Origin of the sequence: Kribbella sp. NBC_00382, from assembly GCF_036067295.1 — a bacterium.
In the GTDB taxonomy this organism is placed as follows: Bacteria; Actinomycetota; Actinomycetes; order Propionibacteriales; family Kribbellaceae; genus Kribbella.
Map to the genome: position 1 here is coordinate 4,286,716 of NZ_CP107954.1, position 225,323 is coordinate 4,512,038.

Consider the following 225,323-nt stretch of genomic DNA (forward strand, 5'->3'; position numbering starts at 1 on the left):
GGATCCCTCGGCACCGAGATCCATCGACTCACCGATCACATGCTGGCCGAACTCACCCGGTGGCTGGCCGGCGAACCGCTCCGGCACCGGATCACGGCCGACCTCTTCCCGCTCACCGCCTGACCGCCACCCGCGCAGTACGAAGTACAAGGAGAAAGTCGTGAAGCGACACCTCGTCACCATCCTGGCCGGCGCCGCCGCCCTGGCCCTGCTGACCGCTTGCGGGGGCGGCTCGGACACCCCGGCCGCCGACGGACCGCAGACCATCAAGGTCGCCCTGTGGAACTACGCCACCACGCCGGAGTTCAAGGCGATCATCGACGGCTTCCAGCAGGCCAACCCGCAGATCAAGGTCGAGCCGGTCGACATCCTGGCCGACGACTATCCGACCAAGGTGACCACGATGCTGGCCGGTGGTGACACCACCGACGTGCTGACGATGAAGAACGTGATCGACTACGCCAGGTTCGGCACCCGTGGACAGCTGCTGCCGATGACCGACCAGGCCAAGGCGCTGGACCCGGCGAAGTACTCGGGCCTGAAGTCCTACGACCTCGACGGCAAGTACTTCGCGCTGCCGTACCGCCAGGACTTCTGGGTGCTCTACTACAACAAGACACTGCTCAAGCAGGCCGGCGTACCGGAGTCGAAGCTGCAGAACCTGACCTGGGCCGACTACGCCACGCTGGCGAAGAGCCTGACCAAGGGCGATGGTCCGTCGAAGGTGTACGGCGCGTACCAGCACACCTGGCGCTCGGTGGTCGAGGCCACCGCGGCGGCGCAGACCGGCGGTGACCTGCTCGGTGGCGACTACGGCTTCTTCAAGGACCAGTACACGATGACGCTGGATCTCCAGAAGGACGGCGCGATGTTGCCTTGGGCAACCGCCAGGAGCCAGAAGGTCACCTACAACACGATGTTCTCCACCGGCAAGGCCGCGCTGATGCCGATGGGCACCTGGTACGCCTCGACGCTGCTGGCCGACACGAAGTCGGGCAAGACCAAGGTGGAGTGGGGGATGGCGCCGCTGCCGCAGCGCACGGCCGACGGGAAGGTGACCACCTTCGGCTCGCCGACCGCGTTCGCGGTGAACAAGAACTCCAAGCACGCCGACGCGGCAAAGAAGTTCGTCGAATGGGCCTCGAGCGAAGCCGGCGCCACCGCGGTCGCCAAGGCCGGCGTGACGCCGTCGTTGCAGAGCCAGCAGATCCTCGACACCTACTTCGCGCTGCCGGGGGTGCCCAGCGACGCGGTGGCGAAGAAGGCCTTCAAGCCCGACAACGTCGTGCTCGAGATGCCGGTCGGCGACAAGTCCTCCGACGTGGACCAGATCCTGACCGAGGAGCACGAGCTGATCATGACCGGGCAGAAGTCGCTCGACGACGGCCTGGCCGAGATGGCCAAGCGGGTCAAGAACGAGGTCCGCTGACCGATGACCACCACCGTGTCCGCACCGCGGCAGGTCCGGCCCCCTGCGCCCGCGCCGCGGCCGGCCAGGCGCCGCAGCCGGACCTGGGTCGGCTGGAGCTTCATCCTGCCGAACTTCATCGGCTTCGCCGCGCTGACGCTGGTGCCGGTGATCGCCTCGCTCGCGTTGTCCTTCCTCGACTGGGATTCCTACAGCACGCCCCGCTGGGTCGGCCTGGACAACTTCGAGCGGATGATCCACAACGACACCTTCTGGACCGCGCTCAAGAACACCGCGTACTACGCCGTCGGGCACGTGCCGCTGACGCTGTGTGCCGCGCTCGGGTTCGCAGTACTGCTGAACCAGAAGCTGAAGGGAGCGCGGTTCTTCCGGACCGCGCTGTTCTTCCCGTACATCACCTCGCTGGTCGCGGTCGCCGTGGTCTGGAACATGTTGCTCAGCCCGGAGTCGGGCCCGGTGAACCAGTTCTTGCGGGCCATCGGCATCGACCACCCGCCGGGCTGGACCACCTCGACCACCTGGGCGATGCCCGCGGTGATCGTGGCCAGCGTGTGGCGTGACCTCGGCTACTACATGATCCTCTACCTGGCCGGGCTGCAGACGATCCCGGCCGAGCTGTACGAGGCCGCCCAGGTGGATGGGGCGAACGGCTGGCAGCGGTTCCGGCACATCACCTTGCCGGGCCTGCGGCCGACCACCTTCTTCGTGCTGATCATGCTGACCATCTCCAGCTTCAAGGTGTTCGACCTGATCCAGGTGATGACCGAGGGCGGCCCGGGCCGCGCGACGCTGGTGCTGTCCCAGGTGATCTACCGCGAGGGCATCGTCCAGGGCCGGTTCGGCTACTCCTCGGCCGTGTCCATGGTGCTGTTCGTCATCGTGCTGACGATCACCTTGGTCCAGTTCCGGTTGCAGCGAAGGAGCGAGCGATGAGCCGGGTACGCCGCACGTCGGCGTACCTGCTGCTGGGACTGCTCTCGGTGGCGGTGCTGGTGCCGTTCGCCTGGATGGTCTCGTCGTCGCTGAAGGCCGACGCGGACGTCTTCAGCGTGCCGGTCCGGTGGATCCCGGCCGAGTTCCACTGGGGCAACTTCAGTGCGATCTGGGGCCGGATCCCGCTGCTCACCTACCTGCGCAACTCGGTGTTCCTCAGCGTCACGATCACCGCTTTGCAGGTGCTCACCGGGAGCTTCGCGGCGTACGGGTTCGCCAAGGTGCGATTTCCCGGCCGGGACGCGTTGTTCCTCGCCTACATCGCGACGATCGCGGTGCCCTGGCAGGCGTACATGGTGCCGCAGTACGTGATCATGCAGAAGGCCGGCCTGGTGAACACGCATCTGTCGCTGATCCTGCTGCAGGCGTTCAGCGCCTTCGGGGTGTTCCTGATGCGGCAGTACTACCTGACCATCCCTGACGAGCTGAGCGAGGCGGCCCGGCTGGACGGGCTGAGCGAGTACGGCATCTGGGCCCGGATCATCCTGCCGTTGTCGAAGCCCGCGCTGGCGAGCCTGGCGCTGCTCACCTTCGTCAACACCTGGAACGACTACATGGGTCCGTTCATCTACCTGACCGACAACAACCTGTGGACGATCCAGCTGGGACTGCGCTCGTTCGTCGGCCTGTACGACGCGGAGTACGCGATGATCATGACCGGCTCGGTACTGTCCGTGCTGCCGATCCTGGTGATCTTCCTGCTCGGCCAGAAGTACTTCGTGCAGGGCATCGCGACCAGCGGGATGAAGTGATGGCCTCGCCACTGTCGCGGGTGAACGTCCGGGCGGACGCCTGGGACCTGCTCTGGTCGTTCGCCCATCGGGTGCTGGCGGTCAACCTCGTGCTGGCCGTCGCCGGGGCGCCGCTGATGCTTGCCCTCGGCACCGTCGCCACGCCGTGGCGATACCCGCTCTTCTTCGGTCTGCTCGCCCTTCCACTCGGCCCGGCAGCGACCGCCGCGTTCGGCTATCTCGCCATCGATGACGCCCGTCCTCCGCTGAGCGCCCTGATCCGATTGGTGCGGTCCACCGGTCGTCGCTCGCTCGTCGTCGCCTCGCTCACGGCAGGCCTGGCTGGAGTTCTCCTGGCCGACTTCAAGGTGCTGGCCGGTGCATTTCCGGTCGCTATACCCCTGCTGGTGGTGCTTCTCGTGCTGGTACTCAACGCAGGCCTCGCCGCTTTGGTGCTGGTCGGCAGCGAGTCAGCGCTAGGTCTGCGAGCGCTGCTGAGGCTCGCTGTCTACACCAGCGTCCGCGCCTGGCCGCTCAGCCTGCTCTCGCTCGGTGTCCTGCTGGCCGCACTGATCATCGTCAGTCAGGTCCCGGTGGCCGGCCTGGCCACCGTACCGGGGTGTGCCTTGTGGGTGGTGCACACGAACACCAATGCTCAGCTCGCCCGAATCCGGAATCCGCCCGCCCGATGAGGAGAATCCGATGAAGCTGTTCAGACCAGTGCGCATCCTTGCGGTCCTGGGCGCCGCGCTCACCCTGCTGGCTCCAGCCACGGTCGCGGCCCAGGCCGGACACATTGAGAGGTACACGTCGTTCCGCCCAGGTGCTCAATGGCTCGACAACAACGGGCAGGTGATCCAGGCCCATGGTGGGCAGATCGTCGCCTCGACCGATGGCGGCGGGAAGCGGGTCTGGTACTGGTACGGCGAGGACCGCAGCAACGGGTACTACGACAGCCCTGGCGTGCACGTGTACTCCTCGTACGACCTCTACAACTGGAAGGATCGCGGGCTCGCCTTGAAGGCGATGAGCTCGCCCGGCCAGTTCGAGAGCGACCCGTACTTCGCCAAGGTCTACAAGCACTACACCCCGGCGCAGAGGGAGGTCGTCTGGCGCGACCTGTCGACCAACAGCGTGCGCTCGGACGGCTGGGCGCGGCCGTCGATCCTCGAGCGGCCGAAGGTGGTCTACAACAAGTCCACTCGCAAGTGGGTGATGTGGGTGCACTCCGACGGGCCCTCGTCACCGGACAGTACGTCGACGTACGCGCGGGCCGAGGCCGGTGTGGCGATCGCGGACTCGCCGATGGGACCGTTCCGCTGGATCGACTCGTACCGGCTGAACCACGTGCCGAGCGATTCCGTGCCCTGGTGCGGTACCGGGTCCTCGTTCGACCCGGCCGGCGGGATGGCGCGGGACATGAACCTGTTCGTGGACGACGACGGCTCGGCGTACATCATCTACTCCTCCGAGGAGAACCGGTCGATGTACATCTCCAAGCTCGACCGCGACTACACCTATCTGTCCGCACGGCCCGAGAACGCCATCCAGGGCAAGGATTTCGTCCGTACGCTGGCCTGCAACCAACGCGAAGCGCCGGCGATGTTCAAGTCCGAGGGCCGGTACTACCTGCTCACGTCGGGCGCGACCGGCTGGGACCCGAACCCGGCTAGGTACGCGACGTCGGACAACGTCCTCGGCCAGTTCACCGACCAGGGCAGCCCGATCAGCGGACCGGGCGCGGCGACCACCTTCGGCTCGCAGAGCACGAACGTGATCCCGTACGACCAGGAGAACAACAAGTTCATCTTCATGGCCGACCGCTGGACGCCGAGCGACCTCAAGAACGCTCCGTACGTCTGGATGCCGATGTCCCTGGGCGAAAGCGGCAGCCTGTCGATCGGCCCGGACCAGGAGTGGACCCTGGACGACCTGGCGCCGTACCAGCGGTGGAGTGTCGAGACCCAACTGCCGGACCACACCTGGCTCGGCGACACCAGCGCGCTCCCGGCCGAGGTGACCGTGAGGACGGGCACGCGGTCGACACAGGTAGCCGTGACCTGGGATGCGACCAGTGTCGCGCGGCCAGGACCGGCCAACCTCCGTGGGACGCTGGCGGACGGACGGACCTTCACCCGGTCGATCGTGGTGATGCCGCATGAGCTGCGGTACGCGGTCAACGCCGGCGGCGTGGCCACCGCGGACTGGCAGATCCTGGCGAAGAACGCCTCATTGCTGAACTCGAGTGCGGAACAGGCGTTGGGCACCGATCCCATCACCGGGACCAGCTGGGGTTACACGGGTGCGAGCGCACCGTCCGGTACTGCGAACGGCGACCTCTACAGCACCTTGCGGTACGCCAAGAACCACGAGCCGCTGACCTACACCTTCGGGGGCCTGGAACCGGGGACGTACACCGTGCACACCGGGTACTTCGATCCCTGGCCGTGGGCCAACCGGGCGGCGCAGGTGACCATCAACGGCGCCGTCGTCGACCAGCAACGGCTGTTCACCGGTACCAACGAAGCAGCGGCGTACGGAGGTGTCACGGTCGGCGCCGACGGCAAGATCGCCGTCACGATCGCGCCGACCAGATCGCCCGACATCCAGGTCAGCTGGCTGATGGTCGCCCGCACCGGCTAGCGGGGGCGGCTCGCCCTACGGAAGGCGCCCGGGGTGGTGCCGGTGCGGTGCGAGAAGAACTTGGAGAAGTTGGCGGCGTCCTCGAAGCCGAGCCGGTCGGCGATCTCGACGATCGGCACGGTTTCGTGGATCAGCCGGCGTTTGGCTTCGAGGACGACCCGGCGGTCGATCAGCTCTTTGGCCGTGGTTCCCGCGTGGGTCCGGGCGAGGCGGTTGAGGGTGCGCTCGGAGTAGCCGAGCCGCCGGGCGTAACCGGCCACGGTGCGTTCGCTCTGGAACGACTTCTCGATCTCTTCCTCGAACCAGCTGAAGACCTCGTTGCGGGGCCGGATCGGGCTACTGCCGGGGCTGCTGCCTGCCAGCACGAGCAGGGTCGCCAGTACCGCGTGCGTGAGCGCCTGGTCCCGCGCGCCGGGCTCGAGCGCCGGCGCCTCCCGCAGTCGCTGGTCGATCTCGGCTGTCGTGCTGAACGATTCCCAGAGCAGGCTGCCGGGCAACGCGGCGCCTGGCCAGTGATTGAGATGGCTGATGCCGAGTCGCCGGAACAAGTGCGCGGTCGCCTCGTCGTACAGGTCGGGCGGGAGCATCAGAACCGGCCCGTCGATGGCCGAGATGTCTCCCCACTGTTGTACCTGCCCGGCGTGGATCCAGAAGACGTCGCCCGGGCCGAGCGGGTAGCTGGTGAAGTCGACCTCGTGGACGGTGTGACCTGAGCGGATCTGCAGGATCAGGTCGAATCCCAGTCGTTGCGGGGCCTGGAACTCGCCCGGCCCGGCCCGGCGCAGCAGCGTGGCGAGGTCGGCGATCTCAGCCCCCGCCGAGTGCCCGGCCGGCGGTGCGTAATCGACCTTCCGGATCATGGATGTCCGATTTTCACCATCAACTGACGCACTCACACAAGGGATCTTACGGAGCTGAGTCCTAGTATCACAGTAACGACCAATCCATCGAAGGAACCAGAACAATGTCCGAACTGAACTACACCGTCCTCGACTCCGCGGACTCCTCGCTGAACAAGACCTCCGTCCTCGTCACCGGCGAGAACGACGCGATCGTCGTCGACGCCGCCTTCACCCGCGCGGACGGCCACCGCATCGTCGCCGCGGTACTGGACGCGGGCAAGACCCTGCGCACGGTCGTCGTGACCGGCGGCGACCCGGACTTCTACTTCGGCGCCGAAGTCATCGCCGACGCGTTCCCCGAGGCGGCCTTCGTCGCTCCGGCCGACGTGATCGAACACATCACCGCGGCCTACGAAGGCAAGCTCAAAGCCTGGGCACACCTGGGCGCCAACCTGCCGACCCGGCTGATCGAGCTCACCGCGTTCACCGGCGGAGTCGAACTCGACGGCCGGACGCTGGAGTTGCGGCACGCGGGCGACAGCCTCGGCGATCGCGGCTGGTACCTCTTCGAACCGCAGCAGCGGGCCCTGCTCGGCGGGATCCTGCTCTTCGACGGACTCCACGTCTGGACCGCCGACAGCCCGACGACGGCCGACCGCGCGGCCTGGCTGACCGCCCTCGACACCCTCGAGGCGCTTCAGCCCACCTTCGTGGCCGCCGGGCACCGTACGGCGGGTGCGCCGACCGACCTGTCGGCGATCCACCACACCCGCGCCTACCTGACCCTCTTCGAGGAGACCGTCGCCGAGGCGGCCGACGCCGCCGGGGCCAAGGAGAAACTGCTCGCGGCCTACCCCGACGCCGGCCTCGTCATCGCCGCGGACCTCGGCACCAAGGTCGCCAAGGGAGAACTCCAGTGGGGCTGATCGAGGCCGGAGGAACCGCTCCGGCCGACGTCGTACGCCGCCAGTACCTCGCCTCCGCCGCCGGCGATCTGGAAGCACTCCGCGCCACCCTCGCCCCTGATGTCGAGTGGACCGAGATGGCAGGCTTCCCCCTCGCCGGCACCTACCGGACCCCGCTCGGCGTCACCACCAACGTGATGGAGCAACTCGGCAAGGAGTGGGAGAACTGGGTCGCTCACGACGACACCTACGTCGTCGACGGCGAGAACGTCGTGGTTCTGGCGCGCTACACCGCGAACAACCTGGCGACCGGCAAGACGCTGAACGCCCGGGTGGCCCATCACTTCGTGGTCAGGGCCGGTCTGATCGTCCGGTTCGAGCAGTTCGTCGACACCGCTTTGGTGCTCCAGGCAAGTAGCTGAGCGACTAGAGACCCAGGGCCAGGCGGTGGTAGGCCTGGTTCCAGCGGATCTCCTTCTGGAACTGACGGATCTCGGTCGAGGCGTCGATGGTGAGGAGTTCGGTCCGGAGCATGGTGGCCAGGTCGTGGAGTTCGTCGGCGCCGACGGCAGCCGACAGCACGGTGTGGTGGGGGGCGCCCGCGGTCAGCCACGATTCGGCCGAGGTCCGGAAGTCCGGGCGGGGTTTCCAGACCGCGCGGGCGACCGGCAGGCGGGGGAGCGGCTGGTCGGGGGCGACGACGTCGATCTCGTTCGCGACCAGCCGGAACCGGTCGCCGAGATCGGCGAGTCCGACCACGACGGCCGGTCCGGGCGCGGCGTCGAAGACCATCCGGACCGGATCCTCGCGGTTGCCGATGCCGAGCGGGTGGATCTCCACGGCCGGGGTGCCGGCCGCGATGGAGGGGCAGACCTCGAGCATGTGGGCGCCGAGGATCAGCTCCTCGCCTGGTACCAGGTGGTACGTGTAGTCCTCCATGAAGGAGGTGCCGCCTGGACGGCCCGCGCCGATCACCTTGAGGGTGCGCAGCAGTACCGAGGTCTTCCAGTCGCCCTCGCCGCCGAAGCCGTAGCCGTCGGCCATCAGCCGCTGGACGGCCAGGCCCGGCAGCTGACGCAGTCCACCGAGGTCTTCGAAGTTGGTGGTGAAGGCGGTGAAGCCGCCGGCCTCGAGAAAGGCCCGCAGGCCGGCCTCCAGCCGGGCGGCGTAGCGCAGCGAGTCGTGCCGGTCGCCGCCGGCGCGCAGTTCGGGCGCGATCCGGTACGTGTCGTCGTACTCCTTGACGAGGCCGTCGACATCGCCGTCCGGTACCGCGTCCACCGCGGCGACGAGGTCGTTGACCGCGTAGGTGTTGACCGAGACACCGAACCGGCGCTGGGCCTCCACCTTGTCGCCTTCGGTCACCGCGACGTCGCGCATGTTGTCGCCGAAGCGCGCGAGCTTCATCGAGCGCAGGGCCGACAGGCCGGCCGCGGCGCGGGCCCAGGCGCCGATCCGGGCGGTGACGGACGGATCGCTGACATGACCGGCGACGGTGGTCCGCGGGATGCCGAGCCGGGTCTGGATGTAGCCGAACTCGCGGTCGCCGTGGGCGGCCTGGTTCAGGTTCATGAAGTCCATGTCCAGCTCGGCCCAGGGGAGCGCGACGTTCGCCTGGGTGTGCAGGTGCAGCAGCGGCAGCTGGAGCGCCTCCAGGCCGCCGATCCACATCTTGGCCGGCGAGAACGTGTGCATCCAGGCGATCACGCCGATGCAGTCGTCGTCGGCGTTCGCCTTCAGGAAGGTGTGCCGGATGGCGTCCGCATCGGTGACGACCGGGTACCAGACCACCTCAGCCTGGAGCTCGGCCGAGTCGTTCAGGGCCGCGACCAGCTGCTGGGACTGGGTCGCGACCTGGTTGAGGGTGTCGGGCCCGTAGAGGCCCTGACTGCCGGTGAGGAACCAGATCCGGGGCCGCTGGGTGGTTTGCATGGTTGACTCCAGAGGTCAGCGCTGACCGTAAACGGTCTGATAGCGGCGGTAGAGGCTGTCGATGTGCTCAGGGTCGATGGGCAGGGGATCCCCTGCGGTCCGGGCGAGGTGGACGGTGCGGGCCACGTCCTCGCACATCACCGCGGCCTTGACCGCTGCCCGGGGATCCTTGCCGATGGTGAAGACGCCGTGGTTGCGCATCAGCACCGCGGGCGAGCGGGAACCGGCCAGGGTCTCGACGATGCCGCGGCCGATCGAGTCGTCGCCGATCAACGCGAACGGCCCGACCGGGATCTCGCCGCCGAACTCGTCGGCCATCGCGGTCAGCACGCACGGGATCGCTTCGTTGCGCGCTGCCCAGGCCGTGGCGTACGGGGAATGGGTGTGGACCACGCCGCCGACGTCCGGCCTGGCGCGGTAGACGTACGCGTGGGCGGCGGTGTCGCTGGACGGCGCCAGGTCGCCCTCGACCAGGTTGCCGTCCAGATCGCACACGACGACCGAGCCGGGGGTGAGATCGTCGTACGAGATCCCACTCGGCTTGATCACGAACAGGTCCTCGCCGGGCACCCGCCCGGAGATGTTGCCCGCGGTCCAGGCGACGAGCCCGTACCTGACCAGCTCCGCGTGCAGTGCGGCCACCACGGTCCGCAGTTCGTCGACGGCCACTGACGCGGTCACCCGATCACCTCGTTCTTGAGTGCGTGCAGGCGATGCAGTACGCCGGTACCGCCGTACGCCTCGCCCGCGAACCAGTCATGGAGTTCCCGGTACTCGGCGTACAGCAGGTCATAGCGATCGGCTCGGGCGGCATCGGGCAGGTAGGCGGACTCGGTCCGCCGGCCCATCGCCGCGGCTGCCGCCGGCACGTCCGGATACGTGCCGGCGGCAACGGCCGCGTGGATGGCCGAGCCCAGTGCGGGGCCCTGGCCGGACGCGACGACCGAGATGGGACGGCGCAGGACGTCGGAGTAGATCTGCATCAGCAGTTCGTTCTTCAGCAGGCCACCCGCGACGATGAACTCTTCGACGGCCACACCCTGCTGCTCGAACGCCTCCACGATCCGGCGGGTGCCGAACGCGGTGGCCTCGATCAGAGCGCGGTAGCCGTCCTCCGGCCGGGTTGCGAGGGTCTGCCCGACCAGAACGGCCGACAGATCGTGGTCGACCAGGACCGACCGGTTGCCGTTGTGCCAGTCGAGGGCGATCAGGCCATGCGCGCCCACCTTCTGCTGAGCCGCAAGTCCGGTCAGGTAGGCGTGCACCGACAAGCCTTGCCGTTCGGCCTCGGCGACGTACGCCGGGGGAACGCAGTTGTCCACGAACCAGCCGAAGATGTCGCCGACCGCCGACTGGCCGGCCTCGTAACCCCAGAGCCCGTCGATGATGCCGCCGTCGACCACCCCGCACATGCCGGGAACCTCGGCCAGTCGGTCGGACGACATCACGTGACACGTAGACGTCCCCATGATCGCGACCAGCTGCCCGGGGCGGGTGGCGTCGGCCGCCGCGGCCGTCACATGGGCGTCAACGTTGCCAGCAGCAACAGCTATGCCGGCCGGCAGACCGGTCCACTCGGCGGCCTGCTCGGTCAATCGTCCGGCCGGTGCGCCCAACGCGATCAGGTTGTTCGCCAACTTGTCGGTGAAGTCGGTGAAGGCCGGGTCGAGGGCCGCCAGGTACTCCTGGGAGGGGTAGCCGTCCTCGGTCCGGATTCCCTTGTAGCCGGCCGTGCAGACATTGCGGGACTCGGTACCGGTCAGCTGCCAGATGATCCAGTCGGCGGCCTCGATCCAGCGGTCGGTCCGCGCGTAGAGCTCCGGGTCCTCCTGGAGGAGCTGGAGACCCTTGGCGAACTCCCACTCGGAGGAGATCTTGCCGCCGTACCGGTTGAGCCATGGCTCGCCCCGGTCCGCAGCGACCTTGTTGATCAGGTCCGCTTGCGGCTGGGCGGCGTGGTGCTTCCAGAGCTTCGGCCAGGCATGCGGGCGGTCGGCGAGATCGCCCAGCTCGCACAACGGCGTGCCGTCGGCGAGCGTCGGCAGCACGGTACAGGCGGTGAAGTCGGTACCGATGCCGATGACGTCGGCCGGGTCGACCCCGGAGAGGGCCAGCGCCTTCGGTACCGCCTGGCGGAGTACGTCGACCCAGTCCGCCGGCGACTGAAGGGCCCAGTTCGGTCCCAGCCGGACCTCGGATCCGGGCAGTGAACTCTCGATCACCCCGTGCGAGTACTCGTGCACCGCGCTGCCGAGCTCCTCGCCGTCGTCGGCCCCGACCACGACGGCCCGCCCGGACAGCGTGCCGAAGTCGATGCCGACGACGTACCGCCGGGCCGGGTCCGGTGCGCCGTCGGCGCTCACGTTCTGCTCCACATGTGAACGCTAACATTTTTCCGCCGGACGGCAATAGTCATGACCGGGGCGAGCATCCTCAGAGGTCCAGTTCGACGGTGGCGAAGGAGTGCGGGGGCAGGGTCAGCCGCAGGCCACGATCGTCTGCGGCGATGCCGGTCAGTACCGCCGGTACGACGGCCTGCGGATCGGCCGTCGAGTTGTGCGCCTGCAGTTCGGAGGCCGTGAGCAACCGCCCCCGATGGTCGCGGATCGTCGCGCCCCGCAGGTCCAGGACGACCTCTGCGGACGCGGCCGGATCGAGATTGGTGAGCGACACGAGGGCGTGCTCGCCCTTCACGCTGGCCGAGGCCGAGAGCAGCTCCAGGCTCTTGCCGTCGAGCTCGTACGGCGCCTGCCGGTCGACCAGATGGACCGGAACGGAGGTCGCGTCGTGGTGGCCCTTGTTCATCTCGAAGACGTGGTACGTCGGTGTCAGCACCAGCCCGCCGGTGTCGTCGGTCAGCAGCATCGCCTGCAGGACGTTGACCGTCTGGGCGATGTTGGCCATCACCAGTCGCTCCGCGTGCCGGTGGAAGACGTCGAAGTGCAGACTGGCCACCAGCGCGTCGCGCAGGGCGTTCTGCTGGTACAGGAATCCCGGGTTGGTGCCCGGCTCGACGTCCCACCAGGTGCCCCACTCGTCGAGGACGAGGCCGATCTTGCGCTGCGGGTCGTAGGCGTCCATCACGGTCGAGTGCCCGGTGAGCACCCGGTCGATGTCCTGGGCCTTGATCATGGTCCGGTAGTAGTCGTCAAGGCTGAAGTCGGTCGCGCTGCCCTTGTGTTCCCACGATCCGGGCACGGTGTAGTAGTGCACCGAGACCGCCTGGAAGAGGTTGCGCGGTTCGCCGCCGAGGCTGCTGATCGCCTTCATCAGGGCCTCGGTCCAGGCGAGGTCGTGGTCGGAGGCGCCCGCGGCGATCCGGTACAGCTTGTTCCCGTCGTGGTCCTTGCAGAAGGTCGCGTACCGGCGGGCCAGCTCGACATAGGCCTCGGCGCTCAGGTTGCCGCCGCAGCCCCAGGCCTCGTTGCCGATTCCCCAGTACGGCACCTTCCAGGCGGCGTCGCGTCCGTTGGCCTTGCGGAGCCGGACCATCGGGCTGTCGCCGTCGCGGGTGAGGTACTCGACCCAGTCGCTCATCTCCCGCACTGTGCCGCTGCCGACATTGCCGTTCACGTACGGCTCGGCGCCGAGCAACTCGCACAGCGCCAGGAACTCGTGGGTGCCGAAGTGGTTGTTCTCCACCACGTTTCCCCAGTTGGTGTTGACCATTCCGGGCCGGTCGGCCAGCGGGCCGATGCCGTTCATCCAGTGGTACTCGTCGGCGAAACAGCCACCCGGCCAGCGCAGGTTGGGGATGTTCAGGGCCCGCAGCGCCTCGACCACGTCGAGCCGGATCCCGCCCTCGTTCGGCAGGCTGGACGATTCGCCGACGTAGAAGCCGTCGTACACGCACCGGCCGAGATGCTCGGCGAAGTGCCCGTAGAGGTGCCGGCTGATGGTCGGGCCGGGGACGTCGAGGTCGATGACGATTCGCGATTCGGTGGACAAGAGGATTCTCCTAGGAGTGCGAGCGGGGGCGGCGGCGGGCGATCGGCGTACTGGCCGGGCTGGCCAGGCCGAGTTGACCGAGGAAGTGCTCCAGCGCGAAGGCGGCCATCCCGAGCGCGACCGGGTTGCCGGGAACGCGGGATGCCTCGACGGTGAGGTTCGGCAGCGAGCCGGGCAGAACGTGATCCGGCAACTCCGCGCGGACGGCCGGTACGAGCCACTCCGCCAGCGCGGCCGAGGTCCAGCCGGTCAGGGTGATGTACGGAATGTCGAGCAGGTTGACGAGGTCGCCGAGAGCGGCCGCCAGGTAGTGGGAGGTCCGCTTGGCCAGCTCGGCCAGGACCGGGTCGCCGGTCGCGAGACCGTCGGCCACCGCCTCGACGAAGCCACGTTGCAGTGGCTGGCGCAGCGCGGGATGGGCTGGGTCGATCTCCGCGAGCGAGGTCTCGATGCCGTGCACACCGAGGTACGCCTCGACGCAGCCGCGCCGGCCGCAGCGGCACCGCCGGCCGTCCAGCTGGAGCAGCGTGTGCCCCCACTCGCCGGCGTTGTTGTTCGCGCCGCGGATCAGGGCTCCGTCGATGGCGATCCCCGCGCCGACACCGGTGCCGAGGTTGACCACGGCCATGCTCTCGGTCACCCGCCCGACGCCGAACCACATCTCGGACAGGGTGACCGCCTTCAGCGGGTTGTCGACGTTCACCGGGATCCGCAGGCTCTGCGCGAGCAGCTCCTCGATCTCGACGTCGTGCCAGTCCCAGTTCGGCGCGAAGACCGAGACACCGGCCGCCGGACTGACCTGGCCGGGCATGCTGACGCCGGCGCCGAGGATCCGGTCCCGGTCACCGGTTCCGATCGCCGCGTCCAGCGCCCGGACGATGCCGTCCACGACGTAGGCCTGACTGTTCTCGTGCTCGTCCAGCGTCACCTCGCCATGGCTGACCGGGGTGAGGGCGATGTCGAAGACGGTGGCCGCCACATAGGTCTCGGCGACATCGACACCGACGATGCGGCCGCGATCCGGGTCGATCGCCAGCCGCTCGTACGGCCGGCCGACGGTCCGGCGTTCCATCGTGGCGATCCGCAGCACGCCTTCGGACAGGAACTCGGTGACCAGGGTGGCCACGGTCGCAGTACTGAGTCCGGTGTGCCGGGCGATCTCCTGCCGGGTGGACGGACCCAGCTCGAACAAGGCGTGCAGAACCTCGAACCGGCTCTCGTTGCGAAGATCACGTGACGTCTGCCGCGGCACCTCGGCCCCCTCTGCTGGTGGATGCACCTAGCCGAAGCGTACGAAGTACCGGAGTACCGGAACCCGCGAGGCCCCGCACCAACAGGGTCAGGCCGGACCATCCCGCGGGCAGCCACAACACGTCCGGGTCGCCACCGGAGAACCTCGCCCGGTCACCGGTCCAGATCCGGCCGAGGCACTCCCCACCGGCCCAGGCGGTCACCCGTACCTGCGTACCGTCGAGTCTCAGCAGCCGCCCTTCGTCGCTGGCAGGCAGGTCGAGATCGAGCCAGACCTCTTGACCTGGTTCGAGTGTCAGCGGCAGTTCGAGGTCTGTGGTCTCGGCCTCGTGGATGGCGAAGTCGGTCAGCAGTTCGTCGTTCTGGACCGCGCAGGTCCAGTCCGTCACCGGCGCGAGGCTGAGCAACTCCGCGTGCAGCCCGGCGCCACTGGGATGATGGATCAGCGTGACCGAGACCTCGCTGACGAAGGCCGCGGGCAGCATCACCCACGGGTTCTCCCGATGGACGGTGACCGGCTCGCCTCCGTCGACTCTCACCAGCACCGGCTGGTCGACGCCGCTCAGATGAAGGGCGGATGTGGTGGTCAACTCGAGACGATGTGTATAGGTGATCGGTACTCCGACGCGCGTGCTGCTCCAGCCGCCGAGCGACCGCAGCGGCGCCGGCTCGCCCGCCCAGTGACCCTGCACTGTCCACGAAGCGGCGAGGTCCTGAACGCCTCGGACCTTCCACAGCCGGCCGAGGCCCCGCAGCGCACCCAGCCGGAGCGCCGGCAGCCTCGGGTCGTCGAAGTTGGCGTGGCCCCAGATCTCGACCGTCGCCTCGAGGTCGGCCGTACCTTGCACGGCGCGTACGTCGAGCCGCTGGGCCGCGCCGAAACCGGCGATCGTGGGCTGCACCACTCCGGCGATCGACAGGTCCACGAGATCGGACGCACCGACCAGCAGGAGTTCGTCGACGCCGGTCAGGTTCGCGGTCGCGGAGTACGTTCCGCGACCCCGGTAGGCGCCCAGCGATTCCAGCGACGGCGGCAGCCGATGGGTGCCGGCCGCTTTCGCGCGAGCCGTCCCCACTCGCCGCCGGACGGCCCGCACTTCCGTCGATGACCCGAGAACGGCTTCGTCCGGTACGCCGGCCAGCTCGACGGTGCCGTCCGGGCGTACAGACTCGAATCGAGCGGCCTCCGCCGGAGTCAGTACGACGAGAGTGATCCCGTCGACGACCTGGTGCTCGGCGCGCCCGGCGGTCGCGGGGATCTCGACCTGCGTCCGGCCGATGACGACGGTCACCGGTACGGCCGAGGAGAACACAAGTGCGGTGTCGGTCATCGCGATCAGGTCTGCCGACGCGAGCCTCAACGTCCTGCCCCGCAAGGGCAGATCGACCAGCATCAGCGGACACGAGTCGCCGGCGACCGCGACGGAGACTCCGCCGACGACCGCACGACCGGGAGAGTCCCCGAGATTCGGTACGGCGATCAGCTGGCCGCCACCGTGCAGGTCGAGAGCCGACAGCGACGAGCTGGTGGGGAAGTCGGCCGTCACCTCTGAGCGCGGCACCGTCGAGGTGGCCAGCGCCAGCCGTGATCCCAGCGCGGTCAGCACATGAGCGAGCACCTGCGCTTCGGCGTACTCCGGCCGCTCCTGCCCGGTCGGTGAGACATAACCACCGAAGTCGTAGTCATGACTCATGAAGTTGGCCGGGTCACCCCAGTTGCCGGTCGACGGGGTGTAGCCGAAGTTCCAGCCGGACGACTGCAGGTAGGGCGCGATCAACGACGCTCCACTCGCCAGCAGCCGCCTCAGCGTCCGGTGCCGCCGGTTGGTCTCGGTGACGAGCAACGGGAGACCGCGATCGGCGAGCAGCTCGGCATAACGCCGTACCTCCTCCTCGATGTGCGGTGAGCCGTCGTCGGGATAGAAGTTGCATGCGGCAACAATGCCGGGGACGTCACCGGTGGCGCCGGCGATGTCGCCCTGCCCGGCACAGGCGATCAACGGCACGGTGATGCCGTGATCGATCGCCTGGTCGCGCAGGGCGGTCAGATAGCCGGTACGGTCCGCGCAGTCGAAGAAGTCCAGCTCGTTCTCCAGCTGGACCATGATGACCGGACCGGCCGGATGCTGGCGCTCGGCGAGAATCGGGAGTGCCTGGTCGAACCACGCCGCCACCTGGGCGAGGTACCGCGGCTCGTTCTGACGAACCCGTACCTCGGGATCGAGGCCCAGCCAGGCCGGCAGCGCGCCGCCGTCCCACTCCGAACAGATGTACGGCCCGGGCCGGGCGATGACGGACAGGCCGACCTCGTGCGCCAGGTCCAGGAAGGCCGCGACATCGCGTCGGCCGTCGAACGACCACCGGCCGGGGGAGAGCTCATGATGGTTCCACGGCAGGTAGACGTCGACACAGGTGTAGCCCGACGCCCGGACTTGCTCGAGGCGGGCCCGCCACTGCTCGCGCGGCAGCCGGAAGTAGAACAGCGACGCGCAGAGCAGCAGCTTCGGACGGCCGTCGATCCGGATGCCGGCGGCATCCAGCTCGACACCGGTACTGACAATGGTCACTTGACCCCCGCACTTCCGCCGCTGATGTCCATCTCGTACAGGTACCGCTGGCCGAGGTAGTAGACCAGGATCATCGGCAGCGTCAGCAGGATCGAGCCGACCATCACCAGGTTCCACGGTGGAGCCTGCAGCGCCTGCGACGTACTGGTGATGTACTGCACGCCGAGCGCCAGCGGCATCTTGGACTCGTCGTTCAGATAGATCAGCGGGCCCATGAAGTCACCCCAGGTCGCCGTCAGCGTGAAGATCGCGATCGCGATCAGCACCGGGCTGAGCATCGGCAGCATGATCCGGCGGTAGATGCCGAAGAAGCCGAGCCCGTCCACCATCGCCGCCTCGTCGATCTCGCTCGGCAGCCGGGAGACGAACTGCCGGACCAGGAAGACGTTGAACGCGTTCGAGAAGAAGTTCGGCACGATCAGCGGCAGGTAGGTGTTCACCCAGCCGAGGTCCTTGAACAGGATGAACTGCGGGATCATCGTGATCTGCGAGGGGATCATCATGGTCGCGATGACGACGATGAACATCGCGTTCTTGCCGGGTGCGCGCAGCCGGGCGAACGCGTAACCGACCAGCCCGCTGGACAGCACCTGACCGACCACGGCGCCGGCCGAGATGATCACCGAGTTCAGCAGGAACCGCTGCATCGGCAGCTCGGTGCCGAACACCCGGGTGAAGTTCTCCCAGTGGAACTCGCGCGGGATGATCGTGAAGGTGTTCGCGTTGACGGTCTGGTCGCTCGACAGCGCGATCGACACCACGAACACCAGCGGCACGCAGAGCACCGCCGAGACGATGATCAGGGTCGCATAGCTGAACGGCGTCGACCGCTTGGCGCCGACGGTCCGTTCGGTACTGCGCACTTGCCGCGTGGCGGCGGCGGTGGAAACAGCGGTGGCCATCACTTCACCTCGGTCTCGTAGAACACCCAGCGCCGGGCGCTGCGGAAGGCGATCAGGGTGAACACCAGGATCACCGCGAACAGCAGCCAGGAGATCGCCGACGCGTAGCCCAGGTGGTAGTAGGAGAACGCCTCGTTGAACAGCAACGGCACCATCGTCTGGCTGGCGTTGTCCGGGCCGCCCTTGGTCAGGATGTACACCTGGGAGAACACCTGGAACGCACCGATCAGGCCCATGATCAGGTTGAAGAAGATGATCGGGGTCAGCTGCGGGACGGTGATGCTCCAGAACTGCCGGACCGGACTGGCGCCGTCCACCTCGGCCGCCTCGTACAGCTCACGGGGAATGCCTTTCATTGCCGCCAGCAACAGTACGGTCGCCGCGCCGGCTCCCCAGACCGACAGCAGGATCAGCGCCGGTTTCACCCAGACCGCCTCCAGCAGCCACGACGGTCCGGGGATGCCGAAGATCCCCAGCAGATCGTTCAGCGGGCCCGACGGGGCGAGCACCATCTTGAAGATCATCGCGGTGGCCACCAGCGGCACCAGGGTGGGCAGGTAGATCAGCGTCCGGAACAGCTTGCGCAGCCGGATTCCCTTGTTCAGCAGGTTCGCCAGCCACAGGCCGAGCACCAGTCCGAGCGGGACCGAGATCGCCGCGTAGTAGAAGGTGTTCCACAACGCCTTCCAGAAGACGGGATCGTCGGTCAGCAGCCGCACGTAGTTGTCCAGCCCGACCCACTTGGGCGGGGTGAAGGAGTCCCAGTCCGTCAGCGAGAAGTAGATCGACGCGATCATCGGGCCGAGCAGGAACACGACGAAACCGATCACCCACGGCGAGGCGAACAGGTAGAACCACAGCGCCTCCCGGCGCCGGAGCCTCGACATCGCCTAACCCGCGGGCTTGATGATGGACTCGAGCCGCTGCTGGATCGCGGTCAGCGAGGTCCGGGCGTCCTTCTTGCCCAGCCAGAAGTCGGCCAGCCCGTCGTCGAACGCCTTCTGCATCTCGTTCCAGGCGGGGATGAACGGGGCCCGGTAGACGAACGCGCTGGACTCGGCGAAGACGTCCATGTTCACCGGCTTGGTCATCCAGGCAGGCTTGAGGAACGCGTCGCTCTTCTGCACCTCGAGGCTGGCCGGCACGTCCTGCCCGGTGGCGATGATCTTCTGCTGCGCCTCGGTCGAGGTGAGGAAGTCGATCGCCTTGAACGCGGCGTCGGGGTTCTTCGCCGTCCGGGAGATGGCCAGCCCGCTGCCGAACGCGGTCACCGCCTGGTCCTTGCCCCGCCACAGCGGCGCGATGTCCCACTCGATCTTGCTCTTCGTCAGGCCGCTGATCCCCCAGAAGCCGGTGGTGTTGACCGCGACCTTGCCGTTCGCGAACGCGCCGTCGCCACCGACGTCCGCGCCCATGTCGGCGTACTGCTTCTTGGTCGGGACGACGCCGTGCTTGAAGACCAGGTCACCGGTCCACTGCAGCGCGTCGATCACCTCGTCGGTGGCCACCGACGGCTTGCCCGCGTCGTCGATGATCTTGCCGCCGTTCTGGTAGACGAAGCTCCACCACTGGGCCCACCAGCCGCCACCGGAGTAGCCCCACTGCTTGCCGGGGACGGTGAGCTCCTTGAACGCGGCCAGGGTCTCGTCCCAGGTCCAGTCGGCCGTCGGGGCTTTGATGCCCTTGGCATCGAACAGGCCCTTGTTGTAGTACACGATCATCGCGCCGGACCGGTCCGGGATCGCGTAGACCTTGTCCTGGTACGAGTACAGCTTGCCGATCGACCCGAACCGCTTCTCCAGGTCGAGCCCGGCCTTCTTGGCCAGCTCGTCCAGCGGCTGGATCTGGTTCTTGCTCGAGTAGACGTTGACGCTCTCGGCCACCTGCATGATGTCCGGGCCCTTGCCGCCGGCAATCATCGTCTGCACCTTCTGCGCGTACCCGTCGTTCGGGATCAGCTGCAGCTTCACCTTCAGCTCGGGGTACTTCTTGACCAGCAGGTCGATCCGCTGCTGGTACGTCGTCTTGTCGTTCTCCCCGCCCCACACCGTCATCACCAGGTCGGCGGCGGTGGAGCTGCCCGAAGTCTTGTCACTGTTCGAACCGCAGGCGGTGAGCGTGATCACGCCGGCGGCCGCGCCCAGGCCGAGAAAACCGCGACGCGTCAGACGCGTCCTGTCGATCGCCATCACACAGTCCTCCTTGGGTTTGAGTGGTGGTTAAGCTAACCCTCAGAAAAACTCCCGGCAAGACCTCGGCCGATAAATGTGTGCGCTAACAATTCGGCGTCGGGAGCTGTTGACGTGCTGGAAGTTAGCGCTAACATTCAGCGCAAACAGCGCTGGATGGAGGAACTGCCGTGATGAAGAGACTGATGGCCGTGGCGACGGGGCTGGTGCTCGTCGGGGGCCTGGTGGGGTGCGGGGACGACAAACCCGAGTCGAAGGCGGCGAGCGGCGACAGCTTGACCATGGGCTTCGCCCAGGTCGGCGCGGAGAGCGGCTGGCGGACGGCGAACACGAAGTCGGTCCAGGAGGCGGCCAAGGCCGCGGGGATCGAGCTGAAGTTCTCCGACGCGCAGCAGAAGCAGGAGAACCAGATCAAGTCGATCAGGTCGTTCATCCAGCAGAAGGTGGACGTGATCGCCTTCAGTCCGGTGGTCGAGACCGGCTGGGACACCGTGCTGATGGAGGCCAAGCGCGCCAACATCCCGGTCATCCTCACCGACCGCGCGGTCGACTCCAAGGACACCTCGCTCTACAAGAGCTTCCTCGGCTCCGACTTCGTCGTGGAGGGCAAGAAGGCCGGCGAGTGGCTGGTGAAGGAGGGCGACGCCGCGGACGTGAACCACGACGGCTCGATCAAGGTGGTGGAGCTGCAGGGGACCACGGGCGCCGCGCCGGCCATCGACCGCAAGGAGGGCTTCGAGGAGGCGATGAAGGCCAACCCGAAGATCGCCATCGCCGCCTCGCAGACCGGTGACTTCACCCGGGACGGCGGCAAGAAGGTGATGGAGTCGTTCCTGAAGTCGCAGAAGGGCATCGACGTGGTGTTCGCGCACAACGACGACATGGGCCTGGGCGCGATCGAGGCGATCGAGGCCGCCGGTCTCAAGCCCGGCAAGGATGTACAGATCATCACCATCGACGCCGTCAAGGACGGAATGACAGCGCTGGCGGACGGGAAGATCAACTACATCGTCGAGTGCAACCCGCTGCTCGGCCCGCAACTGATGGGTATCGCGAAGAAGGTCGTGGCCGGGGAGGAAGTCCCGGCGCGGGTACTCACCGAGGAGACGGTCTTCGACCAGGCAGCCGCGAAGACGGCGCTGTCCGCACGGCAGTACTGATCCGGCGATGACCCAGGCGATCACTCCCGCCCCATCGACGGCGCTCACCCCGCCGGTGGTCGAGATGCGCGGGATCAGCATCGGCTTTCCCGGTGTCAAAGCACTCCAGGACGTCGACTTCCGGCTGCTCCCCGGTGAGATTCACGCCCTGATGGGTGAGAACGGGGCAGGCAAGTCGACCCTGATCAAGGCCCTGACCGGGGTCTACGCGATCGACGAGGGCACGGTGCTGATGGCCGGTGAGGAGCATCTGTTCAGCTCACCGGCCGACTCGCAGGCCGCCGGGATCAGCACCGTGTACCAGGAGGTCAACCTGTGCACGAACCTGACGGTCGCGGAGAACATGCTGCTCGGCCGCGAACCGCGGCGGTTCGGCCGGATCGACGGCAAGGCGATGCGGGCCCGGGCAGGGTCGATCCTGGACCGGCTCGGCCTGGCGATCGATCCGGGGTCGACGCTGGGCGAGCACCCGATCGCGATCCAGCAGCTGGTCGCGATCGGGCGGGCGCTCGACCTCGACGCCCGGGTGCTGATCCTCGACGAGCCCACCTCGAGCCTCGACGCGGACGAGGTGGCGAAGCTGTTCGCGGTGATGCGGACGCTGCGCGACCAGGGCGTGGCGATCCTGTTCGTCTCGCACTTCCTGGACCAGGTGTTCGAGATCTCCGACCGGATGACCGTACTGCGCAACGGCAAGCTGGTGGGGGAGTACCCGACCGGGAGCGTCAGCCAGTTCGACCTGGTCGAGGCGATGATCGGTCGCGAACTGGAGACGCTGGAGAAACTCGAACAGCACGCGTCGGCCGATGTGCCGGAAGACCGGGTACCGCTGGTGAAGGTACTGGGTCTGGGCCGCCGCGGCAGCCTGCAAGCCGTCGACCTGGAGATCTACGACGGTCAGGTGATCGGTATCGCCGGCCTGCTGGGGTCGGGGCGAACCGAACTCGCCCGGCTGCTCTTCGGAGCGGACACCGCGGACACCGGCTCGATCGACGTACGGGGTACGCGGCGGAGGTTCCGTACGCCGCGGAACGCCATCGGCGCCAAGATCGCGTTCTCCAGTGAGAACCGTCGCGCGGAAGGCGTGGTGGAGGACCTGACCGTCGCGGACAACCTGCTGCTCACCCTGCAGGCTTCCCGGGGCTGGCTCCGGCCGGTACCGGTCCGGACCCGCGAGCGGCTGGTCGCGGAGTACATCAAGGCGCTGGACATCCGGCCTCCCGACCCGGCCGCGCTGATGCGCAACCTGTCGGGTGGCAACCAGCAGAAGGTCCTGCTGGCCCGCTGGCTGATCACCGAGCCGGAGCTGCTGATCCTGGACGAGCCGACCCGCGGGATCGACATCGGCGCCAAGACGCAGATCCAGCAACTCGTCGCGAAACTCGCCGCCGACGGACTGTCCGTCGTCTTCATCTCCGCCGAGCTCGAGGAGGTACTCCGGCTCAGCCACCGGGTGCTGGTGATGCGGGACCGGGCGAAGATCGCGGACCGGCCCAACGACGACACCGTCACGGTGGCCGGGATCCTCGAACTCATCGCGGCCGGCGGTACGACGACAGCCGAAGGGAACCCCGATGCGTGACCTAGTCCGCCGGCCACTGTTCTGGCCGACGCTGGCCCTGGTACTGCTGCTCGCCCTCAACACGGCGGTGACTCCGTCGTTCCTGTCGGTACGGATCCAGGACGGTCATCTGTACGGCAGCCTGATCGACATCCTCCGCAACGGGGCTCCGGTGTTGCTGGTGGCGCTGGGGATGACGCTGGTGATCGCCACCCGGGGGATCGACCTCTCGGTGGGTGCGGTGGCCGCGATCTCAGGCGCCGTGGCCTGTGTGTACATAGCGGGCTCGTCGCAGCAGGCGGCAACCTCGACGCTGCTCACCGCGGTCGCGATGGCGGTCGGCGTCTGCGTGCTGCTCGGGTTGTGGAACGGGCTTCTGGTCTCGGTGATCGGGATCCAGCCGATCATCGCCACCCTGGTGCTGATGACGGCCGGCCGCGGACTGGCCATGCTGATCACGGACGGCCAGATCACCACGGTCGTCAGCCCGGGGTTCAAGGTGATCGGAGCGGGCTTCGTCGCGACGCTGCCGGTGGCCATCCTGATCGCGCTCGCGGTCTTCGCGCTGACCGCGGTCCTGGCCCGGCGGACCGCGCTGGGCCTGTTGATCGAGTCGGTCGGCATCAACCCGGAGGCCAGCCGGCTGGCCGGGATCCACGCCCGGACGATCACCTGGACCGTCTACGTGTTCAGCGCCTTCTGTGCCGGTGTCGCCGGGCTGATGATCGCGTCGAACACGAGTGCGGCGGACGCGAACAACGCCGGCCTGTGGATCGAGCTGGACGCGATCCTGGCCGTCGTGATCGGCGGCACCTCGCTGGCGGGCGGAAAGTTCTCGCTGACCGGGACGCTGATCGGCGCGATGTTCATCCAGACCCTGGCCACCACGATCCCGACCATCGGGATCCCGGCCGAGGCCAACTATCTCTTCAAGGCGGTCGTCGTGATCGTGGTCTGCCTGCTGCAGTCACCGAAGGCGCGGGCCGCGCTGCGCAGCCGCCGGCCCCGCCGGGCCACCCCCACCGTTCGGACGGAGACAGCATGAGCGCGTCGGCCCTGTCGCCCGCGGTGGCGGCCCGGATCCGCCGGTACAGTCCGCCGCGCCGTTATCTGCCGGTCGCGGCGGCGATCGCGCTGCTGATCGGGATCTTCGGCGCCGGATCGCTGCGCTACCAGGGTTTCGCGGATCCCCAGGTGATCCTGAACCTGTTCGTCGACAACGCCTTCCTGCTGGTGCTGGGGCTCGGGATGACGTTCGTGATCCTTGCCGGCGGCATCGATCTGAGCGTCGGCTCGGTGGTCGCCCTGTCGACGATGATCGCGGCGTCGACGCTCGAGTCGGGCTGGCCGGTGGCGGCCACCGTCGTCGCCGTCCTGGTGTCCGGGACGCTGCTCGGGACGTTGATGGGCCTGGTCATCCACTACTTCGACGTGCAGCCGTTCATCGCGACCCTGGCCGGGATGTTCCTGGCTCGTGGGCTCTGCTACCTGATCAGCGTCGAGTCGATTCCGATCCGCGATCCCGGCCTGACCAGATTCGCTCAGGGGACCGTCCCGCTGCCGGGCGGCTACCACGTCACCCCGAGCGTCGTGGTGGCGCTGGTGGTGTTCGCGATCGGCGCGTGGGTGCTGCACCTGACCCGCTTCGGGCGCACGGTCTACGCCGTCGGTGGCAGCGAGAGCTCCGCGCATCTGATGGGGTTGCGGGTCGCTCTGGTCAAGGTCGGCGTGTACACGATCAGCGGGCTCTGCTCGGCGCTGGCCGGGCTGCTCTTCGCGGCCTACACCCTGTCGGGGTACAGCTTGCACGCCGTCGGGATGGAGCTCGACGCGATCGCGGCGGTGGTGATCGGCGGGACGCTGCTGACCGGTGGCCGCGGCCTGGTGCTGGGGACGATGGTCGGGGTGCTGCTGCTCGGCACCATCCAGACCTTCATCTCGTTCGACGGCACGCTGAGTTCCTGGTGGACGAAGATCTCCATCGGAGCGCTGCTGCTGATCTTCGTGGTGGTCCAGCGCCTGCTGACCAGAAGGCAGACCTGACGGCGATCAGGCAGCGCCGGTGCTCTGCCGCACGACCAAGGTGGCGGGGATCTGCTCACTGCTCGGCTTCCCGCCGCTCATCTGTTCGGACAGCAGGTGAAAGGTCCGCCGGCCAACCTCACCGAAGTCCTGTCGGACGGTGGTCAGCGGCGGGTTGAAGAACTCGGCCTCCGGGATGTCGTCGAAGCCGACCACCTGGACATCGCCGGGTACCGAGATCCCGGCCTCGGCAAACGCCCGCAGCAGGCCGAGCGCCATCTGGTCGTTGGCGACGAACACGGCGCTCAGGCTGGGTTCCTTGGCCAGCGACTTACCGGCCTCGTACCCCGACCGCGGGCTCCAGTCGCCCCGGGTCAGCCGGGGCCGGCGGACGTGGTGGGCCTCGAGCGTCTCCCGCCAGCCACGCTCGCGTTCGGCCGCCTCGAGCCAGTCCGCCGGTCCGCCGACATGCCAGACCGTCTTGTGACCGAGCGACAGCAGGTGCTCGGTCGCGAGGCGGGCTCCGTCGTACTGATCGACCGAGACGGTCGGTACCGGGGGTGCCGCGCCGCCGACTGCGACGAGCGGTACGCCGTGCGGCGCGAACTCCAAGGCCTTGGCCGTCGTGACGTGGGGTGCGATCACGACGATGCCTTCGACCGCCTGGCGTTGCAGGGACTCGACCGCCTCCGCGATGGACTGTCCGCCCGGCCGGCTGACGCTCGCCACGGTGATCGCGAAACCGGCATCCCGCGCCGCCCGTTCGATGCCGTAGAGGGTGCTGGCCGGTCCGTACAGGGTGGAGTCCAGCGTCACTACTCCGAGCGTGCCGGTCCGCCCGGTGACCAAGGCTCTGGCGGCGGTGTTCGGCCGGTACCCGAGGCTCTGGATCGCGGCCTGCACCCGCTCGCGCGTCGTCGGCCGGACCAGGTCGCTGTCGTTGATCACCCGGGACACCGTCATATGGGACACCCCGGCGAGCACGGCGACATCGGCCAGACTCGGATGCCGCCGGGCCGACGACGAGGCCACCGGCGCGTGCTCGACGTCCGAACCCTTGACCACGTTCACCTCTCCGATCTTCGCCTGGGCTGGATTCTGTCATCCGCCACCCGTTTCCCGGCGGATGACGGCACCGGCGTCATCACTCGGGGAGCGGATCCTCGCTGGGCGGGCGTTGATGGAGATAGTCCTCGACGGCGAAGAGGTGGGCGGCCATGTACGTGCGGGCGCGGTCGGAGTCGTGCGCGGTCAGCGCGGCCAGGATGGAGCGGTGTTCGGTGTGGGTGGCCTCGTCCGCGCCGTGCTGGCTGATCGAGCGCCACAACCGGTCCCGGCTGGTCCGGCCGCCGAGTGCCTCGATCAGCGCCGCGAGGATCGGGTTGCCGGCGGCTTTGGCGACGACCAGGTGGAAGGCGATGTCGCCGTCGATGATCGCCTCGTGATCAGGTTCGCCGTTCGTGAGCTCGGCCTCGATCCGGCCGAGGATGAGGTCGGCGGCGGCCAGTTCGTCCGGGCCGATCGACTGGGCCGCCAGGCCGGCCGCCTCGGTCTCCAGGATCCGGCGGACGGCGTGCAGATGGTGTGCGCCGCTGCGATCGTGCAGGTCGACGACCAGGCCCATCGGCGCCAGCAGCAACGAGGAGTCCAGGGTGGTGACATAGGTCCCGTCACCTCGCCGGGTCTCCAGCACGCCCATCGCCGACAGCGCGCGAACCCCCTCCCGCAGCGGGTTCCTGGACACGCCGAGCGCTTCGGCGAGATCCTTCTCGACCGGCAACCGATCGCCGGGCCGGAGCCTGCCCTCGATGATCAGGTCCCGGATGCCCTGGACGACGACGTCCGTCTGAGACGTCACGACGCCGGCTCCGCGGCGAACCGCGCTGCCCAGTACCGGCCGGTCGGGTAGGTATAGGTGTCGACCGAGTCACCGTGCATCTCGGCACTGTATCCGGCCGCCGTCGGCAGGACGTAAGCCCCGTCACGGACGACGCACGGGTCGACGAAGTGCTCGTGCAAGTGGTCGACGTACTCCGTCACCCGCCCCTCGAGGGTCGCCGCGACCGCTACGTAGTCGAAGATCGCCAGGTGCTGGACGAGTTCACACAGCCCGACACCGCCGGCGTGCGGACACACCGGTACGTCGTACCAGGCGGCCAGCAGATAGACCGCGAGGATCTCGTTGATGCTGCCCAGCCGGGCCGCGTCGAGCTGGCAGTAGTCGATCGCTTCGGCCTGCATCAGCTGCTTGAACAGCACCCGGTTCATCCCGTGCTCGCCGGTCGCGACCCCGATCGGCGCGACGGCCTTCCGGATCGCCGCGTGGCCGAGGATGTCGTCCGGGCTGGTCGGTTCCTCGATCCAGAGCGGCTCGAACTCGGCCAGCGCGAGCACCCAGTCGATCGCCTGTGGCACGTCCCAGACCTGGTTCGCGTCGATCATCAGCTTTCCGTCCGGCCCGAGCACCTCCCGGGCGATGCCGCAGCGCCGGATGTCGTCGTCGAGGTTGGCGCCGACCTTCAGCTTGACGTGGTGGTAGCCGGCGGCAACCGCTTCCTCGCAGAGCCTGCGCAGCTTGGCGTCGGAGTACCCGAGCCACCCCGCGGAGGTGGTGTAGCACGGGTACCCGGTGGCCGCGATCTCGTCGACTCGTTGCTTACGGCCCCCTTCGCGGCCGGCCAGCAGCGCGATCGCCTGCTCGGGGCTGAAGACGTCGGACAGATAGCGCAGATCCGCGGCGGCGACCAGCTCCTCCGGTGACATCTCGGACAGCAGCCGCCACAGCGGCAGGCCGGCTCGCCGGGCCGCGAGGTCCCAGACTGCGTTCATGACGGCGGCGAGAGCGAGATGGATGACGCCCTTGTCCGGACCTAGCCAGCGCAGCTGGCTGTCGGACTGCAACTCACGGTAGATGGCGCCGAGGTCGGCGCAGAGTTCGTCGACGTCGCGTCCGACCAGCGGGATCCCGCGCTGCTGCGCGGCGGCGACGCACAGGTCGTTGCCGCGACCGATGGTGAACGTGAACCCGTAGCCGCGAAGTTCCTCGTCGTCGGTGTGCAGGACGACGTAGGCGGCCGAGTAGTCGCCGTCCTTGTTCATCGCGTCCGAGCCGTCCTGGGTCAGCGAGGTGGGGAAGCGGACGTCGGTGACCTGCACGGACGTGATGCGTGGCATGGGACCCCCTCAAGCCAATTTCCTATAGATGGGATGTTTCGCCAGATTCTTCGAGCCACAGTATGGATCATGAGCGCGTCCAGCGCTACGATCCGGGAAAATCATGGGATTAATCGCCTCTTGACGAAGGGTTCCTCGATGAGCAACCTGGTGAGCCCGGACCGGGCTGGGACGCACCGCCTGTTCTACGACCACCCCGCGCGCAGCTGGCTGGAGGCGTTGCCGCTCGGCAACGGGCGGATCGGGGCGATGGCCTTCGGTGGCGTCGGCAGCGACCGGATCGGCCTGAATGACGAGACCTGCTGGTCAGGCGGTCCGGAGACGGCGCGCCTGCTCTCGAAGCCGGTCGGCGCGATCGGCGCGGACGCCGTCCAGGCAGTCCGGGCAGCGCTGGCCGCCGGTGACATCCGGCGAGCGCACGAGCTGGCCGGAGGATTCCACTCCGGCTACTCGCAGGCGTACCTGCCACTCGGCGACCTGCTGCTCGACCTCGCGGTCGACGGCTCCACCCCCGTTGCCGATGACGTGGCGGAGTACCGGAGAGAGCTTGATCTCGACCTCGCGAGGGCGCTGACGGAGTACGAGGTCAGCGGAGTGGCCGTCCGGCAGGAGGTCTTCGTGAGTGCGCCGGACGGGGTGCTCGTGGTGCGGATGACCGTGTCGAAGCCTGGCGCCCTCGGGCTGGCCGCGCGGCTCGACTCCCAGTTGCGCTCGCGGCCGCAGGTCGACGGCGATGGCATCGGGCTGCTGCTGCAGGCGCCGGCCGATGTCGCGCCGCCGCACCGCGACGTACCGGAACCCATCCGGTACTCCGAGGGAACGGACCGTGGGATGGCCGCAGCGATCGCGCTGCGTGCGCGCACCGATGGCGTAGTGCACGCTGACGAAACCGGCCTCAGCGTGACCGGTGCGACCGAGCTGACCCTGATCCTCTCGACAGCGACCGGGTACGACGGCCCGTCGACCGTGCCGACGCGGACGGCGGAGGAATGCTGGGCGACCGCAGACGACCTGGTGGCGGCTGCGCTGGCCCGCGAGTACGGCGAACTGACGGCTGATCACACCGAGGATCACCAGAAGTTGTTACGTCGCGCATCGCTCGAGCTGAGCGGCCTGCCCGACGCAGCGACGCTGCCGACCGACCTGCGACTGGCCCAGCACGGTGATGACCCCGCCTTGGCCGCGCTGGTCTTCAACTACGGCCGCTATCTGATGATCGCGAGCTCTCGGCCCGGCGGCTTGCCGACCACCCTGCAAGGGATCTGGAACGACATCCTGCGACCGCCCTGGAGCAGCAACTACACGGTCAACATCAACACCGAGATGAACTACTGGCCCGCCGAGACGACCGCGCTGCCGGAGTGTCACCAGCCCCTGCTCGACTATCTCGAGCACCTCGCCGAGGCGGGACGGCAGACAGCGGAGGAACGCTACGGCTGTGCCGGCTGGACAGCGCACCACAACGCCGACGCGTGGTGCTGGACGCTTCCCGTCGAGGGCGACCCACGATGGTCGAACTGGCCGATGGCCGGCGCGTGGCTGGTGCGCCATCTGTGGGAGCACTACGCGTTCACGGGCGATCTGGACTTCCTCGGCCGGGTCTGGCCGGTACTACGAGGCGCTGCTGAGTTCTGCCTCGACTGGCTGGTGGAAATGCCGGACGGCAGTCTCGGAACCTCGCCGTCGACCTCACCCGAGAACGACTACCTGGCCGGCGACGGCGAGCCCGCTTCGGTCACGATCTCGTCGACGATGGACCTGTCGCTGATCGCGGACCTGTTCGACCGGTGCGCCCAGACCGCGGGGCTGCTCGGCGTGATCGATCCAGTCGTGGACCGATTCGTGCTGGCCCGCAAGCGGATCCCGGAGCCGTCGATCGGTGGCCGTGGGCAACTACAGGAATGGGCCGCGGACCTGCCGGAGGAGGACCCGCATCACCGGCACATGTCACACCTGATCGGTCTCCATCCCGCCGACGCGATCACCCCGGACAGTACGCCGGCTCTCGCCGCCGCGGCCGCGCGAACGCTCGACCTGCGCGGTGATCAGGCCACCGGATGGTCGCTGGCGTGGAAGATCAACCTGCGGGCGCGGCTCCGGGACGCGGCGGCGGCGCAGCGACTGGTGCGCGCGTTCCTGGCTCCCGCCGACGACACCTCGACGGACTACGTGGGCAGCGGCGCGGGTGTCTATCCGAACTTGTTCTGCGCGCATCCGCCGTTCCAGATCGACGGCAACTTCGGTGCGACGGCAGGGATCGCGGAGATGTTGCTGCAGAGCCATACCAGCGAGATCGAGGTCCTGCCCGCGCTGCCGATCGACTGGCCGGCCGGACGGGTGACCGGTCTGCGTGCGCGGGGCGGCGTCTCGGTCGACCTCGCCTGGTCCACGGACGGAGTGGACGTGACCCTGACCGCGGACCGGGACCAGGAGCGCGTCATCCGCTCCGGCGACCAACGGATCACCGTCCGGCTCAGCGCCGGCACAGCCCACCGTCTCAGCTTGAGCTGACGACGCCCAGGGAGGAGGCCCCCGATGGCAGTAATCCCCACCACCATCCCGCCGCCCATCGGCGAAGCACCGCCGCGGCAGCAGCGTCGGCGACGGCGGCGCGAACGCACCACCGTCGCCGGTCTGCGACGCAGTCTGCAGCGGCACTGGACGCTGTACCTGCTGATGGTCGTCCCGCTGATCTGGTTCGCGGTCTTCAAGTACATCCCGATGTCGAACGCCGTGCTCGCCTTCAAGGACTACAACGTGATCCAGGGCATCTGGGGGAGCCCGTGGATCGGCTGGCGGAACTTCGAAGTGTTCTTCCAGAACCCGGTGTTCTGGACCCTGGTGAAGAACACCTTCGTGCTCTCGGTCTACACAGTGGCGGCGAGCTTCCCGCTCGCGATCATCCTGGCCCTGGCGCTGAACGAGATCCGTACCGGCTTCTTCAAGAAGACGGTGCAGATGGTGACGTATGCGCCGTACTTCATCTCCACGGTGGTCGTCGTCTCGATGACGATCCTGGTGCTGTCGCCGCGGCTGGGCATCGTCAACGAGGGCCTGGGATTCTTCGGGGTACCGGCGGTCGACTTCCTCGGCAATCCGGACTACTTCCGGCACATCTACGTGTGGTCCGACGTCTGGCAGACGACCGGGTACTCCGCGGTGATCTACCTGGCCGCGTTGTCCGGCATCGACCCGGCGCTGCACGAGTCGGCCAAGATCGACGGTGCCAGCAGGTTGCAGCGGATCCGGCACGTGGATCTGCCGGGCATCATGCCGACCGCGGTGATCATCCTGGTCCTTGCCGTCGGCAACATCATGGCGATCGGCTTCGAGAAGGCGTTCCTGCTGCAGAACCCGCTCAACCTGAGCAAGTCCGAAATCATCGCCACCTACGTGTACAAGACGGGTCTGCTGAACGCGGACTTCAGCATGGCGACCGCGATCGGGCTGCTCAACTCGGTGATCAACCTGGTGCTGCTGTTCGGAGTCAACACGATCGCCAAACGGATCACCGGGAACGGACTGTGGTCATGAGCGCTCAGACTGAAGCTAGAACGTTGCCCGGGAAGAAGCTCGAGCGCCGTGCGGCGCGGGCCCGGAGGATCCGGGAGCCGCGGACGGACCGCATCTTCCTCTTCTGTGTCTATCTCTTGCTGGCGGTCCTGCTGGCGGTCGTGCTGCTGCCGTTGCTGTACATCGTGGCGAGTTCGTTCAGCAGCCCGGAGGCGGTGTCGGCCGGCCGGGTGCTGTTCTGGCCGGTGGACTTCTCGCTCCGCGGGTACCACGCGGTGTTCGCCAACCCGCAGGTCGTCCAGGGCTACCTGAACTCGCTGTTCTACACCGTGGCCGGGACGATCGTCAGCGTCACCATGACGATCGCGATCGCCTACCCGATGTCGCGCCGCACGCTGGTCGGCCGCAATGCCGTGATGACGTTCATCTTGTTCACGATGCTGTTCACCGGCGGCCTGATCCCGACCTACCTGGTGGTCCAGTCGGTCGGTCTGCTGGATACCAGGTGGGCGTTGATCATCCCGCAGGCGATCGGCGTGTGGCAGGTCATCATCGCCCGCACCTACTTCCGGACGGCGATCCCGGAGGAGCTGGTCGAGGCCGCGCAGCTGGACGGTTGTGGCGACCTGCGGTTCCTGTGGTCGGTGGTGATCCCACTGGCCAAACCGATGATCGCGGTGGTCGCGCTGATGTACGCGATCATGCAGTGGAACTCGTACTTCGACGCGCTGATCTATCTGAAGAACCCGGATCTGTTCCCGCTGCAGCTGGTGCTGCGCAACATCTTGATCCTGAACACGACCGGCGGTGGGGCGGTCGATGCCTCCGTGGTCATCCAGCGCCAGCAATTGGCCGATCTGCTCAAGTACTCGCTGATCGTGGTGGCGAGCGTGCCGGTCCTGCTGATCTATCCGTTCGTCGCCCGCTACTTCACCAAGGGAATCCTGATCGGTGCCGTGAAGGGCTGATCTTCCGCATCACCTCGACCCTGTGAGGGACCACATGTCTGTACAGTTCACAAAGAGGAGGCGTGCCGCGATCGCCGGCATCAGTCTCCTGGCAATCGCGCTCGCGGCCTGTTCCGGTGGCGGCTCGACCAACGAGCAGGGTAAGCCGCTGCCAACGATCACCGGAAATCCCGACGTCACGCTGAACGTCTTCTCGCCGCAGTCAGCCGACACGAACCTCGCCACGAACGACTTCACCAAGCTGATCAAGCAGAAGTTCAACCTCACCATCAAGTGGCAGACCACGACGTTCGACGGCGGTCCGTCGAAGGAGAAGCGGCAGATCTCGCTGGCCAGCGGCGACTACCCCGATCTGTACCTGCTGATCCCGTGGGTCGACCAGTTCACCACGGCGGAGCTGCTCAAGCTCGGCAAGCAGGGTGTCGTCGTACCGCTGAACCAGCTGATCGACCAGTACGCGCCGAACATCAAGAAGGCGCTGGACGCCACGCCCGAGTGGAAGGCGATGGCGACCGCGCCGGACGGCAAGATCTACGGGATGCCGCAATGGGTCGACTGCTTCCACTGTTCGTACCCGGACAAGCTGTGGATGAACTCGGCGTGGCTGAAGAAGCTGGGCCTCGAGCAGCCGAAGACCACCGAGGACCTGCGGAAGGTGCTCCAGGCGTTCAAGACCCAGGACCCGAACGGCAACGGCAAGGCCGACGAGATCCCGCTCAGCGCGAACGTCCGCGACAGCCTCATCCCCTACTTGATGAACGCCTTCATCTACGACCCGCAAGGGCAGAACAACAGCGGCGGCAACAACACCACACTGGTTCTCAACAACGGCAAGGTCGACGTCCAGGCGAACAAGGACGGCTGGCGCGATGGCCTGCGGTACATCAACTCGCTCTACAAGGAGGGCCTGATCGACAAAGGCTCCTTCACGCAGAACCCGGACGCGATGCAGCAGCAGGGCAACCACGGCGGCTCGGTCATCCTCGGCGCGGGCACCGTCATGCACTCGGGCATCTTCGTCACCATCGGTTCGGCGGACGGGCGGGACAAGCAGTACGACGCGGTACCGCCGCTGACCGGTCCGAGTGGCGCGAGCTACGCCAGCTACGTCTTCCCGAGCATTCCCGGCGCCACGTTCGTGCTGACGTCGAAGGCCACACCGGAGAAGCAGATCCAGGCGATCAAGATGCTCGACTACATCTTCACCGATGAGGGAGAGAACAACGGACAGTTCGGCACGGAGGGCAAGGCCTGGACCAAGCCCGGTCCCGGCGATGTGGCGCTCGACAAGGCGCTGAAGCCGAGCTTCAAGCAGATTCCCCTGAAGCCCGGGTCGAAACCGCGGAACAGCGGCTGGGGTGCGCTGGCGCAGTACAACAACACCGCGAAGTACCGCAACTCCGAGGTCATCGACACCGACATCACCTCGCAGGCGGGGTACGAACGCAAGCTGTTCGACGCCACGAAGTTGTACGCCGGCAAAGAGGACAAGGCCCAGATCTACCCGTTCTGGAAGGTGTGGATCGACCCGTCCCTGGCGAGCGAGGTCGCGACGCTGCAGACCAACCTGGAGAACTACGTCCAGCAGAACGCGCTGCAGTTCATCACCGGCTCGAAGAACATCGACACCGACTGGGACGCCTACGTCAAGGGCCTCGAGGGCCTCGGCCTGAAGCGCTACCTGGAGATCCAGCAGACCGCCTACGACAAGGTCCCGAAGTAGACCATGGAAGAGGATTCGCCGATGCAGGAGTTCGAGCCGACCTTCGATTCGCTGGGCAGATTCGAGTGCCCGGACTGGTTCCGGGACGCGAAGCTCGGGATCTGGTCGCACTGGGGCGCGCAGTCGGTGCCCCGGTACGGCGACTGGTACGCCCGCAACATGTACCGGGAGGGCTCGGACCAGTACCGGTACCACCTGCGGACGTACGGTCATCCGTCCGAGTTCGGCTACAAGGACATCGTCCGGTTGTGGAAGGCGGAGCGGTTCGATCCCGATGCCCTGATGGATCGCTTCGCCGCCGCGGGTGCCCGGTACTTCGTCGCGCAGGCCGTGCATCACGACCACTTCTTCAACTACGACTCGGCGCTGAACCCGTGGAACTCGGTGAAGGTCGGGCCCGGCAAGGACATCGTGGCCCTGTGGAAGGCCGCCGCGGACCAGCGAGGGTTGCCGTTCGGGATCACCGAGCATCTCGGCGCGACGCTCACCTGGTCGGCGGTCAACAAGGGCAGCGACAAACACGGCCGGTACGCCGGTGTGCCGTACGACGGGAGCGATCCGGCGTACCGGGACCTCTACCTCGACAACAGGCGGTACCTCCCCGCGGAGGACACGGAGGTCCAGGATCCCTGGTACAGCGAGGATCCCGGCTGGCACGCCTATTGGCTGGAGGCGGTGACCGAGATGATCGATCGCTACCAGCCCGATCTGCTGTACTCCGACGGGCCGCTGCCGTTCGGTGAGGTCGGGTACACACCCGGTCTGCAGGCGGTTGCCCAGCTGTACAACACCAGCGCTCAGCTCCATGGGGCGAACCGTGCCGTCTACCAGCAGAAGGATCGCCGGCCCGAGGTGAGCCGGGTCGGCGTGATGGACATCGAACGGAGCCAGACACCCGGCATCCACGCCGAGCCCTGGCAGACCGACACCTCGGTCGGTGACTGGTTCTACAACGTCCGCGACGTCTACAAGACCTCAGGACACGTGATCGAGTTGCTGGTCGACATCGTGTCGAAGAACGGCAACCTGTTGCTCAACGTGCCGCAGTTGCCGGACGGCTCACTCGATCAGGAATGCTCGCAGTTGCTCGACGACCTCGGCGCCTGGACACGCGTGTGTGGTGAAGGCATCTACGGCACCAGGCCGTTCCGCGTCTTCGGCGAGGGACCTTCGGGAGTGGTCATTCGCGGGTTCACCGAGGAGCGGGTGAAGTGGAGCAGTACCGACTTCCGCTTCACCCGCAAAGGCGACACCCTCTACGCCTTCCAGTTGGCCTGGCCGGACGACGGTCGCGCCGTCATCCGGAGCCTCGCCGATCACGAGGTGGTGTCCGCGGTCCGGCTCCTCGGCCACGGCGTGGTTCCCTTCGAGCAGGCTCACGGAGTACTGGTTGTCCGGCTCCCGGATGCTCGGCCGGTCGACGTCGCGAACTGCCTTGCCATCGAGCTCACTTCCGCCGGACGAGTTTGATGACGCGGGCTGACGGTTCGGGGGAGGTGGTGGTGACGGTCAGCGTCTGGTCGGTGCTGGTGTAGGTCCAGTCGCCGGCCTGGGCCGGGAAGAAGTCCTCGACGGTCAGTCCGCCGAGGGACAGGTCGATCCGGCCAGGGGTCGAGGCGCGGTGCCACAACGTCAGGTACGACGTGGTGGCACCCGCCAGGCCGAAGGCGACCCACTCGTCGGTCCAGCCGGGCAGGCCCAGCGGCCAGAACGGCGTCAGCTCCTCGATCTCCGTCAGCACCTCCCGGTGCGCCGCAACGGCGGCCCGGACCAGGTCGAGTTCGTCCGTCGTCATCCGGTTCAGATAGCCCGACAAATACATCCGGCCGAGGATGCCGTTCACCAGGCTGACCGTGAATCTCTCTGTCGACGTGCCTGTCTCCGGGTACGCCCAGTGGCCGGCCTGTTCGGGCAGGACCGACGCAGCCGCGGCCGCCGCGATCGGTGCATAGAGCAACGGATCCTGCTGGTCGGAGGTCGATTGCAGGTGCAGCCTGGACAGCAGCGCATAGTCCATCCGCAGCGCACCCGATCCGCAGTTCTCCAGCAACAGCTCGGGGTGGCGCGCCTGGACGCCGTCGAGCCAGTCCAGGTGCGCCCGGTTGTGCTCGAGCAGTCCTTGCCCTGCTGACTTCCCGCCCAGGTCGGAGCCCGGGCCGGTCATGGTGTTGTAGTCCAGCTTGAAGAATCCGATCCCGTACTCCGCGACCAGCCGGTCGATGGTGCCGTCGAGATGTGCGCGGGCCGCTTCGCTGCGCAGATCCAGCAGGTACCGGCCGCTCTCGGCGTACCGGATGCCACGCCGGCTGAGGAACGCGTCGTCGGGCAAAGCCTTGGCCAGCGGCGAGTCGACGCCGATCACCTCGGGCTCGAGCCACAGTCCGGGCACCATGCCACGCTCGCGGATCCGGCTGATCACCTCGCCGAGACCGTTGGGGAAGCGGGCCGCCGACGGTTGCCAGGCGCCGACCGTGCTCCACCAATCGCCATCGGCGTACCAGCCGGCATCGATGCAGAAGTAGTCCGCCCCGGCATCTGCTGCGGCGTCGATCAGCGGCAGCAACTTGGCCGTGGTCGGGTCGCCCATCAGGGTGTTCATGTAGTCGTTGAAGACCACCGGCAGCCGGTCGTCGACCGGACGGCGCCGGCGCAGGGCACGCCGCTGGCGGGTCAGAGCAGCGAAGGCGTTGTCCTGTCCGTGGCCCGCGACGAGCGACACGGGCACGGTGCTGAACGACTCGTCGGCGCTGATCGAGGTGGTCCACTGGTGTTCGGCGTCAGTGGGACCGCTGAGCAACAGGTATCCACCTTGTCGCGTCTCGCCGACCTCGTAGTGCCAGGGCCCGTTGTGCTCGATCTGCCAGCCGAGCGAGTACGGCTCGTCGTGTGCCAGGAGCACCCCGGTCGGCAGCCGCTCACCGGTGGACCAAGAGCCGTTGCAGGTGACGGCCCGGCGGGTGCGCGGCGGTGGACGATGCACTGCGGTCCGGATGTCGGGCAAGGCGGTATTACGGAGCGCTGCGCGGCTCCAGCGGCTCTCGGCCATCCAGTCGTTGTCGCCGGCCAATAGGTCGAAGTCCACCGAGCCGAGTCCGATCACCGCCGACGACAGGAAATCCAGTTCGAGCCGCCCGGTACCGGTGAGCGTTGCCTCGGTCCAGGTCTGGACGCCTGTCAGCGCCCTGAAGCAACTGGTGACCTGCAGTCCGGTCACGTCGTCGTGCTGGACGATCCGGAGCATGTCCGCACTCTGCTCATGCCGTTGGTACCGCAGCCGCTTCCCGATCACCGTCTCGACATGCCGGAATGTGCTCGGTGCCCGCCCGTGGCCGAGCGCCGACACCTCCACCAGAGGCTGGTCCGTCGTCGCGGAGGCGTCGCCCGGCTCGTCGCGCGGCCGGATCGAATCCAGCCGGACCGGGCCGTCGTCGAAGCAGAAGGTCAGTGTCAGGTCGGCGGTCTGCCAATGAAACGTCATGAAGCTCCGTTCGAGGGTGCTGGTCAGGCCAGGGGGAGCCAGACGCGCATGGCGCCGGGCTCGCGGTTTGCCCAGGTGTAGTAGGGAATCGCGGTGACGGTGACCGGAGTACTGGCGGTCGATTCGGGCGGGTAAGGCTGATAGAGAGTCGCGTCGAGGGGCGTGGCGACCGCGGGCAACCGGAGGTGGACGGGAGCGGCGCCCTCTTCGAGAATGGCGCTTGAAGGGTCGAGCGCCAGCTCCTCGACCGTGATGCCGTCGGGGAGATCTGCCTGCTCGACGCAGTACACGATCGGTCCGCGCTGGATGGCCACACATCCGCGGACGGCGTCGACACGTCGGTCCGCGCTGACCAGGCGCGGCTTCATCGGCAGGGTGATCCGTACGGTCGCGCCGTCCTCGCACGACACTCGCAGATAGTCACCCGGCGTGGGCTCCGCCAGGACCTTCCCTGCCGTCACATCGGCGGTCGCGCCCGCGGCCCAGGCAGGGATGCGGATTGCGAGTTCCCCTCCGCCGCGGATGGTCACCCGTACCTCGCCGCTCCACGGATAGCCGGTTTCGACCACCGCGGTGAGGGTGTCCGCCGTGAACGTTCCTGCCGTGAGGAGATGCAGTTGGAGTCCGGAGGCGTCCGAGGTGGCAGCGTAGCCGTGCACGGACGCGAGCAGGCGAGCGAGATTGGGCGGACAGCAGGCGCACTCGTACCACGGCAGCCGCTCGCTGGGCGCATCTTCGTGGGAGCCGTCGTGCCCGGTGCGCAACTGCAACGGGTTGGAGTAGAAGAAGGCGGTACCGTCGGCTGTCATCGCTGCCGCGACGGCGTTGAGCAGCGCACGCTCCATCTCCTCCGCGTACCGGGCCTGTCCCGTTGCCAGCAGCATTCGCCAGGACCACTGCACGGCTGCGATCGAGGCGCAGGTCTCGGCGTAGGCACGGTCGGGAGGCAGCTCGTACGGATCGCCGTACGCCTCGTCGCGATGTCTCGAGCCGTGTCCGCCGGTGAGGTACATCTTCGTGCCGAAGGCGCTGTCCCAGAGCTGCGTCATCGCGTGCAGCAATGTCTCGTCACCGTTCTCCAACAGCAGATCCGTGACACCGGCGGCCAGGTAGAGCTGCCGTACCGAGTGCCCGATGGCCTCGGTCGCGGCCCGCACCGGCAGGTGATCCTGGTAGTACTGAGATCCGAGGCCCCCGGGCGCCAGGACGCCCTGCCCACGGCGTTCGATCTGAAGCTCGGCCGCACGGAGATAGGACTCCTCGCCGGTCTCGCGGTAGAGCTCGATCAGCGCGGTCTCCACCTCGGGGTGCCCATCGATCCGCGGACTGGCGTCGGCAGTGAAAGTGCGGACGATCAGGTCGGCGAATCTCTGGGCGATCGCGAGGAAGCGCGGATCGCCGCCGCCACGGTGGATCGCCACAGCGGCCTGGATGAGATGGCCGGCGCAATAGAGCTCGTGGCTGTGCTCGAGCTGACTGAACGGCTCCGCGCCCGGCGTCCCCTGCACGCGGGTGTTGAGGTAGCCGTCCGGGGTCTGCACTTGCTCCAGCAGTTCGGCCACGTCGGACAGCAATCCGGCCCACCGGCCGGTACCGGTTCGCGCCATCTCCCAGCCGATCGCCTCGAGCGTCTTGTAGAGATCCGAGTCGGCGAACAACATCCCCTGGAAGTTGCCTTCAGGAACGTCCGGTACGCCCACCAGCCGGCGGAAGTTCTCGATCACGCCGGTGCGCTCGATGTTGTCGACGCAGTGCGGAATGGTGGCCGCGGCGTTGACCTCCTGCCAGGCGCCCAGCAATGACGCAGGGTCGAGCCGCGCAGCGCTCAACGGCAACGGCGTCAACCGCGCGGGCCTCCGCGGCACGACCGGCCCATGGAACATCTCGACCCTCCTGATCTGCCCGTCACGCTCGGAAAACGAGCCATTGCACTCCGTTGGACCCGGCGTTATGTTAGCGCTCACATTACTCCGCTTCGTACCCGCCCCGACGCGACGGAAGGATCAACAATGGCAAGACACCCGAGATTTTTCGCGCACCCACGATCGGCGCTCCCGGCGGTTGCGGTCGTCATCGGCGCGCTCGTCACGAGCCTACTGGTCGGCGCCGGCACGTCGCAGGCTGCTACGCAGGGACCGTGCGACCTCTACGCGGCCGGCGGCAGCCCGTGCGTGGCGGCACACAGCACCACCAGGGCGTTGTACGGCTCCTACAACGGCCCGCTGTACCAAGTCAGGCGCGCGTCGGACAACGCCACCCGGGACGTCGGCCCGCTGAGCGCGGGTGGGGTCGCGAACGCCAGTACCCAGGATTCTTTCTGCGCGGGGACCACCTGCCTGATCACGGTCATCTATGACCAGTCCGGCCGGAACAACCGCCTCACCCAGGCGCCCCCTGGCGGCTTCAGTGGCCCCGCCGCGGGCGGGTACGACAATCTCGCCAACGCCACCGCGGCACCGATCACCGTCGGCGGCCACAAGGCCTACGGCGTCTATGTGGCTCCCGGCACCGGCTACCGCAACAACAACACCAACGGCATCGCGACCGGCGACCAGCCGGAGGGCATGTATGCCGTCTTCGACGGTACGCACTACAACGGCGGCTGCTGTTTCGACTATGGCAACGCGGAGACCAATAGCCGCGACAACGGCAACGGCACGATGGAGGCCATCTACTTCGGCAACAGCAGGTCCTGGGGTTCCGGAGCCGGCAACGGTCCGTGGATCATGGCCGACCTGGAGAACGGCCTGTTCTCCGGTGTGAATGTCGGGAACAACGCCAACGACCCGAGCATCAGCCACCGGTTTCTGACCGCCGTCGTCAAGGGCGGGCCCAACCGCTGGGCCATCCGCGGCGGCAACGGGCAGTCCGGCGGCCTGTCGACTTTCTACGACGGAGTACGCCCGAACGCCTCGGGCTACAACCCGATGAAGAAGGAAGGGGCCATCATCCTGGGCATCGGCGGCGACAACAGTGTCGGCGCGCGCGGCACCTTCTACGAAGGCGTGATGACGTCGGGCTACCCGTCGGACTCCACCGAGAACGCGGTACAGGCGAACATCACCGCGGCCGGTTATGCCACCGGCTCCGGCGGTACCGGATTGACGCCCGGCTCGTCCGTTTCGCTGCGCGCCACCACTGCCTGTTGCACCGACCGCTACATCCACCACACCGGGACCACAGTGGACACCGCGGTCATCGGCAACGGTAGTTCCGCCACCGAGAAGGGCAATGCGTCCTGGATCGTGCGCACCGGGCTGGGCAACAGCTCCTGCGTGTCGTTCGAGTCCAAGAACACATCCGGACAGTACCTGCGGCACCAGAACTACCAGCTCTACCTGCAGTCCGGCGACGGGAGTTCCCTGTTCGCCCAGGACGCGACGTTCTGCCCCGAGGCCGGCCGCAACGCGCAGGGCGTCTCACTCAGATCGCTCAACTTCGCCGATCGGTACGTCCGCCACTACAACAACCTCGTCTACATCGCCGCCAACGGCGGTACGAATGCCTTCGACAACAGCAATGCGTACGCCGACGACGTGAGCTGGCTCGTCAGCTCCCCCTGGTCCCCCTGAACCAGGCACCCGTCGACGAACGACGTGAGGTGACGAACAGCCACCCGCATGGGGACCCATGCGGGTGGTCACCGCTCCGCCTGGGCCTCCTCCCTCGAACTGCGCCTTGGAGGCGGCAACCTTTTTGCCTTCGGCGGCAACTGGGGGTGGACGGCGATTCGATCAACCGAACGGATGGACAGATGAGGACAACGAGGCACGGCGGGACGGAACTGCCGAAAGTGCACTGGCGGACCGTCGGCATTCCGCTGGCTGTGCTGGCTGTCGGCGTAGCGGTCTGCTTGGCTGCCGCGCTTCTCACCGGGGGCGGCGATGCTCCCCGGCGTACCGCCGACGTGTCCGTCACGGCTGCCAAGACCAGCGTGCAGCCCGATTCCGGCTCTCCGGGCGCGACGGCCGACGCCACCACCGCACCGACGCGGCCGCCGGCCACGAGTCCGCCGCCATCACTCCGTACTCCGAAGCCCTCGCCACGTACTCCGAAGCCCTCGGTCGCCAGCAAGCCGCCTGCGCCTACTCGCAGCCCGCGCGCGGCTTCCAGCACTCCACCCACCTCGCGCCCCGCGTCCGCGGGGACCGCGGGATCCTTGGCAGGACGGATCAAGCCCGCCGTCCGGTACCGAGGAGTCGCGACCGCCTACGAGGCAGCTGACGGTAATGGTGCCTGCCTGTACGGCCCGTCCGGCGACATGATGATCGCGGCGATGAACCACACCGACTACGAGTCGGCCAAGGCCTGCGGGGCGTATGTACAGGTCCGCGCCGCCAATGGCGCCTCCATCACGGTACGGATTGTCAACGAGTGCCCGTTGCCCTGCGCACCCGGGCAGATCGACCTCAGTCACCAGGCCTTCTCCAAACTCGCCAACCTCTCCGTCGGCCGGCTCCCGATCACCTGGACGCTGCTGAGCCCTGCCTCGTCCGGCAAGATCTCCATCCGCTACAAGGATGGGTCCAGCCAGTACTGGTGCGGCATCCAGGCGATCGGTCACCGCAACCCGTTGGCAGCGCTCGAGGTCAAGACCGCCAAAGGCTGGCAGAAGCTGCACCGCACCGACTACAACTACTTCCTGTCCACGGACGGCAGCGGATGCGGCAAAGCGATCAGGCTCACCGACATCTACGGCGAGCGGCTGACGATCGACGGGATCGCACTCAAACCGGACGTCGCGCAGCCGACCCGCGTCCAGTTCGCCCGGCATTGACCATCTGAGGGGCGCTGTTACGCTCGGGCCGATTGTTAACGTGCACATCGTAGGGAGAGGGCGACCGCGGGAGATGCTCCTCGACGACGCGTCCGCGGAGTTCCACGACTTCTTCGAACGCCACCACGCCGAACTGGCTCGTCTCGCCCACCTCCTGACCGGCGAGAAGGACGTGGCCGACGACCTCGCCGCCGATGCGCTGGTCGCCCTGTGGCAGCGCTGGGACCGGTTGCGGGCGGCGCAACACCCGGTCGCCTACGCCCGCGGTGTGGTGGCCAATCTGGCACGGGAGTGGATCCGGAGTACGGTCCGCGAGCGACGGCGGGTAGGGCTGTTCTGGTCACGCAGTACAGAACCGGTGGACGGTACGGACGTTGCGGTCGTGCTGGACGTCCGGGCCGCACTCACCCGGCTGCCGTTCCGCAAGCGGGCCTGCGTGATCCTGCGCCACGCGTTCGACCTGTCCGAGAAGGACACCGCCGCAGCGCTGGGCATATCGGTCGGTACGGTGAAAAGCCAGACCTCGAAGGGGATGGCCGAGCTGGAATCGCTGCTCGGCGCAAAAGCAGCCGGCGAAGTCGCGGCAGGAAGGAGGAACCGGTGAACGAAGACATCAGCCGACGGCTGCGAGAGGCAGCCGAGGCCCATGAGCCCAACCGGGCAAGGATCCTGGCGCGCGTCGAGCGCGGCGCGGCCGACCCCACCGTCCGGCGCCGCACACCTTCGATCGCGAAGTCATGGCCCCGGGCAGCGGTCGTCGGTCTCGTCGCCGCCGCCACCCTGGCGACCGGTGGTCTCGCCGTTGCCGCCATCGGCGGTGTCCCATCGCTACCGGCCACCGCCCCCACGTCCGCCGTCCCGACCCCGATCGTCACCTCCACTCCGACGCCATCGCCGCGCACCACTAGCACCACCACCCGTCCGGCCCCGGCCACCACCCGCCCTGCCCCGACCACCGCGCCGACCAGCGCCCCGAGCAGTTCGCGCCCGACTCCGCCGGCCGCCGGCCGGTTCCAGGACGGTCCGCTGTGGTCCCAAGGCTCGATTGACGCAAAAAGCATCATCTACTGGGCCCAGAGCGACCTGATCCTCAAGACCACCCAGCCGCTCACCTCGCTCACCGTGGAACTGCGCATTGCCCAGACCGGCGGCGTACAGGCGACCGGCAACTGGCGGACCCTGCCGAGCGAAGACTTCACCGTCACCGTTCAGGAGTCCGCCGGTGCACTGCTCTACCGCTGGGTCCTCAAGCCAGGCCGCACCGTGCCGGCCGGACAACACGAGTTCGCCGCGCAGTACAACCACGCCACCGGCGTCCGCAAGGTCGAGCGCGACAGCTACCACGTCCACGCCCAGAGCTCAGCCGGTCCCAGCACGGTCTCAGGAGGGTTCACCCCACCCCGGTAGGGACGGGCAGCCAAAGTGAATGCCAGAGGCAACGATTTGCCTGGGAACGTCAGTACCAGTAAGCGTTCTGCGGGACGTACGGCGCCTCGAGCCGTTGGATCTCCTGGTCGTTGAGCTGGAGTTCCAGCGCGCTGACCGCTTGGTCGAGGTGGTGGGTCTTGGTGGCTCCGACGATGGGGGCCGCGACGACGGGCTTGGTGAGAAGCCAGGCGATCGCGACCTGGGCCATCGGGACGCCGCGGGTTTCGGCGATCTCTTGGACGGCGTTGACGATGGGTTCGTCGGCGGGGGTGTCGAAGGTACGGGCGACCTCGTCGGTCGATGAGCGCGCCGTCTGGGTTCCCCAGGGACGGGTGAGGCGTCCCTTGGCCTGGGGTGAGTACGGGATGCTGCTCACTCCCAGGTCTGCGCACAGGGGGAGCATTTCGCGTTCTTCTTCGCGTTTGAGCAGGTTGTACTGATCCTGCATGGACACGAACGGTGTCCAGCCGTGGAGGGCAGCCGCGTGCTGGAGTTTGGCGAACTGCCACGCCCACATCGATGAGGCGCCCAGGTAGCGGACCTTGCCGGCCTTCACCACGTCGTGGAGCGCCTCCATGGTTTCCTCGACCGGGGTACCGGGGTCGAAGCGGTGAATCTGGTACAGGTCGATGTAGTCGGTCCCGAGCCGGGTGAGGGAGGCCTCGACTTGTTCGAGGATCGCCTTGCGGGACAGTCCTTGCCCGCCGGGTCCGTCGTGCATGCGGCCGAAGACCTTGGTTGCCAGCACGATGTCCTCGCGGCGGGCGTAGCGTTTGACGGCGCGGCCGACGTACTCCTCGGAGCTGCCGAGTTGGTAGGTATTGGCGGTGTCCCAGAACGTCACGCCCAGTTCGATCGCCTGGCGGAAGAACGGCTGTGCGGCGTCCTCGTCGAGGGTCCAGTCGTGCAGACCCTGGCCGGGGTCGCCATAGCTCATGCAGCCCAGTGCGATCCGGCTGACCTTGAGCCCTGAGTTCCCGAGTCGGCTGTACTGCATACGTACTCCTCAGTTGGTGGCAACGGCGGCGAGCTTGACGACGCGGTGCTCGACGATGTTGAGAATGATCAGCAGCACTGCCAGCAGCATGACGGAGGCGATGGCTGGGATTCTGGGTGCCACGGCGATGAGGCTGAGACAGGCCGCGGCAGCGATCAGTCTGGGCGTGGCCAGGGTGTGGAACATGTGCCACCGGGTGAAGGCAAACGCGCCGAGGTAGATGCAGGTGCCGGCCAGGAGTAGGGCCGCGGCGTCGAGGTGCAAGGGTTCTGCTGGGTCCCGTACGGCGGTACCGATGGCTGCGGCGACGCCGATGATGCCGGCGATGAGCATCAGATGTCCGTAGGACAGTACCGGCCGGATGATGTCGATGCGCACCGTGGACGACTCGATCGCCTGGTGGATGGCTGTAGCGGAGAAGGCGAAGTACACCCACCACAGTCCGCAACAAACGGCGAAGGCAGCGGCGAGAGCAGCGAGCCCGAGGGCGTCGAGCTGGTGTTCCGCCGCGGCGGCCCCGGTCGCGACTACCGTTTCGCCCAAGGCGATGATCACGAACAGCCCGAATCGCTCGGCGACATGGGATGCGTCGAAGGGCGCTGAGCTCAGGCGTTTGCGTGCCAGGAACGGAACGCTGAGGTCGGTCAGCGCGGCGACGGCCCAGACCGCCGTTCGCCCGGCCGGTGGCAGCAGGGCACCGGCCACGAAGAGTGGTCCGGTGAGGAATGCGCCCACGGTGAACGTGGTGAAGGCGGCGCGATGGGGCAGACCATGGATCGCGAGCAGCAGAACGAGTCTGGCTACCCAGTACGTTCCGCCGAACCAGAGGGCGGTGCCGTCGAACGTCCCGGGCAGCGACAGGCCGAGGATCAGCCCGCAGAAGGCGACGCCGAACATTCCGAGTCGTCCTCGCACTGTGTCGATCTCGTGCAGGTTCGCGTGCATCGTGCCTCCGACCCACACCCAGAAGACCGGGATGAAGACGATGAGCGCCCGGGAGACACCCAGCCACGAATGATCGTTGTGCACCAGCTCCGACGCCGAGGTGACGGCGAAGACGAAGACGAGATCGAAGAACAGCTCGAGCCAGGTCACCCGCTTCACAGCGTCGACCTCAGGTGGGCGGGGTCGGCGGCCCAGGAGGCCAGCAGGCGCAGGCCGTCGTGTGAGGCTGTGCCCGGCTCAGCGGTCCAGACGATGATCTGCAGGTCGGGATCGGCGGCCCAGGTGACTGCGTTCCAGTCGAGGTGAAGGTCCCCGACGACCGGGTGGCGTAGGTGTTTGGTGCCGGTGTCGCGGGTTGCTACCTCCTGTGCAGCCCACCACCGTCGGAACTGGGTGTCCTGGATCGAGAGTTCGCCCACGAGCTCGGCCAACTTCGCGTCGCCCGGGTTGTCGGCGTTGTGCATCCGCAGCTGGGCGATGGCGAGCCGGGTGACTCCCTCCCAGTCCGCGTAGAGCTCGCGCATGGCCGGGTCGGTGATCAGCAGCCGGATGTAGTAACGCTGCTGGTCGGGGATCTTCCCGAAGTCGGTGATCATGGCGGCGCCCAAGGCGTTCCAGGCGACGATTTCGGTGCGCGGACCGATGACGAAGGCCGGTGTCAGCGCCATGTTGTCGAGCATCCGCTGAAGTTGCGGCTGGACCTTGGGGTGCGGGCGGCGACGGGGTGGGCGGTAGTCGTCCTTCGCCGCGAGTTCGTACATGTAGACGCGCTGATCGTCGTCCAGACGCAGTACCCGGGCAAGCGACTCCAGTACCGGCGGCGACGCCTGGATCCGTCCCTGTTCCAGGCGGGAGTAGTAGTCGGTGCTGATGGCGGCCAGTACGGCGACCTCCTCGCGGCGCAGCCCGGCGACTCGTCGCGGGCCCGCGACGGGTAAGCCGACAGCGGCCGGGTCGAGCTCAGCGCGGCGTGCCTTGAGGAACGCGCCGAGGTCGCTGCGGTGGAGATCGCGGTTCATGCCTTCAGCGTCGCATCGTTGATCGAGGTTGTCACAGGGAGAGTTCTATCCCTGTCTGATGGTTGCCCCTGGCACGGACGCGGCGCGGCGTCAGCCGAGAGCCTTGAGGAGTTCCTGGGCGAGCGGGACGGCCGAGCCGGGATTCTGGCCGGTGTAGAGGGTGCGGTCCACCTCGACGTGCGAGGTGAACGGCGCGGTTTCCCGGTACTCCGCGCCGAGGTCGGCGATCAGGCGGTCCTGCAGCAGCCAGCTTGCTCGTCCGGCGAGGCCGTTCAGGGTTTCCTCGGCGTTGGAAAGCCCGGTCAGGCGGTAGCCGTGGAACGGAGATTTGCCGTCGGCGTCGACGGTGGCCAGGAGTGCTGCTGGACCGTGGCACACCAGGGCCAGAGGCTTGCCGGAGGCGAGCCAGTCGGTGAGCAGTCTGCCCGATTCGGCGTTGCCGGGCAGGTCCTCCATCGGGCCCCAGCCGCCCGGGTAGAAGACGGCGTCGTAGTCGTCGATCCGGACGTCCTCGATGCGCAGCGGGTCAGCCAGTTCGGTCGCCCCGCGCAGCGCCGCTTTCATCTGCTCGGCGCCCTCGGGGCCGCCGTTGAAGTCAGGGGTGAGGCTGAGCGCATCGGCGGTAGGCGGAATACCGCCCGGGGTGGCCACGGCGATCTCGTACCCGGCTTCCTTGAAGATCGCATACGGGCCGAGGGCCTCCTCGGCCCAGAATCCGGCCGGCTGACGGTGTCCGTCCGCCAGGGTCCAGTAGGTGGCGGCGGTGATGACGAAAAGGATCCTTGCCATGGAGTGCTCCTTCGAAGATCGGTACGGGTCAGCCGTTCAGGACTTCGCGCACCACGTGGCTGTCGGCGGCCTGTCGCAGGTGGGTCAGCTTGCCGTCGCGGACCGTCCACAGGTGGATGAAGCGGGCGTCGGCCTCGGCTCCGGCCTTGCTGACGGCGTGGTAGTGGCCGAGGACGACGACGTGATCGTCGGCGGCGGCGAAGAACTGCTCCGCGTGGCCGGAAAAGGACTCGTAGTCCGGCATGAGGTTGCCGAAGAAGTCCCGGCTGACGCTCTCCCAGCCGTGGTAGATACCGCTGTGGGGGAAGCCGGGGGTGATGTCCCAGACCAGGTCGGGGGCGATGATCTCGGCGGTGACCTCGGGCGCCATACCGGAGTCGTACAGACGGCGGACGAGGATCGTGTTCGGTGATTCGGACATGTGCGGGCTCCTTGGGGTGATCGCTCTGCCACAGTTGCAGCGGTCGTCCGGGCCGAACAGGGACAGATTCATCCCCGGATAAGTCGGTTCCCCGCTGCCCAGGACGCCAGGACGCGCAGTGAGTCGGCGGAACGGCTGCCGGGTTCGGCGGTCCACACGATGAGATGCTGCTCGGGGTCGGCCGCGCTCGTGAGGGTGTCCCAGTCGAGCGTGAGCGCGCCGACCACCGGGTGGTTCAGGTCCTTGGCTCCGATCCCACGGCCGGCGACGACCTCAGCAGCCCACCACGTTCTGAACTGCTCGTCCCGCGTCGACAGCTCGCCGACCAGGGTGCTCATCCGCGGATCGCCCTGAGTGCGTGCTGCCTCGGTCCGCAGCTGCGCCACAGCCCTCCGGGCGACGTTCTCCCAGTCCGGGTAGAGCGTGCGCATCGCGGGGTCGGTGAACAGCAGCCTGACGTAGGTACGTTGCTTCAGCGGTATCTGCCCGAAGTCGGTGACCAGGGCAGCGGCCATCTCGTTCCACGCGAGGATGTCGGTGCGGCGACCGAGCACAAACGCGGGGATCGCGGGCAGATCGTTCAGAAGGCGCTGCAGGTAGGGCTGGACCGTCTGCCGCGCGCGCCGGTAGCGGCGATGGAAGACATCCTTCCCGGCGAGTTCGAACAGGTAATTGCGCTGATCCTCGCTCAGTCGCAGTACCTGGGCGAGCTTGCCGAGGACCGGGCCGGCGGCCTGTGCTCGGCCCTGTTCAAGACGGGTGTAGGTCGCGGTGCTGATAGCCGCCAGGAGGGCGACCTCCTCGCGGCGCAGTCCGGGCACCCGGCGTTGCTGCCGGCTTTCGGGCAGTCCCACATCGCCGAGAGTGAGTTCGGCCCGGCGAGCCTTGAGGAACTCTCCCATCTCACGGAGGTTCGAGCTCCTGAGCATGTGCCCCACGATGGCACTCGTCGCCGCTCATGTCAGGGGGACAGTTCCCTCCCTGTTCCGTTTCGGCCAAGCACACAAGGATGGAACTCCGTATCGCCCGCACTGAGGAGGAGAAGCAGCATGTCCGACACCAACGCCGGCCAGGAACCGTCTGGCGCGCAGAAGATGTTCGGCGAGTTCGCCCCCGGGCTCGTCCACTTCACCGACGATGTGCTCTTCGGTGAAGTCTGGGAGCGCAGCGAGCTGGGCGCCAAGGAGCGCAGTCTCATCACCGTCGCCGCGCTGACCGCGGGCGGCAACACCGAGCAGCTCGTCTTCCACCTCGACTACGCCAAACGGAACGGCGCCACCGAGAGCGAGCTCATCGAGGCCATCACCCATCTGGCCTTCTATTGCGGCTGGCCCAAGGCCATGTCGGCGATGACCATCGCCAAGCAGGTCTTCGCCGCCGATGCCAAGTAGCTACGGACGGCAGGAGACACGGTCGCCGAGCCCACTCGTCAGGACGGTGCCGGGGGAGTCCAGTCGGGGAGCGCTTGGAGGACGTGGCCGAGGAGGTCGCGGAGTTGGCCGTACCGCTGGGGGCCCAGCGACTCGCGGACGTGTCTTTCGAGGTCGCTGATGATGCGCTCGGCCTTCTCGAGGTCCGCGTGACCGTTCTCGGTGAGGTGAAGCTCCTGCACGCTGCGGTGCCGGGGATGCAATCGCCGTTCGATCAGCCCTCGCTCGATCAGCTTGGCGGTCAGGAGGGCGACCGCCTGTGGCGTGATGCCGACCAATCGGGCCAGTTCCGCTCCGGTGATGCCAGGCGTGGTCCGCAGGTTCATCAGTACGGCGTACTGCGAGCCGGACATGCCTACTGCGCGCAACGGCGGCTCCTTCACCGTCTGCATGGCCAGATCCGCCCTCCGCAACGCCCACGTCACCCGGTCCAACGCGTCAGGATCACCAGTGGTGGAGCGGGGCCTGTCCATGGACACACTCTATTGCACCTGCGACGCATCAAGTACTTGATACGCATCAAGTGCTATATTTTTGGTATGACTCCTCGACCAAAGGCTTTGATCACCGGCGCCAGCGGCGGAATCGGTGCCGCGTTGGCGCTGGCCTTCGCGGAACGCGGCTACGACCTGGTACTGCTCGCGCGCCGGAGTGATCGCCTCGAAGAGGTTGCCGCCGGCACCGCGAGGTTCGGTGCCTCGGCGGAGACCCTCGTCACCGATCTGTCCACTCCCGACGGGCTGGCCGGCGCGGCTGAGCGAGCCGCGGCAGGCGACCTGGATCTGCTGATTTCGAACGCCGGCGCTGCGGGCTATGCCCCACTGCGCGAGGTGTCCGCCGCTGACGTCGATGCGCTGTGGCGCCTCAACTCCACTGCCCCGGTCACCCTCTCGCACGCCGTACTTCCGTCGCTGTTGGCCAAGGGCGAAGGCGCCATCGTGACGATCGCCTCGTTGCTGGCGTTCAGTTCGGGCATGACCGCCGCCCAGCTGCCGGCTCGTACCCTGTACGCGGCAGCGAAGTCGGCGACGGTCGCGTTCACGCGCACGCTGGCGACCGAACTGGTCGGGACCGGCGTCCAGGCCATGGTGGTCTGCCCGGGGCAGGTTGCGACCGAATGGTCCGGCGGGGCCAACCGCAACCGCCCGGACGCAATGTCTGCCGAGGACGTCGCAACCGCGACCGCGGTCGCGCTCGCCCGAGGCGAAACGGTATGTGCACCGGGACTGTCGGGGACTGAGGCACTGGACCGGCTGCAGGAGGCCGAGCGTGCTCTCCTCGCCGCAGGAAGCCGATCATCGCTGGCCGACCGGTATGCCGACGCGTCGCAATGACCGAACCAGGACAAGCGCTATGACATCGTCCGAGTCCCAATTCATCGACGTCCACACGCATTTCCTCACGGAGTCGTACGTCCGCCAGGCGACCACCGCCGGCCATGCCCATCCCGACGGAATGGACCGGTGGCCGGTCTGGTCGCCGGAGGCGCACCTGGAGTTGATGGATCGCAACGGCATCCAGGCTGCCCTGCTGTCGATGTCCTCTCCGGGCGTGCACTTCGGAGACGACGACAGCGCCCGCCGGCTGGCCCGGGAGGTCAACGAGGACGCCGCTGGTCTGGTCGCTGATCATCCGGACCGGTTCGGGTTCTTCGCGTCTGTCCCGCTGCCCGATGTCGAGGGCGCCCTCGAAGAGGTTGCCTACAGCATCGATCATCTCGGCGCGGACGGCGTCGTACTGATGACCAATGCTCGCGGCAAGTACCTGGGGGACAGCAGCTTCGAGCCGGTCTTCGCGGAGCTGGACCGACGCCGGGCCGTCGCCTTCCTGCATCCCACCTCGCCGGTGTGCTGGGAACAGTCGGCGCTCGGGCGGCCCCGCCCGATGGTCGAGTACATCTTCGACACCGCGCGGACCGTGACGGATCTGCTCATGTCGGGGGTGCTCGAGCGATACCCGGACCTGACAGTGATCGTTCCGCATTGTGGTGGTGCGTTGCCGGTCCTGGCCGACCGCATCAACGAGTTCATGGCGATGTTCCTGGGCTCACCACAACCGGACGCGCCCGACGCCGTGGAACAACTGCGTCGCCTGTACTACGACATCGCCGGCCCAGCCTTGCCGCGGCACCTTCCGGCGCTCCTCGAACTCGCTCTCCCGGACCGCCTGCTGTTCGGCAGCGACTACTGCTGGACTCCGGCCCCGGTCGCCGACAGACACATCGCGGCCGTCGATGCCACCAGGCCGCCGGTCGAGGGAGCCACCTGGCGGTCGCTGACGACGGCCAATGCGCGGGGCCTGTTTCCCCGACTCACTGGCGTTGCCGCACCGAAATCCGACAGTTAGAAAGGCACGTCATGTCCATCACCAAGGCCGAACTCGAGTACCTGTCCACGCAACGGCTGGGGCGGCTGGCGACCGTGCAGCCGAACGGCACCCTCCAGGTCAGCCCGGTCGGGTTCCGGGTCAACGAAAGCACCGGCACGGTCGACATCGCCGGCCGCGCGATGGCCGTCAGCAGGAAGTTCCGCAACGTCGCCGAGAACGGTCAGCTGGCGTTCGTCATCGACGACTTCGTCTCGTTGGAGCCGTGGCGGCCACGGTGCGTAGAGATCCGCGGTGAAGGCGAGGCGATCACCGAGCCCACCGACTCCGCCTGGGCTGTCGACCTCGCACAGACAGGCTTCGACGGCGCCATCATCCGCATTCACCCGAAACGGATCATCAGCTTCGGTCTCGACGAGGCCGAAACCGACGTCTACGACTACAAGGTCAGCAACCGAACCGTCGACTGACCGGCGATCAGCCCGACTTCGGTGGCTGATCGCCGGTGGCAGTCGTGACTCAGCCGGCGAACCTGACGGAGTCGAACTGGTTTGTCGCCGACTGAGTGACGTCGTGTGAGGTGGAGAAGATTCCTGCGTCCTGCCGTGCCGCGGCCGAGGTCAGTGTCACCGGCGCGCCGATCGGGACGTAGTTCCGGCCGTCGTAGGAGTACGAGGCAGCGAACGAGGTTCCGGATCGGGTGAGCTTGACCCAGACCGGGCGATAGCTGTCGACGGTCGCCCGTGCGTCGGTGTCCAGGTAGCCGTCGCCGTTGGCGTCCCACTCGAACACGACACCGTTGCGGGCGGTGGCCGCGACGACGGCATAGCCGGCCGAGACCCCCGCCTTGGTCATGTCGTTGCGAACCATGACTCCGGATTTGGCCCAGACGTTGGCGTCGTTGATAGAGACGACCCGGGCGGAAACGCTTGTCTGCTGCCCGAGCGCGCCGGCCCGGTAGATCGCGCCGAACTGGTCGTCGTGCTGACCGCCGGCGCCCCAGACGTCGGCCCCGGCGGCCGCGATCCCGAAGGCTCCGCCGCTCTGGCCGAAGTACGAGCTGACTGCCGAGGTCCCGGCGGTGGAGAAACCGGCGGCGACGGGCGCGGCGACCGGGCAGCCGCTGAAGCCGAACTGGTTCGCGTTCAGCGACGTCCGGTACTGAGCTGCGACACCCGCGGCGCAGATCACGTCACGCGCGCCGGCCGGCCAGTTGGCACCGCTGATCTTGAGGTTGTTGATCAGCTTGTTGTTGTGCGCGGCGGCGTTGGGTGCGGAGACTCCACCGGAGTTGTACCAATTGTTCTGGATGACGTTGTCGCTGGTGTTGTTCCGGAGGCTGCCGGCGTTGGTGAAGACGAACGAACCGCCCTGGACCACGTTGTTCTCGTACGTCATCGAGCGCGATCCCTCGTCGAGGTACAGGCCTACCCCCGAGATGTTGAACAGGTAGTTCTTGTCGACCACGGTGCCGGGGCTGGCGGAGAGGTTGTAGACCGATCCGCCGTCGGCGAAGCGTGCCTTCGTGTTGTGCACGAGGTTGCCCTCGACGCGGTTGTCCTTGAGGGTGGTCGGTGTCGAGTAGAGCGGGTTCCAGTTGTAGTAGCCCCGGTCGACGTAGTCGTTCGAGCCGCCGGCGTCGTTGATGCCCCAGCCGTAGCCGGTGTCGATGCCGTCGTACGGGACGTTGGAGACCTCGTTGTGCAGGATCCTGGCGTTGGTGACGTAGGTGCTGAGGATGCCGCTGTTGTCCTTGTAGTCCACGGCCACCCGGTTGATCGTGTTGTTCTCGATCAGGATGTCGTGATTGGCCATCCGCGGGTCGCTCGGGTGGTGCGCGTCGGGCAGTACTCCGCCGACCGCGACGCCGTGTCCGCTGTTCTCGACGAACCGGTTGCCGACCACATCGATGTCGCCGGCGCCGAGCCCGACCCCGGACACGGTGGCGTTCGCGTCGTTCCCGATCCCCAGCGCGGACTGCCCGAGGTTGGTGAAGGTGTTTCCCGTGAACGAGATGCGGCTGGCGGCCGATACCTGTACCGCGGCCGGTTCCTGGTACCACGAAGTGCGCGCTCGCTCGAACATCTCACAGCCGCGGGAGCAGCTCGTGAACGCGTCGGCGGGCCGATAGTCGTAGGCGCCCTTGAGGAAGAGCCCGTTCTGCTGGTCGGCATAGCCGTCGACGGACGGGCCGAGCCACGACGTCCCGGAGAACTGGATGCCGTCGAAGGCGAGCCCGGTGACCGGCTCGTCGTAGGTGCCACCGATGCTGATCAGGGACTGCAGCCGGGGCAGCTCGATGTTGAGCTGGTTCGGGTCGACGCCGTCGGCCGGCTTGTAGTAGAGCTTGCCGCCGGTCGGGTCGATGTACCACTGACCGACCTGGGTGAGGAAGCTCAGCGAGTTGTCGAGGTACCAGCTCGGCCCCGCCAGGAAGGATCGCTGGACCGTGTCCCAGCCCCAGGTGTTGTTGTCCCAGGCCGGCTGCGCCATCGTGATCTCGGTCGCGCTGATGCTCTGCACCGGCGAGTACCGGTTGGTGAAGTCGCCCAGCGACTCGAACTCGATCCGGCGCTGGTCCGGAAGCGTCGCGAGATAGCTCAGGGCAGGGTTGTTGATGGTGAGACCGGTCGCCGTGGGGGTGACGTCCGCGTTGGCGACCCGGATGGCCGCGCGCGGAGCGATCACGCCGTTCACGTACAGCTGTCGGGTGTCGAGACCGGTCGGGGTGTCCGCTACCCAGATCCCGGGCCCCGCGCCGGACTTGGACCAGCCGCCGACCTTCGACGCGCCCGTGATGACCGGGTGAGCGCCGGGCGCGGCGGTCCAGCGGATGGTGTGGTCGCCGCCGCCGTCCTCGGCCCTGAACCGGAGCGAGCTGGCGAGCCGGTAGTTGCCGTCGGCAAGTTTCACGGTCACGTCGCCGTGCTTCGCGGCCGGCCGGACCACCTTCTGAGCTCGTTCGAGGGAGCAGGGCTTGGACTGACTGCAGTGACCGGAGTCCTTGCCGTCCGGCGCTGCGTAGTAGACCGTCGCCGGCGCGGCCTGCGCAGTCAGCGGACTGAGCCCCGCTGACGCGATGACCGCTCCGGTGCCGAGGAGTGCGAGGACGGAGCTGCGCTTTCTTGGCCTGGTCATCGAGCGTCGTGATTCAGACGTCAACGTCATGTTCGATCGCTTCCTGTCGGAGGTATCCGAGACAGAGTTAACATACGTATGATGTTTGCGACAAGAGCTCGGGTGCTCTGAATGTGCCTAGCTCGGCCGGGCGGGATCCGGCGCGAGGCCGCTCGCGTGCAGCTCCTCCCACAGCGATTCCGGGATGTCCTCGCGGTACCGGTCTGCCGTGCTCTGCGCGTGCTCCTCGGTGCGCATTCCGGTGACCACCGACACCACCGTGGGATGACGCAAGGGGTACTGGAGGGCGGCCGCGGGAAGGCTGACACCGTGCCGCTCGCACACCTCGGCGAGGGCGGTGGCCCGTTCGACGACAGGTCTCGGCGCCCGTCCGTAGTCGTAGCGCGCCGAGCCGTCGACGGTCGACGTGCTGAGCAGGCCGGAGTTGTAGACCGCCGCGGCGACCACTCCGATGCCGCGCTCGGTCGCGACGGGTAACAGGTCGCGAAGGGCTGACTGGTCGAGGAGGGTGAGCCGGCCGGCGACCATGACGACATCGACGTCCGTCCGCTCGACGAACTCGGACAGCATCGCCGACTGGTTCATGCCCGCGCCGATCGCACCGACCACGCCTTGCTCCCGAAGCTCAACCAGGGTTGCGATCCCGGTGGTCGAGGCTGCCTCCCAGTGGTCGTCCGGATCGTGCAGGTAGGCGATATCGATTCGGTCCGTACCGAGCCGCGCGAGTGACTGCTCCACGGATCGGAGGATCCCGTCCCGACTGAAGTCCCAGACCCGCCGCCGGGTCGCGGGAACGACGAATCCGTCGTCGTCGGTCCGATCGGCCGTCTCCGGGCTCTCCACCAGCAGGCGCCCGACCTTCGACGAGATGAGGACGTCGGCGGCGGCGCCGGCCAGGGCTTGCCCGAGCCGGTGTTCGGAAAGGCCCAGGCCGTAGTGCGGTGCGGTGTCGAAGTACCGGATCCCCGCGTCGAGCGCGGCCGTGACGGCGCGCGTCGATCGCTCGTCCGTGGTTGCCGTGAACAGATTGCCGAACTGGGCGGCGCCGAGCCCCAGTTCGGTGAGGTGCTGGCCGGTGCGGAGGCGCCTGGTCGGCAGTGGCTGGGTGGATGCGCTTCGAAGGTTGTCCATGACCGCGACTGTACCGCCGTTCAACATACGTATTATGTTTCCGCCGATTCTGGGTTACGCTGCGAAAACCGAACGAGAAGGAAGTGGGAGCGATGCTGGCGGTGAGCTATGTAGGTGACCGGACGATGGTGGTCGAGGAGCGTGAACCTGCCGATCTCCGTCCGGGAGAGGTCCGGGTCGCCGTGGCCTATGTCGGCATTTGCGGTACCGATCTGCACGTGTTCCACGGCGACATGGACGCTCGGGTCAGCAAGCCGGCGACCATCGGGCACGAGATGTCGGGCACCGTCGCCGACCTGGGACCCGGCGTCGAGGGCTGGTCCATCGGCGACCCGGTGACCGTGATGCCGCTCGGGTGGGACGGGACGTGTCCGGCCTGCCGCGCCGGAAACGAACACATCTGTCAGCACCTGGACTTCATCGGTATCGACAGCCCGGGGGCTCTGCAGCAGTACTGGAACGTCCCGGCGTCAACCCTGGTGAGGCTGCCGGCCGGGGTATCACTGCGAGACGCCGCGCTCATCGAGCCGGTGGCAGTGGCGGTTCACGACGTCCGTCGGTCGGAGCTCGGGAACGGTGACAAGGCTGTCGTCATCGGCGCGGGACCTATCGGCGTACTGATCGCGACCGTCGCTGTCGCGTTCGGCGCGGACGTCGTGATCGCGGAGATCGACCCTGCCCGCAGGGCGGCCGCCGCCGGCCTGGGGCTCGCGACACTGGATCCCTCGTCCGTCGACCAGACCGCCTGGGTGGCGGAGTGGACTGCGGGCGCGGGCGCGGATGTCGTGTTCGAGGTCTCGGGATCCGCTGCCGCAGTTCGCAGTTCCACCGAGCTGATCAAGGTCCGCGGGACACTCGTCGTAGTGGCCATCCATCCCCAACCGCGCCCGATGGACCTCCACCGCGTGTTCTGGAGAGAGCTCAGGATCCTCGGCGCACGGGTCTATCAGCGACGGGACTTCGAGCGCGCGGCCGAACTCGTTGCCGAGGGCGCGATACCGGTGGAGAAGCTGGTGACCGGCGTCGTGCCGCTGGCCGAGGTTCAGTCGGCTTTCGGCGTCCTCGAAGCAGGGCAGGCGATGAAGCTCCTCGTCGAGCTGAACGCGTGATGAACCCGTTCGATCTGACCGGACGCCTCGCCGTGGTGACGGGAGCCAAGCGTGGGATCGGTTTCGCCGTCGCCGAGGCGCTGGCTGCCGCCGGTGCCGACGTCGTCGGGGTGTCGGCCACTCTCGACCCCTCGTCGTCGGAGATCGGGGATCGCGTGCGCAAGCACGGCCGTGAGTTCTCCGGCCATCGGGTGGACTTCGCCGACCGGGCAGCGGTGGTCGAGTTCGGCGAAGTGCTGGCGGCCGCCGACCGTCCGGTGGACATCCTGGTCAACAATGCCGGAACGATCCGCCGTGCGCCCGCGGCCGAGCATCCGCTCGCCTGGTTCGACGAGGTGCTGGAGGTCGATCTCACCAGCACGTTCGTGCTCAGCCAGATCCTGGGGCGGCGGATGCTGCGGGGCGGGTACGGCCGAATCGTCTTCACGGCCTCCCTGCTGTCGTTCCAGGGCGGCATCAATGTGCCGGGCTATGCCGCCGCGAAGTCCGGTACGGCCGGACTCGTCCGCGCGTTGTCCAACGAGTGGGCGGGCCGCGGCGTGACGGTGAACGGGATCGCTCCTGGCTACATCGCGACCGACAACACCCAAGCTCTTCAGGACGACCCCGATCGCTCCCGGGCCATCCTCGAGCGGATACCGGCAGGGCGATGGGGTGTGGCGCCCGATATCGCCGGCGCTGCCGTCTTCCTGGCGTCGGATGCGGCCGGCTATGTCTCCGGCACCGTTCTCCCGGTCGACGGCGGATGGCTCGGCCGCTGACGCACTCCGGATTTCGCCGTTCTCAGGCATGGTGAAACGTCATACGTATGCTCTATAGTCACGATCCAAATTGCACTCCGCGTTTGTCACCGGAGTCGAAGACAAGGACATCTGATGATCGGAATCAACACGGCGGTTCGATCCCGCCGTAGGTTGGCCGTGGCCGGGCTCTGCGCCGCCACCGCGTTCCTCGTCCTGGCCGGATGCGGTAGCAACACCAAGGCGGAGGACGGCCCCCGCGGCTTCCCCGAAGCCAAGCAGGACGCCACGTCGACGATCACGGTCTGGGTGGACGCCGACCGTCAGGCCGCCGCGAAGGCGTTCCAGAAGGCCAATCCGGACACCAAGATCCAGGTTGTCGCCTATGACGGGTCGGCGAACGGGTCCAACTCGTTCCGCACGAAGATGCAGCTGTTCGACCGGGCCGGCAGCGGCTGGCCCGACGTCGTGTTCTCGACCCAGAACAACGACGCGGCCTGGGCCAGTCAGCAGAGTGCGGGCAAGCAGGCTTTCGCGGCCGTGCTGGACAAAGGTCTGGTTCCTGGTGACACGCTCGCGAAATTCACTGCAGGCTCGCTCAACCCGTGCACCGTGGATGGCAAGGTGTACTGCCTCCGCAACGACCTCGCGCAGGCGGTGCTCTGGTACAACAAGAAGCTGATGGACCAGCTCGGCTACGCCGTCCCGACCACCTGGGAGGAGTACCAGGCACTCGGGGAGAAGGTGGCCAAGCAGCATCCCGGCTACATCATCGGTACCGCCGGTGACGCGTGGACGCCGGAGGTCTTCCTGTGGGCCAGCAAGTGCCAGGCCAACGACGTCACCGGTCCCAAGGCGGTCACGGTCAAGACCGACACGACCGAGTGCAAGCGGGCGGCGACGATGCTCGACACGCTCCGCGGGAACGGAACCGTCCCCGTCGTGAGCGTCTTCACCCCGGAGTTCGTGAAGAAGTACTCCGGCAAAGTGCTGATGATGCCCGGCCCCGCCTGGTACGCCGGAGCGATCTTCAACAACCCGCAGTCCCTGAACGTGCCCGCGGGCCAGCTGGGCATCGCCGCGCCGCTGCCGTGGAAGGGCGACGACAAGCCGGTCACCGGCAACGTGGGTGGCGGAACGTGGTTCATCTCCAGCCATTCCAAGAACCTCGCGGCTGCTGAGAAGTTCGCCGAGTTCGTCACCACTGCCGACGACTACCAGGTCAACGTCGCACCGGGATACCCGGCCTATGCGCCGGCAGCTGAGAAGTGGGTCGCGAAGCAGGAGTCCAGCAAGTACTTCGCCACTTCGCTGGAACCGGTCGTCACCGCCGCCTCGCAGGTATGGGACGGCTGGGGCTACGGAATCTTCAGCCAGGAAGCGATCTGGGCGAAGACGATGACGACCGGGATCACCGGTGGCAAGTCGATCGTCGACCTCCTGCCGACCTGGCAGCAGGCGATCGAGAATCAGGCCAAGGTCGACGGATACTCGGTGAGCTGAATGACCATCGCCGCACCGAGCGACCCGCTGATCGCCGGCGCCCCGGAGCGCCGGCGACCAGCGCCTGGTAACGGCCGGGCACCCGGTAGCACGCGGATCGGCTACGTCTTCGTCTCGCTCTACGCACTGCTCGCTGTCGCCTTCGGAGTCGTTCCTTCGTTGTACGCGGTCCTGCTGGCGTTCACCAACGGCGACGGCGGATTCGCCGGTCTCGGCAACTTCACGAAGGTCGTCGGGGACTTCCGGTTCTGGCCGGCCGTGCTCCACGTGGCCGTCTACCTCGTCATCTGGCTCGTCATGCTCGTCGTCCTCGTGGTCGGCCTGGCGTTGCTCGTGCACGCCATCCGGTTGCGCTGGGCAAGTACGGCGCTGCGTTTCGTGTACTACCTCCCCGGTGCTCTGGCCGGCGCGTCCAGTGTGCTGCTCTGGCTGTTCGTTCTCGATCCCACCGCCAGCCCGGTCAGCGGTCTGCTCCGGGCGTTCGGGTTCGACAGTTTCGTAGCGGTCATCCAGCCCGGGCACCTGCCGGCGATCTTCGCGATCATCGCGTTCTGGACCGGTGCCGGCGGGTGGATCGTGATCATGTACGGCGCTCTGAACAACATCAGCACGGAGGTGATCGAGGCGGCCCAGGTCGATGGTGCCGGGCGGGTCCAGATCGCGCTCCGGATCCAGCTTCCGCTGCTGCGCAAGTGGATCGCGTACATGGGAGTCATGTCGCTGGCGGCCGGCACCCAGCTGTTCGTCGAACCACAATTGCTCAGCCAGGCCAGCAACGCGGTGGTCCCGAACGACTACTCGCTGAACCAGCTCGCCTACCAGTACGCGTTCCAGCAGAACGACTTCAACGGCGCGGCTGCCATCTCCTTGATCCTGCTGGTCGTCGCGTTGCTGCTCTCGTGGGTGTTCGTCACCCGCGGCGGCCTTTTCGAGAGGGAATGAGGATGTCGAGTCCTTCCGTCGAACACCGCCTGGCGAACCTCCGAGGATGGAGCGGCCGGTCCGTCGCGGGCGTCGTGCTGACTCTCTGCGTCTTCTTCTTCGCCGTACCGGTCGTCTGGCTGCTGCTCGCCGTCACCAAGTCCGCCAAGGCGCTGACCGTCTCGAACCCCTTCTCCATCGGGTCATGGCACGACCTCGTCGCCAACTGGCACCAGCTGTTCGCCTTCTCCGACGGCGCGGTCACGACCTGGATCGGCAACTCCGCCGTCTATGCGCTGGGCGCGCTGGTGATCACGCTCATCGTGGGCATCCCCGCCGGATACGCGCTCGCACTCACCGAGTTCAAGCTCCGCAGGGCGCTTCTGGTGCTGACCCTGGTGGTCATGCTCATCCCCAACACGGCGCTGGTGCTGCCGATCTTCCTGGAGCTGAACAGCGTCGGCCTGATCGGGAGTCCGCTGTCGGTGATCCTGCCGATGTCGTTCTTTCCTTTCGGCGTGTACCTCACCTACATCTACTTCTCGACGAGTATTCCGCGTGACCTGCTCGCCGCGGCCCGGATCGACGGTTGCACCGAGTTCCAGGTCTTCACCCGGGTGGCGCTTCCGCTGGCCGCGCCGATCGTCGCTCTGGTCGCCTTCTTCAGCTTCGTACAGAACTGGAACAACTTCTTCCTGCCGTTCGTGATGCTGCCCTCCAGCGACGGCTACCCGATCCAGGTCGGCCTCACCTCGCTGCTGGCCGCGACGCCGGCGTTCAACCCGAGCTCGGCGGGATCAGACTCCATCCAGCTGCCGACATTGGCGCTCGCGACGATCGTCTCGATCCTGCCGGTACTGATCGTCTTCCTTTTCTCCCAACGGTTCCTGGTCTCGGGAATGACGGCGGGAGGAACCAAGGAATGACCACCCCGGCTCTCAAGGAGAACCACAGATGAAGATCACCGGATACCGCAGTCTGAGCACGGTTCACGACTGGGGGAGGATCACCGGCGACGTCAACGGCGTACAGAGCGGCAACACGACCCCGGTCCCGGTCCTCATCATCGAGACGGATGCCGGCATCGAAGGAGTCGGCCTCGGCCCGCACGCGGACATCGCGCGCGTCTTCCCCGCGGTCGAGGGCGAGGACCCGCGATCGGTCGTCGCCCTGTACGACCGGATGCTCGACTGGGTGTTCAAGACCGGTCATGCCGGACCCGTCTTCGGCACGATCGGAGCGATCGACATCGCCCTGTGGGACCTCAAGGCCAAGGCGGCGGGGGAGCCGCTGTGGCGGCTGCTCGGTGGGCGCGAACGCTTCGTCCCCGGCTACGCGTCCGGGCTCGAGTACGGCCTGACCGATGAGGAACTGGCCGAGCTGTACGGCCGGTTCGCCGACCGCGGGTTCAAAGCCGGCAAGCTCAAGGGCGGCCGCGATCTGGACCGGGACCTGCCCCGGCTGGAGATCGTCCGGGAGGTGCTCAGCCGTAACTCCCGCCGGCCGGCGCTCATGTTCGACGCGAACGAGACGTGGAACCAGGCCCAGGCAGCCCGGTACGTCGCTGCCATCGAGGAGCGCGTCGATCTGACCTGGGTGGAGGAGCCGTTGCGCAGATGGGATGCGGCCGGGATGGCCGCCCTGCGCGGAAAGGTCCGGGCAGCGATCGCGAGCGGAGAGAACCTGACCGGGCTGGAGCAGTATCGCCCGCTGCTCGATGCCCGGGCGCTCGATGTGGTCCAGGTGGGCAACGTGTGGGGGATAACCCACTTCCTCCGGGTCGCGACGCTTGCCCATGGCCACGACCTGCCGGTCAGCCCGGTCGCGTACAACGCGAACCCGATCGCGCACGCGGCCGCCGCCGTACCGAATCTCCTGACCTACGAGGTCCAGGATCTCCATTTCCCGGTCGGCCTCGATGTCGACCAGCAGTTCGACGACGGAGGGATCATCTTGGGCGACCGTCCAGGCATCGGCATTCTGGTGGACGAGGCGCAGCTGTCGGCGGGCAACCCCACAGCAGCCGCTCCCGCATCGACAGGACCGCACATCCGGCCCGAGCGCGCCGCTTTGCGGTTGGTCGCCGAACCGGACGTGATCGACGTTCCCGCAGTACCGCTGGGGCCGGTCTCGTGACGCGCGAGCCGGAGCGCCGGGCGTTCGTCGTGGGTGTGCGTCCCGAGAAGCGCGAGGAATACCTGACGCTGCACAGCGCGGTCTGGCCGGGCGTCGAGCAGAAGCTTGTCGAGTGCAACATTCGCAACTACAGCATCTTCGTCTTCGGCGACATCTTGTTCGCGTACTACGAGTACGTCGGCGAGGATCACGACGCGGATATGCAACGGATCGCGGACGACCCGATCTCGCAGGAGTGGTGGACGCACACCGATCCGTGCCAGCTGAGGATCGCCGAGGAACGGACTCCCGGCGCACTGTGGCAACCCATCGACGAAGTGTGGCACCTCGGGTGATCGATGCTCATGTGCACCTGTGGGACCGGGCTCTGGACCCGCAGGACTGGATCGATCCGCAGACCATGGCGCCGATCGCCCGGGACTTCGGCACGGCAGACCTGAGTGCCATGCTCGCCTCGACCGGACTTGAGCGTGCGGTCGTCGTCCAGGCGAGCAACAGCCTGGCGGAGAGCGTCCGGCTCGGCCAACTGGATCCGTCGGTGGTCGCGGGCCTGGTCGGATGGGTCGACCTGACCGCGGAGGTCGGTCCCCAGCTCGACCGGATCCGCCGGAACGCAACCGTTCCCGTCGTGGGGGTGCGGCATTTGGTGCACATCGATCCGGATCCCGAGTGGATGCTGCGGGAGGAAGTTGCTCGCGGCCTCGGCGCACTCGATCGTGCTGGTCTTTGTTTCGACCTCGTGGTCCGCGACTGGCAACTTCCGCAGGCGGCGCTCGTGAGTGGTCGGCACGAGGGACTGCGCTTCGTGCTCGACCACCTGGGCGGTCCGCCGGGCCCTGCGGAGGACGCGAGCGAGTGGGCCGCGGGCTTGCGAGAACTGGCTCGTCGCCCGAACGTCGTTGCGAAGGTCTCGGGTCTCGTGTCCGGCCTGGCTCCGGGCTCTTGGCGGGCCGAGGATCTGGCCGACCGGGTGACGATCGCCCTCGAAGCGTTCGGGCCCGATCGCCTGCTGTACGGCTCCGATTGGCCGCTGGCCGAACTCGGCGGGGGAGCGGCCGCCTGGAGGTCTGCTGTGGACAGCCTGTTCGCCGGGTTGTCCGAAGCGGAACGCCGTCGGGTGTTCGGTGACAATGCCGCCGAGGTCTACTGCCTCTTCTGACCCCGTTTCCGGCTGCGCGGCCGGGGAGCATGGTCTGACGGCCGGCGGCGCTCCCACGCCACGTGAATGTGCGCAAGCATCGCCTTCTCGGCCGCGGCTACGTCGTTGCGCGCGATGGCTTTGACGATCGCCTCGTGCTCCTTGAGGGTGAGCGCCACCGCGTCGGGCGGGTTGATGCCCTGGTACCGGCTGGACTCCACGGCTCGTTTGTAGATCTGCTTGGCGATGTTCTCCGCCAACCGGTTGCCGGAGATCTCCATCACCGCGTAGTGGAAGATCACATCCGCCTGCCGGAACGAGTCCGTCTCCGACTCGCTCTCCCGCATGGCCGTCAACGCGTTCTCCAGCCGCCTGAGCTCGTCGGCGGTGTGCGAACCGGCCGCTGCCCCCGCCATCGCCGACTCCAGGCTCGCACGCACGATCGTCAACTCGTCGAGGACGCCGAGGCTTTCGTCGTTGTCGATCAGGGCCGACAGCACCACCGGGTCCAGCATGTTCCAGTACCCCGGCGCCCGAACCTGCGTACCCCGACCTTGCGAGACGGTCACCAGGCCCTTCTCCTCGAGGCGCTTCACCGACTCGCGCAACACCGTCCGGCTCACGCCGAAGTGCTCGCTCAGCGGCCCTTCCGGAGGCAGTAGATCGCCCTCCTTCAACCGGCCCGTCACGATCAGATCCACGAGCTCGGCGACGACCGAGACCCCGAGCCGGCCAACGGGCAGCCGGCGCGGCATCAACTGCGCGGCGCCGATCGAGTCTTTCACCATACGTATGATCTTAGCGACAGCAAGGGTAGGCCGGCTCTCGCCGACCTGCCCTTGAGCTGATGTCCTGGTCGGCTCTGGCTACAAGCCCCAGCCGTACCTGACGCGGTCACGACCGGAGGAGTTGCGGACAGCCAGATCGATGCTGGTGCCACTGCCACTCTGGGAGAACATCGAATACCAGTCGAAGCCACCGCCGTCGGTGCGCTTGCCACCGATCGCGGGCCAGTAGGTGCCGCCCATCTGGTTGTCCCGCATGACCTGGGTGGCGGCCCGAAGGTAGCGGACGTAGTTGTCGGTGCTGGACGCGTTGGAGTAGTTGAGGCCGTTGGACATCGGCGCGCCGTACTCGGTCATCACCGCGCGGGAGGCGCAGTTACCCAGCCGGGTCTGGATGTAGCTGCGCCAACCGTCGTACGTCATCGCGCCGGCGAAGAAGGTGTAGGTGTGGAAGGACATCAGTGTGCCGTTGAAGCGGCTGTCGTTGCAGATGTCGCGCAAGTCCTGGCTGAAGCCGGTACCGCCGATGAGCACCCGGCTGGGCACGGCCGAGTAGTGGTACCTGAGCCACTCGGCGGCGACGTTTCGCCATTCGGTCGAGCTGTAGCCGTGCGGCTCGTTCATCGGCTCGAAGTAGACATTGGCGTTGGAACCGTAGGTGCTGGTCACTCGCGACCACATCGTGTTCCAGGCGGCGTAGTCCGTCACCTTGCCGCCCGAAGCGGCGCCGTCCTCCCAGTAGGTGAGGATGACCTTGAAGCCGCGCGCGGTCGCCGCGTCGACGGCGCCCCGGTAGGCCTCCCACCAGGCCGTGCCGACGGTATGCGTGTTGATCGGTAGCCGGACGGCGTTGACGCCGATCGCGGCCATGTCGTCGTACACGGCATTGGCCTTGGCCCGCACGGTCGCGTTGCTGTCGGTCTGACTGAGGCCGGAGATGACGAGCGGGCCTTTGCTGAAGTTGTCACCAAGGACGGCCCAGTTCATACCGTGGAACTGGTTGGTCGCGGCGTTGGCCGGCGCCGAGGTGGCGAACAGGCCACCCATCGCGAGAGTGCTCACCACCAGGAGGAGCAGCGATCGGCGTAGGGCCGTGGTGCGGGATCGGGGCGGTCTTTCGTTCATGTTCTGACCTCTTCTGGGCGCTCGAGGATCTACTGCTTCACATGTTCAGGAATATCGACCCGGAACCTGGTGGCGTCTATCCGTCGATCAGAGGTACGCAAGAACGTTCAGACCCGAACAAGAGCGACTTTCAGCCGCCGGAGCCGGCCGGCCTCGTCTGCAGTGCCGGACCGTAGAGTCCTGCTGGGGCGTCAGATTCCTCGTGGACGGATGGCCGTGATGGCGAACTGCTCGACCGCCTGGTAGTGGCCGCCGGTCGAGGCGACGATGACGAGTACGCCGCCGCCGGCGCCGCCGTACCGCACGGATGCCGACCAGGGGGTGCGCTCGCCTCCGCCTGGTACACAGCAATACGAGCCGAGCACCGCCGCCGATGAGTGCTGCCGGACCTCCACGCGGATCGCCTCGTCCACCCCGGTGATCCGGCCACCGACCTTCAGCGGAGAAGCAGCCGCGCTGCCGTAGGCGGGGTGGTCGAGCGTGAGGGTGGAGTCGCGGGTTCCGACCACCTCCCAGGGAGCGTCGTCGCCCTGGCCGATCCGGCGCAGATGGACGACGGCGGCGACGGAAGGTGTCGTGGTGCCGGTGCGATAGCCGACCGAGACAGTGGCGTCGTCACCCCGGACGGTGTGGGAGACGACGGTGTTCACCTCTTCGAAGCCCAGGAAGCCGGTGGTGAAGGACAAAGCCGTCTGCGCCGCGTCGAGATGCCACGGCTGGTGGCCGCGGGTGCGATGGGCCCGCTGCCAGACGGCCGCGTCCTGCTCCGAACCGAACGGCCACAGCGCCTGGTAACGGAAGGTCCGCCTGCTCGGCGTGGCCGTCGGCGATGGAGTCGGCGATGGTGTGGGCGATGGAGTCGGGGTGGTGCTGGGAGCGGTCGTCGGCCGGGCGGACGGCGTGGCGCCGATCGCCGTCGTGACGGTTGCCGTCGGCGATGGGGTGCTCACCTGGTGGTCGTCGAGGGTGGTCGCCACGACGACGCCGATCACCAGCGCCAGCGCGGTCGCGGCAGCGATGGTGGCGATGACGGAGAGCCGCCGGTATTTGTGCGAACGGTCGGGCGGTGGAGGGTACTGCCGGTCGGTGTCCATGGGCCCCTCCACTCGGATCGCTGCTACCAGCACACCCCGAAAGGCGGACCGCGAGAAGAGCTGAAGGTCCCCAGCAGTCCGGCGGCAACCTTTCTGCTCTGGGTGGCAACTAGGGGTCGTACCGACGAGGGCGAGCCGTGGTCAGCGGCGCTACGCCCTCTGTGCCAATACCCGATCGGAGCACTACGTGTCACCAGACGACCCGAGATCCGCCGAGCAGCCGATGCCTCGGACTCGCACGCCCCGCCGTCGCCGGATGCTCCGGCAATTTGTCGTGGGGACGGTGGCGGTGCTCGCCGCCTCGGCCGGCGTCGGCGCCCAGGCGCCCAGCGCGGGCGCGGCGCCGACCGTCGGCATCAGTGTGGATGCCGGTACCTCCTTGGGCACGGTGCCCAGCAGTGGTGTCGGCCTCAACACGGGCTACGGCGACGACCACATGGGGACTGCCACGGTGTCATCGCTGATGAAGGCCGCGGGAGTTCGGCAGCTGCGCTATCCCGGCGGCTCCGGCGCGGACGACTACCACTGGAAGACCCACACCTACGGCGACGGCAGCGGCTGGATCCCCGCCAACACCGACTTCGACCACTTCATGGCCACCGCGAAGAGGGTCGGCGCCCAGCCGATCCTGACCGCGAACTACGGTTCCGGCACCCCCCAGGAGGCCGCCGACTGGGTCAAGTACGCCAACGTCGACAAAGGGTACGGCGTGAAGTACTGGGAGATCGGCAACGAGGTCTACGGCAACGGGTATTACGGCGACGGCAAGGGCTGGGAGAATGACACGCACGCCGACAAGAGCCCGAAGGAGTACGCGAAGAACCTGGTCGCCTACGCGAAGGCGATGAAGGCGGTGGACCCGAAGGTGAAGATCGGAGCGGTGCTCACCACCCCCGGCGGCTGGCCGGACAAGGAGAAGGCTCCGGGTGACAGCGCCGACTGGAACAACACGGTGCTCTCCATCGCGGGAAGCTCGATCGACTTCGTCATCGTCCACTGGTATCCGGGCGGCACCACCACGGACGACCTGCTGAAGACCCCCTCCCGGATCGCCGGTGTCAGGTCCGAGCTGCGCTCGCTGATCGCCAAGTACGCGGGCTCGCGCGCCGCTTCGGTGGAGATCGCGGTCACCGAGAACGGCGCCGTCGGCTCGCCCGCCCAGACCAGCCAGGCCGCGGCCCTGTTTGCTCCGGACACCTACATGACCTGGTTCGAGCAAGGTGCCACCCACGTGGACTGGTGGAACCTGCACAACGGCACGGACCAAGCACCCACCACCGTCAACGGCCAGACCGACTATCAGGACGGGGGCATTCTCTCCGCCGGCACCTGCGTCGGGGGGAAGTGCGAACCGGCGCGCGACACGCCCTTCCCCATCTACTGGGGCATCCGCTCGCTGACCGCACTGGCGAAGCCCGGCGACACCATGGTCAAGGCGTCCTCGGGCAACGCGTCGGTCGCTGTGCACGCGGTGCGGAACAGCACCGGCGGTCTGAACGTCATGCTGATCAACAAGAGCCCGCAGAACGCGGCGCCGGTGTCGCTCTCGTACGCCGGATTCACCCCGGCCGCAGGGGCGGTCACGACCGTTTCGTATGCCCAGGGAGACACCGCCCTGACGACGGCGAAGCGGGGCACGGCGGCCGCCCAGACGCTGCCGCCGTACTCGATCACGACTCTTCAGCTGAAGGCCGCGTCGGGAACCGCCGGCGCTGACAAGCCGACGCCTCCCACGACACCCGCCTCCACGCCGGTTGTCTCCACGACGCCGGCCCCCACGACACCCGCGCCCACACCGACCGCCACCACGTCGGTTGTCTCCGCCTCCGGCACGTCCAGCACCCGTGCGCAGGCGGAGGTCGGCGCACCCGCCGGCCGGCCGGCCGCGAGCAGAACGTCCGGCGACCTGGCTTCCACCGGGGCGGGCAACGCCCTCACGTACAGCGCCATCGGTGGCCTGCTGGCCATGGTTGCCGGCGGCGTGCTGATATATCGCGGACGTCGCCGCAGGGCTTTGCACGCGAAGTGACACCGCGCGAGTGACTGACGGCCCGGCAGCAACGCCACCCCCCGATGGCGTGCCGCCGGGCCGTCGCCCTCCGGCCCGAACAGATCGTCCGAGCTGCCACGGATGCAACGGATCGACCTTTGCTCAGCCGATACAGGTGGTTAGTGCTCTCCTGCCAGGTACGGAATGGTTTGTGGCCCTTCCGGGAGGACGCAGATCGTCGCGCCCGGGCCGGCGGACGCGAGTGCGTCGGCGACGGTTGCCGAGATGTCGTGCGTCTGCTCGAGCTGGACAGCGGCGAGGTCCGCGTCGCTCAGGAACCCGGTGTGCATGACGACTCGGTTCGCCGACTGGATCTTGGCCTGGATCTGTACCTGCCATTGATCGGGAACGGTGACCGACCGGGAGGCGATCTCAGCCAGCAGCGCTTGCGGCGACTGAGCCGTCTCGAGCGTCTGGCGGTACAGACCATGGTCCGGGAAGCCGTCCCGGCACTCGGCCGCACAGATGATCGTTCCACCCGGCCGGACGACTTGATAGGCGGCCGACATGCCCTTGACTGCCTGGTACAGGTTCTGGTCGAGCGGGAACCCGGAGTTCGTGGTCACGACGACGTCGAACCGTCTGTCGACCGGCCGCATCGCGATCTGGCGCGCGAAGGACGCCGCGGCCGCGTGCATCGGCAGCAGATCACCGCCGAACGCCGCGACGATGTCCTTGTCCCGATTCAGTACGACGTCCAGGGCGAACGTCACTCCGGTCGCCTCGGCGATGGCTCGGACGTCGTCGTGAACCGGGTTGCCCTTCGTGACACCCCAGGTCGCCCGCGAGTCACCGATCCTCGACGCGTCGTGCAGGACGAGGACCGTCTCCAGGCCGGCGAGGCCCGGCGCCACCAACTTCGGCCCCCCGGAGAAACCCGCGAAGAAGTGCGGCTCGACGAAACCGGTGGTGATCCTGAGGTCCGCTTCGGTCCACTCCCGGTTCAGCCACACCGGTACGCCGTTGCCGTGCATGCCGCGCCAGACCAACTGTGACGAATCCTGGCTGTCGTGGTTCACGATGCGCACCGAGTCCGCGATCTCATCACCGAACATGAGCCGGAGTTCAGCCTCGGTGTTTCCACGGTGGGTGCCGGTAGCAACCAGGACCACGATGTCAGCCGGGGCCACGATGCCATCCAGCTCCTCGATGATGGCAGGGATCATCAACTGCCGCGGCTGTGGCCGCGTACCGTCACAGGCGGAGATGGCTACCGACTGCCCGGGGCGAACCCGCTCACGCAGCGGCAGGCCGGCCACCGGCTCCCGCAGCGCCGCGCGAAGAGCCTTCATCTGGTCGGCAGCCGCGGCTGTGTGCACGGGTTCGACAATCGTCGTCGCATCCGGGTCTACTGCCAGTCGCAACCCGCTGTCGCCGTACGCCAGTCGAACGTCGGTCATCAAGGCATCTCCCGATCGGTGGCTCTTTGGGGCTGCAGGGGGAAGTAGACGGTGTACGGCTCGTCGCGGATTTCGGCGAGGGGGACGAATCGGATGCCTGTGGGCTGACCGATGGTTCGGTAGGTCCCCGTCCGCCACCAACTGTGGTGTCGTTCCTGGTCGGGGGTGAGGAAACTCGCAGGCTCGTCCGGTACGCCGTACAGGATGGACTCTTGGCTCGTCAGACCGGCAAGGACCACTGGGCCGTCGAGCACCGCGACCGTATCGGGTCGATCCGCCAGCGGCACGGTGCTCAGCCCTGACGGCACGGTCAGCCGAAGACGCTGGCTGCTCCAGACCTGTGAGGTGACGATCCAGCCGTCGTCCACAGCTACCCGCACCGGCTTACCGTCGATCTCAAGCATCGGTGCCCCGAGTGCCCATGACGGAACCCGAAGCCTGAGCTCGAACCTCGACGGCCGATCGCAGTCGACGTCGACAACGTAGACGCGGTGGTTCGGCCGCCGCGGCGGTAGCGGCCGTGACAGCAGTTCCTGGATTCCAGCGGCACCGTGGAGGGTTTGTCGTTGCCCGAGGACGACACCTTCCTCGGGGTCGGCGGCGATGGTGAGTCGCACACTTCCGTCGAACAGATCCGGCCAGGTCGTGACCGAGTTCAGGTACTGGCTGATCGAGATCCCGGTGCCGTCGACGTACAGCGCGGCCTCGTCGATCGAGGCGTGTGCCTGGAGCAACGTTCCGTGGCAGCACCAGAAGTCCTCGGTCGGCCGGCCCCACTGCTTGCGGCTTCCGGCTGCCAAGGGCAGGAAGTACGCCGGCATGCCGGTATCGGGGTGCTGCTGCGCCCAGATGCCGTTGACCAGGTTGCGTTCCCAGTAGTCGGCGTAACGGTGGTCGCCGGTCCAGCGGAACATGACGGCGGCGAGCCGCATCAGGTTGTAGACAAGGCAATGCTCCTGCACCGCATGGAGACGCGCGGACTGTTCACCGGGCGGCTGCCAAACCTCGCCGCAGCTGCTGCCGCTCGTGCAGTAGGTTCCACGCGTCTCCACCGCGGCGTCCCAGAAGGCTTCGACGATGTCGCGCCAGCGTTGCACGCCGGTGACCTCCCACGCCCGCGCGGCGCCCAAGATCTCTGCGATCTGAGTGTTCGCGTGCTTGTTGGTCAGCACATCGACGCCGGCGAGCAGCGGCTCGAAGAACCGCGGACGGTCGTACCGGTCGACGAGATCGGCGGCGCGCTGGTCGCCGGTGAACGCGAGGAGGTCCGCCCAGACCTCGAGCATCCCACCCGTCTCCTGGTCGAGTACGTCGTCCAGCTGCTCTCGCGACAGCTTTCCACTCCAGTCGTGGAACCATCCGGCGAAGGCCGACACCACGCTGAGGGCCTCTTCGTTGCCGGCGATACGGTACTGATCGAGCAATCCCATCAGCGTTTTGTGGACGACGTACTGCGGTGCCCACACCGGCTTGCCCGCCATCAGCCGTTCGAAGTACGCCGGTGGGATGGACGCAGCCCATCGGCCGCCGTTGGCGCGCTGGCACGCAGCAAGCTCGGCGACGATCGTGGATGCTCGAGCGGCCACCTCAGGGTCCTGGTGGCCGATCCGAGCCGCCGCGGACAGCCAATGTCCGAGGATGTGGCCACGCAGCTCGCACGTGATCGACTCCCAGCCCCAATGCCAGTCCTCCGGCCCGGCGGTGGCTGCCGCGCCGATCGTCGTACCCCACGACCCGGAGTAGCTCCATAAGCCGGCCTCCGCACGGTACGGCCGCAGCAGGTTGTCGACGCTGAGACTCCGTAGGTAGCGCGTGTTCAGCAGCCATCGATCCTTGGCCGGTCCGTCCGTCAGCTCCGTCCGCCCGCCCGACCCAACAACCGTCCGCAGCAATCCCGGATCAGACATCTGCGGCATTCGAGTCATGGCGGACTCCCTCGGAGCTGACGATAGATGGGATCTTTCTTCAGTCTATCGGTCCGATCAGTAGGAACGCCTCCCGCGATGAGCGCTGCGATCCCGGACAATCATGGGATCAATTGACGGTTGATTTGACCTCGTCGGCGTGCAGGTTGAGCCAGGTTTCGAAGGACTGGAGGTCGGGGTTGAGTTCGCGGACGAGGTTGAGGTCGCGGGTGCCGGTGAAGCGGGCGGAGTCTTCGGCGTAGTACTGGAACATGTTGGCGAACTCGACGGCCATCGGGAAGGCGAAGGTGCGGAAGTCGTCCCAGGTGTGGGGCTGGTAGGTGACTTCTTCGCCGAGGGTCTTGCTGAGGGCGGCGGCGTACTCGGTGCCGGTGAGGTGGTCGCCGGCGATGCTGACGGTTCGGCCGATGAATTCGGTGCCGCGCTTGAAGATGCCCAGGGCGGTTTTGCCGATGTCTTCTGCGGCGATGCCGGACAGGGGCTGGTCGGCCATCGGGAGGGTGAGGACGAGTTTGCCGTCCTCGCCGCGGACCGGGCCCATGCCTTGTTTGATCGCCTCGAAGTAGAAGGTGGTCTGCAGGAACGTGGTCGGTACGCCGTACTTGGTGAACAGCTCGTTGGCCTCGCCCTTGGCGTCGAAGTGCGGCACCTTGTACTTGCCGTCGTCGAGGCTCGGCACCCGGTCGGTCTCGCCGAAGTGGTCGCGGGTGTCCTCCAGCGTCGACCAGATCACGTGCTCGACGCCCGCGTCCTTGGCGGCGCGGGCAGCCTTGTCGGCCTGCTCGAGCTCCATCTCGGCACGCGTCCGGGCGGCCTCTTCGGCCGGCGTCCGCTCGACCCAGTAGTTCGTCACGACGAAGGCGCCGTGCGCGCCGTCGAACGCCTTCCGCAGGCTGGCCTCGTCGTCGAGGTCGGCCTCGACCACCTCGGCGCCGGCGGCCACCAGGGCCTTCGACTTCTCCGACTGCGCGTTCCGGGTCAAGGCCCGTACTGCGAACCGCTGCTCGGGGTCGGCCAGGATCGCCTGGACCAGCCCGCCGCCCTGCGAACCGGTAGCTCCGACCACGGCGATGAGCTTCTTGTCTGTCATCGAAAATCTCCCTCGAAGATGTGGGTTGATGCGTCAACCTGAACCGAGCATAGCGCGCTTGGTTGATGTGTCAACCCCATCGGGTACGATGGTCGATGTGGCGAACGAACCGTGGCTCGACGACGACGAGCAGAAGGCCTGGCGCAGCTATCTGCTGATGCGCAAGACGCTGGAGACGCACCTGGCCCGGCACCTGCAGCGGGAGTTCGGCCTGTCCGAGTCCGACTTCGAGATCCTGGTCAACCTGTCCGAGTCCGAGACCGGCCGGATGCGGGCGTACGAGCTGGGTGAGGCGACCCAGTGGGAGAAGAGCCGGATGTCGCATCACCTGACCCGGATGGAGAAGCGCGGGCTGATCCGCAAGGAGGCCTGTGAGGCCAGGTACCCGGAGATCGTGCTGACCGACGAGGGGATGGCCGCGATCAAGGCCTGCGCGCCGGTGCATGCCGGCCGGGTCCGCGAGTTCTTCATCGACGTGCTCGGCAAGGAGCGGGTGGTCGCGATGGGCGCGGCCGCGGAAGACGTGATCGACGCGGTGGAGAAGCACCAGCACACGGACTGCCCGCCGGAGGTGCGGGGCTTCTGCTGAGAGGTGCTCTCAGGTGAGTCTCAGGAGAACTTGACTCCGGCTTGAGGTTCCCTTGGCGTGCGCCTGAGGCCCCCGCCGGGAGGCTGAGGGCATGGTCACCACACCGATCGACCCCCACTCAGCCCGCACCCGTTGGCTGCGCCGCTCCGCAGCGGCCGCCATCGCCACCGTCGTCCTCGGAGTCACCGGGACGGGGCTGGCGGTCGGCATCGTCAGCGCCCGCCAGTCCGACAACCCGAGCGGCACCCAGGCCTCCAGCTCCGACGACTCGAACAGCTCCGACAGCGGCAGCAGCTCGGGCAGCAGCTCCGACGATGGCTCTGGCGGCAGTTCCGGCAGCAGCGGCCTCGGGTCGGCTCAGCAGAACGCTCCCACCCAAGGCGGGAGCAACGGCTCGTGACCGCCTCCCGTACCTGGCAGGCGTGGAGCTGCACCGTCCGCCTGACCGTCGACGATCCCGTAGTACTCGGTGCGGCCACGGGTGCTCTCAAGGCGCTGATGGATCGGGTGGACAAAGCCGCCAGCCGCTTCAGACCCGACTCCGAGCTGTCCGCGGTCAACACCCGCGCCGGCTCCATGGTCCCCGTCTCTCGCCTACTGGTTGACCTGGTCGACGTAAGCCTCGTCGCAGCCTCCAACAGCGGCGGTGCTGTCGATCCGACCGTTGGAGCCGCAGTGGTGGCCGCGGGCTACGACAGCGACATCGAGGTCGTCCGCACTCGCCTTCCCAAGGCCACCGGCCTCGCCGCCCCCGCACCCGGCTGGAAGCAGGTCACGCTGAACCGCAAGGTCGCCATGGTCGGCATCCCCGAGGGCACCTCTCTGGACCTGGGGGCCACAGCGAAGGCCTGGACCGCGGACCGGGCAGCCCTGGTCCTCAGCAAGCGCCACGGATGCGCAGTACTGGTCGAGATCGGCGGAGACCTCCGTGCAGCCGGTACGCCGGCCGAGCCCTGGGTCATCCGAGTAGCAGAACGCGAAGGCGAAGAAGGCGTCGCGGTAACCCTCGCCCACGGCGGCCTGACCACCTCCACCCGTACTGCGAGGAGCTGGCTGACCCCCACTGGCCATGCTCACCACGTCATCGACCCGCGGACCGGCCGGCCCGCCGACGGCCGCTGGCGTACAGCATCCGTCTGGGCGCCAACCGCAGTACGGGCCAACACCTTCAGCACTGCCCTGGTAGCCACCGGCGAAGCAGCACTGGGGCGCCTGACCCTGGCCGGACACCCGGCACGACTCATAGCCGGTGATGGTGAGGTCACCGAGCTCTCGGGCTGGCCCTCCGCTAGCAGGGCCGCCTGATGACGCTGTGGTACCTGGCCCGCGCCGCTGGCGTGATGGCCCTCATCTTCTTCACCCTGGCCGCCTCCCTCGGCGCATTGGGCTCAGGGACTAAAAGGCCGGAGCAACGGTTCTGGCTGCAGTACGTCCATCGCTCGGCCGCTGTGACCGGCCTGCTGCTCCTGCTCGCGCATGTGGTCGCAGTGATCGCCGACGCCTTCGTGGACATCAGTGTGTCCGTTCTCGTCTGGCCGTTCGGCTCTGGCTATCGGCCGTTCGCCATGGTGGTCGGAGTGCTCGCCTTCTACAGCCTGGTGCTCGCCGCACTCGTCGGGGCAGCCAGGGGACGGCTTGCCCGATCCGAAGCCTTCACCAAGCGCTGGCGCTCGATCCACGTCGCAGCGTCGATCGGATGGCTCCTGGCTGTCGGCCACAGCCTCCTGGCCGGCACGGACCGCAGTACGCCGTGGATGCTCGCAATCACTCTCACCTGCTTGGCGGCCGTCGGTGCATCCGTCGCCGTACGCCTCCGGAGCAGGACGACCGTTCGGCTGGTGAGGACCTCATGACGATCCTGCAAGAGACCCCTACGCCCCTGCGCTCCATCGGACAGCCCAGGCTGCTCGCCGGCCTGGCCGGCGGTCGCATCGGCCTTCAACAGCACCTCCAGGTGCACGGTCCACTCCCGGAACTCAGCAGGGAGGCCTACGCCGACCTGGCGACCGCTGTAGGTCTAAGAGGCCGAGGGGGAGCCGCCTTCCCAGTCGCATTGAAGCTGGCCGATCTCCCAGCGAGAGGTATCGAGGCAGTAGTCGTCAACGGCTCCGAGAGCGAGCCAGTGAGCCGCAAGGACCGCCTGCTTCTCAGCATGGCGCCCCACCTCGTACTGGATGGCGCCACCGGTCTGGCACGCGCACTGAAGGCGCCACTGGTTCTAGTAGCCGTGCACGATGCGGCAGCGGCCGCATCGGTGAGGGCTGCGCTACTAGAGCGGCAGGACGGCGTAGAGGTGCAGGTGGCCGATACGCCCGGCCGTTTCGTCGCTGGTGAGGCCCGGGCTGTGTTGAGTGTCCTGCAGGGAGGCCAACCGGTCCCGCCTGGACGGAAGGTGCTGCCGACGAGGAAGGGCTACAACCGTCGCCCGACCTTCCTCTCCAACGTCGAGACCTTCGCCCAGCTCGCAGTACTCGCCCGGCTCGGTGCCCATGAGTTCAGCAGCACTGGGCTGATCAGTGAGCCCGGCACCCAGCTCCTGACGATCGACGGCGCGGTAGAGCGACCAGGCGTCGTCGAGACTCCGACCGGGACCCCGCTAGAGGCCGTACTACGTTTCGCCGGCGCCTCCCCAGGTCCAGTACTGGTCGGCGGGTACCACGGCAAGTGGCTACCAACCGACCTGAGCCGCCCCGAGACGACGGGCGGCGCAGGCATCGTCCTGGCGCTCGGCACCGACACCTGCCCGATTGGCGAGGTCTACCGAGTCGCCCAGTGGCTGGCGAGCCAGTCCGCAGGCCAATGCGGCCCCTGCGTCTTCGGGCTGGCCGCCCTGGTCGACGATTTCGGCAGGCTGGTCGCCGGAGACCCGGCCGGCTGGCACGACGCCCAACGGCACCTGGGGCTGGTACCGGGTCGTGGTGCCTGTGCTCACCCGGACGGGTCGGCCCGGTTCCTGGCCTCGGCACTCGAGGCCTTCGACGACGACATCCGTCAGCACCTCGCCGGCGGCTGCGGCCGCGCAGTACTGGGTGTGCTGCCAGTACCCGGAGGTACCTGGTGAAGAAGCTCGAGATCGACTGGACCCGCTGCGACGGCCATGGCCTCTGCGGGACCCTCCTGCCCGACGACGTCTGGCTCGACGAATGGGGTTTCCCGGTACTCCGGGACCGCGAGATCACCCGTGGTGAGCAGGCGAACGCGCGCCGCGCAGTACTGGCCTGCCCGGCGCTCGCGCTGCGGCTGACGGGGACTGTTGAACGTGATTCGTAAGGCATCGGAAAGGACCGTCCCGACACCACACCAGTGACAGAAGTGGACTAATCTCTGAGGGAGGGACACAGAGTCGTGTCGCTCGGCGCAGAGCGCCGCTTTTGTCACGCGTGGAGACGGTGGGGAATGCAGAGCAAGCTGGACGTCCAGAAGGCCGATGTGCTCGCCAAGGCGGTGGTCGCCGGGTCACATGGCAGCGAGGTCGACGCCGGTAAGTTGAAGACCTTCCTGGAGCGGTACTACCGCTATGTGGCCGCCGAGGACGTCGCCGAGCGGCAGCCGACCGACTGTCTGGGCGCCGCCAAGCACCACTACAAGTCCGCGCTCTCCCGGCCGCAGGGCACCGCCAAGGTGCACGTCTTCACGCCGACCGTCGAGGAGCACGGCTGGTCCGCGAACGGCCGGACGGTCGTCGAGATCGTGATCGACGACATGCCGTTCCTGGTGGACAGCGCGTCGATGGTGATCACCGACCACAACCTCGAGCTGCAGCTGCTCGTGCACCCGCAGTTCGTGGTCCGCCGCGACATCGCCGGCACCCTGCAGGAGGTGCTCGACGACGCGGCCGCCGCGGACGAGCACGACCTGGTCCGGGAGAGCTGGATGCACCTGGAGGTCGAGCGGATCGCCGACCCCGCGGACCACCGCGCGCTGGAGCAGGCCCTGCAGCGGGTGCTCGGCGACGTGCGCGAGGCCGTCGAGGACTGGCCGAAGATGCACGAGAAGGCCGTCTCGATCGCCGAGTCGCTGGACGCGTCCAAGCTGCCGGTCGGCGCAGGTGAGGTCGAAGAGGCCAAGGAGCTGCTGGAGTGGCTCGCCGACGAGCACTTCACCTTCCTCGGCTACCGCGAGTACAGCTTCACCATGGACGGCGAGCAGGGCGTGCTGCGCGGCGTACCGGGCACTGGTCTGGGCATCCTGCGGCCGGACCCGAAGCTCGACGCGAACGCCGGCAAGCTGCCGCCGGAGGTTAGCGCCAAGGCCCGCGAGCGCAAGCTGATGATCCTCACCAAGGCCAACTCGCGCTCGACGGTGCACCGCTCGTCGTACCTGGACTACGTCGGCATCAAGCAGTTCGACGAGAACGGTGAGCCCGTCTCGGAGTGCCGGTTCATCGGGCTGCTCTCCTCGACGGCGTACACCGAGAGCGTCATGCAGGTCCCGGTACTGCGCCGCAAGGCGATCGAGCTGTTCGCGCAGACCGGCTTCGACCCCAACAGCCACAGCGGCAAGGGGCTGCTGGACGTACTGGAGACCTACCCCCGCGACGAGCTGCTGCAGGCGCCGGTGGAGGACCTCCTGCCGATCGTGCAGTCCGTACTGCACCTGCAGGAGCGCCGTGCGGTCAAGCTGTTCGTCCGCCGCGACGTGTACAACCGGTACCTGTCCTGCCTCGTCTACCTGCCCCGTGACCGCTACACGACCGCGGTCCGGCTCAAGATGCAGCAGATCCTCAAGGACGCGATCGGTGCCGAGTCGGTCGACTACGCCGCCTACGTGACCGAGTCCGTGCTCGCCCGGGTGCACTTCGTCGTCCGGATGAAGCAGGGGTCGACGGTGGGGGAGTTCGACGCCGAGATCCTCGAGCAGAAGGTCGTCGAGGCGACCCGTGCCTGGCAGGACGACTTCAACGTCGCGCTGCACGCCGACGGCGGCGACGGCGCTGTCACCAGGCTGTCGAGTCAGTACGCGACCGCGTTCCCCGAGGCGTACAAGGAAGACTTCGACGCCCGGGTCGCCGTGCGCGACGTGACGATCCTGGACGGCCTGCCTGCTCAGGACGGGCTGGCCATGTCGCTCTACAGCCCGATCGACGAGGCCTGGGAGGGCGAGCGCCGCTTCAAGGTCTACCGGACCGGCACTGCGCTGTCCCTGTCGCAGGTACTGCCGCTGCTGACCCACATGGGCGTCGAGGTGATCGACGAGCGGCCGTACGAGATCCGCCGGCCCAGTGGTACGGCGTACATCTATGACTTCGGGCTCCGGGCGCCGCAGGGCTCCGAGGAGAAGGAAGAGCTGCGTGGGCTCTTCTCCGACACCTTCCAGGCTGTGTGGCAAGGCAAGGCCGAGAGCGACGCGCTCAACGCCCTGGTACTGCGGGGCAGCCTCAGCTGGCGGCAGGTCTCCATCCTGCGCGCGTACCAGCGCTACATCCGGCAGGGCGGTACTCCGTTCAGCCAGAGCTACATCGAGAACACCTTCCTCAACCACGTGGACATCGCGAAGCTGCTCGTCCAGCTGTTCGAGACGAGCTTCGACCCGGCCCGTGGTGACGCCGACGACCCGAACCGGATGATCGCGGTCGAGCAGCTGCAGAAGGAGATCGGCACCGCGCTCGACACGGTGAAGAGCCTCGACGAGGACCGGATCCTGCGCTCGTACCTGACCGTCATCAAGGCGACGCTGCGGACGAACTACTTCCTGCCGGCCGCCGACGGGACGCCGCGGACGTACATCTCGTTCAAGCTGGAGCCCAAGGCGATCCCGGACCTGCCGCAGCCGCGGCCGGCGTACGAGATCTTCGTGTACTCGCCGCGGGTCGAGGGTGTGCACCTGCGCTTCGGCGCCGTCGCCCGTGGTGGGTTGCGCTGGTCGGACCGGCGGGAGGACTTCCGGACCGAGGTGCTGGGCCTGGTGAAGGCGCAGATGGTGAAGAACTCGGTGATCGTGCCGGTGGGTGCGAAGGGTGGGTTCTACGCGAAGCAGTTGCCGGATCCTGCTGTCGACCGCGACGCCTGGCTGGCGGAGGGCATCGCGTCGTACAAGACCTTTATTTCGGGGCTTTTGGACATCACGGACAACATCGTTGCCGGGGACATCGTTCCGCCGGCCTCGGTGGTCCGGTACGACGGTGACGACGCGTATCTGGTGGTTGCCGCGGACAAGGGCACGGCGACGTTCTCGGACATCGCGAACGGGGTCGCCAAGGAGTACGGGTTCTGGCTGGGTGACGCCTTCGCCTCGGGTGGCTCGGTCGGGTACGACCACAAGGCGATGGGGATCACCGCGCGCGGCGCGTGGGAGTCGGTCAAGCGGCACTTCCGCGAGATGGGCCACGACTGCCAGAACGCGGACTTCACCGTCGTCGGCGTGGGTGACATGAGTGGAGATGTCTTCGGTAACGGCATGCTGTTGTCGGAGCACATCCGGCTGGTCGCGGCGTTCGACCACCGGCACATCTTCCTCGACCCGGGGCCGGACGCTGCGGTTTCTTTTGCTGAGCGGCGGCGGTTGTTCGATCTGCCGCGGTCGTCGTGGGCGGACTACGACCCGGAGCTGATCTCGGCCGGTGGTGGTGTCTACCCGCGGACCGACAAGGCGATCCCGATCTCGGCCGAGGTCCGGGCGGCGCTCGGCCTCGAGGGGCACCCGGACGCGCTGACGCCGAACGAGTTGATGCAGGCGATCGTCAAGGCGCCGGTGGACCTGTTCTGGAACGGCGGCATCGGTACGTACGTGAAGGCCGCCTCCGAGTCGCACGCCGATGTCGGGGACAAGGCCAACGACGCGATCCGGATCAACGGCAAGGACCTGCGTGCGAAGGCGGTCGGTGAGGGCGGCAACCTCGGCTTCACCCAGCTCGGCCGGATCGAGTACGCGACCGCCGGCGGCCGGATCAACACCGACTTCATCGACAACGTGGCCGGCGTGGACACCTCCGACCACGAGGTGAACATCAAGATCCTGCTCGACAAGGTGGTCGCCGACGGCGATCTGACCGAGAAGCAGCGCAACGACGTGATCGCCTCGATGACCGAAGAGGTCGGCGCGCTGGTGCTCAAGTCGAACTACCGGCAGAACATCGGGCTGGCCAACGCGACCGCGCAGGCCGCGGCGCTGATGCACGTCCATCAGGACTGGGTCCGGCGGCTCGAGAAGCAAGGTCTGCTCGACCGGGAGCTGGAGTTCCTGCCGAGCGTCGCGGAGTTCAAGCGCCGCAAGGCCGAGGGGCGCGGGCTGACCTCGCCCGAGCTGTCGGTGCTGATCGCGTACACGAAGATCGTGCTCGAGGCCGAGCTGCTCAGGACGTCGCTGCCCGATGACGACTACCTGGCCTCGAAGCTGGTCAGCTACTTCCCGAAGGCGATCCAGGACCGGTTCGCCGAGCCGATGCAGTCGCACCAGCTGCGCCGCGAGATCATCACCACCCAGGTGGTGAACGAGTTCATCAACTCGTCCGGCATCACGGCGTACCACCGGTTGTCGCTCGAGACCGGTGGGTCGGTCGAGGACGTCGTACGCGCGAACCTGGCCGCGTCGCGGATCTTCGCCCAGCCGGAACTGCTCGCCCGCAACGCTGAGCTCGACAACATCGTCGACGCCGCCACCCAGACCGCGATGCGGTTGGAGACGCGGACGCTGGTGGAGCGGGCGACGCGCTGGCTGGTGTCGAACCGGCGGTCTCCGGTCGACATCGCCGAGCTGATCGAGTTCTTCGCACCGGGAATCGCCAAGCTCACCGCTGCCCTGCCCGAGGTACTACGGGGTCGCGAGCTGGCCCTCTATGAGCAGCGGCGTGAATCGCTGGTCGCCAAGGACGTGCCGGAGGAGTTCGCCACCAGGATCGCCGTACTGCCACCGGCGTACGCGGCCCTGGGGATCGTGGAGACGGCGGATCGGGACGACCTCGACGTACTGGAGGTCGCCAAGGTCCACTTCGCGCTGGGCGAGCGGCTGCACCTCGGCCTCTTCCTGGAGCGCATCATCGGGCTGCCGCGGACGGACCGCTGGCAGACGATGGCGCGCGCTGCCCTCCGTGACGACCTGCACGCGGTCCATGCGCACCTCACCGCTCAGGTCCTGGCGGCCACCGACGCGACCGCCGAGCCCGAGGACCGGGTCCGGGCCTGGCAGGACATGAACGAGATCGCCCTGTCCCGCGCCGCCACGATGATGGAGGAGATCGTCGAGACGGAGGGCCCGGAACTGGCCCACCTCTCCGTCGGCCTCCGCCTCGTCCGCACGTTGTTGAACAACCAGGCCTGACCACAAGTCAGCACCTCGGACACCCAGTGGCGACCTTGAACACGAAATAACCTGTTCAAGGTCGCCATTTGGTGTCCGAGGTCGCCACAACCTGCCGCGGGTTAGAGTTCGGGCGTGGCGACGCTGACGGATTTGGTGGGGCGCAGTGAGTATCCGGGGCGTGGGGTGGCGATCGGGCGGGATGTCGACGGTGTGCCGTTCGCGGCGTACTGGCTGACCGGGCGGAGTCCGGCGTCCCAGCAGCGGGAGCTGGTGGTTTCGGAGTACGAGATCACCGTCCAGGACCTCAAGGGCGACGGGCCGGACGAATTGCGGCACTACACGGCGGCGATCCGGACCGAGGACTGGGTGATCGTCGGCAACGGCAGCCACGTCCATGAACTAGCCGCTGCGCACGGCGACTGCGTCGACCTGCAGGTCGTACTCCGCAACATCGACTACGAGCCCGACCCACCCATCCGCACTCCCCGGATCTTCGCCGGTGCCGTCACCGAGGGCCCCGAGCTGATGGATGTCGTCGTCGGCTCTGCCCGCTCGTACTCCGCGGACCAGGTCCAGCACCCGTCCCTGTTTCTCCGCCGCTCGGAGGAGGCGACCGCGGGCGTGGTCAGCACGTACTCCGGTACTGCCGCCGAGGTGGTCACCGACGGCTACCCCATCGTCGTCGCGGTCGACGAGGAATGGGAATCCTTGCCCGACCTGCTCTGGAACCGCCTCAACCCGGCCCTGCGAGTCGCCCTCGTCGTCATCCCACTCCACGTGGAGACCTTCGAGGACTCGATTATCCGAGCGCGCTAGTCACCGTTCGCTGACGATGACGTCGACCGAGTACTGGTCGGCGCGGTAGCAGTGGTCGCCGAACTCGACGGGTGAGCCGTCCGCGTCGTAGGCGCTGCGGGTCATGGTGACGAGCGGCTCGGCCTTGGACATGTGGAGGATTCGGCGTTCCTCGGCGGTGGCGTTGCGGGCGCCGATGCGCTGGCGGGCGACGGTGGGGCGGATGCCGCGGGCGCGGAGTACGGCGTATAGGCCGTCGGCCTCGAGAAGTTCGGTGGTCAGGTCGTTCATTGCTGGGGGCAACCAGTTGCGGAGGATCGCGAGCGGTTGGTCGCCGGCGTACCGGAGCCTGACGATGGAGACCAGCGGCGTGCCGGCCGGCAGGCTGAGTGCCTCGGCGGCTCGGTCGTCCTGAGCTGAGCAGACGAGGGACAGTACTTCGGTACGCGGCGTGCGGCCCTCGCGGATCAAGTCGTCGTACAGGCTGGTCAGCTCTGCGCGGCGATGGACCATCTGGTTGGCGACCGTCGTGCCGATGCCCCGGCGGCGAACGAGCAGGCCCTTGTTGACCAGCTCGGAGATCGCCCGGCGAACCGTCGGCCGGGACAGGCTGAGCCGGTCCGACATCGCCAGCTCGTTCTCGAAGGCATCGCCCGGGCGCAGCACACCGTCGCTGATCGCGGCGGTCAGCTGCTCGGCGAGCTGGTGATAGAGCGGCACCGGGCTCGTCCGATCGATCTGGATCGGGAGGGCGGCCATGCCCGGATGTTACAGGAAGGAGGTTTGTATGTCCCGACGTGAAAATGTGCTTACAAAGTATTGACAGGTCTGGTGTGGGCGGCAAAGCTGACGGGGCGAACCAGCACCCGCGGGAGTGCTGGTCCGGCGCACAGTCACGAGCCTTGACGAGGGGATCCCAGGATGCGAATCGGGTTGGTCGGAACCGGGCGGATCGGGGCGTTCCACGCCGCGACGCTGAAGAGCCTGGCGGCGGTCGAACAGGTCGTCGTCACCGATGTCGAGACGAGCCGGGCCGAGCTGGTCGCGAAGGATCTCGGGCTGGAGTTCGCGGCCTCGGTGGACCAGCTGCTGACCAGTGGCATCGACGGATTCGTGATCGCGGCCGCCACGTCGGCCCATGCGTCATTGATCTCGCAAGCCGTCGCCGCCGGCATCCCGACCTTCTGCGAGAAGCCGGTCGCCATCGATCTCGGCGAGACCCAGCGGATCGTCGAGCTGGTCGAGGGCTCGGACGTGCCCGTGCACATCGGCTTCCAGCGCCGCTTCGACGCCGGGTACCGCTCGGCGCAGGAGCAGGTCGCGAGCGGTGAGCTCGGCTTCATCCACCACATCAGGGCGAACACCAACGACGCGTTCCCGCCGCCGCGCGAGTACATCCCGACCAGCGGCGGTTTCTTCCGCGACTGCACGGTGCACGACTTCGACATCATCCGGTTCGTCACCGGTCGCGAGGTGGCCAGCGTCTTCGCCACCGGCGCCAACCGTGGCGAGGCGTTCTTCGGCGAGTATGGCGATATCGACGCTGCCGCGGCGTTGCTGACGCTCGACGACAGTACTTTCGTCGCGGTCAGCGGTACCCGCTACAACGCGGCCGGCCACGACGTGCGGATGGAGGTGCTGGGGTCGCTGGGCTCGATCGCCGTCGGACTTGATGAGCACACCGCGCTGCGGTCGGCGGAGCCTGGTGTCACGTTCCCGACCGGTCAGTCGCACGGCACGTTCATGGACCGGTTCCAGCCGGCGTACGTCGCCGAGCTGACCGCCTTCACCGAGGTGGTCGCCGGTACCCGTTCTGTCCCTTGCACGGTCCGCGACGCGCTACAGGCCTTCCGGATCGCCGACGCATGTGAACTGTCCCGACGCGAGAACCGCGTCGTACTTCTGGAGGAGATCGGCCGATGAGTGACGTTGCCACCAGGATCGCTGGAGCGCCCATCTCCTGGGGTGTCTGCGAGGTCCCGGACTGGGGATGGCAGTACGACCCGGAGACGGTGCTGGCGCAGATGCGTGAGGTCGGCATCGCGGCGACCGAGTTCGGGCCTGACGGGTTCCTGCCCGACGATCCGGCGGACAAGGCGAAGGCGCTCGCCGACCTCGGGTTGCGGGCGGTCGGCGGGTTCGTGCCGGTAGTACTGCATGATCCGTCGCACGATCCTGCTCCTGAGGTTGCGCACGCACTGGAAGGGTTTGTCGCTGCCGGCGCCAGCACGCTGGTACTAGCCGCCGCGACCGGCCAGGGCGGGTACGACGATCGGCCGGTACTCGACTCAGCCGGCTGGGATACGTTGCTGGCCAACCTCGACTCGCTGGCCGGGCTGGCCGCGAAGCAGGGGATCACGGCGACCCTGCACCCGCATGTGGGGACGATGGTCGAAAACGCGGCCGATGTCGATCGCGTGCTGGCCGGCTCGACGATCGGGCTGACGCTCGACACCGGGCACCTGCTGATCGGCGGGGTAGACCCGGTGGCGCTGGCGCTGAAGCACACTTCGCGGATCCTGCACACGCATCTGAAGGATGTCGATGCATCGTGGGCTGCGAAGGTGCAGTCGGGTGAGGTCAGCTACACGGATGCGGTACGGGGTGGGATGTACCGTCCGCTGGGCGGCGGCGACATCGACCTGGCCACGATCGTGTCGGCGCTGGAGAAGGCCGGGTACAACGGGTGGTACGTGCTCGAGCAGGACACGATCCTGGCCGGGCGGCCTGAGGGTGATGGGCCGCTGGCCGACGTACGGGCGAGTATCGAGCATCTGCGCCGGATCGCGGGGGCGGTCTGATGGCGGACGACGTACTCACCATCGGGCGGATCGGGGTCGACCTGTATCCGCTGCAGACCGGGACGCATCTCGAGGATGTCGAGAGCTTCGGCAAGTTCCTCGGGGGCAGCGCGACCAACGTCGCCGTCGCGGCCGCTCGGCACGGGCGGAAGTCGGCGGTGATCAGCCGGACGGGGAACGATCCGTTCGGTACCTTCATCCACCGGACCCTGCTGGAGCTGGGGGTGGACGACCGGTTCGTCACACCGGTCGAGGGGCTGCCGACGCCGATCACGTTCTGCGAGATCTTCCCGCCGGACAACTTTCCCTTGTATTTCTACCGGTTCCCGAAGGCGCCGGACCTGGTGATCAACCCGTCCGAGCTCGATCTGGACGCGATCCGGGACGCCTCGATCTACTGGTCGACGGTGACCGGGCTGTCGGCTGAGCCTTCGCGGACCGCGCACTTCACGGCGTGGGAGGCGCGCGAACGGCGGCGGTTCACCGTGCTCGATCTGGACTACCGGCCGATGTTCTGGGCGGATCCGAGTGAGGCGCACGAGCAGGTGTCGCGGGCGCTGCAGCACTGTACTGTTGCTGTGGGCAACCGTGAGGAGTGTGAGGTCGCGGTCGGCGAGACAGACCCGGACAAGGCGGCGCAGGCACTGCTCGACCGCGGGCTCGACCTCGCCGTCGTAAAGCAAGGGCCGAAGGGCACGCTGGCCCGCACCCGCGACGAGCGAGTCGAGGTCCCGCCGTTCCCGGTAGAGGTAGTCAACGGCCTGGGCGCCGGCGACGGCTTCGGCGGCGCCCTCTGCCACGGCCTACTGGCCGGCTGGCCGCTGGAAAAAGTCATCCGCTTCGCCAACATCGCCGGCGCCATCGTCGCCTCCCGCCTCGAATGCTCCACCGCCATGCCCACCGAATCCGAAGTCCTCGCCCTCCTGGAGCAATCCGCATGACCGCCCCCGAGAACGAGCCCCAACCCTCGGCGCCAGGAGCCCCCCTGCCCCCCACCGACGACCTAGACAACACCGGCCTCTACGCAAGCCCTCGCCGCAACCCTGACTCCACCGCCGGCGCTACCCACGAGGGTCCGGTCAGCGGTGCTCAGGGCGCTGCCCTCGGCAACGCCGACGGGCGTACCCAAGCGGGTCCGCCCGCAGGCGCACACGGTGGTGCGCCCGACAACGCCCATGGCGATACCCGCGAGGGTCCAGTCGGCGACGGCCGGGGCTCTGCCCCCGGCAACGCTGGCGGGGCGATCGTCGGCGCCAGCGGCGAGCCCGTCGATGACCGTGGTGACGTGTTGGCGGATGGCCGGGGCGGGGCGGCCGGCGTGGGTGGGAGTGGTGTGACGGTGGGGAGCTCGCGTGGGGTTCGGAGTGGTTGGGTGGGGGGCGAACTGGGGGATGGTGTGAATCCGACTGAGATCAGGGTGCGGTATCCGGAGCGGATTGCTGAGGGGTGGCAGCATCGGCGGCGGCGGGAACTGGTGGGGGAGGATGGGCGGCTGCTGATTGTGGCGGCTGATCATCCGGCTCGGGGTGCGCTCGGCGTGCGGGACGATCGGATGGCGATGGCCAGTCGGCCGGCGCTGATCGATCGGCTGTGTACTGCGTTGCGGCGGCCGGGCGTCGACGGAGTGCTGGCGACGCCGGACATCCTCGAAGACCTGCTGCTGCTCGGCGCGCTCGAGGGCAAGGTCGTGATCGGGTCGATGAACCGTGGCGGGCTGCAAGGCGCGTCGTTCGAGCTGGACGACCGGTTCACGGCTTACGGTACGGCCGATGACATCGCCGGGCGCCGGCTGGACGGCGGCAAGATGCTGACCAGGATCTGCCTCGACGACCCCGGTACGGTGGCGACGCTGGAGAGCAGCGCACAAGCGGTGACCGAACTCGCCGAACGCAAACTGATGGCAATGGTCGAACCGTTCTGGTCGGTACGCCGAGACGGCCGCGTCACCAACCTCCTCGACCCGGACTCGGTCATCAAGTCGATCCACATCGCCTCCGGCCTCGGCGCCACCAGCGCCTACACCTGGCTGAAGCTCCCCGTCGTCGACGACCTGGCCCGCGTGATGGAAGCAACCACCCTCCCAACCCTCCTCCTCGGCGGCGACCCAACCGTTGCCCCCGAAGAGACCTACGCCTCCTGGGGCAAAGCCTTGAGCCTCCCCTCAGTCCGAGGCCTGGTGGTAGGCCGAGCCCTCCTCTTCCCACCCGACGGCGACGTAGCCGCCGCCGTAGACCAAGCCTCATCCCTAGTCCACGGAGGCGCCGCATGACCCCGCCCACCCACCGACTAACTGCCGGCGCAGCCACCCCCACCCTCCCCGGAGCACCCGCAGCAGCCGGAGCCAGAGCAACCGGACCAGCCGGACCAGCCGGGCCAGCCGGAGCAACCGCAGCCGGAGCCAGTGCCGGAACACCCGGTGCAGCCGGCGCACCCGCAGCACCAGCGGCGCCCGGGGCAGCCCGACCAGCCGGAGTAGCCGCAGCACCCGGATTAGCCCGACCAGGCGGAGGACGCGGAGCGGCCGGAGCACGGGGAGCGGCCGGAGCAGCCGGGGCACCCCGACCGGCCGGAGCAGCCGGGGCACCCCGACCGGCCGGAGTAGCCGGAGCGCCCGGCGTTGCTGCCGGCGCCGACGGAGGTGTTGCATGACTGAGTGGTTTCGGCCGGCGGGATCGACTGCGCGGGATGGCTTTGACGTAGCTGTCAGCCCGGGCGAGAAGGACTGGGAACACACCGGTCTGTACGTCGCGACGCTGCGGCCGGGGCAATCCGTGGAGATCGACACCGGGGACTCCGAGTGGCTCGTGCTGCCGTTGTCGGGGTCGGCCGAGGTGATCGTCGACGGCGAGACCGTTGCGTTGGGTGGACGTGCTGACGTGTTCGCCGGCGCGACCGACCTGGCGTACGTGCCGCGCGGCACCACGATGGCCGTCGTCAGCGCCGGGGGTGCCCGGATCGCCTTCCCACATGCGCGAGCCGCGTCGGACTATCCGTTCCGGCGGATCGGAGTCGAGCAGGTCGAGACCGAGCTGCGCGGTGCTGGTGTCGCCTCCCGGCAGGTGCGGAACTTCGGCACGCCGGCGGTGCTCGAGGCCGACTCGATCATCGCCTGCGAGGTGCTCACCCCGGCCGGGAACTGGTCGTCGTACCCGCCGCACAAGCACGACGAGCACAAGCCTGGCAAGGAGAGTGTGCTGGAGGAGATCTACTACTTCGAGCTCCAGCTCTCCGACGCCGCCCCTGAGGTTGTCAAAGGCAACGACCCGATCGGTTACCAGCGGGTCTACGGCACCGGCGACCGCCCCATCGACGTACTGGCTGAAGTACGCAGTGGGGATCTGGTCCTGGTGCCACACGGTTGGCATGGTCCTGCGATGGCGCCTCCTGGCTATGACATGTACTACCTGAACGTGATGGCCGGCCCCGGCACCGAACGCGAATGGCTGATCAGCGACGACCCCCAGCACGGCTGGGTCCGCGAACTCTGGAAGACCGAACAGATCGACCCTCGGCTTCCGTTCGGGAGAAACGAGTGACCGCGCCGGCCACTAGGCCACGGCCTGCGGCGGCTGAGGTGGTGGGGCGGCGGGTCACGCGGGAAGCGGGTGGTGGGCTCTGCGTGGCGGCCTCCTGGACGGTTGTGCCGGCGGCCTCGGGTGTGGATGCCGGACGGGTGATGGCGATGGGCTTTGGAGGAGTTCGATGACGGTGCGGTTGACGGTCGCGCAGGCGTTGGTGCGGTTTTTGAGTGTTCAGTACTCGGAGCGCGATGGTGAGCGGCAGAAGTTGTTCGCCGGGTGCTTCGGGATCTTCGGGCACGGGAATGTGGCGGGCCTCGGACAGGCATTGCTGCAGTCGGAACTCGAGGATCCTGACGCGTTGCCGTACATCCTGGCTCGTAACGAGCAGGCGATGGTGCACAGCGCGTCCGCGTTCGCCCGGACCCGCGACCGCCTGCAGACCTACGCCTGCACGGCGAGCGTCGGTCCCGGCTCGACCAACATGATCACCGGTGCGGCCCTGGCGACCGTCAACCGGCTACCTGTGTTGCTCCTTCCGTCGGACGTGTTCAGCACGCGAGTGGCGACGCCCGTGTTGCAGGAACTCGAGAGCACGACCGCCGGCGACGTCTCGGTCAACGACGCGTTCCGTCCCGTCTCGAAGTACTTCGACCGGATCTGGCGCCCTGAGCAACTGCCCTCGGCCCTGCTCAACGCGATGCGCGTGCTGACCGACCCGGTCGAGACCGGCGCGGTCACCATCGCCCTGCCGCAGGACGTGCAGGCAGAAGCCTTCGACTGGCCCGAGGACTTCTTCGCCGAGCGCACCTGGTACATCCCCCGCCCGTTGCCGGAGGCATCTATTGTCGACAAAGCGGCACAGCTCATCCGGTCTTCGAAGAAACCCCTGATCGTGGCCGGCGGTGGTGTCGCCTACTCCCGCGCCCAGGACGCCTTGCGCGAGTTCGCCGAGCAGACTGGCATCCCGGTGGCGGAAAGCCAGGCGGGCAAGGGATCTCTGCGCTACGACCACCGGCAGTCGGTCGGCGCGGTCGGGTCCACGGGCACGACGGCCGCGAATGCGTTGGCCCGTGACGCCGACCTGGTGATCGGTGTCGGCACCCGCTTCGCCGACTTCACAACGGCCTCGCGGACGGCCTTCCAGAACCCGGACGTGCGGTTCGTCAACATCAACGTGGCGCGCTTCGACGGTGGTAAGCATGCTGGTCTCCCTGTTGTAGCCGACGCCCGGGAAGCCCTTGTTTCGTTGGCTTCCCAGCTCGGCGACTGGTCGGTGGAGGACCAGTACAGAACATTGACCGCCGAGCTCGCAACCCGGTGGGACGCAATTGTGGATAACACCTACAACCCGCCCGCCGAAGTGACGAGCAAACTGGCCGAAGGACTGCTCACTCAAGGCGAGGTCCTCGGTGCCGTCAACGAATTGTCGGCGCCGTCTGATGTGGTGGTGTGTGCAGCCGGTTCGATGCCGGGTGACCTGCACAAACTCTGGCGGACTCGCGATCCGAAGGGATACCACGTCGAATATGGCTACTCCTGCATGGGTTACGAGATCGCCGGCGGACTGGGCGTCCGGCTCGGCGCACCCGACCGCGACGTGTTCGTGCTGGTCGGCGACGGGTCGTACCTGATGATGTCGAGCGAGCTGGTCACCGCGGTCCAGGAGAACGTCAAGATCATCGTCGTCCTGGTCCAGAACCATGGCTTCGCGTCGATCGGCGCCCTGTCGGAATCCCTTGGCTCACAACGCTTCGGTACGGCGTACCGGCGGCGCTCCGGCGACGGGCGGCTGGACGGGGACTACCTGCCGGTCGACCTGGCCGCCAACGTGCGCAGCCTCGGCGTCGAGGTGCTCGACGTGAACAGCCGCGCCGAGCTGGAGAAGGCGATCGGCACGGCGAAGGCCGCGGACGGCCCGATCGCGATCCACGTGAAGACGGATCCGCTGATCGGCGCGCCCGACAGCGAGTCGTGGTGGGACGTACCGGTCAGCCAAGTGTCCGAGCTCGACTCGACCCGCGCGGCCTCGGCGAAGTACGAGGAATCGAAGAAGGCACAGCGCGGATATCTGGCACCGGTCGAGGGAGGCGGCAATGGGTAGCGTCAAGATCGGCAGCGCGCCCGACTCCTGGGGTGTCTGGTTCGCGAACGACGAGCAGCAGACGCCGTGGGAGCGGTTCCTCGACGAGGTCGCGGCGGCCGGCTACACGCGGATCGAGCTCGGCCCACTCGGCTACCTGCCGACGGATCCCGTGCGGCTGAAGGAAGAGCTGGACAAGCGCGGCCTCACGGTGACGGCCGGTACGATCTTCGAGCACCTGCACCGGCCGGACTCATGGGATTCGACCTGGCGTGACGTCTCGGCGGCTGCCGAGTTGGCCGCGGCGATGGGCGCCAAGCACCTGGTGGTCATCCCGTCGATGTGGCGCGGCGACGACGGCGAGGTCGTCGAGCCGCGACTGGATCACGAGGGGCAGGCACGGCACGGCCGGCAGGTGACCGAGCTCGGCCGGCGGATCGCCGCGGAGTACGGGCTGAAGACGCAGTTCCATCCGCACGCGGACGGGCATGTCGACAACCAGGAGACCGTCGAGCGCTTCCTCGCCGAGACCGACGGGGAGCACGTCAACCTTTGCCTGGACACCGGCCACATCAGCTACTGCCGAGGCGACAATCTCGAGCTGATCCGGAAGTACCCGGACCGGATCGGATACGTGCACTTGAAGCAGGTGGATCCGCTGATCCTGGCGCAGGCCGAGGCCGACGGGATCGGGTTCGACGAGGCGGTCCGGCGCGGCGTCATGTGCGAGCCGCCGCTGGGCGTGCCGGACCTGCCGCCGCTGCTCGACGCGCTGGCCGGGCTGGACGCCGACCTGTTCGCGATCGTCGAGCAGGACATGTACCCGTGCCCGCCCGATGCGCCGCTGCCGATCGCGACACGGACCCTGGAGTATCTGAAGACCCACGGGGGTGGTGTATCCGTATGACGACCAGCAGGGTATTTCTCTCTGGTCAGACCCACACGCCGCGGCGTTACCGCGGAACGTCTGAAAGGCTGGTTGGTATTCATGGTTCGGTGGCAGAAGAAGGCGGTGGCCACGGGGGCGGCGCTCGTGCTGGTCGCAGCGCTCGGCGCCTGTAGTTCCTCCGGCGGCAAGAAGGAGGAGGAGAAGGCGAGCGGCTCGTCCGGCAACGTGGCGACCACGCCGCGGATGAAGGTTGCCCTGATCACCCATTCCAAGCAGGGTGACACCTTCTGGGACATCGTCCGCCGCGGCGCCGAGGCGGCCGCGCAGAAGGACAACATCGAGCTGCAGTACTCCTCCGACCCGGACGGCGCCGGCCAGGCCAACCTGGTGCAGACGGCGATCGACTCGAAGGTCGACGGCATCGCGGTCACCCTGAACAAGCCCGACGCGGTGATCCCGAACGTGAAGAAGGCGGTGGCGGCCGGCATTCCGGTGACCGTCCTCAACGGCGGCCTGGACACCTGGAAGACCTCCGGCGCGATCGGGTACTTCGGCCAGGACGAGCGGATCGCGGGTCAGGCGACCGGTGAGAAGCTGAAGACGCTCGGCGCCAAGAAGGTCATCTGCGTCATCCACGAGCAGGGCAACGTCAGCCTCGAGGCGCGCTGCCAGGGCATCAAGGACAAGTTCGGCGCGGTCGAGAACCTCAACGTCGACGGCGCCGACCAGCCGGGCACGCAGGCGACGATCACCTCGAAGCTGCAGCAGGACAAGGGCGCCGACTACGTCGTGGCGCTGAACGCGGGTATCGCCCTGACCGCCGTCCAGGCGGCCAAGGACGCCGGCTCGTCGGCCAAGATCGGCAGCTTCGACATGAGCAAGGAGATGGCCAAGGCGGTCCAGGACGGCACCGTCGACTTCGCCGTCGACCAGCAGCCGTACCTGCAGGGCTACCTGGCCGTCGACGCGATCTGGCTGAACAAGACCAACGGCGACACGATCGGCGGTGGCGAGGCGACCCTCACCGGGCCGGCGTTCATCGACAAGTCGAACATCGAGGCTGTCGCGAAGTACGCCACGGCCGGAACGCGCTGAGGCCGGGCCATGGCATCGACGATCACGACGCCGGCGACGGCCGACGACCGGGTCTCCACCCGGTCCGTGGGCGCCCGCCTGCTGAGCCGCCCGGAGATCGGGTCCCTGGTCGGCGCGGTGGCGATCCTGCTCTTCTTCGCGATCGCCGCCCCGCCCTTCCGGGACATCAACAACGTGGGCACGATCCTGTACGGGGCTGCTCTGATCGGTGTCATGGCCGTCCCGGTCTCGCTGCTGATGGTCGGCGGCGAGTTCGACCTGTCGGCCGGCGTCGCGGTGACGACCGCCGGTCTGACCGCGGGCATCTTCGCGTACCAGTTCAGCGTGAACGTGTGGCTCGCCATGTTCGTGTCGCTGGCGCTGGCCCTGCTGATCGGCGCCTTCAACGGCTGGCTGTTGATGCGGACCGGGCTGCCGAGCTTCCTGGTGACGCTCGGCACGTTCTTCATCCTGCAAGGCCTGAACATCGCGGTCACCCGGCTGACGTCGGGCGCCGTGGCGTCGAACTCGATCAGCGACATGGACGGGTTCTCGACGGCCCACGCCGTGTTCGCGTCGCAGTTCAAACTCGGCGGGATCACGGTCAAGATCATCATCGTCTGGTGGATCGTGTTCGTCGCGGTCGCCGCCTGGTTCCTGCTGAAGACCAAGATCGGCAACTGGATCTTCGCGGTCGGTGGCGACGCCGCCGCGGCCCGCGCGGTCGGCGTACCGGTGAAGCGGGTCAAGATCGGCCTGTTCATGGCGGTCGGCTTCTTCGCCTGGTTCACCGGTATGCACCTGCTGTTCGCCCAGAACGGCGTCGTGCAGTCCGGTGAGGGCGTCGGCAAGGAGTTCCTCTACATCATCGCGGCGGTGGTCGGCGGCTGCCTGCTCACCGGCGGCTACGGCTCGGTCGTGGGCGGTGCGATCGGAGCGCTCATCTTCGGCATGGTGCAGCTGGGCGTCGTGTACGCCGGCTGGAACCCGGACTGGTTCAAGGCGTTCCTGGGCGTGATGTTGCTGCTGGCCACGATCGTGAACCTCGTCGTCAAGAAGAAGGCGGAAGCGCGATGACCACCACGAGCAGTTTCGACGCCGAGGCGGCCAGCGGGCCGACCACCCCGGTGGTCCACCTGGACAACGTCGGCAAGAGCTACGGCAACGTGAACGCGTTGCGCGGCGTCTCGCTAGCGGTCCGGCAGGGTGAGATCACCTGCGTCCTCGGCGACAACGGCGCGGGCAAGTCGACCCTGATCAAGATCATCGCCGGCCTGCACGAGCACACCGACGGCACGCTCTCGGTGAACGGCGAGGAGCGCCGGTTCAAGTCGCCGCGCGAATCCCTGGACAGCGGGATCGCCACCGTCTACCAGGACCTGGCCCTCGCGCCGCTGATGTCGGTCTGGCGGAACTTCTTCCTCGGCAACGAGCTGACGAAGGGTCTCGGCCGGCTCGACATCGCCGAGATGAAGCGGATCTCGGGCGAGGAGCTGACCAAGATGGGGATCGTCATCCCCAACCTGGAGCAACCGGTCGGGATGCTGTCCGGTGGTCAGCGCCAGTGTGTCGCGATCGCCCGGGCGATCTACTTCGGCGCCAAGGTACTGATCCTGGACGAGCCGACCGCCGCGCTCGGCGTGAAGCAGTCCGGGGTGGTGCTGAAGTACATCGTCAAGGCGCGCGACGCCGGTCTGGGCGTCGTCTTCATCACCCACAACCCGCACCACGCCTACCTGGTCGGGAACCACTTCGTCATCCTCAAGCTGGGCCGGGTCGCGCTCGACACGCATCGCGCCGACATCACGGTGGAGCAGCTGACCAACGAGATGGCCGGTGGATCCGAGCTGGAGGCGCTCAGCCACGAGCTGCGCGACATCGACGCGGGGGCGGTCACCGCACGTCCGGCCGACGGGCCGGGCAGGATCCAATCCCCTCTGGAGAGCACATGACCCAAGACCTCAGGATCGGCATCATCGGCGTCGGAGCGATGGGCGCCGATCATGCCGAACGGGTCGCCCGCCGGATCTCGGGCGCCCGCCTGGTCGCCGTCTCCGACCCGGACACCGCGCGAGCCGAGGCATTGGCTGCAGCCCTGACCGGTACTCCGGGCAGCGCCGGCTCCGCCAACGCGGGCGGGACGCCAGCCGGGGCAACCGGTAGCGACGGGGTACGGGTGATCGGGGATCCGTTGGCGTTGATCGGTGATGCGGAGGTGGATGCCGTCATCATCGCGTCGCCGGGGTTCGCGCATGCCGAGCAGTTGATGGCTTGTCTGGAGCACGGGAAGCCGGTGCTCTGCGAGAAGCCGCTGACGATGGATGCCGAATCGTCGCTGCGGGTGGTCGAAGCGGAGCACAAGGTCGGGCGGCCGCTGATCCAGGTCGGGTTCATGCGCCGCTTCGACCCGGAGTACGCGCGGCTGAAGCAGTTGCTGGACTCCGGTGAGCTGGGCCGGACGCTGCTGCTGCACAACGTGCACCGGAACAAGACGGTCACGGCGACGTTCCACAGCGAGATGATCGTGCGCGATTCCCTGGTGCACGAGGTCGATGTGGCGCGCTGGCTGTTCGACGACGAGATCGCGCGGATCACCGTGCACGCCCCCAAGCCGACCAGCCTGGTCGCCGAAGGGGTGCTCGATCCGCAACTGGCCGTGTTCGAGATGGTTGGCGGCGCGATGGCCGATGTGGAGGTCTTCGTGAACTTCCAGGTCGGCTACGAGGTGCGCTGCGAGGCCGTCGCGGAGAAGGGCAGCGCGACGATCGGTCTCGGGGTCGACGTACTGACCAAGCAGGCCGGACACTGGGGTGGCACGATGCCGGACGACTTCCGGGTCCGCTTCGGGCTCGCGTACGACATCGAGGTCCAGCGCTGGGTGAATGCCGCGGCGAGGGGCGAGATCGACGGCCCGACGGCCTGGGACGGCTACGCCGCCGCCGCGGTCTGCACTGCCGGCGTCCAGTCCCTGCAGGAGGGCCGCCCGGTACAGGTCGAGATGGTCAGCCGGAGCGAGGTCTTCGGGTGAGGATTCCGGCGGCGACTACGTTCGAGAACGAGAAGATCATCGAGTTAGGGATGCAGCTGTGAGCATTGAGCGAATCACCCATCTGGTCGGCGGGACCCCGTGGACGGGAGTCTCCGAGCGGACCAGCAAGGTCTACAACCCGGCGACCGGCGAGGCGACCGGTGAGCTCGATCTGGCCTCGGCGGCGACCGTGGACGAGGTGGTGAAGGTCGCCCATGACGCCTCGAAGGCGTGGGGCACGATCTCGCTCACCAAGCGTGCGCAGGTGCTGTTCGCCTTCCGCGAGCTGCTGAACGCGCGCAAGGAGGAGATCGCCGCGCTGATCACCGCCGAGCACGGCAAGGTGCTCTCGGACGCGCTCGGCGAGGTCACCCGTGGGCTCGAGGTGGTCGAGTTCGCTTGTGGCATCCCGCACCTGCTCAAGGGCGGCTTCAGCGAGAACGTCTCGACCAACGTCGACGTCTACTCGATCCGCCAGTCGCTCGGCGTGGTCGCGGTCATCTCGCCGTTCAACTTCCCGGCGATGGTGCCGCTGTGGTTCGTCCCGATCGCGGTCGCCTGCGGCAACAGCGTGGTGATCAAGCCGTCCGAGAAGGACCCGTCCGCCGTGAACGCGGTCGCCGCGCTGTGGAAGGAGGCCGGGCTGCCCGACGGCGTGATGAACGTCGTCCACGGTGACAAGGAGGCCGTCGACCGGCTGCTCGAGCACCCCGACGTCAAGGCCGTCTCGTTCGTCGGCTCGACGCCGATCGCGCGCTACGTCTACGAGACCGGCACCAAGAACGGTAAGCGCGTCCAGGCTCTCGGCGGCGCCAAGAACCACATGGTCGTACTTCCGGACGCCGATCTCGACCTCGCTGCCGACGCCGCGGTCAACGCCGGCTTCGGCTCGGCGGGTGAGCGCTGCATGGCGATCTCCGCGCTGGTTGCGGTCGAGCCCGTCGCCGACGACCTGATCGCGAAGATCCGCGAGCGGATGGCGACGCTGAAGACCGGCGACGGCACCCGCGGCTCCGACATGGGCCCGCTGGTCACCGGACCGCACCGCGACAAGGTCGTCGGGTACGTCGAGGCGGGGGTCGAGGCCGGCGCGGAGCTGGCCGTCGACGGTCGCGAGGGTCCGTTCGACGGTGGCGACGACGGCTTCTGGCTCGGCCCGACGCTGTTCGACAAGGTCACCCCGGACATGTCGATCTACACCGACGAGATCTTCGGCCCGGTGCTGTCGGTGCTGCGCGTCCCGTCGTACGACGCGGCGCTGGAGCTGGTGAACTCCAACCCGTACGGCAACGGCACCGCGATCTTCACCAACGACGGCGGCGCCGCCCGGCGGTACCAGACCGAGGTGGAGGTCGGCATGGTCGGCGTCAACGTGCCGATCCCGGTCCCGATGGCGTACTACTCGTTCGGCGGCTGGAAGAACTCGCTGTTCGGCGACACCCACGCGCACGGCGCCGAGGGCGTGCACTTCTTCACCCGCGGCAAGGTCATCACCAGCCGCTGGCTGGACCCGTCCCACGGCGGCCTCAACCTGGGCTTCCCGACCCACGAGTGACCGTCGGCCATTGATCCGGCCACTCCTGAGTGGTGACTACCCCAGTCGAGTCACCACTCAGGAGTCGGGCAGATCGCGAACTGCCCGGTGTCCTTCGTGTCGTCGATCCCACGCACGTACACGTGATACCGGACCATCAGGCCGTAACAGCTCGGCTTGGGCAGCGGGCTGCTCTGTGGCAGGTACCAGCTCTGCCCACCGAACTTCACCCGGGCCGAAGAGTTGTACTGCTTCCAGCTCTTCGCCTGCCCGTAGGTGGAACCCCAGTAGCCGACCTTCCGGTTGCCGCACGTGGGCCAGAAGCTGACGCCGACCGCGAACGGGACCTGCACGCTGATGCTCGGATTGAACGAGCACCCGTACCCCTTGTAGGCGTGCTGCACATCCAGCTTCAGCCACGCCAGCGGCTTCCGCGTGCAACCGTGGCTGACCGAGTCGTACTGGTAGCCGCTGACGGTCAGTACGGGCGCCACCACCTGCGGACTGTCGACGTGGTAGTCGATCTTGCCGTCGACAGGCCCGTACCGGACAGCCTTGTAGGTCAGCGTGCCGGTCACGGAGTAGTTCAGGCACAGGAACAGCTCCGGGAACGCGAGCCACTTGCTGATGCTGAACGAGTCCGTGTTCGGCCTGCTGGTGTTCGCGAACGCCGGCGCCGGCGAGCCGAGCCCGGCCGCCACCAGTAGGAGAGCAGCCCCCGTCGCGATCACCGATCGCCGCAGTCGTCCGATCCGCATGCCATCGAATGTAGACGCCGGTCGACTACTCAGAGTGAGTTGAGACCGAGTCTGGACAGACTTGCAACACGGTTACGGCGCGACCGGGTAGGCCTCCAATTCATACAGGGAGTAGCCGTACGTCGTTGCGCGATCGACGCCCTGCATCCGGAGGTACCGGCCGGCGGCGTCGAGCCAGACGGTGTCGGTGCCGCCGTCCCCACCGGTCACCGAGGCGGCCGTCGTCCAGGTCGTACCGTCGTCGGAAACCTCCAACCGATAGGCCGATCCGAAGGCCGCCTCCCATCGCAGGACCACCTTGCCGAGTTGGGTGCGAGCGCCGAGGTCGACCTGCAGCCAGGAGGCGTCGTCGTACCCGGAAGCCCAGCGTGTGCTCGCATCCCCGTCAACGGCGAGCTCCGGCGAGAAGGATGTACCAGGCTCGACACTCGACGCGGTGACCGGCCGTTTCAGCAAAGCGTTGACGGTGGCAGTCTTCGGACGGACCGACGCGGTGAACGTGCTGCTGTAGGTCTCGCCGCCGACCTTGAAAGTCACCGGGATGGAGACGGGCGCGAGGGGTGCGTCGGCGGGCGGAGTCAGCTTGACGGGGACCGTACGGGTGAAGCCACGGGCCACGTCGAGTTGCTGGTCGGCAGGCACCGTCCAGCCAGGAGGAGCTGCGACAGAGAGCGTGCCCGTGACATCCACGGGCGCGGACAGACCGACGTTGACCGTGGTGGCTTGACCGCGCACGACGTCGGTGTCATCGACAGCAAGAGTCACCAAAGGTGCATCCGCCCAGCGGGGGATCAGCTCGGCTACCTGCGGAGTAGCGCCCGAGCCCTTCCACACAAGGCGAATCGCCTCGGCTTGAAGGCCGTTGGTCGCCAACTCGGTGTAGGGCCTGGTTACCCGGCCAAGCTGACGCCACTGACCGCCAACGCGCACCTCTACCTCGGCGGCACCGCTAGCAGCCGTCCGCTGGAGCACGGTCACCGCCGCAAGCGCTCGAGGCGCCGACAGCGTCGCCACCAAGGCATCCCCGGCTACTGGCGCAGTGCCCGCCACATAGGCCGTCGAGACGTTGCCGTCGACAGCTGCCTGGTACGACGAGCCGGTGGCGGGCGCCGGCGTACCGGTGGCCGTCAGTTCCGTCTTGCCGCCGCCGAGAGTCTGCACTGAGAACTCACGGACCACGACCCAGAAGTCATCCGCCGCCAGCGCCCGGTACCGGACATAGCGCGCCTTGGTCCCCGCCGGCGCCGTCGAGCGAACCTCAGCCGTGGTCGCGCGGGTCAACTCAGTCCAATGAGCTCCGTCGACCGAGTACTCCAGGGCGCCAGAGTGGATGTAGTCACTAACGCTGCCCGGTTTCCCCATCAGCAAAGAGATGTCGCCGATCGGCGTGCTCTCGCCAAGGTCGACCCGCACCGCGGAGTCAATCGCCGGAGTGCCGTTGCTCCAGAAGAAGGTGTTCAGATCGCCGTCGACCATCCGCGCCGGAACATTGTCCTGATAGGTACCGAGCGTCGTCAACGCAGCCCGCGCCGGGACGACGCCGAGCCAGCGATCGTGGACCCGGCCGATCTCCGCGAGCAGTTCGTCGACCACCCGCTCGCCGATCCGCGGATACGTCCCGCTGTGCGGCAGCCTGCTGTCCCGGATCGCCTTGGCCTGCGTGACCAGCGCGTCGATCTCCTGCCGGGCCGTCCAGGCACGGGCGCCGTTCCCGGACTGAAGGGTGGTCAGCAGATCGAGGCCGCGCAGCATCGCCTGACCCCACAGTTCGGTTGCCTTGAGCCACGATTCCGCCTCGGCGGCGAAGGCCGGGTCGGCCACCCCGGCGCGGATCGTGGCCGGCGCGTCGGCGACGGACTTCAGGATGGGCCGGAGTACGGCAATCGCCTCGGCCCGGTCGCCATTGCGCCAGGTCTGCCAGAAGGTGTCGATCGCGGCCTGCAGAACAGGGGCACTCGCCGAGTGGAGCGTGCCGTCGTACGTGTTGAGGTCGGCGAACACCTTCAGAGCGTTGACCGTGCGCTGATCGCCATCGGCTCGCTCAGTAAGGGCACGAAGCCAGGAGGCGTTCTCGTCGTACGAGGCAGGGTTCCAGCCGAGCTCGGCAAAGGAGTACAGCGCGACCTTGCTGACCGCGGCCTGGTTCATCGGGTTCGAGATGACGCCGACGACATCGGCGGCGAGGGCGGGTTCACGACCGCTGTACGGAGCGAGTAGCAACCGTCCGGCCGCGTAGTCGTTGACCGGATAGTTGTCCCAGATCAGGATGTTGTGCCCGAACACAGCCTTCGCCGCGGCCGCCTGAGCAGCCGTGATCGTCTGCGGTACTACCCCGACGCCGGTCCAGTGCACGATGACGTCGGAGTCGAGCTGCTCCCGCAATGCCTTCTTATACGGGCTTTCCGAGACGTTGTAGTACTCCGTCGGCACCATCTGCAGCGGCGCGACGTCAGGCTTGGTCTCGACCCACTCGCGCTGGACGCGGTTCAGTAACTCGCTCTGCGCCCGGCCGGCCGCCGCTCCACCGGTCCCGTACTTCGTCCGGTCGGCGTCGCAATGCCAGGTGTTGTAGTCGATGTCGTCGAGCGGCACGTTGAACGACCGTCCGCCGAGCGCGTAGAGCGCCTCGAACTTCGCGATCAGCGCCTGGAAGTCCTGCTCCGACGTGTAGCAGATGTCGAGCCCAGGGGAGAGCGCGAAGGTGAAGTCGACCTTGTTCTGCCGGGCGCGGCCGACGAGTTCACCCAACTGCGCGAGCTTGTCGGCCGGGTAGGGCTCACGCCACTTCTCCCGGTGGTACGGGTCGTCCTTCGGCGCGTACTCGTAGGTGTTCATCCGATGCGCGCCGAGGTAGTCGACGTGATCCAGCCGGTCGGCCTGCGACCACGGTGTGCCGTAGAAGCCCTCGATCGAGCCGCGGTAGCGCATCGTCGGCCAGTCCCTGATCGCGACGCCGGGGACCGAAGCACTCCCGCGCCGGACCTGCACCAGCTGCGTCAACGTCTGCGCGGCGTAGAAGGTGCCGTCCGTGTCAACGCCATCCAGTACTACGTTGTTGCGCCCACGTCCGTCGCGACCGGTAGCCAGCACGTACCCCTCGGCAGGCAAGCCTGCGCTACTTGCGACCCGGAGCCCGTCCAAGGGGCCGTCGCCGAGCCAGATGGTGGTCGGCGTACCTGGGTCGGCGCCGTCGGTTGTCTGCACCGTCACGCCGGCGCGGTCGAGCAGTTGCCGGACAACGCGCTCGCTGTCCGCGTCGGAGTCCTTGCCGCGGACCAGCCCGACCACAGGGGTGAGCGAGAACCCGTCGGCCCGCTGAGTCAGCTCCTGGGGATGGGGCGAGACGAGGGGTGGCGGAGTACTGGCTGATGCGGCGGGTGAGGCGAAGGTGAGCGGTGCGGCCAGCGAGACCAAACCGACGACGGACAGCAAGGACAGCGGGCGGCGACGCATGGAGTCTCCTCGTGGCTGGACGGCTCCAGTTAGTTAGCCACTGTTCATAAGTGCGCGTCAAGGCGTCATCAGAACAAATCTGAACGTTTAACCGATCACTGTGCGCGGCCGGGGTTGAAGTCCTGCCTCGCGGTAGCAGGCGTCGATGAGCTCCATCGTGGCGTGGGCGTCGTCGGCGTCCGTGATCAGCGGTGCGCCGTTGCGGAGGTGCGCGGCGAACGCCTCCAGTTGGTACGTGTAGGAGGACCTGGTGCCCAGCCGCTCGACCCAGGTGTCCTCCTTGGTCTTCACCGTGACCCGGTCGTCCAGATGCGGCAGGACGAAGCTCGGTGCGAAGGCCTCACCGCGGGTACCGATGATCCGCAGGCTGAAGTCGACGTCCTCACCAGCCATGCTCGTCCGTACTGCACCAGTAGCCCCGTTGGGGAACACCAGGTCGGCATTGAGCCACTCGTCCACACCAGGAAGACGCTTGCGCTCACCTGCCCGGGCACTGGCCAGCTTCGGCGCACCGCCACCCCAGGGGGCGAGCATCCGCTGAGCATGCAGCGCATAGCAGCCGACATCCATCACTGCGCCACCAGCGAGCTGCAGTGACCAGCGGGGGTCGTCGTCGGCCGGTGGCGGCATCACCATGGTCGCCTCTACGTGCTGCAGCTCCCCGAGCTCACCCTTCGCCAGTAGCTCGTGCAGTCGCCGAGTCACCGGGTGGAAGACGTAGTGGAAGCCCTCCATCACTACTACGCCATGCTCGCGCGCAGCGTCACGTACCGCAGCTGCCTCGGCCGCGTTGCTCGCCGACGGCTTCTCGGTCAGCACATGCTTGCCGGCGGCAATCGCCCGGAGATTCCACGGGCCGTGCAGCCCGTTGGCGAGCGGGTTGTAGATCGCCTCGACCTCCGGGTCGTCGATGACCGCCTGATAGCTGTCCAGCACCCGCTCCACCCCGTGCTCGGCGGCGAACGCCTCCGCCCGGCCGGTATCCCGGGCAGCGACCGCGACCAGCCGGGCGCCGGTCAGCCGGGCCGGTTCGGCGATCGTGCGACCCGCGATCCGGGCGGCGCCGAGGATTCCGATGCGAAGCGGTTCCATGCATACTCCCTTGCTCAGACGTCATCCGTACGGCGGCGTACGGCGTGCACTTCGAGGGCCTGCTGCAGCCGGATGTCGGGCCAGTCCTCGGCGAGGGCTTGGCGGACCAGGTCGGCCTGGGTCTGGGGAGCGAGACCGCCGATGGGCTGGTCCCGGTCCAGGTTGGTCGGGAAAGCGTATCCCTCGGCGCTGGCGGCGATGACGTTGTCCAGATCGAAGGCGTCATCGTGCCGCAGAGTACGCAGTACGGGATAGAGGGTGACCGCCATCCGGACCCGGTCGACGGTCTCCATCGCGCGGCCGAAGGCGGACGAGATCTGCAGCAGGTTCGCCATCCGGAAGATATCGGTCGAGTGGTTGCTGCCGGCCGCGTGGAACAGTGCCGGGTTGAAGAACACCGCATCGCCCTTGGCCAGCGGTAACTGCACGTGATGTGCGACGAAGTGCTCGCCGAACTCGGGTTGCCGCCAGGCGAGGTAGCCGAGCTCGTATTTGTGCGAGTGCGGCAGGTAGAGGGTCGGCCCGCTCTCCACCGGCATGTCACAGTGCGCGACGGCTCCCTGCAGCGTCAGCACGCTGGACAGCTTGTGTACATGGGCAGGGTAGGCAGCCGCGACCTCGTTCGACTGGAAGCCGAGGTGATAGTCACGGTGCACCGTCTGACCTTCACCTCCCGGATTCACAACGTTCACCTGCGATGTGACCTGGTACGCCGGTCCGAGCCACGCCTTTGCCGTCAACGCGAGCAGGTCGTTGGAGTAGTACGCCGCGAAGACCTCGGGGGCGCGCAATGCCAGCTTCTCCAAGGCGTTCCAGACCCGGTCGTTCGCGCCCGGCTTGGCGAAGTGATCACCGGCCGCGGTTCCGGCCCGATGCTGCTCCTCGATCATCCCGCCGAACTCGGCGGTCGCCGCATCGACCACCTCGTTGCCGAAGGCCCCTTTCAGTACGACGATGCCCGGCCCGTCACTGAGCGCTTTCGCCAGCTCGGCCTGGACCTCCAGCGGATCCTCCTTGCGGATGCGGGCAGCGTCGTACAGCGGCACCTCCTGCTCGATCGCCTCGGCGAACGGGTAGTCGGCGGCGTCGGTACGGTCCTCAAGAACCGTCAGCAGGTCGGCCAGGCGGACGTCTTCGGGCTTCAGCCAGGTCATCGGGGTGACTCCTCTCGTGGCGGAGCGGTCGTGCAGCGGGCGATGAGAGTTGGCGGTATTACTACAGGCGTGGTGGATGGGGCGCCGGTCAGGCGGGCATGAGCCGTCGTGAGGGTCTGGGTGGCGAGGGCAGCGGTGTTCTGGGCAACGGTGGTGAGGCTGATGTGGGAGAGCGCGGCGATGGTGGTGTTGTCGTAGCCGACCACCGACAGGTCTTCGGGGATCTCCAAGTGGGATTGGCGGATGGTGTCCAAGAAGCCCATCGCCAGGCGGTCGTTGAAGAGGGTGACGGCGGTGACGGGCGGGGCGTCGTTCAGGAAGGTCTTGGCGGCGTCGGCTCCGTCGACCTCCGTGCGCCCGCCGGGTTGGATGACCGGCTCGAGGCCGGCGTGACGCATGGCCTTGCGATAGCCGGTACGCCGCTCCGTCGCGCCGGGGGTCTTGAGGCCGTCGATGTGCAGGATGCGCGAATGGCCCAAAGACAGCAGGTGTTCCACGGCCAGCCGCGAGCCGGCCGAGTCATCGGTCCGTACTACGTCGACGCCGGCCGCCCTGACGTTGCGGCCGACCGCGATGACGGGCTGTGACTCGGCCAGGGCTGAGAGCGCGGATGCGGAGAGCTGTGGGCCAAGGAGGATCAGCGCCTCGCAGCGGTAGTCCAGTAAGGACTGCACGGCTCGGGACTCGGCCCGCGACGGGGCGACGGCGCTGAGGGTGAGGTCGTAGCCGGCGGCTTCCGCAGCGGAGTACAGGGCTTCGACCAATTCACCATGGAAGGGCGCCCGGACGTCGAAGGTCACGCCGAGCAGTCGCGTTCTGGTACGGCCCAGTAGCCGGGCCCGATGGTCGGGCCGGTAGCCGAGCTCGTTCCCTGCGGCCAGTACCCGCGCCCTGGTCGCATCGCTGGCGCCCGGCGCATCGCGGTACACGATCGACACGAGCGCCCGCGACACCCCGGCCAGCCGGGCGACATCCTCCATCGTGGCGCGGGGCACGGATACCTCCAACTGGAACGAAAACGATTACGGCGCAGAAGTCTTGACGGGCCCATCAAAGCAGTGTTCGCTAGCTCGTGACTAGAGCGCTCTAGTAGATGTTGCTACTACTAGTAGTTGCTCGTCACAACGGGGCACACCAGACGTCATGAGGAGATCGACCACATGCGTACCGACCATGGGCTGCAAGTCATCCGGATCGCCTTGATCGGCGCCGGCCGGATCGGCACCATGCACGCGGGCAACGTCGCGCGCAGAGTCCCGGCCGCCGAGCTGGCCGCAGTGGTCGACCCGCGGGTCGATGTGGCCGAGGCCCTCGCGGCGAAGTACGACGCGCGGGCGTATCCCGACATCGACGACGTGCTGAAGGATCCCGAGATCGACGCCGTCGCGATCACCTCGATCGCGAAGGTGCACAGCGAGTTGGCGGTCCGCGCCGCCGAGGCCGGCAAGGCGGTCTTCTGCGAGAAGCCGGCGTCGCTCGAGCTGGCCGAGATGGATCGCGCGATCGCCGCCACCAAGCAAGCGGGGGTGGTCTTCCAGGTCGGCTTCAACCGCCGGTTCGCCAGCGACTTCGCGGCCGCGCACGCCGCGGTCGTCAACGGCGAGATCGGTACGCCGCAGCTGATGCGCTCGGTCACCCGCGATCCCGGCTGGCCGGGCGGGATGACGCACGCGGCCGGCATCAAGCCCTGGACGATCTTCCGCGAGACGTTGATCCACGACTTCGACACGTTGCTCTGGCTCAACCCGGGTGGCCGGCCGGTCGAGGTGTACACGCGTGCTGATGCGCTGGTCGCCCCGCAGTACAAGGAGACCGGGCTGATCGACACGGCCGCGGTGATGCTCAGCTTCGACAACGGCGCGATCGCGACCGCGGAGGCGAACTTCTCCGCGCTGTACGGGTACGACGTGCGCGGTGAGGTGTTCGGCTCGAAGGGCATGGTGACGGCCGGCCGGCACGCGAACAGTCCGATGCTGCGGTACGGCGAGCACGGGATCAGCCAGCAGACGCTGCGCAGCGACGAGGAGATGTTCACCGACGCGTACGTCGCGGAGATGTCCCAGTTCGCCGACGCGATCCGGACCGGTTCGACGCCGCCGGTCACCGGCGAGGACGCCCGCAACGCCCTCAAGGTCGCGCTGGCCGCGATGAAGTCGCACGAGGAACGCCGCCCGGTCCAGCTGGACGAGCTCGGATGAGCACCCCAAGATTGGAAGAGATCTGATCAAATCCATGCTTCGACTCGACGGTGCGCCCTCGACACCCCAAGATGTGCCCATGAGCACCGTCCAGGTCAGCGTAGATCGCACCAGCCGCACCCCGCTTCACGTACAACTCGCACAGCAGCTCGAAGCGGCGATCCAGGGCGGTGACCTCCCGGTCGGTTCCCGGCTCAGCAACGAGGTGGACCTCGCCGAGGCGTACGGCCTCAGCCGCCCCACCGTCCGCCAGGCGATCGCCCGGCTGGTCGACCAGGGCCTGCTGGTCCGCAAGCGCGGCGTCGGCACACAGGTGGTCGGCAACTCCGGTCAGGTCCGCCGCAGCCTCGAACTGACCAGCCTGTACGACGACCTCGCCGCGGCCCACCGCAAGCCGCAGACCGAGGTGCTGCGGTTCGGTATCGCCCCAGCGACCCCAGATGTCGCCGCAGCGCTCCAATGCGAGCAGGGCGATCGCGTACTGCGCCTGGAGCGGCTCCGTCGGGCCGACGGCGAGCCGCTGGCCCTGATGCGCAACTGGCTGCCCCCGGAGATGCTCGACACCGACCCGAACACCCTGGCGGAGCGCGGGCTGTACGAGCTGCTCCGGGCAGAGGGGGTGCGCCTGAAGGTGGCGCACCAGACGATCTCAGCTCAGCCCGCTACTGCAGAGCAAGCCCGGCTCCTCATGGAAGAGCCGGGCTATCCGCTGCTGGCGACCACACGGATCACCTACGACGACCACGGGCGCGCGGTGGAGTACGGCTCCCACCTGTTCCGTGCCTCGCGCTACGCCTTCGAACACACCCTCGTCCACCGCTGACCGACCCCTCAGGCGACCAGCGGCGGACGAGAGAGCCTCTACTGCTTGGTGCCGGGGAACTTCCAGTCCTTGTTCCCCGCCATGTCCAGCAACTTCTCGGCGCTGATGGCAGGCTTCGGCCGGGTGTGCTTGGAGCCCTTCTCCTCAACCGCGTTGTAGCTGGTGATGCTGATATGGCGGCCGTCCGGGTAGTAGATGTCGGCCATGTTCTCCAGTACGCCTTCCTTGGCCTGCCGAGCGTCGCTGTACTCGGGCTCGTTCTTGATCCAGCCGGCAACGGACCCGTCCGCCCGTACCGTGCAGTGGCTGGGTGAGCCCTCTACGCCACACTTCTTGATCGTCGGCACCTCGTACGTGATGAAGACCCCGACGTACGACAGGCCCTTGCCGTCGTTGACGAGCACGGATGCCGCGTTGTAGTCCTCAGGTAGGCCGCCTCGGGTTGCCGGCTGAGTAACCTGCAAACCTCTCGGCAGCACCTTCTTGAGTGTCTGCAGGGTCTCCTGCACCGGTACTGGGGGCTTGCTCGTGCCAGGACTCGTCGGCAGAGGCTTTCCCGGATCGGTCGACTTCGGCGGCTGGGGCGGGAAGCGCCAGAGCTTGCTGTCCGCGATCGTCGTCAGCTCGGCGGTGGTCAGAGCAGGCTTGGGACGGGACTTCTCGACCGTGATGGCGCCGCTTCGAGTCACAGTGGGGCCGTTGAAGCTCGACAGGGCGATCGACTCGCCGCCGGGGCGGACGAGGTAGATGCGGTTGGTGAGGACGCCAGGAATCCGCTCGTCGACCTCCTCCTTCACGACCGTGAGCACGGAGCCGTCCGCGCGGGGGGCGCAGGTGCCGGGCTTCTGGTCCGAGCAGCCCTGGTTCTTCCCCCACTCTGGTCTGATCGCCAGGCTGAGCAGGGACAGCCCCTTGCCGTCGTTGACGATCAGCTCTGCCTGGTAGCCCCCGCCGTCGTCCCAGACCTGGGCCTTGGTGACCTTGAGGCCTGCGGGCAGGAGCTTGGTCAGCGTCGCCTGGGTTTCCTTCATGGTGACCGGCTTCGGTGCCTGCTTGGTGATCGTGGCCTGCTGCTTGGTCGCAGTACCAGCGGGTGCCGGCGGGGTGTCCTTGGCGAAGAGCTGGCTGCCGCCGACGATGACGCCGGCCGTGGCAACGATCGCGGCCGCGCCGGTGAAGCTGATCAGCGCGGTGCGACGGCGGCGCAGGGTCACGCCGCGGGCCATGCCGCGTTCGACCAGGTCACTGGACTCGGGTTCGAGGTTCTCGGTGGCCCGATGCATCAGCTCGGGCAGGGTGTCGTTCAGGTTCTTCATCGGGTCCTTCTTCTCTCAGAGAGCGATCAGGTGGTCGACGTCCGCGCCGAGGACGGCGCGCAGCCGGTCCAGAGCACGGGACGTCCGGGTCCTGATCGCACCGGCGTTCTTGCCGAGATCCAGCGCGACCTGTTCGACGCTGCGATCTTCGAAGAACCGCAGCACCAGCACCGCTCGATCCAGGGGCGCCAGCTCGGCCAGCGCGTTCTGCAGGGACAACCGCAGCTCGACGTCACCAGGGCGTTCGGCGCGCTCGGGCATCGTGGCGGTCGGCTGCTCGGTCCAGCTGCGCCGGCGGCGCTGCGAGATGAAGGTCCGCACCAGCACCGTCTGCGCGTAGGCCGGCGGATTGTCGATCCGGTGCAGTCCCTTCCAGGCCCGGTACATCTTCGCCAGCGTCTCCTGGACCAGGTCCTCGGCGTGATGCCGATCGCCCGCCAGCAGCCAGGCCGTCCGGTAAAGATGAGGCGTTCGCGCTCTGGCGAACTCCTCGAACTCATCGGTCGTCGGTCTCATTGCTGCCTCTCGTCGTGGTCTCACCCTGTACGACGCATCGGGCCAACCGGCCTGTTACAGCGGCAGCTCCGCCGATCCGGCGGCTTTGTTCGAGCTGTACCAAGCGCTGCAACAAGCTGCAACCGGGTGGACCGTAAGGTGACCGGCTGGATACGGTCGGTGAACCTCTGGCGTGTCACGGTTATCCACAGGCCGCCGGGATCGGGCTGGCGCCGGTGGGCCCCGGGTTGAAAGGATGTCGCTCAGGGTGACCGGACGGGTCGCCGGACGAGATGCTCACGGGGAGACGATGACAGCCGACAGACTTGCCCCACGCCGGTACGGCGGGGGCGACGCGGTCGAGCTGATCGATGCCCAGGTCCGTGATCTCGTCCGGCGGGAGGGCATCGACCCGCTGCGCAATCCGGGCGCGGTGGTCGCGATCGTGGCGACGGTCGTCAAGGAGTACGACGAGCGCAGCCTGACCGGAATCGTGCCGCCGATCGGTGACCTCGAGGCGGTCAGCCGGGAGGTGCACGACCGGGTGGCCGGCTTCGGCCCGCTGCAGCGTTATCTCGATGACCCGGCGGTCGAGGAGATCTGGATCAACGAGCCGAGCCGCGTCTTCATCGCGCGCGAGGGCCGGCACGAGCTGACCACCACGGTGCTGACCGAGGAGGAGGTCAGCGACCTGGTCGAGCGGATGCTGAAGACGACCGGCCGGCGGATCGACGTCTCCCAGCCGTTCACCGACGCGCGGCTGCCCGACGGCAGCCGGGTGCACATCGTGCTCGGCGGTATCACCCAGCGCTATGCGGCGATAAATATCCGCAAGTTCACCGTCCGCGCGACCCGGCTGGCCGACCTGGTCGCGCTCGGCTCGCTGACCCAGCACGCCGCCGCGGTGCTCGACGCGGCTGTCGCCTGCGGTCTCAACATCCTGGTCTCCGGCGGCACCCAGGCGGGCAAGACGACGATGCTGAACGCGTTGTCCGGTTCGATCCCCGGCAGCGAGCGGGTGATCAGCTGCGAAGAGGTCTTCGAGATCAAGCTGCCGATCCCGGACTGGGTCTCGATGCAGACCCGGCAGGCGGGTCTCGAAGGGACCGGCGAGGTCCGGCTGCGCGACCTGGTCAAGGAGTCGCTGCGGATGCGGCCTTCGCGGGTCATCGTCGGAGAGGTGCGCGGCGAGGAATGCCTTGATCTCCTGCTGGCGTTGAACAGCGGCCTCCCTGGCATGTGCACGATCCACGCCAACTCCGCCCGCGAGGCGCTGACCAAAATGTGCACGCTGCCGCTGCTGGCTGGGGAAAACATCGGCTCGCGGTTCGTACTGCCGACCGTCGCGGGTTGCGTCGACCTGGTCGTCCATCTCGGGATCAGTCACGACGGTCAGCGGCGGGTGCGCGAGATCCTCGCGGTCAGCGGCCGGATCGAGGGCCAGGCGATCGAGACCGAAAACCTCTTCGCCACCGTCGACGGCCAGCTGCGCCGCGCCGAGGGTCAGCTGCCGCACCCCGAGCGCTTCCTGCAACGTGGGTACTCCCCGGCCGGCCTGCTCACCGAGCTACCGGGAGGACTGAGCTGATGGGGCTTCTGCTCGGTCTGTTCTTCGGTGTCGGCGTGCTGCTGATCGTCTGGACCTTCGTCGCGCCACGCGAGGTGAGGGCCAGTACGGACGGCCGCCTGGTGACTCGTAGCCGCGACCTGCTCGCCGCGGCTGGGGTTGACGGCGTGACGCCGGCTGCATTCATCGGGGCCTGTGTGATCACGGGGTTTGTCGCGTTCGTGCTGATGTTCCTCGTCTCGGCGGCGTTGCCGATCGGGCTGGTCTTCGGGGTAATGGCTGGTGGGGCGCCGGTCGCTTTGCTGAAGGGGCGTGCGCGCAAGCGGCTGGCTGAGTTCCGCGAGTTGTGGCCCGATGTGGTCGACAACATCGCTTCAGCAGTACGGGCTGGGTTGTCGTTGTCGGAGGCGCTCGCTCAGGTGGGGGAGCGAGGGCCGTTGCCGTTGCGGGAGCCGTTCCGGCGGTTCGGGTCGGACTATGCGTCGACGGGTCGCTTCGCTGATTCGCTTGACCGGTTGAAGGCGCGGCTGGCAGATCCGGTCGGTGACCGGGTGATCGAGGCGCTGCGGATCGCGCGGGAGGTCGGTGGTGGCGACCTCGGCCGGCTACTGCGGTCGCTATCCAGCTTCCTGCGCGACGACGCACGGACCAGGTCCGAGCTGGAGGCCAGACAGTCCTGGTCGGTCAACGGCGCTCGGGTCGCAGTAGCCGCGCCCTGGCTGGTCCTGGCGATGCTGTCCTTCCAAGGTGACGTGATCCAGCGCTACAACTCACCCGTCGGCGCGCTGATCGTCGGCGTCGGCGCCATCGTCTGCGTCATCGCCTACCGCCTGATGCTAAGAATCGGCCGCCTCCCCGAACCCGAGCGGGTGCTCCGATGACCCCAACGCTTCTCGACGCCCTCCTCGCTGAGGGGCGGACGCCATGAGTCCGATGCATCTCGATGCCTTCCCCGATCGCCGCAAAGCGGTCGCGACACGGTTCCTCGGTGAGGGTGGCTGCGATGAGCCTGATGGTCGCGGGCGTCATTCCCCGCGGAGGGCAGCCGCGATGAGTCCGACGGTTCTAGGCGCCTTCCGCGGTGAAGGTGGCTGCGATGAGTCCGCTAGTCGTGGGCGCCGCTCCCGGCGAGGGGCGGCTGCGATGAGTCTTGGCGCCATCCGCGGTGAGGGGTGGCCGCGATGAGTCCGATGGTCCTGGGTGCCTTTCCTGGCGAGGGGTGGCTGCGGTGAGTCCGATGGTGCTGGGTGCGTTCCTCGGTGCGTTGCTTGGTGGCGGGTTGCTGCTGGTGGTGCGTCGGTTGCCGTTCTTGCGCAAGCCGTCTGTCGACGATCGGATCGGGCCGTACCTGCGTGACATCGGCGGGTCGGACGTGTTCCGCGGCGTGGTGAACTCGGGCTCGCCGTTCTATGCGATCGTCCGGCTCTTCGGTCCGTCATTGCGGGCGGGTGCTCAGCGGCTCGAGCGGATCCTCGGTGGGGCGGTGTCGATCCGGCGACGGCTGGCGCGGGCCGGAATCGACCGTACTGTTGAGGAATTCCGGATCGAGCAGGTGCTCTGGGGCGCCGTCGGGTTCGGAGTGGGGCTGGTGATCGCACTGGTCGCGTTGTCGCTCGGCATCGGGAATCCGATCGGTCTGCTGGTGCTGTCCTGCTTCCTTGCGGTCATCGGCGTACTGTCCCGCGACACGTACCTGACCAGCCAAGTGAGTCGCCGCGAACGCCGGTTGCTGGCCGAGTTGCCGACGGTCGCCGAGCTGCTGGCCTTGTCGGTCGCGGCCGGTGAAGGGCCGGCTGCTGCTCTGGACCGGGTCGCCAGGTCGTGCCGCGGCGAGCTGGCCGATGAGCTGCAACGAGTGCTCGCCGAGACGCGCGCCGGCGATCCGTTGGTCCGGGCGCTCGATGCGTTGGCGGATCGCAGCGGACTGGTTGCACTGTCGCGTTTTGCTGATGGGCTTGCGGTCGCGCTCGAGCGCGGTACGCCGCTGGCCGACGTACTGCGCGCCCAAGCGGGTGACATCCGCGAAGCGAGCCGCCGCGAGCTGATCGAGTCGGGTGCCCGCCGGGAGGTCGCCATGATGATTCCGGTGGTGTTTCTCGTGCTCCCGGTGACCATTGCCTTCGCCTTCTATCCAGGCGCTGTCGGGATCCGGCTGATCGCCGGGTGAATTGAGGAGATGCCATGTCCCTGTTGATGACCAGACTGTTCGTAGCGCTGGTGACCAAGCCCAGACCGGCCGCGAAGGAACGCGGCGACGTCCCCGGCTGGGTCCTGATCACCGTGATGACCGCGGGCCTCGTGGTGGCGATCTGGGCGCTGGCAGCCGACCAACTCAAGGAGATGCTGAAGACAGCGCTGGACTCAGTCAGCAACAAATGAGCCCACCCCACCACCCGCAACCGCTCCGCCTGCTTGAGGCGCGAGCGGTGCGGCGGCATGCGCCGACAAGCTCGGCCAGCGAGGCGGGCCGCCCGAATGTAGTCGCCGTGCGGGCGGCTGGCGCGGGTGAACTCCAGGTACGGCGGTATGTCTCGGCGCGGTCAGCCGATGCGGGGGTGGTCAGCCCTCTGAGTCGGCCCGGAGCTGCACCGGATCGCCTGGGGCGTCGGCGGCGGGGCGAGTGCGGTGCTGCGGTGGTGGACTTTGTGATGGTGTCGATGCTGGTTGTGCCGTTGTTCTTGGGGATTCTGCAGGTGGGGCTGTTTCTGTACGTGCGGAACACGGTGACTGCGGCGGCTTCTGAGGGGGCGCACTATGCAGCGGTGCTCAATCGCGAGCCTGGCGATGGTGAGTCGCGGACTCGCGAGTTGATCGACGGGGTGGTGCGCAACGAGTTGATCGACTCGGTGGAGGGCGAGGCGACCGAGGTGGACGGGCAACCCGGCGTACTGGTCGTGGTCAAAGCACACATGCCGCCGCTCGGGTTGTGGGGACCTGGCATCGGCTTCACCGTCGAAGGCCACGCGGTCAAGGAGACGGGCGAATGACCTCCCGACCGTCCCGGATCGCTACGCACGCACAACCCTCGCGAATTGCCCCGACACGCCGAGGCAGGCCCATGCCGAGGGTGGTTGGGCGTGCGTCGGCGGTCGAGGCTGGTTCGCCGACCCAGCTCCTGCAAGGCAGGCAGTCCGGGCCGGGCGGGCAGGCCGGGTCAGGCGGGCAGCCGAGGCCAGGCGGCCAGCTCGGGTCCGGTGGGCAGTTCGGGTCGGGCGGGCAGCCCGGGGTAGGCGGGCAGCTGAGGCCAGGCAGGCAGCCCGGGGCAGGTGAGCAGCTCGGGGCAGGCGGGCAGGCTGGGCGGGGGGAGCGGGGGAATGCGGTGGTGGAGTTTTCCTGGTTGGCGTTGTTGTTGATGGTGCCGTTGATCTACGTGATGCTCGGGGTTTTTGATGTGCAGCGGGCTTCGTACGGGGCGACTGCTGCGACGCGGGCGGCGGGGCGGGCGTTCATCATCGTGCCGGATGGGTTGTCGGAGGATGAGGCGCGGGAGCGTGCATTCGAGGCGGCGCGGGTTGCGATGAAGGATCAGGGGATGGAGCTGAGCCCTGACCAGCTCAAGATCAGTTGTAATCCTGCTTGTCTGCAGCCGGGTTCCACCGTCACGGTCGAGCTGAACACCGAGGTGCCGCTGCCGCTCATCCCGGATGCGCTCGGTGGCGAACGCCCGGCTATCCACATCAGCGCCTCGCATACCGAGTCGTACGGCGACTACCGCGAAGCCAAGGGTGACGGATGATCCGGCTCCAACGCAGCATGCGAAGGCGGTCGAAGCGGATGCGACGGCGGCTAGGCAGCGCGGGCAGGCGGCTGGGCGACGCGGGCAGGCAGCGGGATGAGCGGGGGCAGATGACGGTGCTCATCATCGGGTTCACGGCGATTGTGTTGATGATGATCGTGGTCGTCACTGATATCTCGAAGGTGTTTCTGGTACGCCGGGAGCTCGACGCGACTGCTGATGGCGCGGTGCTGGCGGCGGCCAACGGGTTGGCGGCGATCTACGCGCAGCCCAGTGGTGAGGGCAATGCCGAGCTCGACCCAGACGAGGCGCGTCGGCTGACCGCGGAGTACCTGGACAACGTTGCCGCGAGCAACCGTTTCGACGGGTTGGACTGGTCCGCGGACGTCACCGGTACGACCGTGACGGTCACCTTGACCTCAACGGTCGACCTCCCCTTCGAACCACCCGGCTGGCAAGGCTCCGCCGACATCGCCTCAGACGCAGCAGCCGTAGTACCGATCAGATAGCCCCCAGCCCGGACCAACAACCGCCCACCTGGTCGACCGCTCGACTGACTCCTAGCTATCGCCAGAGCGCCATCCCTGTTGTCGCCGGAGCGTCACCCATGTTGTCGATCAGCGTGGGCCCAGCAACCGCGCCCTACCTCGTCAACAGCGAGGTATCGGGCAGCCTCGCATCGCGCGCGCCGACTCGCTTGGCGAAGGCAGGTGGTCGGTGGTTGGTGTAGGGCAGAGTGGGGGCTATGGACATCGATCTGGGTGGGCGGCGGGCGTTGGTTTCGGGGTCTAGCCAGGGGATTGGGCTGGCGATCGCTACCGAGTTGGCGCGGTCGGGGGCTGCGGTGGTGGTCAACGGGCGAAGCCAGGAGAAGACTGAGCAGGCTGCCGACGCCGTCAGGCAGGAAGTTCCAGCGGCCGATGTGATGGCTGTGGCGGCTGATCTGGCGACGGCAGCCGGTGCCGATGAGCTGAAGGCACAGGTGGGCGAGCTCGACATTCTTGTCAACAACCTTGGGATCTTCGGGGCCAAGCCGGTGCTAGAGATCGATGACGATGAGTGGCGGCGGTACTTCGAGGTGAATGTACTGTCGGCGGTTCGGCTGATTCGGCACTACCTGCCGGGGATGATGGAGCGCGGTTTCGGGCGGGTGATGAACATCGCGAGCGATTCGGCCGTGGTGACGCCGCTTGAGATGGTGCACTACGGCGTGACGAAGACCGCCCTGCTCGCCGTGACACGTGGCTTCGCGAAGGCTGCGGCCGGTACTGGGGTCACGGTCAACTCAGTGATGGCCGGCCCCACCCACACGCCCGGCGTCGAGGAGTTCGTCGGCGAGTTGGTCGGTGACGACCTGCCGTGGGACGAGGCGCAACGCCAGTTCATGAAGGAACACCGGCCGTACTCGCTGATCCAGCGCCTGATCGAGCCGCCCGAGATCGGCAACATGGTCGTCTACCTCAGCTCGACCCAGGCATCCGTCACCACCGGCGGCGCCATCCGCGTGGACGGCGGCTACATCGACTCGATCCTCCCCTAAGTCCCCAATGAACATCGATCTGACCGGGCGAAGAGCGCTGGTTTCGGGTTCCAGTCAAGGGATCGGGCTGGCGATCGCGACCGAGCTCGCGCGCTCCGGCGCCGCGGTGGTGGTCAACGGACGAACCCAGGAGAAGACTGAGCGGGCAGCCAGCACCATCCGCCAGGAAGTCCCAGAAGCCGAGGTCACCGCAGTAGCAGCCGACCTCGCCTCACAAGCCGGCGCCGACGAACTGAAAGCAAAGGTCGGCGAACTCGACATCCTCGTCAACAACCTCGGGATCTACGGCGCGAAGCCGGTGTTCGAGATCGACGACGACGAATGGCGCCGGTACTTCGAAGTGAATGTCCTCTCGGCTGTCCGCCTGATCCGCCAGTACCTGCCCGGGATGATGGAGCGCGGCTTCGGCCGAGTGCTGAGCATCGCCGCCGAATCAGCAGTGGCCACCCCACTCCACATGGTCCACAACGGTGTCACGAAGACCGCTCTGCTCGCGGTGACGCGCGGCTTCGCGAAGGCGGCAGCCGGTACCGGGGTCACAGTCAACTCAGTACTGGCCGGCCCCACGCGCGGGCCTGGCAGCGAGGAGCTCGACGACTCACACTCCCTCATCCAGCGCCTGGTTGAGCCGGCCGAGATCGGCAACCTGGTCGTGTACCTCAGCTCCACCAAGGCCTCCGCCACCACCGGCGGCGCCATCCGCGTGGACGGCGGCTACATCGATTCGATCCTGCCCTAACCAACAATCAATTGCTGTAGACGTTCAAGTTGTCGCGGAGCCAGCTGACGAAGGTGCGACCCGAGTGGCCGGTGAGCAGCTCGACGTTGGGCTCCAGCGGATGGGGGCTTCCGACGCGCGACGCCCAGTACGCCATCAGTGAGGCGAGCTGCGCCGGGTTGCGCATGGTGTTCGCCATCTCGACGAAGGCCTGCTCGGGAGTGAGATCGACAGCCTCGATCGGTACGCCGGTGACCTCGGTGATCAGCTCGATCTGGTGGCGCCGGGTCATCGACTCGGGACCGGTCAGTGGATACGCACGGCCGTCGTGCGCGCCGCCGGGGCCGTCGAGCAGGATCTTGAGGGCGACGTCGGCGATGTCGAGTTCGTGGATCGGGGCCTCTTCGGCCTCCAGGTACGGCAACCGGATCTGACCGGTGGCGCGGACTTGGTACGACCAGTAGATCGCGTTGGACATGAAGGTCCCGGGCTGTAACCGAGTGGTCGCGTAGGCGCCGTCGGTGATGACGCGCTCGGCCTCAGCGTGCGGATCGGCGGCTGCATCGGAGTTCGCGGCCTGCGACGACAGCGACGAGAGCAGGACGACCTGCTTCACGCCGGCGTTCTCGGCAGCCTCCACGAAGAGCGAGGCGGTCGACGGGTCGGAGTACAGGAAGACCTGGGAGATGCCGTCAAGGGCGTTGGCGAGCGAGACCGGGTGGGCGGTGTTGAGCGGGATGGCGCCGGGCAGGTCGGCGGGCTCGCGACTACCGACCCGGACGTCGTGGCCGGCAGCGACCAGGCCGGCGTGAACGGCGCGGGCGATCTTGCCGCGACCGCCGGTGACGAGAATAGACATGGTGTGACTCCAAACATGTAGTGGCTACAAGAATGGATGAAGTAAAGCATGCCCGCTAAGCTGCTGTCCATGGAGATCCAGGGACGGCGGGAGCGGAAGAAGCTGCAGACCCGGCAGCTGATCTCCGATGTGGCGACCGGGCTGTTCATGGAGCGCGGGTTCGATCACGTCACCGTCGCCGAGGTGGCCAAGGCGGCAGACGTCGCCGTCCAGACCGTCTTCAACCACTTCCCGACGAAGGAGGATCTGCTCTTCGACGAGGACGCCTGGTGGCTGGGGCCGGTGCGAGCGATCCGGGAGGCCGACCCTGGTGCCGGCGTGATCGAGGTGCTCGAGCAGTACTACCTGGACGAGCTCCGGATGCGGCTGCAGTCGCAGCACTTGGTCACCTGGAAGGCCTTCGCCCGGACCATCGAGGAGAGTCCAGCGCTGCTGGCCCGACGGCGGAAGAACGCCGAGGAGATGGAGGTCCAGATGGTGGAGGCGCTCCAGGACCGGTATCCGCAGCTCGATCCGCTCGGCGCGCGGGTGATCGCGGCGCAGTACCAGGCGGCTCAGAAAGTTCTGGAGGCAGAGTTCGCACGGGTCCTGCCCGAGCTGCCCAAGGCCAGTCAGGTGGCGCGGTACGAGGAGGCTATGGAGGAGGCGGCCGACGTTGTGTTCGGGGCGCTGAAGCACGGCTGGCAGGGTTGAATTCCCGGCCTGGGACGCCGACCGGGTACGCTGCTTGGTTGTGGCTGGACCTGATTTCGACGCTGACCTGAAGCAACTCGACGCGACCCTGACCTCGATCGAGAAAGTTCTCGATCTGGAGGGCATGCGCCGCGACATCGCCGACCTCGGCGAACAGGTCGCCGCGCCCGACCTGTGGAACGACCAGGCGAACGCGCAGAAGGTGACCTCGAAGCTGTCGCGCCTCGAGGCCGACCTCGACCGGGTGGTCAAGCTGCGCGGCCGGATCGACGACCTGGAGATCATGGTCGAGATGGGCCGCGACGAGAACGACGCGGACACCCTGGCCGAGGCGGACAAGGAGATGGGCTCGCTGGCCAAGGCGATCCAGTCGCTCGAGGTCCGCACCCTGCTCTCCGGCGAGTACGACGAACGCGAGGCCCTCGTCACGATCCGCTCCGGCGCCGGTGGCGTCGACGCGGCCGACTTCGCCGAGATGCTGCAGCGGATGTACCTGCGCTGGGCCGAGCGGCACGGCTACCCGACCGAGGTCTACGACACGTCGTACGCCGAAGAGGCCGGCCTCAAGTCCACGACGTTCGGCGTCAAGGCCCCGTACGCCTACGGCACCTTGAGCATCGAGACGGGTACCCACCGGCTGGTCCGGATCTCGCCGTTCGACAACCAGGGCCGCCGGCAGACCTCGTTCGCCGCGGTCGAGGTGGTCCCGGTGCTGGAGCAGACCGACGAGATCGACGTACCGGACGAAGAGCTGCGGATCGACGTGTACCGCTCGTCCGGCCCGGGTGGGCAGAGCGTCAACACGACCGACTCGGCGGTCCGGATCACCCACATCCCGACCGGCACCGTGGTCTCCTGCCAGAACGAGAAGTCGCAGCTGCAGAACAAGGCCAGCGCGATGGTGATCCTGAAGGCGAAGCTGCTCGCGCTGAAGAAGGCCGAGGAGCGGGCCGAGATCGACTCGCTGCGTGGCGACGTGCAGGGCTCGTGGGGCGACCAGATGCGCTCCTACGTGCTGCACCCGTACCAGATGGTCAAGGACCTGCGGACTCTCTACGAGTCGGGGAACACCAGCGGTGTCTTTGACGGCGAGATCGACGAGTTCATCGAGGCCGGCATCCGCTGGCGCCGCACCGGCCAGACGGCCGCCGAACAGAACTGACCGGGTGCCCGGCTCAGAAAATCTCAGGGCAGATCTCAGAGCGGACTGCAGTAGCTGCTACGGCCTCTGCTGCGTCGCGCTGACCTTCTCGAAGTCGGCCGACTTCGCCATCGACAAGGCGGCCGGCGAGCCCTGCCTGAACCTGCGCGAGGACTTCGGCTGCGGCATCCACGAGAAGCTGCGCAGCAAGGGCTTCCAGGGCTGCACGGTCTACGACTGCTTCGGCGCCGGCCAGAAGATCTCCCAGCAAGCGGGCACTAGCTGGCGCGAGCAACCAGGCCAGAAACTGTTCGAGGCGCTCCCGATCATGCGCCAACTGCACGAACTTCTCTGGTACTTGACTGAGGCGCTCGAACTGCCGCAGACCAAGGCGATCCACCCCGACCTGCGCGAGGCAAGCGAGCGGATCGAGAACCTAACGCTGGAACCGGATGTCACCACAGTCGACCTCGAAGGCGAGCGCGCGAAGGTCAACGAACTGCTACTGCAGACCAGTGCCCTAGTGCGCGGCAAGCCCGGCAAGAAGAAGGAGCGCCGCGGAGCTGACCTCTTCGGGGCCAAACTCCGCGGCGCGGACCTGCGCAGTGCCAATCTCCGGGGCGCCTACCTGATCGCGGCCGATCTCCGCGAGGCCGACCTGCGCCAAGCAGACCTGATCGGTGCCGACCTCCGCGACACCAGGCTGGAAGGCGCTGACCTCACCGGCTCACTGTTCCTCACCCAGTCCCAGGTCAACGCTGCCCGAGGCGACTCCAAGACCAAGCTCCCAAAGGCAGTAACCCGCCCAGCCCACTGGACTACTTAGTACGCAGCTGGTGAGTCACCGGCGTCATCAGTAGCGAGATGGCGGTGATGGCCAGCGCTACTGCTGCCAGTGCGCCGCCCTGTCCCCAGGACGTGCCCGCCAGCGACAGGTACGCCGTACCGACCGTTGCCGCGCCAAGTGCGAGGCAGGTCTGCTGACTGGTGAGCAGGATGCCGCTACCGAGACCCGCCTGGGCAGCCGGCACCTGTCCGATGACAACACCCATCAGCGGCACCATGACCAGGCCGCTGCCGAACCCTGCGATCAGCATGGGGACCGCGAGCGTCCACGGCGTCACGTCTGGCCACACAGTGAGGGCAACCACCGCTAGTGCGGCGTACCCGACTGCCTGCACGATCCAGCCGCGCAGGATGAGCCCTGCACCGTACTTCTGCTGCAGACGCGGCCCGTAGATCGAGGTGATCAGGAAGCCGACCGACATCGGCAGCAGGCTCAGTCCGCCTTGCAGTGGGGACATCCCGGCCTCACCCTGGGTGGCCAGCGCGAAGACGAACATGAACCCGCCGAAGGTGGTGAAGAACCCTACGGCCAGCAGCAATCCGATCTGCATGGGGCGCAGGCGTAGTACCGACGGTGGGATGAGTGGCGCGGTACCGGCCTTCTCGGAGCGATGCTGGTGTACGCCGAGCAGCGCGACGGCCGGGATCGTCGCGGCTAGCGAAACCCAGGTCCAGGTGGGCCAGCCGAGCGGGCGACCCTCGGTGAGGGGCAGCAGCAGTAGTACCAGTGCGAGCGCTAGTAGACCGGCACCGACCAGGTCGACCCGCTGGGCCTTGGCGGCGCGAGTCTCGGGCAGAAGCTTCACTGCCGCGGCGATCGCGATCAGACCGACCGGGACGTTGACCAGGAAGACCGCACGCCAGCCGAGGCCGAACACGTTGGCCTCGACCAGAGCACCGCCGAGGATCTGACCGAGTGCGGCGGCGGATCCACCCGCGACGCCGAACATCGCCATCGCGCGAGCGCGGTGTTCGCCGGTGAGCAGGCTGCTGATCGAGGCGAGCACCTGCGGTGTCATCGCCGCGGCGGCGGCACCTTGCACGACGCGGGCGGCGAGCAGTACGCCGATGGTCGGCGCGATCGCGCAGATCAGCGACATGATCGTGAAGCCGACGATGCCGATCAGGAACAGCCGCTTGCGGCCGAAGCCGTCGCCGAGCCGGCCGCCGACCACGAGAAGAGTCGCATTGGCGATGCCGTAGCTGCCGACCACGAGCTGCAGCTCACCGGCGTTCGCGTGCAGGTCGGAGCCGATCGCGGGCAGCGCGACGTTGATGATGAAGAAGGAGAGCATCGGCAGGAAGGCGCCGAAGAGCAGGGTGGTGAGGGCGACGGGGCCGAGTGGTGATGAGGACTTGGGAACTACCCGGGCGGTCTGGAGCTGGTCTGTCATGGACCCAGCATGTGCTCGTCGCGAGCCTGGTGGTGAGAGCCTGGTTATCCTGGTATTGACAGCACCCGGCACCAGGCTTCTCTGCGGCAGAGCCAACCCGCACGATAGGGGTGTGAGTCTCCTGAGCAGCATGCCAGTCGCCACCGACAAGAATGAGCGACGGCGCGAGCTGTCGGCGTTCCTGCGCAGCCGGCGGGAGCGGATCCAGCCCGACGAGGTCGGCTTCGCCCCCGGCGGACGACGCCGTACTCCGGGCCTGCGGCGCGAAGAGGTCGCTCAACTGGCGGGCGTCGGCGTGACTTGGTACACCTGGCTGGAGCAGGGCCGCGACATCAACGTGTCGGCCCAGGTGCTCGAGGCGATCTCCCGAACGCTCCGGCTCGACCGGTTGGAGCGCAACCACCTCTACACGCTGGCCGGGATCGCGCTCGGCCCCGGCAAGAGCGACTGCTCAGCACTCCCGCCGTCCGTGCAGAAGCTGCTCGACCAGCTCTCCCCGTACCCGGCACAGGTGCTGAACTCGCGGTACGACGTACTGGCGGTCAACGACGCCTTCTGCAAGGTGATCCTCGACCTGACCAAGATCCCGCTCGAGGAACGCAACCTGCTCTGGCTGACCTTCGTGTCGGACGAATGGCGCTGCGCGTTCATCGACCACGAGTCGATCGAGCAACACATGGTCGCGGGGTTCCGGGCCGCCTCGGCCGAGCACCTGGGGGAACCCAGTTGGCGGGACCTGACCGAGCGGCTGCTGGCGAACTCGCCGCTGTTCGCCGAGCTCTGGCAGCGGTACGACGTGGCCGCGCCGAGCAACAGGATCAAGGTGCTCGACAACGAGCGGATCGGTCTCATGCGGGTGGAGGCGGTGACGCTGTGGGTCAGTCAGGCGGCCGGCATGCGGATGACCACCTACACCCCGGCTGACGACGAATCAGAGGCCAAGCTCCACCAGCTGGTCAGCAACTGACCCGTACTCCGGTCGACGGGGCGGTGCGACCGGAGTACGGATCAGTGGGATCAGGTGACGGGGATGCCCGGGTTGGTGAGGGCCTTGCCGCCGGTGATGGTGTTCGAGCGGTCGATGGTGACCTTGCAGGTGGAAGCGTTGTAGTTGGTGATGTTGAAGGCGTACCGGCCGGCTCCGGTGGCGCCGGTCAGGTCGGACTTGTTGTTGCGGAAGACCGTGCCGCAACCCCAGCCGTCCTCCTGCGTGTGGGTCTCGAAGCCGTTGTTGGTGGTGTTCTTACCGGTGTTGTTCTCGATCACGTAGTTGTTGCCCTTGACATCGAGCCAGCTGTCGTCGAAGTTCGCGCCGGTCAGCCCGCGGCCGTCGAAGCTGTTGCCCGCGACCCGGCCGCCCTTGGTGCCTTCCTTCAGATCGACCGCTTCGCCGCCGACGTCCGGCCCGATCGTGTTGTCGAGGATCTGTACATTGTCCGACTTGTCGTCCAGGCCGCCGGCGCTGCCGACGTAGACGCCTTCACCCATCCCGCGTCCGTCGTTGCCGGTGTCGTAGATCTTCGAGTTCTTGAGCGTTCCGTAGGTGCTGCTGTTGCGAAAGTGCACACCTTCCATGTCCAGGCCGTGCACGGTGACACCGTCGATCACGACCCGGGTGGCGTTGTCGATCATGATGCCCTTCTGACCGCCGGTGACGGTGATGCCGGACACCTGCCAGTAGCTCGCGCCGTTGAGGTGGAGGCCGTAGCCACCGCCGGCGGTGAGCACGGCTTTGGCCGATCCGGTGAGTTTGATGGGTGCTGAGGAGGTACCGGAGACCGTCGCCTTGAAGTTCCCGGTATAGGTGCCGTCGGCAAGCTTGATGGTGTCGCCCGGCTTGGCATTGGTCAGTGCTGTCTTCAGTTGGGCAGCCGTGCTGACGTCGGCGGCGGCGGTTGCGGTGGTGGTGATGAGGGCTGTCGCGGTGAGTGCGAGAGTCGACATCAGGGCGAACCGATGGGGGCGTTTCATGGTTCCTCCTACTGCGTCAGGGGCGGGGACGAGAGAGGTCCTTGCTAGTTATTAGGAAAGTTTCCTAATAGATTTCCCGGAAAGTTAGCCCCCATGCCGAGTGCTGTCAATTGGTCGCGAAGCGTGACAGGGATAAATCCCGTGGGGCGGAACATCGATGCTTGGCCGACCCCTGACGCGGGAGGAGTCAGGCGGTGTCGCGAGCGGACCAGCCGGCCTTGAGGGCAGCGAGGGTGACGGCGATGGCGGGGCGTCGGGCGGTGGCTGTGCGCCAGACGGCGTACAGGCGGCGGCTGGGGGCGGGCTGCAGCGGGAGCGCGATCACGCCGTCCGGAAGGGTTCCGCGGCCGAGCCGGGGGAGCAGGCCGATACCGATGCCCCGGGCAAGCATCGCGAGCTGGGTCTGGTACTCCGCGATGGAGTAGGCGACCTCCGGTTGCACGCCGGCCTTGCGCATCGTGCGGACGAGCCACTCGTGGCAGATCGAACCGGCCGGCTGGCAGATCCAGCGCTCGCCGACCAGGTCCTCGGCGCGCACGACCTCTTTGCCTGCCAGGCGATGCGAGGCGGGGACCAGGACGTCGGCGGGATCGGAGCCGAGCTTGACGCGGGAGAGCTCCTCGGGGATCGCGAGTGGGGTGTTGTGCCAGTCGTGCACGATGGCGATCTGAATCTCGCCGCGGGCGACAGCGGCGACGGCCTCGACCGGGTCGGTCTCCGTCACGGTGACGTCGAGTGCGGGGTTGTCGTGGATCAGCTGGGGCAGCACGGCCGGCAGCAGGCCGCGCGCGGCGGTCGGGAAGGCGGCGATCGCCAGCGAGCCGATCGCCTGGCCGCGCTGTTCTTCCAGCGACAGCTCGGCACTCTCCACCAGTTGCAGAACCTGCGATGCGGTGGCTGCCAGCTGCAGGGCCGCGTCGGTGAGGACGATCCCGCGGCCGCGCTTCTCGATCAGGGTCGTCCGGGTCTCGCGCTCCAGTTTGGCGAGTTGCTGCGAGACCGCCGACGGTGTGTAGCCGAGTGCCTCGGCGGCGCTGCCGACCGAGCCGTACGTCGCGACGGCGTGCAGCGCGCGCAAGCGGCCCAGATCGATCATGTAGCACTCCTACAGTGTCAGCGGTAGCAATCTTCGCTGGTCCTTAACTGTAGCTCACCCCAGACTTGCTGACATGAACCCTCGTCACGTCCTCCTCGCGCTGGCTGCCGTGGTCGTCTGGGGCGTCAACTTCGTCGTCATCGAGGTCGGCCTGGAAGGCTTTCCGCCGTTGTTCTTCTCAGCGTTGCGGTTCTTCTTCGCGGCGGTCCCGGCGATCTTCCTGCTCGGCCGCCCTCGCGTCGCCTGGCGCTACGTGATCGCCGTCGGCCTGGCCCTCGGGGTGGCGAAGTTCGGGCTGCTCTTCATCGCGATGGACCACGGCGTCCCCGCCGGGCTGGCCTCGCTGGTGCTGCAATGCCAGGTCGTCTTCACGTTGCTCTTCGCAACCGTCGTACTACGAGAGCGCCCGCGCGCGGCCCAACTCGCCGGCATCGCGATCGCCTGCTGCGGCCTCGGCCTGATCCTCGTCGACCACCAGCTCGCCGCGCCGGTCGGAGCGCTAGGCCTGGTGATCCTGGCGGGCGCGAGCTGGGGTGTCGCCAATGTCGCGACCAGGCTGGGAAAACCGATGGACACCTTGCGCTTCATGGTCTGGGTCAGCGCGGTCGCCGTCCTGCCCCTGCTCACACTCTCGTTGCTGACTGAAGGCCCAGGCAACGACCTGGACGCCCTCCGCGCCATCGACCTCACCGGCGTAGGCGCCCTCGCCTACCTCTCCTTCGCCTCCACCCTCTTCGCCTTCGGCATCTGGGGTTTCCTACTCCGCGAGTACGACGCCACCACCGTCGCGCCCTTCTCCCTGCTGGTCCCAGTAGTAGGCATGGCAGCAGCCTGGCTCCTCCGCGGCGAACAGGTAGGCCTCCAGCAAGCAATCGCAGCCGCCTTGATCATCGGCGGCATGGCCTGCACGGTCATCCGCCGGCGAGTCCAAGACAAGGCGGAGGCTGTTGAGCGGACGCTTGCCAAGTCGGCTGCTTAGGCGCCTCACCCTGTCGGGGTGGCCAGTGGCAGGTTTTCGGGGCGCTGGCATGAAGCTTCACGCCAGCGGCACCAAAACCTGCCAGCAGACCCGTCTGAGGGTGAGGCAAGCCCCCATGGATGCACCCTTCCCACCCGGCCCCTGTCGCACCGCGTTCGCAGCCATCCGCCGGACCTCCCGGCATGCACAACTCCCGGGAACCGTGCCGACACGTCGGGGTAATCGCTTGCCCGTCGAGTTAGGTATGCACAGCGAGCCGCTCGGCTGCCACTGGCCACCAAATCTGGCCGGCCGGTGTTGCCCGGAGTCCACAGCGCTCTTACGACGGTGGCTGCGATAGCTCTTGGCGGACTTGCATCAGGGCGAAGCCCAACAGGTTGAGGCCTCGCCACTGCGCCGGGTGGCCGGCTCGGGGGTCGTCGGCGGCTAGGCCGATTCCCCAGATGCGGTCGACGGGGCTGGCCTCGACGAGGATCCGGGAGCTGGTGGCGAGGAGGTAGTCGAGGAGGGGCTGGTTCTGGCGGAACTTGTGGAGGTTGCCTTCGACAACCAGTTCCATTCGGTGGTGTTGCCAGGTCTCGGTGTCGAAGCCCTTGACCTCGCGGCCGATGGCCTTCGCCTGCTGGGGGTGGCCGGCCGCGGCAACTCGGCGTACCGAGTCTTCGTCGTTGAAGAGGCGGGCCTTGGCGGCCATCATCCAGTGTTCGGCGGTGGGGTAGCGGATGCCGTCGACGGTGAAGGGGGCGTGGAACCACTGGCTCAGGCAGGTCGCGCCGATGCTGCCGTCGCGGTTCGGGGTGTCGCCCCAGAAGAAGACGTACTTGTAGCGCTGCTTCTTGGCCAGACCGTCGAGCAGGTCGGCGGTCGACAGCGGAGTACCGGCTGTCACTCGTATTGGTTGGCCGGCGGAGTGACGCTCTGTACTCCGGTGATGGTCAGCGCGGCGACGTCCCCGTCGGTGCGCTTGGTCGGCTCGGCCCACTGGCCGGTCACGGTGACCCACTGGTTCTTGGGTGGCGACGCCTGACCGCGCGCCTCGACCATGAACGCAGTACCGTCGGCGACACAGCAGGTCAGCCCGATCCGGGAGACGTACCAGGTGCCGTTCTTGCCCGGCGTGACGAACCCGGTGAGCTGGAAATTGCGGCCCTTCATGCTCTCCTTCTCCCAGACGGCCCAGACGGCGTAATCCCGCACGGCCAACGGTACCGGGGCTGTGCTGTCGGCGCTCTGCGCGAGGAAGGAGTTGCCTTTCGGTGCGATCGGTCTGGCCGCCACGGGCGACTGGCGCTGGGCGGCGTCGGCGCCGAGCGCGGGCGGATCGACGACGAGCAACGCGAAGATCGGTACTACGAGAAGCCACGCGGCTCGCGGCAGCAGGTGCCCGTGGCCGTGCCCGTCATCGGCATGCGCATCGCCGGGCTTCTTGCGGGTGTCTGCGAGGACGTCCGCGACCGCGAGGATGATCAGGATGGCGCCGGCCGCGAGCAGCATCCAGCGCATGCCGGGCTTCACGTACCGCAGATAGGTGTTGGAGGTGGCGAGCTGCACCACCGCGGCGCCGACGAACACGACGACCAGACCCGCGACATTGCGCCTCACAGCAGCCACCACCCGACGAGAAGACTGGACAGGATCGCGACCACGAAGGTGGCCGGCGCGAATCGGACGGCGAACTTCGGGCCGAACGTGCCGGTCTGCAAGGCGATCAGCTTCACGTCGACGATCGGGCCGACCACCATGAACGCCAGCCGCGCGGTGAGCGAGAACTGCGTCAGACTCGCGGCAACGAACGCATCCGCCTCGGAGCAGATCGCGAGCAGCACGGCGAGCAGGCCGAGTACGACGACGGAGATGAGCAGGTTGCTCGCGACGTGATCGAGCCATTGCCGCGGTACGACGACGTTGAGCGTGGCCGCGGCGGCCGCGCCGACGACCAGGAATCCGCCGGCGTGCAGGAAGTCGTGCAGCATCGACGAGCGGAACACCTCGAGCTTGCCGGTGCCCTCGGCATGCCGGTTCTTGGGCATCTTCAGCCAGCTACTGCCTTTGCCGGTCAGCAACCACAGCCATCCGAGGATCATCGAGACGCCGAGTGAGGTGACGGCTCTTGCGATGACGACCTTCGGCTGGCCGGGGAATGCGACCGCGGTCGACGCCAGTACTACGGGATTGATCGCGGGCGCTGAGAGGAGGAACGCGATCGCTGCCGCTGGGGTGACGCCGCGATTCATCAGCGCGGCCGAGACCGGGACGGAGGCGCACTCGCAACCGGGCAGTACTACGCCGGACATGCTGGCGACCGGTACTGCGAGAGCCGGGTGCTTGGGGAGCGCCTTGGCGAAGAAGGACGCGGGGACGAAGGCGGTGAGGGCGGCCGAGAGGAGTACGCCGAGGACTAGGAACGGCATCGCCTGGACGGTGACGCCGACGAACATGGTCGCCCAGGTCCGTACGCCGTCGTCGCTGAACAAGCCGGCGAAGATCTTCCGGCCGAAGAGCGCGAGCCCGACGAGCACGACCAGCGTCAAGGTGAAGGCGATCGACGAACCAGCCGGCTCCTTCTCCTCCGCACCGTGAGCGGCTCCGTCGTCCGGTGCGGTCGGCTCTGGCGAAGGCTGTGGCGGCGGGCCGGGCGGCGCGGTGGGATCTGCCATCGGGGCGGCGGAATCCCGCTCCTCGGTGGCCTCGGGCGTCGTCATGGGCGGCATCCTGACACAGCGGAACGCACCCGGACGAGCACACACAGCGCCGGTGAAATGAAAATCAGCGTCATTCCGCCGAATACTCGCAACCCCCACTCACCCCCCTGTCCGCCGCCCCACCCCGCCCACCCGCGGCCCACCCGCAGCCCCACCCGCGGCCCGACCCGCGGCCCCGCCCGCAGCATTTCGGTGGTTAACCCCTGAGATTGTGGGTTGCCACCCATGAACCACGGGTGGCAACCCACAACTTGAGGGGTTAACCACCGAAATGCGTGGGCGAGGCCGCGGGTGGCGGGGCGTGGGAGGGTGGGGGGTATGGATGCTGACGTCGTGCGGGCGGTCAACCGGCTCACTTCGCGCTGGGTGCGGGAGTTGCCGCCGGGCAATACGGTCGTGTCCGGGCTTGGGCTCTGGCCGTTGCTCGCCATGCTGGCGACGGCTGCCGATGAGCCTGGGCGAGGTGAGCTCGCGGAGGCGGCTGGAGTCGATGCCGCTCGCGGTGCTGCCCAGGCGGTCGAGTTGATGGCTGCCGTGGACAGTGCGGCTGACCTGCATGCGGCGCTTGGGGTTTGGGTGCACGAGCAGTTGAAGTTGAGTGAGTCGTTCGACTCCGTAGTACCGGCTGCTTTGAGTGGGACGCTGACCGGGGATCAGACGGCTGACAAGGCGAAGCTTGATGCTTGGGCGGCGGAGCATACGGACGGGTTGATCCGGGAGATGCCGCTCGACGTGACGCCTGACCTGGCCGTCGTACTGGCGTCGGCGTTGTCGTTGCGGACGACCTGGGTGCGGCCGTTCAAGGAGCAGATCAAGCGGCAGAACGACGGGCCGTGGAAGGGCGGGTCGTGGCATTGGCTGGAGCGGAGTGATCGCGATCTGTCGTCGGTTCGCCTGTACGACGGGGTGACGGTGGCGACCGTCGTCGGCGATGCGGATGTGGATGTGTTGCTGGGGATCGGGGCTGCTGAGGCATCGCAGGGCGACGTACTGGCTGGGTTGCTGGCGGCGTCGCTTAAGGTGGATGGCGGTGTGGGCGGCGCGGAGTTGCTGGCGAAAGGTGGGGCTGCGCCGGGGGTGACGGTTGGGACGACGACTGCGCCGGCGCCTGAGGTGCGGGTGTCGCTGCCTGCCTTCAATGTGAAGGTGGAGCACGACCTGCTGGCTCTGCGGGAGCTCTTCGGGCTGTCCGTGGTGAGTTCGCCGCCGCGGGGTGGTGGGCATTTCAGTGCGATCAGCCCGGAGCAGTTGGTGGTCGGGCAGGCGCGGCAGACGGTACTGGCGCGGTTCTTCGCGACCGGGTTCGAGGCTGCGGCGGTGACGGCGATGGGGTTGATGCGGGCGTCGATGCAGACCTCGCAGTCGCAGCGGCTCGAGGTGTCGCTGGATCGGCCGTTCGGGTTTGTCGCCGTCCACCGGGCGTCGCGGCTGCCGGTGGTGGCGGGGTGGGTCGCTCAGCCGACCGAACCCGAATAGAAGAGCTTGTTGAGCAGGGCGGAGGCTTCGTCGACTCCTGCGCGATCGCCGGTTAGTAGTAGGTCGAAGAGGAGTCCGCGGGAGGCGGCTAGGCCGAGTCGTGCGTAGGCCGGTGCATGGTCCGCTGGGACGCCGGCGCGCTTGCAGATCTCGATCAGGGGTGGCAGCCAGACGTTGATCAGGTCTGCCTTGAGGGCCTCGGTGTGCGGGAGGTCCTGCATGGCGTGGGCCGACAGCTCGAAGAACAGTGGGCCGTAGATCAGCGCAGCCTCGGTGACTTGGCGCCAGAATCGCTCGGACAGTTCTTCGATCGGTACTTCGTTGTCGAGGGTCGCGAGCAGTTCGCGCTGCTGGGCCTCGACCGTGCGGACCACCTCGGCCAGCAGGCCCTCGCGGGAGCCGAAGTGGTAGATGAGCATGCGGTGGCTGGTGCCGATGTTGGTTGCGATCGAGCGCAGGCTGGCGTCGCCGATGCCGTTCCTGGCGAAGTACTCGATCGCGTCGGTCAGCAGGGACTCGCGACTCACGCCTGCTCGCTGACCTTCTTCAGGCTCTCGCCCTCGATGGCGATGTACTCCCTGGTCAGCTTGGCCATCAGTTTGCCGAACACCCAGCCGAGCGGGCCCTCCTGGATGATCGTCGCGGTCACGACGGTGCCCTCGGGGGTTTCGGCGACCCGGTGGCCGCCGGTGGTCTTGATGCCGGGGGCCTTCGAGACCCATTCGAAGTACTGGCCTTCGACGAGCTCGGTCACCTCCCAGACGGCGACCGGGAGCTTGGGCTGACGGATCCGGGTCCGGGCGCCGAGGTGGATCCGGCCCTCGTCGAGCCGCTCGACGTGGGAGATCGTCGGGGTCCACTTGGGCCAGTTGGCGACGTCGCTGAAGATCGCCCAGACGCGGTCGGCCGGGGCCTGGACGGTGACGGAGTGATCGAAGCGCATGTACCAAATGGTACACGGATCTGAGCCACTCACAAACGCTGTTGCCAGCGGTGTCCGAGCGGCAGGCTGAGCGTAAGAAGGCGGTCAGGATGCTGGTTGGTGAGTGCTGGCGGTCCGGGGGCCGGGTAGGGTCTGGCGCATGTCTGACCACACCCCCACGGAGAACGAGCAGGACCCGGGAGCGAGCACGCAGATGTTCCGCGCGTTCGTCAACGAGGCCCAGGCCGAGCCGACGACACCCCCGAAGGTGAACGGCCGCACCCTGGCGATCGTCGGCGGCGTAGTCGTCCTGATCGCCATCATCGCCGCGATCCTCGTCCTCTGACCTATAGCTCCCCACCGCTTCCTCGCCTGAGCCGCGCTGGATGACCACCGTCGACGTCCACGTCGTACGGGTCTTCACAGACCCCTCTGGCGCCCACGGCAACCCCCTCGCCATTGTCGACGGCCGCGAGGTCCCCTCGTCGTTGCGCCAGCCGCTGGCCGCCCAACTCGGCTACAGCGAAACCGTCTTCATCGACGACCCGGCCGACGGCGTCCTGCAGATCTTCAGCCCGGCAGCCGAGATGCCTTTCGCCGGCCATCCCACCGTCGGTGCCGCCTGGTGGCTCCACTCCCAGGGCTACTCCTGCGACGTCCTTCGGGTCCCAGCCGGCGAGATCCCGGTAACCCGTACCGACGACCTCACCTCAGTCCAAGCCCACTCCACGTGGGGCAGCACCTTCACCTGGCACCAACTGGCGTCGGCTGCCGAAGTACTGGCCGCTTCACCGACTGACTACTCCGCCGGCCACACCTATCTGTGGTCCTGGCTGGACGAGCCCGCCGGCACCATCCGCTCCCGGATGTTCGCCCCCGCCATGGGCATCGAGGAAGACGAAGCCACCGGCTCAGCCGCCACCCAACTAGCCGCCCGCCTAGGCCGCAACCTCCACATCACCCAAGGCGCCGGCTCCCACCTCCACACCACCCTCTTGCCAGACGGCTGGACCACAGTCGGCGGCCGAGTAGCCCCCGAACCACCCCGCCAAGCTCGACCCGGGGCAGGTATGGAAGTTCTTTAGGCGCGGGCGGCGGCATACCGGTTGAGTAGCTGGTGTCGGGGCGGGGCGGATTCTGGGGAATCGTTGACTGGGGACGGTTGGCGGATGGAGCATGGGGGCTCGGCTAGGGAGGTCAGATGGCGGACGTGGTCAGGGCGGCGTTGGTTCAGACGAACTGGACTGGGGACCAGGAGTCGATGACTAAGGCGCATGAGGATTATGCGCGGCAGGCGGCAGCTGCGGGAGCGAAGGTTATTTGCTTCCAGGAGTTGTTCTACGGGCCTTACTTCTGTCAGCTGCAGGATCCTAAGTTTTATGAGTATGCGGAGTCGGTGCCCGGGCCAACGACTGAGCGGTTCCAGGCGCTGGCCAAGGAACTTGGCATGGTGATGGTGCTGCCGATGTACGAGCAGGAGCAGGCGGGGGTGCTCTACAACACCGCGGCCGTGATCGATGCTGATGGCAAGTACCTCGGGAAGTACCGGAAGAACCACATTCCGCAGGTGAACGGGTTCTGGGAGAAGTTCTACTTCCGGCCCGGGAATCTGGGCTACCCCGTGTTCGACACGGCGGTCGGGCGGATCGGCGTGTACATCTGCTACGACCGGCACTTCCCTGAGGGTTGGCGGGCGCTCGGCCTCGCGGGGGCGAAGATCGTGTTCAATCCGTCGGCTACGAGTCGTGGGTTGTCGTCGTACCTCTGGAAGCTGGAGCAGCCGGCATCCGCCGTGGCCAACGAGTACTTCATCGGGGCTATCAACCGGGTGGGTGTGGAGTCCGAGTTCGGGGAGAACGACTTCTACGGGTCGTCGTACTTCGTGGATCCGGAGGGGAAGTTCGTGGGGGAGGTCGGCCATGATCACGACCCCGAGCTGATCGTCCGGGACCTGGATCTGAGTCTGCTCGACACGGTGCGGGACCGGTGGCAGTTCTACCGGGATCGCCGGCCGGATGCTTATGGGGATCTGACCAAGCCGTAGCCGAAGGGGACAAGCGAATGTCGTTGCTGGTCAAGGGTGGGACCGTCATCGGGCCGACGGGTGCCCAGAAGGCTGATGTGCTGGTCGACGGGGAGAAGATCGTCGCGCTCTTCGACCCGGAGTACCGCCAAGAGGTCACCGCCGACGAGGTGATCGATGCCAGCGGCAAGTATGTGATCCCGGGCGGGATCGACGCCCACACGCATATGGAGATGCCGTTCGGCGGTACGTCGGCCAGCGACACCTTCGACACCGGGACACGGGCCGCCGCGTTCGGTGGTACGACGACCATCATCGACTTCGCGATCCAGAAGACCGGTGAGGTGGTGCAGGACGGGCTGGACGCCTGGCACACCAAGGCCGACGGCAACTGTCACATCGACTACGCCTTCCACATGATCCTGGGTGGCGTCGACGAGGACGCGCTCAAGGCGATGGACCAGCTGGTCGCGAGCGAGGGCATCACCAGCTTCAAGCTGTTCATGGCCTACCCGGGAGTCTTCTACTCCGACGACGGCCAGATCCTCCGGGCGATGCAGCGCGCCCGCGAGAACGGCGCGATGATCATGATGCACGCCGAGAACGGCATCGCGATCGACGTACTCGTCCAGCAGGCTCTGCAAAGAGGCGAGACCGACCCGATCTACCACGGCATCACCCGCCCGGAGGCGCTGGAGGCCGAGGCGACCAGCCGCGCGATCTCACTCGCCTCCGTGGCGAAGGACTGCCCGCTCTACATCGTTCACCTCTCCGCCAGCAAGGCGCTCGAGGCAGTTGCCGCAGCACGCAACGACGGGCGCAACGTCTTCGCGGAGACCTGCCCGCAGTACCTGTACCTGACCCTCGAAGACCAATTGGGCGCGCCCGGTTTCGAGGGCGCCAAATGGGTCTGCTCCACGCCGCTGCGGAGCAAGCACGAGCACCATGCCCGGGACCTGTGGAAAGGCCTCAAGACCAACGACCTCGCTGTCGTGTCGACCGACCACTGCCCGTTCTGCTTCAAGGACCAGAAGGAGCTGGGGATCGGTGACTTCTCCAAGATCCCGAACGGTATCGGCGGCGTCGAGCACCGCGTCGACCTCGTCTACCAAGGCGTCGTGGACGGCCAGCTCAGCCTCGAGCGCTGGGTCGAGACGATCGCGACGACGCCGGCCCGGATGTTCGGGCTGTACCCGCAGAAGGGCATCATCGCGCCCGGCTCGGACGCCGACCTCGTGATCTACGACCCCAACGGCAGCACCCGGATCGGCGTCGAGACCCACCACATGAACATGGACTACTCGGCGTACGAAGGGGTGGAGATCGCCGGCCGGGTGGGCACCGTGATCTCGCGCGGCGAGGTGATCGTGGCTGACGGCAACTACCATGGCCGCAAGGGGCGCGGCCGGTACCTGAAGCGCGGCCTCTCGTCGTACCTGCTCTAAGAGGAGAACCCGTGGACTTCGGAGTGGTGTTCCAGTGTGATCCGCCCGCGTCCGCGGTGGTGGAGCTCGGGCGCAAGGCCGAGGAGGCCGGGTTCGACTACGTCTGGACGTTCGACTCGCACCTGCTCTGGCAGGAGCCGTTCGTCATCTACAGCCAGATCCTGGCCGCCACCGAACGCGTCGTCGTCGGCCCGATGGTGACGAACCCTGGCACCCGCGACTGGACCGTGATCGCGTCGCAGTTCGCCACCCTGAACGAGATGTTCGGCAATCGCACGGTCTGCGGGATCGGCCGGGGCGACTCGGCGTTGCGCACGCTCGGGTCCAAGCCGGGCACGATCACCGAGCTGAAGCAGTGCGTCGAGGTCGTCCGCGAACTCGCGGAAGGCCGGACGGTCGAGTACCGCGGCCAGCAGCTCAAGTTCAGTTGGGTCGAGGACGGCAAGCTCGAGGTCTGGGTCGCGGCGTACGGGCCGAAGGCGCTGCAGGCGACCGGCGAGGTCGGCGACGGCTACATCCTCCAGCTCGCCGACCCCGACATCGCCGCCTGGATGATCTCCGCCGTACGCCGCTCCGCCGAGCAAGCCGGCCGTGATCCCGGCAAGATCACCTTCTGCGTCGCAGCCCCGGCGTACGTCGGAGACGACCTGCAGCACCAACGCGACCAGACCCGCTGGTTCGGTGGAATGGTCGGGAACCACGTCGCCGACATCGTCGAGCGCTACGGCGCCGATGGTGGCGTGCCGAAGGCATTGACCGACTACATCGCCGGCCGCAAGGGCTACGACTACGCCGAGCACGGGCGGGCGGGCAACACCCACACCGATTTCGTGCCCGACGAAGTCGTCGACCGCTTCTGCGTCCTCGGCCCGGTCGAGAACCACCTGGCCCGGCTGGAGGAACTGAAGGCGATCGGTGTCGACCAGTTCGCCCTGTACCTCCAGCACGACGCCAAGGAGGAGACGCTCGATGCCTATGGCAAGAGCGTCATCCCCGTCGTCAACGGATGATGTTGACCGTCACCGCGGTCGAGCTGGTGTTGCCCGCCGTGTCGGTGGCGATCGCTGTCACCGTGTGCGCGCCGACCGACTTGGTGGCGCTCCAGTTGTAGTTGTACGGCGACGACGTGTCGGTCTTGAGTGTCGTCGTGCCGTCCTTGAAGACGACCTTCGCCACCCCTGATCCGCCGGTGTCGGTGGATGTCGCCGCCAGCGGGACCGTCGCACTCCGCCGGTACGTCGAGTTGTTCGCCGGGCTGGTCAGGGTGAGCGCGGGTGCGACCGCGTCGATCCTGATCTGCTGCGACTTGGCCGTCTCGGCATGGCCGTCGACGTCCGTCGAGTAGTACTTGACCGTCGCCGTCGCGGCGAGTGGGAACGGCCCGGTGTAGGTGACCGCGGTCGCGCTCGTCACCGGGTTGGTCCCGTCGGTCGTGTACCGCGTGCTCGCGATCGCCGAGCCGTCCGCATCGGTCGCGGTCAACCCCACGGTCACCGGGCTGGTCAGGTTCCAACCGGTGGTACAGGTCGCGCCGTTGCAGTTGATGCTGGTGACCGGTGCGCTGGCCGGCGGCGGTCCTCCGCCTCCCATCACCTCGCCGACCGTCTTGACGACGGTGCCGGACGCCTCGCGCGCCTTGAGCCAGTCGAGGAAGGCCGTGAAGGTCGTCGGGCTGAACGAGCTGTCGCCGGTACAACCGTCCGAACAGATGCCATGGAAGCTGAGCACCACCCAGCCACCGCCATGAGTCTCGGCCTGCGTGACGTACTTCTGCATCGTCGCCAGCGTCGTGCTGGACTCAGCGGAGTCAGGTCCGCGCAGGGCGAAGGCGTCCACGGGCGGGATCGTCTCGGCGTAGTCACAGTCGCCGCAGTCCGGGCCCCTGATGTCGCCGACGGTGCGGGCACTGGAGTAGCCGCAGCCTTGGACGACCGACTTGGCTGTGTTGTTGTAGTCGGCCTCGGGATAGGCGAACGAGGCCGGCGCCGGGAACCCCTGCGCGATCAGGGCCGACCGGTCGTTGCAGACCTCGGTCGTCGCCGTCGCCCGGCTGACAGTGGTCAGGTTGACGTGGTGCAGGGTGTGCCCGCCGATCTCGTTGCCGGCGTCGCCGATGGTGTGGACCTGCGGCCAGGTCATGTAGTACGACGAGGTGCCGACCATCGCCGAATTGATGTAGAAGGTGCCCTTCAGCCCGCGGGACTGCAGCATCGGCACGGTGGTGACGTGTGAGGCCAGGCCGTCGTCGAAGGTCATCGTGACGATGGTGTTGGTGGCGGCCGCGGCCGGTTGCCCGGTCGCGATGAGTGATGCGGCCAGCAGGGCGAGCGCCCCGAGCATGGCAAAGCGATGTCGCATGGAAAATCCCCCCATTGCTCCCCGGTCCCCACTTCTGCCCCCAGGGGGACCCCCACGCGTCAGAGTACGGCCGCGTGGGGATGCCGACCAGAGCCCGCGGGGGATTGCCCCGCGGATTCACTATGCGGGGCCGTAGGGGAACAGCGTGTCCGGGTCGTAGCTGGCCCGTACCTCCGCCAGCCGGGCGAAAGTTGCCGCGGGCCATGAGGCCTCGTAGGAGCCGGGCACGGTCAGGCCGCCCGCGTAGTTGATGGTGGTCTCGTCGGCCGTCCAAGGACCGAGCGCGGAGAGGATCCCGTCGGCCGCCGTCGGCAGGACCGTTGCGAACAGACTCGGGTCGGGGACTCCAGCCATGAAGAACGTATACGCGCCGCCCCGGCCGCCGACCGCACTGCCTTCCGGTACGTCGCGGTGGGTCGCCCCACCGAGATGACGGATCTCGATCGCGATAAACGGAACTTGCTGGTCCGGCCCCGCGACCTCGAGGAACGTCTTGGCGAACTCCGCGTCGAGCTCGCTCAGCAGCAGGCCGCGATCCCACGACGGACTCGGGTCGGTCGGGTCGTTGTGGATCGTCGCCAGCGCCGTGGTCGGCATCTCGGCGACCGCGTCGATGATGGTCGGGCCGAGGTCCCGGATCGGCTGGAAGAGCCGCTCGCCCTCGGCCGCGTCGCCGACGAAGGCGAACCGCACGCTGATCACGGTCTTGCCGCGCAACGGCTCCGGGATGAACTCCAGCGGGGGCAGCCGCAGGATGGCGAACGACGTGGTCGCCGTCTCGGGCAGCGTCTTGGTCCACTCGATCCAGGCCGGGATCGCGCTCGCGATCTGCGGGGCGTCGAAGAACACCGAGCCGCCGTAGATGGTGGACAGCTCGACGAGCTCGAAGTCCATCGAGGTGACGATGCCGAAGCCGCCCTTGCCGCCGCGGAGCGCCCAGAACAGGTCCGGGTTCTCGGTCGCGCTGGCGGTGACGACCTCGCCTGACGCGATGGCGACGCGGAAGGCACGGGCATAGTCGGAGGAGAATCCGTACGTCCGGGAGAGCGGGCCGAGGCCGCCGCCCAGCGTGTAGCCGATGCAGCCGACGTTGGCCGAGGCACCAGCCACAGGGGTGAGCCCGTGCTCGCCCGCGGCCTCGATCACGTCGGCCCAGCGGCTGCCCGCGTTGATGTGCGCGATCCGGGTCTTGGGATCGACGGTCACGCCGGTGAGTCGCGAGGTGGTGGCGAGGATGCCGTCGGTGACGGGGACGGCGGAGCCGTGGCCGGTGGCGAGCACGCGTACCGGCGTACCGGCTGCTGCTGCGATGCGGACGAGGGCTGCGGCGTCCTCCTCCGAGGTGAGGCCGACGGCGACCTCGGGAGTGTGCTGGGTGCTGAGGACCCAGGCCGCGACCTCCTCGGCGAAGTCGTCGTCGGCCGGGCCCAGGACGGGGCCGGTGATGGAGTCGCGGAGCTGATCGATCAGGGTCATGATGCCTCTCTTGTGCAGGGGGTTACTCGCTGATTCCGGAGCGCTCGACGCCTTCGACGATCCAGCGCTGCAGGAAGACGAACATCACCACCAGCGGCAGGATCGCGACACTGGCCGCGACGAACAGCTGGGGCAGATCAATGGTCTGGGCGGTGAGGAAGGTGGACAGCGCGAGCTGCACGGTCCACGCGGACTGGTCCGGCGCGATCACCAGCGGCCAGAGGAAGGCATTCCACGAACCGATGAATGTGATCGTGGCAATGGCGGCGATGAAGCCCTTCGAGTTCGGTACGACGATCCGCCAGAACGTGCCCCAGTACGCCGTACCGTCCAGCGCCGCGGCCTCTTCGAGCTCGCGCGGGAAGTTGAGGAAGTACTGCCGGAACAGGAAGGTCGCGAACGCCTGGAACAACCCCGGGATGATCAGGCCGCGCAGAGTGCTCACCCAGCCGAGCGACGAGACGAGCACGAAGCTCGGGACGAACGTCACCGCGGCCGGGATGAGCAGGGTCGCCACGATGAAGTAGAAGACCGCATTGGCGTAGCGGAAGGGGATCCGGGCCAGGCCGTAGCCCGCGAGGCCGGAGATGACCAGGACGCCGACCGTCTGGACGACCGCGATCACGAGCGAGTTGACCAGCGACCTGAGCATCGGCACCGCTGGGTTGTTGAACAGATCGGCGAGGTTGCTCCAGTGCAGCGTCGACGGGAACAGCTTCCAGTCCGGGGACGTGATGTCCTGTTCGGTCGACAATCCGTTGCGGATCAGGAGATAGAAGGGCAGCAGGAAGAGGACAGCCCCGATCGCCAGGACGACGTACCGGAGAACGCTGCCGGTCTTGTCGGCGCGCGATCGCTGGATCACCGCCATCTCAGTCCTCCCTCCGGCCGAGTCCGAGGAAGCGTCCTTGGCCGAGTGCGACCAGGGCGATCAGCAGCGTGAGGATGACGGCTCCGGCGCTGCCGTGGCCGAAGTCCTGGCCTTGGCCGAGCGCTGCGTAGTACAGGTAGACGAGGGGCGGACGGGCGTACGGCGGATACTGGCCGGAGCTGGAGAGCAGGTTGTAGAACTCGTCGAAGGCCTGGAACGCGTTGATCAGAAGGAGAAGCAGTACTGCGGTCGAGGTGGCGCGTAGTTGGGGGAGGGTGAGGAAGCGCAGCACCTTCCAGCCGGTCGCGCCGTCGATCGCGGCGGCCTCGTAGAGCGATGGCGAAATCCGTTGCAGCCCGGCGAGGAACAGGATCATGTAGAAGCCGGCCTGCAACCACATGCGGGCGGTGACGATCACCAGCCAGTACCAGGGTGGTTGCGTGACGGAGAGCCAGGGGATCGGGTCGATGCCGAACCAGCCGAGCACGGTGTTCATCAGGCCGAAGCGGACGCCGGAGAAGATCGAGAGCTTCCAGATCAGTGACGCGACGACGTATGAGCAGGCTGTTGGGAGGAAGAAGACCGAGCGGAAGAAGGTCTTGGCGAACCGGGCGCGGTTGACCAGCAGGGCCAGGCCGAGGGACGCGACGAAGGTGGTTGGCACGATGAAGAGCGCGAAGACGACGAAGGTGAGCAGGCTGGACCGGAAGGCGGAGTCCTTCAGCATGTCCAGGTAGTTGCCCAGGCCAACGAACTCCGTCGGCGTGACGGTGTTGTGCGCGTTGAAGAAGCTCAGCCAGATCGACCACAGGATGGGGACGTAGACGAAGACGATCAGCCCCAGCACGAAGGGGCCGACGAAGATGGCGAACCAGAGATTGCGGTCGTACCTTCCGCGCAGTCTGGCCTGGATTGTCGACATCAGCCTGCGACGCGCTTGAGTTCCGCCTCGACGATCGCCTTGACGGCCTTGATCTCGGTGGCCGGGTCGGTGCCGTTCTTGATGATCCGGTTGAGCGCGTCGGAGTACGCGGTGGCGGATTTGGGGGTCCAGAGCAACGGTGTCTGGGCGTGCCCGTTCTCGTTGACGAACGTGACCGCGTCGGCGGCCGGGCCCGACTTCAGTTTGTCCGCCTTCTCGGCCAAGCTCTTGCGGGCCGGGATGTGGAAGCCGTACGACTGGGCGAAGTCGAGCTGGTCCTCGGTCTGGTCCACCCACAGCCACTTGACGTACTTCTTGGCGGCGTCGACGTTCTTCGACTTCGCGGTGACCACTGAACCGTAGGCGCCGACCGGCACGCTGGGCGCTCCGGTCGTGCTGTTCAGCTTGGGCCAGGGCAGGACGCCGAAGTCGTCCGGGAGTGCCTTCTGGATCTGCGGGAAGGTCCACAGCCCGGTGAACTGCATCGCGGTCAGGCCCTGGGTGAAGGCGGACGGGTCGGACCAGTCGGTCGGTGCCCCGAGCAACAAAGCCTTGGAGGTGAAGAGCTCGCGCAGTTTGCGCAGCGACTCGACCGCCGCCGGGTCGTCGAAGCCGAAGGTGTTGTCGTCCTTCAGATAGTCGAGCCCCGCCGACCAGAGCGCGGGACCGCCGAGGATGCCGACGCCGCCGTCGTTGCCGACGAACAGGCCCTTCATCTTGTCGGTGGTCAGCTTCTTGGCGGCCGCGATCAACTCGTCGACGGTGGTCGGCGGCTGGATGCCGGCCTTGGAGAGCAGACTCTTGCGGTAGACGAGAAGCTGCATGTCGGTGACCTGTGGGATCGCGTACAGCTTGCCCTGGTACGTCATCCGCGAGATCAGCGACGGGGTGAAGTCGGCCTTGGTGTCACCGAGCAGATCGGTGAGGTCGACCACCTGGCCGCCCTTGATCATGTCGATGCTGGGGCCGTTGACGTACTCGAAAACGTCCGGCCCGCCGTCGGTGAGCAGCGCCGAGGCAGTCTTCTTGTCGTAGTCGCCCGGCGACCACTGCACGGACACGGTCGCGTCGGGGTAGCTCTTGGCGTACTTCTCCACCGCCTGCTGGGTGCCCGCTTCGCCGTACTGGTGGTACCACTGCGCGAGGGCCGGCTTGCCGCCTGAGGAGCCGCTGTCCGAGGCCCGCCCGGTGTTGGAGCCGCAGCCCGCTACCGCCATCGCGGCCAGCCCGCCACCCACGGCCAGGAACTTCCGACGGTTGAATCCACCCGCGCTTGGCATCCCGTAGTACCTCCGCAATCCCGGCGCGGTCCCACGAGCCGCGCAGCCCTCCGACCCTACGACCGCCAGGGGGTGACGTCGCGGCATTTCAGGTGGTGAAAAACCCACTTCCTCGGCAGGATTTCTCCGTTAAGCTTCATGCCATGTTCGATCCCCGTGCCTAGAGCGCGCTCGCACTCGCCGAGCCCATTTCGCACCCCGCTCCGCTGACGGAGCCGGGGCTCTCTAGGAGCGCCTTCACATGCCTGGCACCACTCGTGCCGGGAGCTACCGCGACGTCCTGCTGCTGCCGCACGCGCTACGCACCTTCGTGCCCGCGCTGTTCGGCCGACTGTCGTACGGCCTGCTCCCGCTCTCTGCCCTGTTCACCATCCAGCAATCGACCAACTCCTTCGCCACCGCCGGCGCCGCCGTAGCAGCCTTCGGCCTGGCGTCCCTCTCGATGCCACTGAAGGCGCGCCTCGTCGACCGCTTCAGCCAACGCCGCGTCCTCCCGGTCCTGGCCTTGCTCTGCGCACTCGGCCTGGGCCTGGTGGCCTCAGCCCGTACTACGAACGCCGCGTTGCTGGTGACCCTCGTCGGTGTCACCGGCGTCTTCGCGCCGCCACTCGGCCCCTCCATGCGAGCCACCTGGCGACTCATCACCGAGGGCACAGAACTCAAGCAACGCGCCTACGCCCTCGACGCGATCTGCGAGGAATCGCTGTACCTGGGTGGGCCGCTCATCGCGGGACTCCTGATCAGCTTCTGGTCCGCACCGGCCGCGTTGAGTTGTGCGGCTGTGCTGATGGTCGTCGGCACCCTCGGGATGGTGGCGACGCCAGTGGCCCGGCATGTCGCTGAGCAACAGACCAAGGGCCGCTTCCTCGATCCGGGTCCGTTGGCCAACAGCGGGCTGCGGCGGATCCTGCTGCTCATCTTCTTCGTCGCCGGAGGCGTGAGCGTCGCCTACGTCTGTGTGGCAGGGATGGCGCAGCGTGAAGGGCAGGCGGGGACAGCAGGTTTCGTCGAGGCGGCCATTGGCCTCGGCAGCGTCATCGGCGGGCTCATCTGGGCTCGCCGTACCCACCGGCGCTCGCACTGGACCCACCTGTCCGGCCTGATCGCACTACTCGCGAGCGCCTTTCTGATGGCTTCGCTGGCAGGCAACTTGATCGTGCTCGGTGTCGTGATGGCTGTGGGCGGCCTGGCGGTCGCACCGCTCTTCGTCGTCTCCTACCTGGCCGCTGACGACCTGACCCCGCCACACCAGCGCACTGAGGCAAGTACCTGGATCAACACCATCAACAACCTGGGCAGTTCGGCCGGCTCCTCCATGGCCGGCCTGGCAATAGACCGCACCACTCCCGCGCACGGATTCCTGGCCGCAGCGCTGCTGCTGGCGTGCGTAGTACTGGTGGTTATGCGTCCGAGAGGCGGGCGATGGTGGCGCTGGCTCGGCGGACTATCGGGACTGGGCCGGCGGGGAGGACGTCGCCGATGAAGGTGTAGTGGCGGAGGATGTCGGGGTCGACGTCGCCGGGGCGGGAGCGGCTGTGGTCGCGGACCCAGTCGATGATGTCGCCCCAGCCGGGGGCTGCCAGGGAGCCGCCGAAATGCTGGACCGACAGGCCGGCGCAGAGGTTGCCGAAGGCAAGGCGGTGGGCCAGGGGCCAGCCGCGGAGAGTGCCTAGGACCAGGGAGGCCAGGAAGACGTCGCCTGCGCCGGTGGGGTCGTAGGAGCGGACTGGGAGGGCCGGGATGTGCTCCTCCTCGCCGGTCAGGGAGTCGATGGCCAGTACGCCGTCGGAGCCGTTGGTCACGACAGCGAGGGGGACCCGCTCGGCCAGCTTGTGGAGAGCAGCCTTCGGGGTGTCGGTGCGGGTGTAGGCCATCGCCTCACCCGCATTCGGCGTGAAGGCGTGGAAGCCCTCCAGTACGTCGAGGACGGCGGGGGACCAGGATTCGGTCGGGTCCCAGCCGACATCTCCGAACAGCAAGGCGCCTGACTCGCGTGCCTCGGCGGTCCAGCTCGGCAACTCCTCGGCGACCGGCACGATCGCGGACCGCGTCCGCAGGCCCGGGCCGACCAGCTTGCTCGGGTCGCCCGGCGCGTCGTGCGCATGGGTGACCATCGCCCGGTCCCGGTCGATCGACATCGACACGGTCACGGGTGAGTGCCAGTGGCCGATCCGACGCGAATGCGACAGGTCGACGCCCTCCTGGTCGGCGAGGGTGCGCCAGCAGAAGTCGGCGTACACGTCGTCGCCGAAGACGGCGGCCAGGCCGCTGTTCAGGCCGAGCCGGCTGGCGGCGATGGCGAAGTTCGCGACACCGCCGGGGCAGGATCCCATCCCCTCGGCGAAGATCTCGGTCCCGGTGGTCGGGGCGGACTCCAGGCCGGTCAGCACGATGTCCAGGAACACGGTCCCCTGTACGAACACGTCGTAGCAGTCCGGCTCGTCCTTCACGGTGACCTGCTCCTTCGGGTGATCTGTCGGTGGCTGATGATGTGCTGTCCTTCGTAGCATCATCGACCGGCCATCACCATGGATTTGGGAGGAACGCGATGAGTTCTGGGGTGTGTTCGTGATCCCGACCTGGATCGGCGTGATCGGCGTGATCGCGACCGTGCTGAGCCCGTTCATCGCGCTCGGCGGGGTCGCGCTGGGCGGCTACCTGAGCCGCAAGGCCGACCGCGAGCTGGACACCTGGCGGCACCGCGAGGAGACCATGCGGATGGTCCGCTGGGCGGTCGAGCAGATCCTCGACGGCGACGAGGCCGGTACGGACGCCGGAGTGGTGACGCTGCGCTCACTGATGCGATCGGAACTGTTACAACCCGAGGACTACGACCTGGTGGCCGCGCTGACGGCCGCCGTGGCGATCGACCGGATCGGCTCGGCCGCGTACGCTGATATTGCCGAAGAGGGCGCGGACGTGATCGAGGGAGACAGTGCCGATGGGTGAGAAGAAGACCGTCAAGGTCTCCCGCCAAGCGGTCGAGCTGGCCCGCTTGCACGTGGAGGCGGCCCGCAAGGCCGGCCGCAAGCCCGACGCGGGCGTGGCGCGGATCGCGAGCGCGCGACCCGAGACCGGCCCTGGCGCACCGGCTCCTGCCTGACCAGTACTACGTACGCGGGCCGGCTGCGGCGTCCCGTCGTACCGGAGCAGCTACACCGCTTAGCGGACGGTGCGGCATGCCTAGTCGGAGCACGCTGGTGGAGCACCTACACTGATCGACGGCCGCTCCGGTGACGCGCTGGTGGTTAACTGTGCGGCACTCCCTGTTCCCGACCACGGCCGGAATCTCACGTGATCCGCTTCGAGAATGTTTCCAAGACGTACGAGGGCCAGTCCAAGGCTGCCCTGCTGAACGTCGACGTCGAGATCGAGAAAGGCGAGTTCGTCTTCCTGGTCGGTACCTCTGGGTCCGGCAAGTCGACGTTCCTGCGCCTCGTCCTGCGCGAGCACCGGACCACCAAGGGTCACATCATGGTGGCGGGCAAGGACCTGAACCGGCTGGCCAGCTGGCGGATCCCGCAGATGCGCCGGCAGATCGGCACTGTCTTCCAGGACTTCCGGCTGCTGCCGAACAAGACCGTCGCGGAGAACGTCGCCTTCGCCCTGCAGGTGATCGGCAAGCCGCGCTCGCACATCCGCAAGACGGTGCCCGAGGTGCTCGAGCTGGTCGGTCTGGACGGCAAGGAGGACCGGATGCCGGACGAGCTGTCCGGCGGTGAGCAGCAGCGGGTCGCGATCGCCCGGGCGTTCGTCAACCGGCCGATGATCCTGATCGCCGACGAGCCGACCGGAAACCTCGACCCCGGCACGTCGGTCGGCATCATGAAGCTGCTGGACCGGATCAACCGGACCGGGACGACCGTGGTGATGGCCACCCACGACGTCTCGATCGTCGACCAGATGCGCAAGCGCGTGATCGAGCTGGAGAACGGCCATGTCGTCCGCGACGAGTCGCGTGGCGTCTACGGCTACCAGCACTGACCGCTGCCTGACCACTGCCGGAACTCGGCTGATACAGGGACTGACTGACTGATGCGCTTGAACTACATCCTCTCCGACCTCGGTATCGGCCTGCGCCGGAACCTCTCGATGACGATCGCCGTCGTGGTCACCATCTGGGTCTCGCTGTCGCTGTTCGGCAGCGCGCTGCTCGCCCGCGAGCAGGTCGACCTGATGAAGGGGAACTGGTACGACAAGATCCAGATCTCGGTCTTCCTCTGCACCAAGGACTCCGGCGGCCGCGGCTGCTCGGGCACCGAGGTGACCACGGAGCAGAAGAACCGGATCAAGCAGGTGATCGAGTCGAACCCGGACACCGCGCCCGAGGGCGTCTTCGGCGAGTCGAAGAAGGAGGCGTTCGACCAGTTCAAGAAGCTCTACAAGGACTCGCCGATCGTCTCCACGGTGACCGAGGACCAGATGCAAGAGTCCTTCCGGGTCAAGCTGAAGGATCCACAGCGCTACCAGAACCTGATCAGCGCGGTGGCCGGGCTGCCCGGCGTCGATACCGTGCAGGACCTGAGACAGTATCTCGATCCACTCTTCAAGGCGCTGAACCAGCTGAAATGGGCCACCCTGGCGGCGGCCGGGTTGCTGCTGGTGGCCGCCCTGATGCAGATCTCCAACACGATCCGGCTGGCGGCGTACGCCCGGAGACGGGAGATCGGGATCATGCGCCTGGTGGGCGCCTCGAACTTCTACATCCAGCTGCCGTTCCTGCTGGAGGCGATCCTGGCGGCGCTGATCGGCGCGGTCCTTGCCTGCGGCACCTTGTGGCTCGGCGTCTTCCTGTTCGTCAAGCGACAGGCCGAGGAGACGTTCCGGGTCTGGCAGTGGGTCGGCGCGGCCGAAACCTTCCGCGCGACGCTCATCATGGTCGTGGTCGGCCTGGTGCTGGCGATCATCCCGACATTCCTGACAACGCGGAAATACCTCAAAGTCTGACCTGGGTGACTTATCGTGCAGTAGCACGTCACCATCACCCATAGCAAGGGGTCGACTGTGGTCCCGCACTTCCCCGGTGCTCGCTCGCGCAAGCGGGAGAGCATCAAGCGAGACGACAGCATCGGCGCCGCCGCCGTACCGAGAAAGCGCTCCGCCAGGCAACGCCTGCGCGGTTCGCCGCATCGGCAGACGGTCATCGCCGCTTGCTGCGTTGTCCTGTCAATGTCCGCCGGAGCACTGGCGGTGGTTCCCTCTGCCCAGGCAGATCCACCGGACCCCGCCGCGAAGAAGAAACAGCTCGACTCGCAGATCAACGCGTCCCGCGCCGACCTGAAGGAATCCACCGACCAGGTCGCCCAGTCCGTTGCCGCGTACAACCAGGCCGAGACGCAGTACAAGGCCGTCCAGGTCCGGTACGCCGTTGCGCAGGGCAAGCTCGCCGCCGCGAAGGCTGCCGACCAAGTTGCCGCTGGCAAGCTCAAGGCGGCCGAGGCTGCGCTGCAGAGTGCCATCGCCGACGTGGACGACGGTGAGCTGGCGATCTACAAGCAGCGCCAACTGGCCGGCCGTGCCGCGCAGTCGGCGATCCAGCAGCAGAACAGCCTGGTCGGGTTGTCGATCGTGCTGCAGGGCGCCTCGCCGGCGGATGTCGCCAGCGGTATTCAGGTGCAGCGCAACGTGTTCGGCATCCAGAGCAACACGATCACCCGGCTGAACGACGCGCAGGCCCAGCTCGCGAACAAGCGGGTCAAGCTGATCGCGGCCGAGAAGACCGTGTCGGCGCAGCGTGCCGAGGCAGCGCAGACGGTGAAGGACGTCACCGCGTTGACGTTGCAGGTCGCCGCCGACAAGGCCGAGGCCGCACGGCTGGCCCAGGCCAAGCTGACGACGTACCAGGCGGCGCAGCGGGACAAGAACGCCGACCTCGCGCAGTACAACTCGCTGGTCTCTGAGCGGAACCGGGTGCAGCGGATCCTGGTCGCCCGGGCGAAGGCGGAGCGGGAGGCTGCGGCCCGTCGCAAGGCAGCCCGCCAGAAGGCCGAGCGGGAGAAGGCGCGCAAGGAGCACCGGCCGCCGCGGAGCATCCCGGACGATCCGCCGGACAACTCGTCGGGGCTGAGCTACCCGATCAACACCTACATCACCTCGCCGTACGGGATGCGGTTCCACCCGATCCTGCACATCTGGAAGCTGCACGACGGCACCGACTTCGGGGCCGGCTGCGGTACGCCGATCCACGCGGCGGCCAGTGGGCGGGTCACGGACAAGTACTACAACGGCGGCTACGGCAACCGGCTGTTCTTGTCACACGGCGTGATCGACGGGTCGTCCATCACGACGGTCTACAACCACTTGTCGAAGTACAACGTCCACGTCGGCCAGCGGGTGAAGAAGGGACAGGTGATCGGGTACGTCGGTACGACGGGCTACTCGACCGGCTGCCACCTGCACTTCATGGTCTACCAGGACGGCAACGTGGTTAATCCGATGAAGTGGCTGTGAGTCATCTGGGATACTGGTCGGATGGTGAAACAGACCGGCCACAAACCGATCGCGCAGAATCGTAAGGCGCGACACGACTACCACATCGACGACGTGGTGGAGGCCGGACTCGTGCTGACCGGGACCGAGGTGAAGTCCCTGCGGCTGGGTCGGGCCTCCCTCGTCGACGCCTTCGCGTCGGTGCGCGGTGGCGAGCTCTGGCTGCAGAACATGCACATCCCGGAGTACACGCACGGCACGTGGACCAACCATGAGCCCCGGCGGACCCGCAAGCTGCTGCTGCACAAGGACGAGATGCAGAAGCTGATCAAGGCGGTCGAGCAGCAGGGCGTCTCGCTGATCCCGCTGGCGCTGTACTTCAAGGACGGTTACGCGAAGGTCGAGCTGGCCACCGGCCGCGGCAAGAAGGACTACGACAAGCGGCACGCCCTGGCCGAGCGCCAGGCCGACCGCGAGGCCCAGCGCGCGCTGAGCGACCGTAGGCGCGGCTAGGGGTCTCGCCAGGGGTTGCTCGGGGCGTCACCCGATGGGGTGGGCGACCTTCGAGGGGCAGGCTGAAGGTATGTCCACTTCAGACCTGCTGGTGACGCCGGCCCAACGGGACCGCGCCGTCGAGATTCTTCAAGAGATGTACGCCGACGGACGCCTGGACCGGTTCGAGTTCGACACCAGGCTGGAACTGGCGCTCAAGTCCCGGACCCGGGCCGAGCTCAACGGCACCTTCGACGGCCTGGTCGCGCGACCCGTACCGACCTTCGCCCCGGCGGCCTTCACCCGGCCGGTCGCGGTCCGGCCGCCGTCGGAGGGGCGGGGGATGGGCCTCGTCACGCACTGGCTCGGGTTCCCCACCTTCTTCGTCGGCCCGGCGCTGGTCGCGGCCAGCGCCGGCAAGCAGAACCCGGTCATCCGCAAACACGCGGTGGAGGCGCTGAACTTCCAGCTCAGCGCCCTCGGCCTCTTCGCCCTGCTCGGCATCGTGACCGGGGTGACCGACGGTTTCACCGGCTTCCTGTTCCCGCTGGTCGGCCTGGTCTGGTTCGTCCTGACCGGCATCGGCGGCATCGCGGCCCTGCTCGGCTCCGAGTTCCGCTACCCCTTCACCCTCCGGATGATCCGCTGAAGGAATCCCACGTGCGGCTGACTGGTTGTACTTGGTAGTGTGGGTGGTCTGCGGTCAGGCCGCAGATGTTTGACAACTCAACAGGGGGTGAACGGTTTCGACTTTGGACGTACGTTCCAAGCGAAGCGGGCCGAGGATCCAGGGTTATCTCGTTAACGATCTCTGGAAAAAATAACTGCCGATGCAAATCGCCAGAGCTTCGCTCTCGCTGCCTGACAGCCTGAGCTAAAAGAAGCGGTCAGCCCGGGGTTGCTTCCGACCCGGTTCCTGGCCTCAGCTAGGAAGCTTGCTTCACTAACCCGGTCGCGGGGTTAGTGCGGGACATTTACAGCGACTGAGCTTGTCAGCAACCCTGTCTGTGGGAGTGCTGGAGCTGAGAAAAGCGACTTACAGACTGCGCCCGGAGAAGTCTTGGAGCGACGCTGAAGGACGCGGGTTCGATTCCCGCCACCTCCACCCCTATGAGTTGAGAAGGCCGGTCCCCTCGGGGACCGGCCTTCTCGCGTGTTCGGTCAGTCGTCCTGGAGGGTGGTGGCGCCGGTCATGATCGCGACGCCTTCGGTCATCGTGTGGGACTGCGGGGTGATGACTCCGGCGCAGCGGCCGAGGCGCTGGATGTGGATGCGGTCGGCCACCTCCCAGACGTGCGGCATGTTGTGGCTGATCAGGATGACGGGTAGTCCGCGTTCGCGGAGTCCCTTGATCATCTCGAGGACTTGTCCCGACTCCTTGACCCCGAGCGCAGCGGTCGGTTCGTCGAGGACGACGACCTTGCTGCCGAACGCGGCCGCGCGGGCGACGGCGACGGCTTGGCGTTGACCGCCGGACAGGGTCTCCACTGTTTGCTGGATGTTCTGGATCGTCTGGATGCCCAGGTCGTGGACGGCCGCCGTGGCCCGGTCGCGCATGCCGCGATGGTCGAGCATGCGGAAGACGCTGCCGAGAATGCCGGCGCGGCGTTCCTCTCTGCCCAGATAGAGATTGCTGGCGATGTCGAGGGCGGGGGCCACGGCCAGTGTTTGGTAGACCGTCTCGATGCCGGCTGCCCGGGCGTCTTGTGGACCGCGGAAGGTGACCGGGACGTCTTCGAGCGTCAGTTGCCCGGCATCGGGGATGAGGGCTCCGGTGAGGCACTTGATCAGCGTGGACTTGCCGGCGCCGTTGTCGCCGATGACGGCGAGTACCTCACCGGCGTACAGGTCGAGGTCGACACCGTCCAGGCCGACCACGCGGCCGAAGGTCTTGATCAGTCCCCGGCCGGACAGGATCGGCGCCCGCAGCCGGGTCGCCTCCGCCGCCGGCTTGGCTGTGACTGTCATGAGCGCACCTTCCTGATCCACTGATCCACCGAGACAGCGACGATGACCAGTACGCCGACCGCGAGCAGCCGGTACTGGGCGTCGACTCCGGCCAGCGACAACCCGATGGTGAACGCCTGCACGATCAGGGCGCCGAGCAGTGTGCCGAGGAGACCGCCGCGGCCGCCGAACAGGCTGGTTCCGCCGATCACGACCGCGGTGATGCTGTCCAGGTTGGCGTCGACGATCGCGTTCGGGCTCGCGGCTCCCGCCCGCCCGATCAGGGCCCAGCCCGCGATCCCGTAGATCAGGCCCGCGACGGCGTAGACGCTGAACAGGACCCGCCGCGAGCGAACTCCGCTGAGCCGCGCCGCCTCCGGGTCGTCGCCGACCGCGTACACGTGCCGGCCCCACGCGGTTTGACTGAGCGCGTACCCGAGAACGAGGTAGAGAGCGATGACGATCAGTACGCCGACAGTGATCCGGAAGCGGCCGATCGCGAAGCCCTCGCCGGTCCAGTTGAGCAGGCCGGGGAGGCGGTTGTTCTGGATGCTTTGACCGCCGGAGTAGAGCAAGGCGATGGCGGTGAAGATGCTCAGAGTACCGAGGGTGACGATGAACGGTGGCAGGCCGATCCGGGTCACCAGGATCCCGTTCAGCGCTCCGGCCGCTAGTCCCAGGACGACACCGGCGGCCAGTGCGAGGCCTGCCGGCCACCCGTTCTGGGCGGCGAGCGTGGCCATCACCATGGTCGACAAGATGGTGATCGCGCCGACCGACAGGTCGATTCCGGCGGTCAGGATGATGAGGGTCTGCCCTACGGCCAGCGCGGCGACCACAGCGGTCTGCTGAACCAGCAGGGACAGTGCGGCCGGGTTGGAGAACCGGCTGTTGATGGCGGTGAAGCACACCACCGTGAGCAGCAGGATGATCGCCGGGCTGAGTGCGGGGTGCTGGTGGAGCAGGTGCTGGATCCGCTGGCTCAGTGTGTGTTCCCGCCGGGCGAGAACCTTCGCGGCGGCCCCTGGGGTCGCACTTTGGACTGTCATGTCTGCGCCTCCTGAGGTTCGTGGTGTGCGGTCATCCCCAGCACAGCGTGCCGGCCTTGGCGGTGTCGATGCTGTCGACGCCGGCGGCGGCCTTATCGGTCACGAGGGCGACGCCGGTGTTGTAGAAGTCGAGGCCCTCGGAGTTCTTGGGCTTGTCGCCGCCGCGGGCGATCTTGGCGATGGACTCGACGCCGAGCGACGCCATCTTCAACGGGTACTGCTGCGAGGTCGCGCCGATGACACCGTCCTTCACGGACTTGACTCCGGCACAGCCTCCGTCGACCGAGACCACCAGTACGCCGTTGGTCTTACCCGCTGCCTTGAGCGCGTTGTAGGCGCCGACCGCGGCCGGCTCGTTGATCGTGTAGACCACGTTGATGTTGGAGTTCTTGGTCAGGCAGTTCTCCATCGCCGACCGGCCGCCGTCCTCGGCGCCCTGGGTGGGCTCGTTGCAGACGATCGTGTAGTCGCTGGCGCCGTACTTGCCGGACTTCGCCTCGTCGCCGTTCTTCTTGGCGTCCTTGACGTCGACTCCCAGGCCGGTCAGGAAGCCCTGGTCGCGGTTGTAGTCGACGGAGACGACCTTGTCGTTGAACAGGTCGAGCAGCGCGATGGTGGCCGGCTTGCCGGCCAGCTGCTTGGCCGTCCACTGCCCGATCAGCTTGCCCGCCTCGAAGTTGTCGGTGGCGAAGGTGATGTCGACGGTGTCGGCCGGGTCGGGCGGCGTGTCCAGCGCGATCACGTACAGGCCGGCGTCGCGGGCCTTCTTGATCGCGCTGTTGACGCCGGGCCCGTTCGGCGTGATCAGGATGCCCTTCTGGCCCTGGGCGATCGCGTTCTCGATCGCCTGGACCTGCCCCTGCTCGTCACCGTCGGCCTTGCCGGAGGCCACGGTGAGGTCAACGTTGTTCTTGGCGGCCTCCTCCTTCGCGCCCTTCTGCATGGCGACGAAGAACGGGTTGCTGGAGTCCTTGGTGATCAGCGACACGCCGATCTTGTCGTTCGACCCGGCGGTCGAGTCGGAGCCGGATCCGCCGCACGCGGCCAGGGTGAGCAATGCGATGACCGCGGTCGCGGCCACACCGAGCCGCGCCGTACGGGTGGAGAAGTGCATGGCAGGTCCCTCCCGGGAACAGTGAAAGTTTGTGCTTACGTCAACGTTGACGCAAGAAGGACAGCACCTGACATGACTTGCGGTCAATGGCTCGATCGGAAATACTGCCGTTCGTGACGACAACGTTGACGCAGTCCGGGTCGGACAGAGATCGACCGGCCCGGTCCACGATGAAGGACGTGGCGCAACTGGCCGGCGTGAGCGTCAAGACGGTGTCGCGGGTGGTCAACGGAGAGCCGGGAGCGTCGGTCGCAGTTCGTGAGCGGGTGCTGCAGGCCGCGGAACGGCTCGACTACCGGCACAACCTCGGCGCCAGCACCCTGCGGCGCAAAGACGCGCGCTCCGGCATCGTCGGGGCTCTGCTGCAAGACGTCGGGAACAGCTTCTCGGCCGGCCTGTTACGTGCGCTCGAGGACGCCGTGCGGGAGGCCGGCCTGTCAGTACTGGCCGCAAGCCTCGACGAGGAGCCCGAGCGGGAACGCGGCCTCGTCTCCGACCTGGTCGCCCGTCGCGCCGACGGACTCGTCCTGATGCCGGCCTCCGACCGTCACGAGTACTTGCTGAGCGAGCACCGCGCCGGACTTCCGCTGGTGTTCGTCGACCGCAGGCCACACGGCCTGGATTGTGACTCCGTCACCATCGACAACCGGCTCGGCGCCAGCTCCGCGACTGCCCACCTGATCGCCGGAGGACATCGCCGGATCGCGATGCTGAGCGACCTGTACGAGATCGAAACGGCCAGGGAACGCGTCGCCGGGTATCGCGCGGCTCTCGACGAGGCGAAGATCCCCTTCGATCCCCAACTGCTGGTGCACAGCGTTCGTAGCGAGCAGGAGGCAGAGCAGATCGTCACCGACCTGCTCGGCACGGCCGACGCACCGACCGCATTCCTCACCGGACGCAACATCCTCACCGTGGGCGCTGTCCGCGCCCTGCGATCGTTGGGCCTGTCGCATCAGATCGCCCTGGTCGGTTTCGACGACTTCCCCTTGGCAGATCTGGTCGAACCCGCACTCACAGTGGTCCGGCAGGACGTGCGGCGCATCGGTACCGAGGTCGGCCGCATCCTCCTGGACCGACTCGCCGGGGACACCAGCCCACCACAGCACGTCGTGCTCGAGCCATCCCTGGTCTGCCGCGGAAGCGGCGAGATTCGCCCGCCGAGCGAAGGAATCCATCGGGATTGACGATGGATCCGCGGCGGTGGACATTCTGTGTGTGAGCACTGCTGATGAGGACGCTCAGGCGTTCGCCGATCTGTTTCGGGAGACGTACCTGCGGTTTCATCGGCGGGACGGGAAGCGGAACGAGATGTCGGGGGCCAGCCGGGCCGTACTGCAGCATCTTTCGCAGACCGGGCCGTTGACCGTGGGGGACATTGCGCTGCATCTGGATCGGGCGCAGTCGGTGGTCAGCGACATCGTGACGCAGCTCGAGTCCAAAGGGGTGCTGGAGCGGGAGCGCGATCCGGAGGACCGGCGCCGCACGCTGGTGTGGCTGTCGGCCGATGGCTTCGCCGTACTACGCGCTGACCGCGACGTGCTCAGCGTCCCAGCCCTGGCCGAGGCGTTCGCCGCCCTGCCACCCGGCGAGCGAGCCGCCCTGCTCACCACCCTGTCCACCCTCGTTCGATCGAACGGAGCCCAGTGATGACCACGACCACCAACTGCGAGAGCTGCAGCATGCCGATCGAGAGCGGCCGGTACTGCGCCCACTGCGTCGATGCCGACGGCAACCTTCAGGACTTCGACACCCGGTTCGCCTCGATGGTGTCGTGGCAGGAGCGCCGCAACCCCGGCGACCCGCGCGAGAAGCTCGAGGCCGACACCCTCGCCTACATGGCCCAGATGCCGGCCTGGCGTGACCACCCCAAGGTCGCCGGCGTTCAACCGAACGGATGAAGCAAGGTTCAACCGGTGCGGGGGTGATCCATCCCGACGGTTGACGTGCCGGTGCGGTCCTCGGCGACATGATCGAGTTGGCAGGTCGTCGAGGAGAGGATTCATCGTGAGCACTGGGGTCAGCCGTCGCAGGTTGCTGGGAGTCGGGGCCGGGGTCGGAGCGGCGTTGACGGTCGGAGTACCGGCATCGGCCCGTACCACCGCACGCGAGGAGGGCCGGTCGCTGGACGAGCTGTACGAAGCGGCCGTCCGTGAGTCCGGCAAGCTGGTGATCTACGCGGGTGGCGACACGCCCACCCAGCAGGACGCGACGGCGGCAGCGTTCCGGGCTCGCTTCCCGGGGATCGCGTTGACGATGGTGGTGGACTACAGCAAGTTCCACGACGTCCGGGTCGACAATCAACTCGCGACGGGGACGCTGGTACCGGATGTCGTGCAGTTGCAGACCGTGCAGGACTTCGTCCGCTGGAAGCAGCAGGGGCGGCTTCTCCGGTACAAGCCGGCCGGTTTCGGTGCCGTCCACAACAAATTCAAGGATGCCGATGGCGCTTGGGTCGCGATCAGCGTGCTGGCCTTCAGCTACCTCTACAGCGTCGGTGCGGTAGGCAACAATGTACCGGCGTCGCCGCGTGCGTTGACGGATCCGCGGTGGCGCGGGCAGATCGCCTCGGCCTACCCGAACGATGACGACGCGACACTCTTCCTCTACAAGCGGTACGCCGAGGCCTACGGCTGGTCGTGGATCGCAGACCTGGCGCAGCAGCAGGTTTCGTTTGCCCGAGGCTCCAATTGGCCGGGTGAGGCCGTCGGCGGCGGGCAGAAGGCGCTCGGTGTCGGCGGCGCGGGCAACCCCCGCCAGACCACGCCGACGAGATGGGTGGTGCCGGACAAGGATCCCTTCATGGCCTGGGGCCAGCGCGCCGCGATCCTGGCCGGCGCCCGCAACCGGACCGCGGCCAAGCTCTATCTCAACTGGCAGCTGACCAAGGCCAGCCAGGAGGCCTCCTTCAACGGCTGGTCGGTGCGCACCGACACGGCGGTACCGGCCGGAGTACGGCCGATCTGGACGTACGCGAACGCCGACCTGGACGGCTTCCCCGCCTTCATGGCCAACCGGGCCGAGGCCGAACGCTGGCGGCAGACCTTCAGCTTGTACTTCGGTGAGGTCAGCGGAGCGCCGACCCCGGGCTGGCTGGGGCTGCACCCTGGACGCTGATCCCCGGGCGGGTTGGCCGGGTCTGGTTAGACTCGGCGGTGCCCGTTCGAAGGGAGCCGACGTGTCGCGGACAACCGTGTCCCGCCTTGAGATCGCTGTGCATGGAGCGTTCTTCCTGATCGTGATCGGCTCGCTCGGCCGACTGTTCGCGCTGAACACCTCGCTGTGCCTCTACGTGCTGGGCCTGAGCGTGCTGCTCTCGGGCGGCTACACCACGATGGTCTGGGCGGGCAGCCGACTCGGCCGATGGCAGGTTCCCGTGGCCGGGATGGTCACCGGCATCTGGCTGCTACTCATCAGCACCGTGCCGGCGCCGTACCCTTCGGTCTACAGCTGGCTGGCGATTCCGTTGGCCTGCTTGCTGCTTCGGGCCCTTCCGCCGCGTCGCGCGATCATTGCCATCGGCATCGTCACCGGGCTGCTGGTGATCGCCCTCTACCGTCAGTCCAGGGGCATCGACCTGTTCCTGCCGCCTGTGGCCGCGGTCTGGGCCACAGTCGCCCTGTACGCCGGCCAGCAACGCGACACCACCATCCGGCAGAACCTGCTCGAGCAACTCCGGAGTACCAGGGACGAGCTCGCCGAACAGCAACACGAGGCTGGCATCCTGGCCGAGCGAGCTCGCCTGGCCGGTGAACTCCATGACACCGTCACGCAGGACCTTGCGGGCAGCCGGATGCTCTTGCAGGCGGCCGATCGGGAGTGGGACTCCGATCCGGCGAAGGCGCGGCTGCGGGTCCGGGGCGTCACCGAGTCGCTGGGGCAGAACGTAGTACAGGCTCGGCGGTTGATCGCCGGGCTGACCCCGGCGGCGCTGGATCAGGGTGGTCTCGAGGTGGCGCTGGAGGAGTTGTGCCGGCGTGAAGAGCGGTACGGGCCGACTGTCGCGCTGAGGGTGACGGGGGAGCCGCGGGTGATGAGTCCGGAGGCGGAGACTGCGTTGCTGCGGACGGCTCAGGGCGCGCTGGCCAATGTGAGAGACCACGCGGGGGCGGATCGGATCGAGGTCGTGCTCGACTGGCAGGACGAGTCGGTGCGGCTGCGGATCAGCGACAACGGGAACGGCGTACCGGATCGTGCGCCCGCTCCCGACCGGGGATTAGGCCTGCCGTCGTTGCGTGAACGCCTAGGCACCTTGGGCGGGACGCTCACGCTGGACAGTACGCCGGGCCGCGGTACGGCGCTGACCGCTTCGGTGCCGATCGGGATGGTCGCGGGATGAAGGTGCTGTTGGTCGACGACCATGTGGTGGTCCGGGCCGGACTGCGGGCGCTGCTCGAGGGGGAGCCCGGGTTCGAGGTGGTCGGTGAGACCGGCGACGGCGGAACGGCGATCCGGCTCGCGCTCGACCTCCAGCCTGACCTGGTACTGATGGATCTGCGGCTGGCAGCGGGCGGAATGGACGGGATCGAGGCCACGCGACGGCTCGCCGGTCTGATGCCTGGCGTGAAGATCGTCGTGCTGACCAGCCACGGCACCCGGACCGACGTCGCCCTGGCCCTGGCGGCGGGTGCTCGTGGGTACGTCCTGAAGGCCGGGCAGCCGGACGAGTTGTTCCGTGCGCTCCGGACCGCGAACGACGGTGGTACCGGCATCGCGCAGGAGGCCGTCGGCCTGCTCGTCGACGAGGTGACCTCGCCGGCCACGGCGTTGAGCGATCGCGAGGTCGAGGTCGTCCGCCTCCTTGCCGAGGGCCGCAGCAACCGCGAGATCGCCGCCGAACTCTTCCTCAGCGAGGCGACGGTCAAGACCCACCTGGTCCGCATCTACCGCAAGCTCGAGGCAACCAACCGAGCGGGCGCCGTCACGGAAGCGCTGCGTCGCGGACTCGTACAGCTGGGCTGATGGCTGACCGGAAAACCGGCGCCGAACTGGCCAGGGCGGCCCGTCCATGTCCTGTCCAGCAGGCCAGGAAAGCGATGTCCGGACCGTGACAACGTCGTCACTTGGCGTGTTGGTGTCAGCGGCATTTCCGCGCCTTGCCGGGGAATATGCGCGGGCATAGTGTCCGTCCGCGCGCTCTACCGGGCGGTAAAACGATTGTGAGGACCGTGTAGTACGCAAGGTGGGGAGCCGGAGCGTTCCAGGCGGAGATTGGTGCAGCTGCCTGCCAGCCCGGCGTTGCGCGATCCGCCCAGCACCATTTTCGCGAAGGGACCACACCGATGGTCTTGTTTCAGCGTTCCCGCAAACCCGCCACCGTCCTGGCGATCCTCAGCCTCTCAGTAGCCACCGCTGCTGCGCTGGGGACCTCGGCCTCCAGCGCCGCGCCGAGCGCGGCACCCCCGCCAAGGCCGACACAGGCCCAGTCGAAGGCGTTCGCGGCCAAGACCGCGACGTCGCTGGTGGCGGCCCGTCCTGCCGCGTTGCATGCCGGCAGGAGCGACAGCTTCATCGCAAAACCCGTGATCTCCGACCCGTCCGGGCTGCAGTACGTGCCGTACGAGCGGACCTTCAAGGGGCTTCCCGTCGTCGGCGGTGACTTCGTCGTCGTCACCGACGCCGCCGGTGCCGTCAAGGCAACCTCGGTCTCGCAGACCGCCGCGATTCCCGACCTGGCGACGAAGGCCGGTATCAGCGCCGCGACCGCCAAGGCGACCGCGACCAAGCAGCTCAAGGTCGTCACCTCGAGCACCACCCCGACGCTCGCCGTCTACACACTCGGCGGCACGCCCAAGCTGGCCTGGCAGTCCAGGGTCACCGGCAGGAACGCCACCGAGCCTTCGAGCTTGTCCGTGTACGTCGATGCGGCGACCGGCAAGGTACTCGGTACCCAGGAGCACGTGATGGCAGGCAACGGTACGGCTGCGTACAGCGGCCCGAACCCGGTGCACCTGGACACCACGCTCACCGGTAGCACGTACTCGATGAAGGACCCGAACACCACCAACCAGTCCTGCCAGGACGCGGCGAACAACACCACGTTCTCCGGTCCGGACGACAACTGGGGCAACGGCACCGCCACCAACAAGGAGACCGGCTGCGTCGACGCGCTCTTCTCGGCGCAGACCGAGAAGGCGATGCTGAGCAGCTGGCTCGGCCGCAACGGTTTCGACGGCTCGGGCGGCGGCTGGCCGATCCGCGTCGGACTGAACGACCTGAACGCCTACTACGACGGCACGCAGGTTCAGATCGGTCACAACCAGGCCAACCAGTGGATCGGTTCGATGGACGTCGTGGGCCACGAGCTCGGCCACGGCATCGACGACCACACCCCGGGTGGCATCTCGGGTTCGGGTACGCAGGAGTTCGTCGCCGACACCTTCGGTGCGGCAACGGAGTTCTTCAGCAACCAGGGCGCCTCGTTCGACCCGCCGGACTTCCTCGTCGGCGAGGAGATCAACCTGGTCGGCAGCGGCCCGATCCGCAACATGTACAACCCGTCGGCGGTCGGCGACCCGAACTGCTACTCGAGCTCGATCCCGGGCTCCGAGGTGCACGCCGCGGCCGGTCCGGGCGACCACTGGTTCGTGCTGTTGTCCCAGGGCAGCGGCGGCTCGCCGGCCGTGTCGACCTGCAACAGCTCGACGGTGACCGGTCTGGGCATCCAGAAGGCCATCAAGATCATGTACAACGCGATGCTGATGAAGACGAGCAGCAGCTCGTACCTGAAGTACCGCACCTGGACGCTGACCGCTGCCAAGAACCTGTACCCGGGCAGCTGCACCGAGTTCAACACCGTCAAGGCGGCGTGGGACGCGGTAAGCGTTCCGGCGCAGGCCGCTGACCCGACCTGCAGCGTCAGCGGCGGCGTCACCGTCGGCAACCCGGGCAACAAGTCCGGCGTCGTCGGTACCGCGATCGCGTCGTTCACGCTGTCGGCCACCGGCGGCACCGCGCCGTACACCTGGTCGGCCACCGGCCTGCCGGGTGGCGTCACGATCGGCTCCTCGACCGGCACCATCTCCGGTACGCCGACCGCCGCGGGCACCTTCAACGTCACCGCAACGGCGACCGCGAGTGCCGGTGGATCCGGTAGCACCTCGTTCACCTTCACCATCACCGGTGGCGGCGGCGGATGCTCCGGTCAGGTCATCGGCAACCCAGGCTTCGAGGCCGCTAGCGCAGCACCGTGGACGGCCTCTTCCGGAGTGATCGACAGCTCCGCCGGCCAGCCGGCTCACGGCGGTGCGAAGAAGGCGTGGCTCGACGGCTACGGAACGACTCACACCGACACGCTGAGCCAGTCCGTCACCATCCCGGCCGGCTGCCACGGGACCCTGTCCTTCTGGCTGCACATCGACACGGGTGAGACCACCACCACGGTCCAGTACGACAAGCTGACCGTGAAGGCGGGCGCCACGACGCTGGCCACGTACTCCAACCTCAACAAGGCCGCGGGCTACACGCTGCGGTCCTTCGACGTCTCGTCCCTCGCGGGCACGACGTCCACCATCACCTTCACCGGCACCGAAGACAGCTCCCTCCAGACCTCGTTCGTCATCGACGACACAGGCCTCAACCTGAGCTGACCTGATGACGGGCCCCGGCAACCTCCCAATAGGTTGCCGGGGCCTCGTCATGTCTGGCTCAAATACTGGGTGACCAGGTGGTTGGTGTATTTGCGGGGGACTGGTTCGCCGGTGATGAGGACTCGGTAGTAGAGGGGGCTGACGAGTTGCTCGACGGCGAAGTCGATGTCTGTGTCGGCGGGGAGGTCGCCGCGGGCGATTGCTTGGCGGAATGGCCGACTGTCGCGGTCGCGCTGGTGGGTGAGGTGGTCGGCGCGGAGGCGGTCGGCGACTGCTGGGTCGTGCTGGGCCTGGCCGGCTAGTGCGCGGAAAACGGCGCCGGCGTCCGTTTTGGTGAGGAAGTCGGCGATACGGGCGAGGTGGCGGCGGAGGTCCGCGGCCAGGTCTCCGGTGTCGGGCGGTGTCAGGTACTGCGCTGCGTCGTCGACGAACGCCTCGATCAGAATCTCCGTCTTGGACGGCCACCAGCGGTAGATCGTCTGCTTGGCGACCCCGGCCCGCATCGCGATGCCTTCGACCGTCAGGCCCGCGAACCCCTTCTCCACCAGCAGATCGTCGGCTGCCTCGAGCACGGCCTGCCGCGCCTCCTCGCTCCGCCCATGCCTGTTCCCGTGGTGCACTGCCGGCCTCCTCATGGTCTCTCTTGTCTAGACCATACGTTGCGTCTAGCCTAACGATCATGACCAACACACTGCAAAGCCCAGCGGTCCAGAAGGTCCTCGACCGCCTGTTCGAGGATGCGAAACGCGACGACGAGGTACGTTCGCCGGGCGGAGACGGCTTCTCGTATGAATCGGCGTCCGCCCAGGAGCGTGCCGATGCCCTCGCCGACATCTACATGCCCATCTCCGCCGCCGGCGGCGCCCTGCTCTACTCCCTGATTCGAGCCGCCCGCCCCACGACGGTGGTCGAGTTCGGTACGTCGTACGGCATCTCCACCATCTACCTGGCAGCCGCAGTCGCCGACAACGGCACCGGCCAGGTCCTCACCACCGAACTCAGCGAAACCAAGATCGCCGCCGCCCAAGCAAACCTCAAAGAAGCCGGCGTCGCAGAACCAGTGACGATCCTCCCCGGCGACGCCCTAGCCACCCTCGCCGATGTCCCCGGCCCCATCGGCCTGCTCCTCCTAGACGGCTGGAAAGACCTCTGCCTCCCCGTACTACGTCTGCTCGAAGACCGTCTCGCCCCCGGCGCCCTGGTAGTCGCCGACGACAGCTCTTTCCCCAGCATGTCCGACTACCTCGCCTACATCCGCAACCCAGCGAACGGCTACATAACCACCTCATTCCCAGTAGAAGACGGCATGGAAATCAGCTGCCGCGCGTGAATCGTCGGTGCCCCATTTGAGGGGTCAACCCCTCAGTTTGTGGGTTGCCTCGCCAGTATTCGACGGGGCAACCCACCATCTGCGGGGTTATCCCCTCAAATGGCTCGCGGGAGGGGCGCGCGGGTTAGTTCAAGGTCATCCGGGGTTCGCCGTTTGCCAAGCCGGTGCCGGCGATTGTGCAGGTGCCGCCTCGGTTGAGGGTGTAGGTCTGGCGGACGCAGTTGCGGAGGGCCAGTTGGCCCCAGTAGTTGGGGTGGATGGATTCCTGGATGAAGTAGTTCGAGCCGACCGTGGTGACGGTGCGGATCTGGTTGATCCATTCGGTCTTGTCGACGGCGGTGGGTTGGGTCCAGGACGACAGGCCTACCTCTTCGTACAGGCCGACCGCCTTCTCGCAGAGGCGCCGGCCGTTGAAGGTCGACTGGAGTTCCAGCAAGCGCGTGTTGGTCAGGCCGGATTGACCGATGGCGGCGCGGACCGTGCTGTTGATCGTCGGAAGAGCGGTCGCGTTGGCCCAGTCGGCATCAGCGTTCCAGAAGCCGCAGCCGCCGGTGCTCTGCCGGGTGAAGCCGGATTGGCCGTACCGAAACCCACTAGCAGAAGGGATCGGAGACGGGTACGTCTGCACGAGCAGCGTCCACGCGTTGTCGCCATACCCCGCGTTGCGCATCGCGGTACGGACGTTCTGGAACGCCGTCGCGATCCGCCCGCGAATGGTCGTCACATTGGCGGAGGTGAAGTTGGCGACGACCGACGAGTCGTCGCGGCAGTAGTCGGGGTTCCAGGACGGCGACAGCAGGAAGTCGCTCACGCAGGACTGCACGACGGACGCGAAGTTGAAGTCGTTGCCGCCGATCGAGACGACCACCTGCTTGACGTTGTGCCCGGCCGCGAACTGCTGCAGCAGCTTCGCCTGACCCAGATGCCCGGCGCCGTCGTCGTAGAAGTCGAGCCCGGGCTTGAAGTCGTCGCCGGCAGAGGTGCCGGTACGAGCGCCGGAGCAGGCCAGGTTGAGGCCGCCGACGCCGCCGCCGATGTAGGCCTCGGCCGACTTGCTGCGGTGGCAGCGGGGGATCGTCTCGGCGGTACCGGCTGCGTTGTCGTGGTAGGCGTGGGCGCCGAGCGCGTCGGCCGGTGCCTCGGAGTTGTTGGAGCTGCCGGCCCAGCGGCCCGCTTCGCCGGAGATGTACGAGTCGCCGACGGTCACGACGTACGGCGTACCGGAGCCGGGACCGTCTGCGTGGGCTGCTGGGGCGGTGACGACCAGGCTGCCGGCCGTCAGGGTGAGTGCGGTGATGGTCAAGGACAGACGTCTGGGCACAAGGGCCTCCTCGCCGGGGCGGGCAGTGACCATTCGGACCCCGTGATGGTCACCGTGCAGCGAGAATGTACTCCCGGGTAATCAAGGAAAACAGACCGAGTGTGCTGGCACGTTTGCGCCCTGTCACCACCGGGTCAATTAGTGCCGGACTGAACCGGAGCCGGGTAATGCGTTGACCACCAGGCCTGCCAGCGTTCGCCGAGTTGTTCGCGCTCGTTGTCGTCCAGGCCGTACAGGGTCAGTACCGCCATCGCCGCACCCGACGGCTTCGTCTCGCCGGGCGCGATGTAGCTGAGCACGAGCAACCCATCGCCCCACTGGTCCACGGTCAGCCCGACCTGGTGCTCGGAGCGGAACCACACCGACCCACTCAATGACTCACCGACCACCTCGGCCGAGTACGCCAACCCGACCGCCGCATCTAGGCCCAACTGCTCCGCCGGCCCGGTACTACGAACACCATTCCCCGAATAGAACAAAGTTCGCCGCCCCTCACCCGGATGCCGCTCCAAAGCGAACCGCAACTGGTGGAGGAACGTGATCCACCCCTCGGTGATGTCGTCGTAGTACGCGTCCCAGTCCGGATTCACCCCGTACGCCGCCCGCGTCAAGGTGACCTTCGAGCCACCCTCCCAGGGCTCGACCGCGAACCGGTCGCCGTTCGGGCTGGTCAGCGTGTGGCCGTCCTCGACGGTGTCGTCGCTGAAGTAGATCAGGTCGATCTCGGCATCCAGCTGCGGATCCTCCCAGCCGTGCCAGTGCCGGATCTTCTCCTTGTCGCGCAGTGCGTCCCAGACGGCGTCGACCGGCGCGGCCACGACCACCACGATCTCGGGTGCGTCCTTGCTCATGCCTTCTCTCCTTCTGTACTTGAAGAATCCGTACGCGAAGAATCCGTACTCCGAGCCGCCGGGTGACCGCCCGCGATCAACCGATAAGGCCGCCCGCCGTCGGTGTCGAACGACTCGATGACCTGTCGAACGGCCTCGGTCAGCGCGTCGGTGAAGCGATGCACATCGCCCGGCTCCGCAAGCCGCACCGAAGCCTCGAGCGTGAAGGTCAGCAGCCGCTTGCCTGCAGCATCAGCCGTGTTCTGCATCCGGGCCACATCGCGAACGGTGCCGGCGGCAACCTCCACCAGATGCTCGGCCGCGTACTGATCGCCGATCTGACTGAAGGCCCGTCCCATCACGGCCGGGTCGACGACGAAGGAGCCGGAGGTCGCGCGCAGGATCCGCTCGACGCAACCACGCCGCTGCCGCTCCTCGACCAGCTCCACCAGCCCGGCCTTCTCGAGTTCACGCAAGTGGTAGTTGACCCGCTGTCGAGGCAACTCCAGCGCCGCGGCCAACTGAGTCCCCGAGGCCAGCTCCTGCAACAGATCGAGCAACTTCCGCCGCAACGGCGACAGCGCCGCCCGCACCTTCTCCGGCTCCTCCAGCAACTTCATGCCACCAGGCTCGTATCGACAGTTAATTTGTCAATATGAGGTGAGAGAGCATGAGGGCATGGTGATCGAGGGGCCGCAGTTGCCAGTGGGGACTCAGGTGGTGTTGCGGGTCGAGCGGCGCGACAGAGCCGGCGGCAGTGCGCAACGTGGGGCGACCGGACGGGTCACCGGGGTGACGAGCGATGGGCAGTACGTCGTCACGCTGGTCGACGGGCGGGAGGCGACGGCCAAACGCGATCAGCTCAGCCTGCGTACGGCGTACCAGAGTGAAGCTGTTGCGGTGGATCAGCCGGATGGGGACCGGCTGGTGCTCGAGCACACCATCTACGCGGCTGTTGTCGGGTCGCGGGCGTTCGGGCTGGACACGGATGCCTCGGACACCGACACGCGGGGCGTCTATGTCGCGCCGACCGAGGCGTTCTGGTCGCTCGGCAAGCCGCCGATGCACGTCGACGGGCCAAAAGAAGAGTGGTTCTCGTGGGAGGTCGAGCGCTTCTGCGAGCTTGCGCTGAAGGCCAATCCCAACTTGCTCGAAGTGCTGCATTCGCCGTTGGTGGTCAAGCAGACGCCGCTCGGTGAGGAGTTGGTTGATCTAAAACGAGACTTCCTGTCGCAGCTCGCCTACCAGACCTACTCGGGCTACGTGCTGAGCCAGTTCAAGAAGATCGAGGCGGACTACCGGCGTGACGGCGCCCCCAAGTGGAAGCACGTCATGCACCTCATCCGCTTGTTGCTCGCGGCCCGTACTCTGCTCACCGACGGCGAGCTGATCGTTGATGTCGGCCCCCATCGCGAACGCCTGCTGGCGGTCAAGCGAGGCGAGCTGCCCTGGGATGAGGTCGAGCGCTGGCGGCTCGCCCTGCACGGCGACCTCGAGAACGCCTTGCAGAAAACAGTTCTGCCCGCGGTACCGAATGTCGCTAGGGTTGACGCTTGGCTCAGATCGGTCCGGAGGAGGAGCATCGGTGACGCGTGCCGGTGCGGCTGGCCGGCGATGATGGATCGGAGCTCGGGATAGTCGAGCTCGCGCACGCTCCTAGAGGTTCTGGACCAGGCCGAAGTCGAGTCCAAGCTGGCCGATGAACCCACCGCCGCCGGCGAGCTGCACGAGCTGTTGGTGCGGACGCGGCTGGGAGCGATCTGACAGGGTATTACTTAACTCTGTGAAGCTATTGACATCTGATCTGATGGAAGAAATAGTTTCGTTCTGAAAACAATCAGAAAGCAGAGTGAAACCAACAGTGTCGAACGCCAAGGTGCTGCAGCTCCGCGCGGCGGGTGTCAGCCTGGTCCTGGACTGCTCCGGTCCGGCTCTTCCGTCCGTCCTGCACTGGGGCGCTGATCTCGGTGCGCTGGACGAGGCGGCACTGGTCAGCCTGCGCCAGGGTGCGGGCGCGGTCCAGGCCGGCAACGGTCTCGACGACAACTTGCCGGTCGCGATCATCCCGGAGTACTCCGCGGGCTGGTTCGGCCTGCCCGGTCTCAACGGGCACCGCGACGGGCAGGACTTCTCCGCGTCCTTCCAGCTCGACGAGGTCGCGCAGGAAGGCAACGCGGTCCAGGTCACCGCGGCCGATCCGCAGGCCGGGCTGAGCCTCGCCCTGGTGATCGAGCTGACCGACTCGGGTCTCGTCCGCGCCAAGGCCGAGCTGACGAACACCGGTACCTCCGTCTACACGGTCGACCAGCTGCTGCTCGCTCTGCCGGTACCGACCGAGGCGACCGAGCTCTTCGACATGACCGGCCGCCACATCGGTGAGCGGCACCCGCAGCGCCACGCGTTCACCCAGGGCGCGCACATCCGCGACAACCGCCGCGGCCGCACCGGTGCCGACGCCACCTTGCTGCTGATCGCCGGTACTCCCGGCTTCGACTTCGGCGCCGGCGAGCTCTGGGCCGTGCACACCGCCTGGAGCGGCAACCACCGCTCGTACGCCGAACGCGGCATGAGCGGGTACGCCGTGATCGGCGGCGGCGAGCTGCTCCTCCCGGGTGAGGGCCGGCTCGAGCCCCAGGGCTCCTACGGCACCCCGTGGATCTACGGCTCGTACGGCATCGGCCTCGACCAGATGTCGACCCGCTTCCACGAGTACCTCCGCGCCCGCGACACCCACCCGAAGACCGATCGCCCGGTGGTACTGAACACCTGGGAGGCCGTCTACTTCGACCTCGACCTCGACAAGCTCAAAGCACTGGCCGACGCGGCCGCCGAGGTCGGGGCCGAGCGGTTCGTGCTCGACGACGGCTGGTTCCGCGGCCGCCGGAACGACCGCGCGGGTCTCGGCGACTGGTACGTCGACGAAGGCATCTGGCCGAAGGGTCTGCACCCGCTGGTCGACCACGTCACCGGGCTCGGGCTGCAGTTCGGTCTGTGGTTCGAGCCGGAGATGGTCAACCCCGACTCCGACCTGGCCCGCGAGCACCCGGACTGGATCCTTGCCACCGGCAACCGGATGCCGCCGACCGCGCGGCACCAGCAAGGCCTGAACCTCGGCATCCCGGAGGCCTGGAACTACCTGCTCGAGCGGATCGACAGCATCCTGACCGAGTACGACATCAGCTACATCAAGTGGGACCACAACCGCGACTTCGTTGACGGCGGCAACCAGCAGACCGGTACTGCGGGCATCCACGAGCAGACGCTCGGCGTGTACCGGCTGCTGGACGAGCTCAAGCGCCGCCACCCGACGGTCGAGATCGAGTCCTGCTCGTCCGGTGGCGCCCGGGTCGACCTCGCCATCCTCGAGCGGACCGACCGGGTCTGGGGCAGCGACAGCAACGACGCGCTGGAGCGCCAGAAGATCCAGCGCTACACCCAACTGCTGCTGCCGCCCGAGCTGATCGGCTGCCACGTCGGGCCGCCGAAGGCACACACCACCGGCCGCACCCAGAGCCTCGCCTTCCGCGCGACGACAGCCCTCTTCGGCCACTTCGGCATCGAGTGGGACATCAGCCTGGCGTCCCCCGAGGAACGCGAAGAGCTGGCCGGCTGGGTCGCCCTGCACAAAGCCCTGCGCCCACTCCTCCACACCGGCAAGGTTGTCCGCGCCGACCGCGGATCAGACGACTTCCTCCTCCACGGCGTAGTAGCCCAGGACGGCTCTCGCGCCGTCTTCTCCGCAGTACAGCTCGCGCAGTCGATCACCTCGGACACCGGCCGCGTCCGGCTCCCGGGCCTCGACAAGGACCGCACCTACCGAGTCAGCAAGCTGGCCACCCCTGGCCCCCAGCCCCGCCACTCGACCCCTTGGTGGCAAGACGGCGGCACAGTTCAACTCAACGGCGCCGCCCTCGCCGCGGTCGGCGTACAGGTCCCTGCCCAGTGGCCCGAGACCGCAGTACTGCTGGAAGTACAGGCGATCGACTAGCTCGCACTGCTGTAGCGACGGCTGGCGACCTGCCAATGCAACACGGTGAGCAGGACGCCGGCCGTCAGCAGTAACGCGGCTGTGGAGAGGGCAGCAGTGGTACCGGTCAGGACTCCGACCGGTACTGCCGCGATCAGCCCGGCCGGCACGATCGTCGCCAGGACGAGCTGAACGGACTTCGGGAAGTACGTCTGCGGGTACTTCCCGGCCTCGCGAGCCTGCTGCGCGACATCGTTGATGGGCGCCGCGCTCTCGGTCCAGAACGCCAGGTAGGCGAGGTTCGCCCAGAGCAGGCTGTACCCGATGAAGCCGGTCACGATCCAGATGGCCGCTTTGGCCAGCAGAACCGGGTCGATCGACAGGTGCGCCGTGTGCGCGCCGGCCGCGGCCAGGGCGAGTCCGGTGACGACGCGCCCGAACTCGGCTGGCTCCATCCATCGCAGCAAGGCGAAGAGTTGGGCGTTCACCGGGCGGATGAGGATCAGGTCGAGCTCGCCCTGCCGGACATAGGTGTCGATGCGGCGCAGGTTCGGAGTGATGAAACAGTCCATCAAGCCGGTGCAGGCGCCGTACAGGCCGACGATGACAAGGGTCAACGGGCTGTTCCAGCCGGTCGCCGTGGCTGACATGCCGGTCAGCACGAGGACCGGTACCAGGCCGAGGACCAGCTCGGCGGCCGACGCGATCGCGTTGATGATCGTCTGGCTGCGGAACTGCAGGTCGCGCCGGATTGCTTGCCGCAGGCAACTCACCCAGAGCCGTCCGTAGCGCCTCATGCGCCGGCTCCCTGGTAGCTGCGCAACCCGAGCCGCCAGGTGAGGATCGCGGCGCCGAGGAAGGTGGCGGACCAGCCGGCCTGCCAGCCGAAGCTGGCGGCCGTCGGGTGGCCCAGCAGCACCTCGAGCGGGAACGACACCATGAACCGGAACGGCTGGACCGCCAGGAATCCGGCGAAGACCGGCGGGAAGAGAGCCAGCGGGATGAGTGCGCCGGACAGCAGGCCCGAGACCAGGAAGCGCAGCCGGTTCACCGCCGAGACGTCCTCGAACCAGAACGCCAGCGAGCCGATCACCACATCCAGGGTGTACGCCATGCCGCCGGCCAAGGTCAGCGCGACCACGAAGGCGAGCCACCGGCCGGGCGACGACGGGAGCTTCACCTGGTCGCGGAAGATGATGCCGAGCCCGGCGGCCAACGGGACGGCGAGCAGGAGCTTGATCAGCTTCTCGCCGAGGTTGTTGGCGAGGTTCGCGAGATGGGTCGAGCACGGCCGGACCAGCCAGCTGCTCAGCTTGCCCAGCCGGATGCTGTCGGCCATGAAGCCCGAGGTCCAGCTGGCGGTCAGCATGACCACCAGGCCGACCATCACCAGGTACGTCGTGAGGAACGACTCGGTGACCGGCGGGGTCGCTCCCTGGGCGATGGCCCCGCGCCAGACGAGCAGCGAGATCGCCGGAGCGATGACGGTGGCGAGCTGCAGGAAGAGCAGCCACCAGCGATAGGTCAGCGTCGTCGTGAGCTCGCGGGCGATCAGCACCCGGAGGATCCGTACGGTCCTCATGCGCCGGCCGTGAAGAGCTTCGACATCACCTGGTCGAGGTCGTCGCCATCGTGCGACTGAGCTCGCAATGCTGGGAGGTCGCCGTCGAAGATGGGCCGGCCGTGGTTGATCACCACGATCCGCTCGCACAGGGCGGCGACGTCGTTCATGTCGTGGCTGGTGAGGACGACGGTGGTTCCGAGGTCGCGGTTGAGCTCGGCGAGGAAGGTACGGACGGTGAGCTTGGCGACGACGTCGAGGCCGACGGTCGGCTCGTCCGCGAAGAGCAGTTCCGGGCCGTGCAGGAGAGCGAGCATCAGCTCGCAGCGCATCCGCTGGCCGAGGGACAGTTTGCGGACCGGGATGTTGAGGATGTCCTGGATCTGCAGGCGGTTCGACAGGTCCTCGACGGTCTGGTCGAACCGCGGCTTGGCGAGGGCGTACATCTCCTTGTGGATCAGCAGCGAGTCGTACGTCGGGACGTCCCACCACAGCATCGACTTCTGCCCGAACACGACCGAGATCCGGGAGAGGAAGTCATAGCCGCGCTTGGACGGCCGATGGCCGAGGACCTCGACCTCGCCGGCGGTCGGGCGCAGCAGGCCGCAGAGCATCTTGATCGTGGTCGTCTTGCCGGCGCCGTTCGGACCGAGCAAACCGATCACTTGGCCGCGCGGCACGGTGAGGTCGAGAGCGTCGACAGCTAGCCGCTCGCGCCGGTCGGGGCGGAAGAGACCTCGGACTGCACCGCCGAGTCCAGGGTGTTGCTCGGTGTAGCGGTAGGTCTTCGTCAGAGCTTTGGTCTGGATCGCGGACATGGATCATCCAATCCGCGACCCCGCGCAGACTGGGGAGGTCGCAACACTGGAGAGCCGGAACGGCCTGCCGGCGACGCCCGACGAGTTCGGGGCGACTCGGCCGAGCCTAACCGACGGCGCCATTCCGTACATCTGATTTCCGGCGGCGTACGTCGGTGGGAGTAGTCGAGGTGTCGCCGTGGAGGGGACGCGGTGGAGGTGGCTTGGGCGACACGATCGGTGCAGTTGGGTTACTGCGAACAGACCGAGGAGTGTCATGGACGAGGAGAAGCCGGTTCGGATCGGGGATCGGGAGCGGGAGGAGGCCGTTGCTCGGCTGGGGGCGCATTATGCGGCCGGGCGGTTGACGGCTGATGAGCACCAGGAGCGGGTCGGGGAGGCGCTGCAGGCTAAGACGCAGGTGGAGTTGGCGGCGTTGTTCGCTGATCTGCCGGGGGAGTCGACGGCTGGGGCGCAGCAGGCGGCTGATGGGGAGCAGTGGGCTGGGCCGTGGGGCTGGTCGCGGCCGCCGTGGACGGCGCCGCAGGATCAGGGTGCGGGTCAGCAGGGTAGGCCGTTGCCGTTGTTGATTTTGTTGGGGGTGGTTGGGGTGCTGGCGTCCATCGGGTGTGTGGTGCTGGGTGGGCATCCGCCGGTACTGCCGTTGGTGCTGCTGGTGGCCGGTGTGGTGATCGCTAAGAAGCGTCGGCAGGAGCGGCGCGCATGAGGGCGGTGTACCGGGTACTGGCGTCGTTGATCGCGATTGCCGTGGTGCTGCAGGTCGCGTCGATCGCGATGGCTGGGTTCACCATCGCCAGTGACGCCGAGGACGGGACGACGATCGGGGCCGATTACAGCAACTTCGGGCAGAGCTATCACAGCATCGCCGGTACTGCGATCGGCGTACTCGCGCTCGTCTTCCTGATCGTGTCGTTCCTGACCGACGTACCGCGCGGCCGGGCCCTGGCGGGGATCGTGGTCGGGTTGGTGGTGCTGCAGTTCCTGCTCGCCGTCGTGTCCTTCGGGCTGCCGGCGCTCGGCATCCTGCACGGGATCAACGGGCTCGCGATCGCCGCCGTCGCCGGAATGGCGTCCCGCCGGGCTGCCACCCCCATCGCGGCCAGTGCGTAGGTGGAGAGGACGGCTGATTGCCCTGGGGGTGACGCTGGCGGTACTCGTACCGCTGGCGTACCTCTGGGCGACCAGCCTCGTCCCGAACAACTACTCGCCGATGGACATGGGGTACGCCGACTACGGCGGCGGCCCGTCAATGACCATGCCGATGGGCGACCACATGCATCATGGCGACACCAGCGTGGCCGACCTGACCGGCCCGAAGACCGGCAAGCCAGATGTCGCCGTCACCCTGATCGCGCGCAAACAGAAGTTCACCCTGCCGAGCGGTGAGACTGTCGACGGGTTCACCCTCAACGGTTCGTCGCCAGGGCCACTGATCCAGGCGAAACAAGGCGATCTCGTCGAGGTCACCCTGGTGAACGAGTCGGTACCGGACGGCGCGACCCTGCACTGGCACGGGATCGACGTACCGAACGCGGAGGACGGCGTCGCCGGTGTCACCCAGGACGCGGTGTCAGTTGGTGGCAAGCACGTCTATCGCTTCAAGGCCGAGCAGCAAGGGACGTACTGGTACCACTCGCATCAGGTCTCGAGTGAGGAGGTCCGCGACGGCTTGTTCGGCACGATCGTGATCGGCGGCGCGCAAGATGACGTGATCGCTGCGATCCACACCTACGACGGCAAACGCACGATCAACGGGCGGACCGGCGAGCAGCGGCTAGACGTTGCCGCAGGCAAGAAGATCAGAGTGCGGGTGATCAACACCGACAACACGCTGGTACGAACGGGGCTCGTCGGTGCGGAGTACAAGGTGGTTGCGGTCGACGGGCGGGAGATCCACGGGCCGACGGCAGCAAGCGCGGCATTCCCGCTGGCTGCGGGCGCGAGAGTCGACCTCGAAGCCGTGGTGCCTGCCACACAAGCGTTGAAGCTCGAGGCTGGGACCGTCTCGATGATCCTGGGTGAAGGTGACCAACCAGGGTCGTTGCCGAGCGCAACCGTCGACCTGCTGACCTACGGTACGCCGGCGCCGCTCGGCCTCGATCCGGCGAAGGCCGATCGCCATTTCGAGTACAAGATCGGGCGCACCGCAGGCTTTCTCGATGGCGTGCCCGGCCTGTGGTGGACGATCAACGGGCACAAGTTCCCCGACGTACCGATGTTCATGGTCGCCGAGGGCGATGTCGTCGTGATGACGATCAGCAACTCCAGCGGCCAGGCGCATCCGATGCACCTGCACGGCCATCATGCGGTCGTGCTGTCCAGGAACGGTCTTGCCGCGAGCGGGTCGCCCTGGTGGATCGACACCCTCGAGGTGGGTGACAAGGAGAGCTACGAGATCGCCTTCGCCGCCGACAACCCGGGCGTCTGGATGGACCACTGCCACAACCTGCCGCACGCGTCCGAGGGGTTGATGACGCATCTGGCGTACGAGGGCGTCAGTACGCCGTACCGGGTGGGCGGGGACAGCCACAACCAGCCCGAGTGAGGTATTGATCGGCGGAAATGGATCGTTCTATAGTTCCGGATCATGGCTGAGTTGACCAGTAAACCGCTCGACCCGAGCACCTGGCCCGACTTCGCCCGGCTGGTCGAGGCCCACCGGGGAGTCTGGGGCGGGTGCTGGTGCATGGGCTTCCATCCCGACGGGCTCAAGGGCAAGACCGCCGCGCAGAATCGCGAGGAGAAACAGGAGCGGGTGAAGGCCGGGCAGACGCATGCGGCGCTCGTCTTCGACGGGGACGACTGCGTCGGGTGGTGCCAGTACGGTCCGACCGACGAGCTGACCAGGATCAAGCACTGCAAGGAGTACGAGAAGGAGCTGACCGTACTGCCCGACTGGCGCATCACCTGCTTCTTCGTCGCCAACAAACGCCGGCGTCAGGGCATCGGGGCGGCGGCGCTCGCTGGTGCTCTCCACCAGATCGAGCAGGCCGGCGGCGGTACGGTCGAGAGCTACCCGGAGGACACGACCGACCGCAAGACCTCCGGCTCGTTCCTCCACAACGGCACCCTCGCCATGTTCGAACGCGAAGGCTTCACCCGCACCCGCCAGATCGGCAAACACGCCTGGGTGGTCAGCAAAACAATCAGCTGACTTCCCTGCCGCTATCAGCAGAAGCGTGAGAGTGTGAAGGAGCCGCCCTGCCTGGCCGATCGCGCCGGACACCAACGAACACCAATCCGAGGAGGAACCATGGTGCGAGTAGGGCTATTGGTCCGGGTCCACGCAAAGCCGGGCAAAGAGGCAGAGGTTGCACAGTTCTTGACCGACGCGCAGGCGATCGTCGAGCAGGAGCCGGACACCCGGGCCTGGTTCGCCGTGCAGTTCGACGCGTCCACGTTCGGTATCTTCGATGTCTTCCCCGATGACGACGGCCGGAAGACTCACCTGACCGGTGGCGTGGGTGCCGCGCTCGGGGAGCGCGCTGACGAGCTGTTCACCGTGTCGCCGGCGATCGAGTACGTCGACATCCTCGCCTCGAAGCTGCCGGCCTGATCAGGCCGAAGTCGTTGCCCTTAACAACAGTTGCTGGCTGAGGCGTTCGCAGCGGGCTCGGTTGAGGGTGGCGATGCGTTCGCAGGCGGCGTCGATGGCGGCGCGTTGTGATCCGTAGTAGCCGTACCAGTAGGGATCGTCCGGCTGGGGATCGGTGTGGTCGTCGATATCGGCGTACCAGTCGCAGCCGGCGCGGAACACTCGCGCGTGCAGGTGGATCTCAGTGCCAAGGTCACTCATCGCTCGCATCCCCGTGAAGTCGAGAAACCGCCAACGAAAACCTGGCTCCATCATGAAACGGCCGGGTGCCGAAACCTGGCCGACACGCGGAGCGGCGGGAAGACTCAGAGGACGAGGACGGTGATCCGCTGGGCCGAGTTGTTGGCGAAGCCGCCGCGGTTCCACGGGGCCTCGATCGGCTGGACCCGGCCGCTGGCGTCGTGGGCGCGGACGGTGAGGACGTGCTCACCGGGGATCGCGTCCCAGTCGAAGGAGAAGCCGCGCCAGGCGAGGTCGTTGCTGTCGGCATCGAGTTTGGCGTCGTGCCAGCTGACCCCGGCGTCGACGCTGACCTCGACCCGTTCGATCGGGGCCCAGCCCGACCACGCACGGCCCTTCAGGACGACCGCCCCGGCCGGTACGAAGCGATGCCGGCTCATGAAGTCCGGATGCCCCGGCGGGATCAGCAGCGCCCGTGGCTCGATCCGGGTGATCCCGACGCCGACCTCGTCCGCCTCCTGCCGGATCCGGTACGCGACCGAGTTCTGGTAGCCGGTGAACTCGTGGTCGATCAGCTCGATCGAGCGCAACCACTTCACACTCGCCATCCCGTACCAGCCGGGCATGATCAATCGCAGCGGATAGCCGTGCTGCGGCGGCAGCGGCGCGCCGTTCATCTCCCAGGCGACGATCGCGCCGGAGTCGAGGGCCTCGGTGACGGTCAGCCCGCGCTGGTAGTCCTGCTCGATCCCTCGCTCGAAGCCGTGGTCCGCGCCGGTGAACACCACGTCGATAGCGTCCTTGCGGATCCCGGCCGCCCGGATCAGTCCGGCCAGCGGTACGCCGGTCCACTCCGCGGTGCCGACCGCTTCCATCAACCAGGGCTGGCTGATCGGCCGCGGATGCAACCCGGCCCGGCCGTTGCCCGCGCACTCCAGCGTGACCCGGAGGGTCTGCCGCCCCATCGCCCGCAACTCGGTCATCCCGAACGACAATGGTTGCTCGACGCAACCATCAACGGTCAGTCGCCAGTTCGCCGCGCTGGCCGCCGGGATGTCGTAGTGCACCAGCACGTAGTGCAGCCCGGCCGGCGTCAGGTCGTACCGCAACGCCTCCAGCGGCATCCCGTGGTTGCGAGCGGCCAGCTGCAACTCGTCCCCGGTGATCCCTTCCCCGGTATCCGCCAGCCGCCCTTTACTGCTGAACTGCTCGATCGACATATCAGCCCCCTGCCGCCACCTTAATTCAAAGCCGTTGACCAGTCACCAGCTTCGGCCGGTCAGAGCCATCCGTTGTCGATGGCGATCCGGGCGGCCTCGGCGCGGGTGCGGGCGCCGGTCTTGCCGATCGCGGCGGAGAGGTGGTTACGGACGGTGCCTTCGGAGAGGTGGAGTTCGCGGGCGATGTCGGCGACGGTGCCGCCTTCGCGGGCTGCTCGCAGTACGTCGGATTCGCGGGCGGTCAGCGGGCTGGTACCGGCGACGAGGGTCTCGGCGGCCAGCGAGGGGTCGACAACGCGCAGGCCTTGGTGCACCCGGCGTACGGCGTCGGCGAGTTGAGCGGCTGGCGTGTCCTTCACGACGAAACCGGCGGCCCCGGCCTCCATCGCGCGGCGCAGATAGCCAGGCCGCCCGAACGTCGTCACCATCAGCACCCGAACTCCCGGTACTGCGCGGCGCAGCGCGGCCGCGGCCTCGATCCCGTCGAGCCCGGGCATCTCCACGTCGAGCAGCGCCACGTCAGGTTTCGTCGCTTGGACCGCCTCGACCACCTCGTCGCCGCGGCCGACCTCGGAGACCACCTCGAGATCGGGTTCGAGATCCAGCAGTGCGGCCAGCGCACCCCGGACCAGCGCCTGGTCGTCAGCGATCAGCAGCCGTATCGTCACGGGCCAACTCTGACAGCCAGCCGGAAGCCGCCGCCCGGCGCGGTCCCGATCTGCAGGCTCGCCCCGGCCTCGTCGGCGCGCTCGCGCAGCCCGATCAGCCCGTGCCCGGAGGCACCACCACCAGGCGTCGGCCCCTTGCCGTCATCCAGTACCTCGACCTGCTCCGCGGCCAGCTTGATCGCACACTTCTTCGCTCCCGAGTGCCGGACCACATTCGTCACGCCCTCGCGGATCACCCAGGCGAACAACTCGCGGTTCGCCTCCGGTACCTCGTCCATCACCGTCGGCAGGTCGGCCTTGATCTCGGCCGCCTTCAACGCCGATCGCGCCGACACCAGCTCACCCGCCAGACTGAGCTCCCGGTACCCGGCGACAGCAGCCCGTACGTCGGCCAGCGCGGCCCGGGCCAGCCGCTCGACGTCCGCGACCTCGGTGGCCGCGCGGTCCGGATTGGCCTCGATCAAGCGGCCGGCCAGCTCGGCCTTCACCGTGATGACGGTCAGCGAGTGCCCGAGGATGTCGTGCAGATCCCGGGCGAACCGGCCCCGCTCCTCCTGGACGGCGAGCTCCGCGAACTCCTTGCGCGCCACCGCCAGCTCGACGCTGCGCAGCATCGCCCTGCGCATCGCGAAGACCGCGATCCCGCCGAGCACGATCGCCAGGCTGTAGCTTCCGTCGTCCTTCCACCCCGGAACCGTTCGCAGCACCAGCTCGGCGAGTGCCAGCAGACCCACCCCGAGCCCTATGCCGACCCGGAGCGGCAGGACCATCATGCCCATCGCCTCGACGAACACCAGCGTGGTCAGCGCGCTCTCGCCGGCTGCCGGCAGCATCAGCGCGCCGAGCCCGAGCAGCACCACGACGAAGCCGATCTGCAGCCCGATCGGCGCCTTCACCCGGGCCATGTTCTTGGAGCGCGCGTACCAGAAGAACCCCATGTACGCGACGACGAACGAGACGATCGCCACCAGCCCGAGGACCCGCTCGGCCATGTCGTCGTGCTTGACGATGTTCTCGAACGGCTTGTTCAGGAAGAACAGCCAGACGCCGGCCAGCAGCCAGCCGAAGCTTGGCCGCTGGCGGATGTCTTCGAGCTTGTCGCCGATGCCCTGGAACTGATCGACGGGCTGCCCTGGCTGAGGAGTGCTCACGGAGTCACGCTAACCGTTCGGTGCTCAGGCGCGGGCGGTGTCGGCGCGGAACCGCCGCAGGGCGACGAATCCGAGGACGACGGTCCAGGCCAGGACGACGTAGACCGCGTTCATGTCCAGCCCGTTCTGCGACAGTGCGCTGCGAGAGCTCTGCCCGGTCCAGTACGCCGGGGTCAGCTGGGCGATGTGCTTCATCAGCGACGGCATCGAGTCGACCGGCAGCCACAGCCCGCCGAAGGCCGCGATCAGCATCGTGCTCAGTCCGGTGATCGGCTGCACGCTGTCCGGCTTGGCGACGTACCCGATGACGAGTCCGATCGCGGCGAACGGCAGCGCGCCCAGCCAGGACACCAGCCCGACGGAGATCCACTGCGAGGCGCTCAGGTGCACGTGGCCGACCGTCATACCGAAGAGGAAGACGACCACCAGCGGCGGGATCGCCAGCAGCAGCGACAGGATCACCTTGCTGATCACATAGGCCTGCGGCTTCAGCGGGGTGAGCCGCAAGGTCCGGTTCCAGCCGCCGTCGCGCTCGGCGGCGATCACGCCGCCGCTGCTCATCGCGGCCGACATCGAGCCGAAGATCGCCATGCTCACCATCACGTAGGCGACCGCCGAGATGCCGCTCTCGCTGGCGTCCTTGGGAATGGTCAGGCCGAAGATCGCGAACAGGATCACCGGCATCAGGATCGCGAAGATCACCACTCGCCGGTTCCGCAGAGTCCGCTTGATGTCGAATTTCAGATAGTCGAGGTTCATGCGACTGCCTCCTGCTCCGCGCTGAGCGCCAGTACGGCGTCCTCGAGGTCGGCCGAGGTCACCTCGATGTCATGGGCCGGGGTGTTGTTCAGCAGATAGCGCAGCGTGTCGTCGGAGTCGCCACACTGCAGCAGTACTACGTCGCCGCGCGTCTCGACATTGCGGACGCCCGGCAGCGATGCGAGCGTGGCGAGGTCGGCACCCGGTACGGTCGCCCGGATCGTCCGGCCGGACACGCTCGCCTTGATCTGCGCGGCGGTGCCGTCGGCAACAACCTTGCCGTTGCGCATCAGCACCACGCGGTCGGCGTACGCGTCGGCCTCCTCCAGGTAGTGGGTGGCGAACAGTACGGTCCGGCCGCGGGCCGTCTCGGCGTGCATCGAGGCCCAGAAGTCACGGCGGGACTCGACGTCCATACCGGTGGTCGGCTCGTCGAGCACGATCAGGTCGGGCTGCGGGATGATCGCCATCGCGAACCGGACCCGTTGCTTCTGCCCGCCGGACAGGCCTTTCATCTTCCGCCCGTACAGGTCGGCGATACCGGCCCGCTCGAGTGCGTCGGCGACCGGCATCGGGTCCTTGTGCAGCCCGGCGACCAGGTTCAGCAGCTCGCCGACCTTCGCGTCCTCGATGATGCCGCCGCTCTGCAGCATCACGCCGATCCGGCTCGCGGCGATCGCCTCGGCCGGCGAGGTGCCGTAGACCTGGACGCTGCCCTGGTCCGGCCGGACCAGGCCGAGCAGCATCTCGATCGTGGTCGACTTGCCGGCGCCGTTCGGGCCCAGCATCGCCACCACCTCGCCGGAACGGATCGTGAGGTCCACCCCGGCGACCGCCTGTACGTTGCCGTACCTCTTGGTCACACCGCTCAGGGTGACCGCAGTCGTTGTCGTCATACCCAGAATGCTCCCGGCGAACGGCCGCCCGGCCCTGGATCGGCCGTCACGACCCACCCATGACAAAAGTCAGCCCGGGAAACTTCCGAAGAAGTCTCCCGGGCTGATCAATTCACCTCAGGTCAGGCCGGGAGGGTCCAGAGCTGGTTGGCGCTGCCTGCGCAGGTCCAGATCTGCAACCGGGTGCCGTCGGCCGAGCTTTGGCCGGTGGCGTCCAGGCACTTGCCGGAGCTCGGGTTGAGCAGGTTGCCGTTCGACTGCGCCTGCCAGCCCTGCGCTCCGGTGCCGTTGCAGTCGTACAGCTGGACGAGTGAGCCGTTCGCAGTACCGGCGGCATTGACATCTAGGCACTTGCCGAGGGCGCGGATCGTACCGTCGGTGCCGACCGTCCAGGTCTGTGCGGTGCTGCTGTTGCAGGTCCACAGCTGGACCGCCGTGCCGTTCGCGCTACTGCCGCTGGCGACGTCGACGCACTTGCCGGCGATGCCCTTGATCGGGCCGGTCTTGCCGCCGGTCGGCGGAGTGCCGGTACCGCCCGCGGCGTCGAAGATCGCGCTGACCAGCGAGGTGCTGCCGGTGGTGTCCTGGGACAGCTCCCAGTTCATGATGCCGCCGGCGTTGGCGACCGCCCACGTGGTCTTGCGCTTGATCGTGGGGATGCCGTTGTAGCACTGCTGGGCGCCGTTGGCCTGGATGCAGTCGACGTTCGCGTTGTTCGGGTTCATCGCGACGATCTGCGAGTACGTCAGGTAGCCCGGCCGGCTGTAGAACGGCACGCCGAGCACGGTCTTGGCCTTCGGCAGGCCACGGTTCTTCCAGAAGTTCGCCGAGGCGATCGACCAGTCGTAGTTGGCATGCGGGCTACCGCCGTCGTACGCCATGATGTTCAGCCAGTCGACGTAGCCGAAGACGGCCGGCTGGACGCCGTTGGCGGTGCCACCCTCGGACACGACCGCGGCGGTGAGCAGCTTGCCCTGGCCGTGCAGCGTGTTGCTCAGCTGCTGCATCAGCAGCGTGTAGTGGTCGCCGGAAGCACCCGGGTCCGGGTACTCCCAGTCGATGTCGACGCCGTCGAGGTTGTACTGGTTGATCAGGCCCATCACGGCGTTGGTGAAGGTGGTGCGGCCGCCGGAGCTGGCCGCGAACGACTCGAACGCTGAGTCGTTGCCGTCGTTCCAGCCACCGATCGACAGCGACACCTTGACGCCGTTGGCGTGCGCGGAGCTCACCAGCGAGGACAGCTTGCCGCCGTCCGGGACGCCCTGCAGGGAGCCGTTGGAGTTCGGCAGGACGAACGCGTAGTTGATGTGGGTGAGCTTGCTGTACTGAACGGCGCTGACGCTGCCCGCCCAGGACGGCAGGTAGCCGACGCTCTTGAACCCGGCGGGTAGCGCGGCAGCGGCGCTGGCCACGGTGGCGGCGGTCGAGGCGGCGTCGGCCTTCGGGGCCGGGGCGAAGGTCGCGATCAATCCGGCGGTGCCGGTCGCGAGCGCGAGGGCCGCGATGGCCACTCGACTTCGGAGCTTCATCCTTGACGACTTCATGGGGGCGGTGTCCTTTCGGATGGACCCTCGCGCCGCACCCGGCCGGCTCACACAGATCGACGACTACCGCTCGGTCGCGGGCAGAGGCGATCGAGCGGTGGCATCTTCTCAAGCACCTTCCGGGGGCGGCTGTTGCGAAGGTGAATATAGAAGAGATCTGACCGAAGTCATGGTTAGTTTGCTCGGATGTCTGACCGCCGTCAAGACGTCATGACAGTTCAGAATGCGCATTCTCGCGGTTGAGATCCCATGTTTAGATGTCCGGCGCCTCGGAACGGGAGGTGCGGGTGATGCTGATCGAGGCGGCGACGACGCAGGCCATCCCGGCCAGCTGGATGACCGCGAGGCGCTGGCTGAGGATGAGGAAACCTGCGGTGGCGCCGACGGCCGGTTCGATGCTCATCAGGATGCCGAAGACGACCGGCTTCATCCGGCGGAGGGCGAGCGTTTCGAGGGAGTAGGGGAGTACCGACGAGAGGATGGCGATCGCAAGTCCGATCGCTAGCGAGTGCCAGTGCAGTAGCTCGCTGCCCGCGGTGATCAGGCCGATGGGTGCGGTGATGAGGGTGCTGACGATCATCGACAACGCGAGGCCGTCGAGCTGGGCGAAGCGTCGGCCGGTCTCCGCGCTGAGCAGGATGTAGCCGGCCCAGAATGCGCCGGCCAGCCCGGCGAATCCCACGCCGAGGCAGTCGACCTTGCCCAGCTCGTGCCCGTTCACCAGTACTACGCCGAGCGCGGCGCCGGCTACGGCGAATAGGTCCCGGCGTTTGCGCGACATCGCTGCCGCCAGACCGAGTGGGCCGATGAACTCGATGGTGACCGCGACGCCGAGTGGCAGTCGCTCCAGGGACAGGTAGAAGGACAGGTTCATCAGTCCGAGGACGGTGCCGAAGGCAATAACTGCGAGGAGGTCTTTCTTGGTGCGGTTGCGCAGGCTCGGTCGGGCGATCAGTAGCAGGATCGGCACTGCGAGTGCGAGCCGGAGTGAAACGGTGCCCGCGGCCCCGAGTTGCTGGATCAGCTTGGCCGCCAGCGCGCCACCGAACTGCACGGACACCACGCCACCCAGCACCATCGCCGTCGGCGGCACCCGAAATGTACGCACAAACGAATCAGATCATGCCGGTGGAAGGCCGCTGAGAGCGGCCGGGCAGCGGAGGTGGGGGACCGCCAGGCCATCAATGCCTGGGGAAGGTGCAGCTCGCCAGGCGCGGTCGGGGCGAGGGGTGGAGGGATTGATGGGGTGGCGGTTGGGGCCCTACCCACGCAGGGAGTTGAGGCCTCGCCAGAGGAGTTGTTGGAGGGTGGTGGCGAGTTTCTCCGGGGTGGGGGTGCCGCCGTTGCGGGTGCGCCAGATGGCCAGGCGTTCGGTGGCGCCGGAGACGGACTGGGCGACGATCTGGATCTCTTCCTCGTCGTGCGGGTGATCGGCGGGGAGGTTGAGCCGGACCATGGTGGCGATCAGGCCGACGAACTCGGCGCGGACCTCGTCGGCGGCGGTGGCGGCCGGGCCGGCGGTGAGCATGCCTTCGTCGACCATCACGGACCAGGTTCGCGGATGCTCGTCGAGGAACGTGAACCAGGCGACGAAGCCGGCGTACATGGCCTGCTCGGGGTCGGCGGCGTTGAGGACCGCGTCGGAGACGGCGTCCAGGAGTTGCGCGCGGAGGCGGGACAGGCAGGCGAGGAACAGGCCGTCCTTCGAGCCGTAGTACTGGTAGACGAGCGGTTTGGAGACGCCGACCGCGGCGGCGATGTCGTCCATCGAGGTGCCTTGGTAACCGCGCTCGCCGAAGATCCGCTCGGCTGCGTCGAGGATCTCCCGCTCACGGGCCGCGCGATCCCGCCGCCGCTTCACCGGCACTCCGGCGGCGGCCGCCGGTACAGGGCTGTCCGTGGTCGAGGTCACTTGCACACTCTAACTGACCCGGAGTAACTTACTGGGAGTAAGTTCAACTCAGTCGGCCTCTGGAGGGTTCTTCATGACCGCTCAGCAGCACCGGATCGTGGTGATCGGGACCGGGTTCGCCGGGATCGGTATGGCGGTCAGGCTCAAGCAGGCCGGCTACCACGACTTCGTCGTACTCGAGCGGGCAGACAATGTCGGCGGGACCTGGCGGGACAACACCTACCCGGGCTGCCGCTGCGACGTGCCCTCGCACCTGTACTCCTTCTCCTTCGCGCCCAACCCGGATTGGTCAAGCACGTTCTCGCCGCAGCCCGAGATCGAGGCGTACCTGCAGAAGGTGACCGACGGCTTCCGGGTCCGCCCGCACATCCGCTTCGGCCATGCCGTCGAGTCGGCGCACTGGCAGGGCGACCACTGGCTGATCCACACGAACCAGGGCGACTTCACCGCCGACGTCCTCCTGTCCGGGATGGGCCCGCTGGCCGAGCCGTCGGTGCCTCAGTTGCCCGGGATCGAGCAGTTCGAGGGCGAGGTATTCCACTCCGCGCAGTGGAATCACGACCTCGACCTGAGTGGCCGCAAGGTAGCGGTGATCGGAACCGGCGCGTCGGCGATCCAGTTCGTACCGGCGATCCAGCCGGACGTCGAGGAACTGCACCTGTTCCAGCGGACGCCTCCGTGGGTGATGCCGCGGCCGGACCGCAAGATCAGTGCCGCCGAGAAGCGGATCTACCGCGCGTTTCCCCTTGTGCAGAAGGCCGTCCGGGCTGGCATCTACTGGAGTCGTGAGTCGCTCGTGCTCGGCTTCGCCAAGCTGCCGGCGATGATGAAGCAGGGGCAGAAGATCGCCGAACGCCACCTCGCCCAGCAGATCCGTGACCCCGAGCTGCGCGCGAAGCTGACGCCGGACTTCACCCTCGGCTGCAAGCGGGTGCTGATCTCCGACGATTACTACCCGGCCGTCGCCCAGCCGAACGTCGACGTCGTCACCGACGCGATCACCGAGGTCACTCCGACCGGGATCGTCACCGACGACGGCGTGAAGCACGAGGTCGACACGATCATCTACGGCACCGGATTCCGGGTTACCGACCTGCCGGTGATGGACATGCTGCACGGCCGCGACGGTCTGACCCTGCGCGAGGCGTGGATCGACGGCATGGAGGCGCATCTCGGTACTGCGATCGCCGGCTTCCCCAACTTCTTCCTGCTGATCGGCCCGAACACCGGCCTCGGGCACAGCTCGATGGTGTTCATGATCGAGTCGCAGATCGCCTACATCCTGGATGCGCTGAAGACGATGGATGCCACCGGCGTGCGTGAGGTGGAGGTTCGGCCGGAGGTGCAGCGCGACTTCGTCGACGGCGTCCGGTCGTCGATGCGCAACACGATCTGGACCCGTGGCGGCTGCATGAGTTGGTATCTCGACTCCGAGGGTCGCAACACCACCCTCTGGCCGTCCTTCACCTTCCGCTTCCGGCAGCTGACCAGGCACTTCGACGCCTCGGAGTACAGCACTCGCTGATCTGCGGGGTGGCGCTTCGGCGGGCTCTCGCTATGTGACATCGGTCGTGTTACATTCGATCGGTCAGATAGCGAGTCGATCGGAGGGCGCTGTGGCGCTGCTGCTCCCGCTGCACGGCATCGGCGGCCGGGGCGACCTGCCGGTTCCGCTCTGGCTGGCGATCTACTCGGCCGCCGCCGCGGTGGCCGTCTCGTTCTTCGCCCTCGCCGCCTTCTGGTCAAAACCCCGCTTCGAACTCACCACCGGTACGCCGGTACGCGGGCTGCCCAGGGTGGTCGACGCACCGCTCGCCGGGTTGACGAGGGTGGTCGACAGTGGGGTCGTCCGATGGTTGCTCAAGGCAATCGGGTTGGCTGCGCTCGTACTGCTGCTTGGGGCGGCGTGGTTCGGGAGTAGTTCGCCGAGTCTCAACCCGGCGCCGACCTGGCTCTACGTCTGGATCTGGGTCGGCATCATCCCGGTTTCGCTGCTCTTCGGGCCGGTCTGGCGGCTGGCCAATCCGTTGCGCACGATCGCCGGGCTGGTGCCGCGTACGGCGTACCGGGAACTGCCTGACGGGGTCGCGTACTGGCCGGCGGTTGCGGGGTTGTTCGGGTTTCTGTGGCTCGAGCTGGTCTACCCCGATGGGTCTGAGCCGCTTGTCGTCGCCGTCTTCGTGACTGGCTATGCGGTGGTAAATGTTGCCGCGGGCATCGTTTATGGGCCGCGCTGGTTCGCGGTCGGTGACAGCTTCGAGGTGTACGCCGAGGTGCTGGCGAAGCTCAGTCCGCTGGGCCGCGACGGTGAGCGCCGACTCGTGCTGCGCAACCCGCTCGCGGGGCTCGCCACGATCCCGCAGGAGCGGGGGATGGTCGGGCTGCTCTGCCTGCTGCTCGGCTCGACCGCCTTCGACGGCATCAGCCGTTGGTCGGCCTGGACCAACCAGACCGGTGAGCTGGGCCACGCCTCGCACCTCGTCGTCTACACGCTCGGCTTGCTGGTCGCGGTTGCCGTCGTGTCGACGCTCTTCCTGCTGGCGGCGCGGGCGACCGGCTCGGCGCGGATCCGGCCGGGCGGGTTGGGGAATGCCGGTCTGCCCGGTGCGTTCGTGCATTCGCTGGTGCCGATCGCGATCGGGTACGCCGTCGCGCATTACTTCTCGTTCGCGATGTTCCAGGGGCAGGAAGGGTTGCTGCTGGCAACGGATCCGTTCGGCCGGGGCTGGGATCTGCTCGGTGTGGGGACGACGCGGATCGACTACGCGTTCCTGGGGACCGGGCTGATCGCGGGGGTCCAGATCGGCGCGATCGTGCTCGGACACGTGCTCGGGGTGGTGTCCGCGCACGATCGCGCGACGCATCTGTTCCGGCGGCGTCAGTTGCGGCGGGCGCAGTACCCGATGCTGGCGGCGATGGTCGCCTTCACCGCGGGTGGGATCGCGCTGGTGACGGCCTCATGATCGCCGAGTTGATCGCACTGCACATGGGAGGCGTGCCCGAGGCGGCGATGTTCCTCGGGCCGATCCTGCTGATCATCGCGTTCGTCCGGATCGCCCGGCGCAACGACGCGAACGCCGTCGACGACGAAGACGACTGGGACGCCGACCTCGGCGACCTCCGCGACTCGGACGACGACGCGGGGGACAGCGGTGAGCCGGCTGGGCCGGCTAGCGGATCTTCACCGCGGCCGGCCGGCCGGTCCTGATGTTGCGGCCGTCGCTCACCTGGACGTGGTAGCTGAAGGTCTTGCCGCTCTTCACCTTGGTATCGGTGAAGGTCGTCACCACCGGCTTCGTCCAGGAGTACGAGTTGCGCTTCCAGCTGGCCACCTTGGTGGTACCGCGGAACAGCGAGTAGATCAGTGAGATGTTGTCCGCGTCGACCACCGTCGGGAAGCTGACCGTCGCCTGGCCGGCGCGCGTGCTCGACGCCTTCGGCGCCGCGGGGAGCCCCGGTCGGGTGCCGCCCGGGGCGTTGGTGAAGCGCGCGAGCCCTTGCTGGATGACGTTGTTGACCTTGGTGAAGTCGCCGCCCACCCACAGGTCGTTGCCGCCGGATGCGAACGCGAGCGGGCCGACTTCCGTCGTACCGGCTGCGTCGGTGTTCGGGTACCACGGGCCGAGCTTGCCGTTGATCGTGCTCTCGACCAGCAGATGGTGCATGCCGGTCTTGTCCTTGAAGCCGCCGTCGCGGCTGCAGTCGTGTGCGTGGGAACCCTTGTAGAGCCAGTTCCCGATCGCCTTGATCGCCTCGGTGGCGCCCAGGCAGTGGCTCTGCCAGAGCAGCTTGCCGGTGCTCGCGTCGGCGGCCAGTACGCCGTCGTAGCAGCCCAGTCCGCTGCCGGCGTTGGAGACGAACACCTTGCTGCCGAGCGTGTCGATGTCCTTGACCCGGCTCTGGCAGTCCGGCGACGGCTCGGGGATCGCGGCCGCGGCCGGCATCGTCATGGGAGCGCCGGTCGTCGGGCTCACCATCGCGAGCGCGTAGTGGTCCTTGCCCTGGATCTCGCTGAAGCCGCCGCCGATGAAGACTCGCCGGCCGCTGTCCGACAGGTCGATCGCGTAGACGTCGTCGTCGGCGTCCGGATCCCACGGCAGCAGGGCGCCGGTCGACAGCGTGACCGCCGCGACGTTGTTGCGCTCCTTATTGTCGACCCGACCGAACGAGCCACCGAAGTACACGCTGTTCGCGGCGATCGCGATCGCCGCGACCCGGTAGGAGACGGCCGGGTGCCAGCCGACGACGAGCTTGCCGGTGGCGACGCTGAACATCGCGAGATGCTTGCGCGCGAGTCCGTTGACCGTGGTGAAGTCGCCGCCGACCACGACCCACTTGCCGTTCGGGCTGGTCGCGATCGACCAGACGGCGCCGTTGAGCTTCGGCGCGAAGCCCAGCGGCTTGCCGGTGGTCCGGTTGAAGGCGGCCAGGTACGTCCGCACCGCCTCGCCCTTACCGGCGGCCAGGCCGGGTCGCCGGATCCGGGTGAACAGCCCACCGGCGTACACGGTGTTGCCTGCGACGGCGAGCGTGTTGACGCTCGCATTCGTCTGCCAGGCGAGCTGCTTGACCGCCGACAACGCCGAGCCGAAGCCCGGTCCGGGGTTGGCGGTGGCGGCCACGACGGGCCGTCCCGAGGGGATCAGCGCCGCGGCGATCACGGCCACGGCGGTGACCAGTACCAGAACTGCCTTCTTCATTTACGTCCTCAGGCTGAGCCGAGCAATCGTGACATTCTGCGACCAAACGATAACTGTCGGCTCAGCCCGAAGTTACGGCCTTCAGTTCACCGATTGATCACGCCAGTCCTGCGCGCGGAGGGCCCAGATCAGGTCGTCGCACCATTCGCCTTTGAAATAGAGGCTTTCGACCAGGTGTCCTTCCTGGCGCATACCGAGGCGTTCGAGGAGTTTGGTGGAGGCGGTGTTGCCGTTGATGACGCTGGCGTGGATCCGGTGGAGGTTCAGGTCCTCGAAGCCGATGCGGAGCATGGCGTTGGCAGCCTCGGAAGCCAGGCCGCGGCCGTGATAGCCGGAGTGGAGGGCGTAGCCGAGCTCGCCCTGGCGGTTGATCTCGCTCTCCCACTTGAGCAGGACCTCGCCGATCACCGTCTGCGTCTCGCGGAGCTCGATTGCCAGCACCAGCCACTGGCCCGGCTCGGTCAGGGCGCCTTGGGTCAGCTTCACCTCGAGGGCCGCGCGGACCTGCTCGCGGTCGCGCACCGGCCACGGGACGTACCGGACAACCTCGGGATCGGAGTGGAAGGCGAGCAGATCGTCGAGATCCTCCATCCGGTGCGGGCGGAGATCGAGGCGCTCGGTCTTGATCGGGTAGCTGGGGTGGAGTGCCACCGGTAGGCTCCTGTCTAATGGCGTTAGACAAACCAATCTAGACGAAGCCGGTGGCCATGCGCGATGCGTCTTCCCATGCGGCCGCGGGGATCTCGGTGCCGACGATCGTCGGCGCTGCGCTGGTGGTGATCCGGGAGCGTGGGGTTGAGGGCCTGACCATGCGGTCGGTCGCGGAGCGGCTGGGGGTGCGGGCGCCGACGCTCTATCACCACGTCAGGAACAAGGGGGAGTTGCTGGAGTTGGTCGCGCGGAATGCGTTCGACTCGTTCGAGGCGGACCTGGTCGCCTATCAGCAGGTCGGCACGCTGGATGAGTGGATCGAATTGACGACGGTCGGCTCGCTGCGGCTGCGGGGCTTCTATGCGGAGCATCCGGGGCTGGCGCGGCTGATCCAGTCGAAGGCGACGCCGGATCGGGACGAGGGGGACGGCTCCAGAGCCGCCCTCGTTCGGGCTCAGCTGGAGGCGCTGGTCAGGCTGGGCGTACCGGAGCCCACCGCCCGCAAACTCTTCGAAACCAGCGCCCGCTGGACCCTCGCCGCAGTAGCCGCCGAGCCGCTCGGCTCTGCGGGGGAGGACCTCTTCGCCTCTGGGCTGGAGATTTTCATGGCGGGGCTTCGGGGAGCGCTTCAGCCGGTGGACGGGAGAGCGGCCGGGTCGAGGCCTAGTTCTTCGTAGGCGACGACCTCGATCTCGCGGCCCATCGCCTCGCGGAAAGAAGCGACCAGGGCCTGACCCGCCAACGGGATGATGTTTTCGAGGGTGCGCTGGATTTCCGGCCAACCGTCGGCCGGCAGGCCCGCGTCGGCGAACGAGCGCCAGACGGTACTGCGGAACAGCTCGACGTAGATCTTGGCGACCGCGTCGGCGTGGTCGAACAGCTTCGGCAGCATCTCGAAGATCGCGTCCAGCGGGACGCCGAGCTTGATCACCTCGAGGCCGGTACGGAGCAGGTCAGGGTTAGGGATCCGGAGACGTCCGTCCTCCTGGCGCTCGGCGATGCCCAGCTCGACCAGCTTGGTGATGGTGTCCGGGTTGTGCGGGATGCCCGCGCGGTCGGCCAGCTGCTGCTCGGTGATCACCTCGGGCTCGGTCGGCGACCACGGGCTGACCAGCGTCTCGAACACACCGAGCGCCAGCGCGCCGTCGGGGAGCTCGCTCATCATCCGCTCGACCGCCGCCAGCGTGTAGCCCTTGTCGAGCAGCTCGCGGACCAAGGTCAGCCGGGCGACGTGGTCGGCGCCGTAGTACCCGGTACGTCCGGCGAGTCGAGGTGGCGGGATCAGGCCGCGGCCGGCGTACGCGCGCACGTTCCGCACGGTCATGCCCACCTTGGCGGCCAACTGATCGACCGTGAACTCCTCGTCTGGGCCCGACTCGGCCGGCATCTGTCCTCCCACCTTGACAGTCTCCCAGATTACACGTTACATAGCTTATGTAACATTGCCTCTGGCGTATGTCGAAGGAGCCAGCATGACGGTCCCCCTGGCGGCCACCACCGGAACCGCGTCATTCGACCAGATCGCGATCGTCACCGGGCTGGTCTCGCTGATGTACCTCGCACTCGCCGTGCTGCTGTGGCGGGAGCGCACCGGACGGGTGACGCTGGTAGGGCGCCTAGCGGACACCATCGGGAGACTGGACGGAGTCCCCCGATGGGCCTCGCTCACCCCGTACCTCCATGCCGTCTCGCTGCTCGCCTGCGCCTTCGGTGTCTGGTGGGACATCGCGGTGCACATCGACAAGGGGCGCGACACCGGCCCGTTCGGTACGCCGGCGCACTACCCGATCTTCTTCGGCATCCTCGGCGTGATCATCTCCGGCGTACTGCCGATCGCACTGGCCCGCAAGCCGCTGCCGGCCCGCACGGTCAAGCTGACCAAGGGCTGGCGGATCCCGTGCAGCGCGGCGCTGGTGACGGTGTGCGGCACGTTCGCCCTGGTCGGCTTCCCGCTCGACGACGTCTGGCACCGGCTGTTCGGTGAGGACGTCACGCTCTGGGGTCCGACCCACCTGCTGATGATCGGCGGCGTCGTCTTCTCGATCTTCGCCCGGCTGCTGGCCTCGGCCGAGGTCGAGCAACTGGTCGGCCTCAACCTGCGCCGCCGGGCCCAGGAGATCATCGCGGTCGGCGCGCTGCTGATCGCGTGGGACCTGTTCAGCACCGAGTTCAACTACGGCGTCCCGCAGTTCCCGCTGATCCTGCAGCCGATCCTGATCGTCTTCGGGTCGACGCTCGCCTTCACCTTGCTGCGGTCGCGGCGCGGACCCGGTACGACGTTCGGCGCGCTGGCCGCCTACCTGGTGATCCGCGGCGGCATCGCCTGGGCCGTCGACCAGCCGCTCGGTCAGATCCTCGGCCACTTCCCGCTGCTGATCGCCGAGGCGGTACTGGTCGAGCTCGCGGCCCTTGCCCTGGGCAACAAGAACCGCTTCCGGCTGGGACTCGTCTCGGGTGCGCTGATCGGTACGGTCGGCGTGGTCGCGGAGTACGGCTGGTCGCAGGTCTGGATGCCGATCCACTGGCCGGCCTCGATGCTTCCGTCGGCCATCGGGTTCGGCGTCGTCACCGGTCTCGGCGCCGGCCTCGTCGGCGCCTGGCTGGCCACCCGGTACGCCGAGGTCGCGGGCGAGGTACGCCAGACGCCGCCGGTGCGCTTGACGCATCAGCTCGGCGCGATCGGGCTGGTCGCAGTACTGGCTGCGCTCTTCTTCTGTGTACCTCGGTCAGCCGACCCCGGGGTGAGTGCGACGGTGTCGCTGGAGCCGGCGTCGATCGGGTCGGAGCCGACGGCGTACGTGACGGTGAAGCTGGAGCCGGCCGACGCGGCTGAGGGTGCTCGGTGGTTCGAGGCGCTGGCCTGGCAGGGTGGTGGGCAGATGACGCACGCGATGGAGAAGGTTGCTGACGGCACCTATCGGTCGACCGAACCGCTGCCGATGTACGGCAAGTGGAAGTCGATGCTCCGGTTGCACCAAGGGTCGCGGGACATGGTCGCGATGTGGGTCTACGCGCCGGAGGACCTGAAGATCGAGAAGCCGGCGGTCCAGGTCTCCAACGGGCAGACGGTCGAGTTCATCGGGGAGCAGCAGACGCTGCGGCGGGAGGAGCGGACCGACGTACCGCGCTGGATGTGGAACGGCGGCTACGCATTGCTGGCCGTCGTCGGGTCGCTGGAGCTCGCCGGGATCGCTTGGCTGGTCGGGCGTGGCGCTCGCGGTGGTCGTTTGCGAGCTGCTCACCTCGAGGCTCAGGGCACGCGGCGTGAGAAGGAGTCGGCATGACTGGGCGTGCTGGACTGCGGAAGGGTCCTTGGGATCTGCGGGGCAAGAAGGCGTTGGTCACGGGTGCCGCTGGCGCGTTCGGGTCGGCGACGGTCGAGCAGTTGCGCGCTCGGGGTGCCGACGTGGTCGGGCTCGACTTGCAGAAGAGTGACGACGTCATCGAGTGCGACCTGACCCAGCCGGACCAGATTCCGGGGGCTGTGGCCGAGGCGATCGAGCGGCTTGGCGGGTTGGACTTGTTGATCAACAATGCGGGCATCGGCGTACCGGCACTCGCCGGGGAAGTGCCGGATGCCGTCGCCCGCAAGGTGATCGAGGTCAATCTGTTCGCCGGCTGGGGCGTCACGGCCGCGGCCTTGCCGGTACTACGGGCCGCCCGTGGCCGGGTGATCTTCGTGTCCTCCGGACTCGCCTACGTGACGCTGCCGTTGGCGGCCTCGTACCTGGTCTCCAAGCGCGCGATCGACACGTATGCGGACGCGTTGCGGATCGAGAACGGCCGGGCGATCGACGTGAGCGTGATCTATCCGGGCTATGTGCCGACGCCGATCCACGACGCATCTCTTGCGCGCGGCGTGGATCTCGGTCTGTTCGTGCCTGCTGAGACCGTGCAGCAGGTCGTGGGGACGATCATCGAGGTGGCTGGGGCCGCGCGGCCGCCGCGGAATCGGGCCTCTACGCGGTCGACCGGGTTGGCGGTCGGGGTCGCCCGGCATCTGCCGTCGGTGGCCGATCGGGTGGTCCGGTGGCGGACGAACCAGCAACGCCGCAAGGGTGGGCTGGGCGAGTGGGCGGACAGACTGGGGAAGATATGACGATGCAGGCAGAGCGATCCGAGGATGGCGCGGCGCGGGAGCAGGCGCAGCGAACTGGCGATGGCGGGACATCGACGGAGCGATCCGCGGTTGTCACCTCGGACGGGGTGCGGCTGCATGTCGAGACGGCTGGGTCTGCGGGGGCGCCGGTGACGGTGGTGTTGGCGCATGGCTGGACTTGTTCGACGCGTAGTTGGCACCACCAGCTGGGCGGACTGCCGCAGGTGCTGGGGGCTGACGGCGTACGGGTCGTTGCCTATGACCACCGTGGGCACGGGCGATCTTCGGCTGCACCTGCTGGGACGACGCGGATCGAGCAGTTGGCGGATGACCTGGCTTTCGTGCTCGACGAGGTGGTCGGCGACGGACCCGTGGTCTACGCCGGGCACTCGATGGGTGGGATGACGCTGATGGCGCTGGCTGAGCAGCGGCCGGAGTTGTTCGGCTCCCGCATCGCCGCGGCTGCGCTGGTGGCTACCTCGGCGGGTCAGCTGAGCTCGCGGGCGTTCGGGCTGCCGGCGCGGCTCGACGGACCTGCGGCGGTACTGGCGCCTCGGGCGATGCATCTCGCGGGCAAGCGGATGGAGCGGCGGGCGGCGGGCGCAGTACGGGCGGTCCGGCCGGAAGCCGCGACGCGGCGGGCTGCTTGGTTGCAGGGGGCATCTACTGCGGCGCGACGGCCTGCTGTGCGCCAGTTGGTGTTCGGGAAGAAGGTGGACCCGGCTGAGGTGGAGGTGCTGATGGCCGACCTGGCAGTTCTGCCAGGGGCGTCGTTCGGTGGCTTCTTCGAGGCGATCGTGCAGCACGATCGGGGGGATGCGCTGAAGGTGCTCGAGCAGATCCCGGTCGAGATCATGCACGGCACGCGGGATCGGCTGATCGGGCCGCGCCACGCCAACCGGATGGCGCAACTACTGCCGTCTGCCCGGTTGTGGATGTACCCGGGCGCCGGCCACATGCTGATGCAGGAACGCCCGCGCGACGTGACTCAACGCCTGGCGTCGCTGGTGCGGAAAGTACGGGTCTAGAGCGCTCGCATGCGGTTGTTGCGGGCGTTGTGCTCGACCTCAGCCAGGCCGAGCGCCTCTAGTACGGGCGGCACGTAGTTCGCGAAGCGCCCACGGAAGCCCTTCTTCAGCCCGTACCAACCACCGACCGGGTTGTCTTCCGCGCGTGCCCAGGCCTCCACGGTCCCCGGCGCCGCGGGCTTCTGCTCGTCCGCATTGCCCAGCAACATCCAGTCGCCGTGCTTCTTCAGCATCGCGTGCAGATCGTCGATGCACCGCGCCTGATAACTCAGCTTGGTGCTCCCCACCTGACACACCAGCACGTCGTCATCCCGGTACATCTGGTACTGCGACCCGCCCGGCGGCGTACTCAACACCCACGGATCGTCCTTCGTCCCACGTCCAGTGAACGCCATCACAACCCCCCTCGTTGATTGCAGGCTACGCCTAGGGTGAGCTGGTGCAGAACCTTCTGTCTGACCTGGTGGTCGTCGATCTGACTCGGGCGTTGTCGGGTCCCCATGCGGCGATGATGCTCGGGGATCTGGGTGCCCGGGTGATCAAGGTGGAGACGCCCGCCGGTGGTGACGACAGCCGGGGGTGGGGGCCGCCGTTCGTTGAGGGGGAGTCGACGTACTTCCTGTCGGCCAACCGGAACAAGGAGTCCGTGACCGCGGATCTGAAGTCTGCCGACGGCAAGGAGTTCCTGACCAAGCTGGTGCGGAAGGCCGACGTGCTGCTGGAGAACTTCCGGCCGGGGGTGCTGGATCGGCTCGGGTTCTCGGTCGAGCGGTTGCACGAGCTCAATCCGCGGCTGGTGATCCTGTCGATCACCGGGTTCGGGCATGACGGGCCGGAGGGTGGGCGGGCCGGGTACGACCAGATCGCTCAGGGCGAGGGCGGGCTGATGAGCATCACGGGTGAGGTCGAGCCGACCAAGACCGGAGTACCGATCGCTGATCTGCTGGCTGGGATGTACGGCGCTTATGGCGTGTTGGCCGCGTTGCACGAGCGGAATGTGACTGGGCGCGGGCGGGTCGTGCGTACTTCGCTGCTGGCGTCGGTGGTCGGCGTGCATGCGTTCCACGGCACCAAGTGGACCGTCGCGGGGGAGTTGCCTGAGCGGGTCGGCAATCACCACGCGCAGATCGCGCCGTACGGGATGTACCGGACTCAGGACGACAGCGTGCAGGTCGCGGTCGGCAGCGAGTCGCAGTGGCGGACGTTCGCGCCGCTGGTCGGGCTGGACTTTGCCGATGAGCGTTTCGCGACGAACGCTCTGCGGGTCGCCCATCGCGACGAGCTGACCGCGGCGATCGAGAAGGCCTTCAGTGCTTCGCCTGCTGATGAGTGGTTGCGCGGCCTCGCTGAGGCGGGCATTCCGGCCGGCAAGGTCCGCGACTTCCAGCAGGTCTACGAATGGGAGCAGACCCAGTCGCAGGGGTTGCTGATCGATGTCGAGCACCCGACGCTGGGCCGCATCCAGCTTCCGGGCCCGCCGCTCCGCTTCGATGACAACGCCTATGCGGGTGCTCGGGAGACCAACCTGGCTCCGCCTCGGCTCGGCGAGCACGACGAGTCGGTCCGCGCCTGGCTGGAGGAGTAGCAACTTATCGGCGTACCGGAGCATCGAGTCTGGTAGGGCACTCCCCCGGCTATCGAGAGGTTCGGTCGATGAGGAATTCGCGCAGAATCCGGGGAGGTGCGGCACTGCTCGGCGTCGCGCTCCTGACCGGCGGGTTGGTGGCTGGACCGGCGGACGCCAAGACCGAGGGATCGGCCGGTACTACGAACGCCTGCCAGCAGCAGATCGGGATGACCTCGTACTGGGACACCGGATCCGTGGACTGGTACACGGTGATCGCCGGCAGCCACCCGGCCGTATCGGCGGGGAGGACCGCGGCAAATGTCTACCCTCCCAACACGCTCAAGCTCAGCGGTTCCTTCACCGGGCTGCCCAGCAGCGTGGCGACCGTCGCGCATCAGGGGTATGTCGTTCTCGGGTCGAAGATGTACATCAGCAAGTGGGCTGCTGAGAAGGACGGCACGGTCGTGCCGGGGTCGGTGCAGCTGGTCACGGTCGGTGGCGGCTGGGACAGGTACAAGGCCTTTGTGAACTCCGCGTACAAGACGCGGCAGACGAACTACGGGCTGCGCGACGACGGCCTGCTTTTCCGTTGGACGATCCTGAACGGCCGTTGGACGGCTGTGCAGTCCGCCGGGGGATTCGGGTCGGTGAAGACGATGGCGTTGCTCAGTCAGACGGCGACGTACGACAGCTTCCTGGCGATCACCGGCGGCGGCGCGCTCTACACGATCCGGGTGCCGTTGAGTTCGCCGATGAAACCCGTGGTGAAGCCGGTCCGCACTTCGACCTGGCAGGCCTTCGACCAGCTCGTCATCACCCCGTGCGGCAAGCTCGGCACGTTGCTGTTCGCCATCGACCGGGACCTCCAGGTCGGCTATCTGTACGCCGTCGGGCACGCGAACGGCTTGGCCACGGTGATGCAGCCCTTCGGCCGGGTCACCGGCGCGGTGTTCCCGGCGCAGGCCGACTTCCGCTTCACCTCGGACCTGAATCCGCCGCTGAACGGCGAGTGACGCCGCCCGGCACCCCACCGCCTTCTTTCCTTCCTTCCTTCCGTCTTTCCACCGTCCTTTCGAGGGCGGTGGAAAGGGTGTTGGTGAGTACCGGTGGCGGCCTAAGGTCGGTGAAGGGTTGACGGTGCGCGGGGGACAGGTCTAGCGTCCGGGAAATCGATTACTCACTCGATCGCGGAGGTGTCATGCCACAGGCCGCGGCCCAGTTCGACGTGAAGTTCGCCGATGCCGCGCAGGACAACGCCAAGCAGGTGGCGGACGTGGAGAACTACCTGACCCAGCAGATCGACCTGCTGATCATCAGCCCGAACGAGGCCAAGCCGCTGACCGCCGTGGTGAAGAAGGCCTACGACAAAGGCATCCCTGTACTCGTCCTGGACCGCAAGGTCGAGGGCGACGCATACACCGGCTTCATCGGCGGCGACAACGTCGAGATCGGGACCGAGGCGGGCAAGTACGTCGCCGAGAAACTGCTCCCGCACGGCGGCAACGTGGTGGAGCTGAAGGGCCTGGCCGGCGCGACCCCGCAGGCCGAGCGCCACCAGGGCTTCGTCGACGCGATCAAGGCGAACCCGAAGATCAAGATCGTCGCCGACGCGAGTGGCGACTGGCTGCGGGAGAAGGGCCAGGCGCAGATGGACGCGCTGCTGAAGGCCAACCCGAAGATCGACCTGGTCTACGCCCACAACGACCCGATGGCCGAGGGCGCGTACCTGGCCGCGAAGGCGGTCCACCGCGAGAAGGAGATGAAGTTCATCGGCATCGACGCCCTGCCGATCCCGTCCGGCGGCATCAAGGCGGTCGAGGAGGGCCGGCTGTCGGCCACCTTCACGTACCCGACCAACGGCAAGGAAGCCATCGCAGCCGCCAAGAAACTCCTGGTCGACTGCGGAACTATCGAGAAGACCCAGACCCTGAAGACCCGCCTGATCGACAAGGACAACGCAGCTTCCATCTACGCCGAGGAGAACCCCACCGGCTAGCCGCGGTGAGAGCTGCCGCGTTCGATCAGGCGGGCGGCGAGAGTTGTCGTAGTGGTCGCTCGGGTGTTGTCGGTGATTCTGGCCAGCAGCAGCCGGGCAGCCACGGTGCCGATCTCGTACGCCGGTTGCGCGACGACTGTCAGCGGGGGATCGAGCAGCTCGGCCCAGGGGGCGTCATCGAAGGCGACGATGCCGACTTGTTTGCCGGGGCGGATGCCATGTTCCTGCAGGGCTTGGAGCACGCCGACTGCCATCTCGCTGTTCGCCACCAGCAGCGCGTCCGGCGGTTCCGGCTGGACGAGCAGGTCCTGCGCCGCCCGATGTGCTCCGGCTGCCTTGTACTCCGTACGCCGCACCAGCTTCGTAGTACTGCGCAGCCGGGCAGCCTTCAACGCATCGCGATAACCCGCCAATCGGTCGTCCGCGGTGCGAACCCCGGCCGGACCGGTGATACACCCGATCCGTTGATAGCCCTGGGCTATCAAGTGCGCCGTCGCCTGCCGCGCGGCCAGCCGGGTGTCGACCAGCACGACATCGCCGTCCTGCTCCGGCAGCGGCCGATCGACCGCAACGAAGGCCGTTCCGCGTTGGCTGAGCTTCTCGACGCTGCTCGTAGTACCGGTCGGGGAGAGGATGACGCCGGCCACCCGCTCCTGGAGCGCGACGTCGATGTAGCGGCTCTCCTTCTCGAAGCTCTCGTCGGAGTTGCAGAGCACGACCGAGTATCCGAGCTCGTGCGCGACGTCCTCGACCCCGCGGGCGATCGCGGTGAAGAAGGGGTTCTCGACGTCGGAGATGATCAGCGCGACCACCGCGGCCTCCTGACGACGCAGGTTCCGGGCGGGGCCGTTGGGCTGGTAGCCGAGCTCCTCGGCGGCCTTGCGGACCCGGCGTACCAGGTCCGGATCGACCGTGGACTTGCCGTTCAGAGCGCGCGAGACGGTCGCCGTGGAGACCCCGGCCAGCGCCGCGACCTCGCTGATCGTCGCCATCCCCGCCTCCCGTCGACTGCGTCAGAGGGCTCAGCGTAGCGGGCGGGTAATGGATTACCCAGCCGTTCGCCGTGCACTTTAAGTACAGAACCTCAGGACCTGACCAGTGACGTGAGAGGATCACCCGCGTGACTGCCTTGCCGAGCGTTTCCTACTCCATCACCGTCCGCCTCGAGGTCCCAGCGGGTGGCTCCACGGTCAGCAAGCTGACCACCGCGGTCGAGCAGGCCGGCGGCCTCGTCACCGCCCTCGACGTGACCGCCTCCGGGCACGAGCGGCTGCGGATCGACGTGACGTGTGCCGCCGCCGACACCGAGCACGCCGGCCGGCTGGTCGAGGCGATGCGCGCCGTACCGGGCGTCGAGATCGGCCGGGTCTCCGACCGGACCTTCCTGATGCACCTCGGCGGCAAGATCTCGATGGAGGCCAAGCACCCGATCCGCAACCGGGACGACCTCTCGATGATCTACACCCCCGGCGTCGCCCGGGTCTGCCTGGCGATCGCCGCCAACCCGCAGGACGCCCGCCGGCTGACGATCAAGCGCAACACCGTCGCGGTCGTCACCGACGGATCCGCCGTGCTGGGCCTGGGCAACATCGGCCCGGAGGCCGCGCTGCCGGTGATGGAGGGCAAGGCCGCACTGTTCAAGCGCTTCGCCGGGATCGACGCCTGGCCGCTGTGCCTGGACACCCAGGACACCGAGGAGATCATCGCCGTGGTCAAGGCGATCGCGCCGGGCTTCGCCGGGATCAACCTGGAGGACATCTCCGCGCCGCGCTGCTTCGAGATCGAGGCCCGGCTGCGCGAGGAGCTCGACATCCCGGTCTTCCACGACGACCAGCACGGCACGGCGGTCGTCGTGACGGCGGCGCTGTTCAACGCGCTGCGGGTGGTCAACAAGGACATCGGCCAGATCCGCGTCGTGCTGTCCGGCGCGGGTGCCGCCGGCACGGCGATCCTCAAGCTGCTGATCGAGGCCGGGGTCAAGGACACGATCGTCGCCGACATCGCCGGGGTCATCCACTCCGAGCGCGAGGGGCTGTCGCCGGAGCTGCGCTGGATCGCGGAGAACACCAACGCCGCGCAGTACAGCGGAGATCTGAAGGGCGCGCTGGCCGGTGCCGACGTGTTCATCGGGGTCTCGGCGCCGAACATCCTGAACGGCGCCGACATCGCGACGATGAACAAGGACTCGATCGTCTTCGCGCTGGCCAACCCCGACCCCGAGGTCGACCCGGCCGCGGCGCACGAGCACGCGGCCGTCGTCGCGACCGGCCGCAGCGACTTCCCGAACCAGATCAACAACGTGCTGGTCTTCCCGGGCGTCTTCCGCGGCCTGCTCGACGCGCAGTCGTCGAAGGTCTCGATCCAGACCGAGCTGGCGGCCGCGAGGGCGCTGGCCAGTGTGGTCACCGACGACGAGCTGAACGCCGACTACATCGTGCCGAGCGTCTTCCACCCGGAGGTGCACACCCGGGTCGCGCACGCCGTTCGCGACGCGGCCGGTGGCAAGGCGCCGGCCGCCGAGATGTTCCCGGACGACTCCCCGGGCGCGCTGATTTGAGTCACTTGCTTTGATTGACTCCATCACTACTTCAACTGAGGTTCGTACGTCGTCCCGTACTACGTGGTTGTGGCGGGTCGCCTTCGTGGTGGCCTGCGGCATCCACCTGTACGGGGTGTACTCACCGCATCAGGCAGCGTCGAACGTCCACTTCCCGCTCTCGGACAAGCTCGCGCATCTGTTCCTGTTCGGATCGGTGGCGTATTTCGGGCTGCGCAGCGGAGTACCGGCTCGGTATTTGCTGCCGGTCGTTGCCGCCAACGCGGTGATCAGCGAGATCGTCCAGTACTACTGGTTGCCGTTCCGCAGCGGCGATCCGTTCGACTCGGTCGCCGACTTGTGTGGGCTGGCGCTGGGCGCGTGGCTCGGGTTCCGTGCCATCCGTACGCAAAAGCGTCTGCCCAGGAAGGTGCCGAGCACGACATGATGGGTGCATGACGGCCACGACCCTGACCGGCTCACTGCTGGTGGCTACCCCGTTGCTCGACGACCCGCCGTTCCGGCGGTCGGTGATCCTGTTGCTGGATCACGACGAGGACGGTGCGCTGGGCGTGGTCGTGAACCGGGCCGCGGACCTGGAGGTCGACCGGGTGCTGGCCGACTGGTCGGAGACGGTGAGCGAGCCCGGCGTGCTCTTCATGGGCGGCCCGGTGGGCACCGACAGCGCTCTCGCGGTCGCCGAGGTGATCGAGTCGGCCGACCCGCCAGGCTGGCGGGAATGCTTCGGCCGGATCGGGCTGATCGACCTCGACGTACCACCGGCTCTGCTCGAGGGCGCGATCCAGCGCATGCGGATCTTCGCCGGGTACGCCGGCTGGTCGAGCGGCCAGCTGGAGGGCGAGATCACCGAGGGCGCCTGGTACGTCGTACCGTCCGAACCCGACGACGTGTTCAGCCTCCAGCCCGAAGGCCTGTGGCGCCGCGTCCTGCGGCGCCAGCGCGACGAGATGGCCTACCTGGCCACCTACCCCGACGACCCGACCCAGAACTGACGACTACTCCTTGTCGTCATCACCGGGGTGCAGTGACTCCCAGATCTCCTTGCACTCCGGACAGACCGGGAACTTCTGCGGATCCCTGCTGGGCACCCACACCTTGCCGCACAACGCCACCACTGGCGTGCCCATCACCATCGCCTCGGTGAGCTTGTCCTTCGGCACGTAGTGCGAGAACCGCTCATGATCGCCCTCGTCCAGCGACGGCTTGGTCCGCTCGTCGATGACCGTCTCTGCGCCGGGGCTCAGCTGAGTACTCATAGCCCCGAGTGTAGGTCGACACGCCCAGCAACACCCAGTCATTCTCCACAGGCTGATCCGAACGGAATTCTCCTGTGGACAACCGGGCAGCTCTGGGCAGACGACGGCACTTTGTAGGTATGACCACTACAAGGAGGCACCATGGCAGTCATGGAACCCGAGCCGGACTACCCACCGTCCTGGCAACCGCCTTGGCATTCGTCCGGGCCACTGAGCAGAGACGACCTCGACCGGATGCCCAATGACGGACACCGCTACGAGCTCATCGACGGGACCCTTGTCATGACGCCGGCGTCTTCGACGCGGCATCAGGACGTTGTTGTCAACCTGATCGTCGCGCTCAAGGCAGCCTGTCCGCCGGACTTGAGGGTCTTGGTAGCGCCCTTCGACGTCGTCATCAGCCAGGACACGGTCATGCAACCCGATCTGCTGGTCGCGGGGCGAGAGGACTTCACCGAACGCGATCTCCCTGTGGCGCCCTTGCTGGCGATCGAGGTGCTGTCGCCGAGCACCCGCCGGTACGATCTGATGCTGAAGTTCTCCCGGCTCGAGGCCGCCGGCTGCCAGTCGTACTGGGTGATCGATCCCGACACGCCGGAGCTGATTGCGTGGGAGTTGCGGGACGGGACATATGCGCAGGTCGCGAAGGTCACCGGGGACGAAGTGGCGCGGTTGACGGTGCCGTTCGTGGTCAGTGTGGTGCCTGCCGATCTGACCTTGTGAGGGATCTCGGGTAACGTTCCTGTACGGCCGACAGTCGACTATCGGGGGAGTATGCCGTCCGTGGATTCGCACGTGCCCGCACCACCAGCCGTGCTACCTCCGGCCTATCCGGACCGCGCTGCGTGGGGAACTGCGAGCAAGCTGCGGGCCTGGCAGGCGGAGGCGCTTCAGCTGTACATGGATCGGCAGCCGAAGGACTTTCTGGCGGTCGCGACGCCGGGCGCCGGTAAGACGACGTTCGCGCTGACCGTCGCCGCCGAGCTGCTGCAGCGCCGGGTGATCGACCGGATCACCGTCGTGACGCCGACCGAGCACCTCAAGGTCCAGTGGGCCGAGGCGGCCGACCGGGCCGGGATCGCCATCGACCCGACGTTCGCCGGCGGCAAGGGCCGGACGAACAAGGACTTTCAGGGCGTCGCGGTCACGTACGCCGGGGTCGCGGTGAACCCGCTCGCGTTCCGGGTCCGGACCGAGAGGTTCCGCACCCTGGTGATCCTCGACGAGGTGCACCACGGTGGTGACGCGCTCAGCTGGGGTGAGGGCATCCGGGAGGCGTTCGACCCGGCCACCCGTCGCCTGGCTTTGACCGGTACGCCGTTCCGCAGCGACGACAACCCGATCCCGTTCGTCACGTACGAGCACGGCCACGACGGCGCCGCTCGCAGCAAGGCGGACTACGTCTACGGCTACGGTCATGCGCTGCGCGACCACGTCGTACGGCCGGTCATCTTCATGTCGTACTCCGGTGAGATGCGCTGGCGCACCAAGGCCGGTGACGAGGTCGCGGCGCGACTGGGTGAGCCGCTGACGAAGGACCTGACGGCTCAGGCGTTGCGAACCGCGCTCGACCCGACCGGCGAGTGGATGCCCGCAGTACTGGCTGCTGCTGACAAGCGACTGACCGAGGTACGGCGGCACATGCCGGATGCCGGCGGGCTGGTCATCTCGGGTGACCAGAACACGGCCCGGGCCTATGCGAAGGTCCTGCGCGAGCTGACCGGCGAGGCGCCGACCGTCGTCCTGTCCGACGAGAAGGCGGCGAGCAAGAAGATCCAGACCTTCTCGGCTGGTGAACAGCGGTGGATGGTCGCTGTCCGGATGGTGAGCGAAGGCGTCGACGTGCCGCGGCTGGCGGTCGGGGTCTATGCGACGCCGACGTCGACGCCGCTGTTCTTCGCGCAGGCCATCGGGCGGTTCGTACGGGCGCGCAAGCGGGGTGAGACGGCGTCGGTGTTCGTGCCGTCGGTGACCCGGCTGCTGAGCTTCGCCGCCGAGATGGAGGTCGAGCGGGACCACGTGCTCGGCCGGAAGAACAACAACGAGGACGGCGACATCTTCGCCCTCGAGGACGACCTGCTGAAGAAGGCGAACGAGGCCGAGGGCGCGAGCGACGACCTGGACGCCAAGTTCGAGGCGCTCGGGTCGGATGCGAGCTTCGACCGGGTCGTCTTCGACGGCGGTGACTACGGGATGGGTGGCGATCTCGGCTCGGACGAGGAGCTGGACTTCCTCGGTCTGCCGGGGCTGCTCGAGCCCGACCAGGTGCGCGAGTTGCTGAACAAGCGGCAGGCGAAGTCGCTGGCCCAGGAGAAGAGGCGCGGCAAGTCGTCCACCCGCGAGGAGCCGACACCGGTCGAGCTGGCCACGCACGAGCAGGTCGCTCTCCTGCGCCGCGAGCTGAACGGCCTGGTCGCCGCCTGGAACCACCGCACCGGCCAGCCGCACGGCGTCATCCACAACGACCTCCGCCGCAAACTCGGTGGCCCGGCGGCGGCTCACGCCTCCTCCACCGAACTCCGCGATCGCATCGAACTCATCCGAGACTGGGCCACCCAACGCCGAGCCTGACGGCTCGTGACGCTTCACGTCACCTCGCGCCGGCAGGTTGGTGAGGCGCGCTGGCCGAGCGGGTTGGGATGTCAGTACCGAAAGGTGTGTGCCCTGCTGTCGGGGGTGGTAAGTCGTGACATAAGTTCAGCGTGTGGCCCGACTGCTGACTGACATCCGTCCGCTCAAGGAGTCGCCGGATTTCCGTCGGTTGTGGGTCGGCTCGACGGTCTCGCAGCTCGGGCAGCAGATGACCGCGGTGACGGTCTCGATCCAGGTCTATGCGTTGACCCACTCGACCTTCTCGGTCGGGCTGGTCGGGCTCTTCGCGCTGGTGCCGCTGGTCGTTTTCGGGCTGTACGGCGGCGCGATGGCCGACGCGATCGACCGGCGTACCCTCGCCCTCGTCTCTTCCAGCGGCCTCTGGCTGCTCTCGATGGTCCTGGTCGCCCAATCCGAGCTGCACTGGAACCAGGTATGGATCCTGTACGCCGTGGTCGCGGTCCAGTCGGCCTGCTTCGCGGTCAACAACCCGGCCCGATCCGCGATCATCCCGCGCCTCATCCGCCCCGAACTCCTCCCAGCCGCCAACACGCTCAGCCAGGCAGCGTTCAACCTCGGCTTCACCGCCGGACCGCTGCTCGGCGCCGTGGTGATCGCCTGGCAGGGGTTCGGCGCGGCGTACCTGGTCGACGTCATCACCTTCACCGCCGCGCTCTACGCGCTGTTCCGGCTGCCTCCCGTCCCACCGACCGGCCTGGTACGCCGGGCTGGCCTGCGCTCGGTACTGGAGGGCTTCACGTTCCTCCGAGCCGCCCCCGCGCTCCTGGCGACCTTCGTCGCGGACATCCTCGCGATGGTGTTCGCGCAACCTCGGGCACTGTTCCCAGCCGTGGCGGGCGCGTTCTTCGCGGGCGGCGTACGGACCGTCGGGTTGCTGCAAGCGGCGCCGGCGATCGGAGCGCTCGTGGGCGTGCTGTTCTCCGGCTGGGTGAGTCGCGTCCGGCGGCAAGGGGTGGCGATCGTCGCGGCGATCACGGTCTACGCGGCGGCGGTCGGGCTGTTCGGGTTGTCGCGGACGATCTGGCTCGGTGTCGCGCTGCTCGCGTTCTCGGGTGCGGCGGACATGGTCAGCTCGGCGTACCGGAACACTGTTCTGCAATCAGCCGCTCCGGACGCGATGCGTGGACGGCTGCAGGGTGTCTTCATCGTGGTCGTCGCGGGCGGCCCTCGTCTTGGAGATTTCGTCGCCGGTACTGCGGCGTCGCTCAGCACCCCGACGATCGCGCTGCTCGGCGGCGCGGCCGTCTGCATCACCGGCCTGCTCATCCTGCTCGCCACGAACAGGCCCTTCCGGCAGTACGACTCTCAAGTACGGGCGCTGCGCTGACTCAGCCGCCGGTCGCGAGCTTTTTGAGGACCGTGCCCCAGGACGGCAGGTCCGGGTTGATCTGCGGGATCGGTTTGCCGCCGACGGTGACGACCGGGCGATCACCGACCGGCTTGTCGAGCTTGATCGGCACCAGCTCGATCTGGCTGTCCGGTGGGCACGGCTTGGTGTCGTCGATCACCGCGGTGATCTTGTCGTCGGCCTCCATCACCTTCAGATCGCTCGAGCAGTTGAAGCCGACGCCGAACACCAGCGCGACCCCGTCCGGCTTCGGCGGGTTCTGGATCCACTTCAGGTACTTGGGGTGCTTGCCCTTGACCAGCTGGTACCCGGTGACCGGCTGCTGCGAGTCCTCGAGCACCTGGCCTTTGCCGTTGCTGAAGAACGCGCCGAAGATCTTGTTCACGCACGGGTCGGCGTCCTGCTTGGCGTCGTCGGCCGCACCCCACGCCTTGGCGGCCAGGTAGCAGCCGTTCGCCTCCCGGTTGAGCGCGACGTTGAACCCGATGAGCGCGAGCGCGCCGATCACCAAGGTGCCGGCGAGCATCCGGCGGGAATGGAGCTGTTTCGGGCTGAGCGGCGCCGGTTCCTCGGTTTCCTCGCCGCCCGGGAGCTGTTTGAACAGGCCCAGGATGCTGCTCGTCCACTGCGGATTCACCAGCGTCGGGACGGCGTACAGCAGGATCAGACCGACGCAGATGGCGATGGCGGGGAGCAGCGCCCAGTAATTTCGCACGGCAGCAAGATACGGGGACATCGGGCCGCGGGCCGAAAAAGGTTACGCTTCGCCTGTGCCCGCTGAGACGTCGCAGACTCTCGATCGGGGACTCACCGTCCTCGAGTTGCTGGCGGACGCCCCGGACGGCCTGTCGATCACCGAGCTGGCCGCCTCGCTGAGCGTCTCCCGGACCGTCGTCTACCGCCTGGTCAACACGCTCGAACTGCACCGGCTGGTCCGCCGCGACAGCGAAGGCCGCGCCAGGCTCGGGCTCGCAGTCCTGCACTACTCCCGTCGCGTGCAGCCGACGTTGCGGGACGCCGCTCTGCCGGTACTACGCTCGCTCGCCGAAGACACCGGCGCGACGGCGCACCTCACCGTTGCGGACGGGGACGAGGCGCTCGCGATCGCGGTGATCGAGCCGAGCTGGACCGATTTCCACGTCTCGTACCGGATGGGCTCCCGGCACGCCCTCGACCAGGGCGCCGCCGGCAAGGCGATCCTCGCGGGCCGCCGCAAGCCCGATCCGGCTGGTCGCCCCTTCGTCATCACCGCCGGCGAACTCCAGGCCGGCGCCCAAGGCGTCTCGTCGCCGGTCCTCGGCGTACCAGGCGTAGAAGCCTCCATCGGCGTAGTAGTCCTGGGCAAGCTGGACCGCGACTTCGTAGGCCCCCGAGTAGCCCGGGCCGCAGTAGAAGTAGCCAAACGCCTCGCCTGACCCAGCCACCCCCGCGAGGGCTCGTGACGCTTCGAATCACCTCGGCAACAACAGATGCAGGCGGAGTCCGGCGCCCAACCACCAGCTGAGCAGGTGGCCACCAGCTCGTGACGCTTCGCGTCACCTCGCGAGGTGGAACTGCGTGGGCGGAGCCGGAGACCCCAGCGGGGTGGTTGGCTCGGGTGGGCGACTCAGGGCTCGTGACCCTTCGCATCACCTCGCAGGGTGTTATTTGGCAGCTGTTGTCGGGGTTGGTGCTGGCGTACCAGCCCGGCGGAGGTGCTGCAGCCAGCCTCGTGACGCTTCGCGTCACCTCGGCGACAACAGATGCAGGCGGAGTTCGGCGCGCAACCACCAGCTGAGCAGGCGGCCGCCCAGCTCGTGACGCTTCGCGTCACCTCGCGGGTTGGAAGTGCGCGGGCTGGAGATGGGGCGGACGCGGCAAGGGTGGTGTCCCGCTCGACAGGAGGTAGTTGGTTGTGGGAGGGGTGCCGGCCGCTGGTTGAGCGTGCGGAGAATGCAGGTCGGCGACTACCTCCTGTCGAGCGGGACGCAGTGCGGCCCGGGAGCTGCAGCAGTTGACGGCTCGTGACGCTTCGCGTCACCTCGCGGGAGGGGGCTGCGGGGCGGGAGGCGCTGTGGGGCGGGGCGATGTGTGCCGGTCGACAGGAGGTGGTTGGTGCGGGGCGGGTGGCGGGGCGTCGACTGAGCGTAGGGAGAGGGCGAGTTGGTGCCTACCTCCTGTCGGCCGGGACACGTCTGGGGTTTAGGTGGCCGGCCGGCCGGCTGGGGTGCGGTGGGTGGCGTCGGCTTGGTGGTTGGGCTGCCGGCTGGCTGCGAGGGGGTTGGTCAGGGGCGGGTGGCTGCGTGGAGTAGGGGGAGGACTCGGTGGGGGACTTGTTCGGCCAGCGCGATCACTGTCGACGCGCGCTGGATGCCGCGGACGATGACGACCTGGTCGATTACTCGTTGGAGGTCGGCGTTGGAGCGGGCGACTATTCGGCACCAGAGGTCTTCGGCGCCGGTGATTGTGTAGACCTCTAGGACTTCGGGGATGGCGGCTAGGGCTGCGGCGACTGTGGTGTGGCCGGAGCCTTGTTCTATTTGGAGGGTGGCGAAGGCGGTTACCGGATAGCCGATTTCTGTGGTGTCTACGTCTGGGCCCCAGCCTCGGACTACGCCGTCGCGGGAGAGGCGGTCCAGGCGGGCTTGGACTGTGCCTCGGGCTACGCCTAGGCGGCGGGAGGCTTCCAGGACGCCTACTCGGGGTTCGGCGGCGAACAGGTCGAGGATGCGGGCGTCCAGTGCGTCCACTCCAGCCATGCGGGTCCTCCTAGTGTGGTCAGGGTGACCAAATAGTCCAATAGAAGGCTGAGAATACTGGTCAGAGTGCTCAGTGAAAAACGGTTCTGTTGCGCAACCTGTCCTGATCCGGCGAAGCTCACCGGGCCAGCCGACACCGACCGGGAGGACCCCGATGACCAGCACCGACCTCACCCCCGCAGAGCTCGACGCCGATCTCGACCTCGACCAGTTGAAGCAGCTCGTCGGCCTGGTGCCGTACGACGAGAGCACCGACCCGTTCCCCGTCACGGCGATGGATGCCGTGGTGTTCGTGGTCGGCAACGCCACCCAGACCGCGAAGTACTACCAGCTCGCCTTCGGGATGGACCTGGTCGCGTACTCCGGGCCGGAGAACGGCAACAAGGACCACAAGGCGTTCGTACTCAAGGCAGGCTCGGCGCGTTTCGTCATCACCGGCGGCGTCACCCCGGCCAGCCCGCTGAACGACCACCACCGCAAGCACGGCGACGGCGTCGCGGACATCTCGCTCGAGGTGCCGGACGTCGACAAGTGCATCAAGCACGCCCGCGCCCAGGGTGCGACCGTGCTCGAGGAGCCGCACGACGTCACCGATGAGCACGGCACCGTCCGCCGGGCCGCCATCGCGGCGTACGGCGACACCCGGCACTCGCTGATCGACCGGAGCAAGTACGACGGCCCGTACCTGCCGGGCTTCGTCGAGGCGAAGACCAGTGTGGTCCGGCCGGAAGGACACCCGAAGCGGCTGTTCCAGGCGGTCGACCACGTCGTCGGCAACGTCGAGCTCGGGCTGATGGACGACTGGGTCACCTTCTACAACAAGGTGATGGGCTTCGTGAACATGGCGGAGTTCATCGGCGACGACATCGCCACCGACTACTCCGCGCTGATGAGCAAGGTGGTGGCCAACGGCAACCACCGGGTCAAGTTCCCGCTGAACGAGCCGGCCATCGCGAAGAAGAAGTCGCAGATCGACGAGTTCCTGGAGTTCTACGACGGCGCCGGCGCCCAGCACATCGCGCTGGCCACCAACGACATTCTGCGCACGGTCGACATCATGCGCGCCAACGGTGTCGAGTTCCTGAACACGCCGGACTCGTACTACGAGGACCCGGAGTTGCGGGAGCGGATCGGCAACGTCCGGGCGCCGATCGAGGAGCTGCAGAAGCGCAAGATCCTGGTCGACCGGGACGAGGACGGCTACCTGCTGCAGATCTTCACCAAGCCGATCGGCGACCGTCCGACGGTGTTCTACGAGTTGATCGAGCGCCACGGCTCCCTGGGATTCGGCAAGGGCAACTTCAAGGCGCTGTTCGAGGCGATCGAGCGCGAGCAGGAGCGCCGCGGCAATCTTTGATCGCGGTTTGATCTACCCACCGTGACACGCCCGCGACACACCGTTGCAGGCGTGTCACGGTGTCCGATTACCGGATTGACTGTCAGGTCAGGGGAGGTTCGACTACTCTGCCCATGAGTGCACGTCGGGGCGTGCGCTCAGGAAGGGTTTTCCGATGAAGACACTGGGCATTCTGCTCAGCACCGCGGGACTGGCCGGAGCGGGCATGTTCGCCCTGGCCACATCAGCTCAGGCGGCACCTGCCGCGAGTTGCTCGGGTGCCACATCCATCAAGTCAGCGCCGGTCCTGCGGGACGGGCGGCCACCCAAGTTCGGCACGGTCCGGCTGGTCCGGGACAGCTGTTCGCAGTACTGGGCCGAGATCACCATGAATCCGCGGCTGACCAACAACCAGAAGGCCAACGCCTACCTGGTTCAGTACGGCGGCAACAACGCCGGCCAGACGCTCTCGTGTGACAGCAGTGGCGGCAACGGCGCCGTGACGGCCGGGCAGCGCACCTGCCGGACGCCGAAGGTGAAGTCCACCAACGGATCCGTCACGTTCGTCGCGGTCGCCCGCGAGTTCCACAACTACGGCAGCGGCTATACCGAGGTCTCGGAGAACGCCACCGGCCGGGCACGCTGAACACCTGCCAGTAGGCAGAAAACCGCCTAGGCTCGTGGATATGAACGATCTAGTCGAGCGCCTTCGGCAAGTACTGCCGCCGGAGGCGCTGGTGACCGACCAGGACCGGATCCAGAGCTACCGGTACGACCGGGCGATGTTCTGCCCGGCCGGCGAGCCGATCGCGGTGGTGCTCGCGCGCGAGACGGCCCACGTCGTGGCCGCGGTGAAGATCGCGGCGGACGCGGGCGTTCCCGTCGTGCCCCAAGGTGCCCGGTCCGGGCTCTCCGGCGCGGCCAACGCGATCGAGGGCTGTCTGGTCATCTCGCTCGAGAAGATGGACCAGATCCTCGAGATCGAGACCGTCGACCGGTACGTCGTGACGCAGCCGGGCGTGTTCAACGCCGTACTGTCCCGCGCGGTCGCCGAGCAGGGCATGTTCTACCCGCCCGACCCGTCGAGCTGGGAGTTCTGCTCGATCGGCGGCAACCTGTCGACCAACTCGGGCGGGCTGTGCTGCGTCAAGTACGGCGTCACGACCGACTATGTGCTCGGCCTCGAGGTCGTACTGGCCGACGGCCAGGTCCTGCGCACCGGCCGGCGCACGGTCAAGGGTGTCGCGGGCTACGACCTGACCAAGCTGATCGTCGGCAGCGAGGGCACCCTCGGGATCATCACCGAGGCCACGCTCGCGCTCCGTCCGGAGGCGGCCCGCCCGCGCACGATGGCCGCGCTGTTCGACTCGGGAGTCGCGGCCGGCGAGGCGATCGTCGAGATCATCCGCAGCGGGGTATCCCTGTCGCTGCTGGAGATCATGGACCGGACCACCATCATGGCGGTCAACAGCTACAAGCGGATGGACCTGCCGACCGAGGCCGCGGCGATGCTGATCGCCCAGTCGGACGCAGGTGGCGAGGCCGGTGCCGCCGATGTGGCGACGGTGGCCAAGCTCTGCCGTCAGTACGGCGCGATCGAGTGCATCGAGGCGGACGACCCGGCCGAGGGTGAACTCCTGTTGGAGGCCCGGCGGGCGGCGCTGGTGGCGCTGGAGCAGCTCGGTACGACGATGATCGACGACGTCTGCGTACCGCGCTCGCGGCTAGCCGACTTCATCGGCGCGGTTGAGCAGATCTCCCGCGACCTGGACATCACCATCGGCGTACTGGGGCACGCCGGCGACGGCAACATGCATCCGACCGTGGTGTTCGACGCGGAGGACCCGGACCAGGCTGCCCGGGCCCAGGCGGCCTTCGACAAGGTGATGGAGATCGGTCTGGAGCTCGGCGGCACGATCACCGGCGAGCACGGGATCGGGATGCTCAAGCGTGACTGGCTGGTCCAGGAGATCGGCCCGGTGGCGGTGTCGGTGCACCGCGCGATCAAGGCCGCGCTGGACCCGAAAAACCTCTTGAATCCGGGCAAGGTCGTTTCGTGAGGGTTCTTTCATCTTCTGTGACTGAACCGCAACGCAACTGCCGGGGCCATTGGACGTTCATGGCCGTCGAATGTGACGTGCCGGCCGCACTATGGAAGGCAGTTGTCTGAAACCGGGGGGAGCGCTGTGAGGCGAGGCAGGAGGTCACCGATGCGAGCACGGCACGTGCTGCCCGCCGCGTTGGCGCTGGCCGTTCTCGTCGTCGGCTCCGGCTGTGGGAACGGCTCCGGCCTGCGGGTCGAGGGCGCCGATCCGGATGCCAGCTCGGCGACGCCTGTGATGACACCGAAGGGCTTCGGGCCGTCCCAGTCACCGGCCCGCAAGACGCCGTCGGCCGTCCCGGAGTCGACGATGACGCTGCCGGAGGTCCGGGACAGCCTGCAGGCCGACAAAGGCCTCGATCCGTACATGAAGAAGATCGTCGGCTCGTGCTCAGCCGTCGCACTCTGCCTGACCCGGGGCCTCTCCGTCGACGTGATGAAGACCGGCACGCCGCAGCTCGTGGTGCTGATTCACACCAACGACAACTTCGTCTTCGGGGCCGTTCTGATGGCCGACTCGCCGAAGGGACCGCGCCGGGTTTGGAGTTTGAAGGCCGATCAGTTGAAGATCAGTCCCAGCCCGCAGGGTGACCTGGTGGTCGAATCGCAGGTATTCACCTTGGACGACTTGTCCTGTTGTCCCTCCGGACGCTTGGTCGAGGTCTACCGTTGGGCCGGCGGGAAGATGACCAAGGTGAGCTCGAAGAACCAAAAGGGAGACTGAACTTCAGTGGTACCGGAAGAACCGGCGGCGCGCATCCTCATGGTCGAGGACGACGCGGTGATCCGTGAGGCGACCCAGTTGACCCTTGAACGCCATGGGTACGACGTCACCACGGCCGAGGACGGCCTCGAGGCGATCGAGAGTTTCGAGAAGATCCATCCGGACGCGGTGATGCTGGACATCATGCTGCCGGGCCTGGACGGCATCTCCGTGTGCCGCCGGATCCGGGAGACCAGCACGGTCCCGATCGTGATGGTGTCGGCCCGCGGTGACGCGCTGGACGTGGTCCTCGGGCTGGAGGCCGGCGCGGACGACTACGTCACCAAGCCGTTCGACACCCAGGTCCTGGTGGCCCGGCTGCGCGCGGTGATGCGGCGGGCGGTGGCCGATCCTGAGCGGCCGACCCCGGCGACAGGCTCGACCGTGGAGTCGTTCGGCGACCTGGAGCTGGACCGCGAGGCGCTGGAGGTGCGCCGGGCCGGTACGACGGTCCAGCTCACCCCGACCGAGCTGAAGCTGCTGATCGAGTTCGCGAACAACCCCGGCGTCGTGCTGAGCAGGTCCACCCTGCTGCAACGCGTCTGGGACTACGAGTGGGGCGGCGACGGCCGCCTGGTCGACGTCCACCTGCAAAGGCTCCGGACCAAGATCGGCGCGGACCGCATCGAGACCGTGCGCGGATTCGGGTACAAGCTGCGCGCCTGATGGGCCTTCGGAGCAAGCTAGGCCTGATCTTCGTACTGGTTTCGTCGCTGGCGATTCTGGTGTTGTGCGTGGCGGTCTATACCCAGGCCCAGTCGGCCCGGCTGGACCGCACGCGCAGTTTTGCCGACGAGCGGATCCAGGCTGCCGCGGAGAGCTACGACCGTAGCGAAGTACCGGTGTTCGGGGCGCGGCTGGACGATCCTGATCTGCCGCCGCAGCTGCGCGACGCGGTGATGAACGGCAAGCGCGCCACCTTCAAGACGGCGGCGCCGAACGCGAAGATGTGGGCGGCGGTCGGGGTCAAGAACGGCCGCATCCTGTCGATCGTGCAGGACTACGACGCCAACGACCCGTCGATGAACGCCCTGCGCCGGGCCTTGATCATCGGCGGCGTCGGCACGGTCGCGCTGGTCGCCCTGGGCAGTGTCATCGCCGCCGGCAGCCTGTCCCGCCGGATCGTCGCAGTAGCCGGTACTGCGCGCCGCATCGCCGCAGGAGATCTCGACGCCTCGGCAGCAGGCGCGGCGGGCAAGGGCAAGGATGAGGTCCAGGCACTGGCGACAGCTCTGGACACCATGGCCAGCTCACTCCGCGGCCAACTCGAAGCAGAGCGTCGATTCACAGCGGATGTCGCCCATGATCTCCGTACGCCCGTCACCGGCCTGCTGACCGCTGCGGAGCTGCTCCCGCCGGGTCGGCCCAGCGAACTCGTCCGGGACCGCGCCAAGGTCCTGCGACGCCTGGTCGAGGACCTGCTCGAGATCGCCCGGTTCGACTCGGGCGTCGAGCAGGCCGACCTGGAGCATGTCGGGCTGGGGGCGTTCGTGGGGTCGGCCGTCGGACGGTTGCGGATGCAGCAGTCGCTCGCACCGGACAGCGTCGTCGTACACCGGCTCGGCCGGGAGGAGACGATCTCCACCGACTCCCGCCGGATCGAGCGGATCCTGGCGAACCTGATCGTCAACGGACTGCGGCACGGCCGCCCGCCGATCGAGGTGACCGTCCAGGGCCGGGTGATCGAGGTCGTGGACCACGGCAACGGATACCCGGAGGAATTGATTGCCGAAGGCCCCCGTCGGTTCCGGTCCGGGATGGCTGAGCGCGGCGTCGGCCACGGCCTCGGCCTGACCATCGCGGCGGGTCACGCGAAGGTGCTCGGGGCCGAGCTGACGTTCGGTACGGCCCCTGGTGGCGGTGCCTGTGCGCGCCTGGTTTTGCCCGATAGTCCTGAGACGGAGTCGTAACACAACCTTTCGCGAAGTGGCGGCGTCTCCACTGTGTCGGGTTCACCAGAACCCTATACACACGAGGGGAAACCAAGAATCATGCGCACTCGCACTCTGGTCGTTCGTCGTTCCGCCGCCGTTGTCGCAGGCATCGCTCTGGCGGCCGGTGGGGTCGGCATCGCCGGCGCCCTGCAGGCCGACGCGGCGCCGAACCAGACCACCACCGTCTCCACCACGGTCGCGGCCAAGCCGGCCATCACGATCAAGTCGGACAAGGCCACCGCGAAGGCGTGGGCCAAGGTCTCCTTCGCCGGCAAGACCACCGCGATCGCGAAGGGCTCGGTCGTCCAGGTCCAGCGCCTGCAGTCCGGCAAGTGGGTCAACTTCCCCGCCACCACCAAGGTGACCAGCAAGTCGACCTACTCGGTCTGGGTGCAGAGTGGCCGCGTCGGCGTCAACAAGTTCCGCGTCGTAACGGCCAAGGCCACCAGCGCCGCCGTCGCGGTCACCATCACCAAGTGAAACAAGGGAAAGCGGCGCCAGACTCGGGGGAGCTGGCGCCGCTTTCTTGGTGAGACTTACTTGGTGCCGTAGACGTTCAGCTCGGCGGCTGAGCCGAAGACGGCGCCGTTGAGGGAGCTGGTGCCGACGAGCTTCACGTACCGGCCGGCCTTCGGGGTGAAGTCCAGCCGCTGGACGGCGGTCGAGTTCGGAAACTGGCCGGTCTTCACGGCTGTACCCCAGTTCTGGCCGTCCGTACTGACGTAGATCTCATAGCCCTTGAACATCCCGTTTGTCCCACTCTGCCGCGGCAGGTAGCTGAACCCGTTCACCTGGTACGTCGTACCGAGGTCCAGCGTGATGTGATGCGGATAAGTGGCCGGCGTGGGCACCTCCGACCACGCGGAATGCCAAATGGTGGAAGGGTTTCCGTCCAACGCCTCCGTTGCGGCCCCATCGGTGGCGACGTCCTCGCTGCTGACGTCGGCCACCGTGATCCGGGACTGCGGCACGATCCCCGGCGGCAGCAACGTCGCCTCCGCTGAGGTCGTCGCCTGGCCACCCGTTGCCGTGAGCATGTACTTGCCCTCGGGTGTGCCGGCGGGAGGCGTGACCGACCAGGTGGTCGTGACACTGGTGCCCGCGGCAACCGTCGCGTGGGTCGCGGGAGTAGTCGGCGTGACCGTCCAGCCTGCCGGAGCGGTGAGCGCCAGCGTGATGTTGTCGACGGCAACCACATCGTTGTTGGTGAAGGTGCTGACGACGGTGTTCTCCTCGCCGGAGACCATGCCGTTCAGCCCGGCGCCGGACAAGCTCAGCGAAGTACAGTCCGCTGCTTCGCTCGATGCGCCGAGGTCGGTGACGGCGAAGTCGTCGATCACGAAGTCGGCCTGGTCGCCACCGGAGGAGAGCTTGCGCAGGCCGACCCAGTAGTCGCCGCCGCAGCCGGCCACGAACTCCTGGCTGAAGGTCGCCTTCGTCCGCTGGACTCCGATCGGAGTCGCCTTGACCTCGACGGACTCCGGGCGGTCCACACCCTGCACCCAGGTGTACTGACCGGCCAGACCACTCTCGTAGTCGAAGCTGACCTTGTACTTGTGGCCCGGCGTGAACGGAACGGTCGCCGGCGTCGTCCGGTAGACGAGCCCCTCGTTCTCCTCGTGCGACTTCAGCGACCAGTCGCCGTCGAGTGCATCGTCGACGAGCTTCCCGTTCCAGCCGGCCTGCGTGTACGGCGCGTGCTTCTTCGCCAGGACGGTGCGCGGGTCCGTCGTGCCACCCGCATCGCCCTTCACGAACGGGCCCCAGCCCTGATCGACGTTCTCGAAGTCGTCGACGAGTCCGGCCGCCGGGCGCTTGGTTTCGACCACCCGTACGTCATCCAGTCGAACCCGGGCCGCTCCGGCAGGCGCGCTGACCGTGAGGTCGGCCGTGGTGCCCTTGGCCTCGAACACCACGCGGGCGCGTTGGTAGTACAGGCCTTGCTTGTCGTCGGAGGCGACCCGATTCATCGCGGTCGATCGAGCGACGGTGACCGAAGTGCCGTTGACATCGAGGGTGGTCGGCCGGGTCTTGCCGGGCTCGACCTCGATCCATGCGGAGGCGCTGTAGGTGCGGCCGGGAGTGAGGTCGCGGATGCGCTGGTTGAGCGTCGTCGGCTCCGCGCCGAGCTCGGCGACGTGCTGACCGTTCTCGAGGGTGGCGATCGAGGCGTTGCCGGTCGGCTTCCAGGCTCGCAGGTCACCGGCGTTGAAGCCGGGGTCCTCGAGGTGGCTGCCCTGACCCCACTGCGGGTCGGTCAGACGCGGCGCCTGCGCCGGGTACAGGACGTAAGGCTGTCCGGCTACGGCGGTCAGCGTTACGGCGCCGTTGCGGACGGGCGCAGTACCGATCCGGACGCGGCCGGTGTCGGTCAGCTTGTAGACGGTGAAGCGGTCGGTGGTGAAGGCCGCCGGGACCTGCCAGGTGGTCGTGCCGCCGGCCGGGTTGTAGTGGTAGAGCTTCTTGTTGCCGTCCCACGGCAGCAGGTACTTGTCGCCGTCGAGCACCTTCGCGGTACCGACACTGATGCTGCGCTTGCCGTTGGCAACAGTGCCGCTGACCCCGCCGGTGAAGGTGATCTGGTTGGGGTTCCAGTCGACGATCTTCTGCTGCTGGAGGAACTTGGCCGGCAGGTTCTTCTGCCAGATGTTGGCGTAGAACTTGTTCCAGTCGGTCTCGCCGGTCCAGCCCTCGAACTCGACTATCGACGACTGGCCGAGGATCGGATCGGCGTTCCAGACGTCCTTCTCGTGGTTGCGGACGAACCGGATGATCTGGCTGTTCAGCCCCTTGTTGGTGGGGCCGCCGTAGTCGAGGTCGTTGGCCCAGTGCGACCACAGCGAGGTGCGCTCGTGCCGGTCGGCCCACTCGGTGGCGACCTGCCAGCCCTGGTCGGCGAGCTGCCGGGTCAGGCCGTCGGCGAGCCAGCCGGACTGGTAGTACACGTCGATGTACAGCTCCTGCAGGTTCTTGTCCGTCTCGTCGCGCAGTTGCTGGAACCGCTTGACGATGTTGCCGGAGGCAAGGTCAGGGCGCTGCTTGATGTAGTAGCTCTGGTTCAGCCAGTTCCAGCCCTTGCTGGTCTTGTCGACCAGGTCCTCGCTGAACGCGTTGGCCTCCGGGTAGGACTCGGTCGCGTTCACGTGGACGCCGAACGCGGCGTTGTAGTCCTTGCCCTGCTTCAGCAGCGTGTTGAGGTCGGTGAGTCCACCGGCCCGGATGTTGTAGTTGCCGCCGTAGTCGGGATGCGCCGAGTCATGGCCTTCCGAGCCGTAGCCCTTGAGCAGCGCCATCTGGCCGAGACCGTCGGTCGAGAGCGAGATCCGCTTGACGTCGTCCAGCGTGCGCAGGAACGGATGCGTCGCCTGGCTGGCGAAGTTGAACGGGATGTGCGTGATCACCCGGTCCTTGACCTGGTCGCCACCCTTGGGCTCGACCATGATCGAGCGGAACGCGATCGCGCCGTCCTGCCAGTCGACGGTCTTGTCGTTGTTCGCGTCGGGCGTCACGACGACCTTTGCCCACGGCAACGGCTCGGTATACGGCGAGGTGTCGGCGCGGTAGGTCCATTGACCACTCCACACGCCGACCCGGCTGGTCCCGTCGGCCGCCTTGCGGGCCCGGTGCCAGAACCGTGCGCCGTCGTCGACGGACTGCCCGGACGGCTTGTCGTAGGTCGAGTTCGACTCGATCCCGGCGGCGAGACCGCTCGTGTTCACGAACGCGTACGCCGCTCCGTTGGCGGCCGGCTCCGCTGCCGTCGCCGCGGTCACCGGGGTGATCTTGTCCGCGGTCCGGGTGGAGTCGGGGTCGAGCGTGGTGAAGGCGGTGGTTGCGCCGGGGTCAGTGCTCGCGACCGAGACCAGGTCCTGGTCCGGGATGTCGAGTGTGTTCACCCTGCTGGTCGCGGTGTCGCGGATCGCGTCGATGCTGAAGGTGGTCACCCGGCCGGTCAGCGCCAGGCTGGCGTCCAGCTCGACGCCGGGCAGGGCATCGAAGGCCAGCTTGTACTGCGCCTTGCCGGTGGTGACCGTCGGCGGTCCGGTCAGGTGGGCCGCTCGCGCGACTCCGTTGACGGTGACGGTCGAGATCGCGTCGGGCTGGCCACCCATGGACTTGCCGGAGGCGTGGTCGGCGTACCGGATGACGCGGGGGAAGTCGGCGGCGACGGTCACGGTGAGCTCAGGTGAGGTGAGCGTGAGGTCGGTCGCTGCTTCGGTGGTGGGGCCGGCGGTGGCGGCCGTTGGGGGTATTGCGACGAGCAGACCGGCGGCCAGCGCGGCTGCCGCTAAGGACGGAAGTACGGGTCGAGACACGGTGGGACTCCTGACGGGCGGGTCACTGTGTCACGGATTCTGCGTACATAACCGCTAACAAGTCAAGAGAAACGAACACTAATGAACAAGATTGGTGAACGTTTCAGCTCACTGTGCCTCTGTGATTTCCCCTGGAGATGCAACCTTCCGTCGTAGTCCGGTGTGTCTTCCGTAACCAAGCAACCGGAGGAGACCCATGGTGCGCAGGAAGCACTGGTTGATCACGGCCGCGTGCACGACGATGGCCGCAGGCCTCGTCGCCGCTCCGTCGCAGGCCGCGACACCGCCCACTAGTGGACCGTCGGCGAAACCGTCGTCGACGGTCACCCTGATCACAGGTGACAAGGTGACCGTCACCCCGCAAGGCAAGTCCTGGACCGTCAGCGTCGAGCAGGCCCGGCAGCCCGGCCGGCCGGAGGGATTCTTCCGCCAGGTCACGCCGGCCGGGGTCACCGTGATCCCGGCGAGTGCGCTGCCGCTGGTGCGCTCCGGCGTACTGGATCGTGCGCTGTTCGACGTCACGGGCCTGATCGACCAGAAACTGGACGACGCCCACACCAAGGAGCTGCCGCTGCTGGTGCAGGGCGGCAACACCCGCGCCGCGGCCACCTTCGGCAAGGTGACCAGGCAGTTGCCGGCCGCCAAGCTCGCGGCGGTGTCGGTCGCCAAGCCGTTCGAGCTGTCGAAGCTCACGGGGACGACGAAGATCTGGCTGAACGGACGGGCGAAGCCGACGCTCGACGTCAGCGTCCCGCAGGTCGGCGCTCCCGCCGCTTGGCAGGCCGGCTACACCGGCGCCGGGGTGCAGGTCGCCGTACTGGACACCGGGTACGACGCCGCGCATCCCGATCTCAAGGGGGTGGTGAAGGGCTCGAAGGACTTCCTTGGTGACGGCAGTGGGATGAAGGACGAGGTGGGCCACGGGACGCATGTCGCGTCGACGGTCGCGGGCCGCGGTACTGCGTCCGGCGGCAGGTACGTCGGTGTCGCCAAGGGTGCCGACCTGCTGATCGGCAAGGTCTGCGGAGTCGACGGCTGCCCGTACGACGCGATCATCGCGGGCATGCAGTGGGCCGCGGCGAGTGGCGCGAAGGTGGTGAATCTCAGTCTCGGCGGCGGGCCGACCGACGGTACCGATCCGTTGTCGGCCGAGGTGAACCGGCTCACCGCCGCCACCGGCACGTTGTTCGTGATCGCGGCCGGCAACGACGGGCCGACCGGGCGGGTCTCCAGTCCGGCGACAGCCGATGCCGCGCTGGCGGTTGCATCGGTCACCAAGCAGGACGAGTTGAGCGACTTCTCGTCGATCGGCCCGCGGGTCGGCGACTACGCGATGAAGCCTGACCTGGCGGCTCCCGGCTCGGACATCGTCGCGGCCCGCGCCGCCGGCACGCTGTCGGACGAGGCTGTTGACGAGTACTACGCCCGGATCTCCGGTACGTCGATGGCGACGCCGCACGTGGCCGGTGGTGCTGCGATCCTCGCGGGGCAGCACCCGGGATGGAAGGCGCCGCAGTTGAAGGCAGCGCTGATGGGCAGCGCGCATCCGATCTCGGCCGGCGTGTTCGCGCAGGGTGCAGGGCGGCTCGACCTTGCCCGGGGGACCAGTCAGCAGGTCCTGGCCGAGCCGGCGAGCTTGAGCTTCACGGCCGCGTCATGGCCGCACGACAAGCCACAGGATCAGAGCAAGCAGGTCGTCTATCGCAACGACGGCGAGGCTGCGATCACGTTGGAGCTGCGGCTCGACGTGCGGAACTCGGCTGGAGCTGAGGCGCCGGCCGGTCTCTTCAAGACGTCCGCGGACCAGGTCGTAGTACCGGCTGGTGGGCAGGCATCGGTGGGGGTTTCGGTTGCTCCTGGCAACGTCGCGCCGGAGACCTACGGTGGGCGGCTGGTCGCGTCGTCGGCCGATGGCAAGACGGTGGTTCAGACACCGCTCGGGGTCTATGTCGAGCCGGAGAGCTATGACCTCAGCCTGACGATGAAGGACCGTACGGGTGCGCCGATCGAGCCTTCGACCGGCAACGGCACCGCGGTCGTGCTCAGTCTCGACGACCGGCAACTGCAGTACTTCCCGGTGCTGCCCGGGGACAAGGTGCGGTTGCCGGCCGGACGGTACGCGGTTCTGGGCGCGATGAATACCCCGGTTCCCGGCCGGTTGGAGCCGTCGGTCACGTCGGCCGCGGAGCCGGAGATCGACCTGCGGAGCGACACCGTCGTACCGTTCGATGCCCGGCAGGGTCAGCAGATCAGCCTTGCGCTGGATGCCAAGGACGCGAAGGTGGTGGCGGGGACTGCCGGTACGGTCGTGCATACCGACAAGGTCGATGCGGGGTTCATCAGCACGCTGGTGCGCGACAGCTACGCGGTGCCGACTCGCGGGTCGGTGGAGCATTTCGGCTACTACACGCGGGCTCAGCTCGAGCGTCCGTTGGTTCGGCTGACGGCTGAGGGCAAGGACACCGGAGCTACTTGGGCTCCGAACACTGCGCAGCTCGTGGGGGCTGAGAACCTGACGGTCGTCGATGCCGGGCATGCGCGCCCGGAGGACGTGGCCGGCAAAGATCTGAAGGGCAAGCTTGCACTGTTCACGCTGTCGGGGGACGAGGGTTCGGCCTTCGACGAGCGGGTCGGACTGTTGCAGCAGGCTGGGGCGACCGCGGCGTTGTTCTACTTCAAGGACGAGGTGGGGGTGTCGACGGATGAGACCAGGCTTCCGACGTTGGTACTCGATGACGCGTCGGCCGGCCGGCTTGCCGGGCAGCAGGTCAGGCTGGCGGGGAATGCTGGGAGCCCCTACCGGTATGAGATCGCGCTGCCGTCATTCGGGAAGATCCCGGGGAGTCTGGCCTATCGGCTGCCGAACCGCAGTCTGGGTGCTGTGCAGGCGAAGTACCACGCCTTCGCTCCTGGTGGTGTCGGGTATCTCGACCACAGTTCCATCGCGGGCACCATCGACATGGGTGGTTACCTGTGGTCGGACGTCGTGAAGTTGCCTACGGCGCGGACCGAGTACTACTCGACCGGCGTTCATTGGCAGACCTCGCTGCGTGCTGCGGCCGGGCCTGAGGAGAGTGAGCAGGCCTACCTCGGACTCCCGCACGTCTACAAGCCAGGGGAGAAGGTCTCGATCGATTGGGCGAAACCGGTCTTCGGGCCTGGCTTCGGAGCATTGAGCAGGGGTGAGCGGGATCGGCCGTTGCAGGCATATCGGGATGGTGATTCGATCGATGTGTTGCTGCCGTTGTTCAGCGATTCGGCCAGCCACACGGGGATCCCGAGGCCGGAGGAGTACAGCTTCGCCGACAAGGGGACGACCAGCCTGTACGCCGATGGCAAGGTGGTCGGGCAGAGCGACATACCGGGCGATGGTGTGTTCAAGGTGCCGGCTGGGGAGGCCGCGTACAGGCTGGTGACTTCGGTGCGGCGGGACAGCCCGAGGTGGCCGTTGGCTACTCAGGTGTCGGCGGAGTGGGCGTTCCGGTCGTCGACGACTGATGGGCCGGAAGCGCTGCCGTTGCTGGCTGTGCGGCTCGATCCTCGGCTCGACCTGCTGGACAACGCGCCGGCTGGTCGTCGGTTCGCCATCCCGGTCAGCGTTCCGGGCGGTCGGTTGAAGGCTGTCGAAGCGTCGTACGACGATGGCGCGACTTGGCAGGCCGCCGTCCTGCGGAGGGTCGGGTCGGGGTGGACGGCAACGATCAGACACCCGGCGAGTGGGTTCGTGTCGCTGCGCTCCAGCGCGACGGATGCCAAGGGCAACAGCGTGGTCCAGACCACGATTCGCGCCTACCGACTGAAGTGAACAGTCCGCGGGCGGTCCTTCGGACCGCCCGCGGACGTTGGAGAGTGGGGCTGCGCGGCGTTGGGAGGCGGCGGCTGGGGAGCGACTAGCTGGCGGGGAGGATTCGGCCGGTGACGGAGCCGAGGGAGATCTTTGCGCCGGCCGAGGTGGCGGCGGTGGCGGTGATGGTGACCTCGTCGCCGTCCTGGAGGAAGGTGCGCTCCTCGCCCTTGACGGTGATCGGCTCGCGGCCGCCCCAGCTGAGCTCCAGGAACGAGCCGCGCTGGTTCTTGTCCGCGCCCGAGACGGTACCGGAGGCGAACAGATCGCCGGTACGGACGGAGGCGCCGTTGACCGACAGGTGGGCGAGCATCTGCGCCGGGGACCAGTACATCTCCCGGTACGGCGGGCTGCTCACCAGCTCGCCGTTCCAGTAGACCTCGAAGGTGATGTCGAGGTTGGTCAGCTTCTCGCTCGCCAGGTACGGAAGTACTGGCGGGTCTTGTTGGTGCAGCGCAACCTCAGCCGACTCGAGCGCCTCCAGCGGGACGACCCACGGTGAGATCGAGGTGGCGAACGACTTGCCGAGGAACGGGCCGAGCGGAACGTACTCCCAGGCCTGGATGTCGCGGGCGGACCAGTCGTTGAGCAGCACCACGCCGTACACGTGATCCTTGAACTCGTCGACGCCGACGCGGCTACCGAGGGTTGTCGGCTTGCCCACCACATAGCCGAGCTCCACCTCGATATCGAGCCGCTGTGATGGCCCGTACGTCGGGTTGTCGTCGGAGGGCGCCTTGCGCTGACCGCTCGGCCGGATGATGTCGGTGCCGCTGGCAACGACCGTACCGGCGCGGCCGTGGTACCCGACCGGCAGGCGCTTCCAGTTGGGGAGCAGCGGCTCGGCGTCGGGGCGGAACAGCCTGCCCACGTTGGACGCGTGGTGCTCCGAGGCGTAGAAGTCGACGTAGTCGGCGACCTCGAACGGCAGCTGCATCGTCACCTGGTCGAGCGGGATCAGGTGCGGCTCGACGGCGTCGCGGTTGTTCTCGTTGCGGACCAGATCGAGCAGCCACTCGCGAGTCGCGTGCCAGGCCGGCCGGCCTTGGGCGAGGAATGCGTTCAGGGTCGGCTGGGTGAAGACCTGCGCGCCGTCGAGCATCTGCGCCGACGCGACCGGGGCGAGATCGATCACCTGGTCACCGACCGCCGCGCCCACTCGCGGCTCCTCGTCGCCGGTGCGGAAGACGCCCAGCGGCAGGGTCTCGGGTCCGAACGCGGAGTTCGCGGGGATGTCGATCCAGGTCACGGGGTCTCCAGAAGCTTCAGTGCGGTCAGGTCGTGGCGGGGTTCGTCGATGCTGCAGGAGCCGAAGCTGGTGAACCAGCGCCTGGTCCCGGTCGCCTGCTCCTCGGACAGTTGGGCTGCCGTGGCTGCCAGGTCTTCGCCGTCGCGATTCTCAAGTACCGCCGCTACTTCGTCCTGGCCGGCGCCGTCGAGTGAGGCGCGGGTGGCGAGCAGGACGTTGAGGAAGCCGTGGTGCTCGAAGCCGGTGTCCTCGGCGGTGTGGCGGACGGCATTGTGCAGGCCGGCCGTGCACTTGAAGGCCACCTCGCGGTCGAGGCAGGCGGTGATGAAGGCGGCGATCTGGTCGGCGGTCGGGAAGAGCGAGGCGTCGAGGCCGCCGGTGCGCAGCTTGGCGTGGTACCCGGCGTCGGCGACGACGTCGAGCGCGCGCTCCCAGGCGCCGTCCAGGCCGATCTCGACGAAGGCGTTCTCCTCGTCCAGGCAGTCGTCGCAGGCGCGGACCACGCGGAGCGCGTTGCGGGACAGGTCGTCTTCGTCGCGCAGGCGGACCTCGATGGCCTTGACGACGACGTCGGCCGAGCGGTCGCCGTACCGGATGGCAGGCTCGATCCCGCCCGCGCCGCCGGTGATCACGACGGACACCTCGAGCGGACTGTTCGCCTTCGCGGCCTCGGCGGCGACCTTCATCAGGTTGTCGTCGGTACAGATGAATGGGCCGACGAGATCGGCGTACGACGCCTGCCGGTGGGCGCGGTGCGCGGTCACGGCCTCGACCAGGGGAAGGTCGCCGGGCGGGAACATCGCCGCGTCGTCGACCAGGTGCCGGAACAGGGCAGGGATGGTTGACATGGCTCCGAGCCTAACGGATGCTTTCGGTAAGCGGACACTTGTGTTCGATAATCGGAGAGGTTTTGGGTGAATGGCGTTTTATCGGCAGGCAGGGCAGATTCCGCCGAAGCGGCACACGCAGTTCCGCAAGCCGGACGGCGGGCTGTACTACGAGGAGCTGATGGGCGAGGAGGGGTTCTCGTCGGACTCGTCGCTGCTATACCACGCGGGCGTGCCGTCGGCGATCGTCGACTCTCAGGTCTGGGAGTTGCCGGACCTGGCGACTGTTGCGAACCACCCGCTCACGCCGCGGCATCTCAAGCTGCACGACCTCTTCGTGTCCGGCTCGGGCAACAACGTCGTCGAGCATCGCCGGCTGGTGCTCGGGAACGGTGATGTCCGGATCTCGTACGTCATCGCTTCGGAGGTTTCGCCGTACTACCGCAATGCGATCGGTGACGAGTGCGTGTACATCGAGCGCGGGTCGGCTGTGGTGGAGACGGTCTTCGGTGTTTTGGAGGCTGCCGAGGGCGACTACGTGATCATTCCGCGGGCCACCACGCATCGGTGGGTGCCGGGGGCGGACGGCGTACAGGCTTATTGCATCGAGGCGAACAGTCACATCGCGCCGCCCAAGCGGTATCTGAGCCGGTTCGGTCAGTTCCTCGAGCATGCTCCTTATTGTGAGCGGGATCTGCATGCGCCGGGATCTGTTTTTGTTGTCGAGGGCAATGATGTCGAGGTGCTGGTGAAGCATCGTGGGCAGGGGGCGAGCGGCATCGTCGGCAGCCGGATGACGTACGCGACGCATCCCTTCGATGTTGTCGGGTGGGATGGGTGCCTGTATCCGTACACCTTCAACGTGAGCGACTTCGAGCCGATCACTGGGCGGATCCACCAGCCGCCACCTGTGCATCAGGTCTTCGAGGCCAACAACTTCGTGATCTGCAACTTTGTGCCGCGGAAGGTCGACTATCACCCGCTGTCGGTGCCGGTGCCGTATTACCACTCGAACGTTGACTCCGATGAGGTCATGTTCTACTGCGGCGGCGATTACGAAGCCCGCAAGGGCTCCGGTATCGGCCTGGGCTCCATCTCGCTCCATCCGGGCGGGTACGCCCACGGGCCTCAGCCGTCCGCCATCGAGGCCTCCCTCGGCGCCGAATCCTTCGAGGAACTGGCCGTCATGGTCGACACCTTCCGGCCTTTGGAGCTAGGCGAGGGTGGCGCGGCCGTCGACGACGGCGTCTACGCCTGGACCTGGGCCGGCCGCCGCCTGTAGGTGTACTCCCCACGCTGGCCGCAACGTCCACTCCTACGTCGTTCCCTCTGCGGCTAGCTCCCGCCCACCCTGGTGCGCGGGCTACTTCGTCGCCCGCTTGGTGTGACCACTGAGCGGGCGGGCTTGTTGGGGTGGGGACTGTTCGTGCCCTCGCTGGCTGGCCTCATGCGCCGGGTACTCCCCACGCCAGCCGCCCGCTCGCTCCTACGTCGCTCACTCCGCGCCTGGCTCCCGCCCACCCTGGGCGCGGGCTCCTACGTCGCCCGCTTGATGGGACCACTGAGCGGGCCGGTCGGTGGTGGTGACGTCGGGTGAAGCCCGGCTCTGTCCTGGTGCGGTGGACGGCGCGGCTGAGGTCGTTGCAACCGGTCCGGCCGGTGAACCAGTCGGTGTTGAAGGTGACCCACGCCCGCTCGGCATGATGCGGTATGGCAGCGGCGGATGGATGACAGATCGTCCTCGGCTGAGGCTGAGGCTGAGGCTGTGCGTGGCTTCGCTGGGGTTGGCGAGTTAATCAGCCAGCGTACAAACGAGTTCGCCGCCGAACTGCCCGGACTGCTCAATGATCCGGAAGCCGTGGCGCTCCAGTTCGAGGCGCAGGGCCTCGGCCGTCAAGTGTCGGCGGTTCGGGATATACCAGGAGCTGCCGAATCGGACCGAATCGGTGACCTGGGTTGGCACGGGGGCCCAGACGATGCCGGTCCTCGGGTCATAGCGGTCATCGTCGTCGTAGACGCGGCCGGGTTCATACATCGCGGTGCTGATCAGATACCGGCCATCAGGTTGGAGCCGACGGTGCACGCCGGCCAGGACGTTGCCGCGGTCGACGTCTGTGACTATGGACTGGAGGCAGAAGATGTCGATCACATAGTCGAAGCGGTCGTCGGCATCCGGCCACTTGCAGATGTCCTGCACGGCGAATCGGACCTCCAGGCCGCGCGCCTCGGCGAACTGGCGGGCAACCGCGATGGCGTCCGGCACAAGGTCTACAGCGTCGACCTGGAAGCCGCGCTGAGCAAGGAAGCAGGCGGCCGCGCCTGTGCCGCAGCCGTACTCAAGCACCCGACGACCATGGGCCTGCTCGCCGGTCGGCAGCACGCGATCCAGGAAATCACGGGCCTGGAAGTCCTCGTATGCCACGCCTGTATCGCCTGTGTGCAGGTCGTTCCATAGGTTCAGGCCTTCGCGACGAAGGCGCTCGTACGCGGCCATATGTTCCGCTTCGTAGTATCGACCGGACAATCCGGGCAGTGTATGACCGGACGCCAGCCACCACGCCCTAAGCAGTCGACGCCGGGATACGGACTTCGCTGACGGGCTCATGACCAGAGCGTATGCAGCCGCCCGTCCCAGATCTGTTGTTCGAACGTAGGGATCTCCCGCGATCCGGCCGTTCTACGCTTCGTCAGCGAAACCGACTGCTCGCGACAGCGTCCGCCGAACAAGAGGGTGTTTCCACTCAGAACTCACGTGAGCTGCGGAGACAGGGACAAGTTCGGTAAAAGGGCTACTCCGCGAATGGTTGATTGTCGAGCGACTTGACCGT

General features: G+C 67.5%; 211 protein-coding genes, 1 other RNA gene and 1 pseudogene (1 of these 213 running past the window's edge). 127 read left to right on the forward strand and 86 right to left on the reverse strand.

The genetic code is table 11. The features are described from left to right. The 6 genes in view from OHA70_RS20790 to OHA70_RS20815 are tightly spaced (at most 37 nt apart) and all read left to right on the forward strand, a layout consistent with a single transcriptional unit that may run on beyond the window. A protein-coding gene (locus OHA70_RS20790) for a hydroxyacid dehydrogenase (protein ID WP_328320068.1) crosses the window boundary here: on the forward strand, window positions 1–123 show its 3' end. It extends 906 nt beyond the left edge of the window; 123 of the gene's 1,029 nt are visible here — the last part of the coding sequence; the start codon falls outside the window, past its left edge; it ends in the stop codon at window positions 121–123. 37 nt (window positions 124–160) lie between these two features. After that, entirely contained in the window at window positions 161–1,429 is a 1,269-nt protein-coding gene (locus tag OHA70_RS20795; protein ID WP_328320070.1) for an ABC transporter substrate-binding protein, read from the forward strand. Between the two features lie 3 nt (window positions 1,430–1,432). Next, a complete protein-coding gene (locus OHA70_RS20800; RefSeq protein WP_328320072.1) occupies window positions 1,433–2,362 on the forward strand; it encodes a carbohydrate ABC transporter permease in 930 nt (309 codons plus the stop codon). Further along, window positions 2,359–3,174: a carbohydrate ABC transporter permease gene (locus OHA70_RS20805; RefSeq protein WP_328320074.1), complete on the forward strand. Its 816-nt coding sequence runs from the start codon at window positions 2,359–2,361 to the stop codon at window positions 3,172–3,174. The genes OHA70_RS20800 and OHA70_RS20805 overlap by 4 nt, the downstream gene beginning before the upstream one ends. Beyond that, window positions 3,174–3,845, forward strand: a complete 672-nt coding sequence (locus OHA70_RS20810; protein WP_328320076.1) for a hypothetical protein — start codon at window positions 3,174–3,176, stop codon at window positions 3,843–3,845. The genes OHA70_RS20805 and OHA70_RS20810 overlap by 1 nt, the downstream gene beginning before the upstream one ends. A 10-nt stretch (window positions 3,846–3,855) precedes the next feature. Next, complete coding sequence (locus OHA70_RS20815; RefSeq protein WP_328320078.1) at window positions 3,856–5,796, forward strand: glycoside hydrolase family 43 protein; 1,941 nt, start codon at window positions 3,856–3,858, stop codon at window positions 5,794–5,796. Here the strand turns inward: OHA70_RS20815 and OHA70_RS20820 are convergent. Beyond that, a complete protein-coding gene (locus OHA70_RS20820) occupies window positions 5,793–6,656 on the reverse strand; it encodes an AraC family transcriptional regulator (RefSeq protein WP_328320080.1) in 864 nt (287 codons plus the stop codon). The two genes, OHA70_RS20815 and OHA70_RS20820, sit on opposite strands and share 4 nt — an antisense overlap. Before the next feature lie 104 nt (window positions 6,657–6,760). Here OHA70_RS20820 and OHA70_RS20825 point away from each other — a divergent pair, with 104 nt between their 5' ends. Both OHA70_RS20825 and OHA70_RS20830 read left to right on the forward strand, forming a co-directional pair. Then, window positions 6,761–7,564, forward strand: a complete 804-nt coding sequence (locus OHA70_RS20825; RefSeq protein WP_328320082.1) for an MBL fold metallo-hydrolase — start codon at window positions 6,761–6,763, stop codon at window positions 7,562–7,564. Beyond that, the gene (locus OHA70_RS20830) at window positions 7,555–7,965 is read left to right on the forward strand and encodes a nuclear transport factor 2 family protein (RefSeq protein WP_328320085.1); all 411 of its coding nucleotides are present in this window, start codon (window positions 7,555–7,557) and stop codon (window positions 7,963–7,965) included. The genes OHA70_RS20825 and OHA70_RS20830 overlap by 10 nt, the downstream gene beginning before the upstream one ends. A 4-nt stretch (window positions 7,966–7,969) precedes the next feature. Here the strand turns inward: OHA70_RS20830 and araA are convergent, their stop codons facing one another. Genes araA through OHA70_RS20875 form a run of 9 tightly spaced genes read right to left on the reverse strand, consistent with a single transcriptional unit; the run spans window position 7,970 to window position 20,332 of the window. Continuing rightward, window positions 7,970–9,475 (reverse strand): L-arabinose isomerase, encoded by a 1,506-nt coding sequence (gene araA, locus OHA70_RS20835; protein WP_328320087.1) that lies wholly within the window; start codon window positions 9,473–9,475, stop codon window positions 7,970–7,972. Between the two features lie 15 nt (window positions 9,476–9,490). Further along, window positions 9,491–10,156: an L-ribulose-5-phosphate 4-epimerase gene (locus tag OHA70_RS20840; RefSeq protein ID WP_328320089.1), complete on the reverse strand. Its 666-nt coding sequence runs from the start codon at window positions 10,154–10,156 to the stop codon at window positions 9,491–9,493. Beyond that, the gene (araB, locus tag OHA70_RS20845; RefSeq protein ID WP_328320091.1) at window positions 10,153–11,850 is read right to left on the reverse strand and encodes a ribulokinase; all 1,698 of its coding nucleotides are present in this window, start codon (window positions 11,848–11,850) and stop codon (window positions 10,153–10,155) included. The genes OHA70_RS20840 and araB overlap by 4 nt, the downstream gene beginning before the upstream one ends. A gap of 58 nt (window positions 11,851–11,908) precedes the next feature. Next, entirely contained in the window at window positions 11,909–13,423 is a 1,515-nt protein-coding gene (locus OHA70_RS20850) for an alpha-N-arabinofuranosidase (RefSeq protein ID WP_328320093.1), read from the reverse strand. A 10-nt stretch (window positions 13,424–13,433) separates the two neighbouring features. Beyond that, entirely contained in the window at window positions 13,434–14,702 is a 1,269-nt protein-coding gene (locus OHA70_RS20855) for an ROK family transcriptional regulator (protein WP_328320095.1), read from the reverse strand. After that, entirely contained in the window at window positions 14,653–17,241 is a 2,589-nt protein-coding gene (locus tag OHA70_RS20860; protein WP_328320097.1) for a beta-galactosidase, read from the reverse strand. The genes OHA70_RS20855 and OHA70_RS20860 overlap by 50 nt, the downstream gene beginning before the upstream one ends. Beyond that, window positions 17,238–18,143 carry a carbohydrate ABC transporter permease gene (locus OHA70_RS20865; protein ID WP_328320099.1) on the reverse strand — a complete coding sequence of 302 codons (906 nt, stop codon included), beginning with the start codon at window positions 18,141–18,143 and terminating at the stop codon, window positions 17,238–17,240. Before OHA70_RS20865 ends, OHA70_RS20860 begins: the two co-directional genes overlap by 4 nt. Then, entirely contained in the window at window positions 18,143–19,030 is an 888-nt protein-coding gene (locus OHA70_RS20870) for a carbohydrate ABC transporter permease (protein ID WP_328320101.1), read from the reverse strand. The genes OHA70_RS20865 and OHA70_RS20870 overlap by 1 nt, the downstream gene beginning before the upstream one ends. 3 nt (window positions 19,031–19,033) lie before the next feature. Continuing rightward, window positions 19,034–20,332 carry a sugar ABC transporter substrate-binding protein gene (locus tag OHA70_RS20875; RefSeq protein ID WP_328320103.1) on the reverse strand — a complete coding sequence of 433 codons (1,299 nt, stop codon included), beginning with the start codon at window positions 20,330–20,332 and terminating at the stop codon, window positions 19,034–19,036. Between the two features lie 173 nt (window positions 20,333–20,505). Between OHA70_RS20875 and OHA70_RS20880 the strand changes: the two genes are divergently transcribed. Genes OHA70_RS20880 through yjfF form a run of 4 tightly spaced genes read left to right on the forward strand, consistent with a single transcriptional unit; the run spans window position 20,506 to window position 25,096 of the window. Then, window positions 20,506–21,492, forward strand: coding sequence for an ABC transporter substrate-binding protein (locus OHA70_RS20880; protein WP_328320105.1), 987 nt, complete (start codon window positions 20,506–20,508; stop codon window positions 21,490–21,492). Between the two features lie 7 nt (window positions 21,493–21,499). After that, complete coding sequence (locus tag OHA70_RS20885) at window positions 21,500–23,074, forward strand: sugar ABC transporter ATP-binding protein (protein WP_328320107.1); 1,575 nt, start codon at window positions 21,500–21,502, stop codon at window positions 23,072–23,074. Next, entirely contained in the window at window positions 23,067–24,098 is a 1,032-nt protein-coding gene (locus OHA70_RS20890; RefSeq protein ID WP_328320109.1) for an ABC transporter permease, read from the forward strand. Before OHA70_RS20885 ends, OHA70_RS20890 begins: the two co-directional genes overlap by 8 nt. Next, window positions 24,095–25,096, forward strand: coding sequence for a galactofuranose ABC transporter, permease protein YjfF (yjfF, locus tag OHA70_RS20895; RefSeq protein WP_328320111.1), 1,002 nt, complete (start codon window positions 24,095–24,097; stop codon window positions 25,094–25,096). The genes OHA70_RS20890 and yjfF overlap by 4 nt, the downstream gene beginning before the upstream one ends. A 6-nt stretch (window positions 25,097–25,102) precedes the next feature. Here the strand turns inward: yjfF and OHA70_RS20900 are convergent, their stop codons facing one another. The 3 genes from OHA70_RS20900 to OHA70_RS20910 form a co-directional block, all read right to left on the reverse strand. Next, the gene (locus OHA70_RS20900; RefSeq protein WP_328320113.1) at window positions 25,103–26,146 is read right to left on the reverse strand and encodes a LacI family DNA-binding transcriptional regulator; all 1,044 of its coding nucleotides are present in this window, start codon (window positions 26,144–26,146) and stop codon (window positions 25,103–25,105) included. Between the two features lie 73 nt (window positions 26,147–26,219). Further along, window positions 26,220–26,933: a FadR/GntR family transcriptional regulator gene (locus tag OHA70_RS20905; RefSeq protein ID WP_328320115.1), complete on the reverse strand. Its 714-nt coding sequence runs from the start codon at window positions 26,931–26,933 to the stop codon at window positions 26,220–26,222. Beyond that, window positions 26,930–28,249: an L-fuconate dehydratase gene (locus OHA70_RS20910; protein ID WP_328320117.1), complete on the reverse strand. Its 1,320-nt coding sequence runs from the start codon at window positions 28,247–28,249 to the stop codon at window positions 26,930–26,932. Before OHA70_RS20910 ends, OHA70_RS20905 begins: the two co-directional genes overlap by 4 nt. 138 nt (window positions 28,250–28,387) lie before the next feature. Between OHA70_RS20910 and OHA70_RS20915 the strand changes: the two genes are divergently transcribed. From OHA70_RS20915 to OHA70_RS20935, 5 genes are read left to right on the forward strand one after another with little or no spacing between them, the layout of a single operon-like run. After that, the gene (locus OHA70_RS20915) at window positions 28,388–30,760 is read left to right on the forward strand and encodes a glycoside hydrolase family 95 protein (RefSeq protein ID WP_328320119.1); all 2,373 of its coding nucleotides are present in this window, start codon (window positions 28,388–28,390) and stop codon (window positions 30,758–30,760) included. A 24-nt stretch (window positions 30,761–30,784) separates the two neighbouring features. Beyond that, entirely contained in the window at window positions 30,785–31,783 is a 999-nt protein-coding gene (locus OHA70_RS20920) for an ABC transporter permease (protein WP_328320121.1), read from the forward strand. Then, on the forward strand, window positions 31,780–32,730 hold the full coding sequence (locus OHA70_RS20925; protein ID WP_328320123.1) for a carbohydrate ABC transporter permease: 951 nt from the start codon (window positions 31,780–31,782) through the stop codon (window positions 32,728–32,730). Before OHA70_RS20920 ends, OHA70_RS20925 begins: the two co-directional genes overlap by 4 nt. Before the next feature lie 34 nt (window positions 32,731–32,764). Then, window positions 32,765–34,453, forward strand: coding sequence for an ABC transporter substrate-binding protein (locus OHA70_RS20930; protein WP_328320125.1), 1,689 nt, complete (start codon window positions 32,765–32,767; stop codon window positions 34,451–34,453). A gap of 21 nt (window positions 34,454–34,474) precedes the next feature. Further along, the gene (locus OHA70_RS20935) at window positions 34,475–35,923 is read left to right on the forward strand and encodes an alpha-L-fucosidase (protein WP_328320127.1); all 1,449 of its coding nucleotides are present in this window, start codon (window positions 34,475–34,477) and stop codon (window positions 35,921–35,923) included. Here OHA70_RS20935 and OHA70_RS20940 read toward each other — a convergent pair. Both OHA70_RS20940 and OHA70_RS20945 read right to left on the reverse strand, forming a co-directional pair. Further along, window positions 35,901–37,931, reverse strand: coding sequence for a glycoside hydrolase family 36 protein (locus OHA70_RS20940; RefSeq protein ID WP_328320129.1), 2,031 nt, complete (start codon window positions 37,929–37,931; stop codon window positions 35,901–35,903). The genes OHA70_RS20935 and OHA70_RS20940 overlap by 23 nt on opposite strands. 23 nt (window positions 37,932–37,954) lie before the next feature. Continuing rightward, window positions 37,955–39,814 (reverse strand): glycoside hydrolase family 127 protein, encoded by a 1,860-nt coding sequence (locus OHA70_RS20945; RefSeq protein WP_328320131.1) that lies wholly within the window; start codon window positions 39,812–39,814, stop codon window positions 37,955–37,957. Window positions 39,815–39,940: 126 nt separating this feature from the next. Here OHA70_RS20945 and OHA70_RS20950 point away from each other — a divergent pair, with 126 nt between their 5' ends. The 4 genes from OHA70_RS20950 to OHA70_RS20965 all read left to right on the forward strand — a co-directional run bounded on the left by OHA70_RS20950 (window position 39,941) and on the right by OHA70_RS20965 (window position 44,115). Continuing rightward, a complete protein-coding gene (locus tag OHA70_RS20950) occupies window positions 39,941–41,503 on the forward strand; it encodes an alpha-L-arabinofuranosidase B (protein ID WP_328320133.1) in 1,563 nt (520 codons plus the stop codon). A gap of 182 nt (window positions 41,504–41,685) precedes the next feature. Next, entirely contained in the window at window positions 41,686–42,708 is a 1,023-nt protein-coding gene (locus tag OHA70_RS20955) for an expansin EXLX1 family cellulose-binding protein (RefSeq protein WP_328320135.1), read from the forward strand. A 73-nt stretch (window positions 42,709–42,781) separates the two neighbouring features. Then, window positions 42,782–43,312, forward strand: coding sequence for a SigE family RNA polymerase sigma factor (locus OHA70_RS20960; protein WP_328320137.1), 531 nt, complete (start codon window positions 42,782–42,784; stop codon window positions 43,310–43,312). Further along, a complete protein-coding gene (locus OHA70_RS20965; protein WP_328320139.1) occupies window positions 43,309–44,115 on the forward strand; it encodes a hypothetical protein in 807 nt (268 codons plus the stop codon). Before OHA70_RS20960 ends, OHA70_RS20965 begins: the two co-directional genes overlap by 4 nt. A 49-nt stretch (window positions 44,116–44,164) precedes the next feature. Here the strand turns inward: OHA70_RS20965 and OHA70_RS20970 are convergent, their stop codons facing one another. The 6 genes from OHA70_RS20970 to OHA70_RS20995 all read right to left on the reverse strand — a co-directional run bounded on the left by OHA70_RS20970 (window position 44,165) and on the right by OHA70_RS20995 (window position 49,209). Continuing rightward, window positions 44,165–45,133: an aldo/keto reductase gene (locus OHA70_RS20970; protein ID WP_328320141.1), complete on the reverse strand. Its 969-nt coding sequence runs from the start codon at window positions 45,131–45,133 to the stop codon at window positions 44,165–44,167. Between the two features lie 9 nt (window positions 45,134–45,142). Beyond that, a complete protein-coding gene (locus tag OHA70_RS20975) occupies window positions 45,143–46,237 on the reverse strand; it encodes a low temperature requirement protein A (RefSeq protein ID WP_328320143.1) in 1,095 nt (364 codons plus the stop codon). Beyond that, window positions 46,234–47,097 (reverse strand): helix-turn-helix transcriptional regulator, encoded by an 864-nt coding sequence (locus tag OHA70_RS20980; protein WP_328320145.1) that lies wholly within the window; start codon window positions 47,095–47,097, stop codon window positions 46,234–46,236. Before OHA70_RS20980 ends, OHA70_RS20975 begins: the two co-directional genes overlap by 4 nt. Before the next feature lie 90 nt (window positions 47,098–47,187). Next, the gene (locus OHA70_RS20985) at window positions 47,188–47,886 is read right to left on the reverse strand and encodes a type 1 glutamine amidotransferase domain-containing protein (RefSeq protein WP_328320147.1); all 699 of its coding nucleotides are present in this window, start codon (window positions 47,884–47,886) and stop codon (window positions 47,188–47,190) included. Between the two features lie 28 nt (window positions 47,887–47,914). Beyond that, entirely contained in the window at window positions 47,915–48,307 is a 393-nt protein-coding gene (locus tag OHA70_RS20990) for a nuclear transport factor 2 family protein (protein ID WP_328320149.1), read from the reverse strand. Between the two features lie 68 nt (window positions 48,308–48,375). Then, a complete protein-coding gene (locus OHA70_RS20995) occupies window positions 48,376–49,209 on the reverse strand; it encodes a helix-turn-helix domain-containing protein (protein ID WP_328320151.1) in 834 nt (277 codons plus the stop codon). Between the two features lie 147 nt (window positions 49,210–49,356). Here OHA70_RS20995 and OHA70_RS21000 point away from each other — a divergent pair, with 147 nt between their 5' ends. Further along, on the forward strand, window positions 49,357–49,698 hold the full coding sequence (locus OHA70_RS21000; RefSeq protein ID WP_328320153.1) for a carboxymuconolactone decarboxylase family protein: 342 nt from the start codon (window positions 49,357–49,359) through the stop codon (window positions 49,696–49,698). A 38-nt stretch (window positions 49,699–49,736) separates the two neighbouring features. Here the strand turns inward: OHA70_RS21000 and OHA70_RS21005 are convergent, their stop codons facing one another. Then, window positions 49,737–50,210 carry a MarR family winged helix-turn-helix transcriptional regulator gene (locus tag OHA70_RS21005; RefSeq protein WP_328320155.1) on the reverse strand — a complete coding sequence of 158 codons (474 nt, stop codon included), beginning with the start codon at window positions 50,208–50,210 and terminating at the stop codon, window positions 49,737–49,739. Between the two features lie 66 nt (window positions 50,211–50,276). Here OHA70_RS21005 and OHA70_RS21010 point away from each other — a divergent pair, with 66 nt between their 5' ends. Genes OHA70_RS21010 through OHA70_RS21020 form a run of 3 tightly spaced genes read left to right on the forward strand, consistent with a single transcriptional unit; the run spans window position 50,277 to window position 52,532 of the window. Beyond that, entirely contained in the window at window positions 50,277–51,071 is a 795-nt protein-coding gene (locus OHA70_RS21010) for an SDR family NAD(P)-dependent oxidoreductase (RefSeq protein ID WP_328320157.1), read from the forward strand. Between the two features lie 19 nt (window positions 51,072–51,090). Beyond that, on the forward strand, window positions 51,091–52,083 hold the full coding sequence (locus tag OHA70_RS21015) for an amidohydrolase family protein (RefSeq protein WP_328320159.1): 993 nt from the start codon (window positions 51,091–51,093) through the stop codon (window positions 52,081–52,083). Between the two features lie 11 nt (window positions 52,084–52,094). After that, the gene (locus OHA70_RS21020) at window positions 52,095–52,532 is read left to right on the forward strand and encodes a PPOX class F420-dependent oxidoreductase (protein WP_328320161.1); all 438 of its coding nucleotides are present in this window, start codon (window positions 52,095–52,097) and stop codon (window positions 52,530–52,532) included. A gap of 49 nt (window positions 52,533–52,581) precedes the next feature. Here the strand turns inward: OHA70_RS21020 and OHA70_RS21025 are convergent, their stop codons facing one another. Both OHA70_RS21025 and OHA70_RS21030 read right to left on the reverse strand, forming a co-directional pair. Then, window positions 52,582–55,200, reverse strand: coding sequence for a right-handed parallel beta-helix repeat-containing protein (locus tag OHA70_RS21025; protein ID WP_328320163.1), 2,619 nt, complete (start codon window positions 55,198–55,200; stop codon window positions 52,582–52,584). Window positions 55,201–55,317: 117 nt separating this feature from the next. Further along, window positions 55,318–56,331: an aldo/keto reductase gene (locus OHA70_RS21030; protein WP_328320165.1), complete on the reverse strand. Its 1,014-nt coding sequence runs from the start codon at window positions 56,329–56,331 to the stop codon at window positions 55,318–55,320. Between the two features lie 92 nt (window positions 56,332–56,423). On the opposite strand from OHA70_RS21030, the gene OHA70_RS21035 reads away from it, so the two are divergent. From OHA70_RS21035 to OHA70_RS21070, 8 genes are all read left to right on the forward strand, one after another. After that, window positions 56,424–57,440 (forward strand): zinc-dependent alcohol dehydrogenase, encoded by a 1,017-nt coding sequence (locus OHA70_RS21035; RefSeq protein ID WP_328335174.1) that lies wholly within the window; start codon window positions 56,424–56,426, stop codon window positions 57,438–57,440. Beyond that, entirely contained in the window at window positions 57,440–58,201 is a 762-nt protein-coding gene (locus OHA70_RS21040) for an SDR family oxidoreductase (RefSeq protein ID WP_328320167.1), read from the forward strand. The genes OHA70_RS21035 and OHA70_RS21040 overlap by 1 nt, the downstream gene beginning before the upstream one ends. Window positions 58,202–58,315: 114 nt before the next feature. Next, a complete protein-coding gene (locus OHA70_RS21045) occupies window positions 58,316–59,683 on the forward strand; it encodes an ABC transporter substrate-binding protein (protein WP_328320169.1) in 1,368 nt (455 codons plus the stop codon). Continuing rightward, window positions 59,684–60,625, forward strand: coding sequence for a carbohydrate ABC transporter permease (locus OHA70_RS21050; protein ID WP_328320171.1), 942 nt, complete (start codon window positions 59,684–59,686; stop codon window positions 60,623–60,625). Between the two features lie 2 nt (window positions 60,626–60,627). Then, window positions 60,628–61,530: a carbohydrate ABC transporter permease gene (locus OHA70_RS21055; protein WP_328320172.1), complete on the forward strand. Its 903-nt coding sequence runs from the start codon at window positions 60,628–60,630 to the stop codon at window positions 61,528–61,530. A gap of 28 nt (window positions 61,531–61,558) precedes the next feature. Continuing rightward, a complete protein-coding gene (locus tag OHA70_RS21060; RefSeq protein ID WP_328320174.1) occupies window positions 61,559–62,740 on the forward strand; it encodes a mandelate racemase/muconate lactonizing enzyme family protein in 1,182 nt (393 codons plus the stop codon). Beyond that, window positions 62,737–63,075, forward strand: coding sequence for an L-rhamnose mutarotase (locus tag OHA70_RS21065; RefSeq protein ID WP_328320176.1), 339 nt, complete (start codon window positions 62,737–62,739; stop codon window positions 63,073–63,075). Before OHA70_RS21060 ends, OHA70_RS21065 begins: the two co-directional genes overlap by 4 nt. Beyond that, a complete protein-coding gene (locus tag OHA70_RS21070) occupies window positions 63,072–63,899 on the forward strand; it encodes an amidohydrolase family protein (protein ID WP_328320178.1) in 828 nt (275 codons plus the stop codon). Before OHA70_RS21065 ends, OHA70_RS21070 begins: the two co-directional genes overlap by 4 nt. Here OHA70_RS21070 and OHA70_RS21075 read toward each other — a convergent pair. The 3 genes from OHA70_RS21075 to OHA70_RS21085 form a co-directional block, all read right to left on the reverse strand. Beyond that, on the reverse strand, window positions 63,884–64,666 hold the full coding sequence (locus OHA70_RS21075; protein ID WP_328320180.1) for a FadR/GntR family transcriptional regulator: 783 nt from the start codon (window positions 64,664–64,666) through the stop codon (window positions 63,884–63,886). The two genes, OHA70_RS21070 and OHA70_RS21075, sit on opposite strands and share 16 nt — an antisense overlap. A gap of 78 nt (window positions 64,667–64,744) precedes the next feature. Next, entirely contained in the window at window positions 64,745–65,788 is a 1,044-nt protein-coding gene (locus tag OHA70_RS21080) for a glycoside hydrolase family 5 protein (RefSeq protein ID WP_328320182.1), read from the reverse strand. A 191-nt stretch (window positions 65,789–65,979) separates the two neighbouring features. Beyond that, on the reverse strand, window positions 65,980–66,882 hold the full coding sequence (locus tag OHA70_RS21085) for a hypothetical protein (protein ID WP_328320184.1): 903 nt from the start codon (window positions 66,880–66,882) through the stop codon (window positions 65,980–65,982). A gap of 223 nt (window positions 66,883–67,105) precedes the next feature. Between OHA70_RS21085 and OHA70_RS21090 the strand changes: the two genes are divergently transcribed. Beyond that, the gene (locus tag OHA70_RS21090) at window positions 67,106–68,911 is read left to right on the forward strand and encodes an LPXTG cell wall anchor domain-containing protein (RefSeq protein ID WP_328320186.1); all 1,806 of its coding nucleotides are present in this window, start codon (window positions 67,106–67,108) and stop codon (window positions 68,909–68,911) included. 140 nt (window positions 68,912–69,051) lie between these two features. Here the strand turns inward: OHA70_RS21090 and larA are convergent, their stop codons facing one another. The 3 genes from larA to OHA70_RS21105 form a co-directional block, all read right to left on the reverse strand. Next, entirely contained in the window at window positions 69,052–70,332 is a 1,281-nt protein-coding gene (larA, locus tag OHA70_RS21095; protein WP_328320188.1) for a nickel-dependent lactate racemase, read from the reverse strand. After that, window positions 70,332–72,257 (reverse strand): beta-L-arabinofuranosidase domain-containing protein, encoded by a 1,926-nt coding sequence (locus tag OHA70_RS21100; protein ID WP_328320190.1) that lies wholly within the window; start codon window positions 72,255–72,257, stop codon window positions 70,332–70,334. The genes larA and OHA70_RS21100 overlap by 1 nt, the downstream gene beginning before the upstream one ends. A 109-nt stretch (window positions 72,258–72,366) precedes the next feature. Next, window positions 72,367–73,347 carry an NmrA/HSCARG family protein gene (locus OHA70_RS21105; protein ID WP_328320192.1) on the reverse strand — a complete coding sequence of 327 codons (981 nt, stop codon included), beginning with the start codon at window positions 73,345–73,347 and terminating at the stop codon, window positions 72,367–72,369. An 88-nt stretch (window positions 73,348–73,435) separates the two neighbouring features. On the opposite strand from OHA70_RS21105, the gene OHA70_RS21110 reads away from it, so the two are divergent. The 8 genes from OHA70_RS21110 to OHA70_RS21145 all read left to right on the forward strand — a co-directional run bounded on the left by OHA70_RS21110 (window position 73,436) and on the right by OHA70_RS21145 (window position 82,990). Next, window positions 73,436–73,936, forward strand: a complete 501-nt coding sequence (locus OHA70_RS21110) for a MarR family winged helix-turn-helix transcriptional regulator (RefSeq protein ID WP_328320194.1) — start codon at window positions 73,436–73,438, stop codon at window positions 73,934–73,936. Window positions 73,937–74,027: 91 nt separating this feature from the next. Further along, window positions 74,028–74,336: a hypothetical protein gene (locus tag OHA70_RS21115; protein ID WP_328320196.1), complete on the forward strand. Its 309-nt coding sequence runs from the start codon at window positions 74,028–74,030 to the stop codon at window positions 74,334–74,336. Then, window positions 74,333–75,241 (forward strand): FAD:protein FMN transferase, encoded by a 909-nt coding sequence (locus tag OHA70_RS21120; protein ID WP_328320198.1) that lies wholly within the window; start codon window positions 74,333–74,335, stop codon window positions 75,239–75,241. Before OHA70_RS21115 ends, OHA70_RS21120 begins: the two co-directional genes overlap by 4 nt. Next, the gene (locus tag OHA70_RS21125; RefSeq protein ID WP_328320200.1) at window positions 75,241–75,789 is read left to right on the forward strand and encodes a hypothetical protein; all 549 of its coding nucleotides are present in this window, start codon (window positions 75,241–75,243) and stop codon (window positions 75,787–75,789) included. Before OHA70_RS21120 ends, OHA70_RS21125 begins: the two co-directional genes overlap by 1 nt. Then, window positions 75,786–76,997 (forward strand): NADH-ubiquinone oxidoreductase-F iron-sulfur binding region domain-containing protein, encoded by a 1,212-nt coding sequence (locus OHA70_RS21130; RefSeq protein ID WP_328320202.1) that lies wholly within the window; start codon window positions 75,786–75,788, stop codon window positions 76,995–76,997. The genes OHA70_RS21125 and OHA70_RS21130 overlap by 4 nt, the downstream gene beginning before the upstream one ends. Then, window positions 76,994–77,206 carry a ferredoxin gene (locus OHA70_RS21135; RefSeq protein WP_328320204.1) on the forward strand — a complete coding sequence of 71 codons (213 nt, stop codon included), beginning with the start codon at window positions 76,994–76,996 and terminating at the stop codon, window positions 77,204–77,206. Before OHA70_RS21130 ends, OHA70_RS21135 begins: the two co-directional genes overlap by 4 nt. A gap of 126 nt (window positions 77,207–77,332) precedes the next feature. Next, complete coding sequence (locus tag OHA70_RS21140; protein WP_328320206.1) at window positions 77,333–82,192, forward strand: NAD-glutamate dehydrogenase; 4,860 nt, start codon at window positions 77,333–77,335, stop codon at window positions 82,190–82,192. Between the two features lie 114 nt (window positions 82,193–82,306). Next, on the forward strand, window positions 82,307–82,990 hold the full coding sequence (locus tag OHA70_RS21145) for an IMP cyclohydrolase (protein WP_328320208.1): 684 nt from the start codon (window positions 82,307–82,309) through the stop codon (window positions 82,988–82,990). On the opposite strand, the gene OHA70_RS21150 is transcribed toward OHA70_RS21145, so the two are convergent. Continuing rightward, window positions 82,991–83,728, reverse strand: coding sequence for a GntR family transcriptional regulator (locus tag OHA70_RS21150; RefSeq protein ID WP_328320210.1), 738 nt, complete (start codon window positions 83,726–83,728; stop codon window positions 82,991–82,993). 162 nt (window positions 83,729–83,890) lie between these two features. Here OHA70_RS21150 and OHA70_RS21155 point away from each other — a divergent pair, with 162 nt between their 5' ends. The 4 genes from OHA70_RS21155 to OHA70_RS21170 all read left to right on the forward strand — a co-directional run bounded on the left by OHA70_RS21155 (window position 83,891) and on the right by OHA70_RS21170 (window position 88,039). Then, entirely contained in the window at window positions 83,891–84,892 is a 1,002-nt protein-coding gene (locus tag OHA70_RS21155; RefSeq protein WP_328320212.1) for a Gfo/Idh/MocA family protein, read from the forward strand. After that, entirely contained in the window at window positions 84,889–85,770 is an 882-nt protein-coding gene (locus OHA70_RS21160; RefSeq protein WP_328320214.1) for a sugar phosphate isomerase/epimerase family protein, read from the forward strand. Before OHA70_RS21155 ends, OHA70_RS21160 begins: the two co-directional genes overlap by 4 nt. After that, window positions 85,770–86,711, forward strand: coding sequence for a 5-dehydro-2-deoxygluconokinase (gene iolC / locus OHA70_RS21165; RefSeq protein ID WP_328320216.1), 942 nt, complete (start codon window positions 85,770–85,772; stop codon window positions 86,709–86,711). Before OHA70_RS21160 ends, iolC begins: the two co-directional genes overlap by 1 nt. 455 nt (window positions 86,712–87,166) lie before the next feature. Then, on the forward strand, window positions 87,167–88,039 hold the full coding sequence (locus tag OHA70_RS21170) for a Cgl0159 family (beta/alpha)8-fold protein (protein WP_328335176.1): 873 nt from the start codon (window positions 87,167–87,169) through the stop codon (window positions 88,037–88,039). Here the strand turns inward: OHA70_RS21170 and OHA70_RS21175 are convergent. Further along, window positions 88,016–88,417 (reverse strand): hypothetical protein, encoded by a 402-nt coding sequence (locus OHA70_RS21175; protein WP_328320218.1) that lies wholly within the window; start codon window positions 88,415–88,417, stop codon window positions 88,016–88,018. The two genes, OHA70_RS21170 and OHA70_RS21175, sit on opposite strands and share 24 nt — an antisense overlap. Here OHA70_RS21175 and iolB point away from each other — a divergent pair. The 8 genes from iolB (at window position 88,416) to OHA70_RS21215 (ending at window position 97,917) form a co-directional block, all read left to right on the forward strand. Beyond that, on the forward strand, window positions 88,416–89,306 hold the full coding sequence (iolB, locus tag OHA70_RS21180) for a 5-deoxy-glucuronate isomerase (protein ID WP_328320220.1): 891 nt from the start codon (window positions 88,416–88,418) through the stop codon (window positions 89,304–89,306). The genes OHA70_RS21175 and iolB overlap by 2 nt on opposite strands. A 166-nt stretch (window positions 89,307–89,472) precedes the next feature. Further along, window positions 89,473–91,392, forward strand: coding sequence for a 3D-(3,5/4)-trihydroxycyclohexane-1,2-dione acylhydrolase (decyclizing) (gene iolD, locus OHA70_RS21185; protein ID WP_328320222.1), 1,920 nt, complete (start codon window positions 89,473–89,475; stop codon window positions 91,390–91,392). Next, window positions 91,385–92,278 (forward strand): TIM barrel protein, encoded by an 894-nt coding sequence (locus tag OHA70_RS21190; RefSeq protein WP_328320224.1) that lies wholly within the window; start codon window positions 91,385–91,387, stop codon window positions 92,276–92,278. The genes iolD and OHA70_RS21190 overlap by 8 nt, the downstream gene beginning before the upstream one ends. A gap of 81 nt (window positions 92,279–92,359) precedes the next feature. Then, entirely contained in the window at window positions 92,360–93,355 is a 996-nt protein-coding gene (locus tag OHA70_RS21195; RefSeq protein ID WP_328320226.1) for a substrate-binding domain-containing protein, read from the forward strand. Window positions 93,356–93,364: 9 nt separating this feature from the next. Next, complete coding sequence (locus tag OHA70_RS21200; protein ID WP_328320228.1) at window positions 93,365–94,411, forward strand: ABC transporter permease; 1,047 nt, start codon at window positions 93,365–93,367, stop codon at window positions 94,409–94,411. Beyond that, the gene (locus OHA70_RS21205) at window positions 94,408–95,286 is read left to right on the forward strand and encodes an ATP-binding cassette domain-containing protein (protein ID WP_328320230.1); all 879 of its coding nucleotides are present in this window, start codon (window positions 94,408–94,410) and stop codon (window positions 95,284–95,286) included. Before OHA70_RS21200 ends, OHA70_RS21205 begins: the two co-directional genes overlap by 4 nt. After that, window positions 95,283–96,362, forward strand: a complete 1,080-nt coding sequence (locus tag OHA70_RS21210; RefSeq protein ID WP_328320233.1) for a Gfo/Idh/MocA family protein — start codon at window positions 95,283–95,285, stop codon at window positions 96,360–96,362. Before OHA70_RS21205 ends, OHA70_RS21210 begins: the two co-directional genes overlap by 4 nt. 58 nt (window positions 96,363–96,420) lie before the next feature. Continuing rightward, entirely contained in the window at window positions 96,421–97,917 is a 1,497-nt protein-coding gene (locus OHA70_RS21215) for a CoA-acylating methylmalonate-semialdehyde dehydrogenase (protein ID WP_328320235.1), read from the forward strand. A gap of 50 nt (window positions 97,918–97,967) precedes the next feature. Here the strand turns inward: OHA70_RS21215 and OHA70_RS21220 are convergent, their stop codons facing one another. The 5 genes from OHA70_RS21220 to OHA70_RS21240 all read right to left on the reverse strand — a co-directional run bounded on the left by OHA70_RS21220 (window position 97,968) and on the right by OHA70_RS21240 (window position 105,348). Next, a complete protein-coding gene (locus OHA70_RS21220) occupies window positions 97,968–98,654 on the reverse strand; it encodes a hypothetical protein (protein WP_328320237.1) in 687 nt (228 codons plus the stop codon). 72 nt (window positions 98,655–98,726) lie between these two features. Continuing rightward, the gene (locus tag OHA70_RS21225) at window positions 98,727–102,107 is read right to left on the reverse strand and encodes a beta-N-acetylglucosaminidase domain-containing protein (protein WP_328320238.1); all 3,381 of its coding nucleotides are present in this window, start codon (window positions 102,105–102,107) and stop codon (window positions 98,727–98,729) included. Window positions 102,108–102,194: 87 nt separating this feature from the next. Further along, complete coding sequence (locus OHA70_RS21230) at window positions 102,195–103,199, reverse strand: Gfo/Idh/MocA family protein (protein WP_328320240.1); 1,005 nt, start codon at window positions 103,197–103,199, stop codon at window positions 102,195–102,197. Between the two features lie 14 nt (window positions 103,200–103,213). Then, window positions 103,214–104,353 carry a phytanoyl-CoA dioxygenase family protein gene (locus OHA70_RS21235; RefSeq protein WP_328320242.1) on the reverse strand — a complete coding sequence of 380 codons (1,140 nt, stop codon included), beginning with the start codon at window positions 104,351–104,353 and terminating at the stop codon, window positions 103,214–103,216. Continuing rightward, complete coding sequence (locus tag OHA70_RS21240) at window positions 104,350–105,348, reverse strand: LacI family DNA-binding transcriptional regulator (protein WP_328320244.1); 999 nt, start codon at window positions 105,346–105,348, stop codon at window positions 104,350–104,352. The genes OHA70_RS21235 and OHA70_RS21240 overlap by 4 nt, the downstream gene beginning before the upstream one ends. A gap of 165 nt (window positions 105,349–105,513) precedes the next feature. Here OHA70_RS21240 and OHA70_RS21245 point away from each other — a divergent pair, with 165 nt between their 5' ends. Both OHA70_RS21245 and OHA70_RS21250 read left to right on the forward strand, forming a co-directional pair. Next, window positions 105,514–106,551 (forward strand): Gfo/Idh/MocA family oxidoreductase, encoded by a 1,038-nt coding sequence (locus tag OHA70_RS21245; RefSeq protein ID WP_328320246.1) that lies wholly within the window; start codon window positions 105,514–105,516, stop codon window positions 106,549–106,551. Between the two features lie 79 nt (window positions 106,552–106,630). Next, window positions 106,631–107,374, forward strand: a complete 744-nt coding sequence (locus OHA70_RS21250) for a GntR family transcriptional regulator (protein WP_328320248.1) — start codon at window positions 106,631–106,633, stop codon at window positions 107,372–107,374. Between the two features lie 38 nt (window positions 107,375–107,412). Here the strand turns inward: OHA70_RS21250 and OHA70_RS21255 are convergent, their stop codons facing one another. Both OHA70_RS21255 and OHA70_RS21260 read right to left on the reverse strand, forming a co-directional pair. Beyond that, a complete protein-coding gene (locus OHA70_RS21255) occupies window positions 107,413–108,690 on the reverse strand; it encodes a hypothetical protein (RefSeq protein WP_328320250.1) in 1,278 nt (425 codons plus the stop codon). 15 nt (window positions 108,691–108,705) lie between these two features. Further along, complete coding sequence (locus OHA70_RS21260) at window positions 108,706–109,206, reverse strand: SigE family RNA polymerase sigma factor (RefSeq protein ID WP_328320252.1); 501 nt, start codon at window positions 109,204–109,206, stop codon at window positions 108,706–108,708. Window positions 109,207–109,495: 289 nt separating this feature from the next. On the opposite strand from OHA70_RS21260, the gene OHA70_RS21265 reads away from it, so the two are divergent. The 9 genes from OHA70_RS21265 (at window position 109,496) to OHA70_RS21305 (ending at window position 116,767) form a co-directional block, all read left to right on the forward strand. Beyond that, entirely contained in the window at window positions 109,496–110,773 is a 1,278-nt protein-coding gene (locus OHA70_RS21265; RefSeq protein WP_328320254.1) for a CpaF family protein, read from the forward strand. Beyond that, window positions 110,773–111,633 (forward strand): type II secretion system F family protein, encoded by an 861-nt coding sequence (locus tag OHA70_RS21270; protein WP_328320255.1) that lies wholly within the window; start codon window positions 110,773–110,775, stop codon window positions 111,631–111,633. The genes OHA70_RS21265 and OHA70_RS21270 overlap by 1 nt, the downstream gene beginning before the upstream one ends. 356 nt (window positions 111,634–111,989) lie before the next feature. Continuing rightward, window positions 111,990–112,919, forward strand: a complete 930-nt coding sequence (locus tag OHA70_RS21275) for a type II secretion system F family protein (RefSeq protein WP_328335178.1) — start codon at window positions 111,990–111,992, stop codon at window positions 112,917–112,919. Window positions 112,920–112,933: 14 nt separating this feature from the next. Further along, a complete protein-coding gene (locus OHA70_RS21280) occupies window positions 112,934–113,131 on the forward strand; it encodes a hypothetical protein (RefSeq protein WP_328320257.1) in 198 nt (65 codons plus the stop codon). Between the two features lie 254 nt (window positions 113,132–113,385). Further along, entirely contained in the window at window positions 113,386–113,739 is a 354-nt protein-coding gene (locus OHA70_RS21285) for a TadE family protein (protein ID WP_328320259.1), read from the forward strand. Between the two features lie 335 nt (window positions 113,740–114,074). Continuing rightward, window positions 114,075–114,488, forward strand: coding sequence for a hypothetical protein (locus OHA70_RS21290; RefSeq protein WP_328320261.1), 414 nt, complete (start codon window positions 114,075–114,077; stop codon window positions 114,486–114,488). After that, entirely contained in the window at window positions 114,485–114,997 is a 513-nt protein-coding gene (locus OHA70_RS21295) for a Tad domain-containing protein (RefSeq protein WP_328320263.1), read from the forward strand. Before OHA70_RS21290 ends, OHA70_RS21295 begins: the two co-directional genes overlap by 4 nt. 236 nt (window positions 114,998–115,233) lie before the next feature. Further along, window positions 115,234–116,028, forward strand: a complete 795-nt coding sequence (locus tag OHA70_RS21300; protein ID WP_328320265.1) for an SDR family NAD(P)-dependent oxidoreductase — start codon at window positions 115,234–115,236, stop codon at window positions 116,026–116,028. A 7-nt stretch (window positions 116,029–116,035) separates the two neighbouring features. Next, the gene (locus OHA70_RS21305; protein WP_328320267.1) at window positions 116,036–116,767 is read left to right on the forward strand and encodes an SDR family NAD(P)-dependent oxidoreductase; all 732 of its coding nucleotides are present in this window, start codon (window positions 116,036–116,038) and stop codon (window positions 116,765–116,767) included. 7 nt (window positions 116,768–116,774) lie between these two features. Here the strand turns inward: OHA70_RS21305 and OHA70_RS21310 are convergent, their stop codons facing one another. After that, window positions 116,775–117,605: an NAD(P)H-binding protein gene (locus tag OHA70_RS21310; RefSeq protein ID WP_328320269.1), complete on the reverse strand. Its 831-nt coding sequence runs from the start codon at window positions 117,603–117,605 to the stop codon at window positions 116,775–116,777. Window positions 117,606–117,653: 48 nt separating this feature from the next. On the opposite strand from OHA70_RS21310, the gene OHA70_RS21315 reads away from it, so the two are divergent. From OHA70_RS21315 to OHA70_RS21325, 3 genes are read left to right on the forward strand one after another with little or no spacing between them, the layout of a single operon-like run. After that, window positions 117,654–118,298 carry a TetR/AcrR family transcriptional regulator gene (locus OHA70_RS21315; RefSeq protein WP_328320271.1) on the forward strand — a complete coding sequence of 215 codons (645 nt, stop codon included), beginning with the start codon at window positions 117,654–117,656 and terminating at the stop codon, window positions 118,296–118,298. Between the two features lie 40 nt (window positions 118,299–118,338). Next, a complete protein-coding gene (gene prfB / locus OHA70_RS21320) occupies window positions 118,339–119,460 on the forward strand; it encodes a peptide chain release factor 2 (protein WP_328320273.1) in 1,122 nt (373 codons plus the stop codon). Between the two features lie 4 nt (window positions 119,461–119,464). Continuing rightward, a complete protein-coding gene (locus tag OHA70_RS21325; protein ID WP_328320275.1) occupies window positions 119,465–120,265 on the forward strand; it encodes a pentapeptide repeat-containing protein in 801 nt (266 codons plus the stop codon). On the opposite strand, the gene OHA70_RS21330 is transcribed toward OHA70_RS21325, so the two are convergent. Continuing rightward, window positions 120,258–121,679 carry an MFS transporter gene (locus OHA70_RS21330; RefSeq protein ID WP_328320277.1) on the reverse strand — a complete coding sequence of 474 codons (1,422 nt, stop codon included), beginning with the start codon at window positions 121,677–121,679 and terminating at the stop codon, window positions 120,258–120,260. The genes OHA70_RS21325 and OHA70_RS21330 overlap by 8 nt on opposite strands. A gap of 112 nt (window positions 121,680–121,791) precedes the next feature. Here OHA70_RS21330 and OHA70_RS21335 point away from each other — a divergent pair, with 112 nt between their 5' ends. Then, the gene (locus OHA70_RS21335; protein WP_328320279.1) at window positions 121,792–122,646 is read left to right on the forward strand and encodes a helix-turn-helix transcriptional regulator; all 855 of its coding nucleotides are present in this window, start codon (window positions 121,792–121,794) and stop codon (window positions 122,644–122,646) included. A 50-nt stretch (window positions 122,647–122,696) separates the two neighbouring features. On the opposite strand, the gene OHA70_RS21340 is transcribed toward OHA70_RS21335, so the two are convergent. After that, window positions 122,697–123,650, reverse strand: coding sequence for a right-handed parallel beta-helix repeat-containing protein (locus tag OHA70_RS21340; RefSeq protein ID WP_328320281.1), 954 nt, complete (start codon window positions 123,648–123,650; stop codon window positions 122,697–122,699). A gap of 187 nt (window positions 123,651–123,837) precedes the next feature. Next, the gene (locus OHA70_RS21345; RefSeq protein ID WP_328320283.1) at window positions 123,838–124,746 is read right to left on the reverse strand and encodes a LysR family transcriptional regulator; all 909 of its coding nucleotides are present in this window, start codon (window positions 124,744–124,746) and stop codon (window positions 123,838–123,840) included. 73 nt (window positions 124,747–124,819) lie between these two features. On the opposite strand from OHA70_RS21345, the gene OHA70_RS21350 reads away from it, so the two are divergent. After that, entirely contained in the window at window positions 124,820–125,725 is a 906-nt protein-coding gene (locus tag OHA70_RS21350) for an EamA family transporter (protein WP_328320285.1), read from the forward strand. A 319-nt stretch (window positions 125,726–126,044) separates the two neighbouring features. On the opposite strand, the gene OHA70_RS21355 is transcribed toward OHA70_RS21350, so the two are convergent. The 3 genes from OHA70_RS21355 to OHA70_RS21365 are packed head-to-tail and all read right to left on the reverse strand — an operon-like array spanning window position 126,045 to window position 128,427. Then, window positions 126,045–126,614, reverse strand: coding sequence for an NADAR family protein (locus OHA70_RS21355; RefSeq protein WP_328320286.1), 570 nt, complete (start codon window positions 126,612–126,614; stop codon window positions 126,045–126,047). Then, complete coding sequence (locus OHA70_RS21360) at window positions 126,611–127,327, reverse strand: TIGR03943 family putative permease subunit (protein ID WP_328320287.1); 717 nt, start codon at window positions 127,325–127,327, stop codon at window positions 126,611–126,613. Before OHA70_RS21360 ends, OHA70_RS21355 begins: the two co-directional genes overlap by 4 nt. Continuing rightward, complete coding sequence (locus OHA70_RS21365) at window positions 127,324–128,427, reverse strand: permease (protein WP_328320289.1); 1,104 nt, start codon at window positions 128,425–128,427, stop codon at window positions 127,324–127,326. The genes OHA70_RS21360 and OHA70_RS21365 overlap by 4 nt, the downstream gene beginning before the upstream one ends. A 318-nt stretch (window positions 128,428–128,745) precedes the next feature. Between OHA70_RS21365 and OHA70_RS21370 the strand changes: the two genes are divergently transcribed. Continuing rightward, complete coding sequence (locus OHA70_RS21370) at window positions 128,746–129,903, forward strand: serpin family protein (protein WP_328320291.1); 1,158 nt, start codon at window positions 128,746–128,748, stop codon at window positions 129,901–129,903. Here the strand turns inward: OHA70_RS21370 and OHA70_RS21375 are convergent. Both OHA70_RS21375 and OHA70_RS21380 read right to left on the reverse strand, forming a co-directional pair. Continuing rightward, window positions 129,882–130,430, reverse strand: coding sequence for a TetR/AcrR family transcriptional regulator (locus OHA70_RS21375; protein ID WP_328320293.1), 549 nt, complete (start codon window positions 130,428–130,430; stop codon window positions 129,882–129,884). The two genes, OHA70_RS21370 and OHA70_RS21375, sit on opposite strands and share 22 nt — an antisense overlap. Further along, on the reverse strand, window positions 130,427–130,846 hold the full coding sequence (locus tag OHA70_RS21380; protein ID WP_328320295.1) for an SRPBCC family protein: 420 nt from the start codon (window positions 130,844–130,846) through the stop codon (window positions 130,427–130,429). Before OHA70_RS21380 ends, OHA70_RS21375 begins: the two co-directional genes overlap by 4 nt. 139 nt (window positions 130,847–130,985) lie before the next feature. Between OHA70_RS21380 and OHA70_RS21385 the strand changes: the two genes are divergently transcribed. The 5 genes from OHA70_RS21385 (at window position 130,986) to OHA70_RS21405 (ending at window position 135,303) form a co-directional block, all read left to right on the forward strand. Continuing rightward, on the forward strand, window positions 130,986–131,171 hold the full coding sequence (locus OHA70_RS21385; RefSeq protein ID WP_328320297.1) for a hypothetical protein: 186 nt from the start codon (window positions 130,986–130,988) through the stop codon (window positions 131,169–131,171). 40 nt (window positions 131,172–131,211) lie between these two features. Beyond that, window positions 131,212–131,910, forward strand: a complete 699-nt coding sequence (locus tag OHA70_RS21390; protein ID WP_328320299.1) for a PhzF family phenazine biosynthesis protein — start codon at window positions 131,212–131,214, stop codon at window positions 131,908–131,910. 116 nt (window positions 131,911–132,026) lie between these two features. After that, window positions 132,027–132,869 carry a nitrilase-related carbon-nitrogen hydrolase gene (locus tag OHA70_RS21395; protein ID WP_328320301.1) on the forward strand — a complete coding sequence of 281 codons (843 nt, stop codon included), beginning with the start codon at window positions 132,027–132,029 and terminating at the stop codon, window positions 132,867–132,869. Between the two features lie 17 nt (window positions 132,870–132,886). After that, on the forward strand, window positions 132,887–134,293 hold the full coding sequence (gene hydA / locus OHA70_RS21400) for a dihydropyrimidinase (RefSeq protein WP_328320303.1): 1,407 nt from the start codon (window positions 132,887–132,889) through the stop codon (window positions 134,291–134,293). 11 nt (window positions 134,294–134,304) lie between these two features. Beyond that, complete coding sequence (locus OHA70_RS21405; RefSeq protein WP_328320305.1) at window positions 134,305–135,303, forward strand: TIGR03842 family LLM class F420-dependent oxidoreductase; 999 nt, start codon at window positions 134,305–134,307, stop codon at window positions 135,301–135,303. On the opposite strand, the gene OHA70_RS21410 is transcribed toward OHA70_RS21405, so the two are convergent. The 5 genes from OHA70_RS21410 to OHA70_RS21430 all read right to left on the reverse strand — a co-directional run bounded on the left by OHA70_RS21410 (window position 135,293) and on the right by OHA70_RS21430 (window position 141,200). Continuing rightward, window positions 135,293–136,651: a polysaccharide deacetylase family protein gene (locus OHA70_RS21410; protein ID WP_328320307.1), complete on the reverse strand. Its 1,359-nt coding sequence runs from the start codon at window positions 136,649–136,651 to the stop codon at window positions 135,293–135,295. The genes OHA70_RS21405 and OHA70_RS21410 overlap by 11 nt on opposite strands. 120 nt (window positions 136,652–136,771) lie before the next feature. Next, entirely contained in the window at window positions 136,772–138,127 is a 1,356-nt protein-coding gene (locus OHA70_RS21415) for an FAD-binding oxidoreductase (RefSeq protein ID WP_328320309.1), read from the reverse strand. Between the two features lie 22 nt (window positions 138,128–138,149). Further along, entirely contained in the window at window positions 138,150–138,998 is an 849-nt protein-coding gene (locus OHA70_RS21420) for a carbohydrate ABC transporter permease (RefSeq protein ID WP_328320311.1), read from the reverse strand. A gap of 1 nt (window position 138,999) precedes the next feature. Continuing rightward, the gene (locus OHA70_RS21425) at window positions 139,000–139,920 is read right to left on the reverse strand and encodes a carbohydrate ABC transporter permease (RefSeq protein ID WP_328320313.1); all 921 of its coding nucleotides are present in this window, start codon (window positions 139,918–139,920) and stop codon (window positions 139,000–139,002) included. Continuing rightward, window positions 139,920–141,200, reverse strand: a complete 1,281-nt coding sequence (locus tag OHA70_RS21430) for an ABC transporter substrate-binding protein (protein WP_328320315.1) — start codon at window positions 141,198–141,200, stop codon at window positions 139,920–139,922. The genes OHA70_RS21425 and OHA70_RS21430 overlap by 1 nt, the downstream gene beginning before the upstream one ends. A gap of 241 nt (window positions 141,201–141,441) precedes the next feature. On the opposite strand from OHA70_RS21430, the gene OHA70_RS21435 reads away from it, so the two are divergent. After that, window positions 141,442–142,683, forward strand: coding sequence for an MFS transporter (locus tag OHA70_RS21435; RefSeq protein WP_328320317.1), 1,242 nt, complete (start codon window positions 141,442–141,444; stop codon window positions 142,681–142,683). Here the strand turns inward: OHA70_RS21435 and OHA70_RS21440 are convergent. Beyond that, the gene (locus OHA70_RS21440) at window positions 142,601–143,650 is read right to left on the reverse strand and encodes a carbohydrate kinase family protein (protein ID WP_328320319.1); all 1,050 of its coding nucleotides are present in this window, start codon (window positions 143,648–143,650) and stop codon (window positions 142,601–142,603) included. The two genes, OHA70_RS21435 and OHA70_RS21440, sit on opposite strands and share 83 nt — an antisense overlap. Before the next feature lie 118 nt (window positions 143,651–143,768). Between OHA70_RS21440 and OHA70_RS21445 the strand changes: the two genes are divergently transcribed. The 8 genes from OHA70_RS21445 (at window position 143,769) to ssrA (ending at window position 149,229) form a co-directional block, all read left to right on the forward strand. Next, window positions 143,769–144,149, forward strand: coding sequence for a hypothetical protein (locus OHA70_RS21445; RefSeq protein ID WP_328320321.1), 381 nt, complete (start codon window positions 143,769–143,771; stop codon window positions 144,147–144,149). Then, a complete protein-coding gene (locus tag OHA70_RS21450; protein ID WP_328320323.1) occupies window positions 144,142–144,303 on the forward strand; it encodes a hypothetical protein in 162 nt (53 codons plus the stop codon). Before OHA70_RS21445 ends, OHA70_RS21450 begins: the two co-directional genes overlap by 8 nt. A 191-nt stretch (window positions 144,304–144,494) precedes the next feature. Further along, window positions 144,495–145,184 carry a cell division ATP-binding protein FtsE gene (gene ftsE / locus OHA70_RS21455; protein ID WP_328320325.1) on the forward strand — a complete coding sequence of 230 codons (690 nt, stop codon included), beginning with the start codon at window positions 144,495–144,497 and terminating at the stop codon, window positions 145,182–145,184. A gap of 51 nt (window positions 145,185–145,235) precedes the next feature. Beyond that, on the forward strand, window positions 145,236–146,147 hold the full coding sequence (ftsX, locus tag OHA70_RS21460; protein ID WP_328320327.1) for a permease-like cell division protein FtsX: 912 nt from the start codon (window positions 145,236–145,238) through the stop codon (window positions 146,145–146,147). Between the two features lie 57 nt (window positions 146,148–146,204). Further along, the gene (locus OHA70_RS21465) at window positions 146,205–147,650 is read left to right on the forward strand and encodes a peptidoglycan DD-metalloendopeptidase family protein (protein WP_328320329.1); all 1,446 of its coding nucleotides are present in this window, start codon (window positions 146,205–146,207) and stop codon (window positions 147,648–147,650) included. Window positions 147,651–147,671: 21 nt separating this feature from the next. Further along, a complete protein-coding gene (gene smpB / locus OHA70_RS21470) occupies window positions 147,672–148,142 on the forward strand; it encodes an SsrA-binding protein SmpB (protein WP_328320331.1) in 471 nt (156 codons plus the stop codon). A gap of 70 nt (window positions 148,143–148,212) precedes the next feature. Next, window positions 148,213–148,770 (forward strand): DUF1707 and DUF4870 domain-containing protein, encoded by a 558-nt coding sequence (locus OHA70_RS21475; protein ID WP_328320333.1) that lies wholly within the window; start codon window positions 148,213–148,215, stop codon window positions 148,768–148,770. A gap of 83 nt (window positions 148,771–148,853) precedes the next feature. After that, window positions 148,854–149,229: a transfer-messenger RNA gene (gene ssrA / locus OHA70_RS21480) on the forward strand. 53 nt (window positions 149,230–149,282) lie between these two features. On the opposite strand, the gene OHA70_RS21485 is transcribed toward ssrA, so the two are convergent. Genes OHA70_RS21485 through OHA70_RS21495 form a run of 3 tightly spaced genes read right to left on the reverse strand, consistent with a single transcriptional unit; the run spans window position 149,283 to window position 152,231 of the window. Further along, entirely contained in the window at window positions 149,283–150,089 is an 807-nt protein-coding gene (locus OHA70_RS21485; protein ID WP_328320335.1) for an ATP-binding cassette domain-containing protein, read from the reverse strand. Next, window positions 150,086–151,117 carry an ABC transporter permease gene (locus tag OHA70_RS21490; RefSeq protein WP_328320337.1) on the reverse strand — a complete coding sequence of 344 codons (1,032 nt, stop codon included), beginning with the start codon at window positions 151,115–151,117 and terminating at the stop codon, window positions 150,086–150,088. Before OHA70_RS21490 ends, OHA70_RS21485 begins: the two co-directional genes overlap by 4 nt. A gap of 31 nt (window positions 151,118–151,148) precedes the next feature. Then, on the reverse strand, window positions 151,149–152,231 hold the full coding sequence (locus OHA70_RS21495) for a substrate-binding domain-containing protein (RefSeq protein ID WP_328320339.1): 1,083 nt from the start codon (window positions 152,229–152,231) through the stop codon (window positions 151,149–151,151). 113 nt (window positions 152,232–152,344) lie between these two features. Between OHA70_RS21495 and OHA70_RS21500 the strand changes: the two genes are divergently transcribed. The 7 genes from OHA70_RS21500 to OHA70_RS21530 all read left to right on the forward strand — a co-directional run bounded on the left by OHA70_RS21500 (window position 152,345) and on the right by OHA70_RS21530 (window position 159,820). Beyond that, window positions 152,345–153,418 carry a LacI family DNA-binding transcriptional regulator gene (locus tag OHA70_RS21500; protein WP_328320341.1) on the forward strand — a complete coding sequence of 358 codons (1,074 nt, stop codon included), beginning with the start codon at window positions 152,345–152,347 and terminating at the stop codon, window positions 153,416–153,418. 31 nt (window positions 153,419–153,449) lie between these two features. Then, window positions 153,450–153,881 carry a MarR family winged helix-turn-helix transcriptional regulator gene (locus OHA70_RS21505; protein WP_328320343.1) on the forward strand — a complete coding sequence of 144 codons (432 nt, stop codon included), beginning with the start codon at window positions 153,450–153,452 and terminating at the stop codon, window positions 153,879–153,881. Continuing rightward, window positions 153,881–154,132 (forward strand): hypothetical protein, encoded by a 252-nt coding sequence (locus OHA70_RS21510; RefSeq protein WP_328320345.1) that lies wholly within the window; start codon window positions 153,881–153,883, stop codon window positions 154,130–154,132. Before OHA70_RS21505 ends, OHA70_RS21510 begins: the two co-directional genes overlap by 1 nt. A gap of 106 nt (window positions 154,133–154,238) precedes the next feature. Continuing rightward, window positions 154,239–155,348 (forward strand): ABC transporter substrate-binding protein, encoded by a 1,110-nt coding sequence (locus OHA70_RS21515; protein ID WP_328320347.1) that lies wholly within the window; start codon window positions 154,239–154,241, stop codon window positions 155,346–155,348. Between the two features lie 61 nt (window positions 155,349–155,409). Beyond that, window positions 155,410–156,570: a sensor histidine kinase gene (locus OHA70_RS21520; protein WP_328320349.1), complete on the forward strand. Its 1,161-nt coding sequence runs from the start codon at window positions 155,410–155,412 to the stop codon at window positions 156,568–156,570. Next, window positions 156,567–157,193, forward strand: coding sequence for a response regulator transcription factor (locus OHA70_RS21525; protein ID WP_328320351.1), 627 nt, complete (start codon window positions 156,567–156,569; stop codon window positions 157,191–157,193). The genes OHA70_RS21520 and OHA70_RS21525 overlap by 4 nt, the downstream gene beginning before the upstream one ends. 320 nt (window positions 157,194–157,513) lie before the next feature. Further along, on the forward strand, window positions 157,514–159,820 hold the full coding sequence (locus tag OHA70_RS21530) for a M4 family metallopeptidase (protein ID WP_328320352.1): 2,307 nt from the start codon (window positions 157,514–157,516) through the stop codon (window positions 159,818–159,820). 47 nt (window positions 159,821–159,867) lie between these two features. On the opposite strand, the gene OHA70_RS21535 is transcribed toward OHA70_RS21530, so the two are convergent. Beyond that, entirely contained in the window at window positions 159,868–160,455 is a 588-nt protein-coding gene (locus tag OHA70_RS21535; protein ID WP_328320354.1) for a TetR/AcrR family transcriptional regulator, read from the reverse strand. 44 nt (window positions 160,456–160,499) lie between these two features. Between OHA70_RS21535 and OHA70_RS21540 the strand changes: the two genes are divergently transcribed. Further along, window positions 160,500–161,150, forward strand: coding sequence for an O-methyltransferase (locus OHA70_RS21540; protein ID WP_328320356.1), 651 nt, complete (start codon window positions 160,500–160,502; stop codon window positions 161,148–161,150). Window positions 161,151–161,274: 124 nt separating this feature from the next. Here OHA70_RS21540 and OHA70_RS21545 read toward each other — a convergent pair whose 3' ends face one another. From OHA70_RS21545 to OHA70_RS21555, 3 genes are all read right to left on the reverse strand, one after another. Further along, a complete protein-coding gene (locus OHA70_RS21545; protein WP_328320358.1) occupies window positions 161,275–162,471 on the reverse strand; it encodes a hypothetical protein in 1,197 nt (398 codons plus the stop codon). 134 nt (window positions 162,472–162,605) lie between these two features. Next, window positions 162,606–163,322 carry a hypothetical protein gene (locus OHA70_RS21550; RefSeq protein ID WP_328320360.1) on the reverse strand — a complete coding sequence of 239 codons (717 nt, stop codon included), beginning with the start codon at window positions 163,320–163,322 and terminating at the stop codon, window positions 162,606–162,608. Next, on the reverse strand, window positions 163,319–163,921 hold the full coding sequence (locus OHA70_RS21555; RefSeq protein ID WP_328320362.1) for an ArsR/SmtB family transcription factor: 603 nt from the start codon (window positions 163,919–163,921) through the stop codon (window positions 163,319–163,321). The genes OHA70_RS21550 and OHA70_RS21555 overlap by 4 nt, the downstream gene beginning before the upstream one ends. Window positions 163,922–163,979: 58 nt before the next feature. Between OHA70_RS21555 and OHA70_RS21560 the strand changes: the two genes are divergently transcribed. Next, entirely contained in the window at window positions 163,980–164,939 is a 960-nt protein-coding gene (locus OHA70_RS21560) for a nucleotidyltransferase domain-containing protein (protein WP_328320364.1), read from the forward strand. 211 nt (window positions 164,940–165,150) lie between these two features. Next, window positions 165,151–167,289, forward strand: a complete 2,139-nt coding sequence (locus OHA70_RS21565) for an alpha-galactosidase (RefSeq protein ID WP_328320366.1) — start codon at window positions 165,151–165,153, stop codon at window positions 167,287–167,289. Here OHA70_RS21565 and OHA70_RS21570 read toward each other — a convergent pair. The 3 genes from OHA70_RS21570 to OHA70_RS21580 are packed head-to-tail and all read right to left on the reverse strand — an operon-like array spanning window position 167,286 to window position 169,647. Then, entirely contained in the window at window positions 167,286–168,065 is a 780-nt protein-coding gene (locus OHA70_RS21570) for an ABC transporter permease (RefSeq protein WP_328320368.1), read from the reverse strand. The two genes, OHA70_RS21565 and OHA70_RS21570, sit on opposite strands and share 4 nt — an antisense overlap. Then, on the reverse strand, window positions 168,062–168,850 hold the full coding sequence (locus OHA70_RS21575) for an ABC transporter permease (protein WP_328320370.1): 789 nt from the start codon (window positions 168,848–168,850) through the stop codon (window positions 168,062–168,064). The genes OHA70_RS21570 and OHA70_RS21575 overlap by 4 nt, the downstream gene beginning before the upstream one ends. Next, the gene (locus tag OHA70_RS21580; protein ID WP_328320372.1) at window positions 168,847–169,647 is read right to left on the reverse strand and encodes an ABC transporter ATP-binding protein; all 801 of its coding nucleotides are present in this window, start codon (window positions 169,645–169,647) and stop codon (window positions 168,847–168,849) included. The genes OHA70_RS21575 and OHA70_RS21580 overlap by 4 nt, the downstream gene beginning before the upstream one ends. Between OHA70_RS21580 and OHA70_RS21585 the strand changes: the two genes are divergently transcribed. The 6 genes from OHA70_RS21585 to OHA70_RS21610 all read left to right on the forward strand — a co-directional run bounded on the left by OHA70_RS21585 (window position 169,646) and on the right by OHA70_RS21610 (window position 173,203). After that, window positions 169,646–169,783, forward strand: coding sequence for a hypothetical protein (locus OHA70_RS21585; RefSeq protein WP_328320374.1), 138 nt, complete (start codon window positions 169,646–169,648; stop codon window positions 169,781–169,783). The genes OHA70_RS21580 and OHA70_RS21585 overlap by 2 nt on opposite strands. A gap of 120 nt (window positions 169,784–169,903) precedes the next feature. Beyond that, the gene (locus OHA70_RS21590; protein WP_328320376.1) at window positions 169,904–170,353 is read left to right on the forward strand and encodes a DUF1707 SHOCT-like domain-containing protein; all 450 of its coding nucleotides are present in this window, start codon (window positions 169,904–169,906) and stop codon (window positions 170,351–170,353) included. Next, on the forward strand, window positions 170,350–170,757 hold the full coding sequence (locus tag OHA70_RS21595) for a hypothetical protein (protein ID WP_328320377.1): 408 nt from the start codon (window positions 170,350–170,352) through the stop codon (window positions 170,755–170,757). Before OHA70_RS21590 ends, OHA70_RS21595 begins: the two co-directional genes overlap by 4 nt. Beyond that, a complete protein-coding gene (locus tag OHA70_RS21600; RefSeq protein ID WP_328320379.1) occupies window positions 170,750–172,192 on the forward strand; it encodes a multicopper oxidase family protein in 1,443 nt (480 codons plus the stop codon). The genes OHA70_RS21595 and OHA70_RS21600 overlap by 8 nt, the downstream gene beginning before the upstream one ends. A gap of 42 nt (window positions 172,193–172,234) precedes the next feature. Beyond that, window positions 172,235–172,801 carry a GNAT family N-acetyltransferase gene (locus OHA70_RS21605; protein WP_328320380.1) on the forward strand — a complete coding sequence of 189 codons (567 nt, stop codon included), beginning with the start codon at window positions 172,235–172,237 and terminating at the stop codon, window positions 172,799–172,801. A gap of 99 nt (window positions 172,802–172,900) precedes the next feature. Next, window positions 172,901–173,203: a putative quinol monooxygenase gene (locus OHA70_RS21610; RefSeq protein ID WP_328320381.1), complete on the forward strand. Its 303-nt coding sequence runs from the start codon at window positions 172,901–172,903 to the stop codon at window positions 173,201–173,203. On the opposite strand, the gene OHA70_RS21615 is transcribed toward OHA70_RS21610, so the two are convergent. The 9 genes from OHA70_RS21615 to OHA70_RS21655 all read right to left on the reverse strand — a co-directional run bounded on the left by OHA70_RS21615 (window position 173,204) and on the right by OHA70_RS21655 (window position 181,572). Further along, window positions 173,204–173,443 (reverse strand): hypothetical protein, encoded by a 240-nt coding sequence (locus OHA70_RS21615; protein WP_328320382.1) that lies wholly within the window; start codon window positions 173,441–173,443, stop codon window positions 173,204–173,206. 104 nt (window positions 173,444–173,547) lie between these two features. Next, entirely contained in the window at window positions 173,548–174,642 is a 1,095-nt protein-coding gene (locus OHA70_RS21620; RefSeq protein WP_328320383.1) for a sulfite oxidase, read from the reverse strand. Between the two features lie 59 nt (window positions 174,643–174,701). After that, window positions 174,702–175,310 (reverse strand): response regulator transcription factor, encoded by a 609-nt coding sequence (locus OHA70_RS21625; RefSeq protein ID WP_328320384.1) that lies wholly within the window; start codon window positions 175,308–175,310, stop codon window positions 174,702–174,704. Then, window positions 175,307–176,461: a sensor histidine kinase gene (locus OHA70_RS21630; protein WP_328320385.1), complete on the reverse strand. Its 1,155-nt coding sequence runs from the start codon at window positions 176,459–176,461 to the stop codon at window positions 175,307–175,309. The genes OHA70_RS21625 and OHA70_RS21630 overlap by 4 nt, the downstream gene beginning before the upstream one ends. Before the next feature lie 24 nt (window positions 176,462–176,485). Then, entirely contained in the window at window positions 176,486–177,220 is a 735-nt protein-coding gene (locus OHA70_RS21635; protein WP_328320387.1) for an ABC transporter permease, read from the reverse strand. Further along, window positions 177,217–178,116, reverse strand: coding sequence for an ABC transporter ATP-binding protein (locus OHA70_RS21640; RefSeq protein WP_328320389.1), 900 nt, complete (start codon window positions 178,114–178,116; stop codon window positions 177,217–177,219). The genes OHA70_RS21635 and OHA70_RS21640 overlap by 4 nt, the downstream gene beginning before the upstream one ends. Window positions 178,117–178,238: 122 nt before the next feature. Then, the gene (locus OHA70_RS21645) at window positions 178,239–179,660 is read right to left on the reverse strand and encodes a glycosyl hydrolase family 18 protein (protein WP_328320391.1); all 1,422 of its coding nucleotides are present in this window, start codon (window positions 179,658–179,660) and stop codon (window positions 178,239–178,241) included. A gap of 253 nt (window positions 179,661–179,913) precedes the next feature. Next, window positions 179,914–180,768, reverse strand: coding sequence for an EamA family transporter (locus OHA70_RS21650; RefSeq protein ID WP_328320393.1), 855 nt, complete (start codon window positions 180,766–180,768; stop codon window positions 179,914–179,916). Between the two features lie 153 nt (window positions 180,769–180,921). Further along, complete coding sequence (locus OHA70_RS21655; RefSeq protein ID WP_328320395.1) at window positions 180,922–181,572, reverse strand: TetR/AcrR family transcriptional regulator; 651 nt, start codon at window positions 181,570–181,572, stop codon at window positions 180,922–180,924. 73 nt (window positions 181,573–181,645) lie between these two features. Here OHA70_RS21655 and OHA70_RS21660 point away from each other — a divergent pair, with 73 nt between their 5' ends. The 3 genes from OHA70_RS21660 (at window position 181,646) to OHA70_RS21670 (ending at window position 184,780) form a co-directional block, all read left to right on the forward strand. Next, window positions 181,646–183,097: a flavin-containing monooxygenase gene (locus tag OHA70_RS21660; protein WP_328320397.1), complete on the forward strand. Its 1,452-nt coding sequence runs from the start codon at window positions 181,646–181,648 to the stop codon at window positions 183,095–183,097. 91 nt (window positions 183,098–183,188) lie between these two features. After that, on the forward strand, window positions 183,189–184,535 hold the full coding sequence (locus OHA70_RS21665; RefSeq protein WP_328320399.1) for a hypothetical protein: 1,347 nt from the start codon (window positions 183,189–183,191) through the stop codon (window positions 184,533–184,535). After that, the gene (locus OHA70_RS21670) at window positions 184,532–184,780 is read left to right on the forward strand and encodes a hypothetical protein (protein WP_328320401.1); all 249 of its coding nucleotides are present in this window, start codon (window positions 184,532–184,534) and stop codon (window positions 184,778–184,780) included. Before OHA70_RS21665 ends, OHA70_RS21670 begins: the two co-directional genes overlap by 4 nt. Here the strand turns inward: OHA70_RS21670 and OHA70_RS21675 are convergent. Then, complete coding sequence (locus tag OHA70_RS21675; protein ID WP_328320402.1) at window positions 184,743–186,272, reverse strand: fibronectin type III domain-containing protein; 1,530 nt, start codon at window positions 186,270–186,272, stop codon at window positions 184,743–184,745. The genes OHA70_RS21670 and OHA70_RS21675 overlap by 38 nt on opposite strands. 81 nt (window positions 186,273–186,353) lie before the next feature. Beyond that, entirely contained in the window at window positions 186,354–186,923 is a 570-nt protein-coding gene (locus tag OHA70_RS21680; RefSeq protein ID WP_328320404.1) for a GNAT family N-acetyltransferase, read from the reverse strand. A gap of 56 nt (window positions 186,924–186,979) precedes the next feature. Between OHA70_RS21680 and OHA70_RS21685 the strand changes: the two genes are divergently transcribed. Continuing rightward, the gene (locus tag OHA70_RS21685; RefSeq protein WP_328320406.1) at window positions 186,980–187,600 is read left to right on the forward strand and encodes a TetR/AcrR family transcriptional regulator; all 621 of its coding nucleotides are present in this window, start codon (window positions 186,980–186,982) and stop codon (window positions 187,598–187,600) included. Here OHA70_RS21685 and OHA70_RS21690 read toward each other — a convergent pair. Continuing rightward, entirely contained in the window at window positions 187,552–188,310 is a 759-nt protein-coding gene (locus OHA70_RS21690; protein ID WP_328320408.1) for a MerR family transcriptional regulator, read from the reverse strand. The two genes, OHA70_RS21685 and OHA70_RS21690, sit on opposite strands and share 49 nt — an antisense overlap. A gap of 85 nt (window positions 188,311–188,395) precedes the next feature. On the opposite strand from OHA70_RS21690, the gene OHA70_RS21695 reads away from it, so the two are divergent. The 3 genes from OHA70_RS21695 to OHA70_RS21705 are packed head-to-tail and all read left to right on the forward strand — an operon-like array spanning window position 188,396 to window position 192,050. Continuing rightward, window positions 188,396–190,207, forward strand: coding sequence for a hypothetical protein (locus OHA70_RS21695; RefSeq protein ID WP_328320410.1), 1,812 nt, complete (start codon window positions 188,396–188,398; stop codon window positions 190,205–190,207). After that, the gene (locus tag OHA70_RS21700; protein WP_328320412.1) at window positions 190,204–191,022 is read left to right on the forward strand and encodes an SDR family NAD(P)-dependent oxidoreductase; all 819 of its coding nucleotides are present in this window, start codon (window positions 190,204–190,206) and stop codon (window positions 191,020–191,022) included. Before OHA70_RS21695 ends, OHA70_RS21700 begins: the two co-directional genes overlap by 4 nt. Before the next feature lie 2 nt (window positions 191,023–191,024). Further along, window positions 191,025–192,050 (forward strand): alpha/beta fold hydrolase, encoded by a 1,026-nt coding sequence (locus OHA70_RS21705; protein ID WP_328320414.1) that lies wholly within the window; start codon window positions 191,025–191,027, stop codon window positions 192,048–192,050. On the opposite strand, the gene OHA70_RS21710 is transcribed toward OHA70_RS21705, so the two are convergent. Beyond that, window positions 192,047–192,445: a DUF6855 family protein gene (locus tag OHA70_RS21710; RefSeq protein ID WP_328320416.1), complete on the reverse strand. Its 399-nt coding sequence runs from the start codon at window positions 192,443–192,445 to the stop codon at window positions 192,047–192,049. The two genes, OHA70_RS21705 and OHA70_RS21710, sit on opposite strands and share 4 nt — an antisense overlap. 44 nt (window positions 192,446–192,489) lie before the next feature. On the opposite strand from OHA70_RS21710, the gene OHA70_RS21715 reads away from it, so the two are divergent. The 3 genes from OHA70_RS21715 (at window position 192,490) to OHA70_RS21725 (ending at window position 195,613) form a co-directional block, all read left to right on the forward strand. Beyond that, complete coding sequence (locus OHA70_RS21715; RefSeq protein WP_328320418.1) at window positions 192,490–193,635, forward strand: CaiB/BaiF CoA transferase family protein; 1,146 nt, start codon at window positions 192,490–192,492, stop codon at window positions 193,633–193,635. Between the two features lie 68 nt (window positions 193,636–193,703). Then, a complete protein-coding gene (locus tag OHA70_RS21720) occupies window positions 193,704–194,630 on the forward strand; it encodes a hypothetical protein (RefSeq protein ID WP_328320420.1) in 927 nt (308 codons plus the stop codon). A gap of 185 nt (window positions 194,631–194,815) precedes the next feature. Then, window positions 194,816–195,613, forward strand: coding sequence for a substrate-binding domain-containing protein (locus OHA70_RS21725; protein ID WP_328320422.1), 798 nt, complete (start codon window positions 194,816–194,818; stop codon window positions 195,611–195,613). On the opposite strand, the gene OHA70_RS21730 is transcribed toward OHA70_RS21725, so the two are convergent. Further along, window positions 195,610–196,425: a substrate-binding domain-containing protein gene (locus OHA70_RS21730; protein ID WP_328335180.1), complete on the reverse strand. Its 816-nt coding sequence runs from the start codon at window positions 196,423–196,425 to the stop codon at window positions 195,610–195,612. The genes OHA70_RS21725 and OHA70_RS21730 overlap by 4 nt on opposite strands. Before the next feature lie 48 nt (window positions 196,426–196,473). After that, window positions 196,474–196,614: pseudogene (locus OHA70_RS21735) on the reverse strand (LacI family DNA-binding transcriptional regulator); the annotation flags it as partial. Window positions 196,615–196,733: 119 nt separating this feature from the next. On the opposite strand from OHA70_RS21735, the gene OHA70_RS21740 reads away from it, so the two are divergent. Genes OHA70_RS21740 through OHA70_RS21750 form a run of 3 tightly spaced genes read left to right on the forward strand, consistent with a single transcriptional unit; the run spans window position 196,734 to window position 199,162 of the window. Further along, window positions 196,734–198,170, forward strand: a complete 1,437-nt coding sequence (locus OHA70_RS21740; RefSeq protein WP_328320424.1) for an NAD-dependent malic enzyme — start codon at window positions 196,734–196,736, stop codon at window positions 198,168–198,170. A 10-nt stretch (window positions 198,171–198,180) separates the two neighbouring features. Next, entirely contained in the window at window positions 198,181–198,597 is a 417-nt protein-coding gene (locus OHA70_RS21745) for a VanZ family protein (protein WP_328320426.1), read from the forward strand. Between the two features lie 7 nt (window positions 198,598–198,604). Further along, window positions 198,605–199,162, forward strand: a complete 558-nt coding sequence (locus OHA70_RS21750) for a YqgE/AlgH family protein (protein ID WP_328320428.1) — start codon at window positions 198,605–198,607, stop codon at window positions 199,160–199,162. Window positions 199,163–199,165: 3 nt separating this feature from the next. Here OHA70_RS21750 and OHA70_RS21755 read toward each other — a convergent pair whose 3' ends face one another. Then, a complete protein-coding gene (locus tag OHA70_RS21755) occupies window positions 199,166–199,426 on the reverse strand; it encodes a DUF3039 domain-containing protein (protein ID WP_328320430.1) in 261 nt (86 codons plus the stop codon). A 141-nt stretch (window positions 199,427–199,567) separates the two neighbouring features. On the opposite strand from OHA70_RS21755, the gene OHA70_RS21760 reads away from it, so the two are divergent. The 3 genes from OHA70_RS21760 to OHA70_RS21770 all read left to right on the forward strand — a co-directional run bounded on the left by OHA70_RS21760 (window position 199,568) and on the right by OHA70_RS21770 (window position 203,366). Continuing rightward, complete coding sequence (locus OHA70_RS21760) at window positions 199,568–200,149, forward strand: Uma2 family endonuclease (protein ID WP_328320432.1); 582 nt, start codon at window positions 199,568–199,570, stop codon at window positions 200,147–200,149. 51 nt (window positions 200,150–200,200) lie between these two features. Then, window positions 200,201–201,997, forward strand: coding sequence for a DEAD/DEAH box helicase (locus tag OHA70_RS21765; protein ID WP_328320434.1), 1,797 nt, complete (start codon window positions 200,201–200,203; stop codon window positions 201,995–201,997). 133 nt (window positions 201,998–202,130) lie between these two features. Then, a complete protein-coding gene (locus OHA70_RS21770; protein ID WP_328320436.1) occupies window positions 202,131–203,366 on the forward strand; it encodes an MFS transporter in 1,236 nt (411 codons plus the stop codon). A 1-nt stretch (window position 203,367) separates the two neighbouring features. On the opposite strand, the gene OHA70_RS21775 is transcribed toward OHA70_RS21770, so the two are convergent. Then, window positions 203,368–204,102, reverse strand: a complete 735-nt coding sequence (locus OHA70_RS21775; protein WP_328320438.1) for a hypothetical protein — start codon at window positions 204,100–204,102, stop codon at window positions 203,368–203,370. 55 nt (window positions 204,103–204,157) lie between these two features. Here OHA70_RS21775 and OHA70_RS21780 point away from each other — a divergent pair, with 55 nt between their 5' ends. Then, window positions 204,158–204,802, forward strand: coding sequence for an IclR family transcriptional regulator (locus OHA70_RS21780; protein WP_020387098.1), 645 nt, complete (start codon window positions 204,158–204,160; stop codon window positions 204,800–204,802). An 849-nt stretch (window positions 204,803–205,651) separates the two neighbouring features. Here OHA70_RS21780 and OHA70_RS21785 read toward each other — a convergent pair. Beyond that, entirely contained in the window at window positions 205,652–206,125 is a 474-nt protein-coding gene (locus OHA70_RS21785; RefSeq protein ID WP_328320444.1) for an Lrp/AsnC family transcriptional regulator, read from the reverse strand. 154 nt (window positions 206,126–206,279) lie between these two features. On the opposite strand from OHA70_RS21785, the gene hppD reads away from it, so the two are divergent. The 7 genes from hppD to OHA70_RS21820 all read left to right on the forward strand — a co-directional run bounded on the left by hppD (window position 206,280) and on the right by OHA70_RS21820 (window position 212,739). Next, the gene (gene hppD / locus OHA70_RS21790) at window positions 206,280–207,482 is read left to right on the forward strand and encodes a 4-hydroxyphenylpyruvate dioxygenase (RefSeq protein WP_328320446.1); all 1,203 of its coding nucleotides are present in this window, start codon (window positions 206,280–206,282) and stop codon (window positions 207,480–207,482) included. Between the two features lie 154 nt (window positions 207,483–207,636). Beyond that, window positions 207,637–208,107: a hypothetical protein gene (locus OHA70_RS21795; RefSeq protein ID WP_328320448.1), complete on the forward strand. Its 471-nt coding sequence runs from the start codon at window positions 207,637–207,639 to the stop codon at window positions 208,105–208,107. Window positions 208,108–208,147: 40 nt separating this feature from the next. Further along, window positions 208,148–209,521 carry an FAD-binding oxidoreductase gene (locus OHA70_RS21800; RefSeq protein WP_328320450.1) on the forward strand — a complete coding sequence of 458 codons (1,374 nt, stop codon included), beginning with the start codon at window positions 208,148–208,150 and terminating at the stop codon, window positions 209,519–209,521. 150 nt (window positions 209,522–209,671) lie between these two features. Continuing rightward, window positions 209,672–210,286 carry a hypothetical protein gene (locus tag OHA70_RS21805; RefSeq protein ID WP_328320452.1) on the forward strand — a complete coding sequence of 205 codons (615 nt, stop codon included), beginning with the start codon at window positions 209,672–209,674 and terminating at the stop codon, window positions 210,284–210,286. 6 nt (window positions 210,287–210,292) lie between these two features. Beyond that, the gene (gene cseB / locus OHA70_RS21810; RefSeq protein ID WP_328320454.1) at window positions 210,293–210,991 is read left to right on the forward strand and encodes a two-component system response regulator CseB; all 699 of its coding nucleotides are present in this window, start codon (window positions 210,293–210,295) and stop codon (window positions 210,989–210,991) included. Beyond that, the gene (locus OHA70_RS21815) at window positions 210,991–212,235 is read left to right on the forward strand and encodes a HAMP domain-containing sensor histidine kinase (RefSeq protein WP_328320456.1); all 1,245 of its coding nucleotides are present in this window, start codon (window positions 210,991–210,993) and stop codon (window positions 212,233–212,235) included. Before cseB ends, OHA70_RS21815 begins: the two co-directional genes overlap by 1 nt. 81 nt (window positions 212,236–212,316) lie before the next feature. Continuing rightward, window positions 212,317–212,739 (forward strand): hypothetical protein, encoded by a 423-nt coding sequence (locus OHA70_RS21820; RefSeq protein ID WP_328320458.1) that lies wholly within the window; start codon window positions 212,317–212,319, stop codon window positions 212,737–212,739. 56 nt (window positions 212,740–212,795) lie between these two features. Here OHA70_RS21820 and OHA70_RS21825 read toward each other — a convergent pair whose 3' ends face one another. Then, entirely contained in the window at window positions 212,796–216,575 is a 3,780-nt protein-coding gene (locus OHA70_RS21825; protein ID WP_328320460.1) for an endo-alpha-N-acetylgalactosaminidase family protein, read from the reverse strand. Between the two features lie 196 nt (window positions 216,576–216,771). On the opposite strand from OHA70_RS21825, the gene OHA70_RS21830 reads away from it, so the two are divergent. Next, window positions 216,772–220,380: a S8 family serine peptidase gene (locus OHA70_RS21830; RefSeq protein ID WP_328320462.1), complete on the forward strand. Its 3,609-nt coding sequence runs from the start codon at window positions 216,772–216,774 to the stop codon at window positions 220,378–220,380. Between the two features lie 85 nt (window positions 220,381–220,465). Here the strand turns inward: OHA70_RS21830 and fahA are convergent, their stop codons facing one another. Both fahA and OHA70_RS21840 read right to left on the reverse strand, forming a co-directional pair. Next, entirely contained in the window at window positions 220,466–221,668 is a 1,203-nt protein-coding gene (gene fahA / locus OHA70_RS21835; protein ID WP_328320464.1) for a fumarylacetoacetase, read from the reverse strand. Further along, on the reverse strand, window positions 221,665–222,516 hold the full coding sequence (locus OHA70_RS21840; protein ID WP_328320465.1) for a hypothetical protein: 852 nt from the start codon (window positions 222,514–222,516) through the stop codon (window positions 221,665–221,667). Before OHA70_RS21840 ends, fahA begins: the two co-directional genes overlap by 4 nt. A gap of 70 nt (window positions 222,517–222,586) precedes the next feature. Here OHA70_RS21840 and OHA70_RS21845 point away from each other — a divergent pair, with 70 nt between their 5' ends. Further along, the gene (locus OHA70_RS21845) at window positions 222,587–223,777 is read left to right on the forward strand and encodes a homogentisate 1,2-dioxygenase (RefSeq protein WP_328320467.1); all 1,191 of its coding nucleotides are present in this window, start codon (window positions 222,587–222,589) and stop codon (window positions 223,775–223,777) included. A 510-nt stretch (window positions 223,778–224,287) separates the two neighbouring features. On the opposite strand, the gene OHA70_RS21850 is transcribed toward OHA70_RS21845, so the two are convergent. Beyond that, complete coding sequence (locus OHA70_RS21850; RefSeq protein ID WP_328320469.1) at window positions 224,288–224,989, reverse strand: class I SAM-dependent methyltransferase; 702 nt, start codon at window positions 224,987–224,989, stop codon at window positions 224,288–224,290. Window positions 224,990–225,323: the final 334 nt, after the last annotated feature.

What these genes read in the sequence shown, in the direction of transcription:
- OHA70_RS21675 (WP_328320402.1), bottom strand. Translation starts at nt 186,272, where the DNA reads ATGAAGAAGGCAGTTCTGGTACTGGTCACCGCCGTGGCCGTGATCGCC.
- OHA70_RS21550 (WP_328320360.1), bottom strand. Translation starts at nt 163,322, where the DNA reads ATGAGCAAGGACGCACCCGAGATCGTGGTGGTCGTGGCCGCGCCGGTC.
- OHA70_RS21795 (WP_328320448.1), top strand. Translation starts at nt 207,637, where the DNA reads ATGAAGACACTGGGCATTCTGCTCAGCACCGCGGGACTGGCCGGAGCG.
- OHA70_RS21670 (WP_328320401.1), top strand. Translation starts at nt 184,532, where the DNA reads ATGATCGCCGAGTTGATCGCACTGCACATGGGAGGCGTGCCCGAGGCG.
- OHA70_RS20945 (WP_328320131.1), bottom strand. Translation starts at nt 39,814, where the DNA reads ATGTTCCATGGGCCGGTCGTGCCGCGGAGGCCCGCGCGGTTGACGCCG.
- OHA70_RS21700 (WP_328320412.1), top strand. Translation starts at nt 190,204, where the DNA reads ATGACTGGGCGTGCTGGACTGCGGAAGGGTCCTTGGGATCTGCGGGGC.
- OHA70_RS21175 (WP_328320218.1), bottom strand. Translation starts at nt 88,417, where the DNA reads ATGCAACACCTCCGTCGGCGCCGGCAGCAACGCCGGGCGCTCCGGCTA.
- OHA70_RS21415 (WP_328320309.1), bottom strand. Translation starts at nt 138,127, where the DNA reads ATGACCCTGATCGATCAGCTCCGCGACTCCATCACCGGCCCCGTCCTG.
- hppD (WP_328320446.1), top strand. Translation starts at nt 206,280, where the DNA reads ATGACCAGCACCGACCTCACCCCCGCAGAGCTCGACGCCGATCTCGAC.
- OHA70_RS21385 (WP_328320297.1), top strand. Translation starts at nt 130,986, where the DNA reads ATGTCTGACCACACCCCCACGGAGAACGAGCAGGACCCGGGAGCGAGC.
- OHA70_RS21435 (WP_328320317.1), top strand. Translation starts at nt 141,442, where the DNA reads ATGCCTGGCACCACTCGTGCCGGGAGCTACCGCGACGTCCTGCTGCTG.
- OHA70_RS21610 (WP_328320381.1), top strand. Translation starts at nt 172,901, where the DNA reads ATGGTGCGAGTAGGGCTATTGGTCCGGGTCCACGCAAAGCCGGGCAAA.
- OHA70_RS21535 (WP_328320354.1), bottom strand. Translation starts at nt 160,455, where the DNA reads ATGAGGAGGCCGGCAGTGCACCACGGGAACAGGCATGGGCGGAGCGAG.
- OHA70_RS20915 (WP_328320119.1), top strand. Translation starts at nt 28,388, where the DNA reads ATGAGCAACCTGGTGAGCCCGGACCGGGCTGGGACGCACCGCCTGTTC.
- OHA70_RS21815 (WP_328320456.1), top strand. Translation starts at nt 210,991, where the DNA reads ATGGGCCTTCGGAGCAAGCTAGGCCTGATCTTCGTACTGGTTTCGTCG.
- OHA70_RS21370 (WP_328320291.1), top strand. Translation starts at nt 128,746, where the DNA reads ATGGATGCTGACGTCGTGCGGGCGGTCAACCGGCTCACTTCGCGCTGG.
- OHA70_RS21055 (WP_328320172.1), top strand. Translation starts at nt 60,628, where the DNA reads ATGTCGAGTCCTTCCGTCGAACACCGCCTGGCGAACCTCCGAGGATGG.
- OHA70_RS21530 (WP_328320352.1), top strand. Translation starts at nt 157,514, where the DNA reads ATGGTCTTGTTTCAGCGTTCCCGCAAACCCGCCACCGTCCTGGCGATC.
- OHA70_RS21485 (WP_328320335.1), bottom strand. Translation starts at nt 150,089, where the DNA reads ATGACAGTCACAGCCAAGCCGGCGGCGGAGGCGACCCGGCTGCGGGCG.
- OHA70_RS21845 (WP_328320467.1), top strand. Translation starts at nt 222,587, where the DNA reads ATGGCGTTTTATCGGCAGGCAGGGCAGATTCCGCCGAAGCGGCACACG.
- OHA70_RS21300 (WP_328320265.1), top strand. Translation starts at nt 115,234, where the DNA reads ATGGACATCGATCTGGGTGGGCGGCGGGCGTTGGTTTCGGGGTCTAGC.
- OHA70_RS20800 (WP_328320072.1), top strand. Translation starts at nt 1,433, where the DNA reads ATGACCACCACCGTGTCCGCACCGCGGCAGGTCCGGCCCCCTGCGCCC.
- OHA70_RS21540 (WP_328320356.1), top strand. Translation starts at nt 160,500, where the DNA reads ATGACCAACACACTGCAAAGCCCAGCGGTCCAGAAGGTCCTCGACCGC.
- OHA70_RS21690 (WP_328320408.1), bottom strand. Translation starts at nt 188,310, where the DNA reads ATGCCGGCCGAGTCGGGCCCAGACGAGGAGTTCACGGTCGATCAGTTG.
- OHA70_RS21420 (WP_328320311.1), bottom strand. Translation starts at nt 138,998, where the DNA reads ATGGCGGTGATCCAGCGATCGCGCGCCGACAAGACCGGCAGCGTTCTC.
- OHA70_RS21830 (WP_328320462.1), top strand. Translation starts at nt 216,772, where the DNA reads ATGGTGCGCAGGAAGCACTGGTTGATCACGGCCGCGTGCACGACGATG.
- OHA70_RS21230 (WP_328320240.1), bottom strand. Translation starts at nt 103,199, where the DNA reads ATGGAACCGCTTCGCATCGGAATCCTCGGCGCCGCCCGGATCGCGGGT.
- OHA70_RS21495 (WP_328320339.1), bottom strand. Translation starts at nt 152,231, where the DNA reads ATGCACTTCTCCACCCGTACGGCGCGGCTCGGTGTGGCCGCGACCGCG.
- OHA70_RS21645 (WP_328320391.1), bottom strand. Translation starts at nt 179,660, where the DNA reads ATGAAGTCGTCAAGGATGAAGCTCCGAAGTCGAGTGGCCATCGCGGCC.
- iolC (WP_328320216.1), top strand. Translation starts at nt 85,770, where the DNA reads ATGGCGGACGACGTACTCACCATCGGGCGGATCGGGGTCGACCTGTAT.
- OHA70_RS21205 (WP_328320230.1), top strand. Translation starts at nt 94,408, where the DNA reads ATGACCACCACGAGCAGTTTCGACGCCGAGGCGGCCAGCGGGCCGACC.
- OHA70_RS21380 (WP_328320295.1), bottom strand. Translation starts at nt 130,846, where the DNA reads ATGCGCTTCGATCACTCCGTCACCGTCCAGGCCCCGGCCGACCGCGTC.
- OHA70_RS21160 (WP_328320214.1), top strand. Translation starts at nt 84,889, where the DNA reads ATGAGTGACGTTGCCACCAGGATCGCTGGAGCGCCCATCTCCTGGGGT.
- OHA70_RS21280 (WP_328320257.1), top strand. Translation starts at nt 112,934, where the DNA reads ATGTCCCTGTTGATGACCAGACTGTTCGTAGCGCTGGTGACCAAGCCC.
- OHA70_RS20990 (WP_328320149.1), bottom strand. Translation starts at nt 48,307, where the DNA reads ATGTCCGAATCACCGAACACGATCCTCGTCCGCCGTCTGTACGACTCC.
- OHA70_RS21195 (WP_328320226.1), top strand. Translation starts at nt 92,360, where the DNA reads ATGGTTCGGTGGCAGAAGAAGGCGGTGGCCACGGGGGCGGCGCTCGTG.
- OHA70_RS20985 (WP_328320147.1), bottom strand. Translation starts at nt 47,886, where the DNA reads ATGGCAAGGATCCTTTTCGTCATCACCGCCGCCACCTACTGGACCCTG.
- OHA70_RS21510 (WP_328320345.1), top strand. Translation starts at nt 153,881, where the DNA reads ATGACCACGACCACCAACTGCGAGAGCTGCAGCATGCCGATCGAGAGC.
- OHA70_RS21660 (WP_328320397.1), top strand. Translation starts at nt 181,646, where the DNA reads ATGACCGCTCAGCAGCACCGGATCGTGGTGATCGGGACCGGGTTCGCC.
- OHA70_RS21080 (WP_328320182.1), bottom strand. Translation starts at nt 65,788, where the DNA reads ATGAACGAAAGACCGCCCCGATCCCGCACCACGGCCCTACGCCGATCG.
- OHA70_RS21350 (WP_328320285.1), top strand. Translation starts at nt 124,820, where the DNA reads ATGAACCCTCGTCACGTCCTCCTCGCGCTGGCTGCCGTGGTCGTCTGG.
- iolD (WP_328320222.1), top strand. Translation starts at nt 89,473, where the DNA reads ATGACGGTGCGGTTGACGGTCGCGCAGGCGTTGGTGCGGTTTTTGAGT.
- OHA70_RS20955 (WP_328320135.1), top strand. Translation starts at nt 41,686, where the DNA reads ATGAGGACAACGAGGCACGGCGGGACGGAACTGCCGAAAGTGCACTGG.
- OHA70_RS20960 (WP_328320137.1), top strand. Translation starts at nt 42,782, where the DNA reads ATGCTCCTCGACGACGCGTCCGCGGAGTTCCACGACTTCTTCGAACGC.
- OHA70_RS21840 (WP_328320465.1), bottom strand. Translation starts at nt 222,516, where the DNA reads ATGTCAACCATCCCTGCCCTGTTCCGGCACCTGGTCGACGACGCGGCG.
- OHA70_RS21580 (WP_328320372.1), bottom strand. Translation starts at nt 169,647, where the DNA reads ATGTCCGCGATCCAGACCAAAGCTCTGACGAAGACCTACCGCTACACC.
- hydA (WP_328320303.1), top strand. Translation starts at nt 132,887, where the DNA reads ATGTCGTTGCTGGTCAAGGGTGGGACCGTCATCGGGCCGACGGGTGCC.
- OHA70_RS21295 (WP_328320263.1), top strand. Translation starts at nt 114,485, where the DNA reads ATGATCCGGCTCCAACGCAGCATGCGAAGGCGGTCGAAGCGGATGCGA.
- OHA70_RS21060 (WP_328320174.1), top strand. Translation starts at nt 61,559, where the DNA reads ATGAAGATCACCGGATACCGCAGTCTGAGCACGGTTCACGACTGGGGG.
- OHA70_RS21755 (WP_328320430.1), bottom strand. Translation starts at nt 199,426, where the DNA reads ATGAGTACTCAGCTGAGCCCCGGCGCAGAGACGGTCATCGACGAGCGG.
- OHA70_RS21005 (WP_328320155.1), bottom strand. Translation starts at nt 50,210, where the DNA reads ATGGACAGGCCCCGCTCCACCACTGGTGATCCTGACGCGTTGGACCGG.
- ftsX (WP_328320327.1), top strand. Translation starts at nt 145,236, where the DNA reads ATGCGCTTGAACTACATCCTCTCCGACCTCGGTATCGGCCTGCGCCGG.
- OHA70_RS21110 (WP_328320194.1), top strand. Translation starts at nt 73,436, where the DNA reads ATGGTCGATGTGGCGAACGAACCGTGGCTCGACGACGACGAGCAGAAG.
- OHA70_RS21425 (WP_328320313.1), bottom strand. Translation starts at nt 139,920, where the DNA reads ATGTCGACAATCCAGGCCAGACTGCGCGGAAGGTACGACCGCAATCTC.
- OHA70_RS21685 (WP_328320406.1), top strand. Translation starts at nt 186,980, where the DNA reads ATGCGCGATGCGTCTTCCCATGCGGCCGCGGGGATCTCGGTGCCGACG.
- OHA70_RS20875 (WP_328320103.1), bottom strand. Translation starts at nt 20,332, where the DNA reads ATGGCGATCGACAGGACGCGTCTGACGCGTCGCGGTTTTCTCGGCCTG.
- OHA70_RS21150 (WP_328320210.1), bottom strand. Translation starts at nt 83,728, where the DNA reads ATGGCCGCCCTCCCGATCCAGATCGATCGGACGAGCCCGGTGCCGCTC.
- OHA70_RS21705 (WP_328320414.1), top strand. Translation starts at nt 191,025, where the DNA reads ATGCAGGCAGAGCGATCCGAGGATGGCGCGGCGCGGGAGCAGGCGCAG.
- OHA70_RS21275 (WP_328335178.1), top strand. Translation starts at nt 111,990, where the DNA reads ATGGTGCTGGGTGCGTTCCTCGGTGCGTTGCTTGGTGGCGGGTTGCTG.
- OHA70_RS21050 (WP_328320171.1), top strand. Translation starts at nt 59,684, where the DNA reads ATGACCATCGCCGCACCGAGCGACCCGCTGATCGCCGGCGCCCCGGAG.
- OHA70_RS21805 (WP_328320452.1), top strand. Translation starts at nt 209,672, where the DNA reads ATGCGAGCACGGCACGTGCTGCCCGCCGCGTTGGCGCTGGCCGTTCTC.
- OHA70_RS21605 (WP_328320380.1), top strand. Translation starts at nt 172,235, where the DNA reads ATGGCTGAGTTGACCAGTAAACCGCTCGACCCGAGCACCTGGCCCGAC.
- OHA70_RS21100 (WP_328320190.1), bottom strand. Translation starts at nt 72,257, where the DNA reads ATGACTCGAATGCCGCAGATGTCTGATCCGGGATTGCTGCGGACGGTT.
- OHA70_RS21220 (WP_328320237.1), bottom strand. Translation starts at nt 98,654, where the DNA reads ATGCGGATCGGACGACTGCGGCGATCGGTGATCGCGACGGGGGCTGCT.
- OHA70_RS21590 (WP_328320376.1), top strand. Translation starts at nt 169,904, where the DNA reads ATGGACGAGGAGAAGCCGGTTCGGATCGGGGATCGGGAGCGGGAGGAG.
- OHA70_RS20885 (WP_328320107.1), top strand. Translation starts at nt 21,500, where the DNA reads ATGACCCAGGCGATCACTCCCGCCCCATCGACGGCGCTCACCCCGCCG.
- OHA70_RS21765 (WP_328320434.1), top strand. Translation starts at nt 200,201, where the DNA reads ATGCCGTCCGTGGATTCGCACGTGCCCGCACCACCAGCCGTGCTACCT.
- OHA70_RS21315 (WP_328320271.1), top strand. Translation starts at nt 117,654, where the DNA reads ATGCCCGCTAAGCTGCTGTCCATGGAGATCCAGGGACGGCGGGAGCGG.
- OHA70_RS21585 (WP_328320374.1), top strand. Translation starts at nt 169,646, where the DNA reads ATGGATCATCCAATCCGCGACCCCGCGCAGACTGGGGAGGTCGCAACA.
- OHA70_RS21615 (WP_328320382.1), bottom strand. Translation starts at nt 173,443, where the DNA reads ATGAGTGACCTTGGCACTGAGATCCACCTGCACGCGCGAGTGTTCCGC.
- OHA70_RS20950 (WP_328320133.1), top strand. Translation starts at nt 39,941, where the DNA reads ATGGCAAGACACCCGAGATTTTTCGCGCACCCACGATCGGCGCTCCCG.
- OHA70_RS21105 (WP_328320192.1), bottom strand. Translation starts at nt 73,347, where the DNA reads ATGACAGACAAGAAGCTCATCGCCGTGGTCGGAGCTACCGGTTCGCAG.
- OHA70_RS21130 (WP_328320202.1), top strand. Translation starts at nt 75,786, where the DNA reads ATGACGATCCTGCAAGAGACCCCTACGCCCCTGCGCTCCATCGGACAG.
- OHA70_RS21525 (WP_328320351.1), top strand. Translation starts at nt 156,567, where the DNA reads ATGAAGGTGCTGTTGGTCGACGACCATGTGGTGGTCCGGGCCGGACTG.
- OHA70_RS20920 (WP_328320121.1), top strand. Translation starts at nt 30,785, where the DNA reads ATGGCAGTAATCCCCACCACCATCCCGCCGCCCATCGGCGAAGCACCG.
- OHA70_RS21695 (WP_328320410.1), top strand. Translation starts at nt 188,396, where the DNA reads ATGACGGTCCCCCTGGCGGCCACCACCGGAACCGCGTCATTCGACCAG.
- OHA70_RS21115 (WP_328320196.1), top strand. Translation starts at nt 74,028, where the DNA reads ATGGTCACCACACCGATCGACCCCCACTCAGCCCGCACCCGTTGGCTG.
- OHA70_RS21200 (WP_328320228.1), top strand. Translation starts at nt 93,365, where the DNA reads ATGGCATCGACGATCACGACGCCGGCGACGGCCGACGACCGGGTCTCC.
- OHA70_RS20820 (WP_328320080.1), bottom strand. Translation starts at nt 6,656, where the DNA reads ATGATCCGGAAGGTCGATTACGCACCGCCGGCCGGGCACTCGGCGGGG.
- OHA70_RS21595 (WP_328320377.1), top strand. Translation starts at nt 170,350, where the DNA reads ATGAGGGCGGTGTACCGGGTACTGGCGTCGTTGATCGCGATTGCCGTG.
- OHA70_RS21090 (WP_328320186.1), top strand. Translation starts at nt 67,106, where the DNA reads ATGCCTCGGACTCGCACGCCCCGCCGTCGCCGGATGCTCCGGCAATTT.
- OHA70_RS20935 (WP_328320127.1), top strand. Translation starts at nt 34,475, where the DNA reads ATGCAGGAGTTCGAGCCGACCTTCGATTCGCTGGGCAGATTCGAGTGC.
- OHA70_RS21210 (WP_328320233.1), top strand. Translation starts at nt 95,283, where the DNA reads ATGACCCAAGACCTCAGGATCGGCATCATCGGCGTCGGAGCGATGGGC.
- OHA70_RS21850 (WP_328320469.1), bottom strand. Translation starts at nt 224,989, where the DNA reads ATGGCCGCGTACGAGCGCCTTCGTCGCGAAGGCCTGAACCTATGGAAC.
- OHA70_RS21720 (WP_328320420.1), top strand. Translation starts at nt 193,704, where the DNA reads ATGAGGAATTCGCGCAGAATCCGGGGAGGTGCGGCACTGCTCGGCGTC.
- OHA70_RS21340 (WP_328320281.1), bottom strand. Translation starts at nt 123,650, where the DNA reads ATGAAACGCCCCCATCGGTTCGCCCTGATGTCGACTCTCGCACTCACC.
- OHA70_RS21085 (WP_328320184.1), bottom strand. Translation starts at nt 66,882, where the DNA reads ATGGACACCGACCGGCAGTACCCTCCACCGCCCGACCGTTCGCACAAA.
- OHA70_RS21430 (WP_328320315.1), bottom strand. Translation starts at nt 141,200, where the DNA reads ATGCCAAGCGCGGGTGGATTCAACCGTCGGAAGTTCCTGGCCGTGGGT.
- OHA70_RS21025 (WP_328320163.1), bottom strand. Translation starts at nt 55,200, where the DNA reads ATGACCAGGCCAAGAAAGCGCAGCTCCGTCCTCGCACTCCTCGGCACC.
- smpB (WP_328320331.1), top strand. Translation starts at nt 147,672, where the DNA reads ATGGTGAAACAGACCGGCCACAAACCGATCGCGCAGAATCGTAAGGCG.
- OHA70_RS21760 (WP_328320432.1), top strand. Translation starts at nt 199,568, where the DNA reads ATGGCAGTCATGGAACCCGAGCCGGACTACCCACCGTCCTGGCAACCG.
- OHA70_RS21640 (WP_328320389.1), bottom strand. Translation starts at nt 178,116, where the DNA reads ATGACGACAACGACTGCGGTCACCCTGAGCGGTGTGACCAAGAGGTAC.
- OHA70_RS21620 (WP_328320383.1), bottom strand. Translation starts at nt 174,642, where the DNA reads ATGTCGATCGAGCAGTTCAGCAGTAAAGGGCGGCTGGCGGATACCGGG.
- OHA70_RS21190 (WP_328320224.1), top strand. Translation starts at nt 91,385, where the DNA reads ATGGGTAGCGTCAAGATCGGCAGCGCGCCCGACTCCTGGGGTGTCTGG.
- OHA70_RS21560 (WP_328320364.1), top strand. Translation starts at nt 163,980, where the DNA reads ATGGTGATCGAGGGGCCGCAGTTGCCAGTGGGGACTCAGGTGGTGTTG.
- OHA70_RS21015 (WP_328320159.1), top strand. Translation starts at nt 51,091, where the DNA reads ATGACATCGTCCGAGTCCCAATTCATCGACGTCCACACGCATTTCCTC.
- OHA70_RS21225 (WP_328320238.1), bottom strand. Translation starts at nt 102,107, where the DNA reads ATGCGTCGCCGCCCGCTGTCCTTGCTGTCCGTCGTCGGTTTGGTCTCG.
- OHA70_RS20890 (WP_328320109.1), top strand. Translation starts at nt 23,067, where the DNA reads ATGCGTGACCTAGTCCGCCGGCCACTGTTCTGGCCGACGCTGGCCCTG.
- yjfF (WP_328320111.1), top strand. Translation starts at nt 24,095, where the DNA reads ATGAGCGCGTCGGCCCTGTCGCCCGCGGTGGCGGCCCGGATCCGCCGG.
- larA (WP_328320188.1), bottom strand. Translation starts at nt 70,332, where the DNA reads ATGACCGACGTTCGACTGGCGTACGGCGACAGCGGGTTGCGACTGGCA.
- OHA70_RS21345 (WP_328320283.1), bottom strand. Translation starts at nt 124,746, where the DNA reads ATGATCGATCTGGGCCGCTTGCGCGCGCTGCACGCCGTCGCGACGTAC.
- OHA70_RS20810 (WP_328320076.1), top strand. Translation starts at nt 3,174, where the DNA reads ATGGCCTCGCCACTGTCGCGGGTGAACGTCCGGGCGGACGCCTGGGAC.
- OHA70_RS20910 (WP_328320117.1), bottom strand. Translation starts at nt 28,249, where the DNA reads ATGCCACGCATCACGTCCGTGCAGGTCACCGACGTCCGCTTCCCCACC.
- OHA70_RS21010 (WP_328320157.1), top strand. Translation starts at nt 50,277, where the DNA reads ATGACTCCTCGACCAAAGGCTTTGATCACCGGCGCCAGCGGCGGAATC.
- OHA70_RS21305 (WP_328320267.1), top strand. Translation starts at nt 116,036, where the DNA reads ATGAACATCGATCTGACCGGGCGAAGAGCGCTGGTTTCGGGTTCCAGT.
- OHA70_RS20870 (WP_328320101.1), bottom strand. Translation starts at nt 19,030, where the DNA reads ATGTCGAGGCTCCGGCGCCGGGAGGCGCTGTGGTTCTACCTGTTCGCC.
- OHA70_RS21075 (WP_328320180.1), bottom strand. Translation starts at nt 64,666, where the DNA reads ATGGTGAAAGACTCGATCGGCGCCGCGCAGTTGATGCCGCGCCGGCTG.
- OHA70_RS21725 (WP_328320422.1), top strand. Translation starts at nt 194,816, where the DNA reads ATGCCACAGGCCGCGGCCCAGTTCGACGTGAAGTTCGCCGATGCCGCG.
- OHA70_RS21250 (WP_328320248.1), top strand. Translation starts at nt 106,631, where the DNA reads ATGAGCACCGTCCAGGTCAGCGTAGATCGCACCAGCCGCACCCCGCTT.
- OHA70_RS21140 (WP_328320206.1), top strand. Translation starts at nt 77,333, where the DNA reads ATGCAGAGCAAGCTGGACGTCCAGAAGGCCGATGTGCTCGCCAAGGCG.
- OHA70_RS21395 (WP_328320301.1), top strand. Translation starts at nt 132,027, where the DNA reads ATGGCGGACGTGGTCAGGGCGGCGTTGGTTCAGACGAACTGGACTGGG.
- OHA70_RS20995 (WP_328320151.1), bottom strand. Translation starts at nt 49,209, where the DNA reads ATGGGAGAGTTCCTCAAGGCTCGCCGGGCCGAACTCACTCTCGGCGAT.
- iolB (WP_328320220.1), top strand. Translation starts at nt 88,416, where the DNA reads ATGACTGAGTGGTTTCGGCCGGCGGGATCGACTGCGCGGGATGGCTTT.
- OHA70_RS21125 (WP_328320200.1), top strand. Translation starts at nt 75,241, where the DNA reads ATGACGCTGTGGTACCTGGCCCGCGCCGCTGGCGTGATGGCCCTCATC.
- OHA70_RS21490 (WP_328320337.1), bottom strand. Translation starts at nt 151,117, where the DNA reads ATGACAGTCCAAAGTGCGACCCCAGGGGCCGCCGCGAAGGTTCTCGCC.
- OHA70_RS21045 (WP_328320169.1), top strand. Translation starts at nt 58,316, where the DNA reads ATGATCGGAATCAACACGGCGGTTCGATCCCGCCGTAGGTTGGCCGTG.
- OHA70_RS21260 (WP_328320252.1), bottom strand. Translation starts at nt 109,206, where the DNA reads ATGAGACCGACGACCGATGAGTTCGAGGAGTTCGCCAGAGCGCGAACG.
- OHA70_RS21390 (WP_328320299.1), top strand. Translation starts at nt 131,212, where the DNA reads ATGACCACCGTCGACGTCCACGTCGTACGGGTCTTCACAGACCCCTCT.
- OHA70_RS21575 (WP_328320370.1), bottom strand. Translation starts at nt 168,850, where the DNA reads ATGAGGACCGTACGGATCCTCCGGGTGCTGATCGCCCGCGAGCTCACG.
- OHA70_RS21710 (WP_328320416.1), bottom strand. Translation starts at nt 192,445, where the DNA reads ATGGCGTTCACTGGACGTGGGACGAAGGACGATCCGTGGGTGTTGAGT.
- OHA70_RS20930 (WP_328320125.1), top strand. Translation starts at nt 32,765, where the DNA reads ATGTCTGTACAGTTCACAAAGAGGAGGCGTGCCGCGATCGCCGGCATC.
- OHA70_RS20940 (WP_328320129.1), bottom strand. Translation starts at nt 37,931, where the DNA reads ATGACGTTTCATTGGCAGACCGCCGACCTGACACTGACCTTCTGCTTC.
- OHA70_RS20825 (WP_328320082.1), top strand. Translation starts at nt 6,761, where the DNA reads ATGTCCGAACTGAACTACACCGTCCTCGACTCCGCGGACTCCTCGCTG.
- OHA70_RS21450 (WP_328320323.1), top strand. Translation starts at nt 144,142, where the DNA reads ATGGGTGAGAAGAAGACCGTCAAGGTCTCCCGCCAAGCGGTCGAGCTG.
- OHA70_RS21570 (WP_328320368.1), bottom strand. Translation starts at nt 168,065, where the DNA reads ATGAGGCGCTACGGACGGCTCTGGGTGAGTTGCCTGCGGCAAGCAATC.
- OHA70_RS20970 (WP_328320141.1), bottom strand. Translation starts at nt 45,133, where the DNA reads ATGCAGTACAGCCGACTCGGGAACTCAGGGCTCAAGGTCAGCCGGATC.
- OHA70_RS21635 (WP_328320387.1), bottom strand. Translation starts at nt 177,220, where the DNA reads ATGAACCTCGACTATCTGAAATTCGACATCAAGCGGACTCTGCGGAAC.
- OHA70_RS21030 (WP_328320165.1), bottom strand. Translation starts at nt 56,331, where the DNA reads ATGGACAACCTTCGAAGCGCATCCACCCAGCCACTGCCGACCAGGCGC.
- OHA70_RS21330 (WP_328320277.1), bottom strand. Translation starts at nt 121,679, where the DNA reads ATGACAGACCAGCTCCAGACCGCCCGGGTAGTTCCCAAGTCCTCATCA.
- OHA70_RS21155 (WP_328320212.1), top strand. Translation starts at nt 83,891, where the DNA reads ATGCGAATCGGGTTGGTCGGAACCGGGCGGATCGGGGCGTTCCACGCC.
- OHA70_RS21410 (WP_328320307.1), bottom strand. Translation starts at nt 136,651, where the DNA reads ATGCGACATCGCTTTGCCATGCTCGGGGCGCTCGCCCTGCTGGCCGCA.
- OHA70_RS20865 (WP_328320099.1), bottom strand. Translation starts at nt 18,143, where the DNA reads ATGGCCACCGCTGTTTCCACCGCCGCCGCCACGCGGCAAGTGCGCAGT.
- OHA70_RS21820 (WP_328320458.1), top strand. Translation starts at nt 212,317, where the DNA reads ATGCGCACTCGCACTCTGGTCGTTCGTCGTTCCGCCGCCGTTGTCGCA.
- OHA70_RS21555 (WP_328320362.1), bottom strand. Translation starts at nt 163,921, where the DNA reads ATGAAGTTGCTGGAGGAGCCGGAGAAGGTGCGGGCGGCGCTGTCGCCG.
- OHA70_RS21270 (WP_328320255.1), top strand. Translation starts at nt 110,773, where the DNA reads ATGGGGCTTCTGCTCGGTCTGTTCTTCGGTGTCGGCGTGCTGCTGATC.
- OHA70_RS21020 (WP_328320161.1), top strand. Translation starts at nt 52,095, where the DNA reads ATGTCCATCACCAAGGCCGAACTCGAGTACCTGTCCACGCAACGGCTG.
- OHA70_RS20880 (WP_328320105.1), top strand. Translation starts at nt 20,506, where the DNA reads ATGAAGAGACTGATGGCCGTGGCGACGGGGCTGGTGCTCGTCGGGGGC.
- OHA70_RS21035 (WP_328335174.1), top strand. Translation starts at nt 56,424, where the DNA reads ATGCTGGCGGTGAGCTATGTAGGTGACCGGACGATGGTGGTCGAGGAG.
- OHA70_RS20805 (WP_328320074.1), top strand. Translation starts at nt 2,359, where the DNA reads ATGAGCCGGGTACGCCGCACGTCGGCGTACCTGCTGCTGGGACTGCTC.
- OHA70_RS21000 (WP_328320153.1), top strand. Translation starts at nt 49,357, where the DNA reads ATGTCCGACACCAACGCCGGCCAGGAACCGTCTGGCGCGCAGAAGATG.
- OHA70_RS21040 (WP_328320167.1), top strand. Translation starts at nt 57,440, where the DNA reads ATGAACCCGTTCGATCTGACCGGACGCCTCGCCGTGGTGACGGGAGCC.
- OHA70_RS21800 (WP_328320450.1), top strand. Translation starts at nt 208,148, where the DNA reads ATGAACGATCTAGTCGAGCGCCTTCGGCAAGTACTGCCGCCGGAGGCG.
- OHA70_RS21750 (WP_328320428.1), top strand. Translation starts at nt 198,605, where the DNA reads ATGACGGCCACGACCCTGACCGGCTCACTGCTGGTGGCTACCCCGTTG.
- OHA70_RS21265 (WP_328320254.1), top strand. Translation starts at nt 109,496, where the DNA reads ATGACAGCCGACAGACTTGCCCCACGCCGGTACGGCGGGGGCGACGCG.
- OHA70_RS21235 (WP_328320242.1), bottom strand. Translation starts at nt 104,353, where the DNA reads ATGACCTGGCTGAAGCCCGAAGACGTCCGCCTGGCCGACCTGCTGACG.
- OHA70_RS21475 (WP_328320333.1), top strand. Translation starts at nt 148,213, where the DNA reads ATGTCCACTTCAGACCTGCTGGTGACGCCGGCCCAACGGGACCGCGCC.
- OHA70_RS20925 (WP_328320123.1), top strand. Translation starts at nt 31,780, where the DNA reads ATGAGCGCTCAGACTGAAGCTAGAACGTTGCCCGGGAAGAAGCTCGAG.
- OHA70_RS21310 (WP_328320269.1), bottom strand. Translation starts at nt 117,605, where the DNA reads ATGTCTATTCTCGTCACCGGCGGTCGCGGCAAGATCGCCCGCGCCGTT.
- OHA70_RS21365 (WP_328320289.1), bottom strand. Translation starts at nt 128,427, where the DNA reads ATGACGACGCCCGAGGCCACCGAGGAGCGGGATTCCGCCGCCCCGATG.
- OHA70_RS21245 (WP_328320246.1), top strand. Translation starts at nt 105,514, where the DNA reads ATGCGTACCGACCATGGGCTGCAAGTCATCCGGATCGCCTTGATCGGC.
- araA (WP_328320087.1), bottom strand. Translation starts at nt 9,475, where the DNA reads ATGCAAACCACCCAGCGGCCCCGGATCTGGTTCCTCACCGGCAGTCAG.
- OHA70_RS21255 (WP_328320250.1), bottom strand. Translation starts at nt 108,690, where the DNA reads ATGAAGAACCTGAACGACACCCTGCCCGAGCTGATGCATCGGGCCACC.
- OHA70_RS20980 (WP_328320145.1), bottom strand. Translation starts at nt 47,097, where the DNA reads ATGAACCGCGATCTCCACCGCAGCGACCTCGGCGCGTTCCTCAAGGCA.
- OHA70_RS20815 (WP_328320078.1), top strand. Translation starts at nt 3,856, where the DNA reads ATGAAGCTGTTCAGACCAGTGCGCATCCTTGCGGTCCTGGGCGCCGCG.
- OHA70_RS21785 (WP_328320444.1), bottom strand. Translation starts at nt 206,125, where the DNA reads ATGGCTGGAGTGGACGCACTGGACGCCCGCATCCTCGACCTGTTCGCC.